This is a genomic window from Actinomadura xylanilytica (genome assembly GCF_030283145.1).
Classification (GTDB): Bacteria; Actinomycetota; Actinomycetes; order Streptosporangiales; family Streptosporangiaceae; genus Spirillospora; species Spirillospora xylanilytica.
The window spans coordinates 230,686-457,386 of record NZ_JASNWE010000004.1; the positions used below are offsets into that span (position 1 = coordinate 230,686).

A 226,701-nucleotide genomic window follows, 5' to 3' on the forward strand; every position below is an offset into this window, starting at 1 on the left:
ACCTCCAGGGTCTGGAAGTCGAAGCCGATGAGCGCGCCCACCACGTCCACCGGGAGGTCGGTGGGGAACGCCGAGCCGAACTCGGCGTTCATCCGCTCGATCACCTCCGGGTTGGGATTGGGCCGGTAGCGCGCCTCGGCCACGAAGATCCGGCCCATGTGCGCCTCGATGCTCACGTACGACCCGGACGCCGAAGTGCGCCACGTCATCGACGGCACTCCGGGGCTCTGCTCGCGGCACTCCCTGAACCGCGCCATCGCCTGGAGCGGCGAAAGCGCCTCGTCGGGGGACGGGTCGTCGAGGATCGCGCTCCCCCACGACTGCACCTCGGTGAAGGTGTTCATCGTGTAGTAGCGGTCGAGCTCGAGGCCGTCGATGGGGCCGAACGTGCCGTCGTAGACGTTGGGCACGCCGATCTGGTGGGCGTATCCCAGGAATCCGCGGGCGGTCTTCGGGAGGGTGACCCGGGTGGGCCTCGGCGTGGGGAACAGGCCGCCGAGGGCGCCGCGCATCCCGTCGACCGTGGTGCCCGCCGGGATCCACAGGAACGTCGGGTAGGAGGCCGATGGGGCCAGGAGCAGCCCGTCCGGTTCGCGGGTGTCGACGAACCAGGCCGCCTCGTACTCGAAGCCGTTCGTGCCCGCGTACCCGGGGCCGGACGCGACGCGCAGCATGTGCGGGCGGTGCTCCCGGACGTGCCCGATCGTCGCATCGGTGTGCATGATGCCGTCGCTGACGTGCTCTTCCTCGCGCTCGGCCTCCTCGCGCAGGGCGGACTCGTCCGGCCAGGCGATCCCGAGCGCCGCCGCGCCCGGATCGGCCCGGAGCCGGACGAGCCAGTCCGGCGGGTCGCCCGCCAGGCGCGCCGCCGCGCGCCCGGCCCTCTTGATCGTCGTCATGGATGAACCGGCCGATCCTCGTTGATCATGGATTCCGACCCGGAAGGACTATCACGCGGTACGGACGGTTTCCGGGGGAATCGCGATCTCAGCCGGTGCTGCTGTAGTGCTGGAGGTACAGGAAGATCTTCTTCCAGCCGGACCCCACGTTCAGGACGTGCAGCCGCCCGCCGGCCGGCCCGAGGTCGACGGCCGCGATGCCCTCGACCTCGTCGTCCGGCTCGACGTCCTGGTGGAACTGCCAGGAGACCGCGCCGGACGCCGGGTCGATCGAGTACACCGACTTGTCGCCGGTGATGTCGACCGAGGCCCACAGCAGGCCCCCCGACATCGCCGCGCCCTGGATCCGGCTGAGCGGCCGGGACAGCTTCACCGTCTTCACCACCGGCAGCTCGGTCCCGGCGGGCGCGGTGAGCAGCGCGTCCAGGCTGAACGCCACCAGCCGGTCGGTGCCCTGCGCGGCGTCCTGGTCCCAGGCGGCGGTGTAGACGAGCCCGGCGGAGGCGTCCACCGCCACCCAGGGCACACCGCCGGGCAGCGGCGCGAGCGGCAGCCGCACGTACCGGCCCGTGTAGGACAGGTCGTCCGCGCTGTAGAGCGCGATCAGCGGATTCTTGTAGTCGTTGCCGCCGTCTTCGAGCGGGGCGACGACCAGGCCGTCGTGGTAGTCGATGTCGCCGATGTGGTCGGACTTGTAGGTGCCGCTGAGGGCGCCGGGGATCGCGGCGGCGCTCGACGTGAGCTGGCGGTCGCCGTCGATGGTGGTCTTCGCCAGGCTCCACGTGCCCGAGTAGTAGAAGCTGGCGCCGTCGGTCGCGATGCCCTGCCCGCGCTCGAGGGCGGTGACGCCCGTCCACCGCGAGTAGTCGGACGTGCGGGTCCAGGTGGCCGCGAACGCCGCCGGCGCCGCGGACGGCACCGCGACGCCGACCGCCAGGGCGGCGGCGGCCACCGCTCCCGTCCGGGAGTGCGGAAGTCTCATCTCAGGCCCCGATGCGGTCGCCGATGATGCGGGCGTAGTTCTCCTCGCCGCTCCGGTTCGGGTGGAGGGGCGCGGCGAGGTTGGTCGGCACGTAGCCCTCGATCCAGCGCTTCGAGGACGACTGGCACGTGTCGTGGCCCTGGCTGGGCCCGACGAGGTCGACGTAGGTGGCGCCGTGCGCGGCAGCCTGCCGCTCGATGACGCCGTTCATCAGGTTGACGCTCGCCTGGAGGTAGTCGGCGTCGACCGGGAGGACGGGCTGGGTGGGCCAGCAGCCGCCCGGCTTGATGTACAGGCCGTAGCCGGTGAGCACCACGCGCGCGTTGGGCGAGCGCTGGCGGATGCCGTCCAGGACGGCCGACAGCTTGGGCTCGAACTCCTTGACCCGCTCGGCGACCTTGTCGACGCCGCCCTCGGTGTAGTCGTCCTTGCAGGGCTTGGCGGTGGGGTCGACGCGGACGCAGTCCTGCGCGACGCCGACGAGGCCGGTGTCGTTGCCGCCGATGGTCATGGTGACCAGCGTGGTGTCGGCGCTGAGCGCGTCGAACTGCGGCGGTACGATGCCGGTCGACTGGCCGAGGACGCTGGTGTCCTGCGACTCGGTCATGTGCTTGGTCGACGCCCCGCTACAGGTGACGTCGCGGAAGGCGGCGGGGTCGATGCGGGCCTTCAGCTCGTGCGCGTAGTTGTGCGTGGAGCGCCCGCAGCCGATCGGGCCGGTGATGTCGGGGATCAGCGGGCCCGAGGCCATCGAGTCGCCGAGCGCGACGTACACGCCCGCCTGCCCGGTGTTCCCGGACGGCGCCGCCGCGACCGCGGGGGCGGCCGTCGCGACGGTCAGGCCGGCGAGGGCGAACGTGCTCAGGGCGCCTTTGATCAGGCGGCGCTTCGTCGGGGTGTACGAAGGGATCACGGTGCCTCTCCCGGCTGTCGTGGACGACGTCGCCGCGATCATGCAATCTTGGGAGAAAACGTGCAATTGGCCTGAAAAGCAGACTTTCCCGGGAGCCGTTGTGTCGGACGACAAAGGCGGGGAACCGGCGGCGGCACCCCCGCTGCGCGTGGCCGGACGGCCCATCGCGGGCCACCTGCGCGCCCGTGCCCCGGACCTCACCCGCCGCGTGGTCGAGCGGCTGCTGGCCGAGCTGCCGGTCTACGCCGAGCTCCCCCCGGAGGAGGTCGTCGGCGACATCGCCGGGGTCGTCCAGCACAGCCTGCGGCAGTTCGCCGACATCCTGGAGCGGCGCCGCCCCGCCGGGGACGGCGAGCTCGCCCGGCAGCGCGACTCCGCGGCCCAGCGTGCGGAGGAGGGCGTCCCGCTGGACGCGATCCTCACCGCATACCAGATCGGCGTGGCGATGGGCTGGGACGAGGTCGCCACCGGCGCCGAGCCCGGCGACCTGGCCGACTTCCAGGAGGCGCTGGGGTACCTGATGGACTTCCAGCGGAAGCTGACCACGGCCGTCAGCGGCGCCTACCTGGAGGTGCGGCAGATCCTCGACCAGCAGGAGCACGGCGGCCGGCAGGCGCTGATGACGGCGCTGCTCGCCGGTGAGCCGGTCGACTCGGTCGCGCCGCGCACCGGCCTGCGCGTCGCGGACCGGTACGTCGTGATGACGCTGGCGTTCACCCCGCACCCGGACGAGAAGGGCCCCGGGCCGCGGGCCAGGGTCGCGGCCCGCCGCAAGGTCCGCCGCGTCCGGACGGTGCTGGACCGCTTCGCGGGCGGGCCCGCGCTGACCGCGCTGGACAGCTCGGGCGGCACCGCCCTGCTGCCCGTCCCCGCGTCCCCTTCGTGGGCGGCGCTGCGCGAGCTGATCGCGCGGGCCGGCGAGGCCGCCGACACGGTCGTCACCGCGGCGGCGGAGATCGCGGCGCCCGCCGGGATCCCCGCCGCCGTCACCCAGTGCGCCGAGGTCATGGACCTGGTGCACCGCACCGGCCGGGCGCCCGGCCTGCACCGGCTCGCCGACGTCCTGCTCGACTACCAGCTCAGCCGCCCGAGCGAGGCGCTCGCGGGCCTGGCCGGGCTGCTCGCGCCGCTGGACTGCAAGCCCGAGCTCCGGCACACGCTGGAGTGCTACCTGGCCTGCGAGCTGGACCGCCGCGAGACCGCGGCGGCCCTGCACGTCCATCCGAACACGGTGGCCTACCGCGTCCGCCGCATCGGCGAGCTGACCGGCCTGGATCCCGCCCGTCCCACCGACGTGCAGCTCATCAACGCCGCCCTCGTGGCGCGCCGCTCGCTCGGCGAGTGACGCACCAGGGGCCTCAGGAGGCGGGGGCTCAGCCGGTCGCGGCCTCCTCCAGGTCGGCGAGGTCGGCGAGGACCTCCGAGGCCGTCATCGGGTCGAGCCGGTCCAGCGTGTACGGATTCTCCCGCCACTGGTGGAAGTCGCTCGGCCGGTCGGCGATCCACACGTTCTCGAGGTTCTGCTCGAGGTCCATGTCGACGTAGCCGACCTGGATGCCCGGCCTCAGGGCGATCACGACGTACAGGCCGCCGGGGACCTCGCGGGAGATCCAGCGCTCGGTGCCGTTGTCCATCGGCGCGCCGCGCCGCCAGCCGCGCTTCTCCAGGCCCAGCACCTTGCCGAACGGCACGTTCAGCCCCTCGAACCGTTCGAGGCGGGCGCCGGCCCGTTCGGTGCCGGTGAGCGCGTGCACCTCCCGTCCGAGCTGCGGGAACGGCTGCGTGAGCTCGTAGTCGGCGAACAGCTCCGCCCACGCCTTCAGCTCATCGCCGAGGTGCAGCGGATGCGCGACGCCGATCCGCGCCGACTCCGGCAGGGCGAACGCCCGGTCGTCCACGTCGGCGAACGTGCGGTCCTCGGCCGGACGGAACGCGGTCGCCGTCCCGTCCTCGTGCTCGGCCACCCACACCAGCCGCCGGACCAGGTGCCACGCCAGCGGGTGCCCGACGAGGTACTCGGTGAACTCCCCGGGCGACCAGCGGCGACCGGTGACCATCGCCAGCTCCATCCGGCGGACCTGGGCCGAGGCGATCGCGCGGACGTCCTTCTTTAGCTCGGTGAACCGCCGGTACGCCGCGGGCGCCAGCTCGGCGTCGTCCTTGGCGCCCGGCTTCGGCAGGCTCTTGCGGCGCGTCCCGTCCTCGTCGGCGACGAACGGCCTGAGCTGCTCGTCGAACCCGACCAGGAACCGGCGCGGGCCGTAGTCCAGGACCATGCCGCCGCGCTCGTCCAGCCCGAAGCCGGGCAGCAGCCGGTCGCCGAGCTGGTCACCGGTCAGGCCGAGCCCCTCGGCGACCTGCTCGATCTTCTCCTGGGCGCGCGTCTTGAGCGCCTTGAACCTGACCTTCTGCGCGATGCCGTGGAGCTGCGTCAGCGCCGTGTCGGTGCCGATCAGCGCGAGCGTGTCGAGGCCCTTGACCGCCTTGTGGTGGCCGTTCTCGCCGGGCCAGGCCCGGATGACCGGCGCCAGCGCGCGCGCCTCGGCGTCGCCGCCGAGGCGGCCGAGCGCGACCATGACCCACGCGTCGCCGGACGGCTCGCCGTGCCGCCGCCACCGCTCGAACAGCGCCCAGCCGAACGCGGCGAGCGAATCCGGGTCGCACACCTCCACGACCGGCGCGAGCCCCGGGTCGGCGGCGTCCGGGCCCGACATCGCGAGCAGGGTCACCAGGTGCCGGACCGCGCCGTCCGGGAGCGCCCGCCCGCCGTCGCGCAGCAGCACCTGCGGGAGCACGGCCGGGTTGGCGAACTCCCCGACCTCGGGCACCTTGCGCGGGACGAGGTCCTGCGGGTCGGACGCCAGCAGCGCCGCGACGGCCTCCGCCGCCTCGTCGCCGTGCGCCTCCCGGACCGCCGCGACGACCTCGGCGGCGCCGATCCCCGCGGCCAGGTGGTGCAGCGCCCCCAGTGCGGCCGACCGGCGCGCGGCGCCCTTGCCGAACGCGTCCGGGACGAGCATCGCCGCGGCGCGCACCGCGTGCCGGGTCAGCCAGGCGGAGGCCGCCTCCCGTGCGGACCCGACCCGCAGGAGCCGGTCGGCCATCAGCCTGGCCGCCTCGGCGTCGCAGTACGGGGACAGCACCTCGCCCGCTCGCGCCACGTCCGACCGGGCGATGCGCAGCAGGGCGGGCCACGCGTCGAGCTCGTGGCGGGCGGCGAGGAACTTCAGCGACTTGAGGACGTGGTCAGCGTGGTACGAGTAACCGGCGAGCTCTCCGAACTCGGCCTTCCAGTCCGCCAGCCAGGGCCGGACCCTGTCCTCGGGGGCGCCGACGAAGAGTTTGAGCCGCTCGCCCTCATCGAGTGAACCGGACCGGTGGGCGGCGATCAGGTCGGACAGTACGTAGCTCCTCTCCCGGCCGTCGCCGCCCTTCCACACCCGCTGGTCGAAGCGGAGCCGCTCGTCCAGCCATTCCTCCCGCTCCCCCGGCCGCCACGCCATGACCGTCCCGGCGGGCGGGACCAGCCCCTTGATGACGACCGGCTCCGGCTGCTCGCGGGTCCACGGCGGGTCGACCAGCACGCGGGGCAGCGCCTCCGGCGGCGCCTCGGCGACCCGTCCGGACGCGTCCGCGACGCGGGCGATCACCTCCCGCACGTCCGCCGGAAGGTCGGCGAGGACGGCCGCGACGAGCTCCGCGGAGACGGCCAGGTGCTCCTTCAGGAGCTCGGCGGCGGTGTCGCCCTCGGCCCGCGCGAGGACGCGGAGCGCCCGCACCGGGTAGCGCTCCATCGCCTCCAGCACGGCGGCCCGGATGGCCGGCTGGTCCGCGCGTTCCAGCAGCAGCCCGAACGCCTCGTCGGTGGGCAGCGCGACGAGCACTTCGAGGAGCGCCGCCCGCAGCCGGCTCTCGAGGTAGGGGAGGTCGAGCGACGCCGCCACGGACGGCGCGATGGCCGGGCCGACGCCCTCGAGCAGGGTGGCGAGGAGATCGGGGGCATAGCCGAGACCCGTCATCGGGACGACCTCGGCGAACTGCTCGGCCGACCCGAGCGCGCACAGCAGCAGCGACCCCTCGTGGCCGTAGTCCTTGAGCGGCGTTCCAGCGCGGTACTCGTCCACCCAGTCGGTCCTGGTCGGTACCAGGTACGCGGTGAGGAGCCGCTTGGTCGCCGTCCCCCGGTGCCCGGCGAGCGCCTGGACGGCCGCCTGGAACTCGTCCTCGGGCGCGGCCGACAGGATCGTCCTGAGACGGCGGGCGGCGTCCGGCACCCGGTACGGGTCCACCTGCGCCTCGTCCGGCGGTCGGGGCTTCGTGCCGTCCAGGTCGCAGAGCTCGGTGAACGCGCACGCGGCGAACGCCAGGCCGTGGACGGCGGTCCAGCCGTCCACGAACCGGATGTGGCAGTCGGCGGTGTGGCTCCGGGCGCGTTTGACCGCCAGGGCCGCGACCACCGCCGCGCCCCGCGCGTCGGCGTCGCCGCCGAGGTGGGCGCGGGTGCCCTCGGCCAGCCCGGGGTCGCTGCCGGGGTGCGCGGCGAAGCGGACGGCGTCGTCGCGGACCTCTTCCGACAGTGCGCGCAGCGTCTCGCCCGCCCCGGCGGCGAGCCTGACCTTCGGCACGAAAACCCCGCCGCGCCGCGGGTGCAGGCGCCGCCGCCACACCGACGGGATCACCAGGGTGTCCTCGTCCGGCAGCACGGGAGGGGAAAGTTGATCGCTCATGCGGCCACACCGTACTGAAGCGCCCCGACAAACCCGCCCTCACCCGGGCGACGGGCGGTCAGTCCGCGGTCAGCGTGACGGGGAGCGCCTGGTGCCCGTTGGAGATGAACGATCCGACCGGCCGGAGCCCGGCCGGGTCGACGTCGAGGGCGGCCGTGGGGAAGCGGTCGAAGAGGGCCGGGAGGGCGACCTCGGCCTCCAGCCGCGCGAGGGGGGCGCCCAGGCAGAAGTGCACCCCGTGGCCGAACGCCAAGTGGTCCTTGCCGGGCCGGGTGATGTCGAAGCTGTCGGCGTCCTCGTGCACGGACGCGTCGCGTCCGGCGGCGGCGTAGGCGGCCAGGATCGCCTCGCCCTTGGCGATGGTCACGCCGTCGACGTCGATGTCCTCCACCGCGTACCGCAGCGGCAGGTTGGCGACCGGCGCCTGCCAGCGGAGCGTCTCCTCGATCACGTCGTTCCAGGACGCCCCTCCCGAGCGGACGAGATCGAGCTGCTCGGGGTGGGTGAGCATGGCCGTCACGGCGTGGTCGAGGAGGTTGACGGTCGTCTCGTGGCCCGCCGAGATCATCAGGAGCAGCGTGTCGACCAGCTCGGCCTCGTCGAGCCGCGAGCCGTCGTCGCCGCGGGCGGACACGAGCGCGCTGGCCAGGTCGTCGCCGGGAGCCTCGCGCTTGGCCGCGACGAGCTCGGTCAGGATCGTGTAGATCTCGACCTGGGTGGCCTGCACCTCCTCCGGGGTCTGGTCGGTGCTGAAGATGCCGTCGACGGCCCGGCGCAGCCTCGGGCGGGTCTCGTCCAGCACGCCGAGCAGGCGGCAGATCACCTCGATCGGCAGCGGGTAGGCGAACCCCTCGCGCAGGTCGGCCCGGCCCCCGGGCGCCTCGGCCAGCGCGTCGAGCAGCTCGGTGGTGATCTCCTCGATCTGCGGGCGCATCTCGGCGACGCGGCGCGGCGTGAACGCCTGGGACACCAGCGAGCGCAGCCGCCGGTGGTCGGAGCCGTAGGCGGTGAACATGTTCTTCACCGCCACCCAGAGGTACAGCGACCAGCCCTCGGAGATCTTCCCGTTGACGAACTCGGGCCAGTGCCGCGGATCCTTGGACACCCGGGGATCGGTCAGCAGCCGGCGCAGCGCCTGCTGGCTCGTCACCGCCCACGCCGCCACGCCGTCGGGCAGCTCCACCCGGGTCAGGGTCCCCCGCGCCTTGAGGGTCGCGGCCTCGGCGTGGATGTCGCCACCGGCCGGGTCGAGGACGATCGGGCGGAATGCTTGCTCCATCGGCTCTCCAGATATCGCGTCGGACTGCGCGGGCACGGGCGCAAGAGTGAACCGAACCGGCCCCTTCGGTCAAGGCACAGAAATCGGTCCGGAGTGAAAAGCCCACGCCGCCGTTCGGCTTCGCGCTCATCGCGCCGCCATCGACACATCCGGTCCGGCCGACAGGGCGCCGAGTCGATGGTCGACGATGCGCAGGGCCCGTTCGGACGAGAGGTGGCCGAAGAGCAGGTCGGGGACGAGCCCGCCCACGACGGCGAGGAGGGCGTGCGCCTCCAGCTCGGTGTCGAGGTCCTCGCGGGCCTCTCCCGCGGCGACCGCGGCGTCGAGCCGCTCGGTCACTGCCGCGACGATCCGCTCGCGCCCGTACCGGTAGCGGCCCGCGAGCCCGGGATCGTTCAGGGCGCGGATGAAGACCGCCATGCCCGACAGCGCCTCGAGGCGTCCCGCCCCGTCGAGCGGCAGGAACGCGAGCAGGACGGCGCGGATCCCGTCGAACTGCGTGGACGGTGCCGCGGCGCTCGCGACCCGGCGTTCGAACCGTTCGCGCAGCAGTCCGGTGGCGAACAGCACCAGTGCGTCCTTGCTCGCAAAATAATGTTGGACGAGACCGACCGAAACCCCCGCCTCGGTGGCGACCTCGCGCATGCTCGCCGCCTCGAGGCCGCGCTCCGCGGCGACCCGCAGCACGGCCTCGCCGATCAGCCGGCGCCGTTCGTCATGGTCGACCTGTCTCGGCATTCCTCCTCCTACCTGCGAAACAATACCGGTATATGACAAACATCCCGTCCGAACTACGAGGTCCGCATATGAACCACGGCTCCCCTCCCTCTCCCCCGCGGAAGCCGCCCCCGATACCGGGCGGGCGGCGGCTCGTCGCGCTCGACGTGGGCGGGACGTCGATGAAGGGCGCCGTCCTCACCGAGGACCTCCGGTACCTGTCCTCGCTGCGCCGCCCCACCCCGAAGGGCGAGGACGCGGTCGAGGCCGTGCACGCGGCCGTCGACGCGCTGCTCGCCGAGGCCGGCGGGGACGGCGCGGCGGCGATCGGGGTCGCGGTGCCCGGCATCGTCGACGACGACACCGGCACCGCGATCTGGTCGGAGAACATCGGCTGGCGCGACGTCCCGTTCCGCGAGCGGCTCGCCGCCCGGACCGGGCTCCCGGTCCGGGTGGGGCACGACGTCCGCGCCGGCGGGACGGCCGAGCTCGTGCTCGGCGCCGCCCGGGGGGCCCGCGACGCGCTCATCGTCCCCATCGGCACCGGGCTCTCCGCGGCCGTAGTGATCGACGGGCGGCTCTGCGTCGCCGGCGGCTACGCGGGCGAACTCGGCCACATCCCCGTCGGCGGCGCGGCCGGCGGCGCCGACGAGCCCTGCGTGTGCGGCGCGACGGGGTGCCTGGAGGCGGTGGCGTCGGCGGCGGCGATCGGGCGCAGGTTCACCCGCCGGACCGGACGGGAGGCGACCGCGGCGACGGTCGCGGCGCTGGCCGCCGAGGGCGACCCGGACGCCGCCGCCGTCTGGGCCGACGCGGTCGAGCACCTGGCCGCCGCGCTCGTCGCGGCGACCGCGCTGCTCGGCCCCGAGGTGATCGTCATCGCCGGGGGGCTGTCCGAGGCGGGCGCGCTGCTGATGGACCCGCTGCGGGACAGCGTGCGGCGGCGGCTGACCTTCCACCGGCCGCCCCGGCTGGTCCGCGCCCGGCACGGCCAGGACGCGGGCCGCCTCGGCGCCGCGCTGTGGGCCCGGGACCTGCTCCCGGGCTGACCGAACGGCGTCGATTTAGGGTCCTGACCGGAAGAAGAATGATCGCTACGCTGCGGGGGCGATCACTTCCGGTCTCGACCGAAAGGCACCCCTCATGATCCAGCGCCGCCGATTCCTCCAGACCGCCGCCGCGGCGAGCGGGCTCCCCCTCCTGTCCGCCGTCCCCGCCCGTGCCTCCTCCCCCGCGTCCACGACCGGGGCCGGGACCGGCGCCGGGGAGCGCGAGGGCGCGATCACCGACCTCGGTCCCGCCAGCGTCTCCACCCCGCTCGGCAACGGGGAGTTCGTGGGCGGCGTCCTCTACACCGGGACGCGCGGCCTCTCGCCCAACGTCGTCGGCGCCTACGACCTGGCCAAGGACACCGTGACCGGCCATGTCGACATCCCCACCGGCATCGGCGTGTGGGCGATGTGCAAGGTCGGCACCGACGTGTACGTGGGCACCCACGGCACGTCCGACCTGTACCGGCTCGACACGCTCACCGGCACCGCGACCAAGGTGGGCGACTACCCCTACCCCTACATCTGGAACGTCGCGGCGTCCCCCGACGGCAAGGTCCTCCTCGCGATCTCCGAGCCGGGCCGGGTGGTCGAGCACGACCCGGCGACCGGCACGGACCGCGACCTCGGCGTGATCGTCGAGGGCGAGGCCTACGTCCGCAGCATCGCCGCGGACGAGACCACGGTGTACGCGGGGATCGGCGCGAAGGCCCACCTCATCGCGATCGACCGGGCGACCGGCGCCAAGCGCGACCTGCTGCCCGCCTCGCTCGCGGGCCGCGACTTCGTGGCGAGCCTGAGCGTGTCCGGCACGCACCTGGCGGGCGGGATCTCCTCCAGCGGCGAGGTGCTCCTGCTCGACACGTCCGCCCCGGCCGGGGCCCGGGTGCTCACGACGGGCGAGAAGTACGTGCCGACCGTGCTCGTCCACGACGGGTACGTCTACTTCACCGGCCGCCCGTCCGGCGCGCTGTACCGGTGCGCGCTCGACGGCGGGACGGTCGAGAAGCTCGGCGTGCCCTACCCCGAGGCGGCCTCGCACCGGCTGCTCGCCCACGAGGGGCGCGTGTACGGCGTCCAGGACGGCGCGGTCTTCCGCTACGACCCGGCGGACGGCTCCCTCACCTACACCGACCTGGTGAAGCGCGGCTACAAGGCCGCCGCCGAGCAGCCGATGTCGGTGCACTCCGACGGCGCCCGCGTCTACGTCGGCGGCAAGGGCGGCGCGGACGTCCACGACCTGGCGGCGGGCACCCGCACCCGGCTGAGCGTCCCCGGCGAGCCCAAGGCCGCGCTGACCGTGCGGGACACCACCTACCTGGGCGTCTACACCCAGGCGCTGCTGTACGCGCACCACGCGGGCGGCACCGGGGCCGAGTTGCTCGCCCGCACCGGGAACCAGCAGGACCGCCCGCGCGACCTCGACCACGACCGGACGACCGGCTACATCGTGATGTCCACGCAGCCCGAGCCGGGCCAGACCAACGGCGCGCTCTCCCTGTACGACCCGCGCACCAAGGCGTACGAGACGCACCGGCCGGTGGTCGACCGGCAGAGCCTGTACGGGGTGACCTGCCGCGGCGGCGTCGCCTACCTCGGCACCAACGTCCAGGAGGGCCTCGGTCTGCCGCCGGTCACCACCACCGCGCGGCTGGCCGCCTACGACCTGCGCCGGCGCAGGCTGCTGTGGCAGGTGGAGCCGGTACCGGGCGCGAAGGTCGTCCCGGGTCTCGCGCACACCGAGCACGCCGTGTACGGGGTGACCGACAACGGGATGCTGTTCGAGTACGACCTGTCCAAGCGCGAGGTCACCCGGACCGTGAAGGTGGCGGCCCGCTGCGGCGACCTGCACATCGCCGGGCGGGCCGCCTACACCACCGACGGGAAGGCCGTGTACAAGATCGAGCTGAGGACGCTGCGGGTCACCGCGATCGCCGAGGGGCTGGCCGGCGAGTGGTTCGGCGGCGAGCCCAAGCTCGCGCTCGACCCGTCCCACCGGGCGCTGTACGGGGTGCGGGCGCGCAACCTGGTGCGCATCGCGATCTCCGGCTGACGCGCGCCGCCGCGGCGCACCGCTCCCCGCGGGGACGGCGCGCCGCGGCGGGCCTCACGCGGCGGGCCTCACGCAGCGGGCCTCACGCGGACGGGATGGTCAGGGTGGGGCAGCGCGGGTCCAGCCTGATCTTCGCCAGCTCGCGGCCCACCAGCGCCCACGCGTCCCAGGAGCCGGGCTCGAAGGCGAGCTGCGGGTCGGTGTACCACTCGTCGCCGAGCCCGGTCGCGACCGGCTCGGCCTCGGTGCCGAGCACATGGACGTTCCCGCCGCCGAAGAAGGTGGAGGCGAACACCCTGCCGCGGTGGACGGTCAGCTCGCCGTACCCGGTCAGCGGCCCCTGGTGGGTGATCCGGCGGGTGGCCAGGTCCATCGCGAACCAGCTCGCGTCCCGCTTGTAGACGCCGTACAGCACACCGCCGTGCGCCTTGACGTCCTGGAAGGTGCGGTGGCCGGGGACCGGGTCGACGGTCCACCGGACCGTGCGCGTCCCGAGGTCGAACGCGGCGACGGACGCGGAGGTCTTCGTCGGCGGGGTGCCGCCGCCCCCCAGCACGTCCCCGCCGAGGTAGACCACGCCCGCCGCGGAGTCGAGCGACAGGCTCATCAGGCTCTGCTCGGGGATGACGCCCTCGTACACCTGCGTGTCGCCGGTGTCGGGATCGACCACCGACAGCGCGCCCTCCAGGTGCGCGCCGAGCGGCGCCGAGGCGACCAGCAGCTTGTCGGTCCGCGGGTCGTACTCCAGGTCCCAGGGCCGCTGCTGGCCGTGCCCGAGGTAGCCGAGGCTGCGGATCGCGTCCGTCCTCGGGTCGATCTCGATGATCTGCCCGCTCGGGTAGATCGCCGCGTACAGCTTGCCGCCGCGCGCCACCATGGCCTTGGGCTCGCCCGGCACCCAGAACCGGTGCCGGGCGCCGGTGGCCGGATCATGCCTGGTCACCGAGTAGTGGCCGCCGACGTACACCCGGCCCTTCTGGTCGCGCAGGATCGACTGCGGCCGTTCGGAGCCGGGCTTCAGGCCCGCCTCGATCAGGTCGGTGTAGACGCTCTCGCGGGACGCCAGGTCCATCGTCCACATGCCCCCGCTGCCGGAGTAGCCGCGCAGCGTGCCGCCGTCCAAGACGAGGGCGCGCGTCTCCTCGCCGGTCCGCGGGGTGCCGACCTCGGTCAGCGCGGTGTCGCCGGTCCGGTAGCGGTAGACGGTGCCCTTCGGCCTGGACGACAGGTACGCGGTGCCGTCGGCGGCGAAGGCGATGGCGTCCAGGCTGATCTCGCCGAGGTCGACGGTGCGCAGGTCGCCGCCGTCCTTGCGGGCGTCGTAGAGCGTGGACCCGCTGGCGCCGAGCACCCGGTCGCCGTGCTCGGCCACGGTGCCGAACCCGGCGCCGCCGGCCGCCAACTCGCGGACGGTCCCGTCCGCCCGACTGATCGCGACCAGCTTGGCCTTGTCGAGCAGCCCGGCGTACACGGTGGTCGCGTCCGCGGCGACGGCGTGCACGTACCGCTCGCCCGCCGCCAGGACCCCGAAGTCGCGCACCGCGCCGGTCGACGGGACATACTCGTGCACCTTGCCGTCCGGGTAGGTGCCGGCGTAGACCGTGCCGTCCGGCGCGGTGGCGAGGCTCCAGATGAAACCGCCCTCGCGGCCGAACGACGCCAGGTGCTCGGCCTCGCCCGTCGCCGGGTCGAACCGGTAGAGGTCGGGCACCGGGTAGGTGCCGACGTAGATCTTGCCGGCGGCGACGGTGGTGGCCCACCCGCCCTCCGCCGCGCCCGCCGCCGGGGCGTCCGGGAGCGGCACCTGGCGGACGACCTTCCGGGTGGCCAGGTCGATCTCGGCCAGCACCGGCGGCTTCAGCCCCCGGGTGACGACGTAGGCGTGGCCGTCGTACTCGGTGGCGCCCACGATCGCTCCGGTCTCGGACGCCGTCCCGAAGGTCCGGTAGCCGGGCGCCGCGCACGGTCCCGTCCCCGCTGCCCCCTTTGCGTCCCCGGGCGCGCCGGGCACGGGGGCCGCGCCCGCCGGTGCGGGCGGGACCAGGGCCAGGGCCAGGACGGCGGCGACGAGGGCGGCGCGCACGGGTCGGCTGGGGGGCATGCCGGACCTCCTAAGTATCGACTTTAGGGCTGGACCGTAATGAGGAATGACGGGCCAGTCAATGCCTAAAGCGCCTTGATATATGGGGAACGGCCGATTATGGTCACGACCGATATTCCAGACGGAGGCGGTTCGGTGACGGCATTCGATGCGGAACAAAGGCTGGGCGATCTCGAGGTGACCCTCGACCTCGACGTCCTGATCGGCACATTCCCGGACCGGGACGGTCCGGACGGCACCCCGGGCGCGGTGCTCGCCGCCCTGGCCGGGCACCGGATCGCGACCGGCGCGGTGGCGAGCCTGCGCGGCGCGCTCTATGACATGACCTCGGGAAACGACGAGGTGCTCGCACAGGCGAAGGAACCGGAAGGCGGGAACGGCGGAGGCGGGGGCGGGGGCGCGAACGGCGGGGACGGCGGAGGCGGCGCGGCCTCGATGCTGCCGGTCGGCGCGCTCGACCTGCGCGACCCGATCGGCGCCGCCGCGGAGATGGAGCGGCTGGCGGCGGCCTCGGTGCGGGCGGTCCGGCTGTTCCCGGACGAGCAGAAGGTCGAGGCCGGGTTCCCCGCGGTCAGGCATGTCGCCAGGCGGGCCGCCGCGCTCGGGCTGACCGTCCTCACCGGCGGCGACGTGCGCCGGTTCTGGGCGCCGTTCAGCGGCCTCGGCGCCCGGGTGGTCTTCCTGGACACGCACTTCTACCACCTCGGCGACTTCCTGGTCGCGGCGGCGGGCGAACCGGGGTTCCACACCTCCACCCGGCTGCTCAACTCGCCCGACGCGCTGGAGACCGCCGCGTCCGCGATCGGCGCGGACCGGCTGGTGTTCGGCTCGCGGACGCCGCACGCCGAGCCCCTCGTCCCGCTGCTCCGCCTGGCCACCAGCGGGCTCGGCCCCGCCGACCGGGCCGCCGTCGCCGGCGGCAACGCGCGCCGTCTCCTGGAGGCATCGTGATCATCGACGTGCACGCCCACCTGGGCCCCTGGTTCTTCACCATGGACGTGGCCGGGGCCAACCTGGCGGTCATGGACCGGTACGGCATCGACCTGGCCGTGGTGTCCTCGTCCGAGGCGGTCATCTACGACGCGCCGCGCGGCAACCGGGCGCTCGCGGCGGCGCTGGAGGGGAACGACCGGCTGTACGGGTACGTGACGGTGAACCCGCGCAGGCTCGCCGAGGCCGAGCGCGACCTGGCCGAGTACCTGCCCACCGGACGGTTCGTGGGCGTGAAGCTCCACACCGACTACACCGGCTCGCCGGTGACCTCGCCGCAGACCCGGGACGCGCTCGCGATGGTGGCCTCGTTCGGGTGCCCGGCGCTGGTGCACACCTGGGGGACCTCGGTGCTCGACCTCGCCGCGCTGTGCGCGGACCTGCCCGGCCTGCGGGTGATCGCCGGGCACATGGGGGCGGACGGGCACCAGCACGCGATCGAGGCCGCCCGCGGCTGCGACCGGCTGTACCTGGAGCCCTGCTGGTCGCACGCGCCGGCGGGCCGGTTCGCCGAGGTGGCCGCCGCGGTCGATCCGGCCCGGCTGCTGTTCGGGACCGACGCGACGCTCATCGACCCCGCGTCGGCGTTCGGCGCGGTCGCGGCGGCGGGCCTGACCGGCGCGGCGGCCGAGCGCGTGGCCTGGCGCAACGCGGCCGAGCTCTTCGACCTCCGGCTCTGACACCGATCCGTGCCGAAAGGCAGCGTTGACAGTCAATTTCCCCCGAAGCTACTTTCGGCCTAGACCGTTATGGGCGCCCACCTTTCACCCCCCTGTCACTCCCATTTAAGGGGCCCGATGAAGATCCGTGCCAGCAGGTTCACCACGTCGATCTCGCTCCTCGCGGCGGCCACCGCGCTCACCGCCTCCGCCTGCGGGGGCGGTGGGGACTCCGGCAAGGGCCTCACCGTCTGGATGTACCCGGTGATCCCCGACCAGCAGGCCAGCAGTGCCTACTGGAAGCAGATCGAGAAGGACTTCGAGGCCGCCGAGGCCGGCGTCGACCTCAAGATCGAACTCCAGCCGTGGGACGGCCGGGACCAGAAGGTCGCCACCGCGCTGACCGGGGGCAAGGGACCGGACGTCGTGCTGCTCCAGCCCGACCAGATCCCCTCGTACGCCGCGAACCGGACGCTCGCCCCGGTCGACGGAGGGCTGGGCGGCGACAAGAGCGCCTTCCTGCCCACCGCGCTCGCCGCGCTGAGCAGCGACGGCAAGCTCTACGGGGTGCCGATCTACCACACCGTGACCAGCATGATGTTCAACAAGAAGCTGCTGGACAAGGCCGGTGTCAAGGACCCGCCGCAGACTTGGGACGAGATCAAGGCCGCCGCGCCCAAGCTGAAGAAGGCCGGCTACGCCACGCTCGACTACTCGGCCTCGCCCGAGGCGTCCCTCAACATGAACTTCTACCCGCTGCTGTGGCAGGCCGGCGGGACGGTGTTCTCCCCCGACGGCAAGAAGGTCGCCTTCAACGGCCCCGAGGGGCTGGAGGCGCTGACCTTCCTGACCGACCTCTACAAGCAGGGCGCGGTCCCCCGGAGCGCGCTCACCAACAAGAACGTGATCACCGACCAGGCGCTCGGGAAGCAGGAGGTCGCGGCGGCGTTCACCAGCGTCCCCGCCGACGCGGCGCTGGCCGCCAAGACCTGGGGCAAGGAGAACGTCATCGTCGGCGCGCCGCTCAAGGGCCCGCGCAAGCAGGTCGCGTTCGGCATGCCGGGCGGGCTGGCCGTCAACGCCCGCGCCAAGAACGGCAAGGCCGCCGAGAAGTTCCTCCGGTTCATGACCAGCCCCAAGCAGATCACCGGCCTGAGCACCGCGACGGGGTTCATGTCACCGCGCACCGACGTGAAGACCTCGGCGACCGACCCGGCCGCGCAGCAGTTCGCGGACGCGCTCCAGTACACCTACCCGGGCGACACCAACGCGTCCGCCCGGCAGGTGATGGCGCTGCTGCGCACCGAGATCCAGGCGGCGCTGACCGGTAAGAAGACGCCCAAGGAGGCGCTCGACGAGGCGGCCGAGCAGTCCGCCGACCTGCTGGCCAGGCAGCGCTGACCGGCGTGGACGGCCGACTCGCCAGGCCCGCGAAGGCCGCGCCCGGCCCGGCTCCGGAGACCGCGGCGCCCCCCGCGCCCGCCCCGGCTCCGGAGGCCGCGGCGCCCCCCGTGCCCGGCCGGGCGTCCGGGACGCACCCGCGCTCCCGGCGGCGGATGGGCAGGCAGGCGCGCGCGGGGCTGCTCTTCGCCGCCCCCATGATCATCCTGTTCGTCCTCTTCCGGTTCGGGCCGACGCTCGGCGCGTTCTTCCTGTCCCTGACCGACTACCGGCTGAACGGCGACTGGACGTTCGTCGGGATCGACAACTACACCCGGCTCGCCGGGGACGACCTCTTCCTCGACAGCCTGACCGTGACGCTGCTCTACGTCGTGCTGTACGTGCCGCTGACAGTGCTGCTGTCGCTCGGCACCGCGATGGTGCTGCACCGGGTGGTGTGGGGACGGGGCTTCTTCCGCGGCGTGTTCTTCCTCCCCTACGTGACCAGCATCGTGCTGGCCGCGGTGATCTGGAAGTGGATCTACGACGCGGAGGACGGCCTGGCCAACGGGCTGCTCGGGCTGGTCTCGGTCGGCCCGACCGACTTCCTCGGCCGGGCCGGGCTGGTGCTGCCCTCGATCGCGGTGACCGCGGCGTGGAAAGGGTTCGGCTACTCGATGCTGATCCTGCTCGCCGGGCTCCAGAACATCCCGCGCTCCTACACCGAGGCGGCGATGATCGACGGCGCCGGGGCCTGGCAGCGGTTCCGGCACATCACGCTGCCGATGCTGCGGCCGGTGCTGTTCTTCGTGCTGGTGATCGAGACCATCCAGTCGTTCCAGGTCTTCGACGCGATGTACGTGATGACCGGCGGCGGGCCGGTGCGGGCCAGCTACTCGCTCGTCTACATGCTCTACGACTCGGGCTTCAAGTTCTTCGACTTCGGCTACGCCAGCGCGATCGGGCTGGTGCTGTTCGCGATCGTCCTGGTCGTGTCGCTGATCCAACGTCGATTCGTCGGAAGGGAGGACTGACCCGTGGCCTCCCTCACCGGAAAGTCCGCCGCGCGCAGGCCCCCCGCGAAACCCGCGAGATCCGCGAAGGCCCCGGGCGGGGCGCGGGCGCGGCGGCCCCGGGCGGGCCGGCTCACCCTGCCGGTCCTGCTGGTGCTCACCGCGCTGGTGACCGTCGTCCCGTTCGCGGCGATGGTGCTGGTCGCGTTCGCCCCGGCGGGCGGGCGCACCTTCCCGGACGCGTTCACGCCGACCCGGTTCACGCTGGAGAACTTCCAGCACGTGCTGTCCAGCTCGGACCTGCCGCGGTGGACGCTGAACTCGCTGGTCTTCTCGCTCCTCTCGGTGGTGCTGATCCTGCTGTTCGCCTCGATGGCGGGCTACGCCTTCGCCAAGAAGCGCTTCCCGGGCCGCGACGCGCTGTTCTGGGCCCTGCTGGCGACGCTGATGGTGCCGTTCCAGGCGACGCTGATCCCGTCCTACATCCTGGTGTCCAAGCTCGGCGGGGTGGACACCTACTGGGGGATGATCGTCCCGACCCTCGCCAACGCACAGGCGATCTTCCTGATGCGGCAGTTCATCGTGCAGCTCCCGGACGAGCTGTTCGAGGCGGCGGAGCTGGACGGCGCGTCCGAGTGGCGGATCTTCGTCACGATCGTGCTGCCGCTGATCCGGCCCGCGCTCGCCACGCTGGGCGTGTTCGTCTTCCTGTGGCACTGGAACGACTTCCTGTGGCCGCTGGTGATCGGCCAGTCCGGCGAGATGCAGACGCTGACGGTCGGGCTCGCCACGCTCCAGAGCGAGAACGTCCCGATCAACCAGATCATGGCCGGCGCGTCCATCACCGTGCTGCCCAGCCTGCTGATCTTCGGGCTGCTCCAGCGGTACCTCACCGACAGCATCGCGATGACCGGGCTCAAGGGCTGACCGGCGTGCGGACCGTCATCGACGTCAACCGGATCCTCGGACCGATCCCGACCGGCGAGGTGCCGAGCGCGGACGCGCCCGGTCTGATCGCCGAGCTGGACCGGCTGCGGATCGACCGGGCGTGCGCCGTCCACGCGCTCGCGCTGTACTACGACCCCGTCTCCGCGCACGGCGCTTCCGAACACGGTGCCTCCCAACACGGCACCTCCCAACACGGCGCCTCCTCACACGGGGATGCCCAACCGGCCGGGACGGCGGACGCCGGACGCCTCGTCCACGTGCCGGTGCTGGTGCCGGGGCCGCTCGGCACCGGCGCCGGCACCGGCCGGCTGGTCCGGCTGTGCCCGGCCGAGCACCGCTTCGCGCTGGCCGGCCCGCACGGGCTGGCCCTCGCGGGCGAGGTCGCCGACCGGGGCGGCGGCGTGCTGCTCGGCTGGGAGTCGGCGCCGGCCGCGGACGTCCACCGGCTCGCGGCGCGGCTGCCCCGGCTCCCCATCGTGCTGATCAACACCGGCTACCGGAGCCTGCGCGAGCTGGCCGACCTGATGGACGCCCATCCCCGGATCGGCGTCGACACCGCCACCCTGAGCGGTCACCTGTCCGTCGAGTGGCTGGCCCGCCGGTACGGGCCGCACCGGGTGCTGTTCGGGACGGGCGCACCGGTGAGCGATGACGCGGGCCCGCGGTTCCAGCTCGACCTGCTGGACCTGCCCGAGGCCGACGTCGACCTGATCGCGGGCGGCAACGCCCGCGCCCTGCTCGGCCTCGCGGACGAGGAGTGGACGGCATGACGGACGGCGACACGACGGAAGGCGGCGCGGTGGAAGGCGGCGCAGTGGACGGCGGCGACGCGTGGCGGGGGCGCGTCATCGACGCGCACGGCCATCTCGGCTCCTGGTTCAACTTCGCCATCCCCGACCCGTCCACCGCGGGACTGCTGTCGGTGATGGACCGCGCCGGGGTCGCCACGATGTGCGTCTCGCACCTGCTGGGCGTCGGCCCGGACGCCCGCGCCGGCAACGCCCTGCTGCTCGCCGAGCTCGCGCGCCGTCCCGGCAGGCTGCTCGGCTACGCCGTCTACGATCCGCACGACCGGCAGGCCCCGGCACGGCTGGCCGAGCTGCTGGACGAGCCCGCGGTGATCGGGGTGAAGCTCCACCCCGACACGCACCAGTACCCGCTGGACGGCCCGGCCTACGCGCCGGCCTTCGCGCTCGCCGCGGACCGCGGCCGGCTCGTGCTCTCCCACGGCGAGCACGGGTCGGCGTGGTCGGACCCGGAGCGGTTCGCGACGGTCGCGGCACGGCACCCCGGCGTCCCGCTGCTGATGGGACACGCCGGGCTGTGGCCGGCCGGCTTCGACGCGGCGGCGCGGGTGGCGGACCGGTGCCCGAACGTGGTGCTGGAGATCTGCGGATCGCGGATGACCGCCCGGCACCTCGCCCGGCTGGTCGCGACCGCGGGCGCGGACCGCATGGTGTTCGGCTCGGACGCGCTCTTCCTGGACCTGCGGGTCGGGCTCGGCCGGGTCGTGCTCGCGCCGATCGCCCCCGCCGACCGCGACCTGCTCCTGTTCGGCACCATGACCCGGCTTCTGAAGGGAACCCGATGACGCTCGCGCTCGATGGCGGCACCCCGGTCCGGACCGCGGGCTGGCCCGCCTGGCCGCCGCCCGCGACACCCGCGCAGCGCGCGGCGCTGCTGGAGGTGCTGGACGGCGGGGAGTGGGGCGCCACCGGCGGCACCCGGGTCGGCGCGTTCGCGGCGGCGTTCGCCGCGTCCACCGGCGCCCGGCACGGGGTCTGCACGGTGAACGGGACCGTCGCGCTGTTCCTCGCGCTGCGCGCGCTCGGCACCGGGCCCGGCGACGAGGTGATCATCCCCGCGTACACGTTCGTGGCGAGCGCGACGGCGGTGGTGCTCGCGGGCGCGCGGCCGGTGCTCGCCGACGTGACCCCCGGCACCCTGCACCTGGACCCGGACGCGGTCGCCCGGCTGATCGGCCCCCGCACCAAGGCGGTCATGCCGGTGCACCTGGCCGGGGCGCCGGTGCCGCCCGAGCCGCTGGAGGAGCTGGCGCGGGCGCACGGCGTCGCGATCGTCGAGGACGCCGCGCAGGCGCACGGCGCGTCCTGGCGCGGCCGGCCCGCCGGGACGCTCGGCGACGCCGCCTGCTTCAGCTTCCAGTCGAGCAAGGCGATGACGGCGGGCGAGGGCGGGATCGTGGTGACCTCCGATCCGGCGGCGTACGAGCGGCTGTGGTCGCTGCACAACGTGGGGCGGCGGCTGGCGGGCGGCTGGTACGAGCATCCGGAGATCGGCTGGAACCTGCGGATGACCGAGTTCCAGGCGGCGCTGCTGCTGCCGCAGCTCGACCTGCTGGACGCGCAGATCGCCGCGCGCGAGCGCGCCGCCGGGCTGCTGGCCGGGGAGCTCGCGGGCGTCGGCGGGCTGACCCTGCTGCCCGGTCCGGACGGCACCACCCGGCACACCCGGCACCTCGGCCTGGTGCGGTACGACGCGCGGGAGTTCGGCGGCCGGCCCAAGGCCGACTTCCTGGCCGCGATGGAGGCGGAGGGCGTCCCGCTGGACGCCGGGTACCGGTCGCTGTCGCGTGAGACCGCCCTGCGCCCGCACACCGGCGCGGTGTCCTGCCCGGTGGCCGAGGCGGCGGAGGACTCGGTGGTCTGGCTGCGGCAGAACCTGCTGATGGCCGATGACGGCGCGCTCGCCGACATCGCGACCGCCGCGGCCAAGGTCCGGCGGGCGTTCCGCGCGTCCCGCGCGGCCTGAGCGGCGGGGGACGCGCGGTGCCCGGCGCCGGCGGGTCAGCCGGAGTTCAGCTCGCCGAACGCCTCGATCGCGCGGAGCGCGTCGGCCTGCGGCATCCCGGGCGGCTGGACCCGCAGGACGACGCCGTCGGCGCCCATCGCCTCATACCGGGCGAGGCGGTCGGCGCACTGCGCGGGCGAGCCGATGACGCCGCGCGCGACGATCTCGTCCCAGCCCTGCGCGTACCGGCCGGCGTCGGCGGAGGTGCGCTTCCAGCCGCCGTAGGCGTCGTAGAGCCCGCGCAGCGGGGCCTCCAGCGCGGTCCGGGCCCGCTGCGAGGACGGTGCGGCGTAGCCCTCGCGGCACACGATGACCTCGGCGCCGAGCGTGCCCGCGCCGCGCGGGAAGCCGCGGTAGGCGGCGATCTTGCCGGGCAGGTCGGCGTCGAGCTCGTTGAACGAGGTCGTCCACCCGTCGCACATCCGCGCCGTCCGCTCCAGCGCGGCCGGCACCCGGCAGCCGTTCCAGAGCCGGGGCCTCGGGTCCTGGACGGGACGGGGCGACAGGAACGCCTCCCGCACCTGGGTGAAGCGGCCGTCGAAGGTGACCTCGTCCTCCGTCCACAGCCGGGAGAGCAGGGTCAGGCACTCCTCGAACCGGGCCACCCGCTCGGCCGGCCCGACACCGTAGAGCGCGAACTCCTCGGGCCGGTAGCCGAGCACGAACCCGGCGGTCAGCCGCCCGCCGGACAGCACGTCGAGGTGCGCGAGCGTCTCGGCGAGCACGACCGGCTGGTAGAGCGGCGCGACGATCCCGGCGGTGGCGAGGCCGATCCGCTCGGTGTGCGCGGCCAGCCAGGTCAGCGAGGTGAGGATCTCGTGGTAGCCGGGCCGGTGCAGGTGCCGTTCGCCGAGGACGACCCAGGAGAATCCGGCCTGCTCGGCCAGCCGCGCCTGCTCGACGGCGTCTTTGAGTGAGGAGCGCTCCGTCGTGTCGCCGTAGAGGTTGAGATAAAGGCCAAGGCGCATGCGTGTCGCCCTCCAGTACGTCCGGACCGTAATCATTTCGGTCCGCGTTTCCGGCCCACCCTAGGAGCTCCCCCGTGAACGTCCCAGTCCCCCCACCCGGCGAGCGCCCGGCGCCCGGCCGCGACCGGATCGTCCGGATCGGCACCCGCGTCGTCCGGGCGCCCTACCGCCGCCCCTTCCAGATCAGCAGCGGCGTCAGCACCGAGCTGATCAGCCTGGTCGCCGAGGTGGAGACCGCGGACGGCGCGATCGGGGTGGGCGAGACCTCGCCGATGACCGCCTACACCGGGGAGACCCTCGCCGGGGTCGCCGCCGCGGTCGAGGGGCACCTGGCGCCCGCGCTGATCGGCCGCGACCCGCTCGACCTCGCCGGCGCCCACCTGGCGATGGACGCGGCGCTGCGCGGCCAGCGGGTCGCCAAGGCGGCCCTGGACATCGCGCTGTACGACCTGGCCGGACGGGTCGCGGGGTGGCCCGTGCACGTGCTGCTCGGCGGGCGGGTCCGGGACCGGGTGCCGATCGCCTGGGTGGTGGGCCTCGGCACGCTCGACGAGATGGCCGAGGAGGCGGCCCGGTACGCCGGGCTCGGCTTCCGGCACATCAAGGTCAAGGGCGGCGAGGACCCCGCCCGCGACCTGGAGACAGTGCGCGCCGTCCGGGCCGCGCTGCCGCCGGACGCCGAGCTGGCCCTGGACGCCAACGAGGGCTATGACGCCTCCACCGCGCTGCCCGCGCTGATCCGGATGGCGGACGCCGGGCTGTCGCTGCTGGAGCAGCCGGTGCCGCACTGGGACCTGGCCGGGATGGCGCGGCTGCGCGAGCGGGTCGGGATCCGGGTGATGGCCGACGAGAGCGTCCAGTCGGCGCAGGACGCCATGGAGATCGTCCGGCGCGGCGCCGCCGACGTGCTGAACATCAAGGTCCTGAAGGTGGGCGGGCTGTACCGGGCGCTGCGGGTCGCGGCGGTCGCGGAGGCGGCCGGGCTGGCGGTCAAGATCGGCTCGATGCCGGAGCTCGGCGTGGCGACCCTCGCCGCGCTGCACCTGGCCGCCGCGCTGCCCGGCGCGACGGTGCCCGCCGACCTCGTGGGGCCGCTCATGGTCCGGGACGAGCCGCTGGCCCCGGCCGCGTTCGCGCGGGCCGACGGGTGGGTCGCCGTGCCGGACGCCCCCGGGCTCGGCCATGCTGTCTGAGCCGGACCCCCGCACGAAAGGCGCTCCACCCATGCAAGGCGCTCCACCGATGCACGACACTCCACCGGCGCACCACCTCGTCGAACGGCTCCGCGGCACGCTGCTGCCCGCCGTGCTCACCCCGATGGACCCGCACGGCGCCGTGGACCACGGCGCGCTCGCCGGGTACGCCCGGCGGATCGCCGCCGCGCCGATCGGCGGCGTCGCGGTCTGGGCGCACACCGGCCGCGGCCTCTACCTCTCGGACGCCGACCGGGCGCGGGTGCTGCGCGCCTGGCGGGAGGCGACCCCGCTGCCGATCGTGGCGGGGGCGGGCACGCCGCGCTCGCTGACCGGCCCGTCCCTGGCGGAGGCCGCCGACGCCACGGTGGCGATGGCGGTGCGGGCGGCGGAGCTGGGTGCGGACGCGGTGATGGTCTACCCGGTGACCGCGTTCGGCGGCCTGGACGACGGGCCCGCCCGGACGGTGCGGCTGCACGAGCGCGTCGCCGCCGAGACCGGGCTCCCGCTCGTCGGGTTCTACCTGCACGGGGAGGCGGGCGGGTTCCCCTACCCGCCGGACCTCGTCCGCGAGCTGCTCGCCCTGCCCTCGATGCTCGGCATCAAGACCGCGACGCTGGACCGGGCGATCGGCTGCCAGGACGCGCTGTGGGCGGGACGGGGCACCGGCCGGCTCGGCATCACCGGCGAGGACCGGATGTTCGGGCCGTCCCTGATGTGGGGGGCCGACACGGCGCTGGTCGGCATCGCCGCGGCGCGGCCCGAGCTCAGCGCGCGGGTCCTGCGGGCCTGGACCGGCGGCGACCACGCCGCGTTCGTGCGCGCCTCCGAACGGCTCGACCGGTTCGCCGCCGCGACCTTCTACGCGCCGATCGAGGGCTACGTCCAGCGGATGCACTGGGCCGCCGTCCATGACGGCCTGCTGCCGGAGGGCGCCGCGCACGACCCGTACGGTCCCCCGCCGCCCGCGCCGGAGCGCGACCGCGTCATCGCCTGCCTGGAGGAGCTGGACGCCGAGGCCCCGGGCTGATCACCCGCCGGCGAGGGAGCGCGCCGTGACGAGCGCGGCGAGCACCTCGCGGGTCGTCGCCCACGGCACGGCGGGACGTCCGGCGGCGACCCCGGCGAGGAACGCCTCGACCGTCCCGGCGTAGCCGAACGGGTCCGGGCCGGGGGCCGCGCCGTCGAGCCGCACGGCATGGGTGCCCTCGGAGGTGTGCACGGCCGCCTCGTACCACTCCCGCTCGGTGGCGCCGAGGACCTCCACCACGCCGTGGCGGCCGTCCGGCCAGCCGAGCCCGATGACGCCGGTGTCCTCGGAGAGGGAACCGGCGTGCACGCGCGACGCCCGCGCCGCCCAGCGCGCCGTCAGGCCCGTCCCGAGCAGCGCGGAGGCGAGCTCGACACCATGCAGGCCCATGGTGGCCAGGGTGCCGCCGCCGCGCGCCGGATCGTCCAGCCAGCGGCGCTCCGGCGCCAGGTAGGCGTCGATCGCGTGCCGGACCGTCACCCGGACGCCGAGCACGGGCGCGTCCCCGAGCCGCGCGCGGAGCCGGGCGGTCTCCGGCGCGAAGCGCAGCACCGAGGCCGTCGACACCGGGGCCCGCGCGGCCGTGACGACCTCGTCCAGGCGGGCCAGGTCCGCCGCGGTGCCGACGGCGGGCTTGGTGATGAACGCCGGGATCCCCGCTGCGGCGAGCCGCCGGACCACGTCCGGCACGCTAGCCGGGCGGCAGGTGACGATGGCCGCGTCCGGGCGGGCCGCGATGAGCGCGTCCAGGGTCCCGGCCGGACGGGCCCCGGACTCGGCGGCGAACCGGGCGGCGTCCTCGGCCCACACCACCAGGTCGTGGACGCCGCGCTCGCGCAGGAGGCGCGCGTCCATGGCCGGGTGGTAGTCGGTGGCGAGGCCCGCGAACGCCACCCTCATGCCGCGCCGCCCCACCCACGGGCGTGCACCGCGCGCACCGCCTGCGCGATCACGTCGACGTCGTCGGCGGTGTAGCCCTCGTTCCAGTTCAGCACGACCAGCGTCCGGCCGATCAGCCGTTCGGCGTTCGGGCACAGCCCGGCGGGGTACTCGCGGCCCTCCAGAGGGAACCGCGAGGTTCCGTAGACGGGCCCGTCCGCCATCACCGGGTTGGCGTACAGCGGACGGTCCAGGTACCCGGCGATGGCGGGGACGCCCTCGGCGGCGAGCTCCCGCACCCACGCGAGGTTGCCCGGCTCGTCCGGGACGGTGAACGGGAACAGCCACCAGGCGTGGCCCGCCGGGTCGGGCAGGCCGAGGCCGGGCAGGTCCGCCAGCGCGGCCAGGAGCCGCGCCGCCAGGTCCCGCCGCCGTCCGACGACCCCGGCGACCCGGCCGAGCTGGACCCGCGCCACGGCGGCGGCCAGCTCGGTCATCCGGTAGTTCAGCCCGAGCGACAGGTGGACCCGGCCGTGCTCGCGGTCCCAGCCCTTGTCGGCGAACAGCCGCATCCGGGCGGCCAGCTCCGCGTCGGCGGTGATCGCCAGCCCGCCGTCCCCGGAGGTGATGTGCTTGTACTGCTGGAGGCTGAAGCAGGCGATGTGGCCGAGCGTGCCGAGCGGCTCGCCGTCCGGGGTGGCGCCGAGCCACGCCTGCGCGCAGTCCTCGATCAGGAGCAGGCCGTGCCGGTCGGCGAGCGCGCGCAGCGCGGCGGCGTCCGCGGGGGCGCCGAACAGGTGCACCGCGAGGATCGCGCGGGTGCGCGGGGTGATCGCGGCCTCGACCGCGGCCGGGTCGAGATTTCCGGTGGCCGGATCCACGTCCGCGAAGACGGGGACCCCGTTCTGCGCGATGATCGGGGCGATGGAGCCGAAGTCGGAGATCGGGGTGGTGATGACCTCGTCGCCCGGGTCGAGCCGCACGGCGGCGACGGCCAGGTGCAGCGCGGCGGTGCCCGAGCTACAGGCGACCGCGGACCGGCCGTACAGGTCGGCCATGTCCGCTTCGAGGGCGCGGGTCTCGGTGCCGAAGGTGCTGCACAGCACGGCCGAGTCGAGCACCCGCAGGACGGCGGCGCGCTCCTCCGCGCCGATCGTCCGGCCGCGCGGTTCGAGGACGCCGGGGAACCGCCCGCCGGCCGAGGCTCCGGTCATGTCAACCTCCCGGTTGGTGATGGCCAATTACGGCCCTGGCCGGAACTTAGGACACCGGCGTCAGCCGGTCAAGGGGCGACGGCCACCGCGAAAACCGCACGGCTAGCGGTGCGCTACCCTCCCTTTGAGGACTGGACCTAAAACCAAGGAGCTCAGCATGACCGGTCTCACCCGTCCCGCCCCCGGAGACCTGGGCTGATGCCGGTCACCATCGGGGTCGTCGGCCCGGAGGACCTGGTCCAGCGCGTCACCGCCGTGGGCACCGAGATGAGCGGCGCCACGCTGACCGCCCTGCCGTACCGGCACGAGAGCGAGACGGTCGAGCTGGTCGAGTCGGTCCAGGCCGACGTGACCGCGTTCCTGTTCACCGGCATCGTCCCCTACACCACCGCGACCGGCGCGGGCGTCGTCGACCGCCCGGCGATGTACCTGTCCTACGACGGCGCCACCCTGCTGCGGGTGCTGGTCGAGCTGCTGCGGCTCGGCCACGACGTGACCCGCATCTCGGTCGACACGCTCCAGCGCAGCGAGCTGATGGAGACCCTCACCGAGGCCAAGCTCCCCACCGACCACGTGCACGTGCTGCCGTACCGGCCCGGCCTCGGCTCCGACGACATCGTGGCGTTCCACCGCGCCGCCCGCGACCGGCACGGCGCCCGCGTCGCGATCACCTGCCTGGGCTCGGCGTACCACGTGCTGGAACGCGAGACGCACACCGTCCGGCTCGCGCCGTCCCGGTTCTCGATCCGGTCCACCCTCCAGGCCCTGGTGCTGACCACCATCGGCCGCGAGGTCGGCGACGCCCAGGTCGTGCTCGGCCTGATCGAGCTGCCCGGCGCCGACGAGGGGCTGGCCGCCGACGTGGTCTCCTTCGGCGCCAGCCTGACCCCGCTGCCCGGCGACCGGCACCTGATGGTCACCACCCGCGGCCTGCTCGACCAGGCCACCGCGCAGTTCACCCGGCTGCCCCTGCTCGACCGGCTCGCGGCCCGGCACCCCACCGCACGGATCGGCTTCGGGGTCGGCCGCACCGCCGCCGAGGCCGAGTCGCTCGCCCGCCGCGCGCTCAACCGCGCCGCGTCGGTCGGCGCCGCCGCCGGGGTGGTGGCGATGGCCGACGACGTCGACATCGTGATCGAGCCGAGCGGCGCCGCGGGCCCGCCGGCCGAGCCCGGCGCCGAGAGCGTCCCGCTGCTGGCCCGCCGCGCGGGGCTCAACACCCAGACCCTCACCCGGCTGCGCGACCTGGTCAGGGAGCGCCCGGACGGGCTGACCGCGCACGACGTCGCCGTCCACCTCGCCGTCCAGCAGCGGACCGCGCGGCGCATCCTCAAGCGGCTCGAGCGGGCCGGGGGCGCCACCCCGCTCGGCAGCCGGCAGCACGGCGGCACCGGCCGCCCGCCCACGGTCTACCGCGTCCACCTGTGAGCCCGACGCCCCCGGAGGGGTGTTTCCGCAGCGTGCCGTAGGGCCATTGCACGCATGCAAGCGACAGTGACTCGACCCCGCGGGCTGCGTAAGAGTGGGAGTTGTGCGAGCAGAAGATCGACGGGCTCCCCTGTCCGCCGTAACTCCCAAGCCCGGCAGGCCATAGCGCTCATGTTCGGATACAGCCCCCCACGGCCACGTGAGACCGCCACCCACGTACGGGACGCGCGCCCCGGACCTCCGGTCCTGACCGCCGTACCCTCCCTCGAACTCTGTAGCCCGGCCGACTGGGACGGCGACGCGGACGGGAACCTCCTTCTGGGGGAGATCGACCTCGCCTCCACCCCGGCCGCCGTCCGCCCGGCCCGCACCTACGTCCGGGAACTCGTCGGCTACCACTTCGCCACGGGCCCGTCCGGGCTCGGCGACCTCCAGCTCCTCACCAGCGAGGCGGTGACCAACTCGGTCCTGCACGCCCGGCCGCTCCGGGACGGGACGATCACGCTCGCGGTGCTGCGCGCCGGCGACCGGGTGCGGGTCGAGGTGATCGACGCCGGGCCGGCCCGGTCCGTGCCGCCCATGCCCGAGGACCCCCTCGCCGTCAGCGGCCGGGGGCTGCACCTGATCGCCGCGATCGCCAGCGGCCACGGCAGCCGCCGCAACGGCGACGGAACGATCACGTTCTGGTTCGAGGCCGACGTCAGCAATGGAAGGTGCGTGCGGTGACCTCGGGATCGGTGCTGAGCAGGAGCCGCCGGGCCGTGCCGGCCCACGCGGGCCGCCGCGCGTCGGCGGGACGTGAGAACCCCGGCGGCGCCGTCGACGCCGCGACGCCCAGCGCCGCCCGGATGTACGACTACATGCTCGGTGGCAAGGACAACTACGCGCCCGACCGCGACCTCGCCGACCGGGCGCTGCTGGCGGCGCCGGTGCTGTCCCGGCTCGTCCGGGTCAACCGGGCCTTCCTGCGCCAGGCCACCCGCCACCTCGCCGGGCAGGCCGGGATCCGGCAGTTCCTGGACATCGGCTGCGGCCTGCCCGCCGGCGACGACGTGGGCCAGACCGTCCGGACGGCCGCCCCGGGCAGCCGGGTCGTCTACGTCGACAACGACCCGATGGTGCTCAGCCACGCGCGGGCGCTGCTGGCCGTCGACGGCGACACCGACGCCGTCGCGGCCGACCTCCGCGACCCCGCCGGGATCGTGCGGCACCCCGAGGTGACCGCGCTGATCGACTTCTCCGAGCCGGTCGGGGTGCTGCTGCTGAGCGTGCTGCACTCCCTCACCGACGCCGAGGACCCGCGCGGCATCGTCGCCCGGCTGCTGGCCGGGCTGCCGCCCGGCAGCCACGTGGTGGTCTCCCACGCCGAGCGGACGCCGGGGCTGGACGCGGTCGCCGAGCTCTACCAGGAGGCCGACGTCCCGTTCGCGCCGCGCACCCGGGAGGAGATCGCCGTCCTCTCCGCCGGCCTCGAACCGGTCGGCGCCGACCCGGCGCTCCCGCTCCCCGGCCACGGCCGGCGGATCAACGCGGAGGTCCCCCTGATCGGCTCCATCGGCCGCAAGCCCGCGTGAGGCGGCGGCCCCACATGACGCGCGCGGGACGGCAGGCCGTCCGCACCCTCCCGAACCACCAGGTCGCGGACGCCCCGGCGCCGCCACATGGGCAGATTGCCCTAATTCGCCGTGCTCCGTCCGGCCGTCCCGATATGATCGGTACGCCAACACGTGCCGGTCTTAAGGCGAGCCATGACAGCGGACAGCGAGCCGAAGTCTCTCTCCGAAATCACCAGGGACCTCGGACTCAACATGTCCGATGTGGCGATCTTCTCTGGGCTGGACGAGAGCACCGTGTTCCGGCTGTGGGACAACACCGCGTGGTTGGACCGCATCAGCGGCCGGTCCTTGCAGAGCCTCATGTCGTCGGTGCCGGGAATCGCCGAGTACGCGATGGCGCACTCCCTGCTGAAACGGCGGAACACCCTCGTCGCCGACCTCCAGTCCGAGGGATTGGCCGTCGACCTGCGCACGCTCGCCGATTCGTCCATTCCCCAGCAGCATCTGCTGAACGCGCTGGAAGCCGGGCTGCACATCATGCGGGGCGACGCGACGCAGAAGGTGTCGTCCTATCTCGCGCGTTTCTGGGGACGCGAGCAGGACCGCGCGCTGGAGGCGCTCTATTCCACCGAGCCGGGCGAGGGGCTGCTGGCCGATCCGCGGAAGCTCTTCGACTCCTCGATCGAGCTGGCGCCCCGGCTGAACCGCAAGACCTACTCGTTCCATTCCATCCTGGCACTCAACATCATCACCCACCAGGTGAGCAAGGTGACCGACGCGCTGGACACCGACCTGGCCTTCCAGGTCCCCGGCCGGCAGACCGCGTTCATGATGCGGGGCGTGGTGATGGGATCGCTGATCAGCTCCAACGACCTGGAACTGGCCGAGCGCTACCGCCGGGAACTGGAGACCACCCCGGTGTACGCGGCGCTGGAGGAATGGTCGTTCCCGACCTATGCCAGGGACGGCCGGATCAGTTCCGACTTCGCGCTCCCGAACTCGCTCCCGCTGAACAACACCGCGCGCGAAGTGATCCGCGAGATCACCAGTTACAATGACGCCTACCTGTACTATCTGACCTCGACGTACATTCCCCTCGCACTGCAACGCGATCCCACGTTCGGGTCGCGGATCACCGAGCTGATAACGACGCTCGAACGGCGCGGGGCCGAATGTCTCGACCGAAGAGTCCGAGAAACCTGCGACCAGCTGGTGACAAAACTCAAAGGCATGGTGTGAGCCGTGCCGTGAACAAGAGGGGGGCCGGTGGACGACGCTAGCCGAGCGGTCGCGAAGCTCACGCGCGAGCGCTGGGAGGCCAATGCGGAGTACTGGGTCAAGGTCATCCGGGAGCGGCGCGACCGGTACCGCACCGAGCTGACCGACCAGGCCGTCCTCGACGCGATCGGCCCGTGCAAGGGCCTGCGGATCCTGGACGCGGGGTGCGGCGAGGGCTACCTGGCCCGGGCGCTCGCGGCGCAGGGCGCCGACGTCGTTGGCATCGACGCCTCGCAGGGCCTGATCGACGCGGCCCAGGACGGGCCCGCGGACGAGGAGCCCCCCGGCGGCCCGGCCGGCTCGGTCTCGTTCGCCCGCGCGAGCGTCGACGCGATGCCGGTCGCCGACCAGGACTTCGACCTGGTGGTCTGCAACCACCTGTTCAGCCACCTGCACGACCCCTCGGGTGCGATCCACGAGTTCGGCCGGGTGCTGCGGAGCGGCGGCCGGCTGGTCATCCTCACCCTGCACCCGTGCTTCTACATCGAGGACACCGAGCACGGCGCGACGGGCAGCGTGCCGGCCGCGCAGTACTTCGCCGCGCGCGGCGTCGACCAGCGCTTCCAGGTCGACGGGCTGGAGTCCCCATCGATGATCACCTCCTGGCTGCGGCCACTGGAGTTCTACTCTGGAACGCTCCGAGACGCCGGGTTCGTCATCGCCGACCTGCGCGAGCCGCACCCCACCGCCGAGCAGGTGGAGAACGACCCCTGGTGGCGCGAGGGCTTCCCGACCGCCATGTTCATGCTCCTGGTCGCCGAGCGCCGCTGACCCGGCCCGGCCGGCCCGAGCCGGCGCGGCGTGACGCCCGGCCCGAGTCGGACCGGGCGTCACGCCGCACCCCACACGCCGCACACCACACGCCGCACCGCACCCCGCGCGCCGCATCCCGCTCGTCCGGCCGCGGGCGCCGCCGCTACCAGCTCACCGGGAGCGCGGCGACGCCCTGCAACCCGCCGGGCCCCTTGAGCGGGAGCCGCGCGGCCGGGGCCGTCAGGCGCAGACCGGGGATCCGGCGGAACAGCGCGGAGAGGGCGACCTCCAGTTCCAGCCGCGCGAGGTTCTGCCCGAGGCACTGGTGGACGCCGTGGCCGAACGCGAGGTGGTGCCGGGCCGCGCGGCCCGCGTTCAGCACGTCGGGGTCGGGGAACGCGGCGCGGTCGCGGTTGGCCGCGGCGGGCAGCAGCAGCACGCCGTCACCCGCCCGGATGACCCGTCCGCCGATCACGATGTCGGCGAGGGCGGACCGCAGGATCGTCTCGGGGACGGTCAGGAACCGCAGCAGCTCCTCGACCACCGCGGGCGCCGCGCCCGGCCCGGACCGCATCAGCGCGAGCTGGTCGGGGTGCCCGAGCAGGGCCGGGACCGACAGCGCGATCGTGTTCGCGGTCGTCTCGTGCCCGGCGACCACGATCATCACGCACATCGCGGCCAGCTCGGCCCGCGTCACCCGGCCGCGGCCGTCGCCCATGACCAGGTGGCCGAGCAGCCCGCCGCCGGGACGGGTCGCGAGCAGCCGGTCGAAGTAGCCACGCAGCTCGGTCAGCGCCGGGCCCGCCTGCCCCTTGTCGAGGACGGCGGCGTCGGCGCGCTCGCGGAAGTAGGCGTGGTCGGCCCACGGCAGCCCGAACAGGTGGCCGAGCGCCATCGAGGGCAGCGGGACGGCGAAGCCGGGCACCAGGTCGGCGGGCGGGCCCGTCTCGAGCAGCCGGTCGAGGAGGTGGTCGGCGTCCTTCTCGATCAGCGGGCGCAGCGCGCGGATCCTGCGGACGCTGAACGCGGGGATCGCGATCCGCCGGTGGACGGCGTGCACGGGCTCGTCCATCTCGACGAACGTGCGCACCGGCCGCTCGGCCCCGGGCTCGGGCTCCCGGCGGGCGGGCCGCCCGTCCGGGACCGGGCGGAGGCGGGGGAAGCCCGGCTTGGCGGGGTCCGACGAGACGCGCGAGTCGGCGAGCAGCGAGCGGATCTCGGCGTGGCCGGTCACCGCCCACACCGCGGTGCCGTCCGGCAGCATGACCCGCGCGACGGGCCCGATGCGGCCGAGCCGGGCGAACCCGTCGGGCGGCCGGTCCGGGCGCGTCCTCGCCATCGGGTACGCGACCGGCCGGCCGGTATGGACGTCCGCCCGAGGCACGGGCACCTCGCGCGGGGGCGGCGGCACCTCCTTCCGCGGCACGGGGTCCTCCTCGCTGGGGGTGGCGGGCGGGACGGTCATGGGCGGGCCGGACCGGTCGCGCCGCGGCCGGCCGGGGTCGCTGGGACGTCAGGGGTCGGTGCGCGCACGCGGTTCCTCACTCTGCTCGCGGAGCCATATCTCGGATCCGATGGTGGGCTCGATCCGGCGGCGCGGCGTCCGGACATCGACCGGCCCGTGCACGGCCGCGCGCAGGGCGGACCGGTCGACCAGGCCGAGCTCGGCCAGCCGGGAGCCGTCGGCCAGCCCGGCGAGCTGGCCGCGGTGCCTCCGGCCGCCCAGCACGGCGGCGGCGGTGCCGGACGACCGGGTCACCCGGCCGAGCACGGCCGCGGGGACGACGCCGCGCATCGCCTCGACCAGCACCGGCTTGTGGCGGACGGGGTCGTTGCGGACGGCCGGGCGGACGGCCAGCGCAGCGGCCAGCACCCGGTCGTCGAAGAACGGCATGCCGAGCCGGACGCCCTGCCGGTCGGCGAGCTGCTCGAAGCCGCGTTTGGCCTGCGCGCCCGCGCACGCGCCCGCGAGCAAAAGGTGCAGCCCGGGGTCGTCGGCGAGCAGCCGGGGCTCGCCCGCGGCGGCGAGGAGCAGGTCGCGCACCGCGGCCACCGCGTCGGGCGCCACCCAGGCCGGCAGCACCGCGCGGCTCCCCCAGCCGGTGACGGCGGACGGGTCGGCGGCGGCGTCCAGCCCGGCGGCCGTGGCCCGCAGCCACGCCGAGTACGACCGCTCGCCCAGCAGCCGCAGGCCGACCCGTGCTGGCGACCACCCGTCCCTGGCGGCGGCCCTCAGGTGCCGGAACCCCTCCACGGGACGGCGCCGGAGCAGCGTGCGCTGCCAGGGCGGGGCGGGCACGCACATCTCGTCGCCGCCGAGGCCGGTGAGGTGGGCCTGCGGGAGGTGCTCGGCACCCCGCCCGAGCAGGTAGGCGAAGCGCCGCTGGTGGTGCACGAAGGCGAACGGCTCGTCGAAGCCGCCGCGGGCCGAGAGGATGCCGTCGTACACCAGCGGGCTGTCGCCGGCGGGTACGATCTCGTGCCCGATCCGGTGACCGGCGCGGCGCAGCCCGGCGATCGTCTCCTCGGCCCACGGCACATCGTCGTCGACCGGGACGGGCTGGGCCGCGGTCAGCGCGACGACGTCGGCCCCGGCTCGCGCCGCGAGCGAGCAGACGGCGCTGGAGTCGAACCCGCTCAGGTCGGCGACGACGGTGCGGCCCGGCGTGACCCGCGCGGCCACCGCGCCGCCGAGCGCCGTCCTCAGCCGCCCGGCGGCCTCGGTGACCGGCAGGTCTGGCACGGGCGGGCTCCACCACCGGGCCTCGCGCGGCGCGTCCCGTCCGGACAGCAGCAGGTAGTGGCCGGGCAGGACGGGCTGGACGCCCGTCCACACCGAGTCCCAGACGAGCGGCCACGGCGGGCCGGGGAACAGCAGCCGGACCGCGACGCGCGCCGGGTCGACGGCCGCGCCCGCGAGCGCGGCCAGCACGGCCGCCCGGTCCCCGGCCACCGGCACGCCGTTCACCGCGCACCGGTAGACGCGCCGCAGCCCCGACGCGGTGCCCTGGACGCGGACCTTGCCGCCGGCCGTCGCCACCACGTGCGCGCTGCCGTCCAGCCGCTCCTGGACCTCGCCCAGGCCGTGCACGGTGCTGAGGCGCGCCGCGTGCGCCGACAGCGCCTCGGCGGTCATCGAGAAGGTGCCCATGAGCGCAATCGCGGAGTCGGCCCCGCGCCCCACCAGGGGACGGCGGCCCCGCCAGTCGCCGAGCAGCCAGGGCCGGCCGGAGGGGTGCCGGATCTCCTCGGCCCGCGGGTGCGCGGCGCGCAGGGCCCGCACCACCGGCAGCGCGTCGCCGGTGTCCGGCAGGACGACGAACCATGGGGCGGCCGGTCGGGACACGGTGCTGCCCTCCTCATCTCCAGCGCCGGACGTTCACGAGAACGCGCCGGAATTCGCCTCCCCGTCCCGCTATTCCCTCGGCCATCGTAGAAGGGCGCCGATGAATCCGATGACGGTCATTCGCCCCACATCTGAGCGGTAATGGGTGCGCCGCGCGGGTCAGAGATCGTCGAGCCGGAGCAGGCCGTCCTGAAGGGCGCGCACCATCAGGGACGCTTTCGTCGACGCCGGGCGGCCGACGTCGGCGTACTTGATCCGGGCGCGGTCGATATAGGTGCTCACCGAGCGCGGGGTGAGATTCAGCCTGCCCGCGGCGACCGTCTTGGATTCGCAGCGGAGCCATTCGACGAGCACATCCGACTCCCGGGGCGACAGGCGCGGGCGGCGGTGCCGCTCCGTGCCCCCCGCCCTCTGGAGGCCATCGGCGGCGGGCTGCGCGGGAGGTGAGGGCGCGGCGCGCGGACGGGGCACGAGCGGCTTCCGGGGACGCGCCCTGGCCGCCGCGCGGATGGCCCCGACCAGGCTGTCGGAGCCCGCGGCCTTGTCCAGGACGGCGGACGCCCCGAGGTCCAGGCAGGTCCGCGCGGTCCCCGGGGCCGTGCACGTGGTGTAGACGACGACGCGGCGCCCGCTCTCGGCGAGGCGCCGCACGTCGGCGAGGGCGGGGACGGCCAGGCACGGGTCCAGGACCACGACGTCGGCCCGCTCGCCCCGGCCGGTCCAGGCGACCCCGGTGTGCGAGCCGGCGGCGACGACCCGGACCGGCGGGTCGGCCGACGCGCACCACGCGCTGACGCCGGCGACGACGGCGGGGTGACGGTCGATGACCACCACCGAGACATATACCCGGTAATTCGACATTGAGCACCTATACGATCGATGATTACCTCGCGAATTCAATGAATCCCCATCATCATCATCGAAACGAGTGGCCGCGCGGAATTCCTCGAAATCGAGGATCTCCGAAAGAAAGGATCGTCTTCCTCAAGGGCCACCCTGATATATGCCGGTTCCCTCGGGAACGGCGCCGCCGCCCGCACCGCCGGGACCGGTCCGGCGAGATCATCGCTTCGGGCGCGGGCCGTCGTTGGTGATCGCTAGCCTGGTGCAGGCAAGGTCGTAGCGCAGAGGTCGTCGCGCCTTACAGCGGGTTGGAGGACGCCGGTTCGAATCCGGCCGGCCTTGCCACCTTCTTCTTCCCCGAAGCCCCGAGGAGCGCGGTGTCCAAGTCCCGTCCGCCGCACGAGATGTCGCGGTTGCAGCGCATCCGGCGATACGCCGTGCCGCGGTGGATGATCGAGCAGGCCACCGAACGCCGCCTCGCCGGCGACTGGCAGGGCGCCTGCGCGACGGCCCGCGTCAAGGTGAACTTCGACCTCGCCGACATCACCGCCCTGCATGGCAAGGAGGTCGCCGCCGAGCTGGAGGACGATCTCCGCCACCTCGCGCCGGACCTGCTGCGCTGGCACCTGCCCCGGGTGGGGGCGGGGCGCACGACGATCACGCCCACCCAGACCTTCGTCCTGCGCAAGCCGGGCGAGGACGGCTTCCCGCAGCTGTACGTCACGACGCCGCCCTGGAGCGTGCACGGACCGCAGCGGCTGACGCTGCACTTCGGCACCGCCACCCCGGCGGGCCGCTACAGCTATGAGACCGACTGGCGCTACTGCGCGTTCTGGCGCGGCCTTATGCATGACTGGACGACCTCCCGATACCTCTGGGACGTGCGACACGCATCCGAACTGCGCGACCGGTCCGGCGGCGACCACGAGCGCGCGCCCTTCTTCGACCCGGACGGCACGCCACGCGCCTCACGCACCCCCCGACCTCTGGACGACCGTCCCTGGACCGCGCCCGAGCGCACCGAGCGGATCATCGAGCTGCACGAGCGGGGCGAGGTCGAGGCGGCTTTCAGCGCGGCGGGCATCGAGCTCGACACCACGCCGCTCAAGCTGAAATGGGCCAGGGTCGATGAGCTCGATCCGCTCGACGCCTTGGTGCGGATGCCGCTGGCGCTGACCCGGCTCGAACCGGAGATGCGGCGTCAAGCCGAAGCCGAGGCCGGCACCGTGGACGACATCAAACGCTTCCAGATCCCGCACAACCAGTACTCCGCGATCCTGCTCGAACCAGGGGGGCCGAGCGGCCCGCGGGTCCGGCTGACCGGTATCACGCCCAGCTTCGGCATCGCGGTCCTGCCGGAGGCGTGCTGGCGGCGGCTGCCGGATCTCGACCTGATGCGGGGCGGCGACACACCCGCCGAGCACCTGCACCCACTCGTCCGGGACGCACTGTTCCCCGACCACCCGTCCGCCGGCGGGCCGGGCGGCCCGCCGGGGCCCGAACTCCCCTCCCCCGTCCGCGTCCGCTGCCACGGCGAATGGCACGAAGTGACCTCCCGCGACGGCATCCTCGAGATTCCCCACAGCCAGGACGAGAAGCAGCGTGAGCAGGCACTACGCGCGTTCGGCGGCGCCAACGCCGGATGCTTCGCCGTCCATGAAGCATGGAGAACCGGCAAGGGGCGCCTGCCACGAGCGCTGAACGACCAACGACGCGAACTGTTCACCCGCGCCCTGCACGGCGACACCCCCGGAGTACTCCAACTCCTCGATGCAGGCGTCGAACCGCACGCACGCAACAGGCGACAACGCACCCTCCTCCACATGCTGCACCTCCTCGACCACAAGGAGCTGCTGCCCCGCCTCCTCGCCGCCGGACTCGACATCAACGCCAGAGACGAAGAACAACGCACACCACTGTTCGTCGCAGTCGGCGACGGCGGCTCGGCGACGCTCATCCAAGACCTCCTCACCGCAGGCGCCCGCATCGACGTGCTCTGCGAGATCCACAAAGAGGAGTTGTCACTACTGCGACTACTCAAAATCCACTATCGCGAGGAGGAGCTGGCGTTCCTGCACAACCGGATTCTCACCGAGCACCCGGAACTCGCCGAGGAGGAGTGACCCCGTCCCGGAAGTTCCCCGGGACGACAAGATCACCATTTCGGGCGCGGGCCGTCGTCGGTGATCGCTAGACTGGGTGCAGGCAAGGCTGTAGCGCAGAGGTCGTCGCGCCTTACAGCGGGTTGGAGGACGCCGGTTCGAATCCGGCCGGCCTTGCCGCCTTCTCTTCCCCCGGCAGTCTTCGAGGAGTGCGGTGCCGACTCCGGTGTCCAAGTCCCGTCCACCGGACGAGATGTCGCGGTTGCGGCGCATCCGGCGATACGCCGTGCCGCGGTGGATGATCGAGCAGGCCACCGAACGCCGCCTGGCCGGTGACTGGCAGGGCGCCTGCGCCGCCGCCCGGGTCAACGTGGACTTCGACCTGGCCGACGTGGCGGCACAGCACGGCCAGGACATCGCCGCCGAACTAGAGGACGACCTTCACCACCTCGCGCCGGACCTGCTGCGCTGGCACCTACCCCGAGTAGAGCGGGGCCGCACAACGATCACCCCCACCCAGACCATCGTCCTGCGCAAGCCGGGCGAGAACGGCCTGCCGCAGCTGTATCTCACCACGCCGCCCTGGAGCGTGCACGGACCGCAGCGGCTGACGCTGCACTTCGGCAGCGTCCAGGCGTCTGACATGTGGCTTGAGACCGATTGGCGCTACTGCGCGTTCTGGCGTGACGTCGTGCAGGACTGGACCACGTCCCGGCACCTGTGGGACGTCCGGCATACATCCGAGCTGCGCGAACGGTCGGGCGGCGACGCCGAGCGCACGCCGTTCTTCAACCCGGACGGAACAGCACGCCCCCCGCACACCCCGGACGACCGTCCCCTGACCACGCCCGAGCGCACCGAGCGGATCACCGAGCTCCACGAGCGGGGCGAGGTCGAGGCGGCCTTCGCCGCGGCGGGCATCGAACTCGACACCGCACCACTCGAACTGGCTTCGTGGGCCAGCGTCCCCAAGCTCGATCCGCTCGACGTCTTCGGGCGGATGCCGCTGGCGCTGACCCGGCTCGAACCGGAGATGCGGCGCCTCGCCGAAGCCCGGGCCGGCACCGCGAACGTCAAACGCTTCTGGATTCCGCACACCCAGCACTCCACGATCCTGCTCGAACCGGGAGAATCAAGCGGCCTGCGGGTCGAGCTGATCGACTACGAGGGTGACGAACCGGACGACTCCACCATGCTGCTTCCCGAGGCGCACTGGCGGCGGCTGCCGGATCTCGACCTGATGCGGGGCGGCGACACACCCGCCGAGCACCTGCACCCACTCGTCCGGGACGCACTGTTCCCCGACCACCCGTCCGCCGGCGGGCCGGGCGGCCCGCCGGGACCCGAGCTCCCCTCCCCCGTCCGCGTCCGCTGCGGCCGTGAATGGCACGAAGTGGCATCCCGCGACGGCATCCTCGAGATTCCGCACAGCCAGGACGAGAAGCAGCGTGAGCAGGCACTGCGCGCGTTCGGCGGCGATCACGCCGGATGCTTCGCCGTCCAGGAAGCATGGACGTCCGGTAGGGGCCGCCTGCCGCGAGCCCTCAACGACCAGCGGCGGGAGCTGTTCAGCCGCGCCCTGCACGGCGACACTCCCGGAGTACTCCAACTCCTCGACGCGGGCGTTGATCCACACGCCCGCAACGGACGGCAACGCACCCTCCTTCACATGCTGCACCTTCTCGACCACGAGGAGCTACTGCCCCTCCTCTTGGCCGCCGGACTCGACATCAACGCCAGGGACGAGGAGGAACGCACACCACTGTTCGTGGCGGTCGGCGACGGCGGCTCGGCGGAACTCGTCCAAGACCTGATGACCGCAGGCGCCCGCATCGACGTGCTCTGCGAGATCCACGGCGAGGAGTTGTCGCTACTGCGACTACTCGAAATCCAGATGCGTGAGGACGAGCTGGAGTTCCTGAACGAACGGATCCTCACCGAGCACCCGGAACTCGCCGAAGAGGAATGACCCCGTCCCGGGAGTCCCCCGGGCCGGCAAGATCATCGTTTCGGGCGCAGAGCGTCGTTGGTGATCGTTAGACTGGGTGCAGGCAAGGCTGTAGCGCAGAGGTCGTCGCGCCTTACAGCGGGTTGGAGGACGCCGGTTCGAATCCGGCCGGCCTTGCCGCCTTCTCTTCCCCCGGCAGTCTTCGAGGAGTGCGGTGCCGACTCCGGTGTCCAAGTCCCGTCCACCGGACGAGATGTCGCGGTTGCGGCGCATCCGGCGGTACGCGGTGCCGCGGTGGATGATCGAGCAGGCCACCGAACGCCGCCTGGCCGGTGACTGGCAGGGCGCCTGCGCCGCCGCCCGGGTCAACGTGAACTTCGACCTGGCCGACGTGGCGGCACAGCACGGCCAGGACGTCGCCGCCGAACTGGAGGACGACCTCCGCCACCTCGCGCCGGACCTGCTGCGCTGGCACCTGCCCCGAGTGGAGCGGGGACGCACAACGATCACACCCACCCAGACCATCGTCCTGCGCAAGCCGGGCGAAAACGGCCTCCCACAGCTATATCTCAGAACACCGCCCTGGAGCGTGCACGGCCCGCAGCGGCTGACGCTGCACTTCGGCACCGTCCCGAGGCACTACGTCTGGCTCGAGACCGACTGGCGCTACTGCGCGTTCTGGCGCGGCATTGTGCAGGACTGGACGACTTCCCGTTATCTCTGGGACGTGCGACACGCATCCGAGCTGAGCGAACGGTCCGGCGGCGACCACAAGCGCGCGCCGTTCTTCAACCCGGACGGCACCCCACGCAACCTGGGCGACCAACCTCTGACCGCGCCCGAGCGCACCGAGCGGATCACCGAGCTGCACGAGCGGGGTGAGGTCGAGGCCGCCTTCGCCGCGGCGGGCATCGAACTCGACACCACGCCGCTCAAACTGAAATGGGCCAGGGTCGATGAGCTCGATCCGCTCGAGATCTTGGTGCGGATGCCGCTGGCGCTGACCCGGCTCGAACCGGAGATGCGGCGTCTCGCCGAAGCCGGGGCAGGCACCGCCAGCCATGGGCGGTTCCGAATCCCGCACACCCAGCACTCCGCGATCCTGCTCGAACTCGGAGAATCAGCCGGCCTGCGGGTCCGGCTGGTCGACGACGGGACCGGCTACGGCATCATGGTCCTGCCGGAGGCGTGCTGGCGGCGGCTACCGGATCTCGACCTGATGCGGGGCGGCGACACGTCCGCCGAGCACCTGCACCCACTCGTCCGGGACGCGCTGTTCCCCGACCACCCGTCCGCCGGCGGGCCGGGCGGACCACCCGGACCCGCACTCCCCTCCCCCGTCCGAGTCCGCTGCCACGGCGAATGGCACGAAGTGGCATCCCGCGACGGCATCCTCGAGATTCCCCACAGCCAGGACGAGAAGCAGCGTGAGCAGGCACTACGCGCGTTCGGCGGCGATCACGCCGGATGCTTCGCCGTCCTGGAGGCGTGGACGTCCGGCAAAGGGCGCCTGCCACGAGCGCTGAACGACCAACGGCGCGAACTGTTCACCCGCGCCCTGCACGGCGACACCCCCGGAGTACTCCAACTCCTCGACGCGGGCGTCGACCCGCACGCACGAAACGGACGCCAACGCACCCTCCTCCACATGCTGCACCTCCTCGACCACGAGGAACTACTGCCCCGCCTCCTCGCGGCTGGACTCGACATCAACGCCAGAGACGAAGAACAACGCACACCACTGTTCGTCGCAGTCGGCGACGGCGGCTCGGCAACGCTCATCCGGGACCTCCTCACCGCAGGCGCCCGCATCGACGTGCTCTGCGAGATCCACGACGAAGAGTTGTCACTACTGCGACTACTCGAACTCCTGAGGCGCGAGGACGAGCTGGAGTTCCTGCACAACCGGATTCTCACCGAGCACCCGGAGCTCACCGAGCACCCGGAGCTCGCCGAGGAGGAGTGACCCCGTCCCGACGGACGGGCACGATCCGCTCCATCTGCGGCAGCTTGCCGTTCTTCGGCATCGGGCCGCCGTTGCCGTACTCGACGCCGTGCACGAACGGCCGGTTGTCCAGGTGCTCCTCCACATCGAAGTAGCCGGCCCGTTCGACCTGTTTCCGGGCAGGTCGTGAACGGTTCAGAACGTCTTCTCACCGTCGCTTGAAAACCAACGACGCGGCTCGCGCATCCCTCTTCGTAACGGGTCCCGCCACCCACGTATCGAGCCCATGAGGGACAGGAGCAGCACACGTGAGACTCACTCGCACCCGCCTGATCGCGCTGACCGGCGGCCTTGCCGCCATCGCGGCGGTCGGGGGCACCGCGGCGCTCGCGGACGGCCCGGCCGCCAACATCGTCGTCCGGCCCGCCGCCGCGGCGGCGCCGGGGACCGGGTCCGCCGTCAAGCCGGACCTGCGCAGGGTGTCCGCGCAGGGCCAGGCCGGCACGCAGGGGACCAAGCATCTGGAGGTGAAGTGCCCGAGCGGATTCCGCGCCATCAGCGGGAGCGCCGCCGCGACGGGCCAGCCCGCCGGATCGGTGGTCCGGACCGAGAACCGGCCGTTCCACACCTCGTCCGGCGACGGCTACGCGACGACCTGGCAGGCGCTTCCCGACGCGGAGGGCGCGACGTGGTCGATCCGCGCCACCGCCACCTGCGTGCAGGGCCTGGCGGGCGTGCAGCTCGTCACCGGGGAGGAGAGCGACCCGTCGAACAGCCTCCCGTCGACCGCCGTGTGCCCGGCGGGAAGCGTCGTGATGGGCATCGGCAGCAAGGTCACCACCACCGGCAACCCCTGGGACTTCCACTACTTCATCAGGGGCGAGGGGCTCAAGGAGGGCAACAGGACCGTCTACACCAGGGCCGGCCTGAGCAACGAGTCGCCCGTCGCGGGATCGATGACGTCCACCGCCGTCTGCGCGGAGGCCACGGAGTACTGGAGCGCCAACTTCGGGTCCAGCGACATGTCCAAGACCCTCACCAAGTCGGTCACCGCCCGCTGCGTCGAGGGGACGCGGGCGTACTCGGCCGCCGCGGACACCGAGTCCGAAACCTGGCCGAACACGGCGCGCCTGGAGGACGTCACGGCCGCTGACGGCGGCGGCCGTGCCCTCGCGAAGGTGGGCATGGAGGGCAACGAGCGGCCGGACTACCCCTGGCAGCTGAACGTCACCGCCATCTGCGCCCGCTGATCCCCGGGCGGACGTGAGGCCGGCGTCCCGTACCTCCTGGCGGTACGGGACGCCCCCGCCCGCCCACGCCGCCGCAAAGGACGCCCGGCACATCGAAACGGCGACCCGGCTCACCGTCATCGACGAGCACCGCATCCCCGGCTGACGGGCGGAGGTCGGAGCTGACCCGCCCCCTCAGCGCGGGGTCCCGGCGCGCGGTGGCGCGCGAAAGAGCCCAGACGCGCGAGACCGCCGGATGGTTTACCTGTTAGAGACACTTTTGGGTTACTGCTAGGTGATTGTTGGGTATGTTGCCCCGTCTGTAATGACTTTCCAGGGCGGAGGCAACGACGAAGTATGGGTGTTGAAGAGGTCACCACGGCGGAGGAAGACATCCGGGGCGACGACGGCCCGGACAAGGCGACGGTGCGGAAGGCCGTCGCGGCCTCGGCCATCGGCAACTGCATCGAGTGGTTCGACTTCGGGGTGTTCAGCGCGGGCGTCATGACCACCATCGTCGGGACAGTGTTCTTCCCGCCCGACGACGGCGGCTCGGCGGTGCTGCGCTCGTTCGCCATGATCGCGGCGGCCTTCGTGGCGCGGCCGTTCGGCGGGATGTTCTTCGGCCCGCTCGGCGACAAGGTCGGCCGCAAGACGGTCCTGGCCGTGACGATCATCCTGATGTCGGGCTCGACCGCGCTCATCGGGCTCCTGCCGGGCTACGACACGATCGGGATCGCCGCGCCGATCCTGCTGCTGGCCGTCCGGCTCGTGCAGGGGTTCTCCACCGGCGGCGAGTACGGGGGCGCCGCGACGGTCATCGCCGAGTACGCGCCCACCCGCAGACGCGGGTTCTTCGGCAGCTTCCTGGAGCTGGGCACGCTGTCGGGCTACGTGCTGGGCGCCGGTCTGGTGCTCGGCGTCGACCTGATGCTCAGCACCGAGGCCATGCACGCGTGGGGCTGGCGGGTGCCGTTCCTGATCGCGCTGCCGCTCGGCCTGGTCGGGCTCTACATCCGGTCCAAGCTGGAGGACACCCCCGAGTTCCAGAAGATGGAGCAGGCCGGCGAGGTGGCCCGCTCGCCGCTGCGCGACACGCTGGTGCACAACTGGCGGATGATCCTCAACCTCATCGGCATCGTCGTCCTGCTGAACGTCGCCAACTACACGCTGCTGACGTTCATGCCGTCCTACCTGGTCAAGAACCTCGACATCGGGGACACCACCGCCTCGCTGATCACCATCGGGGTCGAGCTGGTGATGATCGCGCTCATCCTCCCGCTGGGCTCGCTGTCGGACCGGGTCGGGCGCAGGCCGCTGCTGCTGACCGCGGCGGTCGGGTTCATCGTGGTGAGCTATCCGGCGATCGCCCTGATGCAGACCGAGAATACGGCGGCGGTCATCCTCGGCTTCGCCATGATGGGGGCGCTGCTGCTGCTGATGCTCGCGGTGATCGGCTCGACGTTCCCCGCGATGTTCCCGACGCAGGTGCGCTACGGCGCCTTCGCGATCGGCTACAACATCTCCACCTCGCTCTTCGGCGGGACCGCGGCGCTGGTCATCGAGAGGCTGATCAAGGCGACCGGGACCAACTACATCCCGGCCTACTACCTGATGATCGCCGGGGTGGTCGCGCTGGTGCCGATCCTGCTGCTGCCCGAGACGGCCCGGGTGCCGATCGGCAAGTGCGGCGGCCCCCGCGACGCGAAGGCGACCCCCGTGCCCGTCTGATCGCACGCCGCGCCGGACGCCCCGCGTCCGACCGTCCGCACGACCGCCGCGCCCCCGCCCGTCCCCTGGACGGGCGGGGGCGCGGCGCGTTCAGGCGGGCACCGTCGCGGCGTCCGCGTCCGACCGTCCGGGCGCGGCGCGGTCGCGGGTGGCCAGCGAGACCACGACCGTGAGGACGGCGGCGGCGGCGAAGCCGACGTACAGACCGGCGACCTGCCCGGTCACCGCGCCCACCACGAGGCCCGTGCGGGCGCCCCACGGGGTGATGCGGCAGTTGTGCTCGCCCGCGGTGAAGGGCCGGGAGCGGTCCCGCCGCCAGAGCAGCCCGACCGCGAGCACCGGCACCACGCTGCACGCCAGCAGCGTGTACGCCTGGGCGAACAGCCCGATGATGGACGAGGCGTACATCGCGGTCAGCGCGCCGCCGATGCCGATGACGACGGTCAGCCCGCGGCCGGCGCGCACCATCGCGCGGTCGCTCATCTGCCGCCCGCCGGCGGTCAGCACGTCGTTCACCATGATCACGGTGGCCGCGTTCAGGTTGGCCGCGGCGGCGCCGTTGGCGGCGACCAGCACCAGCCCGAACACCGCGATGGTGATCACCGCGGGCACCTGGTTGAGCATCACCCACGGCATCGCCTCGCCGCCCGGCCCGCCCGGGTTGAGCGCCCGCGAGATCATCCCGACCAGCACGGTGCCGCAGATGAACACGGTCGCGATGACGCCGGCGACGAGCATGCCGGTGCGGGCCGACCGGCCGCTCTCGGCGGCGAAGCAGCGCTGCCAGTAGCTCTGCGCGCCGAGCACGCCCAGCAGGCCGGTCAGGAACAGGGTGACGGTCTCCCAGCCGAGGTGGAACGAGGTCAGCTCGTGCAGCCCCGCCGCGTCCAGCCGGGTGTTGAGCTGCCGCGGGTCGAAGTCGACGAGGCTGAACGCCGACAGGTAGTAGACGAGCCCGACCACGACGATGAGGATCCCGAGGACGAACTCGACCTTCGCCACCGCGTGCATGCCGCCGAGCGCCGCGTAGGCGATGAAGATCGCGGTAAACAGCAGAATGATCAGGGTCGGGTCGGTGCCGGTGAACACCTCGAACAGCAGACCCATGCCGAGGCCCTGGCCGCCGATCCAGGACATCATCAGCGCCAGCGTGAGCAGCGCGACGATCAGCCGCGCGATCGGATCGCGCAGCAGCAGGTCGTGCATCATCTCGGCGAGCGTGCGGTAGGCGAACCGGCCGGCGAACCCGGCGAACAGCAGCGCGAAGGCGATCTTGGCGCCCTGCTCGCCGAGCACGAAGGCTAGCTGGCTGTAGCCGACCTGGTGGCCCTCCTCCGCCTCGCCGACGAAGTTCCCCGCGCCCATGATCGTGGACAGGTCGGTGAACGCGATCACCACCAGCGGCAGTCCGGTGCCGGCGATGGCGAAGTGCGAGAAGCTGCGGCCGGCCGCGCCCCGGTTGACCCACCCGATCCCGACGGCGAACACGGCGAACACCGCGGTGATCACCCACGCGGCGACCTCGATCATTGCGCCGGTCCCGTCGTGAGCAGGGCGTCCAGGCCGACGGTCAGGCCGGGACGGGCCGCGACGCCGCGCACGGCGAGCAGCACGCCGGGCAGGAACGCGGCGCGGTCGAGCGTCTCGAAACCGATGCTCAGCAGCTCGTGATCGCGCCCGAACCGGACGTCCTGCCGGGACAGCACCCCGCCCGTCCGGACCGAGTGGACCGGGACGCCGTGCACGGGCCGCCCACGTGTGGTCGCCTCCCCCGGCGGCGGCTCGGGCGGCTCTCCGCCGGTGCCGCCGCGTGCCGCCGCGATCACCCGGGCGGTCTGCTCGGCGGTGCCCGCGGGCGCGTCGAGCTTGCGGCGGTGCGCGTACTCCACGATCTCCACGTCGTCGAAGAAGCCGGCGACCTCGGCGGTGAGCCGGGTCGCCAGCACCGCGGCGACGCTGAAGTTCGGCACCACGTGCACGCCGACGCCGGGCGCCGCCGCGCACAGCTCCGCGATCCGCTCCTGCGGGCCGGCGCCGACGCCGCTGGTGCCGACGACGGTGTGCACGCCGCGGGCGACCGTCCACTCGAGGTGTTCCATGACGCAGTCCGGGATGGAGAAGTCCACCGCGACGTCGGCGTCCCGCAGCGGGTCCAGCGGCTCGCCGCGGTGCACCGCGGCGACCAGTTCCAGATCGGCCGCGTCCCGCACCGCGGCGCAGACCGCGCGGCCCATCCGGCCGCCGGCGCCGATCACGCCGACCCGCGTCGGGGTCCCGCTCATGCGCGCGCTCCGTCCGTGAGGGCGCCGGTCGCGGCGAGTTCGGCGAGGATACCGTCGCGTTCGCTCGGGATCAGCTCGATGAGCGGCGGCCGCACCGGGCCGGAGGGGCGGCCGAGCGAACCGAGCGCGGCCTTGACGGTAACAGCCGCCTGCGCCCGGAACACCGCGCGGGCCACCGGAAGCAGCGCGCGGTGCTCGGCGAGCGCGGTCGCCGGGTCGCCGTCGCGGTGCGCGTCGAGCATCCGGCGCAGCCGGTCCGCGGCGAAGTGCCCGATCACGCTGACCGCGCCGACGGCGCCGACGGTGGCGAGCGGCAGATTCATCGCGTCCTCACCGGAGTAGTAGGCCAGATCCGACTCGCGCATCACCCACGAGCTGGCCTCCAGGTCGGACTTGGCGTCCTTGATCGCGGTGATCCGGTCGTGCGCGGCGAGCCGGACGAGCGTGCCCGGCTCCAGCGCGACGCTGGTGCGGCCCGGGATGTCGTACAGCATCACCGGCAGCGGGGTGGCGTCGGCGATGGCGCGGAAGTGCGCGGCGATGCCGTCCTGGGACGGCTTGGAGTAGTAGGGCGTGACGACGAGCAGGCCGTGCGCGCCGGCCGCGGCGGCGGCGCGGGCCAGCGCGACGCTGTGCGCGGTGTCGTTGGTGCCGACCCCGGCGATCACCCGGACGCCGGGCGGCACCGCCGCGCCGACCGCGCGCAGCAGGTCGGACTTCTCCTGGTCGGTCGTGGTGGCGGACTCGCCGGTGGTGCCGTTCACCACCAGCCCGTCGTTGTGCCCGGGGCGGGTCAGCCAGGCCGCGAGCCGCGCCGCGCCGTCGAGGTCGACCCCGCCTTCGGGGGTGAACGGCGTCACCATCGCGGTGATGACGCGGCCGAACTGCCGTGTCGCTGTCGTGCAGGCTGTCATGCAGGCTCCCTTGCGGTGGTCGCGCGCCGGCGGCGCCGGCGCGGTCAGCTCGCGGAAATGCAGATGTTCTTCACCTGGGTGTAGGTGCGCAGCGCTTCGAAGCCCTTCTCGCGGCCGTAGCCGCTCAGCCCGGTGCCGCCGAACGGGGTCAGCACCGAGTCGCCCGAGCCGAAGCAGTTGACGTAGACCTGGCCGGCCGCGACGCGGCGGGTCAGCCGGACGCCGCGGCCGAGGTCGCGGGTCCACACGTAGGCGGCGAGCCCGTGCCCGGTGCCGTTGGCGATGGCGACGGCCTCGTCCTCGCCGGTGAACGGGACGACGGTGAGCACCGGCCCGAAGATCTCCTCGCGGGCCGCCGCGGCGTCCGGGCCGAGCCCGGTCAGCACGGTCGGCTCGACGAACCAGCCGGCGGACGTGCCGGGCGCGGCGGGACGGCCGCCGCCGAGCGCGACGGTGGCGCCGGCCCGGACCGCGGTCGCGACGTGCCGCTCCACCCGGTCCCGCTGCCCCTGACTGATCAGCGGGCCGACGTCGGGGTCGGCCGCGCCGGGTCCGACGCTGAACGCGGCGGCCCGCGCCGCCACCCGGGCCACGAACGCGTCGTGCACGTCGGCGTGCACGACGGCGAGGGACGGAAGATCGCAGCTCTGCCCGGTGGCCTCGACGAACCCGCGGGCGAGCTGGTCCGCGGCCACGTCCAGGTCGGCATCGGGGAACACCAGCGTCGGGGACTTGCCGCCCAGTTCCAGCACGCACGGGGTGACGGCCGCAGCCGCAGCCGCCGCGACCGCGCGGCCGGTGCCGACGGAGCCGGTGAAGGTCAGCAGCCCGAGGCCGGGGTGCCGGCTGAGCGCCGCGCCCGCCTCGGCGCCGTCTCCGTGCACCAGGTTCACCACCCCGGGCGGGAAGCCCGCGGCGGTGACGATCCGGCCGAGCAGCGCCGTGGTGTGCGGGGCCAGCTCGGGCGTCTTCAGCACCGCGGTGTTCCCGGCCGCGAGCGCGGCGGCCAGGCTCCGCGACGCCATGTTCAGCGGGAAGTTCCAGGCGTTGATCTGCCCGCAGACGCCGTGCGGCTCGCGGACGGTGAAGTCGACCACGCCCGGCCCGACGGGCAGCTGCTCGCCGTGCAGCGCGGGGGCGGCGCCGCCGAAGAACTCGAAGTAGCGGGCGGCGAGTTCCACGTCCGCGCGGGCCTGGGCGAGCGGCTTGCCGCAGTCGCGGGTCTCGGCGGCGGCCAGCGCGGTGGCGTCCGCGCGCAGCCGGCGGGCGACGTCGAGCAGCAGCCGGCCCCGTGCGGTCGGGGTGGTGTCCCGCCACTCCCGGTCGTAGGCGCGGCGGGCCGCGGCGACGGCGGCGTCCACGTCGGCCGCGCCGCCGCGGGCGAAGTCGGCGACGGGCTCGCCGGTCGCCGGGTCGAAGCTGGTGAAGGTGCGGCCGTCGGCGGCGGCGGTCTCGGCGCCGTCGATCAGCAGCCCGTACGCGGGGCGGGTCATCGTTTCTCCTCGGGGTCGGTGGCGGCGCGCACGGCGCCCATCGGCAGTGGGCGGACCGGGAACCGGACGGACGGCGGCGCGGTCCGCGCCGGGCCGTGGCCGCGCCGGGCGAGCAGCCCGCTGAGGGCGGGCGCGCAGATCCGGGACTGGCAGGCGCCCATGCCCGCGCGCGTCCACAGCTTCAGCGCGTGCAGGTCGGCGACGCCGCCGTCCAGGGCGGCGTCGACCTCCCGCCGGGTCACCTCCTGGCAGCGGCACACCTCGGTGTCCGGGCCGGGCCAGGACGCGGCGCCGGGCCCGGGACGGAACATCCGGTCCATCCCGATCCGGAACGCCTCCAGTCGGGCGAGGCGGCGGCGCAGCCGGCGGACCCGGCCAGGGTCGGCGGCGCGGCCGGTGAGCTCCGCGGCGAGCAGCGCGCCCGCGAGCCGTCCCTCCAGCTCGGCGCGCTGCGAGCCGCCGACCCCGGCGCAGTCGCCGACGGCGCGGACGCCGGGCGCGGTGGTGCGGAACTCGGCGTCCCGCACCGGCCGCCAGGTGAGCCGCTGCGCGTCCCACTCGATCTCGGCGCCGCACTGCGCGGCCAGGTCGGACGACGAGGAAAACCCGTGGCTGAGCAGCACCGCGTCGCACTCGATCAGTTCGCCGGGCGCCTCGGTGAACGACCAGTCGGGGTGCAGCCGGCCGAGCCGGACACCGGTGACCCGGCCGTCGCCCTCGATCGCACGGACGCCGGTGCCGGTCCGCACCCGGACGCCGGCGAGCGCGAGCCGCGCCCCGTAGCCGGCGCCCTGCGCGAGCAGCGCCGGTTCGGCGAGTGCCCGCGCCGCGTCCCGCCAGTGCCGGGCGCCCGGCCGGGCCGCCTCGGCGACGGCCGCGACGCGGACGCCCGCCGCGGCGAGCTGGCTCGCCACGGCGAGCAGCAGCGGCCCGGTCCCGGCGACGACAGGGCGGCGGAACGGGAACACCCCGCTGCCCTTGAGGAATGTCTGTGCGGCGCCGGCCGTCATGACGCCGGGCAGCGTCCAGCCGGGCACCGGCAGCACCTTCTCCGCGGCGCCGGTCGCCAGCACGACCGCGCGGGCCCGCGCCGTCCACAGCTCGCCGTCGCTGGTCAGCACGGCCTCCCGGCCGTGGAACCCGTGGCACACCACGCCGGGCCGGAACGTCACCGGGCCGTCCGCCTGGGGCCCCGGGGCGGGGTCGGCGAACCGGCGCCGCCCGATCTGCCCGCCGGGCCGCTGGTTCTCGTCCACGACCAGCACGGTCAGCCCGCGCCTGGCGGACTCCGCCGCCGCGGCGAGCCCGGCCGGGCCCGCCCCGACGACGAGCACGTCCGGCTCCGCCGGCTCCGCCGTTCCGCCGTTCATCTCGGTTCCTCCCCTTCGGTGTCGATGCGCATCCCGGCGGCGACGGGCGTGATGCAGGCGCGCGTCCCGGCGACGCCGTCGACCGTCACCGCGCACTCGTGGCACGCGCCCATGCCGCAGAAGACCGCGCGGGGCGCGCCGCTCGGGCGGCTCGTCCGCAGGACGATCCGGCCGCGCAGCGCCAGCGCCGCGGCGACCGACACCGCGGCCGGCACCTGCACCGGGACGCCGTCCAGGACGACCTGGACCGTCCGCGTCTCCCGCGTCTCCCGCGCCGTCACGAGACCTCCCCGGCGGCCTCGGAGTGCCCGGCGAACCGGTCGGGCGCGAACGCGTCGAGCGCCGCATCCAGCACCTCGCCCGGCGCGGGTCGGCCGAGTACGGCCGCCGTGACCAGCTCGGCGGTCACCGGCGCCAGGCCGACGCCCTCCCCCTCGTGCCCGGTCGCGAGCACGTAGCCGGGGATCGCGCCGGACTCGCCCACGATCGGGCGGTTGTCGGGCGTCCAGGGCCGCAGCCCGGCGAACGACCTGATCGCCCGCACCCGCGCCAGCCCCGGCAGGAACCCGACGGCGCGGGCGACGATCGCGGTGAACAGGTCCGGGTCGACGTCGGTGCGGGCGCCGCAGAACCGGCGGCTGCTGCCGAGCAGCAGGTTGCCGCGGCCGGTCGGCTCGGCCACGAACGCGACCGCGGGGCGCGTCCCGTCCCCCGCCGCGGCGCGGTCGGCCATGTAGCCCGCCTCGGTGACGGTGCGCCGGATGAGGCCGGGCGCCTCCTCGGTCACCACCAGCACGCCCTGCCGGGGCCGGATCGGCAGCGGGACGAGCCCGCCGGCGTCCAGACCGGGCGACCACACGCCCATCGCGTTGACGACGTGCGGCGCGGCGAAGTCGCCGCGGTCGGTCCGGACGCCGCGGACCCGCCCGTCCCGGCCGGTGAGCAGCCGGAGCGCGCGGACGCCCCAGTGCGTCCGGCAGCCGTGCCGGACCGCGTCGCGGAGCAGCGCGGCGACGGCGCCCGGCGGGTACACCGACGCGTCGTCGTGGCAGTCGACCGCGCCGGCGAGGCCGGGCCGCAGCGCCGGTTCGCGCCGCCGAAGCTCGTCGCCGTCGACGTGCTCGGCGCGCACCCCGGCCGCGTGGAGCCGGGCGACCCGGCGCGGCGCGCCGGCGTCCTGCTCGGGGTCGGCGAAGAACACGAGGCTGCCCCGCTGGTGGAAGCCGAGTCCGCCGTCCAGCTCGCCGTCCCACCGCCGGTACGCCTCGATGCTGCGCAGGGTCAGCCGGACGCCGAGGTCGTCGTGCTTGGTCTGCACCAGCACGTTGCCGTCGCAGCGGCCCGAGCTGCCGGCCGCCGGGCCGGCCGCCTCGACGAGCGCGACGTCGGCGCCGGCCCGACTCAGCTCGCGCGCCACGGCGGCGCCGACGATCCCGCCGCCGAGCACCAGTACGTCGGCACTGATTCGTGCGCCTGGTTCGGTGACTTGGTGGAAAACGCTCGTCATCGCCCCTTCTCCGGTTCGGTGTTGGCGATGAAGCTAGTGACAGGACGCACGGCCCGGCTCTACGCTTCGGCCATGAGTGATTCAGAAGCCGAATCACTGGCCGGCTGGCGGGAGGACGGCGCCGACCTGCCGCAGCTCGACGATCTGCGGATGTTCGTCGCGATCGCGCGGGCGGGCAGCCTGCGCGCGGCGGCCGGAGCGCTGTTCACCTCGCAGCCGACGCTGTCGCGCTCGGTGGCGCGGCTGGAGGCGCGGCTCGGCGTGCGGCTGCTGCGCCGCGGCGCCCGCGGCGTCGAGCCGACCCGGCACGGCGAGGCGCTGCTGGTGCAGGCGCAGCGGGTGCTGGCCGCCGCCGCCGACCTGCGCCGCAACGTGACGGCGCTGGCGTCCGGGACGCTGCGGCTCGGCGCCACCGCCACCTCGGCGCGGCGGCTGCTCGCGCCGTTCCTGTCCGAGTGGATGCCCGCGCATCCGGGCGTCCAGGTCACCGCGATCGAGGACAGCGAGCGGCGGCTGCACGCGCACCTGGAGACGGGGCGCTGCGACATCGCGATCGTGTCGGGGCCGCTGTCCGCGCAGACCGCGTCGGTGCACCTGATGACCGCGCAGGTCATCGCGCTGTTCCCGCCGGGCCATCCGGCGTCGCGACACGACCGCCCGGTGCGGGTGCCCGACCTGGCGGGCGAGCCGCTGCTGGTGAACGGGACGGCGTTCCCGTCCACCGCGCTGCTGCTGCGCGCGATGGACGCGGCGGCGGCGCGGCCGGACGTCGTCTACGAGTGCACGGCGGGCCAGACGCTCGCCGCGATGGCCGAGGCGGGGCTCGGCGTGGCGGTCTTCGCCGACACCGCCGACCTGCGCGGGTTCAGCCTCCCGCGGCACGACGTGCTGGACGCGGCGGGGACACCGCTGCGCTTCGACCTGTACGCGGCGTGGCCGCGGGACACGGCGCCGGGGTGGGTGCGCGAGTTCGCGATCGAGCTGTCCACATTCCACCGATCGGTCGTGATCTAGCCCACACGGGCCGCCACCGCCCGCCCGGGGCGCCAGTCAAACCCACAGGTCAAGGGCAAAAGCTAGACAATCCACAAAACTTCGCCACACTTTACTAGCAGGGAATTGACAACAATGAATGTGCTAAAACCCCTGAGAGGTCGGTGAGCCTGAGGTCGGCGAGCGACCGGCTCGCATGGAGAGGATCTTCATGAGCACATCGGAGGCCGTCGCGATCGGGCAGGTGGTCGACACCGCGCGCTATCCCCTCGCGGACCCGGCGAGCGGCGATTGGCGTTCGGTGGTCGCCCGCACCCGGCGGGAACTCCGCGAGGCCGGATGCAGCGTGCTGCCGGATTTCATCAGACCGGCACTGGCGGACGTGCTGCGCCGGGAATGCGCGGCCCTCGCCGACCTGGCGCATGACGACGTCGAAACGGTCAACGCCTACAACATCGACGTGACCGCTCCGCTACCGGAAGGCCACCCGGGCCGCATCACCGCCGAACGCGGCAACGCCTTCGTGGCCCGCGACCAGATCCCCGCCGACCTGCTGATCCACCGGCTCTACACCAGCGAGCCGTTCCGCCATTTCGTGGCGAGCTGCTTCGGGCTGCCACGCGTCCACGAGCTCGCCGACCCCCTGGCCGGCCTGTGCCTCAACGTCGTCAACCCGGGCATGGAGCACCCGTGGCACTTCGACACCAACGAGTTCACCGTCAGCATGCTCACCCAGGAGCCGCAGGCCGGCGGCGTCTTCGAGTACTGCCCCAACATCAGGTCCGCGCACGCCGAGAACCTCGCGGACGTCCGGGACGTCCTCACCGGACGCGGCGGCCGGACGGTCCGCCGCCTCACCCTGCGGCCGGGCGACCTCCAGCTCTTCAAGGGCCGCTACTCACTGCACCGGGTGAGTTCCGTGCAAGGCCGCACCGCCCGCCATTCCGCGATCTTCGCCTACAGCGAGCGCCCCGGGGTCATCGGCAGCGTGGCCCGCACCGAACAGCTTTTCGGCCGTGTTCTCCCCGAACATCTGGCCGCCGCCAAAAGCGCCGTACGGGTCGACCAACTGCTGGATTGAGCAGCCGGCCGGCGGTTCGCACCGCCGTTTGCTCCATCGCCTGCTCTGTCCCGCCAGAGAGGAATGCGACCGTGCCTGCCGACTCCACCGGAAAAGTCTCCCTCGACCACATCTACACGCAGCCCGATCCGCGCGCCTACTTCGGTACGCTGCGCGAACTCGGCTACTGCATCCCGCAGGGCGCAAAACCCCATTTCGCCGCGCTCATCAGCGAATACCGGGAAGTCCGGAAGGTGCCCGCGCCGACCGTCCTGGACATCGGCTGCTCCTACGGCATCAACGCAGCGCTGTTGAAATGCGACGCAACCATGGACGAACTGTACGAGCGCTACGCGGGCGGCGACGCGGCCACGCTGCCCCGCGCCGCGCTGCTGGCCCGTGACCGGGAACTGGTCCGTTCCCGCGGCCGCTCCGGGCGGGCCCGGTTCATCGGCCTGGACACCTCGGACCGGGCCCTGTCGTACGCGCTCGCGGCCGGGTTCCTGGACGGCGCGGTCAACGCCGACCTGGAGCGGAACGAGCCGACCGGACGGCAGCGCGCCCAGCTCGCCGGCGCCGACCTGGTCGTCTCCACCGGCTGCCTCGGCTACGTCACCGAGCGCACCATCTCCCGGGTCGTCGCCGCGAACGGCGACCGCAGGCCGTGGATGGCGCACTTCGTGCTGCGGATGTTCCCGTTCGACCCCATCGCCGCGTGCCTGGCGGACGCCGGGTACGAGACCGTCCGCTCCGAGGGCCTCTTCAAGCAGCGCCGGTTCGCCACCCCGCAGGAGCAGTCGCAGGTCCTCGACACGCTGTCGGGGATCGGCGTCGACCCGCGCGGGCTGGAGACCGAGGGCTGGTTCTACGCCGGGCTCCACCTGTCCAGGCCGCGCCGCAAGGCCGCCCGCACCATCGTCGACCTCGCGTCCGCCCGCCCTGCGCCCGGCCTCCGCCCGGCCGGAGCCCGGGCACCCCTGCACCGTCCAGACAGAGGATTGAATTGAACAGCCGCCATGAGGAACCCACCCCGACCTTCGGCCACGAGGCCGGCCTGCCGAGGGTCCCGCTGCCCGCGCTGGAGGAGAGCTGCGAGCGGTTCGTCGCGTGGTGCGAGCCGCTGCTGACCCCGGACGAGCTCGCCGCGACCAAGGCCGGGGTCGCCTCGTTCCTGCGCCCGGACGGCCCCGGCCGCAGGCTCCAGGCGGCGCTCCGGGACTACGACGCGACCGAGGGCGTGCAGAGCTGGCTCGACACGTTCTGGCCCTACCGCTACCTGGGCCGGCGCGACCGCATCGCGGTGAACGCGAACTTCTTCTTCCTGTTCCGGGACGCGTGCCTCCAGCAGGCCGAGCGCGCCGCGTCGCTGATCAGCGCGGCCGTCGGCTACAAGCTGCGGCTCGACGAGGAGCGCGTCCCGCCGGTCGTCCAGCGGGGGCGGCCCCTGTCGATGGAGCAGAACAAGGCGCTGTTCTCCTCGACGCGCATCCCGGGCGCCGTCCAGGACACCGTCCGCGGCCCGTACAGCCGGGAGTGGCCGGGCCCGTCCGGCGAGCGGCACATCGTGGTGTTCTTCCGCGGCACCATGTTCCGCTTCGAGGTGCTCGGCCCGGACGGCCGGCCGCACACTCCGGACGAGCTGGTCGCGGGCCTGCGCGCGGTCATGAAGGACGGCGCGACGCGGGCCCCGACCGACACCTCCGTCGGGCACCTCACCACCAAGGCGCGGGCCGAGTGGGCGGCCGACCGGGAGGCGCTGCTCGCCGCCCACCCCGGCAACGCCGCCGCGCTCGACACCGTGCAGCGGGCGCTGTTCTGCGTCTGCCTGGAGGACCTCGCGCCCCGCGACACCCTGGAGGCGAGCGACCACCTGCTGCACGGCGACAGCGGCAACCGGTGGTTCGACAAGGCCGTGTCCCTGATCGTGTTCGCGGACGGCTCGGCGGGCGTCAACATCGAGCACTGCGGCCTGGACGGCACCACGGTCCTCAGCTTCGTCGACGCGGTGCTGGGCGAGGCGCCCGCCGCCGTGTCCGCCGCGTCCGGCGCACCCGGCTGGCCCGGCGGGACCGTCCCGGCCGTAGCGCCCATCAGGTTCGGGCTCGACGACGACCTGCGCGACAGCGTGCGCGGCGCCGCCGAAGCGTTCGCCGACTACGCGGCCGGCACCGCCACCACCACCGTGTCGTTCGACGACTTCGGCGGCGACCGGGCCAAGGAGCTGCGCACCTCACCGGACGCGTTCGCGCAGATGGCCTACCAGCTCGCCCACCAGCGCGCGAAGGGCCGCATCGGCGCCACCTACGAGTCGATCGCGACGCGGCAGTACCGGAACGGACGCACCGAGGCGATGCGCGTCGTCACCCCCGAGGTGCTGAGGTTCGTCGCCGCGATGGACGACCCCGGGGCGGACGCCGCGACCCGCACGGCCGCGTTCCGCGCCGCCGCCGCCGCGCACGTCGAGCGCGCCAGGGACTGCCAGTCCGGCCGCGCGCCCGAGCAGCACCTGTGGGAGCTCCAGCTCATCCAGAAGCGGCGCGGCGAGGAGCTCGGCGTGACCGCGGAGCCCGCGCTGTACCGGTCGCCCGGCTGGCTGGTCATGCGGGACGACTACCTGAGCACCAGCTCCGCCCCGTCCGCCGGCATCCAGTACTTCGGGTTCGGGGCGACCAGCGAGCGGTGCATCGGCGTCGCCTACGTCCTGCTCCCCGACCGCCTCAACGTCTACCTGAGCACGCCGCTGCCCGTGGCGGACGCGATGCACGCGTTCGCCGACCGGCTCCGCGAGGCGGTCCGCGAGCTGCACGACCTCCTCGCGGCCGACGTGCGGGAGGGCTGACCGCGCCCGCGGGCGGCGGGCCGCACCGTGCCGGGCATGGTGCGGCCCGCCGCCCGCGACGCGTCCCGGCGGACGGATCTCTCCGCCGCGACGCGTCCGGGCAAGCGGGCGGATCACTCCTTGGCGGCCTCGCGCAGGATGCGGCGGGCCGTGCTCTGGATGTGGACCTCGTCCGGGCCGTCGTAGAGGCGGGCCTCCCGGGCGTGCCGGTACATCCGGGACAGGGGGGTGTCGTCGGTGAGGCCCGCGGCGCCGTGCACCTGGACGGCGCGGTCGATCACGTCGTGCAGCATGCGGGCGCCGACCACCTTGATCGCGCCGATCTCCACCCGCGCCTGGTCGCCCTCGTCGATCCGGCCGGCGGCCTGGAGGGTGAGCAGCCGGGCCGACTGGATGTCGGTGTAGGAGTCGAAGACGTGCTGCTGCATGAGCTGCTTGGCGGCCAGCGGCTCACCGAAGGCGGTCCGGGACTCCAGCCGCGCGCACATCAGCTCGAACGCCCGCCGGGCCTGGCCGAGCCAGCGCATGCAGTGGAAGATCCGGCCGGGGCCGAGCCGCTCCTGGGCGATCACGAAGCCGTGCCCGCGCGGCCCGAGCAGGTTGCCGGCCGGCACCCGCACGTCCTCGTAGGCGACCTCGTAGTGCCCGCCGTTCAGGCCGAGCACCGGGGTCTCGCGGACGATCCGGTAGCCGGGGGTACCGGTCGGCACCACGATCATGCTGAAGGCGCGGTGCGGGGCCGTGCCGTCCGGCTCGGTGCGGCACATCACCGTGGTGTAGTCGGCGTCCGCGGCGCCGGTGGTGAACCACTTGCGGCCCCGGATCACCCAGTGGTCGCCGTCCAGCTCGGCGGTGGTGCGCAGCCCGGTCGGGTCGGACCCGGCCACGTCCGGCTCGGTCATCGCGAAGCTCGGCGAGACCTCCCCGGCCACCATCGGCAGCAGGTACCGGTCGCGCCACTCCGCGCTCGCGTGCCGATGCAGCATCAGCGAGTCCTGGAGGGTGAAGGTGCCGAGCGCGAGCTGGCCCCACTCGCTGCGGCCCTGCACCTCGTTGACGTACACGTAGTCGAGGAACGGCAGCCCGCCGCCGCCGAGCTCGGCGGGGTGGCCGAGCGCCCACAGCCCGGCGTCCTTGGCCTCGCGGCGCAGCCCGGCCAGCGCGTCGCGGGACGCCGGCCCGCCCGCGTTCAGCACCGGCTCGGCGGGCTCCACCCGCTCGGTCATGAACGCGTGCACCGCGTCCCGGACGGGCCGCACCCGGTCCGGCACCGAGAAGAGCATCAGCCCTCCCCGGACAGGTCGGAGGCGATGTCGCGGGCGTCGTAGCCCTCGGGGGCGGCGACCTCCTCGACCGGCTCGGGCCGGTCGTCGAACTCCAGCCGCAGCGCGCGGGACATCGTGGCGTGCATGTCGTACATGCAGGTGATGTAGGTGAACAGCAGCACCTGCTCGTCGGTGAGGTGCCGCTTCAGCACGGCGAAGACCTCCTCGTGCACCCGGCCGCCGTCCAGGACGAGCCCGTCGGTGTAGGCGAGCAGGGCCCGCTCCAGCTCGGAGTAGCAGTCGGCGGTCTGCCAGTGCGGGACGGCCTGGATCTTCTCCTCCGGCATCCCGAGCGCGCGCATCTGCTTGCAGTGCTGCGAGAAGACGAACTGGCTGCCGCGCGCCCAGCCCGCCCGGCACTGCCCGAGCTCGCGCAGCGCGGGCTCCAGGTCGGCGTTGCGGTACAGCGCGAACCCGCGGACCGCGTGCCGGAACACCTCCGGGGAGTTGGCGAAGACCGTCCACCAGTCGCCGGGGGTGCCGGTCGCGGTGCCGTGGTCGACGGCGGGGTCGCGGTCCGGGGCGAACAGGCGGTCGTAGAAGAACAGGATCCGTTCGTCGGTGACCTCGGCGCGGGGCACCTCACGAAGTCGCGGCATGGCTCTCCTTGTTGACGGTGCGGTCGGCCGCCGTGCGCGGCCGGTGGGCGATGTCGGCATCGGTGAACGTCCGGGTCCAGCAGGCGAACTCCAGCAGGATCCCGTCGGGGTCCTGGAAGTAGAAGGACCGGACGAACACCCCGTCGTGCATGCGGCGGGCGACACCGGACGGGCTGTCGTCGTGGTTGAGCACGGGGCTGACGGCGACGCCCTTCTCCTTCAGTCGCGTCCGGTAGGTGTCGAACCGGTCGGCCGGCACGTGGAAGGCGACGTGGTTCATCGAGCCGACGGCGCTGAGCAGCCCGCCCTGCTCGGGACGGGTCGCGGGCGCCGAGATCCCGGGGACGCCGTCCGGCGCGTCCGGGAACCAGAAGAACGCCACGCAGTCGCCGCCGCCGCAGTCGAAGAAGAAGTGCTGGCCGAGGCCGCCGGGCAGGTCCAGCGTCTTGATCAGCGGCATCCCGAGCACGCCGGAGTAGAAGTCGATGGTGCGGCTCATGTCCGAGGACACCAGCGCGAGATGGTTGATCCCGCCGAGCTCGAACTCGGTGTTGCGGGCGGTCATGTCGCCTCCTTCGGGGTGGTGTGGCGGGCGCGCAGGTCGCGTTTGAGAACCTTGCCGGCGACGTTGCGCGGCAGCTCGGCGGCGAACTCGATCCCGCGCGGGGCCTTGTAGCCGCCCAGCCGTTCCCGGCAAACGGCGATGATCTCCTCGGCGGTGGCGGACGCGTCCGGCCGGAGCACCACGACCGCGTGCACCGCCTCGCCCCACTCGGGGTGCGGGACGCCGAAGACGGCGGCCTCGGCCACCGCGGGGTGGCCGAGCACGGCCTCCTCGACCTCGCGGGAGGCGACGTTCTCACCGCCGGTGATGATCATGTCCTTCATCCGGTCCACGATGTAGACCATGCCCTCGGCGTCCTGCCGGGCCACGTCGCCGGTGCGGAACCAGCCGTCCTGGAACGCGGCGGCGGTCAGCCCCGGCTCGCGCCAGTAGCCGCGCATCACCTGGTCGCCGCGGACGATCATCTCGCCGGGCTCGCCGGCCGGCACGTCGGCGAAGTCCGCGTCCACGATCCGGATATCGGCCAGGTCCATCGGACGGCCCGCGGCGGCCAGCAGGTGGGTCTCCCCGGCCGCGGCCCGCCGGTGCTCGGCGCGCCCGAAGTGCAGGACGTTGCCGCCCAGCTCGGACATGCCCATGCCCTGGTAGAAGTCGCAGCCGAGCACCTCCATCCCGCGGCGCAGCACCGGCGCGGGGATCGCGGACGCGCCGTACCCGATCGCCTCCAGGGTGCCGAGGTCGCGGTCCTCGATGCCGGGATGGCGGAGCAGGAACGCGATCATCGTGGGGGCCAGCCCGGTCTGGGTGACCCGCCACTCCTCGACCAGCCGGAGGAAGGTCTCGTTGTCGTAGCCGCGCAGGATGCCGACCGTGCAGGCGCGCAGGTGGTTGACCAGCACGACGTAGCCGCCGACGTGGCACAGGGGGAAGCAGAACAGGAACACGGTGTCGTCCGGCAGGTCCCAGTGCGACACCGAGCCGATCACGCCGGTGACCAGGTTGCGGTGGGTCAGCATCACCCCCTTGGGACGCCCGGTGGTGCCGCTGGTGTAGACGAGCCAGGCGACGGAGTCCTCGTCCGGGCGCGGCGGCTCGGTGGCCGGCGCCGCCGCGACCAGGTCGGCGAGAAGGCGGTCGGCGCCGGGGCCCTCGTCGAGCGCCAGGACGGCCTTGACCGTGGGCATCGCCGCGCGGTGCTCGCGCATCGCCTCCAGGTGCTCGCCGCTGACGATCAGCACCGACGCCTGCGCGTGGTCGACCAGGGCGGCGATCTCGGCCGGGTGCAGCCGGTGGTTGAGGAAGGTCAGCGCCATGCCCGCCGCCGGGACCGCGTAGTACAGGTCGACGTACTCCGGCCGGTTCCCCGACAGCACCGCCACCCGGTCGCCGGGCGCGGCGAGGGCAAGCAGCGCGTTGGCGGTCCGCCTGACCCGGTCGCGCAGCCCGGCGAAGGTGACCGTCTCGTCCTCGAACCTCAGCGCGGGGCGGTCCGGCCGCTTGCGCGCCGCGTACTCGACGATGTCGTTGATCAGCACCGGTCCTCCTCCGGAGTTGACTTGACAGTCATGTCAACTCTGTTCGATGCTCGGATCCTGTTCCTGCGAACATCGGCTTGTCAACCCCCGAAGGAGGAACCACGGCCATGCGAAGCGGGGCGGAGAACGAGCCGGAACCGGCGGAGGAGGCCCCGGCGCCGCTCACCGAGCGCGGCGCCCGGACCAGGGAGCGGCTCGTCTCAGCGGCGCGGGAGGTGTTCGAGGAGCGCGGCTTCCTCGACACCCGGGTCGCGCACATCGCCCGGCACGCCAAGGTCGCCTACGGGTCCTTCTACACCTACTTCCCCTCCAAGGAGGCGGTCTTCCTGGAGGTCGCCGACCGGCTGTTCACGGAGATGACCGGGCTCGACCTGGTGCCGCCCGCGGGCCCGTCGCCCGCCGCCCGGATACGGCGCGCCAACCGCTCCTACTACCGGGCCTACCTGCGCAACGCGAAGATGATGGCGATCGTCGAGCAGGTCGCGACGTTCAACGACGAGTTCCAGGAGCTGCGGCGCAGGCACCGCGCCGCGTCCGTCGGCCGGACCGCCAAGGCGATCGAGCGCTGGCAGCGGGAGGGGCTGGTGGCCGCCGACCTCGATCCGGAGATGACCGCCCGCGCCCTGGCCGCGATGGTCGACCACTCGCTGTACCTGTGGCTGGTCCAGGGCGAGGGCACCCCGGAGACCGAACGGCTCCTGGACACCCTGGACACCCTCAACATCCGGGCCCTCGGCCTGCCCCCCGCCCCCTAAGCGACGTCCCCGAAGAAGGAGAGACCTCCATGCACCAGGCACTCGCCGACCGCTTCTTCGCCGCCATCACCGGCGGCGACCTGGACGCCCTGCGCTCCGTGTACGCCCCCGGCGCCGTGATCTGGCACAACGGGCCGGGCGAGGGCGGCGGCTCCGAGCAGGGTGTCGAGGACAACCTCCGGACGCTGCGGTGGCTGTCGGCCAACCTGCGCGACTTCCGGTACGAGGAGATCCGGCGCGACCCGATGCCGGACGGGTTCGTCCAGCGGCACGTCCTGCGCGGGAACCTCCCGGGCGAGGGCGGCGGCGCGGCCGTCGCGATCGAGGTGGCGACCTGCCTGTTCGCGACCGTCGACGCCGACGGGCGGATCGCCCGCATCGAGGAGTACGCCGACACCAGGGGCAGCGACGCGCTCCGGGCCCACGCCGCCGCGCAGCGCGCGGCCCGCGGATGACCTCCCTGGAGGACGCGCTCTCCGCCGTCCTGACCGGGCCGGGCGGGGAGCGCGTCGCGGTGACCGGGCTGCGCAGGCTGTCGGGCGGCGCCAGCCGGGAGACCTGGGCGTTCGACGCCGGCGGCCGTCCGCTCATCCTGCGGCGGGACCCGCCCGCCGACCCCGATCCCGCCGCGATGGCGCGCGAGGCCGCGCTGCTCACGGCGGCGGCGGGCGCCGGGGTGCCGGTGCCGCGGCCGGCCGGGTCCGGCGACGGCGCCGGGACGCTCGGCACCCCCTACCTGATCATGGAGCGGCTGGACGGGGAGACCATCCCGCGCCGGCTGCTGCGGGACGAGCGGTTCGCCGGGGCCAGGCCGCGCCTGGCCGGGGAGCTCGGCCGGATCCTCGCCCGCGTCCACACGCTGCCGCCGGACGCCGTCCCCGGACTGCCGGACGGCGACCCGCTCGCCGACCTGACCGCGCTGTACGAGGGCTTCGCCGAGCCGCGTCCCGCCGTGGAGCTGGCCCTGCGCTGGCTGGACCGCAACCGTCCGCCCGCGACCGGCCGCACCGTGGTGCACGGCGACTTCCGCAACGGCAACCTGATGATCGGCCCGGACGGCGTGCGCGGCGTCCTGGACTGGGAGCTGTCGCACGCGGGCGACCCGGCCGAGGACCTCGGCTGGCTGTGCGTGAAGGCGTGGCGGTTCGGCTCGCCCGCCCCGGTCGGGGGCTTCGGCGGCCGGGAGGCGCTGCTGGAGGGCTACGCCGCGGCGGGCGGCACGCCGCCCGAGCCCGACGTGCTGCACTGGTGGGAGGTCTACGGCACGCTCCGCTGGACGGTGCTCTGCCGCAAGCAGGCCGAACGGTACCTCGAAGGCTCCGATCCCTCGATCGAGCTGGCCGTGCTCGGCCGGAAGGTCTGCGAGCAGGAGCACGACCTGCTGCTCGCGCTCGGCCTGACCGCGCCCGTGACCGTCGCCGACCCCCTCGGCGGCGGACCCGGCGGACCCGGCGGGTCCGGCGCGGACGGGGCGTCGCCGCCGCACGACCGTCCGGGCGCGGCCGGGCTCATCGAGGCCGTGGGCGCGTTCCTCGACACGGCCGGGCACACCGACGAGCGGACCCGCTTCCACGCCCGCGTGGCCGCGTCCGCACTGCGCATCGCGCGGCGCGAGCTGCTGCTCGGCGAGGCGCACCGGGCCGCGCAGGGCGAGCGGCTCGCGCGGCTCGGCTACGCCGACGACGCCGCGCTCGCCACCGGCATCCGCGCGGGCGAGGCCGACGGGCGCATGGACGAGGTCGTCGCGGCCGTGCGCGCCGGCATCGTGGACAAACTGACCGTGGCCAACCCCCGCCACCTGTCCCTGCCCGCCTGACCTGCCCGCCTGACGCGGCCACCTGACGCGTCCGCCTGACGCCCCGCCGGGCCCGGCGGGGCGTCAGGCCGGGCGGGGTCCCGGTGGCGTCCGAAGGCCGTCCGGGGTCAGAATCCGCCGGCGCGGCCGAGCAGGGCGGGGGCGGGCTTGCCGAGCAGCCCGCCGAGCCAGGTTCCGGTCTCGGCGACGGCCGCCATGTCGATCCCGGTGCTCACGCCGCTGCGGTGCAGCGCGTACAGCAGGTCCTCGGTGGCGATGTTGCCGGTGGCGGCGGGCGCGAACGGGCAGCCGCCGAACCCGCCGGTGCTGGCGTCCAGCACGGCGACGCCCTCGTCCACGGCGGTGAGGGCGTTGGCGTAGCCGGTGTTGCGGGTGTTGTGGAAGTGGCAGCGCAGCGGCGTCCCGGGGGCGGCCTCGCGGGTCCGCCGGGCCAGGTCGCGGACCTGCGCCGGGACGCCCACGCCGATGGTGTCGGCGAGCGCGATCTCGAACGCGCCCGCGGCGTGCGCGCGGCGGGCGATCTCGGCGACCCGTGCGGGCGGCGTCTCGCCCTCGAACGGGCAGCCGAACGCCACCGCGACGGTCATCCCGGCGGGCACGCCCGCGTCCCGGGCCGCCGCGGCGATGCCGTCCCACTCGTCCAGCATCTCCGCCATCGTGCGACCCTGGTTGCGGACGCTGAAGGTGTCGGAGGCGACCACGACGACGTTCACCTCGTCCACCCCGGCGGCGAGCGCCCGGTCGAGACCGCGGCGGTTGAGCACCAGCCCGCTGTAGGAGACGCCGTCGCGGCGCGGCACGCCGGCCATCACCTCCTCGGCGCCGGCCATCTGCGGGACCCGGCCGGGGTGGACGAACGCGACCGCCTCGATCCGGCGGGCACCGGCCGACACGCTGCGCGCGATCAGCTCGATCCGGTCGTCGGGGGACAGCACCCGGTCCTCGTTCTGGAGCCCGTCCCGGGGGCCGACCTCCAGCACTGTTGTATGCAATCTTCCCTCACCTCCGCCTTAATTCTGGCATATGGCACCTATTGTCGCTATATTGCATGCAATCAACGGAGGAGGGGCCGTGCCGCGCGCCACCGACACCGCCTACGAGGCGGTCCGCCAGATGATCCTCTCCGGCGAGGCCGGGGCGGGCAGCCGGCTCGGCGAGTCCGAGCTGGCCGAGACGCTCGGGCTGTCCCGCACCCCCGTGCGCGAGGCGCTCCAGCGGCTCGGCTCGGACGGGCTGGTGGAGGTCCTCCCGCACCGCGGCGCCCGGGTCGTCCGGTGGACCCCGGCCGACCTCGACGAGATCTTCGAGCTGCGCGCGCTGCTGGAGCCGTACGCGGCGGCCCGCGCGGCCCGGCAGGCGCCGGACGAGACCGTCCTGGCCGATCTGCGGGCCCAGTGCGCGGCGATGGAGCGGGCCGCGGCGGACGGCGACCTCGGCCTGGTCGCCGACCTGAACGCCCGGTTCCACGCCGCCGTCATCGACCTGTCGGGCAACCGCCGGCTGCCCGCGATGCTGACCTCGGTGATCCACGCGCCGCTGATCCTCGGCACCTTCCACCGCTACGACGCCGAGTCGATGGCGCGCAGCATGAACCACCACCGCGAGCTGGTCGCCGCCCTGGAGGCCCGCGACCCCGCGTGGGCCGAGGCGGTGATGCGCGCGCACGTGCGCGCCGCCGCGGCCCGCCTCACCGGCCAAGCCGAAGGAGACCCACGATGACCGGCACCGACGACCTCCCCGCCCTCGGCGACCTGCGGGTGGTGGAGATGGGCCAGCTCCTGGCCGGGCCGTTCTGCGGCCAGCTCCTCGGCGACTTCGGCGCCGAGATCGTCAAGATCGAGCCGCCGGGCGCCGGCGACCCGATGCGCGAGTGGGGCCGGGAGAAGCCGCACGGCAAGTCGCTGTGGTGGCCGATCCTCGCCCGCAACAAGAAGTCGGCCACGCTGAACCTGCGGACCCCGGAGGGGCAGGAGCTGGCCCGGCGGATCATCGCGCGGGCGGACGTGCTGGTGGAGAACTTCCGTCCCGGGACGCTGGAGCGCTGGGGCCTGTCCCCCGCGACCCTGCACGCCGAGAACCCGCGGCTGATCATCACACGGGTCACCGGCTACGGGCAGGACGGCCCGTACTCGCCCCGCGCCGGGTTCGGCTCGGTCGGCGAGGCGATGGGCGGCATCCGGTACGTCACCGGCGATCCCGACAAGCCGCCGTCCCGCGCGGGCATCTCGCTCGGGGACGAGCTGGCCGGCACCTTCGCCGCGCTCGGCACCCTGGTCGCGCTGCACGCGCGGCACCGCACCGGGCGCGGGCAGGTGGTCGACTCGGCGCTGTACGAGGCCGTCCTGGCGATGATGGAGTCGCTGATCCCGGAGTGGGACATCGCCGGCTACCAGCGCGAGCGCACCGGGTCGGTGCTGCCGAACGTCGCGCCCAGCAACGTCTACCCCACCCAGGACGGGCCGATCCTGATCGCCGCCAACCGCGACACCATCTGGCGGCGGCTGGCCGAGCTGATGGGCCGGCCCGAACTCGGCGACGACGAGCGCTACTCCAGCCACGGCGCGCGCGGCGCCCACGCGGCCGAGCTGGACGACCTCATCGGCGCGTGGACCGCCGGGCAGGAGTCGGGGCCGCTGCTGGAGCTGCTGCACGAGAACGGGATCCCCGCCGGGCTCACCTACCGCGCCAAGGACATGCTCGCCGACCCGCACTACCGGGCCCGCGAGGCGATCATCCGGCTGGCCCACCCCGAGTTCGGCGACTTCCCGATGCACAACGTCTTCCCGAAGCTGTCGGGGACGCCCGGGGAGGTCCGCTCCCTCGGCCCCGAGCTCGGCGAGCACAACCACGAGGTCTACGGGACGCTCCTCGGCCTCGCCGCCGAGGAGATCACCCGCCTCACCGCGGCCGGCACCATCTGACCGGCACCATCTGACCGGCACCGGCCGAGTGGCACCTACTCGGGCCAGGCCGACTCCTGGATCACCTCGACGAAGTCGCCGCGGCGGAAGCCCGGCACGAAGTGCTCCAGGACGTCGGCCTTGACGTTCCCGAACGTGGTGTCCGGCCGGTCCTTGATCCCGTCGGTGAACGCGGCGAGAATCTGCCGCTTGAAGTCGGGGCGCGGGTGCGCGGCGACGACGGCGGCCCGCTGCCCGTCGGTGACGGTGTCGTAGCCGATGCCGAGCACGTCGAGTTCGACGCCCCGGGTGACCAGCGCGATCTCAGGCGCCATGTGCAGCGGGATCTCCGGGGTGGTGTGCAGCGCGATCCCGGTCCAGGCCAGCTCGGCCGCGGCGGCGTCGGCGCCGTGCGCGAGCAGGAAGCGGCGGGCCTCGTCGGCGCCGTCGATCTCGAACCGCTGATCGGTGCGCCGGTACCCGGCGGTGAGCCCGAGGTCGTGGAACATCGCGGCGACGTAGAGCAGCTCGGGGTCGTACCGCAGCCCGTCCCGTGCGCCGCGCAGCGCGCCGAACAGGTAGACGCGCCGCGAATGGTGGTAGATCAGCGGCGGGGCGGCCTCGCGGACGAGCTCGGTGGCCTCGGCCACCAGCGCGGTGTCGGGGACTTCGGGAAGTGCGGTGCTTCCTGCCATGGTGACCTCTCCTCGCGCAGGGCCCGGCACGCCGGCCCATCTGTCCGTCCTGCCGTCTCCCCTCTTCCCGCTACCTGCCCGCGCGGACCGCGGACCGCACCTCCCGCGGTCCGGCGCCGTCCCGCTTCCGCCGGACCGAACCGGCCGCCCACCGCTGGGGATCGGCCTGCTGGGCCGACCTGAATAGTTGCTCACCTTATGGGACGAGCGGCGGAACGGGCCAGGGTGCCGGTCTTTTTTCTCCGACCGGGCGACCACACGAACGCCCTTACGCAGCCTGGGGTTTAGGGCTCCAAGGGGTGGCCCCGGTCACAAATTCGGGCCTTGACGGCCGCGCGGACGCCTGTCTAGCTTCACCTGAAGATTGATTCACTCCAACGGCGCCGGCCTGCCCGTGAGGGCGGGCGCCGCCGTCAACGGGAGGTCGCTGATGGACGCGCGTTCGCTGTACTCCACCCTCGCCCTGGACGGGCCGCCGCTGTTCTTCCCGGACCCGCCGGCCCAGATCACCTTCAACTTCGACCAGGGCATCGCGGCGCAGGAGAGCTTCCCGATCGAGGAGCTGAAGGAGCTGGCCGGACGCGTCCTGGACCGCGACGGGGCCAGGGCGCTGGAGTACATCTCCTTCGGGCACGACGACGCGACCGGCGACATCATCTACCTGCCGAGCTACGTCGAGCTGGTGCTCGGCAACACCGGGCTGCGCGAGGAGCTGGCCCGCTGGCTCGGCCGCCGGCAGGGCGTGGCCGGCCTCGGCCCGGACAACTTCATCGTCACCTCGGGCTCGGTCCAGGCGATCGCGCTGGCCACGATGGCGTTCGTCAACCCGGGCGAGGGGGTGCTGGCCGAGTCGGCGTCCTTCCCCTACGCCACCCGGTTCCTCCAGATGCGCGGCGCCGACCTGCGGACCGTCGACATCGACGACCAGGGCCTGGTGATCGAGTCGCTGGAGCGGCGGCTGGAGGAGTTCCGGCGGGACGGGATCCGGCCCAAGCTGCTCTACCTCATCCCGACCTTCCAGCTCCCCACCGGCGCGGTGCTGCCCGAGGACCGGCGGCGCCGGCTGCTGGAGATCGCCGAGGAGTGGGACCTGGTGGTCCTGGAGGACTCCATCTACGCCGACCTGCGCTACGACGGCGAGCCGGTGCCCTCGCTGCTCAGCCTGGACACCTCGGGCCGGGTGATCCAGTCGCACGCCTTCTCCAAGGTGATGGCGCCCGCGCTCCGGCTCGGCTGGATGGCCGGGCGGCCCGACATGATCGAGGCGCTGGCCGCGGTCCGCCAGGACCTCGGCGTCAGCCAGTGGCTGTGCCGGCTGATGGCCGCCTACCTCGCCGAGGACCGGATGGACGCGCACCTCGAGTCCGCCAACGCGATCTACCGCCGCAAGCGCGACATCGCCGTGGCGGGGGTGCTCGAACACTGCGGCGAGTGGGTCGACTTCACCGTCCCGCAGGGCGGCTTCTACCTCTGGCTGCGGATGCGCGACGGCGTCGACTGGGAGAAGGCGCAGCACGAGGCGGTGATGGGCGGGGTGTTCTGCCGTCCGGGCGAGCGGTTCACCGACTCCGCCGACAGCGGCCGGTACCTGCGGCTGGCCTTCAGCCACGCGCCCGAGCACGAGCTCCGCCGCGGCATCGAGGTCCTCGGCGCCGCCATCACCAACGCCGCCAAGGGCTGAGCGTGGACGACGCCGGCCTCGCCTCGTCCGGGCTCCGGATCCGCCCCCGCCCGTCGGTCACCCCCGACACCGCCTTCTGGTGGGACGGGCTCACCGCGGGCGAGCTCCGCATCCAGCGCTGCACGGACTGCACGACGCTGCGGCACCCGCCGGAGCCCGGCTGCGCGAGCTGCGGCTCCCTGTCCTCGGACTGGATCGTCGCCACCGGCGCCGGGACGGTGCACAGCCACGTCCTCGTGCACGAGCCGCGCTTCGAGGCGTTCCCCGGCCCGTACACGGTCGCGCTCATCGATCTCGACGAGGGCGTCCGGCTGGTCGCGGGCGTCGAGGGCGGCGACGTCTCATCCGGGGACGTCGCGATCGGGATGCGGGTGCGGTGCGAGATCCGCGACTTCGACGGCCTCGCGCTCCCGGTCTTCGTCCCGCCGCGACCGGCCGGCGCGCGTCCCGCCGAGCCGGAGACCGCTCAGCGGACCGGCCCAAAGGTCGCGCCAGCGAGGCATCCCGCCCGGCGCGAGGACGGTGGCTCGACCGGGACGGCCATCGCCGGCATCGGCGCCACGGAGTTCTCCGCCCGCTCGGGCCGCAGCGAGCTGCGGCTGGCGGTCGAGGCCGTCCGGGCGGCGCTGGACGACGCCGGGATCGCGCCGTCCGAGGTGGACGGGCTGGTGACGTTCGCGCACGACAGCAGCCCCGAGGTCGCCGTCGCACGCAGCCTCGGGATCGGCGGGCTGAGCTTCACCGATCGCGTCCAGTACGGCGGCGGCGACTACTGCGCGACCGTCGCGCACGCCGCGATGGCGGTGCGGACCGGGATGGCGGACGTGGTCGTCTGCTACCGCGCGTTCAACGAGCGGTCCGGGCAGCGCTACGGCCTCGGGTTCGGCGACAAGCGCCCGCTGTACGACAGCGCCGACGAGGCGCAGTACGGCTGGTCGCTGCCGTTCGGGCTGCTGAACGCGGCGGGCTGGATCGGGATGTGGGCCCGCCGCTACATGCACGAGACGGGCGCGACCAGCGCGGACTTCGGGCGGGTGACGGTGGCGGCGCGGCGGCACGCGGCCACCAACCCGGCGGCCCGCTTCCACGGGCGGCCGATCACGCTGGAGGACCACGCGGCCTCCCGATGGATCACCGAGCCGCTGCGGCTGCTCGACTGCTGCATGGAGAGCGACGGCGCGGTCGCGGTCGTCGTCACGTCCGTGGAGCGGGCCCGTGACCTGCGGCAGCGTCCGGCGGTCATCGCCACCGCGACGCAGGCGGCCGGGCCGTCCCAGCACGTGATGGCCGACTACTACCGCGACTCGGTGACCGACACCGCCGCGCTGGACCTGGCCGCGCGCCGGATCTGGGAGCGGTCCGGGCTCGGCCCGGACGACGTCCAGGCGGCGATCCTCTACGACCACTTCTCCCCCGCCGTACTCGCCCAACTGGAGTCGTTCGGCTTCTGCGGGCGCGGCGAGGCGGCGGCCTACGTCGCCGACGTCGGGATCGGCGTCGGCGACCGGATGGCCGTCAACCCGCACGGCGGCCTGCTCGGCGAGGCCTACATCCACGGGATGAACGGGCTCGCCGAGGCCGTCCGGCAGATCCGCGGGACGAGCGTCAACCAGGTCCCCGGCGCCCGGCACGTGCTGTGCTCGTCGCCGCCCGGCCTCCCGGCCAGCGCCGTCCTGCTGGCGTCCGACGGCTGACACCGGCGCCCCCTGACCACCCCCCATCACGAGGAGGACCCGTGCCGAACGACCCCGCACAGCTTTTCGACCAGGAGGACCCGGGCCGGGCGCTCTGGAACCCGGCCGCGCAGACGGCGGACGAGGAGACCCTCGGCCGGCTCCGCGCGGACGGCCTCGCCGGGCAGTGGGCGCGCGTGTGGGACCGTCCCATCGCCTACTACCGCGACAAGTACGCCGCCGCCGGGTTCGGCCCCGGGACGGTGCCGGACCTGGACGACATCCCGGTCACCACCAAGGCCGACCTGCGCGCCGACGAGGCGCTGCACCCGCCGTTCGGCACGCACCGCACCGTCGGCGTGGACGACGCCGTCCGGATCGGGCGGTCGACCGGGACGACCGGCGGCCGGCCGGTGTACGTGATGATGGGCCGCCGCGACCTCCAGGCGGCGATCGAGCTCCAGTCCAGGGCCGTGTGGGCGTGCGGGGTGCGGCCCGGTGACCGGTTCGCGCACAGCTGGCCGCACGGGCTGTACGTCTCGTCCGGCACGAGCGCGTTCTGGTACGTCAAGACCGGCGCGCTGGAGCTGCCGCTCGGCCCGCCCGACTCGCCCGAGACCGCCGAGGACCACGTCCGGCTGTGGGAGGAGTTCAGGCCGCGCGGGCTGATGGTCACCGGCTCGCAGCTGGAGACCTATGTGGAGGCGGCCGGGCGGATCGGCGTCGACCTCGCCGAGGTGCTCGGCGGCGCCACGGTCGTGCTGTTCGACCTCGTCTACCAGTTCGAGGGGCCGCGCCGGCGGGTCGAGGAGCGGTTCGGGTTCCGGATCCGCAACATGTCCGGCGCCGCCGACATCCCGGGCTTCGGCTGCGCCGACTGCGACCACCACCGGGGCGTGCACGCGCCCGCCGACCACGCGGTGATCCAGGTGTGCGACCCCGGGACCGGCCGGAGCCTCCCGGCCGGCGAGCGCGGGCACCTGGTGGTCAGCACGTTCGGGATGGACGCGTTCTTCCTGCGCTACGACCTGGAGGACATCGCCGTCCTGGAGAGCGGGCCGTGCCCGTGCGGGCAGACCGGCCAGCGGTTCCGGGTGCTCGGCCGGGCCGCCGACCAGGTCCGCGTCGCCGGGCGGTCGGTCCTGCCGGTGGACGTCCAGCTCGCGCTGGACCCGCACGGCGCCCCCGAGTTCCGGCTCCTCGGCGCCGGCGACCCCGGCCGCGACCGGCTCGAGCTGCGCCTCGAATGCGCGGACGCGGGGGACGCGGCGCGCTTCACCGAGATCCTCGCCGCCGATCTGGGCGTGCCAGTCACCGTCGAGCCGGTCGAGCCCGGCACATTCCCGAGGTCCAGCTTCAAGCCACGCCGCGTGGGCTAGCCGGCCAGGCGGTCCGAGAAAGGAGTCGGGTCATGCCCGACAGCTGGGAACCCTACATATCGGCGCTGGTCGCCGGCCTGGGCGTCGGCGGCGTGTACGCGCTGGTCGCGATGGGCTACAACTTGGTCTTCCGGGCCACCGGAGTGTTCAACCTCGCCCAGGGGCAGCTCCTGTCCTACGGGGCGCTGATCGGCTTCACCCTCTGGGTCACGCACGGCACGCCGCTGCTGCTGGCCCTGCTCGCGGTCACCGCCGCGGTCGCCGCGATCGGGTTCCTCCAGGAGCGGATCACCGTCGCGCCGCTGTCCCGGGCCGGGAGCAACTCGATGGCCTGGGTGATCACCACGCTGGGCGCGTCGGTCGCGCTGGAGAACGTGGCGCAGCTCGTCTGGGGCGGCGACCAGCATCCGGTCCCGTCCCTGATCGAGCTGGACGCCTGGAGCATCGGCGGCGCCACCGTGCAGCCGGCGAACATGCTGATCCTGCTCACCGCGCTCGCCGTCGCCGCCGCGCTCACCGCCGTCACCCGGTACACCCGGGCGGGCAAGACGTGGAGCGCCACCGCCGAGGACGCCGAGGCGGCCCGGGTCCGCGGGATCAACACCCGGCGGGTCGGCGCGGTCTCGTTCGCCGTCGCCGCCGCGATCTCCGGGTTCGCCGGGTTCGTGGTGGCGCCGGTGACCGGCGCCTCGTTCGACATGGGCTCCTCGCTCACGCTGGCCGGGTTCGTCGCGATCGCCGTCGGCGGCTTCGGCTCGGCGGGCGGGGCGCTGGCCGGCGGGCTGATCCTCGGGGTGATCAATTCCGAGGCGGTGCTGGTGCTGTCGGCGGCCTGGCAGGACGTGGTGACGCTGCTGGTGCTGCTGGCCATCCTCGCGGTCCGCCCGAACGGCCTGTTCGGCACCTACCGGGAACGGGTGATCTGAGTGACCGCCGTCCTCAAGACGATCGCGGGCGTCCCCGGCGGGACCGCCGGGCGGCGTCCCGGCACCGCGCGGGAGATCGCGCTCGTGGCCGTGTTCGCCGTCGTCGCGGTGCTGCCGCTGATCGCCGGCGACAAGTTCTGGACCCGCAAGCTGTTCGTCATCGCGGTGATGTCGATCGTCGCGGTGGGCCTCAACCTGGTGCTCGGCTACGCGGGCGAGTACGCGCTCGGGCAGGTCGGCATCTTCGCCGCCGGCGCCTACGTCACCGGCGTGCTGACCGCCACCTACGGCTGGAACGCGTGGGCGGCGATGCTCGCGGGAGTGCTCGCCGCCGCGCTGATCGGGCTGGTCGCGAGCGTCCCCGGGCTCCGGGTCGGCGGCTGGTACTTCGCGCTGACCAGCCTGTTCATCGCCACCGTCATCCCGCAGACCGTCAAGATCATCCCCAAGCCGACCGGCGGGGAGTTCGGGCTGGCCGGGATCGACCGGCCCACCGTCCTCGGCCACGCGCTGTCGACCCCCGCGCTGTACGCGCTGTCGCTGGTGCTGCTCGGGCTGTCGCTGCTCGGGCTGCGCAACCTCACCCGCTCGACCTGGGGACTGGCGTTCGCGTGCCTGCGGCGCGGCGACATCTGCCTGCGCTCGGTCGGGGTGTCGCCGACCCGGGTCCGGCTGACCATCTACCTGCTCGCCGCGGTGCTGGCCGGGGTCGGCGGCGCGGTCTACCCGTTCCTGGACGGGTTCATCAGCCCCGACGCGTTCCCGCTGTCGCTGTCCATCCTGATCATCGGCGCGACCATCATCGGCGGCAGCGACGCGGTCTGGGCGCCGGTGATCGGCGTGGCGATCCTCCAGTTCGTCCCGGAGGTCTCGGACCGCTTCGACAAGTACGCGCTGCTGATCTACGGCCTCGCGCTGGTGCTCGGCTCGCTGCTGCTGCCGCGCGGCCTCGTCGTCCCGCTGCGCCGGGGCGCGTCCGCGCTGCTCGCCGCCGCGGCCAGGCCCGGCGCGGGCACCGGCGGGGGCACCGGCACCGGCGGCGTACCGGCCGGGGGCACCGGCTCGGCGGACGCGGCGGTGGCCCGGCTGACCGGGGCCGCCGACCCCGGCGCCGTGCTGGAGGTCGCCGGGCTCGGCAAGGCGTTCGGCGGCAACCAGGCGGTGGCGGACGTGTCGTTCACCGCCCGCCCGGGGCAGATCACCGCCGTCATCGGCGCGAACGGCTGCGGGAAGACGACCACGCTGAACCTCATCTCCGGCTTCTACCGCGCCGACCGCGGGCGAGTCGGGGTCGGCGGGACGCCGCTCGAGGGCCGCGCCCCGCACCGCGTCGTCCGCGAACGCGTGTCCCGCACGTTCCAGACGCCGCTGCTGCTGCCGGACCGCACCGTCCTGGAGAACGTGATGGCCGGGATGCTGACCCGCACCCCGGTCGGGGCGGCCACCGCGATCCTCGGCCTCCCCGCCGCCCGCCGCGCCCGCGCCGGGTTCGCGGCGGACGCCGCCGACCTGCTCGCGTTCGCCGGCCTCGCGCACCTCGCCGGGCAGGAGGCCGACACCCTCAGCCCAGGACGGCAGCGGCTGCTGGAGGTCGCCCGCGCGCTGGCCGGCTCGCCCGCCGTCCTGCTGCTGGACGAGCCCGCCGCCGGGCTGGTCGGCGCCGAGGTCGACGAGCTGGCCGCGCTGCTCCGCGCCGTGCGCGGCGCGGGCGTCGCGATCGTGCTGGTCGAGCACAACATGCGGCTGGTCATGGGCCTCGCCGACCACGTCGTCGTCCTCGACACCGGCACCGTCATCGCCACCGGGACCCCGGACGAGGTCCGGGCGGACGCCGCGGTGGCGCGCTCCTACCTGGGCCGATCACGCACCGAGAAGGGAGAGGGACTGTGACGCTCGTACTGGATTCGCTCGCGGTGAGCCGCGGCCGGACGGCGGTGCTGCACGACATCTCCCTGACGGTGTCGGCCGGCGAGTTCGTGTGCCTGCTCGGCCCGAACGGCGCCGGGAAGACCACCGTGCTCGACACCGTCGCGGGCCTGCTGCGGCCCCGGGGCGGCACGCTGACCTGGGAGGGCGCCGACCTCGGCCGGACGCCGACGCACCGGCTGATCTCGCTCGGCGTCTCGTACGCGATGGAGGGCCGCCGGCTGTTCAAGCGGCTCAGCGTCGCCGACAACCTGATGCTGGGCGCGCCGCCCCGGATGGGCCGGGCCGCCGCGGCGGCCGAGCTCGACCGGATGCACGAGCTGTTCCCGCCGCTGGCCGGGCGTCCCGGCGAACCGGCGGGCGCGCTGTCGGGCGGCCAGCAGCAGATGCTGGTCATCGCGCAGGCGCTGATGTGCCGGCCGAGGCTGCTCCTGCTGGACGAGCCGTCCGCCGGGCTCGCGCCGCGCCTGGTCGAAGAGGTCTTCGACGGGCTGCGCAGGCTGCGCGGCGAGGGCGGCCCGGCTGTGCTCCTCGTCGAGCAGGACACCGCCGACGCGCTCGCGCTGTGCGATCGCGGCTACGTCGTCGACGACGGCCGGGTGGCCTTCGGCGGCGCCTGCTCCGACCTGGCCGAGGACCCCCGCGTCCAGGCCGTCTACCTGGGCGGCGCCGCCGCCGTTCCGGAAGGGGATGCCACGTGACCACCACACGCCCGGGAGCACGGGCGCGCGCGAGAGCACGGGCGCGCGCGGCGGCGGCGGTGGCCGCGGGCGCGGTCCTCGCGGCGGCGCTCGCCGGCTGCGGCGGGACGGGACCGGCCGGCGGCGGTGCGGCGTTCCGGATCGTCTCCCCCTACGACGGCTCCGGCAAGCAGGCGATCATCGGGCAGACCTACCGGCCCGGCCTGGACGCCGCGGTCGCCGAGATCAACAAGGCCGGCGGGATCCTCGGCCGTCCGGTCCGGGTCGACTACGTCGACGTCCAGTCCGATCCGCAGCGCGCCTCAGACAAGCTGAACGACGCGCTCGCCCGGCACGACTACGGCGCGGTCGTCGCCGCGTCGGCCGGCACCACCACGCTGGCGATGCTCCAGGCCGTCAAGGTCAACGGCGTCCTCGGCGTCTTCACCGGCGGGGTGCCCGACGCCGCCGACCCCGGCAGGTACCCGACCCAGTTCGACCTGAAGTACCCGACCGCGGCGCAGGCCAAGGCCGTCGGCTGCCTCACCCTCGGGCAGCGGCCGAAGACCGTCGGGCTGCTGCACCTCGACGGCCAGCTCCAGAACGCCGAGGCCGACATCTGGAAGCAGCAGTTCCGCGCGGCGGGCGTCCGGGTGACCGGCGACGAGAAGTTCCCCGCCGACCAGCTCGACCTGACCGCCCAGGTGCAGCGCCTCGCCGCCGCCAAGCCGGACGCCGTCGTCCTGGAGACCTACGGGCCGACGCTCAAGACCGCGTTCCGCGCGATGAAGGACGTGGGTCTCAAGGCGCGCGTCGTCGGCGGCGGCAACGTCACCGCGACGCCGCCCGAGGTCGTCCTCGGCGGGCTGGACCTGGTCCCGCCCGGCACGGTCGCGATGGCCTGGCCCGGCGCGGTGCGGGTGGACGGCGAACTGACCGCCGCGCAGCGCCGCGCGCTGGCCGCGATCGAGCCGCGCACCAAGGGGGTGTGGCGCGGGTCCCTCTCGCAGTACCTCTACAACTACGACGCCGTCCACCTGGTGAAGTGGGCCGCCGAACGGGCCGGTTCGGCCGATCCCGGGGCGATGCGGCGGGCGCTGGAGTCGCTCGGCGGGACGCCCGCGGAGACCGGCGCGGTGACCGCCCCCGGCTACACCCCGCGCGACCACAGCTACCCCGCCGACGCGACCTTCCACGCCGCCGACCTCACCGTCCCCGCCCAGCAGGGCACCTACACCAGCCGGGGGCCGATCCGATGCCCCGCCTGATCCTCGACACCGGTTCGGAGCCGCCCCGATGACCGACCGACTGCACGCCTTCACGCTGGCCGACATGGTGCGCGAGCAGGCCCGCACGCTGGGTCCGGCGACCGCGGTCGTCGACGGCGCGGACCGGCTCTCGTTCGCCGCCATGGACCGCGCCTCGAACCGGTGGGCGCACCGCCTGGCGGACCGGGGGGTGGGGGCGGGCGACCGAGTCGCCTGGCTCGGCCCCGGCGACGCCCGGACCCTGCACGCGCTGTTCGCCGCGGCCAAGCTCGGCGCCGTCCTCGTCCCGCTGAACCTGCGCAACACCGCGGCGGAGACGGCGTGGGCCCTGCGCGCCGCCGGCCCCGCGGTGGTCCTGACCACGACCGCGCACCTCCCCCTGACCGCGGGGGTGGACGGGCTGACGGTCGTCGACGTCGAGGCCCCGGACGAGGCCCGCGCGCTGGAGGCGGCCCCGGACGGCGACGTCGGCCCCGGCGCCGACTCCGACGGCGGCCACGACGACGAGCGTCCCGTCCTCGGCGTCTTCACCGGCGCCTTCTCCGGACGGCCCCGGCTCGCGCTGGTCACGCACCGCGCGATCGTCACGCAGAGCCTGGTGATCGCCGCGTACCGGCTGATCGAGCCCGGGGCGACCCGCTACCTGGCGTCCGGCCCGATGTTCCACGTCGGGGTGCACCTCAAGCTGCTGGCCACCTACCTGTTCGGCGGGCGGGCCGTGCTGGCGCCCGCCGCCGACGCCGAGACGCTCTGCCGGCTCGTCCAGGACGAGCGCGTCACCAGCGCGCTGCTGTTCACCCCGACCATCGACCGGATGGCCGAGGTGAACGCGGGCGGGCGGTTCGACCTGAGCAGCCTGCGCGACGTGCCCGCGCAGCCGTCCGGGGACGGCGCCGCCTGGTACGCGATGACCGGCTGCCCCCGTCCGGACGGGCCCGGCACCACCGGGTACGGGCAGACCGAGACGTACGCGATGGCGACCTTCGAGGCGCGCGGGCCTGCCGGGGACGGCGCGTTCGGCCGTCCCTCCCCCGTCGCCGTCGTCCGGATCGAGGGCCCGGGCGGCGCCGAGGCGGCGGCCGGCGAGGCGGGCGAGATCACCGTCCGGGGGCCGCAGGTCATGGCCGGCTACGCGGACGCGCCGCCGCCCGCCGGGCGGCACCGCACCGGGGACCTGGGGATCCGGCATCCGGACGGCACGCTGGACTTTCTCGGCCCCATCCAGGAAGTGATCAAGACGGGCATGGAGAACGTCTACCCGGCCGAAGTGGAAATCGCGCTGAAAAGGCACCCCGCCGTCGCCGACGCGTGCGTCTTCGGCGTGCCGGACCCGCGCTGGGGCCAATCCGTGCGCGCCGCCGTCGAACTCACCGGCGGCGCGGAATGCGATCCCGCCGACCTCATAGAACACACCAGACGGCACATAGCGAGCTACAAGAAACCACGCTCGGTCGCCATCGCGGCCCGGCTTCCCCGGACGGCCGGGGGCGGCCTTGACCGTGCCGCCATCCGGGAGAAATGGGGACAGTGAATCCGCTAGCATGACCCTTTCGCAGTTGTCGCCGTCGTCGGTGAACGCGGCCTTCGAGTGCGCTCGACGACCCTCCCCACGCCATTTTGGAGTCATCGTGCCCGCCCACGACGATGGACCCTCGGACAGCCTCACCTCGCAGGGCCGCCGCACCCGCGCGGCGCTGGTCGAGGCCGCCGAGACCGTCTTCGCCCGCCGCGGCTACGCGCGGGCCCGCATCGGTGACGTCACCGACGAGGCCGGCGTGTCGGTGGGAACGTTCTACAGCTACTTCACCTCCAAAGAGGCGATCTTCGCCGACGTCGCCGCCGCGTACCGGCACCGGCTGCGGACCGGCCTCGCGGACGCCCCCGGCGGCGGGGGCGCGCCCGCGATCCGCGACCTCAACCTGCGCTACCTCGACGTCTTCGCCGAGAACCCGCGGCTGTGGCGGGTCATGGAGGAGGCCGCACTGTCGATGCCGGAGCTGCGGCCCGCCGTCGCGGGGTGCCGCCGCGAGTTCACCGACGCCGCGCTCGCGGTCGTGGCCCGCGCGTCCGGCGCCGTGCCCGACGCGGCGCTGACCGCGCTGGCCCTGACCGCGATGAGCGAGCAGTGCGCCGTCCAGTGGTTCACCGGCGATCCGCCCCCGCCCGGCGCGCGCGCCGACGCGGCCGGGCGGCTCACCGAGATGTGGGCGCGCATGCTCGGCATCGGGGAGCCGGCGTGACGGCACCGCGCGGCAGGCAGGCGATGCAGACGCGCGGCGCCCTGCTCCGCTCCGGCCGGAAGGTGTTCGAGCAGCGCGGCTACCACCGCGCCCGCATCGCCGACATCGCGTCCGGCGCCGGTGTCTCGGTGGGCGCCTTCTACAAGCATTTCGGTTCCAAGGCCGACCTGTTCCGGCACCTGCTGATTACGGTGGAGGACGAGGTCTACGGCGAACTCGCCGTCCACCGCGAGAGCCCCGGCTCACCGCGCGAGCGCATCCACCAGACCAACACGCTCTACATGCAGGCATTCAGCCGGAACGCGGAGTTCTGGGCGGCGATCGAGGAGGCCGGGCTCACCGACAAGGAATCCCGCGCCGTCCTCGATGAGCGCAGAAAGTACTATCTGGGCCGGACCCGGCGGGCCATTTCCCGATGGCAGGACCAGGAGCTGGTCGATCCGCGCATCGACGGCCACGACGCCGCGATGTTCCTGGGCGCGATGACCGAGCGCTGCGCCTATCTCGTCTTCGTCTTCGGCGAGCCCGTCGACCCCGACCGGATGACCGAGACCCTCACCCGCCTGTGGACCCGGGCCCTCGGCCTCTGACCCCGCGGCCGGCCGCCGGCCCCCGACCGGCCACGGCCCCGCGGAGCGCCTTCCGCGAGGCCGTGGTCGGCGTGCGGGTCAGCGGCGGGCGGCGGCGGGCTCCTCGGTGAGGAGCGCACCCGCGGCGACGCGCGCGACGCCGTTCTGGAAGTTGGCCTCGACCTCGGCGATCTCGGCCGGGTTGGGGTTGGGGTTGCGGCAGCCCGTGCCGGCGCTGGCGCCCGACATCAGGTCCTCGCACAGCCCGGTGCGATCGTCGGGAAGCCCGAGGATATGGCCGAGTTCGTGCGCGGCGATCCGGGGCGGGTAGTGCCCCTCCTGGACGGCCTGGCGGCCCATCCACACCGTGCCGCGGCCGAGGCCGGCGGGCTGCGTGCGGGGCCAGCCGTCGTCGGCGTAGACGACGACGTCGGCCGGCGTCCCGGGAGTGAACTGGACGCTCTGCACGCGCTCGTTCCAGATCCGCGCGCCCTCGTCGACGTCGGCCTGGAACTCGGCGGAGCCGCTCGCGTCGTACCTGATCGTGCGGACGGCCCGCACGGCGGCGGCGGACGCGGACGCGGCGGACGCGGAGGCGGCGGGAGCGGACGCCGACGCGGACGCCGGGGAGACGGCGCCGGTCAGGAGGACCAGACCGAGGAGCGCGCCGGCGAGGGACAGGAGCTTGGACAGGGTGACGGCGCCCGGTGGGCGGCGCTTGTTCATGAACGGTTCCCTTCACGGGACGGCGGGGGGCGTACTGACCGCAGGGCCCTGCGGGTCGCCGGCTCCGGGTGTTACAGCGGTCACGCCCGGGCCCGGCTCCCCCGACTATCGACCAGCGGCCCCGCCCGCGGCCAGCACCGAACCGCCCGCGCCGCCGGATTCGATGACCGGATCGAAGCGCACGCCCCGGCGGAACCTCGTCGACCTGCGAGAACGCGGCGGGTCTCATTCCGGTCTGAACGGGCGGGCAGTTTTTGACCATCGGCGCGGGCCACCCTGAAATAACTGAATGGCCCGCGCGTGGACGCGACCGGCGGCGGCACCGGGCCTAGGATGCCGCGACAAAGGCCACTTCTCGCGCGGCCGTCAACGAACCACCCCGTCATGACAGAAAGCGTGCGATGCCCGATTCCCTCAAGCTCGACACCAGCGTTCCGCACTCGGCCCGGATGTGGAACTACCTGCTGGGCGGCAAGGACCACTACCCCGTCGACCAGGCCGCCGCCGACCGGATCACCGCCGTCTTCCCCGGCATGGTCGACATCACCCGGCACTCCCGCGCCTTCATCGGCCGCACCGTGCGGCTCCTGGCGGGCGAGCGGGGGATCCGCCAGTTCCTGGACATCGGCACCGGCCTGCCGACCGCCGACAACACCCACGAGATCGCCCAGCGGGCGGACCCGTCCTGCCGGATCGTCTACGTCGACAACGACCCGCTGGTCCTGGTGCACGCCAAGGCGCTGCTCACCAGCACGCCGGAGGGCGCCTGCGACTACATCGACGCCGACGTCCGCGACCCGGACCGCATCCTCCGCGAGGCCGCCCGGACGCTGGACCTCAGCCGGCCCGTCGGGCTGATGCTGATGGGCATCCTCGGCCTGGTCGCCGACTACGACGAGGCGCGGGCGATCGTCCGGCGGCTGATGGACGCGCTGCCGCCCGGCAGCTACCTGGGCCTGAACGACGGCACCGACACCGATCCCGCGTACGTCCGGGCCCTGCGCCCGCACAACGCCAGCAGCGGCGCGGTCCCGTACACGCCGCGCAGCCCGCAGCAGATCGAGGGGCTCTTCGAGGGGCTGGAACTGCTGGAGCCGGGTGTGGAGTCGTGCTCCCGCTGGCGGCTGGAGGCTTCTCCGTTCGCCACGCCCCCGGAGGTCGCGGTGTTCGGCGGCGTCGCCTACAAGCGGGGGTGACCGGGCGCCGCCGTCCCCTTTCGCCGCCGGGCCTCACAACCTAGTGCGCGGACGGTGCGCCGGGAGCCGCACCGTCCGCGCCGTTGGGCCGGACGTCCTCAGGAGACGTCCTGGCGGGACGTCCTTAGGGGATGAGGACGTTCTTGTAGAAGAGGTTGGACCGGCGGTCCCCCTCCGCCCCGGAGGCGAATCCGAGGAAGAGCCGGACCTCACCGGAGCCCGTCCGGAAGATCCCCAGGCCCTCCGGCTCACGGTAGGTCAGCGTCGCGCCGGCCTTGCTGAAGGTGGGCCCGGCGACCCGCTTGCCGGTGCTGAGGTCGATGGTCGACAGCTTGGTGTTGCCCGGCGACGGGTTGGTCTTGCCGTAGGCGTTCCCGTACGCGGTGTACAGGTACCTGCCGTACACCGCGTACCCCTGGAACGTCTCGCCGTTCTGCGAGGGCTGGGCGATGTCGGCGACCGGGTTGCCGTACTTCTTGGCCTTCACGTCGGCCAGGTTGAAGACCGTGACCCGCCAACTCCCCTTCTTGTACCGCATGGCGAGCCGGTTGTTGACCGGGTCGATCGACGCCGTGACGCCCTCGCTGCCCGCGACCGGCTTGTACTTGGTGAGCGCGGACGACTTGTTGGTCAGCGTCTTGCCGCTGGTGAACTTGAACCGGGCGAGCTGGGTGCCGCGCGCGCTGGCGCCCGTCGGGTCCACCTCGGCCCACAGGTAGGTGGAGGTGCCGGACGGCTCCACCCCGATCGAGACGCCGTGCCCGAAGCCCTTGAGGTACATGTACCCCTTGAGGTTCCCGGCGAAGTCGAGCTGGCTGATCGCCAGGTCGCCGTTCTTGTCGGACGCCGAGCCGTTCTTGAGCTGCGCGACGAAGAGCCTCTTGTTCCGGGCGTCGAACCCGAGGCTCTGCATGACCGTCTTGTCCTTGAGCTTCTTGTGCCTGAACAAGTCGTAGGACGGCTTGGGCAGGTCGAAGCGCTTGGAGGCCGGCAGGGCGGCGGCGCGGGCCGCCTTCAGCCCGGCGTCGGAGTCCGCCCCGCCCGCCGAGCACCCGCTGAGGGCCAGCGCCAGCGCGACCATGGCCGCGGTGCCGCCGACCATGGCCCGGCCCGCCGGGCCGGAACTGCGTTGTGTCACTACTGCCACCTCCTGTCCGTCAGGTCGTGAAGATCACGATTCCGACGGAACAGTAGCGGCTTGCTGGGAGAACGTCCCAATTTCTCCCAGCAACGGACACCCCGTCCGGGGTGACGACCGGACGGGGTGTCCGTCCACCGGCTCAGGAGGCGGCGCGGGTACCGGCGTCGCCCACCGCCACCGGGGCGGCCCGTTCGGCCGAAAGCGCGTCCGGGTGGACGACCGCCACCGGGGTCCCGGTCCGGATCAGGCGGTGCGCCCCGGCCAGCCGGACGCCGCGTTCGGGCCCCCATCCGAATGAGCCGAGGCCGTTCGACGGCCGCCGCTTCAGCGTCGCGTGCACCTGGCCGGCCAGGCCCCCGCGCTCGCCCGCGCCCGGGGCCTGGGCCGCGGCCTCGGCCTCCGCGCGACGGAGCAGGTCCCAGCAGAGGGGTTCGAGCCTGATACGGACGACGGCGTGGATCGCCTCGACGGTGCTGAGCGCCCGTTCCATCCGGCGCTGAGGCCGCCCCCGGTAGGCGACGAGGAGGGCGTCCCCCTGCCAGGAGCAGACGTTCACGATCCGGCGCGTACAGCTCGGCCCGGGCCATCCGGCCGCCGGCGGCGCCGTTCCGAGGCGGGGCGCCCACCAAACCGCCACCCCCAAAACTGCGGGAACGCATTTCCCCATGTGCGCCTAAAAACCCGCCGGACCCTTTCTCTGCGAGAGGGTCTCCCCTCGCCCCCACCAGCGTCGTCGTCGCCCCATCCGGTGCTCAGATCGCGGCCGGGAGGGCATGTTTGCCGGGTCGGCCAACGGAAAAGCCCCCAGTAACTCCGACAAGTCACGCCAATTAGACCATTCACGGGTAGCGGGGAGCCCGCCCCCCGAGGATCGTTCAAGAGCGAGGTGTTCCGCGTGCAGACACAGATGAGGGTCCAGGACCTGATGGGCTCCGCCGTGACCGACAGCAACGGCAGCAGGGTGGGGACCATCAAGCAGGTCTACCTGAACGACGCCTCCGGCGCCCCCGAGTGGGTGACGGTGCACACCGGCTGGTTCGGGATGCGGGAGAGCTTCCTCCCGCTCTCCGGATCCAACAAGTCCGGTGAGACGCTCCAGGTGCCCTACGACAAGGACACCATCAAGGACGCGCCGAACGTCGACGCGGACGAGCATCTGTCGCACGACCAGATCGTCGACCTCTACCGCCACTACGGCGTCCGCCCGCCGTCGGGCAGCGCCCCCGACACCGGCCGCTCCGACTCCGCGGGCGAGGCCGCCGCCGGCGGGGCGGCGGGCGGGGCCGCCGGCAGGACCGGCATGGGCGCCCCGTCCGACAAGGCCGCCACAGGGTCGGCCGCCACGGGCGGGACCGGGACGGCGGGCACCGGCAAGACCGCGACGGGGAAGGCGTCCAGCCGCGGGCAGGAGGCGCGGAGCCAGACCATGGGCCGCATGGACGAGGGCATGTCCACCACCGAGATGACACGGTCCGAGGAGCAGATGCGCGTCGGCACCGAGCAGCACGAGACGGGCCGCGCCCACATCCGCAAGTGGGTGGAGACCGAGCAGGTCGAGCGGACCGTCCCGGTCGCACACGAGGAGCTCAGGATCGAACGGGAGCCGGTCACCGGCGACGCCGCCCGGGGCAAGGTGAGCATCTCCGAGGACGACCTGGAGGTCGTCCTGCACGAGGAGCGCCCGGTGATCGCCAAGGAGACCGTGGCGGTCGAGCGGATCCGGGTGAGCACCGACCGGGTCGAGGAGCAGGAGACCGTCCGCGGCGAGGTCCGCAAGGAGCACGTGGAGGTCACCCAAGACGAGGACACCCCCGGGAAGGGCGGCGGCAAGCCCTCCCCCGGCGGGAGCTGACCGCCGGACGTTCTTCAAAAGCCCGGCCCAGCGTCCTCGCCTGGCGGCGAGGACGCTGACCGCGCTCGGGCCACACCGAAAGGCGCGCCCCGCTCCCCAGGCTCAGGGCGCGCAGGTCACCCCGGTGTCGCTGGCCCACGTCGTCGTGTAGACGTTGTCGCCGATCTTCACGTACGCCGTGGCGGGCACGCAGATCGTGTGGTCGCCCACCGCCGTGTCCCGGACGCGGACCTCCCGCGGCTCGTCCTTACAGTTGAGGTAGTAGGGGACGTAGTTGAGGTCGTTGTACCCGCAGGTCGGCGGACTCGCCGGCGCCCCGCCGACCTCGGCACCGGCCGGCGCCGCCATCCCCAGCCCCAGCACCGCCGCCGCACCCAGTCCGGCCGTCAACACGCGTCGCTTCATCGACGTTCCTCCAGAATCGCGGATAAAGATCTTGTCCGGACACTAAGCGACCATTGTCAGTTGATCAAGACCGGACCGGAAGACCGTGATCGCGGACCGTGCTGCGGCCCGGCCGAAACACCCGATCAACGCCGCTCCACCGCGGCACGGTGCCGCCCGGCGCCTCAGTTGATGGAGGCGCTTTCCAGGACCGCGTCGACCCGTTTGCGCCCGGCGTCTCCGACCCGGACGGCCAAGCCGATCAGGAAGGCCGAGCGGGTGCCGTCCACCGCGATGAGGGTCAGCCGAAGATGGCCCGTACCGCCCTCGTCGTCCTTGAACTTCAGCACCACGGTGTGCGCGGGACGGCCGCTCACCTTCGTCGGCCGGGAATCCCCCATGGTCGAGTTCCCATACGGGTTGAAGAACTCCGCGTTCGACGCGGCCATGCTCTCCGCCGCCTGCTTGAGAGCGGACGACGGCAGGCCATCGCCCCGGCCGGCGAAGACGGCGGAAGCTTCCTTCCCTTCGGCTCCCCCTTCGCTGATGGACGAGGTGAATGCGTCGATCAGGTCGCCATTGTCTTCTTCCTTCCACCCCTCGGGGAGCTCGTAGGAGAGACCCGCCGACTTGTCCGTCACCCTGGGGCCGGTGTTGTTCGGAGTCGCGGACTCGTCCGTCACCCGAGGCACAGCGGTGTTCATGGTGGCCGCACCCGTCTGGAGATGACCGGCCGGTCTCAGGAACCATGCGACGGTGATTCCGGCTATCAGCACGAGAATCGTCGCCGATGCGACGATGGCCATTCGCGCCGATCGTGCGGACGAGTGCCGGGGCCTTCCCTCGAGCGGTGGCTTTGTCATGGCACCAGCCTTCCGCCGTGGCGCGGATTCGCCCTGAGCGCCTCTACTCAGTTCCGCTACTCAGGTCCGGCGGCGGCACCCGCCACCTGCATCGCAGGACTCGGCGACGGCCGCGTCCGGACAGAGACCGTACGGTGGGACGCGTGAGCCAAGTCGTCACGGAGGCCGCCCCCACCGGAGTGGGGGCGATCGTCGTCGGGCATTTCCCGCTGTCGTCGGGGAAGTGGATCGGCGCGCACCGCCACCCTCAGCACCAATTGGCCTGGACCCGGCGGGGAGTGCTCGGCGTCGCCGTCGGCGACGCCTACTGGGTCCTGCCGCCCACCAGGGCGCTCTTCCTGCCTGCGGGGGTCGTCCACCGGACCGGCGCGACCCGCGACGCGGTGCTGTGCAGCCTCTACCTCGAACCGGACCGGTGCGCGCTGGACTGGGCCGAACCGACGCCGGTCGCCGTCGACGGGCTGCTGGCCCACCTGATCGATCACCTCGGCCGCCGCGGCCTAGCCGACGACGCGCGGCTGCGAGCCGAGGCGGTCGTGCTGGACCTGCTGCGCCCCCTTCCGGCCACCCCGATCGAGGTGCCGTATCCCGCCGACGAACGCGTTCGCGCCGTGGCCGACGCACTGCTCGGCGATCCTGCGGACTCCCGGAGCCTGGAAGCGCACGCACGGGCCATCGGGGTGAGCCGGCGGACCCTGACCCGGCTGTTCGTCCGCGACACGGGCATGAGCTTCGACCGCTGGCGCACCCACATGCGGCTGCGGGCCGCCCTGCCGCTGCTGGCCGAAGGCCGGCCGGTCTCGCACACCGCGCACGCCGTCGGCTACGCGACCCCGAGCGCCTTCCTCGCGGCGTTCCGCCGAACGATCGGCACCTCTCCAGGGCGCTACCTCAACGGAGACGCTCTGCACGACGTCCCCTCCGGGCCGTCGTGATCGAATCGAGCCGCACGCACGCGGTCATCCAAAACTCGGGCCCGGATTCTTCCGCTTGACCGGCGCCGTTTCCGGCGATAGGGGGCTCGTGATCACAACGCTCGGCTCACCTCCACAAGGCGTTCACGGAGAGTGAGACCATCGCTGGCCTTGAGCAACAGCCGGTCGCCCCAGACCGCCATCCAGATGGGACGGCGGAAGTCCGCCACAATGCCGAACTCGGGGAACTCCTTCCTCAGCCCGGCCAGATAGGCGGCCTGGTCGGACGTCTGGCCGTCCGCGCAGGAATCGCTCACGTGGGCGCCCCGAGATATGCCTTGATCGCCATGAGCGCGTCGGTGATCCGATCGGCCTCGGCGATGGGCTGCCGCCAGGACGTGAAGTACCAGTACCGACCGCTGTCACTCTTGCGTGGAGCGCACGTGATCGTGTCCTGGGCGATCCGCCGGCTCACGCGCCACCCGGGCGCGGACGGGTTGCGGACGGTGATTCCCCCCGCGACGGGATCGACCGTGAATCCGTGGGCTTTGAGGTGTACGCCCAGCGCGCTCAGGTGCACGTGGGCTTCCGCGGCCGGGTTACCGTCTTGATCCGAGGTGCTCACAGCCGGTTCCTCACTGCTTCCGCGACCGTGAGCCGCTCAGCCAGGCGGGTTTGGGCGTCACAGAGGAGCCACAGTTCTCCCTCGTCCCCGGCGGTGATCTCCTCCAGGCACCCGTTCAGCATCTGGTAGTCGGACAAGCTGTGGACCCGGCGCGCCACGAGCGCATTGTCGAGCACGTCATTTCGCCACCCGAACACAGGTGGCATATGCCCAGTCTTCTGGAGTTTGCCTGGACTCGTCCTTATGGTCATGGCGGGGAACCTCTCATCTGCGTCTCTGTCGAAATACTGAGACCAGGCTCACAGGCCAGGACTAGGCTCGGAAAGTGACCGATCACCAGCGGCGGTCCACCCGGCTATAGATCAACTCAACCCACCCCCCTGGTTAAGCGCTCCCCGGGAGACTCTCATGGCAGAAATCGACAACCCTGCCCGTGTGTTCTTCGGCACCGAACTTCGCCGCAAGCGCGACGAAAGCAGGCTGACCGGCAAGGAACTCGCCGACACACTCGGCTGCACCCCGCAGTGGATCAGCACCATGGAGAGCGGTCGCAAGATCTCCGAGCAGAGCGCCCACGACCTGGACACCTTCTTCAAGCTCGACGGCCACTTCCACCGCCTCTGGAAACTCGCCAAGGACATCGAACTTCAGACCGTGCTCCCGCCTGGATTCTCCGAGTACGAGGCTCAGGAGAAGCGAGCAACGTCATATAGAATCTTCTGCGCCCTTCTAGTGAACGGGCTCTTCCAGACCAAGGACTATGCGCGTTCCGTGCTCGGCGCACTCGAAGGCAGCAGTACCTCTGATCTGATTGAAAAACGCATTGAGCGGCAGGCGATCCTGACCCGTGATGCCCCGCCCCGCACGTGGCTAGCGCTGGACGAAGGAGTCCTGCACCGCATCGTCGGCAGCCCGGAGATCATGCGAGAGCAACTTCAATCGCTTATTGATACTTCGGAACGTCCAAACACGATGTTGCAGGTCGTGCCGAATCGCGTGGGCTATCATGCCGGGCTCGGCGGGAGCTTCACCATCCTTGGTTTCGATGATGACCCAGACATCGCCTACACAGAGTCCGCAGGGGAGGGGCTACTTATCGAGCGACCCGCCAGAGTCAAGGACAAGGTCGTACGCTGGGACTTGCTCCGAGGCTACGCACTCCCGGTTGAGGAGTCGCGAGCCATGATTAGGACGGTGATGGAGAGCCTATGAAGGACATGCCCACCACCCTGTGGCGGAAGAGCAGCCACAGTGATCACGCTGGTGGCGACTGTGTTGAGGTGGCGGACCTTGCTCCGGTGATCGGCGTCCGGGACTCCAAGGACCCAGACGGCCCCCGGCTGGCCTTCAGCGCCGCGGACTGGCGCGCGTTCACACGACAGATCAAGAGCAGCTCGCCCGACTCGGCCTGACCGCGCTCCCCCAGCGAGCCCCCGGCCTCCAAGTCCGCTCGGACGGGGGCTCGTCCTCGGTCCAACCACTCAGAGGCCACGCACTCCCCGGCACAGAGTCGCGAGCCATGGTTAGAGCAGCGAGTGAGGAACTATGAAGGACTTGTCGCCCGTTCAGTGGCGGAAGAGCAGCCGCAGCGACCATCAGGGCGGCGCCTGTGTTGAGGTGGCAAGTCTTACCGCGGTGATCGGCGTCCGGGACTCCAAAGACCCGGACGGCCCCCGGCTGGCCTTCAGCACCGCGGACTGGCGCGCGTTCACACGACAGATCAAGAGCAGCTCGCCCGACCTGGCCTGACCAGACCGCCAACGAGTCCCCGGCCCCTGATTCACTCGGGCGGGGGCTCATCAGGCGGGGTCGGCGGGATGTGCCGTTCGGTGATGCCGAGCGCGCGGGCGAGTTGCGCCCACTCCTCGTGCAGCGCTTCCTCACGGCCCGCGTCGAGGTCGTCCATCGGATCACCCCGTACTGAGATGTTGAGACTCAAGGGCGGTCCCGGACCGATTCGTTTCGGCGCTTCCCCGGGTCAGTATCCGGAGACGACCGCACGACGACCCCCTGAGGAGCGCGGATGACATCGCCGACACGCCCGCGTCCGGCCACCGGACATGACGACTTCGCCGACCGTGCCCGTCCCCACCGCCCCGAGCTGCTGGCGTACTGCTACCGGATGCTCGGCTCCGTGCACGACGCGGAGGACCTCGTCCAGGAGACCTACCTGCGGGCCGGGCGCAAGTACGACTCCTTCGAGGAACGCTGCTCGATCCGCACCTGGCTGTACCGCATCGCGACCAACGCGTGCCTGACCACGTTGGAGAACCGCGAGCGGCGGCCCCTGCCGGCCGGGGTCTGCGCCCCGTCCGGCGACCCCGGGGGGCCGTTCGCGGCGGCGTGGACGGACGTGGCCTGGCTGCAACCCGCGCCCGACGCGCTGCTGATCCCTCCAGTCGAGGACCCGGCGGTGGTCGCCGTCCGGCGCGGGACGCTGCGGCTCGCGCTGATCGCGGCGCTCCAGCTCCTGCCGCCGCGGCAGCGCGCCGTGCTGATCCTGCGGGACGTGCTGGCGATGCGGGCCGCCGAGGTCGCCGGACTCCTCGGCACGTCCGTCCCCGCGGTCAAGAGCCTCCTGCAACGGGCCCGGGCCCGGCTCGACGAGGTGGCGCCGAGCGAGGACGACGCCGCCGAGCTCCCGGACGCGGAGCGGCGGGAGCTGCTCGACCGCTACCTGGCGGCGTTCGAGAACGCCGACGTCGCGGCGCTGCTCGGCCTACTCACCCGCGACGCCGTCCTGGAGATGCCGCCGTACCCGGCCTGGTTCGCCGGACGCGACGCCGTCGGCGCCTTCCTCGCCGCCCATGTGCTGACCCGTCCGGGCCTGAACCGGGTGGTCCGGACGGCGGCCAACGGGCAGCCCGCGATGGCGGTGTACCGGCAGGGGCCGGACGGCGTCCACCGCGGGCACTGGATCATGGTGCTGGACGTCTCCGCCGCGGGCGTCGGGCGGATCACCGCGTTCCGCGAGGACCTCCGCCTGTTCGACCTGTTCGGCCTGCCGCGGGCCCTGCCACTGGAGCAGGAGGCGGTGCGGGGGCGGTGAACGGCGGTGGGCCCCGGGGAGCTACCCAGCCCCGGGGCCCGTGCAGGCCGCTGTCTGCGCACATCGGCGACGTTTAAAGGCGGCGGATCATTCTCACATCACCGTGCTCTGCCGTTGAGCTACCGCCGCACGAGAGCAGCGAGCCAGATTCGAACTGGCATCCCGGTGATTATCTGTCCGCCTCCGGTCGATCCAATGATGAACGGCGAATACTGATTCTGGAGCGAGAGCCTGAGTTTGACACGGCCGCCTCTTCCGGATTGGGCCATCCGGGCGCGAAGTGCCCGGAGGGGGATTCGAACCCCCGCTGCCACCGCGATATCAGACTGAGCCTCATCCTCAGTTTCCGCGCCCGGTTCCGGGCGCACCCCCCGCGCTCCAGCGGGGGGAGTCTTCGGTGTGTCAGGCGAACAGGTACCCGAACACGGCGTCGCCGACCTGCCGGTCGACGGTCTCGGCCGCGTTGGCCTCCTCGCGGGCGAACTTCACCGCGCCCTGGAGCCGCTCGACGCGGTCGCGCAGCTCGTTCACCCGCCGCGCCGGCATCGCGCCGGAGAACGCCACCTTGCTCCACGTCCCGACGATGACGTCCTCGGTGAACGTCTCGACCTGCGCGGGGTGCTTGTCGGTCGCCTCGTACAGCACGTGCGCGCGCGGGACCTTCTTGGTGCGCGAGGTCTCGACCGCGTCGGCGCGCCACACGTCCTGGCCCTCGTCGTAGGTCCACGACTCGGCGGCGTCCAGGACGGGGAGCCGGTCGATCAGCGCGCGCAGGTCGGTGAGCTGCTTCTCCAGGAAGAGCAGGTAGGTGACCGGCACCCGCGCCACGATCGTCTGCCCGTCGACCACGACGTCGGCGCTCGCCTCGCGGTTCGCCCAGTCCTTGGTGGCGACCACGTCGAAGAGCCGGGTCAGCGTCTTGGCCGCGTCGCGCAGCGCGTCCTCGGACCGCACCTGCACCTTGGTGGACTCGGGCGGGAGGGTCTCGCCCTCCTCGTCCCTGGGCCGGTAGACCCGGGAGATCCCCGACAGCAGCGCGGGCTTCTGGAGAACGTGGTAGACGTCGGCCAGCTCGCGCTGAGTGCGGCTCTTCACGCCCTTCTCCACGGCGATGATCTGATTGAGCTTTGCCACGTTCGGTTCACCTTCTCTGCTCTCGAACGGGGCTTACGCTACTGACCGCGAGCGGGAATTCCCATCGGTTTTCTTCCCTCTGGACACTTCATTCCAGCCGGCCCGCCGCGCGCGCGGTCAGCGTGAATTCCAGGCGTTGGCGAACAGCTCGTGCAGCGGGACGGGCGGGAACCATCCATCGAACGGACCGCCGCCGGTCCAGCCGGAGTGGACACGATGGGTGGCGAGCTTGGCGGTTTCGAGTGGGAGCAGCGGCGCCTTCATCCTGGTCCAAGGGCCGGGGATGAAGACCTTCCGGCCCGCCCGCGGGCGCTTGTCGGTCTCGACCAGGCCGTGCTCCAGCAGCCGGGCCTGGGCGGCCTTGTGCCGGGGCGCCGTCCAGCCGTTCCACTTGCGGACGTTGCGGTCGGTCGGGCGGACGAGGGCGAGAAGCTGGAGGTAGAGGGCAGCGGAGTCCCGGCCGAGGCCGAGCTTCCCGGCGACCTCGTCGACCAGCTCGGGGACGCTCAGCAGGGGGTTCGCCTCGTAGCCGCCGGACGGGACGATGGTGTTCTTCGAGCGTTCGACCATACGGGCCAGGCCGCCGCTGTGCAGGGTCTCGAGGTTGCCGAGACCCTGCAGCGTCCTGAGCAGCCCGCGGGTCTCGCAGAAACGCACCGCCTCGGCGTACAGGTCCGACCGGCCCAGGGCGGACGGCCGCAGGAAGAGGCACCAGCGCTGGGGCTCGACCAGCAGCAGGCCGTTGCCGAACACCGCGGGCGGCGGGACGCGGCTCTCCCCCTGCTCCACTCGGACGGAGACAGGGCTGAACGGCACCGAGCACCGGTCCGGGGGCGGGTACTCCTGGCCGAGCTCCAACAGCAGTTCGGGGGCGTCCAGCCAGGCGCGGACTCTGGACCACAGCTCCGCCGCCCCGGACGTGGCCGGATCGCCGACGGGACGTTCGGTCAGGGCCCAGGCGACGAGGGACGCCACCCTGGTGTGCTCGCCGGACGGCTCGTGCGGCCAGGGGTGCAGGTCGCCGTCCTCGGCGATGAAACAGGCCCGGAGATAGCCGTGCTCTTCGACGGTGAGCACGCTTCTCGGGACGGCCATCAGCTCGGCGCAACCGGACGGGTCGGCCAGCAGGGACGCGGCGTCCTCGCCGTTCCGCCGCTCCAGGAAGTCGGCGACCTCCTCGTCGACGCCGGGCCGGACACCGACGAGCTCGACCCAGACCTCGGCCATCCGCCCGGCCGCCGCGACGGCACCGCCCCGCGCCCACAGCCCGGCCGGGTCGTCGGGGATCGCGGCGGCGAGCACCCGCAGGTGGCCGTCGGGGTCGAGGCCGGTCAGCAGCTCCCGGTCGGCGTCGGTGTAGCGGTTGACCGATCCGGACGGCAGCCCGGACAGGACGAGTTCGGCGAGGGCCTTGCGGACGCCGGTGCGGTTCATGAACGCCGCGGTCGCGGCCGGGCCGAGCCGCAGCGGACCGCGTTCGGCCAGCAGGTCGAGCAGCCGGGGCAGCCTGACCGCTTCGTCGTGGGTGACGGTGACGGTCTCGATGGCGGTCGCCCCCTCGGGCACCGGGGCGCCGTCCGGCTGGACGAACCGGTACGCGGTGCCGGGGTCGAGCGGCCGGTACGGCTCGGGACCGGTCCCGGACCCGCCGACGCCGGTGACGACCGTCCGGCCGGCCGCGCAGAGCGGTGCCAGCGCGGCACCGGACGCGGTGCCGCGCCGCCACCGGCCCGGCGCCGCGAACGGCTGCCCGGACCAGACGCGCAGCAGTCCGGTGAGCGCGGTGCGGTCATGGTCGCGGGTCGGCTCGACCACCAGCCGCCACGCGGCGGCGGCGATGTTCCCCAGCAGAGGGGCCCAGTCGAGCGGCGCGGCGGGCACGCCGCACCCGCGGACCTCGTCGTCGAACTCGCCGCGCAGAAGGCCGCCTGCCGCTGTGATCGCGGTGACCGCGGCAGGGTGCCCGGACGGCGCCGGTGCGATGCGCGGCCGGAACGTCGGCGACTGGGGCAGCGCGCCGTGCAGGTGGCGGTCGGAGACCTCGGCGGCGGGCGCGGCCGGGCTGCCGGAACGCATGACCGCGACCCGGCGGGACAGCGCCTCGCGGAGCCGCAGCAGCCCCGCCGCCCGCCGAACCTCGGCCACCACGCCGTCGGCGATCTGGGGTTCGGTGACGTCCGGCAGCGCCGTGCCGAGCGCCTCGCGGGCCGCGTCGCCGGTGACGGCGGTCGGCGCGCTCAGCGCGGTCAGCAGCGCCCGCACGGTGCCGGAGGCGATCGTGCGCAGAGCGCGTGAGGACGGGAGGTCGCGGGGGGTGAGGAAGTGCCAGAACGCGGGCGGCGGAAGCGCCGGCCGCTCTTCGGTGCAGTCCCGGCCCCAGCCGGGGAAGGCCAGTGCCTCCCATAGCCGCGAGCCGTCGTCGGCGGCGTAAGCGTCCATCAGCCTGGCGGCGCCTTCGGCGCGGTCGAAAGTGACGATCAGGTCGGGGCCGCCCTCCGGCATGCGGACGACGCCCCATGGCCACCCCGCTCCCCCAGGACGGCGGAACTCGGCGCGGCGCCCGTCGACCCCCTCCAGGACGAAGCGTTCGCCGTCGTTCATCACGCGGAATCCGGACAGACCGTCGGCCTGGCCCAGCGGGGAGCCGGTGACTTCCGCGGGCAGCCGGACGAGGCTCAGCAGGTTCGGGTTCAGCGGCATGCCCTCCGCGGCCTCCTGGGCCTCCGCCGTCCCGAAGAATCCGGGGAGCGACGGTTCGGGGGCGCGCTCGCCGGTGGCCGGATCGACCTCGGCCCAGCCGTCCGCCGGATCCCGGGGGAAGCTTCTGGCGCTCCAGGTTCCGGTGCCGTCGCTCATCCACAGGTCGAACGGGCCGCCGCCGGACGGGCCGCCGCCGTGTTCGGAGCGGTATCCGAGCCCTCCGGAGGCGAGGCCGCGAAGCGGGGGCAGGCCGGTCGTCCCGGCGGGCAGGGCGCGGCGGCCCCGGTGGTCGATCGCGATCGCGTGGCCGCGTCCGTGGACGGTCAGCACGGGCCAGGCCGACGTCACCCCCTCCACCGCGCCGATCTCGGCGACCGCCGCGTCGAGCGCGGGCCAGCCGAGCTCGGCGGGGATCCCGGCGCGCAGCGTGCGCAGCAGCGGCTGGACGAGGTCGAGCCCGGCCAGGGCTTCGCCCAGGCCGTCCACCGCCGTGGCGGCCGGACGGTCGAGCAGCGCGTCGAGCGCCGTCAGCGCGTCGGCCGCCGCGCCGAGACCGCCCCCGGCGACCTCGTCGATCAGCGCGCGGATCCGCGTGGCCGGGTCGTCCCCGACGGCGGGCCCCTCGTCGGGTTCGATCGGGACGCCCGCCGCGTGGCACACGCGGACGAGGCCGGCGTCACGGCCCCGGTCCCAGGCGGGGCCGTGGAGCCGCACCGGCGTGCCGGCCGTCCTGATCAGCGGGGCCAGCCGGGGGACCACATCAAGGAGCTCACCCGGAACGGCCCCGGGTCGCTTGCCACCGCCGGTCTTCCTGACGGAGTTGTACTTGCGGGCGAACACGTGCAACCAGCCGCCCAGGCCGGAGGCCCCTCGGAGCCGGAGACCGGACGGCACGACCCGTCCGCTCTCCAGGGACTCGATGGCACCCGCTGCACGCAGCATCCGCAGCCACGCCGCGCCGTCCTCCGGGAACAGCACCGCCAGCCCGGCGTGCGCCTCACGGCGGGGCGGGGCCTGTTCGAAGATCCGCGTGACCGCGTCCAGCATTCCCCGGTCGAGAGTGTCCCTGAGCCAACCGGCCTCGCCCATGGCGGCGAGCACGTCGCCGAGCACCCTGGCGTCCTCGGCCACGTCCAGGCCGGCCGCCCCGGCCGAGGCCCGCACCCGTTGGGGCAGGTCGCCGGGCGACAGGTCACCGCCCGTTCCGCGCGCGAGGACGAACCGCACGAACTCCTCGTGCGCCTCGGCGGGCGGCAGGGTCGCCGCCAGCCATCGCTCATGGGCGTCGGCGACGCCTTCCGGAAGCGCGCCGAAGCGGGCGAGCAGCAGGGTGTTCTCGCGGTGGTAGTGCTCGTCGATCGGCAGCCCGTGCGCCCGTTCGGCCATCCGCGCGTACGCGTACGCCACGGACTTGTGCCCGTTGCGGCCGACCAGCCGGTGGGCGACGGTGTCGAGGAACCACGGACGGTGCTCGGGCGGCAGCGAGCGGGAGCGCCACCGCAGGTCGGCGGCGATCCGATTGCGCCGGCGGCCCGTCAGCGCGGCCTCGATCGCCGCCATCTCCCTCTCGGCCTCGTCCCGCCGCTCGGGCGCGTTGATCAGTACCCAGTCGAGGTAGAGGTTCGAGGACGACGGGTCGGCGGGGGGCGTCAGCGGCATGCGGACGAGGATGGCATCCCCCGCCGACATTCCGGAGCCCGCGCGAGCCCGTGCGCCGTCCGCGGTCACGGGCGGCGCACGGGCCTCGGTGAAATCACCGGCCATGGAACCCGAACCCCCCTAACGGCGAAGAAGAGACAGGACATCCGCGCAGTGGCGGTGACGGGTCACAACCGGTAGGGGGCCCAGTGGGCGAGACGTTGCAGGGCGTGCTTCAGACGGCGGGGGCGGTCGTGATCGTCGCCGTGGCGGTCGCGGCCATCGTCATGATCGAGGGCCGTGTGCGCGGACGGTCCCGGACGAGGCCCGCGACCTGCCGGGCCCGCGGCCGGAGCGTCCGCGGGCGGAGCGGCCCCCGGTCGTCCTACCTGGCCGCCGGGGGCCGCTGCCACGCCGCCGACCGCCGCGACGACGTCCCCGGCCCCGCCTAAGCCGGCGCGGCGTCGGTCCGGCAGGCCGTGGGGCCGTGGGGCCGTGGGGCCGGCGGCGGCGCCCGGAACACGGCCGGAGGTCACAGCGCGGTCAGCATCCGTGCCGGAGTGATCGGCAGGTCGCGGATGCGGAGCCCGGTGGCGTGGTGCACGGCGTTGGCGACCGCCGCGGCGGCGCCGACGATGCCGATCTCGCCGATGCCCTTGCTGCCCATCGGATTGAGGTGCGGGTCGTGCTCGTCCACCCAGAACGCGTCGATGTCGCGGACGTCGGCGCAGGCCGGGAGGTGGTACTGGGCGAGGTCGCGGGTGAGGTAGTCGCCGAACTCCTCGTCCATGACGCTCTCCTCCATCAGCGCCATGCCGAGGCCCATCGTCATGCCGCCGATGAACTGCGACCGGGCGGTGACGGCGTTGATGACGCGTCCGACGGCGAAGACGCCGAGCATCCGCGGGACCCGGATCTCGCCGGTGTCGACGTCGACCTCGACCTCGGCGAACTGCGCCCCGAAGGCGTGCCGGGCGAGCTCCTCCTGCGCCTCGATCTCCGCGGTGGTGTCGGCGGACGCCTCGACCGGCCGCCGGTCCTCCTCCAGCATGGGGAGCAGCGCCTCGCAGGCCCGCACCACCGCGGTGCCCCATCCGGCGGTGCCGCCCGAGCCGCCGGCGACCGACGCCCTCGGCAGGTCGCTGTCGCCGAGCTCGACCGTCACCCGCTCGGGCTCGGCCTTGAGCGCCTCGGCGGCGATGAGGGTCAGCGCGGTGCGGGCGCCGGTGCCGATGTCGACGGCGGCGATCCGAACGGTGAAGGTCCCGTCGACCTCGGCCCGCGCGGTCGCCCGGTTGGGCAGCCGGTAGGCGGGATAGGTGGCGGACGCGACGCCCATGCCGATCAGCTTGCGGCCCTCGCGGCGCGCGGCGGGCGCCGGGTCGCGGCCGGCCCAGCCGAACCGGTCGGCGCCCTGGCGCAGGCACGTCACCAGGTTCCGAGAGCTGAACGCCAGCCCGCTCTCGGGGGCGGCGTCCGGCTCGTTGCGGATCCGCAGCTCGATCGGGTCGATCCCGGCGGCGACCGCCAGCTCGTCCATCGCCGACTCCAGCGCGAACATGCCGGGGGTCTCCCCGGGCGCCCGCATCCACGACGGAGTGGGGACGTCGAGCCGGGCCAGCCGGTGCGCGGTCCGGCGGTGCGGCGCCTGGTACATCACCCGCGTCGGCGTGGTGGTCTGCTCGGCGAACTCGCGGACGGTGGAGCTCTGCTCCAGCGCCTCGTGCACGATCGCGGTGAGCCGCCCGTCGGCGTCCGCGCCGAGCCGGACGCGCTGGATCGTCGGGGTCCGGTAGCCGGTGGCGGAGTACATCTGCTGCCGGGTCTGCGCGAACTTGACCGGACGGCCCGCCGCGCGGGCCGCCATCGCCGCCAGGACGAGGTTGGGCCGGGGCGTCCCCTTGGAACCGAAGCCGCCGCCCACGTGCGGCGAGACGATCCGGACCCGGTCGGGGCCCAGACCGAAGATCTCGGCGGCGGTGTCGCGGACGAGCGACGGGCCCTGGTTGGAGTCGTACAGCGTGAGGCCCCCGTCGCCGTCCCAGACGGCCAGCGTCGCGTGCGGCTCCATCGGGTTGTTGTGCTCGGCCGGGGTCGTGTACGTCGCGTCGACCCGGACGGCGGACGCGGCGAACGCGCCCTCGGGGTCGCCCCGCTCGGTGTCGGCCGGGAAGACGGGATTGACCCTGTCGGGCTTGTAGATCCCCGGATGGCCGGGGTGCAGCCGCACGTCCGGGGGCTCGGAGACGTAGTCGACGCGGACGAGGCGGGCCGCCTCCCGCGCCGTCTCCAGGGTCTCGGCGACCACGGCGGCGACGAACTGGCCCCGATAGGAGACCCGGCGGGACTGGAAGAGCGCGAGCTCCCCGTCGTCGACGGCGTTCACCTCCGGCGCGTTCTCGCACGACAGCACCGCCAGCACGCCGGGCAGCGCCAGCGCCGCCGCGGTGCCCACCGCGACGATCTCGCCGCGTCCGACCGTCGCCTGGACGGCCGCCGCGTACGCGACCCCCTCGACCGGGTACTCGACCGCGTACCGCGCCCGGCCGGTGACCTTCTCGCGTCCCTCGATCCGTTCCAGTGGCCTCATCGTTCGGTCAGCTCCGTCAGCGTGCGGGCGATCAGGTTGGTGGCGAGCGGCACCTTGTAGCGGTTGTCGCGGAGCGGCTCGGCGGCCTCCAGCTCGGCCTCGGCGGCGCGCAGGAAGCTCTCGGCGGTGGCCGGGGCGCCGCGCAGGACCGCCTCGGCGCGGTGCGCCCGCCACGGCAGGTGGGCCACGCCGCCGAGCGCGATCCGGCAGTCCCGGACCGTCCCGCCGCCGGCGGCGCCGCCCTCGACGTCCAGCGCGACGGCGACCGAGACGAGCGCGAACGCGAACGACGCCCGCTCGCGGACCTTGCGGTACCGGGACGGCAGGCCGAGCGGCGGCACCTCCACGGCCGTGATGAGGTCGCCCGGCTCCAGCGCGGTGTCGCGCGAGGGGTCCTCCCCCGGACGCCGGTACAGCTCGCCCAGCGGGACGGCGCGTTCGCCGCCACCGCGGCCCCGCACCCGGACGGACGCGTCGAGCGCGGCGAGCGCCACCGCCATGTCGGACGGGTGCGTCGCCACGCACGCCGCCGAGTGCCCGAAGATCGCGTGGTTGTGGTGCTCGCCCTCGCGGGCCGGGCAGCCGCTGCCGGGCTCGCGCTTGTTGCACGGCTTGGTGATGTCCTGGAAGTAGGAGCAGCGGGTGCGCTGGAGCAGGTTGCCGCCGACGGTCGCCTGGTTGCGGATCTGGCCGGACGCGCCCGTCAGCACCGCCTCGACGAGCAGCGGGTGGCTCCGCCGCGCCGCGGGGTCGGCGGCCAGATCGCTGTTGCGGACCGCCGCGCCGATCACCAGCCCGCCGTCCGCGCCGCGCTCGATCCGGTCGCAGGGCAGGTGCGCGACGTCGACGAGCCGCGCGGGCGTGGCGACGCCCAGCCGCATCAGGTCGACGAGGTTGGTGCCGCCCCCGAGGTAGAGGGCATCGTCGTCGTGCTTGGCGAGCGCCTCCTCGGCGGTGCCGGCGCGCTCGTACGCGAAGGGCCTCACGGCAGGATCCCCGGCTCCGTGCCCGCCGCCTCGCGGACCGCGGCGCCGCGCACCGCCGCGCCGCGGACGGCGGCGACGATGTTGACGTACGCGCCGCACCGGCACAGGTTCCCGCTCATCCGCTCGCGGATCTCGGCGTCGTCCAGCCGCGGCTCGTCCGCGACGTCGGGGGTGGCCGCGCTCGGCCAGCCGCGCGCGGCCTCGCCGAGCACGGCGGTCGCCGAGCAGAGCTGGCCCGGCGTGCAGTAGCCGCACTGGAACGCGTCGCATTCCAGGAACGCCTCCTGGACCGGGCTCAGCCCGCCGTCCCCGCCGCCCAGGCCCTCCACGGTGACGACGTCGGCGCCGTCGTGGGCGACCGCGAGCGCGAGGCAGGCGTTCACGCGCCGGCCGTCCAGCAGGACCGTGCAGGCGCCGCACTGCCCGTGGTCGCAGCCCTTCTTCGACCCGGTGAGCCCGAGTTCCTCGCGCAGCACGTCCAGCAGCGAGGTGCGGGTGTCGACGCCGAGCCGGTGCCCGGTCCCGTTCACGGTCAAGGTGATCTCGGCGCGCACCGGCGGTGGTGCGGCGCCGGCAGTGTCGGCGGAGTCCATGCCGGGGTCCTACCCCGGATCCCGGGTGTGAGTCCCGTCACCCCGTTCACTCGTGTCCCGGCGGCCCTCCGGGAGCTCGGCGGGGGCACGCGGAAGCTCAGCGGCGGCGGGGGCGCAGCCGGTTCAGCCGCCACCAGGCCGCGGCCACGAAGACGACGGCCAGTCCCGCCGCGATCCCCATGTCCGCCAGCCAGACCCCCGGATCGTGCCGCCACAGCGGATCGGGGTCGGCGGGCGGCGGCCCGATCGTGTCGAGGTCGATCGTCGCGGCGGCGGCGCCCATCCCCCAGCGGGACGGCGACAGCCAGGCGAGCTGCTCCAGGCCGGGCAGCCCCACCAGCCGGACCAGCGCCCCGCACAGCACGAGCTGCCCCATCGACAGCACGATCAACAGCGGCAGCGTCTTCTCCGAGCTGCCCACCGACGCCGACACCAGCAGGCCGAGCGTCATCGACACGACGCCGAGCAGCCCCATCGACAGCATCAGCTCCGGCAGCACCGCGGTGAACGTCCCGGCCGCGGGCCGGTCGACCAGGACGAGCCCGATCAGCACCAGCGCCACGGCCTGGAGCCCGGTGATCAGGCCGAGCACCAGCAGCTTGGACATCAGGTAGACGCCGGCCGACAGCCCCGCCGCCCGCTCCCGCCGGTAGATCGTGCGCTCCTTGACCAGTTCCCGGACCGCGTTCCCGGTCCCGGCGAAGCAGGCCGCGAAGACCAGCACCATCATCTTGGCGGCGGCGTCCTGGTTGGTCCCCGGCGGCCCGGCCAGCCCCCGCGGCGCCGGGATCGCCGCGATCAGCCCGCCGAGGATCAGCGGCATCACTCCGAGCAGCACCAGGTAGCTGCGGTCGGACGCGATCACCGCGAGGTAGCGCCGGCACAGCGTGCTGAGCTGGCCCAGCCGCGACTGCTGCGCGGGCGGCGGCACCGGCGTCCGCGCGTCGGTCACCCCGCCCTGCCCGTTCAGCGCGTACGCCACGTACCGCGCGTGCCGCGGCGAGGCGCGGAACTCCGCCGCCCAGTCGCGGTCCGGCTCCCGGTCGAACGCCTGGAACACCTCGGCCCAGCTCTCCTTGCCGAAGTGCTCCAGCCCCTCGCCGGGCGGGCCGTAGTAGGCCAGCCGCCCGCCCGGCACCAGCACCAGCAGCCGGTCGCAGGCGTCCAGGTTGGCGACGCTGTGCGTGACGACGATGACCGTCCGGCCGTCGTGCGCCAGCTCGCCCAGCATCTCCATCACGGTCTTGTCCAGGCCCGGGTCGAGCCCGGACGTCGGCTCGTCCAGGAACAGCAGCGACGGCTTGGTCAGCAGCTCCAGCGCGACGCTGACCCGCTTGCGCTGCCCGCCCGAGAGCCGGTCGATGCGGGTCCCGGCGTGCGCGGTCAGGCCCAGCTCCGCCAGCACCTCGTCGACCCGCCCCCGCCGCTCCTCCTTGCGGGTGTCGCCAGGGAACCGCAGCTCGGCCGCGAACAGCAGCGCCTGCCGGGTGGCGAGCCGGGTGTGCAGGATGTCCTCCTGCGGGACGAGCCCGATCCGGTGCCGCAGCTCGTCGTAGTCGGCGTACAGGTCGCGGCCGTCGTACCGCACCGTCCCCTCGGACGCCGGCCGCATCCCGGTCACCGCGCCCAGGAGCGTCGACTTCCCCGCCCCGCTCGGCCCGATCACCGCCACCAGCGACCGTTCGGGGATCGGGAAGCCCACCCTGTCCAGGATCACCTTGCCCTCGGGCGTCCGCACCGTGAGGTCCTGCACCGACACCGACACGTCCCCGGTGTCGACGAACTCCCGCAGCTCCTCCCCGACCAGCCGGAACGTGGCGTGCCCGATGCCCAGCAGGTCGCTCTCGGAGAACGGCGCCGACTCGACCCGGACCCCGTTGACGTAGGTGCCGTTGTGGCTGCCGAGGTCGACGATCTCGCGCCGTCCCGGGCCGAGCGTGCGCAGCTCGGCGTGGTACCGCGACACCACCAGGTCGGGCAGCACCACGTCGTTGCCCGGTGCCCGCCCGATGCGCAGCGCCAGCGGCGCCACCCGGATCACCGAGCTCGGCTCCCGGCCGCCCCCCGGTCCCCGAACCGGCCGGGGCCGCGGCTGCGGCTGCGGCTGCGGCTGGGCGCGCGAATGGCTCTGCGGGGGCGACTGGGGCTGCGGGGGCGGCTGCTGGGGGCGGACGTCGGCGACGCAGACCACCCGGACGCCGTCGGTCGCGTTCCCGAGGCGGAACGAGCACTCGCCGTCGATCTCCATCCGCTGGATCCGGCGGCCCTCGAAGAAGGTCCCGTTGCTGCTGCCGCCGTCCTCGATCATCCAGCCGCCGGGACCGGCGCGCAGCAAGGCGTGGTGCCACGAGGCGCGCGGGTCGTCCACCCTGATCTCGGCGGCGGGGTCGCGGCCGACCCGGTACGCGCCGCCGGGGCGCAGCCGCCGCACCCGGTCGCCGGTGCGCACGACGAGGACCGGCGTGGCGAGGGAATCGGCGGACGCTCCGGCCGTCATGTCCGGAGTGTAAATCCTTCCCCCTGATATGTGGAGGAATATTGACACGAGCTCTTTCCGGGAATTGAGTGAGAATCATGGCGAATCACCCGATCCGGTGAACGACACCGGCGACGTCCGGCGGCCACGGCCCGCGAGGCGCCGCCGGCCGATCGTGGCCGCCTGCGCCGTGCTCCTGCTGATCATCCTGCTGGTCGTCGCGGACCGCGCCGCGGCGGCCTACGCCGAGCACCGGATGGCGCAGGAGATCAGGAAAGAGGGATTTCCGGCCGCCCCGGACGTGACGATCAAAGGCGTTCCGTTCCTCACCCAGGTCGCCTCGCGCGATTTCCCCGACGTCCGGCTTAAGGCGCGCGACATCGCCGAGGGTCCCCTGAACATCACCCGGCTCGACGTGCGCGCCCGCGATGTCCACCTCGACTCGGGATTCCGCAGCGGCACGCTCGGCACGGTGGACGGCACGGCGTTCGTCAGCTTCGGCGACCTCGCCAAGGCGGGCGGCGACCCGGACCTGGAGCTGTCGGCGGACGGCCCGGACAAGGTCCGCGCGAAGGTCGACCTCGCCATCACCGAGGTCACCGCGACCGCGCGCGTGACCAAGGAGGGCGACGCGATCCGCGTCCAAGCCCTCGCGGTCGAGGGCCTCCCGCTGGACGACCTCGGCGACGCGCTCGACTTCACGGTGCCGGTCCGCGGGCTGCCGCTCGGCCTGGCGTTCCAGAGCCTGACCGTCTCCGAGCACGGCATCGGCCTCCGCGTCACCGGCAGGAACGTCGCCTTCACCGACCGTTGACCGCGGCCCCCGGCCGGGCGCCGACCCGCGACCCAAACATGAATGTGACCATTCGTAACCGACCCATTGCTGTAGGTTTCCCGACGAGCAATGACCCGACCGCCCCGAGAGGAACCTGGTCCCCTCATGCAACCTTTCGAGCTGCCGGAGTTCTACGTCCCGTACCCCGCGCGCCTCAACCCCCATCTGGAGGGGGCGCGGATCCACAGCACCCTGTGGGCGCGCGAGATGGGCATGCTGGATGACACCCGCGACCCGGGCACCCCCGAGATCTGGGACGAGGCCGAGCTGGACGCGATGGACTACGCGCTGCTGTGCGCCTACACCCATCCCGACTGCGCGGCCCCCGAGCTCGACCTGATCACCGACTGGTACGTGTGGGTGTTCTACTTCGACGACCACTTCCTGGAGGTCTTCAAGCGCTCCCGCGACCAGGAGGGCGCCCGCGCCTACCTCGACCGGCTCAGCGCGTTCATGGACGAGGGCGAGCCGCTCGAGCCCACCAACGCGTGCGAACGGGGGCTGCGGGACCTGTGGGCGCGCACCGTCCCGGCGCGTTCGGCCGGGTGGCGGCGCCGGTTCGCCGAGAGCACCGACAACCTGCTGCGCGAGTCGCTGTGGGAGCTGTCCAACATCAGCGACGCCCGGATCCCCAACCCGGTCGAGTACATCGAGATGCGCCGCAAGGTCGGCGGGGCGCCATGGTCGGCCGGCCTGGTCGAGCACGCCGTCGGCGCCGAGGTCCCCGACCGGGTCGCCGGCACCCGCCCGCTCCGCGTCCTGAAGGACACCTTCTCCGACGGGGTGCACCTGCGCAACGACCTGTTCTCCTACCAGCGCGAGACCGAGACCGAGGGCGAGATCAACAACTGCGTCCTGGTGATCGGGCACTTCCTCGGCACCGGCCCGCAGCAGGCGGCCGACACCGTCAACGACCTGCTCACCTCCCGGCTGCGCCAGTTCGAGAACACCGCGCTGACCGAGCTGCCGCCGCTGTTCGAGGAGTACGCGCTCGACCCGTTCGAGCGGGCGAGCGTGCTGGCCTACGTCAAGGGCCTCCAGGACTGGCAGTCGGGCGGCCACGAGTGGCACCTGCGCTCCAGCCGCTACATGAACGAGTCGGCGCCGAAGCGGGGCATGGCCGCGGCCCGGCTCCCCGGGCTACTGAAGGCCGCCGTGCAGAGCCGCCCGCACCTGACCCACAAGCGGCCGGTCGGGCCGACGCCGCTGCCCGAGTTCGTCATGCCGTACCAGCTCAGGCTCAGCCCGCACCTCGGCCGGGCCCGCCTCGCCTGCGTCGAGTGGTGCGGGAAGGTCGGCATGTACGATCCGGTGCCGCGGCACGCCGAGCCGATCTGGACCGCCGAGCGGCTCGCCGGGTTCGACTTCCCGCTGTGCTCGGCCGGGCTCGACCCCGACGCCACGCCCGAGGCGCTCGACCAGTCGGGGCAGTGGCTGGCGTGGGGCACCTACGGCGACGACTACTTTCCGGCGATCTTCTTCCGCGACCGCGACATGGCGGGCGCGAAGCGGTTCAACGCCCGGCTCTCCGACTTCATGCCGCTCGACCTCGGCCCGACCCCGCCGGCCGAGAACCCGGTGGAGACCGGGCTCGCCGACCTGTGGCGCCGCACCGCGGGCCCGATGGAGCCCGCCGACCGCGCCCGGTTCCGCGAGGCGGTCGAGACGATGACCGCGAGCTGGCTGTGGGAGCTGGCCAACCACGTCCAGAGCCGGATCCCCGACCCGGTCGACTACGTCGAGATGCGGCGGCACACCTTCGGCTCGGAGCTGACGCTGAGCCTGGCCCGCATCGAGCACGGCCGCGACATCCCCGACGCGATCTACGAGACCCGCACGATGCGCGAGGTCGAGTGCTCGGTGATGGACTACTGCTGCCTGCTCAACGACGTGTTCTCCTACCAGAAGGAGATCGAGTTCGAGGGCGAGCTCAACAACGGGGTGCTGGCCGTCCAGCGGTTCTTCAACTGCGGGCGGGACGAGGCGGTCGCGATCGTCAACGACCTGATGACCTCGCGGCTGCGCCAGTTCGACCACCTCACCGCGACCGAGGTCCCGGCGCTGGTCGCCGATTTCGACCTCGACGACCGGGGCCGGATCGCCCTGGAGGCCCGGATGGAGGAGCTGCGCGACTGGGTCGCCGGCATCCTCCACTGGCACCGCGAGACCGACCGCTACCACGAGGACGTCCTCCTCGCGCAGGCCGCCGCCTCGTCCGCGCTGCCGCTGCGCGGCCCCACCGGGCTCGGCACCTCGGCCGCCTACCTGCGCCCGCTCCTCTCCCGGGGGGCCGGCTGAGGCCCGGGCGCCAACGGATATGCCAGATCAGCACGCACAACGTCGAAGGGGTATGCCGTGTACGCCAACACCCGTCGTGAGGTCCCCGCCGACCCCGGCTCCACCCCGCCGCGCCGGACCACGCCGCGAGAGGGCGCATTCCGGGACGGCGCGTTCCGGGACGGCGCGCTGCGCAACGTGGCCTTCCGGGACGGCAGGTCGCGGAGGGGGATGACCTGGATGGACCTGGCCGCGGCGGGCCTGCCGTCCGATGCGACGCGGCGGCGGCTGGTGGCCGCGAGCTTCGACATCTTCGACGCCGACGAGGACGACGTCATCGCCCCGCTCGACTTCAAGCTGCTGGCCCGGCGGATCGACGACGCGGTCGTCCGCCCGAGCGGGGGGCGGCCGGGACGGGCCATGGACGAGGGGCTCAGCCTCTGGTGGTACCGGCTGACCAACGGCGAGAACACCCGGGTGACCCGCGCCGAGTACACCGAGGCGATGCTCGGCGGGCTGCTGTCGTCGCCGGGCGACTACCGGCGCTCGGTCCGGGCCGTCCTGGACGAGGTGCTGCGCGCGCTGGCCCCCGGCGGCATGCTGACCGCCGAGCAGGGCGCGCTGGTCTTCGCGGTGTTCAACGCCGGGCCCGAGACCGGGGACCTGTTCGCCGGACGGCGCGGAACCGAGACCGTGACGCACGACGAGTTCCAGCTCTTCTTCGCCGCCTATTTCTTCGGCGGCCACCCCTGACCGGCCCTGCAAAGGGTGGCATATTCGGGCAACTCACGCCATATTCGTCTGACCGGTGATCGCCGCTCACCTGGGCTTTGACCTGGGTGAACGGCCGATCCATCCGCATTTCTCACCCTCTTTCGCCCGGCGGCCGGCCCGCCGAGATCCCCATTTCGGACGACCGGCTTTTATGGCGAATGGCCATCCGTCCACAATCGATGTGGTGCATCCTGCGATAGGTGCCCGGCCGTTCCCCCGGCCGCCGGGCGAGACCGTCAACGAGGATCTGCACCCATGTCAGCACATCTGTCCCCCGACCCCCCGACCGACCGGACGCCGCTGGAACGGGCCCTGCTCGTCTGGCTGGCCTCGGTGGTCCTCATCGGCGGCACGTGGCTGTGGGCGGTGTTCGCCGCCACCCAGCCGGTCAAGCCGCTGGTGGCCTGGGGCGGCGGCCCGGCGGCGCTGGCCGCGTGCGTCCTGGTCACGCTCGCCGCCCACCGCTCGATGGTGGCCCGCCGGCTGGACGTCCGGCTCGCCGAGGCCCGGGACACCGCCGCCCGGCTGGAACGCCAGATCGTGGACCTGTCGGCGGGCACGCTCCCGGAGGTGCTCCGCCAGGTGCGCGCCGGGGTCCCGGCCGAGACCGCGCTCGCCGAGGTGCCGCGCCCCGCCAGCCCCGGGCTCCGGCGCGTCCTGCACTGGGCCGCCCACGAGGTCGCCGCGGGCGAGCGCGCCGCCGCGGCGGCCCGGTCCGAGCTGGCCGAGCTGGAGGGCCAGACCGTCCGGCTGCTGGACGACACGTTCCCCGAGATCGTCCAGCGGATCCGCCTCGACGGCACCTCCTCCGACACGCTGCTGGGCACCCTCCCCCTCCCCGAGCATCCGGTGGCGCGGCGGCTGATGCAGAACGTCACCCGCGACCTGTCCGACTGCGAACGGACCAACGCCATGCTGCTCGGCTTCTGCGCCGAGGGCGCGGCCCGGAACCAGGCCGCGTGCACCCGGATGCTCGCGCAGCTCCGCGAGCTGGAGTTCCAGTTCGCCGAGGACGAGGTCTTCGCCGACCTGCTCGAGCTCGACCACGGCGTGTCCATGATGGGCCGGACGTCCGACACCATCGCGCTGCTCGCCGGCGGGTGCACCGGCCGGCGGTGGACCAAGCCGATCATCATGGAGAGCATCCTGCGCGGCGCGCTGGGGCGCATCGCCGACTACCGGCGGCTGCGGCTGCACTCGGTCAGCGAGGCCGCGATCGTCGGGGTCGCGGCCGAGGGCGTGATGCACGCGCTGGCCGAGCTGATGGACAACGCGGCGGTGTTCTCCACCCGCGACCACGAGGTGCACGTGTACGTCGAGGAGGTCGACTCCGGCATCGTCATCGTCGTCGAGGACGCCGGCATCGGCATGCGCAAGCGCGAGCGGGCCCGCGCCGAGCGGCAGGTGACCTCGCCCGACACCGAGACCAACCTGTCCAAGGAGCGGCTCGGGCTGGCGGTGGTCGGACGGCTCGCCAAGAAGCACGGGCTGCGGATCAGCTTCCGGCCGTCCGCGCGCGGCGGCATCGGCGCGGTGATGTGGATCCCGCGCACCCTGGTGACCGAGCCCCTCGAACTGCCCTACTCCCGGCCCCCGCGAACGCGCCCGCGCGCGCCCGGCCGCTGGGGCGCGCTCAGCGAGGCCGCCCGGTCCACCCCCTTCCCGTCCCCCGTCCCGGCCCCGCCCGGGAGCACCAAGGCGCCGGCCCGGCTGCCGAGGCGTCCCGTCGGGGCGTCCCTCGTCGGCATCCCGGACTTGCTGGACTCGCGGTTCCGGCGGACCGACAGCGTCCCCGCCGACACCGGCGTCCGCGCCCCCGCACCCACACCCGCGCCCGCGCCCCTGCCCGCGGCCACGCCGACACCCGACCCGACGCCCGCGAACGCGAACGGCGACCCGGCCGACCGGCTCGCCGCGTTCCGCCGGTCGTCCGCGCGCGCGCCGGGCGCCGAGGACCCGGCCGGCGGCGCGGGCCCGACCGACACGGCAGGCCACAACGGCACGGCCGCACAGGACGACCGATAGGAGATGGGGCAACGCCCCGCGACCCCGATGAGCACCATGGACCGAGACCTCGGCTGGCTGCTGGACCGCCTGGCGAACAGGACACCCGGCATCCGGCACGTACTGGTGCTGTCCAAGGACGGCCTGAAGATCTGCCACACCCCCGACCTGGACGAGGACCGGGCCGACCAGCTCGCCGCGCTCGCCTCCGGCATCCAGAGCCTGGCGGTCAGCGCGTCCGCCGAGTTCGGGCACACCCCCGGGTCGGGCCAGTCGATGGTGGAGTTCCACGGCGGGATCCTGCTGATCGTCCCGGCCGGCGAGGGCTCGCACCTGGCGGTGATCACCGCCGACGAGTGCGACGTCGGGCTGATCGGGCACACCATGAACCAGCTCGTCGAGCAGATCGGCGGGCGGCTGACCGCGCCGCCGCTGGGCCGCGGCGGCGGCGCCGGGCCGGCATGAACCCGTTCGCCGGCGATGAGGGCCCCGACCGGATCTACGCGGTCACCACGGGCCGCGCGCCCGCGGACGACGAACGGTTCGACGTGGTGTCGCTCATCGTCGGCGAGGTCGACCCCGCGCCCGGCATGCAGTCCGAGCACGCGATGGTGCTGCGGACGTGCCGGCACCACCCGGTGGCCGTGGTGGAGCTGTCGGCCCGGCTCGGGCTGCCGATCAGCGTGCTCCAGCTCGTGCTGCGCGACCTGGTCGGCCTGGGCCGCGTCACCGCACGCCATCCGACCTCGGCGCCCGCCCCGCGGGAGCTCGCCGACCTCGACACCCTGAAGCAGGTGCTCGTTGGACTCCAGAATCTCTGATCCGCAGGCCCGCCACGGCGAGGCCGCCTTCCCGGGCCTGCCGCTGCGCGACACCGCGCGGGACGCGCTGAAGATCGTGCTCGTGGGCGGGTTCGGCGCCGGCAAGACCACCATGGTCGGGTCGGTCAGCGAGATCCGCCCGCTCAGCACCGAGGAGCTGATGACCCGGGCCGGGGTCGGGATCGACGACGCCGGCCGGCTGCCCGACAAGAACAGCACCACGGTCGCGTTCGACTTCGGGCGCATCACGCTGAACGCCTACCAGGTGCTCTACCTGTTCGGGGCGCCCGGGCAGCAGCGGTTCTGGTTCCTGTGGGACCGGCTCTTCTCCGGGACGCTGGGCGCGGTCGTGCTGGTCGACACCCGCCGGCTGGAGGACTCCTGGTTCGCCGTCGACCGGCTGGAGCACGGCGGGATGCCGTTCATCGTCGCGGTGAACCGCTTCGAGGCCCCCGGGGCCGGCCCCGAACCGGACCTCGCCCAGATCCGGGAGGCGCTGTGCCTGTCCGAACGCGTCCCGCTGATCGACTGCGACGCGAGACGGCGCGAGTCGTCCAAGACCGTGCTGATCACGCTCGTCAAGTACCTGGCCCACTGCAAGAAATCCGCCGCCGCACGGGAGACCGCACCGTGACGAACCCCTCGACCGCCCCCGACTCCGAAACCGAGACCGGCACCCTCCCGCCGCCCGGCCAGGACGCCCATCCCGGGCATCCGCGGCCCGTCCGGCTGCACGGGCCCGACATCGCGCGCGACCCGGCCGGGCTTTACCGGACGCTCCAGCAGCGGTACGGCCCGGTCGTCCCGGTCCTGCTCGACGGCGACATCCCCGCCTGGTTCGTGCTCGGATACCGCGAGGTCAGCCAGGTCACCGCCAACCCCCGGCAGTTCGCCCGCGACTGCCGGCGCTGGAACGCGTGGGACCTGATCCCCGGGGACTGGCCGCTGATGCCCTACGTCGGCTGGACGCCGTCGGTGATGTTCGCCGAGGGCCCCGAGCACCAGCGTCGGGCCGGGGCGATCGGCGACTCCCTCGACGCCGTGGACCGCACCGAGCTGGTCCGGATGTGCAGGCGGGTCGCGACCGAGCTGATCGGCGCGTTCTCCCTGGACGGCGAGGCCGACCTGGTCGCCCAGTACTCGCACCGGATCCCGCTGCACGTGATGGCGCGGCTGTATGGGCTCGCCGAGGCCGACATCCCGCTGCTGGTCGCCGACATCGCCGAGTCGCTGGACGTGGGCGACAAGGCCGTCCAGGCGCACCGGCGGATCCACGCGCGGATGCGCGGGCTGGTCGAGGCCAAGCACCGGCGGCCCGGCCCCGACCTGCCGTCCCGGCTGATCGGGCACTCCGCCGCGCTCAGCGACGACGAGATCGTCATCGACCTGCTGGTGGTGATGGCCGCGGCGCAGCAGCCGACCGGCAACTGGATCGGGAACGGGCTGCGGCTGATGCTCGTCGACGACCGGTTCACCGCGACGTTGCAGGGCGGACGCGACAGCGTCGGCCAGGCGCTCAACGAGGCGCTGTGGGAGGACACGCCCACGCAGAACTTCATCGGCCGCTGGGCGGTGCACGACTGCGCGCTCGGCGGCCAGCGGATCCGCCGCGGCGACCTGCTGGTGCTCGGGCTCGCCGCCGCGAACACCGACCTGCGGGTGCGGCCCGAGACCCACCCGGGCCCCGGCGCCAACCGGGCGCACCTGTCCTTCGGCCGCGGCGAGCACGGCTGCCCCTACCCGGCGCCCGACCTCGCCTCGACCATCGCCTCGACCGCCGTCGAGACGCTGCTCGACCGGCTGCCGGACGTCCGCATCTCGGTTCCGGCCGAGGAGCTGACGTGGCGTCCGTCGGTGTGGATGCGCGGCCTGTTCGCGCTGCCGGTCGCCTTCTCCCCCATCGCCGGCGCCGCCACCGAGGGGGACGGAGCCGGCGGGGCGGACGGCGGCGGGCGGGGAGAGCACGCGCGGAGCGCCGGCGGCTGACCGGCGGACCGTCCTCAGGCGGTGAACACCAGCGGCAGCGCCGCCGGGCCTCGGGTGAACAGGCCGCGCTCGACGGGGGTGAAGCCGTCGGCGAACCGCACGTCCGGCATCGCGTCCAGGAGCTGGCCGACGCCGACCTCGACCTCGGTCTTGGCGAGCAGGGCGCCGACGCAGAAGTGCCGGCCGAGCGCGAACGCCAGATGGTCGGCGGCGGCCGAGAACGCGGTGGCGGCGCTCAGCTCGTCCCGGAACAGGTCGAAGGAGTCGGGATCGGCGTACCGGGCGGGGTCGCGGTTGGCGGCGCCGATCAGCCCGATGACCGTGCCCCCGGCGGGGACGACGCCGCCGGCGATCTCGACGTCCTCGGCCGGCTGCCGCATGATCATGTGCACCGGCGGGGTGAAGCGGAGCGTCTCGGCGAGCGCCCGCGCGATCAGCGTCCGGTCGGCGCGGACGGCGGCGAGCTGGTCGGGGTGGCGCAGCAGGTTGACGAACACCGCGGCGATCGCCTTGTCGGTGGTCTCGCCGCCGGCGGCGAGCAGGAGGCTGCAGAACGCCTTGATGTCCTCGTCGCTCATCCGCGTCCCGTCGATCTCGGCGCGGCACAGCGAGGACAGCAGGTCGTCGCCGAGGTCGTCGCGGCGGGCCCGGATGATCGGGATCATGTACGCGGCGAACTCGTCGTGCATGCGGAGCCCGGCGGCGGCGACGTCCGGGGCCTGGGAGAGGTTGCCGAGGAAGGCGATGTTCGCGGTGTACCAGCGGTGGAACCGGGCGTGGTCGGCCTGATCGAGCCCGAGCATGTCGACGATCACGTTGACCGGGAAGTGCGTGCTGTAGTCGCCGACCAGCTCGACCGTCCCGGCGTGGCGGAAGCGGTCGATGAGCCGCCGCGAGTTGCGCTCGATGACGGGCAGGAACCTGCTCTGGAGCTCGGCGCCCCGGAACGCGGGCGCCACCAGGGCGCGCCGCACGGAATGCTCACGGCCGCTGAGCTGGAGGATCGTGCGGCCGTGCACCGGTTCGAGCTGCCAGTCGTAGTTGGCCGTGGTGAAGACGGGGTCGCGGAACGCGCGGGCGACGTCCTCGTACCGCGAGAGGATGTGGCTCCGCGTCGGCTCGTGCCACAGCAGGGGCGCGTCCTCGCGCAGGACGCGGTACGCGGAATAAGGATCGGCCGCGAACTCCTTGGACAGGATGTCGGGTATCTCTCGGGCCGTGGTCATGCGGCTCCCTCACGCGGGATCGGGCGGAGACCGGGTGAGTCGAGCGTAGGGAGCCCGGCACGGACGGTCCAGAGCGTGACGGTACGAACACGATTACGGCTTGGGGAGGGGCCTGACCGGAATGCCGGCGGACGGCGCCGGGCCCGCCGGCCGGCGGTCAGGTCTAGACCATTTTGCGGAGCAGGGTGGGGTATCCGGGAAGATCTCTTTGTTCCGGCGGCTCAACAGGAGGCATCAACAGCGATGAACAACCCTCTGGCGAACCCTCGTCGCACGCAGCTCGACGTGTGGCCCGAGTGGCGTCCGGCCGACTACGAGGCCGAGCAGGGCGGCCTGGCCGGCGACGCCGAGGCGTCCAAGTCCGACGAGGAGGTCGCCGTCCGCTGACGGCGACCGGCGACGACGCCGGAACGCCCGGGGATCCCGTCCACGCTTGGACGGGATCCCCGGGCGTTCGTCATGTCCCGGCCTTCGCGCCCTGTTTCCCTGGGCGGGCGTCCAGGACGTCGACGGCCAGCTCGCGCACCACGGCCTCGTCGACCTCGACGCCGAGGCCGGGCCCTTCGGGGACGTGCGCGGTGCCGCCCTCGACCCGCACGGTCGGCCCCGCGTAGGGGGACTCGATGAACTGGCGGCCGTTGAGGTCGACCGGCGTGCCGATGCCGTGCGCGGCGAACAAGTGCAGCGACGCGGCCAGCCCGAGGTCGGAGTCGGTGAGGCCGGAGCCCATGAGCTCGACGCCGGCGTCCTCCGCGAGCGCGCACATCCGCCGCGACAGCGTGAGCCCGCCGGTGCGCTGGACCTTGGCGATCGCGATGTCGACCGCCTCGAGGCGGACGAAGGTGGCCAGGTCGGACGGATGGCGCAGGCTCTCGTCCAGCGCGACCGGGATGGGGCAGGCGTCGCGCAGGCGGCGCAGCCCGGCGACGTCGTTGGCGGGCAGCGGCTGCTCGAACGCGGTGACGCCGAGACCGTCCAGCCGCCGCGCCATCCGCAGCGCGGCGTGCACGCTGTAGCCCTGGTTGGCGTCGACCCACAGCGGCGCGCCGTCCGGCGCGGCCGTGCGGACGGCCTCGACCACCGCCGCGTCGGTCGCCTCGTCGTGCAGCCCGATCTTCACCTTGAACGCGCGGTGGCCGAGGTCGCGGCCCTCCGCGACGCTGCCCGCGGCCTCGGCGGGCGACTGCCCGGACACGATCCAGGCCAGCTCCACCCGTTCGGTGCGGCGCTGCCCCCACAGCACGCCGAGGGGGACGCCCGCGGCGCGGCCGAGCAGGTCGTGCAACGCGACGTCGACCGCGCTCTTGGCGAGCGGCGCGCCGATGCTGAAGCCCCGGTTGATCACCCGCTCGAACACGGCGGCCGTGCCGTCCAGGTCCCAGGCGGGCCGGCCGAGGAGGGCGGGGGCCAGGTAGCGGTCGATGGTGGTGAGGATGGACTCGGCGGTCTCGTACGTCCAGGCGGGGATCGGGGTGGACTCGCCCCAGCCGCTCACGCCGCCGGCGCTCACCTTGACCAGGACGCGGACGCTCGGCCGGCCGGCGACGGCCACCGCCCCGCCGGCGACGCCGAACGACCGCCGGGTCGGCAGGCCGACCGCGAACACCTCAACTCGCTCGATCTTCAGTTCGTCCAGCCGCACGGCTCGTCCTCCAGGGTCGCGGCGCCGCGAGCTGACGCGGCGGGTTTCGGGGGCGGTCAGCCCGGCGGGCCGGTGCTGGCGCGCAGCACCACCTCGCCGGCGACGCGTTCGATGCGGCTGCGGCGCGAGGACTGCTCGCGCAGGGCGAGCCGCATCACCCGCTCGCCCATCTCGTCGAGCGGGAGCCGGACGGTGGTGAGCGGCGGGGTGAGCTCGCGGACGATCGGGATGTCGTCGAAGCCGGCCAGCGACATCTGGTCCGGGACGCGGACGCCGTGGTCGCGCAGCGCGGCCATCGCGCCGATCGCCATCACGTCGGTGACCGCGAACACGCAGGTCGGGCGGACGTCCCGGGCGAGCAGCTCGGCCGCCGCCGCGTAGCCGCCGTCGCGAGTGAAGGCCGCCTCGACGATGTGCGCATCGGGCAGCGGCACGCCCGCCTCGGCGAGCGCCTCCATGAATCCGGCGAGCCGGTCGGCGACGGTGGTGAGCGCGCGCGGCCCGGTCAGCACCGCGAAGCGGCGGTGCCCGAGGGCGAGCAGCGCGCGGGCCAGCTCGGCGGCGCTCTCCTTGTTCTGCGGCAGGACGGTGTCGACGCGCAGGCTGCGGTGCCGGCTGACGACCGCGATCCGGCCGCCGGTGCGCAGGTAGGGCTCCAGTTCGGCGGCCATCGAGCGCTCCCAGTCGCGGTCCTCGAAGCCCGAGCCGATGAGCAGGATCGCGCGGGCCCGCTGCGCGCGCAGCATCGCCACGTACTCAATCTCGCGGGCCGGGTCGCGGAAGGTGCTGGCCAGCATGACCAGCATGCCGCGGTCGGCGGCGGTGCGCATCACGCCGCGGGCGACGCTGGCGAAGTAGGGGTCGCTGACGTCGTGGCAGATCACCCCGATCGCCTTGCTGGAGGAGCTGGCGAGCGCCTGCGCGTGCGCGTTCGGCGTGTAGCTGAGCTCCGCGGCCGTCGCGAGCACCCGTTCGCGCAGGTCGGCCCGTACTTGGGAGGTGCCGTTGAGGACGCGGGACGCGGTGGCGAGCGAGACGCCCGCTTCGCGTGCCACGTCCTGGAGGGTGACGTAGTTCCGTTCGCCGGAGCGGGGATCGTCCGCCGCTTCCGCCATCGCCGCTCCCTCGGTCGTCTGATTCGCAGTTTTCCGGGCCTCGACGCAAGGAGACCGGGCGCTACCCCTTGACCTCGCCGGGCGTCGTTCTTACGGTACATCAGAAAGCGCTTTCTCAATGCTCTTTCCCCGCCCCTCCCGGAGGAGCCACATGGTGAGTCACGACACGACGACGACCGCGAGCACGCCGTCGGACGAGACCGGCGCGTCCGGCGTGGTCGAACGCGACCGCCCCGGCGCCGGCGAACGGATCAGGGACGGCATGGAACGGGTCTGGCGGCCGGCGGCACTGCTGCTGGCCTGCCTGGCCGCATGGTGGGCGATCACCGCGTTCGACCTGGTCGAGGCGTACCTGGTCCCCTCGCCCGGCACCACCCTGAACGTGCTCGGCGACAAGTGGGGGTACATCTGGCACCACGGCTGGGTGACCACCTACGAGACGCTGCTCGGATTCGTGATCGCGGTCCTAGTCGGCGTCGCCGCCGCGGTGCTCATGGTCTACTCGGCCACGGTCGAGCGGACGCTGTACCCGATCCTGCTGTTCGCCCAGGTCATCCCCAAGATCGCCATCGCGCCGCTGTTCGTGGTCTGGCTCGGCTTCGGGCTCGGCCCCAAGGTCGTGGTCGCGGTGCTGATCGCGTTCTTCCCGGTGGTGATCTCCATGGTCGCCGGGCTGAAGGCGGTCGACCCGGAGATGCTGGAGCTGTCGGCCACGATGGGCGCCGGCCCGATGCGGACGTTCGCCAAGATCCGGATGCCCGCCTCGCTGCCGCATCTGTTCTCGGGCCTGAAGGTGGCGGTCACGCTGGCCGTCACCGGGGCCGTGGTCGGCGAGTTCGTCGGCTCCAACGAGGGTCTCGGCTACGTGATCCTCCAGGCCAACGGCAACCTGGACACCCCGATGCTCTTCGCCGGCCTGCTGGTCATGTCGGCGATCGGGGTCGTGCTGTTCGTCGCGGTCGAGCTCGCCGAGATGCTGCTGCTGCCCTGGCACGCCAGCCGCCGCGGCGGCTCCGTCACCACCTCCTTCTGACGGTGCCCGCGCACCGCCCGTCCCCCCGCCGACTCTCGCACCACCCCGCACCATCCCTAGCAACGGAGAGCCGCAGATGAAGCTCCGCACCCTCGCCGCCGGCGTCCTGGTCCCGGCCCTGGCGTTCACCGCCGCCTGCGGCGGTGGCTCCGAAGGGAGCACCAGCGCGTCGGGCAAGAAGCTCACCAAGGTGACGCTGACCCTCAACTGGTACCCGTACGGCGAGCACGCGCCGTTCTACTACGGCAAGAAGAAGGGCATCTACGAGAAGCACGGCATCGACCTCCAGATCAACGCCGGGCAGGGGTCGCAGAAGACCGTCCAGGCGACCGGCGCCGGGCAGACCGACTTCGGCTGGGCCGACACCCCGGCGCTGCTGGCGGCGGTCGACAAGGGCATGCCGATCAAGAGCATCGGGGTGTTCCTCCAGACCACCCCGGCGGCGGTGCAGTCGTTCACCGCGACCGGCATCAAGACGCCCGCCGACCTGAAGGGCAAGAAGATCGCCGGTACCGCCGGCGACGCGCTGACCCGCACCTTTCCGGCGTTCCTGAAGAAGAACGGGCTCAGTGAGAGCGACGTCCAGATCCAGAACACCGACCCGGCCGGGAAGATCGCCGCGGTGATCTCCGGCAAGACCGACGGGCTGCTCGGCTACGCCAGCGACCAGGGCCCGATCATGCAGGACAAGGCCAAGAAGCCGGTCTCGGCGCTGCGCTTCTCCGAGTTCGGGCTGAACTTCTACTCCAACGGGCTGATGGTCGGCGAGCGCAAGCTCAAGAGCGACGCCGACCTGGTCAAGAAGATGGTCACCGCCACCAGCGAGGCGTGGACGGCGGCCGAGGGCGACGCGGCGGGCGCGGTCGCCAGCATGGCCGGGGCGTCCGAGCAGCTCCCGCCGACCAAGGTGATCGACGAGCAGTTCAAGACGACGCTCACGCTGCTGCACACCGCGGCGACCAAGGGCAAGGCGCCCGGCGTCAACACCGAGGCCGACTGGAAGCAGACCATCGACCTCTTCCACCAGGCCGGGCTCATCGAGAAGGCGTCGCCGCCCGCCACGTACTGGCAGGCCGCATCGGCTCCGCAGGGATGACGGGACGAGGCATGAGGATCATGAGCGAACCGAAGACGGACCCGCAGGACGGCGCGGACGCCGAAGCCCCCGGGCCGGGGGCGGTCGAGATCGACGGCGTGGCGGTGCGGTTCCGCTCGCGCCGGCGGGACGTCACGGCGCTGCGCGAGGCGTCGCTCAACGTCAAGAGCGGCGAGTTCGTCGCCATCGTCGGGCCGTCGGGCTGCGGCAAGTCGACACTGCTGAAGCTGGTGGCGGGGCTGCTGAAGCCCTCGTCCGGCACCGTCCGGCTGCACGGCGAGCAGGTCACCGGCCCCCGGGCCGACATCGGGTACGTGTTCCAGCGGGCGGCGCTGCTGGAGTGGCGCAGCGCCCGCCGCAACATCATGCTCCAGGCCGAGATGCGGCGGATGCCGTCCGACCAGGCCCGGAAGCGGACCGCCGAGCTGATCGAGATGACCGGTCTCGGCGGGTTCGAGGACGCCCTCCCGCACGAGCTGTCGGGCGGCATGCAGCAGCGCGTCGCGCTGTGCCGGGCGCTGCTGCACGAGCCGCCGGTGCTGCTGATGGACGAGCCGTTCGGCGCCCTGGACGCGCTCACCCGGGAGCAGCTCAACATCGAGATGAACCGGATCTGGCGGGAGACCCGCACCACCGTCCTGCTGGTCACGCACTCCATCGCGGAGGCCGCCTACCTGGCCGACCGGGTGGTGGTGATGACCGACCGCCCCGGCACCATCGCCGAGATCATCGACGTCGGCCTGCCGGCGGAGCGCGACTACGCCGAGACCATGGCGCGGCCGGAGTTCGCCCGCGTCACCAATCGGGCGCGCACCCTGCTCGGCGCGGGCGTGAACGCCGCCGACTGACGAAGCGAAGCGAGGCAGTTGGCGTTCTTGTGCCGGGGGGTCTGGGGGGTCGTCCCCCCAGGATGACCCGACTGACATAGCGCGAACTCACACTACTGAACCGCGGGCCACCAGGTCCGCGGGCTTACAGGCAAGGAAGGAACGGGATGGCACGCAGGTCCATCGGGATCGTCATGAACGGCGTCACCGGCCGGATGGGGTACCGCCAGCACCTCCTCCGCTCGATTCTCGCGATCCGGGAGCAGGGCGGGGTGCGCGCGTCCGACGGCACCGTGCTCTGGCCGGAGCCGGTGCTGGTGGGACGGAATGAGGCGAGGCTGCGCGACATCGCCGAGCGGCACGGGCTCAGCGAGTGGACGACCGACCTCGCCGCGGCGCTGGACCGGCCTGGGACCGACGTCTACTTCGACGCGCAGATCACCGGCGCGCGGGTCCCGGCGATCCGGGCCGCGGTGGCGGCGGGCAAGCACGTGTACACCGAGAAGCCGCTCGCCGAGGACGTGGAGGGCGCGCTGTCCCTGGCGCGGCTCGCCGACGAGGCGGGCGTCAAGCACGGCGTGGTGCAGGACAAGCTGTTCCTGCCGGGGCTGCTGAAGCTGAAGCGGCTGGTGGACGGCGGGTTCTTCGGGCGGATCCTGTCGGTGCGCGGCGAGTTCGGCTACTGGGTGTTCGAGGGCGACTGGCAGGAGGCGCAGCGGCCGAGCTGGAACTACCGGTCCGAGGACGGCGGCGGGATCATCCTCGACATGCTGTGCCACTGGCGGTACGTGCTGGACGGCGTCATCGCGCCGGTCCGGTCGGTGCAGGTGCTGGGCGCCACGCACATCCCCGAGCGGGTGGGCGAGGACGGCAAGCCGTACGCCGCCACCGCCGACGACGCCGCGTACGGGATCTTCGAGCTGGACGGCGGGATCGTCGCGCAGATCAACTCCTCGTGGGCGACCCGGGTGTTCCGGGACGAGCTGGTGGAGTTCCAGGTGGACGGCACCGAGGGCAGTGCCGTCGCGGGGCTGCGCCGCTGCCGCGTGCAGCACCGGTCGATGACGCCGAAGCCGGTGTGGAATCCCGACCTGCCCGCCACGGAGGACTTCCGCGCGCAGTGGCAGGAGGTCCCCGACAACGCCGACTTCGACAACGGTTTCAAGGCGCAGTGGGAGTTGTTCCTGCGGTACGTGGTGGGCGACGGGGAGTTCCCGTGGGACTTCTACGCGGGCGCGCGCGGGGTGCAGCTCGCCGATCTGGGCATGCGCGCGTGGCGTGAGGGTCGCCGGTTCGAGGTTCCGGAGCTGAAGCCGTGAGGATCGACCTGCCGGACGGCGCCGCGGGCGGGGCGCTCGTCCCGTACACGATGGGCGAGCCGCGCGCGTATCCGCCGCCCGCCGGGCCGAGTTCGTCGCGCGTCGCCTACGCCGCCGCGCATGTGGTGGCCGACCCGTTCGGGGACGGCGCCGCGCTCGACTGGGAGACGACGCTGGCGTTCCGGCGGCACCTGTGGTCCTACGGGCTCGGGGTCGCCGAGGCGATGGACACCGCGCAGCGCGGCATGGGCCTGGACTGGGCCGCGACGCGCGAGCTGATCGCGCGCAGCGGCGCCGAGGCGCGGGCGTGCGGCGGGCGGATCGCGTGCGGCGCGGGCACCGACCAGCTCCCGCCCGGTCCGGCGTCGCTGGAGGGCATCGTGGCCGCGTACGAGGAGCAGCTCGCGGTGGTGGACGCGGCGGGCGCGGTCCCGGTGCTGATGGCGAGCCGCCATCTCGCCGCCGCCGCGCGCGGGCCGGACGACTACGCCGAGGTGTACGGGCGGCTGCTGCCGCAGCTCGGGCGCCCGGCGGTGCTGCACTGGCTCGGCCCGATGTTCGATCCGGCGCTGGAGGGCTACTGGGGGTCGTCCGACCTGGACGCCGCCGCGGACGCCGTGCTCGCGCTGATCAAGGCGAACGCGGACCGGGTGGACGGGGTCAAGGTGTCGCTGCTGGACGCGGACCGCGAGGTCGCGTTGCGGCGCCGGCTGCCCGAGTCCGTGCGTCTCTATACCGGCGACGACTTCAACTACCCCGATCTGATCGAGGGGGACGAGGCGGGGTACAGCGACGCGTTGCTGGGGGTGTTCGACCCGATCGCGCCCGCCGCGGCGCGTGCGCTGCAAGCACTGGACGCGGGAGACCATGCCGCCTATAAGGAGGTCTTCGCCCCGACGGTGCCGCTTGCACGGCACCTCTTCGAGTCGCCCACGTTCTACTACAAGACCGGTGTGGTGTTCCTGGCCTGGCTGACGGGTCACCAGCAGCACTTCCGGATGGTCGCAGGGTTGGAGACCGCCCGTACGGTGCCGCACCTGGTCCGGTTGTTCCGGCTCGCCGACGCGGCCGGCCTCTTTCCCGATCCCGGGCTCGCCGCCGACCGGATGCGCGCCTGGCTGACCGTGCAGGGGGCCGCCGGATGAGGTTCGGGCTCAATCAGTGGACGACGCGGTACTGGCCCGTCCCGGAGATGGTCGCGGGCTGCGTCGCGTCCGGCGTGGGCAACGTGGGGCTGTGGCGCGAGCCGGTCGCCGAGTACGGCCTCGAACGCACGGCGAAGCTGGTCAGGGACAGCGGCGCGACGGTCACGTCGTTGTGCCGGGGCGGGTTCTTCCAGGAGCCGGGCGCGCTGGACGACAACCGCCGCGCGATCGACGAGGCCGCCGCGCTGGGCGCCCCGGAGCTCGTGCTGGTCAGCGGCGGCCTGCCGGCCGGGTCGCGGGACGTCGACGGGGCCCGCGCCAGGGTCGCCGAGTCGCTCGCCGTCCTCGCGCCGTACGCGGGCGAGCGGGGTGTGCGGCTCGCGATCGAGCCGCTGCACCCGATGTACTGCTCGGACCGCTGCGTGGTGTCCACCTTGGAGCAGGCGCTCGATCTGGCGGCTCCGCACCCGTCCGCGCAGGTCGGCGTCGTGGTCGACACCTACCACCTGTGGTGGGACCCGGCCGCGTACGCGGGCGTCGCGCGGGCCGGGGCGGAGGGCCGGCTCGCGCTGTTCCAGGTGGCCGACTGGGTGACGCCGCTGCCGGAGGGCGTGCTCACCGGACGCGGCATGCTCGGCGACGGCTGCGTCGAGCTGCGCCGGTTCCGCGAGGCCGTGGACGCCGCCGGCTACACCGGCCCGATCGAAGTGGAGATCTTCAACGAGGCCGTCTGGGCGATGCCCGGACCCGACGCGCTCGCGCTCTGCCTGGAACGGTACAGGGAGCACATCGAGTGAACCTTCCCGAGAACGTGTCCGTCCCGGCCGCCGCCGTGCCCCACGCGGGCGGGCGGACGTGGCGCGGCGCCGCGGGCGCGTGGCTCGGGATCGGCACCGCGCCGGGCGCGCTGGTGCTCGGCGCGCAGGTCGGCGGGCGGCACGGCGGGGCGCTCCCGGCGGTATTGCTGCTGGTGGGCGGCCTGGTGATGGCCGCGCTCCTGGCGGTCCAGGGGCGGTTCGGGCTGCTCCCGCCGGCCGGGGAGAACGCGGCGATGGCCGAGCTGGCGCCGCGCTACCTGCCGGCGACCGCCGAGCGGGTGTTCACCGGGCTGCTCGCGCTGGCGATGGTCGGCTGGTTCGGTTTCAATGTGGGCCTCGGCGGCGCGGCGCTCGCCGCGCTCGGCGGGGTGCCGGACCCGGTGGGCGTGGCGGTGCTGGCGGTGCCGACGGTCGGGGTGCTGCTGGCGGGCGGCGGGCGGTGGAACGCGGTCGCCGTCGTCACCACCCTGACCGCCGTCGCGCTGGTCGCGGTGGTGGCGGTGCGGCTGCCGCCGCCGGGCTCGCCGGTGACGTTCGCGCGGGACGGCCCGTTCGGCGGGCTGGCCGCCGACCTCGCGGGCTACATCGGCTACGTGTCGGTGTTCGCGGTGCGGGCGCCGGACTTCACCGTCGGGCTGCGCCGCCGCGCGGACCTCGCCTGGTGCGTGGCGCTGCTGGTCGGGCCCGCGCTGGCCGCCTCGGTGGTCGGCGCCGGGGTCGCGGCGGCGAGCGGCTCGACCGATGTGGTCGCGGTGCTCGCGGGTCCGGACGGGCTGCCCGCCGCCAACCTGTTCATGGCCGCCGCGGTGATCGCGCCGACGCTGGCGGCGGTGCACTCGGGGGTCTTCGCGGTGCGCCGGTTCGCGACCGGGCTGCCGTGGCGGGCGGCGGTGCTGGCGATCGCCGTGCCGGGCGCGGTGCTCGCGGCGCTGCGCGTCGACCGGATGCTGTTCGACTGGCTGACGGTGCTGGCGGCGGCGCTGCCCGCGCTGATCCCGCCGATGGCGGCGGAGGCCGCGCGGCGGCGGCGCGGGCGCCCGCCGAAGCCCGTTCCCACCTGGCTGTGGGCGCCCGGTGCGGCGCTGGCCTCGGCGTTCACGGTCGCCGGGTACCCGCAGGCGGCACCGGCGGGGCTGGCCGTCTCGGTGCTGGCGACGGCGGTGCACGCGCTGACGGTGACACGACGGTTTCGGCGGGTCATCGAATGAAAACAGGACGAATTGGTTCTTGACGGACTCGTGGGCTTTTCGTACGTTCGTGAAAGCGCTTACTGAAAGCGCTTTCCACACTCTCGCCTTCCGACAGGCAACTCACCCCCCACCCCTGGACGGCCTGGATGAAGAAACTGAGATGGTCCATCCCCACGATCATCGCGCTGATGGCGACGCTGCTCGCGGCGCTGCTGGCGTCGCCGCCGCCCGCCGGGGCCCGCGCACCGGACCCGGTGCTGGACCCGATCCCCGACGATCCCGCGCCCTCCGGGCTCGGGCTCGTCCTGAAGGAGGTCGCCCAGCTCCCCAAGTCCGAGCCGTCGGCGCCGCCGACCGACCCGCGGCTGATCCGGTACAACCGGGTCAACCACGTCGGCGAGGTGCCCGACGGCTCGGGCCGGCTGTTCGCCCCCGACCTCAACGGCAAGCTGTACTTCCTCGACAAGAAGGACAAGAAGCCCAAGTCCTACCTGGACGTCGGCGCGACCTTCGCCCCCGACTTCTACTCGGCCGCCGGGCTCGGCCAGGGCTTCGGCTTCGTGGCCTTCCACCCCGAGTTCAAGAAGAACGGGAAGTTCTACACCACCCACGTCGAGGCCGGTGACGCGCTCAAGACCAAGACGCCCGACCTGACGCCGCAGCCGAAGACCCTGTACCACGGGGTGATCGACGAGTGGACGGCGAAGGACCCGTCCGCGAGCACCTTCTCCGGCACCCACCGCGAGCTGTTCCGCATCGGGTACGCGGGCCGGGTGCACGGCCTCCAGCAGATCGACTTCAACCCGAACGCCAAGCGCGGCTCCGCCGACTACGGCCTGCTCTACGTCGCGGCGGGCGACGGCGGCAACGGCAACGTCGGCGACAACGGCGGCGACCCGCAGAACCTGGGCGTCCCGCAGGGCAAGATCCTGCGGATCGACCCGGCCGGGCACGACAGTGCCAACGGCAGGTACGGCGTCCCGCGCGCCAACCCGTTCGCCGGCCAGGCCGGCAAGGTCGGCGAGATCTACGCCTACGGGATGCGCGACCCGCACCGCTTCAGCTGGGACACCGGCGGCGAGAAGCGGCTGTTCCTCGCGCACATCGGCGAGCACGAGATCGAGTCCATCCACGAGATCAAGTCGGGCGACAACCTCGGTTGGAGCGAGCGCGAGGGGCCCTTCACCTTCAGCAAGGACGACCGCTGCCACCTGTACCCGCTGCCGGCCGACGACGCCAAGTACGGCTACGACTACCCGGTGGCCGCCTATGACCACGACCCGCCCGCGGACTGGAACTGCGCCTCCGACAGCGGGCACGCCATCTCCGGCGGCTACGTCTACCGCGGCTCCAAGCTGCCCGCGCTGCGCGGCAAGTACCTGTTCACCGACATCGTGGACGGCCGGCTCCTCTACACCGAGGAGCGGGACATGAAGCGCGACCCCGCGGGGAAGAACCGCGCGCAGATCTACCAGCTCGCCGCCTACGACACCAGCGGCAAGCCCGTCACGATGAAGCAGCTCGCCGGGGACGACCGCGTCGACCTGCGGTACGGCTCCGACGGCAAGGGCGAGCCGTACCTGCTCGCCAAGGCCAACGGCAAGATCTGGAAGGTCGTCGGCACGAAGGGCTACGCCGGCTGCAAGGCCGGTCCCGCCAAGGTCGGCAACGTCATGGCGGCCGAGAACTGGGCGCCGGTGACGCCGTCGAAGTGGCGCTTCCCCGGTAAGGAGGTCGTGCTCGCCGAGGCCGGCGAGGCCCGTCCCGGACCGCGCCGCCCGTTCGAGTACGCGGTGCTGAAGTCCGGCCCCGAGTTCACCTCGACGCAGATCGACGCCCAGGTCAGGCTCGACACACCGGTCGCGGAGAGCAACCGCGACGTGATCGTGGTGTTCGGCTACCGGGACGACACGCACTACTACTACACGCACCTGTCCAGCGACAACACCATCTACCCGCACAACGGGATCTTCAAGGTGGACGGCGCCGACCGGTTCCGCATCGACCAGCAGTGGAACGCCAACCGCTCGCACGGCGCCCCGCCCGCCATCGCCGACGAGGCGTGGCACGGCGTCCGGGTCTCGCACTGCGCGGGCACCGGCGAGATCTCGGTGCGGGTGGACGGCGCGGCCAAGCCCGTCATGACCGCGCTCGACACCACGTTCGGCTCCGGCCGGGTGGGCTTCGGCTCGTTCGACAACATCGGCCGGATCCGCGGCCTGACGGTACGCGGAACCCCCGCGTCCTGACCCCTCCGCCCCGGGGGAGCCGGCCGCCGGCCGGCTCCCCCGGGGTCTCCCCTAGGAGACGACGATGATCGTTCGCCGTGCCCCGGCGGCACTGCTGACCCTGCTGCTCGGGGCCACGCTCGCCGCCACTCCCGCCCAGGCCGCCACCCGCGGCGGCGGGCCGGACGTCGCGCCCGGCCTCCGGCACGACCTGATCGCCCACTACGACTTCGAGCACCCCGTCCGCGGCGACGCCGCGGGCGAACGCGACCTCGGCCGCTCCGGCACCGACATCAGGCTCGTCAACGGAGGCGCCGCGATGCGCGTCCGGGACGGCGCGCACCGGGGCAGCCGCGGCTCGATCCAGCTCGAGCAGGTCGCCCCGGAGACCGCGGGCAACGACGACTGGAAGGCCGGCCTGTTCGCCGAGACCGGCGTGCCGTCGCTGCACGCGTTCAACGGCACGCGCGGCGCGTCGGTCATGGGCTGGTTCAAGATGACCGGGACCAACCCGAGCCTCAACTCCAACACCGCCGCCCCGGACGACCGGTACAACGCGATCGGTCTCGCCGGGCTGCTCAGCGGCGACTCGCAGGGCCACGACGTGCGGGCACTCCTGGAGGTCATCGACGTGAAGGGCGAGCTGCGCGTGGTCGCGCTCGGCCGCCGCGTCGACGGCGGCCGGTCCCAGACGTTCGCCGCGGACGGCCCCTGGCAGCAGGTGCTGCCGCAGAACACCTGGGTCTTCCTCGCCGCGACGTTCGACTACGACACCGGCGCGATGGCGCTCTACAAGGACGGCAAGGCGCTGCCCGGCGCCTACACCGTCGCCGGCGACCCGTGGGACCTCGAGGGCGCGCCGGAGCCCGACCGCGCCACCGCCACCGACCCCCGCGGCATCAAGATCGGCGGCAGCTATCCGCAGAACACCCGCGAGGGCAACCCCTGCAACTGCCGCATCGACAGCCTGATGTTCCTCGACCGGCCGGTCACCCCCAAGGAGGTCCGCCAGCAGTACCAGCGGGCCACCCGCTGACCGGTTATCCACCACCCGGACGGGACGCTTCCCGGCGTCCCGTCCGGCGCCGTCTCCCGGGCGGTCCGTCCGGCGGCGCCCCGGCGAGCCGGGTGGCAGGCAGGCCGGGAGGCGGGTCAGGCCGGGAGGCGGGCGGTGTGGAGGCCGGTGCGGGTGGCGGCCAAGAGGGTCCCGTCGGCGGCGAGCGCGAGGTCGGTCGCCGGTGCCGGCAGGTCGATCCGGTGGACGGGACGGGCGCGGGGCGATGTCCCAGGTCAGGAGGCGGTCCCCGGTGCCGGTGACGATCACGGTGCGGCCGGCGACGGTGGCGGCGGCGAGGGTGTCGGGTGCGTCCGGGAGCGCGAGGGCGGCCAGGTGGTCTCCGGTGGCGAGGCGGCGCACGCGCAGCTCGCCGGGCCCCGCCTGGACGAGGACGGGCCCGGCGACGGCGGTCAGCCGTCCCGGACCGGCGAGCCGCGCGACCTCCTCGCCGCGCTCCACGTCCAGCACGCCCACGTAGTGCTCCGCGCCGGTGCCGTCGCCGCGTTCGGCGTCGCAGGCGATCCCGACGAGCCGGCCGGTGGCGTGCAGCGGCTGCCCGTCGATGGCGGACCGGTGCCCGAGCCACACGCCGAACTCCCCTGCGGGCTCGCCCGTGCCGGCGTCCCACAGCACCACCTCGGCGTCGCCGGCCGGGCCGAACACGGCGACCACCACGCCGCGGCCGTGGCGCTCGGCGAGGCCGACGAGGTCGGGCTGGACGGCGCGCTCGTGGTCGAGCTCGCGCTCGGCGCCGGTGAACGGGTCGCAGACGTGGACGCGGTCGCGGTGGCACCAGGCCGCGACCGGCCCCCCGGGGACGAGGGCGAACGCCCAGAGGCCGTCCGGGAGATCAGGGATCGGCGGGCCCGCGGCACCGGTCCGCAGGTTCCACGCCCGCCCGACGCCGCCGTGGCCGTTCGCGCTCCCGGAGGCGAAGGCCAGCGCGTCCCCGGAGGCGGTGGCGGCGACGCCGTCGAACTCCCCGGGCGCGAGCAGGCTGGTGAGCACGCTTTCCGGCACGGGACGGAGGCTAGGGCACCCCGGCGGGATCGTTCCGCCAGGTGGCGAAACCCGGTGGGGCGCCGTCCGATCGCCCGCCGTACGTTGGGCGCGCGCACCCCGGACGAACGTCTCCTGCCCCGCAGGCCGCGGACCGCGGACCGCCGCCCGCTAGTTCTTGTCGGCGCGCTCCGCTAGGTTCGGCCCTCAACGACCGCTGCGAGGAGGAACATATGGGAGCTTGGGGCCACGGACCGTTCGAGAACGACTCGGCGATGGACTTCGTCGGCGACCTGGCCGACGGGCCCGCCGACGCGGTGCCGGGCGGGCTGCGCTCGGCGATGACCGCGATGCTGGACGAGGACGACTACCTCGACGGCTCGATCGTCGAGGACGCGCTCGCCGCCGCGTGCCTGGTCGCCGCCCGCATCGACCCATCGGTGCTCACCGACGCCGGCACCAAGGAGTACCTGGACGGCATGGCATTCGGCACCGAGGACGGGCTGCGCGACCTGGCCCAGCGCACCATCACCCGGGCGCTCGACCCGGCCGACAACGAGTGGTACGACCTGTGGGCCGACGGCGGCGCGTTCACCAAGGTCGAGGCCGCGATCGCCCCCTTCCGCCGCGCCGTCGCCGCCGGCCGCTCCTGAGCGGGCGCGGGCCGGACGGCACCGGCCGGACGGCGCCGCCGGGCGCCGCGGCCGTGGTCAGGCGTCGCGGAGGCGGGCGGCCACCCGCTCGGGCGGGACGTCGTTGATCCAGGCGGCCATGCCCGACTCCGACCCGGCCAGATACTTGATCTTGTCGGCGGCGCGGCGGACCGAGAACAGCTCCAGGTGCAGCCGGAGCAGGTCGCGTCCCTCGGCCGCGGGCGCCTGGCGCCAACCCGCGACGTACGGGAGTGGCGTGCCGTAGAGCGCGTCGCAGCGGCGCAGCAGGTCGCGGTAGAGCACCGCGAGCTCGTCGCGTTCGGCGCCGGTGAGCGCGGCCAGGTCGGGCACGTGCCGGTGCGGCGTCAGGTGCACCTCGACAGGCCAGCGGGCCGCCGCCGGGACGTAGGCGGTCCAGTGCTCGCCCGCCCGGACGACGCGCGGGCCCGCCCGCTCGGCCTCCAGCACGTCGGCGAACAGGTCGCGGCCGGTCCGCGCGGTGTGCGCGGCGGCCGTCGTGAGCATCCGCCGGGTGCGCGGCGTGATGAACGGGTAGCCGTAGATCTGCCCGTGCGGATGGTGCAGGGTCACCCCGATCTCGACCCCGCGGTTCTCGAAGACGAACACCTGCGCGACGCCCGGCAGCGCCGAGAGCGCCTCGGTCCGGTCGGCCCACGCCTCGATGACGGTGCGGATCCGCGGGATCGGCAGGCTCGCCATCGCCGCCCCGTGGTCGTCGGTGAAGCAGACCACCTCGCAGCGCCCGTCGCCCCGCCGCCGCTCGAACAGCTCGCGCCCGTCGACGCCCGGCGGGACGTCCGGGGTGCGCGCGTCGAAGGAGGGGAAGCGGTTCTCGAACGCGACGACGTCGTATCCGGCGTCCGGGACCTCCGACGCCGGGCCTCCCGGGCACAGCGGGCACTGGTCGGGAGGCGGCAGGAAGGTCCGCGCGTTGCGGTGCGCGGTCACGGTCACCCAGTCGCCGGTCAGCGGATCGCGGCGCGTCTCGCAGTGCGGCCGGACCGCCGGCAGGTCGCGCGGGTCGGGCACCGGCACCCGCCCCGCCGCCTCGTCGAAGTAGACGATCTCGCGCCCGTCGGCGAGACGTCCCGCCGTCCGCGTCACCTGCGCTGGCACGCCACCTCGCTCGGCCGAACCCTGTTCCTGACGATCGATCACGCAGGCGAACCCTACCTCCCGCCGCCGGCGCGTCGCCGTGCCGGACCGGCCGTGCCGGACCTGCCGACCCGGCGACCGAATCGCCCTCCCCACGGCCGCAATTCCGTATTCAGTTCGGCAGAGCTCGTGCGCGCGGGAGAGTGCGCCCGCCGCGCCTCCAGATCGTCCGTCCGCTCCGCGATACCGGCGGGCGGCGTTCGGGTCTCGGCGCCATAGCGCGGGCCGTCCAGATCGCGTACGGCGTCGTTCAGGACGGTCGTGGCTGCATCGGTGCGGCCGGTCACGGCCGAGCCTGGCCAGGGTCGCCCGCAGCGTGGTGGACTGGTGCACGCCTGTCTTCACGCACGTCCGGCACCGGGGAGCAACCGATGACTGATCCGATGACCATCGCCATCGCGACCGCCATGGCGGGTAAGGCCGTCGAGGTCGCGGGCGAGCCCGCCCGGGAGGCCGTCGCCGCCCTCGTCCAGAAGGTCAAGGCCCGGTTCCGCGGCCGGGTGAGCGAGGAGCGGGCGCTGGCCCGCGCCACCGAGGACCCCGAGTCGCCCGAGCGGATCGAGGAGCTCGCCGGGGTGATCCGCGGCGTGCTGGACGAGGACCCCGCGTTCGGCGACGAGGTGCGGTCCCTGTGGGGCCAGGTCCAGACCAACGCGACCGCGACCGGCGACGGGGTCAGCAACGTCTTCAACGGCCAGGCCGAGAAGGTCATTCAGCTGCGCGACGTCAACGGCGGACTGACCATCAACTGAGCCCGCCGCGGCCCGTCCGGTGGAGCGGCCGTCCCGCACCACACGCAGGTCGCCCGATATAGATAATTCATCCGGATTTGCCCGGCTATTGCCCGATATACCGCCCTCGGTGCCCACTGCCAAATCGGTATCGATTAACACCGTCCCGACATTGCGCAAGGCTTCAGCCCTGTGCATGCTTGGTTGCCGTTGATCACACTTCGGTAATCGACCGAAGACTCCCCGCACCGAAGAGTCAGGAGAACGGTGAAGTTCAGCTACGCGATGCTCCCCGACTACCCGCTGAACGAGTCCCTCGCCTCGATCAAGCTCGCCGACGAGCTCGGCTTCTATGCCGCGTACGCGGCCGACGAGCCGTGGCACAAGGACCTGTGGCTGCTGTTCGCCGCCGCCGCGGCGCAGACCTCGCAGATCCGGATGGGCCCGAGCGTCTCGGCGGTGACCCTGCGCGAACCCACCCTCATCGCCCAGGCCGCCGCCACGCTCGACGAGCTCACCGGTGGACGCGCCGAGGTCGTGCTGGGCAGCGGGAACTTCGGGGTGCTGGCCCAGTACAAGATCGACTGGACCAAGACCAAGCCGCTCACCCGGGTCAAGGAGGCCGTGGCGGTCGTCCGCACCCTGCTCGATGAGGGCACCATCACCCGCGACGGGGAGTTCTACTCCTACGACGGGCTGTTCACCTTCGCCCGGCCGGTCCAGGAGCACCTGCCGGTGAAGATCGGCGCGATGCGCGGGCCCAAGTCGTTCGAGGCGGCCGGCGAGCTGTCCGACGGCGTGCACCACGCGCTCAGCTACACCCGCGAGGCCTACGAGTACGCGGTCAAGCACACCCGGATCGGCGCCGAGCGGGCCGGCAAGGACTGGACGACCCTGGACATCGGCGCCTGGGTCGTCTTCGCCACCGGCCCCGACTCGGCCGCCGCCAAGGAGGCCGCGCGCAGCATGGTGGGGCTGTACGCCTCCGCCATGCCCGAGGAGCAGCTCCTGCGCAACGGGGTCGACCCCAAGGAGATGGCCCCAATCATCGAGGCCGTCGGCGCCGGGGACCTGCCCAAGGCGATCGAGCTGACCACCCCGGACATCACCGAGAAGTTGTCCATCGCGGGCACCCCGGCCGAGGTCACCGCCAAGATCAAGCGGGAGATCGAGCCGACCGGGGTCAACCACCTCATCGCGGCGATCACCGACGCCACGCTGGTGAAGGGCTTCACCGGCCGCGAGATCGACGGCGTCGCCGACGTGGACACCCAGCTCCGGCTGATCCACGACGAGATCATGCCGGCGTTCGCCTGAGCGGCCGGTAGCGCGACGAGCCCGCCGCGGGCGGGGGACGGGAGCGGCTCCCGTCCCCCGCCTGCGGCGGGCCTTCGCGTTCTGCGGCCCCGGCGGACCCCGGTTCAGGGGCCCGGCTCGGGCCCCGGCCGGACGGTCCTACGAGACCGGCACGCCCGACTCGTACTCCCGCTGGTGGACGGTCAGGACGTGCCGGACGAGCAGCGTCAGCACATCCTTGCCCGACTTGCGGTCGCGCACGTCGCAGAGAACCACGGGGGTGTCCTCGCTCAGGTCGAGGGCGTCGCGGATCTCGTCGGAGGTGTAGGCGTAGCCGTCGTCGAAGCAGTTCACCCCGACCACGAACGGCAGGCCGCGGCTCTCGAAGTAGTCGACGGCCGGGAAGCAGTCGGCGAGGCGCCGGGTGTCGGCGAGCACGACCGCGCCGAGCGCGCCGTAGGACAGCTCGTCCCACATGAACCAGAACCGGTTCTGGCCGGGCGTCCCGAACAGGTACAGGACCAGCCCGTCCCGGATGGTGATGCGGCCGAAGTCCATCGCGACCGTGGTCGTGGTCTTGTGCTCCACGCCCGCGGTGTCGTCGACGTCGACGCCCTTGTCGGTCAGCAGTTCCTCGGTCTGGAGCGGCGTGATCTCGCTGACCGCCGCCACCAGCGTGGTCTTGCCGACCCCGAACCCGCCCGCCACGAGGATCTTGACCGCGACGGGCACCGAGCCACCCGCGGACGGGATCTCGCTCATTGCACCCGAATTCCCGTTAGAGCGCTTGGAGTCCATGGAGCACTTCCCTGAGCAGACGTTCCTTGGAGAGCGCGCTCTCCTCCTGTGGACTGGTGACGGCGATGAGCCGGTGATGCAGAAGGTCGCCGAGCAGCACCCGGACGACGACCAGCGGCAGCCTCAGCCGCGCCGCTATCTCGGCGACGGGCTGCGGCGCCAGGCACATCTCCAGGATGGCCAGATGCTCCGGGCCGATCCCGGGAGTGCCCGACCTCGGCCGCGCCGAGGTCGAGACGATCGTGATCATATCGAAGCTCTCGCGCGTGGCCGGCCGGGCACGGCCCCGCGTCAGCGCGTACGACCGGACCAGGGGCCCGGCCTCCTCATCGATCCACTCGTTCCCGGATCCGGTCATCGGATGTCACGAACCCTCGTCGTCGTTCTCGATGGCCTCGGCGCGACCGCGCCGGGTGCCCTGTTGAATGGCCGACATCATCGTCCGCAGATCCTCCGGGGAGCGTTCGGGGGCAGACGGGCCCGAAGCCTCGGGCGCCGACCCCGCGGCCTCGTCGCGCAGTTGCGCGGCGAGGTTCTCCTGGCGGACCCGCTTGGGAAGCGACGGCCGTCCGCCACGACCGCCCCCACCTCCCCCGCCGGTACCGCCGGACGGCCGCCGCCGGACTTCCCGCGGTGACCGCGGCAGCCGCTGCGGCCCCGTCTGGGTGCCGGAACGCCGCGAGGGCGCCGAGCCCTGGATCGGCTCCTCGAACACGGTACGCGACGCGGCGGCGACATCGCCGGGGCTTGCGTTTTCTCCTTCCGGGGGGCCGCTCGGCGCCTCGCCGAACATCCCTCCGGGAGGCGCACCGCCCTGCGGGGACGCGGCCCCGAAAGGCGTTCCCGGCCGAGATCCCGGCCCGCCGTTGGACGGCCCGGCGTTAGACGGGCCGCCATTGGACGGGCCGCCATTGGACGGGCCGCCGTTGGACGGGCCGCCGCCCTGGGCGTCGGGGACGACCTCGTACGCCCCGGAGCCCGTCGATCCGGCGGCGTGCCGTCCGGTCGGCAGTTGCAGCACCGAACCGCCGGCGCCGTTCGCGTCGTGCCCACCGGGCCCGGCCGGGCCCGAGGCCAGTTCCGCGACCGCGTGCCGCCGTCCGCCGCCCATGACCGAGCCGACCGGGACGAGGGCGTCCTCGGCACGGCGCGTCGCGACCGGAGCGCTCTCCAGCTCCGCGGCGTCCGCGCGCACCACCAGTTCCTCCGGCAGGAGCACGATCGCGGTCATCCCGCCGTACGGCGAGGTGCGCAGGGTCACCTTGATCCCGTGCCGGTGGGCCAGCCGCCCGACGACGAACAGGCCGAGCTGGGCGCTGTCGGACAGGTCGAACTCGGCGGCCGTGGCCAGCCGCTCGTTGGCCGCTCTGAGGCTCACCTCGTCCATGCTGAGGCCGCGGTCCTCGACCTCCAGCGTGAAGCCGTGCGCGACGGCCTGCCCGCTGACCTGGACGGTGGTGTGCGGCGGGGAGAACGAGGCGGCGTTCTCGATCAGCTCGGCGAGCAGGTGGATGACGTCGGCGACGGCCGGGCCGAGCACCGCCGACTGCGGCATCGGCGCCACGTTCACCCGGGTGTAGTCCTCGACCTCCGACGCGGCGGCGCGCGCCACGTCGATGATCCCGACCGGGCTGCGCCAGCCGCGTCCGGGCGCCTGCCCGGACAGGATGATCAGGCCCTCCGCGTGCCGCCGCATGCGGGTGGCCAGGTGGTCGACGCGGAACAGGTCCTCCAGCTCGTCGGGCGCCTCCATCCGGCGCTCCATCGCGTCGAGCAGGTTGAGCTGGCGGTGCAGCAGCGTCTGGCTGCGCCGGGCCAGGTTGACGAAGACGTCGCTGACGTTGCGGCGCAGCGCCGCCTCCTCGACCGCGCCCTGGATCGCGGTCCGGCGGGCGGCGTTGAACGCGTCGCCCACCTGGTCGATCTCGCGGGTCCCGAAGGACAGCGGCGGCGCCTCGGCGGCCACGTCGACCTCCTCGCCGCGGCGCAGCCGGGCGATCACGCCGGGCAGCCGGACATCGGCCAGGTCGAGTGCCTCGCGGCGCAGCCGGGCCAGCTCGCGGATGACCGAGCGGGCCACCCAGACCGCCAGGACGAGCGAGGCGATGACCGCGACCAGCCCGAGCGCGCCGGCCAGCACCACGCGCAGGATGATCGTGTCGGAGATCGGCTTGGCCCGCGCCTCGGCCGCCGCGGCGACCGACAGCTCCAGGCCGCGCAGCCGGGTGAGGTTGGAGTCGGCGGTGGTCTTCCAGGCCACGCCGGCGCTGCCGCCGGCCTTCATCCGGCGCAGGCTGATGAAGTAGTTCTCGGCCTGCCGGAGCCGTACCGCCTCCGGCATCGTGACGACCCGCTGGTAGTAGCTCTGGTCGGCGGGCCGCAGCTCACCGGCGGTGAAGGCGTACAGCGACCGCTGCGTGCCGACGAGCTTGGTGAACTCGGCGCGCTCGCCGGCCGTCATCCGGCCCGCGGCGAGGACGCCGGCGAGCAGCGCGTCCTCCTGGGAGAGGATCTCCCGGGCCCGCGCCAGCGACGCCTGGCTGCGCGCGTCCTTGGCCACCTCGGAGTTGTCCAGGGTGGACAGCGTGCCCTGGAGGGTGCCGACGTCGGCGAGCAGGGCGGTGTAGTCGGCGTAGGCCCGGGTGCGGACGGTCGCGCCCGAGTCGACCGAGCGCCGTCCCGCGGCGAGCGCGTCCAGCCCGGCACCGATCTTGTCGGTGAGGCGGCGTGCCTGCACGGGCGCGGAGTCCCGGGCGCCGGGGTCCTTCACCAGGCCGCGGAACAGGTCGGCCTGCCGGTCGGTGACCAGCCGCGCCGACTCCATCGACGCCTGGTCGCCGACCGCCTTGCTGCCGAGGTAGACCATCGACGCGCGGCGTTCGGCCTGGAGGGCGCTGCCGAGAGCGCCCGCCGGGTAGCCGTAATGCTCCTGGACGGTCTTCACATGGCGCAGGTTGAGTCCCTCGCCGAGCGCGATGCTCGCGGCGAAGGCCCACAGCACGGCAAGCGACACCACCGACACAAGGACCATGAGGATGACCTTGAACCGGATGGATCTGAAGCGCGCGGCCTTGGGACCGTCCCGCCTGTGGCTGACTGCTGATTCCACTCGACGGCCTCGTGTTCGCACTGCGATGGATCTTTCAGGTTGGCGGGGCTTGGGGCGGAACGCAGCAGAGCCTAGAACGGAGACGGGCATGTGTCGACAGTTTCCGAATCATCACCCTTTGTGGCCACGTACCGCCGCCGGACCCCCTACGATCGGCTAGCGTGATCTTCGGAACTCGGCACCCCCGGATGTCCTCGGCCCGCTCCCGGCTCACTCTGGCCGTCACCGCGCTGACGGCCGCCGCCGCGCTGGCCGGCGGTTGCGGCGACGGGAACTCCGGCGAGGCCGCCGCCCTGCCCAACATCCCGATGGCGCAGGACGTCGGCGCGTCGGAGGGCCGGCTCAAGCTGGTCATCTGGGCCGGGTACGCCGAGGACGGCAGCAACGACAAGAAGGTCAACTGGGTGACCCAGTTCACCAAGGCCACCGGCTGCAAGGTCGAGGCCAAGGTCGCCGACACCTCCGACTCGATGGTCGCGCTGATGAAGACCGGGCAGTACGACGGGGTGTCGGCGTCCGGCGACTCCAGCCTGCGGCTCATCTACGGCGGGACGGTCGCGCCGGTCAACACCGGCCTGCTCAGCGGGTACGCCGACGTCGCGCCGTTCCTCAAGAACCAGCCGTACAACTCGGTCAAGGGCCAGATGTACGGGATGCCGCACGGCTACGGCGCCAACATGCTGATGTACCGCACCGACAAGTTGCCGGAGCGGCCCACCTCGTGGGACGTGGTCTGGGACAAGGACTCCCCGGCCGCCGGGCACGTGGTCGCCTACGACTCCCCCATCTACATCGCCGACGCCGCGCTCTACCTCAAGACGCACCGTCCCGACCTGAAGATCAAGGACGTCTACGCGCTGGACGACGAGCAGTTCGAGGCCGCGGTCGACCTGCTCAAGCAGCAGCGGCCCAACGTCAACCAGTACTGGGCGAGCTACACCGACGAGCTCCAGTCGTTCAAGCAGGCCAACAACTACGCGGGCACGGCCTGGCAGGTGACCGCCAACCTGGCCATCGCCGACAAGAGCCCGGTCGCGACCACGCTGCCGTCCGAGGGCGCCACCGGCTGGTCGGACACCTGGATGATCTCGTCCCGCGCGCAGCACCCGAACTGCATGTACAAGTGGATGAACTGGATCATCACCCCGAAGGTGCAGGCGCAGGTCGGCCAGTGGTTCGGCGAGGCGCCCGCCAACCCGAAGGCGTGCCGCTACACCGCCAAGGGCTTCTGCACGACCTACCACGTGGGCGACCCGGGGTTCTATCAGCGGCTCGCGTTCTGGCGGACCCCGACGGCCGACTGCGGCGACGGCCGCGGCTCGACCTGCGCGGACTACAACCGCTGGGCCAAGGCCTGGACGCAGATCAAGGGCTGACCCGGGCCGCCCCCTGGAATAGGAACCGAATCTCTGTATGTTGTACGGAGTAATCGGTTCCGCCAGAGAGAGGCCCTATCCACGTGACGTCCACCGACGCGGGCACGGAGTTCGACCGGCAGGTCCGGACCCTGCTCGACAAGCGCTACCACGAGCACGCGGGACTGAGCGCCGAGGCGTTCACCGAGTTGCTGTCCCCGCTTCGCGCGACCGTGACGAAGGACACGGCCGCGGCGGGGGCCGGAGGCACCGTGGACGCCCCCGAGGAGGGCCGCGTCCCGTTCGTTCTGGTGGTGACCCGGGAACTGGTGCCGATCGAGGACTCCATCCGGCTGACCACCGTGGCCGGACGCACCAAGCCCGGCGTCATCGACCGCCACTACAAGGAGGGCGACATCGGGCGCTTCGTCTCCACGGAGGAGACCGGAGCACCCGACGCGCCCGCCTACGTGCTCTTCGGCGTCGAACGGGGCGAGGAGTTCTGCGGGGCCGTCCCGAACGACGCGATGGCCGCGATCGCCGGCCGCGGCCGGACCCCGCTCACCATCGAGGAGGGCATCGCGCTGGTCACCCAGCACCCGTCCGCGCTGGCCAAGAACAAGTGCTTCTCGCTCGGCGGCTCCCGCTGCGGCGACCGCCGCGTCCCGGCCATCTGGATCAGCCAGAACGCGCCGAAACTCGGCTGGTGCTGGGCCGGCAACCCGCACACCTGGCTCGGCATGGCCTCCGCCGCCGCCCGCGCCTGACCACCGTCCCCGTCCCCGTCCCCGTCTCCGGTCGCGCCGGTCACCCCGTGGCGGGCGCGGCCGGGTCGGACTGCGGTTCGGCGGCCGGACCCACGGGCGCGGCCGGCGGCGAGGGGCGCAGCACGGCGAAGGCGAGCACCGCGGCGGCGATCCCGCCGATCACGCCCGCGATCGACGTGGTCGACATCGCGTCGGTGAAGGCGTCCCGCGCCGCCGCGGCCAGCGCCGCGTCGCCCCGCTCCGCCGCGATGCCCAGCGCGTCCCCGATGGACTCCCGCGCCGGGCCGGTGACCCCGTCCGGCAGATTGCCCGAGTAGGCCGCCGACAGGACGCTCCCCAGCACCGCCACACTGAGCGCCTGGCCCAACTGCTGGACGGTGTCGTTGACCGCCGAGCCGACCCCGGCGCGCTCGGGCGGCAGCGCGCCCAGCAGCGTCCCGTACGCGGCCGGCCCCATCGTCCCGCTGCCCATCCCCATGACCACTAGGGCGACCGCCAGCTTGAGGTAGCCGTCGCCGGCGGACAGCGTGGCGAGCACACCGAACCCGGCCGCGAGCAGCGCGAGCCCGCCGGCCACGGCGATCCGGGCGCCGAACCTCTTGTCGACCAGCACCCCGACGCCGTTGAACACCATCGCGGAGACGATGAGCGGGATGAACGCGGTGCCCGCCTTGAGCGGGCTGTACCCGAGCACGAACTGCAGGTACTGGGTGAGCGCGAGCATCAGCCCGCCCGCCGAGAACGACATCAGCACGACCGACAGGCTGGCCCCGCTGAAGTTGCGGTCGAGGAACAGCCGCATCGGCAGCATCGGCTCCGGGCAGCGCCGCTCCCACAGCACGAACGCGGCCATCGCGGCGACGCTCACCACGAACCCGCCGCCCGTCGCCGGCGAGGACCAGCCGTCCCGCGCGACCTCGATGACCCCCCACACCAGCGCGGTCATCCCGATCGTGGACAGCACCGCGCCCACCAGGTCCGGGCGCACCGCCGGACCGCGCGACTCGGGGATGATCAGCAGGGCGGCGAGCACGCCGAGCGCCGCGATCGGCAGGTTCAGCAGGAACACCGACCCCCACCAGAAGTGCCGCAGCAGCAGCCCGCCGACGACCGGGCCGCCGAGCGCGCCCAGCATGAGCACCGAGCTCCAGATGGCCAGCGCCTTCTTGCGCTCGCCGTCGTCGAAGACCGTGGTCAGGATGGACAGCGTGCCCGGCATGAGGAACGCGCCGCCGACGCCCATCAGCGCCCGCGCGGCGATGAGCTGCCCCGGCGAGTCCGCCAGGGTGGCGAGCGCCGACGCGCCGCCGAACACCACCAGCCCGACGATCAGGCCGCGGCGCCGCCCGTACCGGTCGGACAGGGCGCCCGCGGTGAGCAGCAGGCCGGCGAACACCACCATGTAGGCGTCCAGGATCCACTGGATGTCGGCGTTGCTCGCGTGCAGGTCGCGCATCAGCGACGGGATCGCGACGTTGAGGACGGTGTTGTCGATGATGACGACGAGCAGGCTCAGGCACAGGACGCCGAGGATCAGCCAGCGGCGCGGATGAGGGGGTTGCATGGCTTCCGTTCGTACAGCGGACCTATTTTCGAACACCGTACCAATCCTCGTACAGCGTCTGCCAGACGGTAAAGTGACTCCCCACCCCGTGCACGAAGGACGCTGAATGCCGCCCACTCCCGACCCCATCGCCGGCTCGGTCTGGCTGCGCCCGGCCCGGCCCCGCCGGGGCCGCCCGCAGCTCAGCCGCGAAGAGATCGTCGGCGCCGCGATCGAGATTCTCGACGCCGACGGGCTGGACGGCCTGAGCATGCGCCGCCTCGCCGCCCACCTCAGCGCGGGCGCCACCTCGGCCTACTTCTACGTCGCCACCAAGGACGAGCTCCTCGAACTGGCCGTCGACGAGATCATGGGCGAGATCGACATCCCCGACCCCGCCGGGGTCGGCTGGCGCACCGCCGCCGCCGCCCTCGCGGGCGGCCTGCGCGGGGTGATCCTCCGGCACACCTGGCTGACCGGGCTGCTCGGCGTCCACCCCGCCATCGGCCCGAACGCCCTGCGCATCGGCGAGCGCTCCGCGGCGGTCCTCACCGCGGCCGGCTTCGCGGGCAGGGAACTCGCCTGGGCCAGCTCACTGCTGACCGCGCACGCCGTCGGCGCCGCCACCGCCGAGGCGGCCCTGCAGAGCGCCATGGCGCAGGCCGGCAAGAACGCCGCCGACCTCCTCGGCCAGCTCCACCCCTATATAGAGAGCGTCGCCGGCGAGTACCCCATGCTGGCCGCCTGGTTCGGCCAGAACGAGTCGCTCGACGTCGCCGCGCACCAGGACGCCGCCTTCGCCTTCGGCCTGGAACGCGTCCTGGACGGCCTGGAGTCCTGGCTCAAGAAGTAGCGGCCCGGTCGGCGGGTGCCGCGATGCGGTACTGCGCGGTGTTCTCCTCGGCGTCGGTGGCCGCCCGCTGGAAGCCGGCCTTCTCCAGCACCCGGACGGACGGCGGGTTCGACAGTTCCACGTTGGCGTAGACGGTGCGGACGCCCGCTGCGGTGAAGCGAAGCCGGTCAGGGCGCGGGTTGCCTCCGAGGCGTAGCCGCGGCCCCGCCGGGAGGCCACGACGCCGTACCCGATCTCCAGGCCGCCGGCGCTGTGCGGCAAGAACAGTCCGATCGAGCCGACCACCAAACCGCTGTCGCGCTCGATGATCTGACGGTGGCCGTACTCGCCCAGCCATGCCGGGTAGGCGCCGAACAGGCCGGCGACGACGTGATCGCCTTCGGCGGGGAAGTCCGCGGCCCAGTGCGCCGGCCGGACGCCGCTCGATGATCAGTCGTCCTCACGACGCCACGAGGCTAGCGACCCCTCACGGCCTGGACGAACGGATTTCGGGCGGGGCCCAGCGGAGACCGAACCCCGTCGTTCGACAGCCGAGCGACCGGTCGGCGCATCGCGTGGCAGCAGTTCGACTCGCCCCTGAAACAGTGCCGGGCCCTCGGATCGGAGCATCTCCACCGGTGATGTGGAGGGTCGGCGGGGTCCAGCGGCTGAACGTCCGGCACGCCCTGAACGACGCGTCACGGCCGAACCCCCGGAATCGCGGGGGTCGCGCGGGCGCCGGACGCGCGGTCACGTAACGGCCGGCGCCCGCGCGACGTCAGTGGTCCCTGCGGGTGACCAGGCGGGCGAGGACGCGCAGTTCCTCGCTCGCCGTCGAGGCCGGCGCGGCGGCCTCGAGCTGGGACAGCGCACCCGCCAGCAGCTCGTCGGCGCGCCGGACGGCCCAGGCCCGTCCGCCGGCGGCCTCGGTCAGCGTCGCCGCGCGGGCCGGTTCGTCGCCGGTCAGGGGCCGGTCGCGCAGGTAGAGGGCGGACAGTTCGGCCCCGGCGGGGGTACCGGAGGTGAGCGCCGCGACCACCGGGAGGGACTTCTTCCGGTTGCGCAGGTCGGAATGGACGGGTTTGCCGGTGACGTCCGGGTCGCCCCAGATGCCGAGCAGGTCGTCGATGAGCTGGAAGGCCAGCCCGAGCCGCTCGCCGAAGGCGCGCAGCCGGTCGACCTGCTCGCTGGTGCCGCCGCCGTACACGGCGCCGAGGGCGCACGCGCAGCCGAGGAGCGCACCGGTCTTGCGGCCGGCCATCCGCAGGCACTCGTCGACCGTCACGTCGGAGCGCTCCTCGAACGACATGTCCGAGCTCTGCCCCTCCACCAGCTCCAGCACGGCGGCGCTGAGGACGCGGACCCCCCGGGCCGCGGCGGGGCACCGCTCGTCGGCGACGACCTCGAACGCCGCGGCGAGCAGGGCGTCACCGGCGAGGATCGCCGCGCTCGTGCCGAACACGCTCCACGCGGTCGGACGGTGCCGGCGGGTGAGGTCCTCGTCCATCACGTCGTCGTGCAGCAGCGAGAAGTTGTGCGTCAGCTCGACCCCCAGCGCGGCCGGCAGCGCCGCCGCCGCCGTGCCGCCGACCGCACCGGCCGCCAGCAGCGTCAACGCCGGCCGGATGGCCTTGCCCCCGCCGCCGCCCGACTCGTCCTGCCAGCCGAAGTGGTACTCGGCGATGCGCCGCATCGACTCGGGCAGGGCGTCGACCGCGGAGCGCAGCGCGGGGTCGACCAGCCCGCGGCTCCAGGCCAGCACCTCGGCCGCGGAACGGGCCGTCTCCCGGGTGGACGCCATGTCGGTCCCCCCTCTCACCTGGCGATCTCCACGTTCTCCAGGACGCCGAGGGCGTCGGGGACCAGGATCGCGGCCGAGTAGTAGGCGCTCACCAGGTAGGACAGGATCGCCTTGTCGCTGATCCCGGTGAACCGCACCGACAGGCCCGGCTGCACCTCGTCGGCCATCCCGGTGCGGTGCAGCCCGACCACGCCCTGGTCGGACTCCCCGGTGCGCAACACCAGGATCGAGCTGGTGCCGGACGGGGTGACCGGGATCTTGTCGCACGGGTAGATCGGCACGCCGCGCCACGCCTGGACGGTCCGTCCCTGCGACTGGACCGTGGCCGCGTAGACGCCGCGCCGGGTGCACTCGCGGCCGAACGCGGCGATGGTGCGGGGGTGGGCGAGGAAGAACCGCGACCCGCGACGCCGGGACAGCAGATCGTCCAGGTCGTCGGGGGTGGGCGGGCCGCCGCGGGTCTGGATCCGCTGCCGCAGGTCGGCGTTGTGCAGCAGCCCGAAGTCGCGGTTGTTGATCAGTTCGTGCTCCTGGCGTTCGCGGATCTCCTCGATGGTCAGCCGGAGCTGCTGCTCGAGCTGGTTCATCGGTTGGTTGTAGAGATCGGCGACGCGGGTGTGCACCCGGAGCAGCGTCTGGGTGACCGCCAGCTCGTACTCCCGCGGGGACGCCTCGTAGTCGACGAACGTGCCGGGCAGCGACGGTTCGCCGTCGTGCCCCGCCGCCAGGTCGATCGCCGACTCGCCCTGCTTGTTCTGCGGCCGGACGGGGGCGCGCAGGTACGCGTCCAGGTGCGCGCGGAGCGTCTCGGACCGGCCGGTCAGCTCGCCGATGGCGTCCCGGGAGAGCGTCAGCACCGTGCAGGGGGTGAGCGCGCGGAGCGCGTGCCCCCACTCCTCGGCCGTGCCGAGCAGCGCCCGGTCGCCGAAGAACTCCCCGTCGGCGAGGACGCCCAGCGCGGTCTCGTCGCCGTACTCGCCGGTGCCGACCTGCGCGACCTTGCCGTGCGCGATGAGGAACACCTGGTCGAGGGGCCCGCCGGGCTGCACGATGACCTCGCCGGGCGCGTACTCCCGCTGGACGAACCGCTCGGCGATGCCCTCCAGGACCGCGGGGTCGTCGAGGCCGCGCAGCGGGGGCAGCTCGGCCAGCTCGGGCGGGACGACGCGGACCCGCGCGCCGATGTTCACGAACGTCACCCGGCCGTCGCCGAGCTGGTACGTCAGCCGCCGGTTGACGCGATAGGTGCCGCCCCCGGCCCGCACCCACGGCAGCACCCGCAGCAGCCACCGCGGCGTGATGCCCTGCATCTGCGGTACGGACTTGGTGGTCGTCGCGAGATTGCGCGCCGCCGCCGTACTCAGGCTCAACTGCTGCTCCGTCATGAACCGCGACCTCCCGGCATCGTTGAGTGCTTAGGTGAGTGGAGCGCCCCCTTGAACGCCCCCAGATCCGCCGCCGAGGTACCGAGCCCCACCGGCCCTCCGAGCCCCTTCGGCCCGGCGGACCCGGTCGACCCGCTGAGCACGGTCGGCCCGCCGGGCGCTGTGGGCTTGGTGCGTGCCGGCCGGGTGCCCGGCCCGCCGCCTCCACCGGGGGGCGGAGGGACGCGGGGGCGGCGGGGCGGAGCGTGGGTGGACCGGTGGCGCGCGAGGGCCGGGGACGCGGACCCGGACGCGGACCCGGACGGGGACCCGGACGGGGACCCGGACGGGGCGCGGTAGCGGCCGGTGGTGGCCGCCCATTCCAGGTCGCCGGCCATCCAGCGGCGGAGGCCCTCGATGTGGCCGGTCAGGCGATCGCGGGCGGCGGGGTCGAGGCCGTCGGTCAGCGCGGGCAGTTCGGCCGTGACGATGCGGTCGAACTCGCGGGTGCGCGCGGCGGCCAGGTCGCCGACGATCTCGGCCGCGCGGCGCGGGCCGCAGCCGAGGAAGCCCGCGACGGCGAGCACGGCGTTGTCGAGCTCGTCGCCGTCCTCGACCTCCCTCCGGTACGCCAGCAGGTCGTGGTGCAGGCCGCCGACGTCGGCGAAGGCGTCGACCAGGGCCCGCATCGGGCCGGTGCTCAGCACAGCGGCCGGGACCTCGTCCTGGAGGCAGTGCCGCAGCAGGCCGGTCGAGAATTCGGCTCCGCCGGTGGTGCGGCGCATCTCGATGTGGTCGACGGGGTCGGGGACCCGGCGCTGGGCGTGCCCGGCCAGCTCCCACAGCCGGCTCCCGACGAAGCGGCCCACCACGGCGGCGAACTCACGGCGGTCGGCCACCGTCATCGCCGGGGCGGTACGGGCCCACAGGTCGGCCAGCGCCCGTTCGGCCGGGGCCGCCGGGACGGCCCCGGCGGCCGGGTCGGCCGGCATGAACTCCGCCAGCCGCGCGACGAAGGCCCTGGCACCGACGGCGTCGCAGGCGCGCGTGAACCGTTCGGCGAACAGGTCGTCGACGTAGAAGCCCCACAGGTGCCAGTCGTTGACCAGCTCCAGCCCGGCGCCGGACGCGTCGGGATGGGTCAGCGCGGCGAACAGCCCGTAGTCGGCGGCGTCGAACGCGTCGCGGTCCCAGCCGCCCTGGTCGAGCAGGCCCATCTCGGCCGCCCAGGTCCCGGCGTGCGCCCGGACGGCGTCCACGCGCGGGTTGAGCCGCGCGCCGTACGGGACGGTGAGCCGGGGGGCCTCGAAGGGTTCGGCGGCCGTGCGCGCGGCGGCCGGGGGGCCGCCGCGCGGGGGACGCTCGGGCACGCGGGGCCGGACGGCCGAGGTGCCGAGCCCGAGGGGCCCGGACGGCAGCGGCCGGCCGGCCCCCTCGGCTCCCCGGTCCGTGTAGCGGCCGGACCGCAGATGCCACGCGTGTGCGCCCGACTGCCAGTCTTGGAGGCCCCGGACGTACCTGAGCACGCCGAGCCGCGCCTCGGGCGTCGGCGCGTGCTCGTCGAGCAGCGGGGGCAGCTCGGTGCCGGCGGTGTTCTCGAACTGCCGCAGCCGCGAGGTCAGCAGGTCGTTGACCGTGTCGGCGGCCCGCTGCGGACCGACGTCGAAGAACCTCTGCACGACCAGCACGCCGTTGTTGAGCTCGTCCTCCTCCTCGGTCTCGCGCCGATAGGAGAACAGGTCGTTGCGCAGGTGCACGGCGTCGGCGAACGTGTCCTTGAGCACGCGCAGCGGACGGGTCGCGGCGATCCCGGCCGGCAGCTCGGCGCCGAGGGCGACCTCGACGAGGTCGGCCGACCAGGGCGCGCCGCCGACCTTGCGGCGCATCTGGACGTAGTCGATCGGGTTGGGCACCCGCCCCTCGTCGATGTTGGACAGCTCCCAGAGCGACTCCTGGAGCAGGTTGCGGGTGCTCTCGGCGAACCGTGCGCGCCACTGCCCCGACATGAGCGGGACGGTGCGCGCCCATAGGTCGGCGAGGCCCCGTTCGACCGGGTCGCGTGGCTCGGCCGGGGGCGCCTCGCCCGGGTCCGCCGGCATGAACGAGGGCAGCCGCGCCAGGTACGCGCGGGCGCCCGCCATGTCGCGGGGGCGTTTGTAGTGCTCCAGGAAGTGGTCGTCGAAGTAGAACACCCAGACGTACCAGTCGTTCACCAGGTCGAGAACGGGGGCGGGGGCGTCGGGGTGGGTGTAGGCGGTGAGCAGGGCGTAGTCGTGGGCGGCGTAGTCCTGCTCGGTCCAGATGAGGGGGGCGGCGCCGTCCGTGGGGAGGACGCCCATATCGCGGGCCCACCGCGCGGAGTGCGCGCGGCTGCGTTCCAGGTGCGGGTTCAGCCGCGCCGGATGCGGCAGGTGGAAGTCGGGGAGGTCAAAGGGCGGCACTGGCCGCACCGCCATGCGCGATCTCGACGCTCTCCAGGATGCCGAGCGCGTCCGGCACCAGGACGGCGGCCGAGTAGTAGGCGCTGACGAGGTAGGAGATGAGCGCCTTGTCGTCGATGCCCATGAAGCGGACCGACAGGCCGGGCTGGAACTCGTCCGGGATGCCGGTCTGGTGCAGCCCGACGACGCCCTGGTCGGACTCGCCGGTGCGCATCAGCAGCACCGAGCTGGTCCGGGTCGGGCTGATCGGGATCTTGTTGCTCGGGAAGATCGGGACGCCGCGCCAGGCCGGGACCTTGCTGCCCTGCACGTCGACGCTCTCGGGGTAGACGCCGCGCGCGCTGCACTCGCGGCCGAACGCCGCGATCGTCTTCGGGTGGGCGAGGAAGAACGCCGGGTCCTTCCAGACGAGGGTGAGCAGGTCGTCCATGTCGTCGGGGGTGGGCGGCCCGGTGCGGGTGTGGATGCGCTGGGTGAGGTCGGCGTTGTGCAGCAGCCCGAAGTCGCGGCTGTTGATCAGCTCCTGCTCCTGCCGCTCGCGCAGCGCCTCGATGGTCAGCCTGAGCTGCTGCTCGACCTGGTCCATCGGCTCGTTGTAGAGGTCGGCGACCCGGGAGTGGACCCGCAGCACGGTCTGGGCGACGCTCAGCTCGTACTCGCGCGGCGAGCCCTCGTAGTCGACGAAAGTGCCGGGCAGGGACGGCTCACCGGAGTGCCCGGAGGCCAGCTCGATCGCGGCTTCGCCGTGCTCGTCCTGCGCGCGCTCGGGCCGCTCGCGGAAGTCGGCGATGTGCGCCTGGAGCTCCTCGGAGCGGCCCAGGACCTCCCGGAACTCCCCTTCGGACAGGGTGAGCAGCGTGCAGGCGGTCACCGCCCTGACGGTGTGGTCCCAGTCGGGCTGCTCGCCGAGCAGCGCCCCGTGGCCGAAGAACTCGCCGCCGGCGAGCACGCCCAGCAGGGCGTCGTCGCCGTACTCACCGGTGGCGATCCGGTTGAGCTTGCCGTGCGCGATCAGGAAGACCTGGTCGACCGGCCGGCCCTGCTCGACGATGACGTCGCCGGGCGCGTACTCGCGCTGGACGAAGCGGCCGGCGAGGCCCTCCAGCACCGGCTCGTCCTCGAAGCCGCGCAGGGGCGGCAGCTCGCCGAGCTCGCGCGGGACGACGCGGACGTCGGCGCCGGTGGTCACGAACGTGATCCGCCCGTCGCCGACCATGTAGCTGAGCCGGCGGTTGACCCGGTAGGCGCCGCCGGCCGCCTGCACCCAGGGCAGCAGCTTGAGCAGCCACCGGGAGGAGATGCCCTGCATCTGGGGGACGGACTTGGTCGTCGTCGCGAGATTGCGTGCCGCCGCCGTACCCAGGCTCAACTGCTGTTCCGTCACGATCCACACCACCGATTCCGTTGCTGCCGACAGAAATGGTCGCTCTGAGAGCGAATGGAAGAATCAGCGGAATGGACACTCATGTTCGATGGTGTCCTTTATGTACACATGCATTTCCCGCCGCCAGAGACGCTACCCATGGTAATCACTTGATCGCAATGAGAGAGTTCCCTTACTTTGCCCGCACCGGCCGCCACGCCGGGAGGCCCTTGCGGGAACGGGGACCGGGCCCGCGCCGGGGGGTATGGCGGACGGCTGGCGACCGCCACTCCCCCTAACGTCCCTGACATGCGAGAAGACGAAATCCACCCGTTCCACATAGAGATCCCGCAGGCCGATCTGGACGACCTGCGCGACCGCCTCGCCCGGACCCGCCGGCCCGATGAGATTCCCGGTGTCGGTTGGTCATACGGCACCGCCGGCGACTATGTCCAGGACATGGCCGAGTACTGGCGGACGGAGTACGACTGGCGGCGGCACGAGGCCGAACTGAACGCCTTCCCGCAGTTCACCACCGTGATCTCCGGGCAGAATGTGCACTTCCTCCACGTCCGCTCGCCGGAGCCGGACGCCCTGCCGCTGCTCCTCACGCACGGCTGGCCGGGATCGGCCGCCGACTTCCTGAAGGTGATCGGACCGCTGACCGACCCTCGTGCCCACGGCGGGGACGCCTCGGACGCGTTCCACGTCGTCGCCCCGTCCATCCCGGGGTACGGGTTCTCCGGCCCGACGCGCGAGACGGGCTGGGGCGTCGCGCGCGTGGCGCGGGCGTGGGCGGAGCTGATGCGCCGGCTCGGATACGAGCGGTACGGGGCGCAGGGCGGCGACTTCGGTTCGATCATCTCCCCAGAGCTCGCCCGTGCCGAGCCCGACCGGGTGGCCGGTGTGCACGTCAACGCGCTGGTGACGACGCCGTCCAGGGATCCGGCCGACCTGGAGGGCCTGTCCGAGGCGGAGCTGGCACGGATGGCGGGTATCGAGCGCTGGCACCGTGAACTGTCCGGCTACGCGATGATCCAGGGAACCCGTCCGCAGACGCTGGCGTATGCCCTGGTCGACTCCCCTGTAGGGCAGCTCGCCTGGTACGCCGACTGGTACGCGGGCCATGGCGACAAGATCGGCGCGCTCGACCGGGACACGATCCTCACCGCCGTGACGGTCTCCTGGCTGACCGGCACGGCCGGTTCCTCAGCCCGCCTCTACCGGGAGAGCGCCGCCGCATGGGGACCGGCGCCCGAGCCGTCACCGGTCCCTGTAGGCGTGGCCGTCTTCGCGGGCGACTCGACCGTCCGGCGGTTCGCGGAGCGCGCGCACCGAGTCACACGGTGGACCGAGTTCGACTCCGGAGGCCACTTCGCCGCCCTGGAGGTCCCCGATCTGCTGGTCGCGGACGTGCGCGCGTTCTTCGCCGGCCTGCGCCGCTCCTGACCGTCCAGCCGGACGACCTGCACTTTTACCCTCTTTAAGGTTTATTCCCAGGTCAGGAGGGTCGAAAGTGATACACATCACCGTCCGGAACGGCTCCGGCTCGGAAGGATCGGCCGCACCGCGGGTGTTGGGCGAAGTGAAGATCGGGTCCGCTCTCGGAAGGACCCGCCCCCCGGAAGGAGGCCCACAGTGACCGCCGTTTGGACCGCACTGCTGATCGAGACCGGTGCCGCTCTCGTGATCTCGGCGACGCTGGCGGGCTGGGCCCACCGCCGCTTCGCCGCCTCCCGCTGACCGCGCCGCTCACGCCCCGGCCGCCCCGGAACCCGCGGGTTCCGGGGCGGATCCCGTCCCGGTCCGCTCGATCGGGACGCGCGCGGTCTCAGGGATCATGGTGATCGGGACCAGCGCCACCAGCCCGGCCAGCATCAGGTAGTACGCCGGGACGTAGTTGGTGCCGGTGATCTTGATCAGCGAGCCCACCAGCACGGCGGCGGTGCCGCCGAACAGCGACGTGGAGACGTTGTAGCCGATCGCGAACGCCCCGTACCGCACCTTGGTCGGGAACATCGCCGGGAACGTCGCGCCGACCACCGCCAGCATCAGCACCAGCAGCCCGCCCACGATCGCGTAGCCGGCCGCGACGCCGAGCGCGTTCTCGGTCTGCATCAGCGCGAACGCGGGCCAGGACAGCACCACGTACCCGACCGCCGCGGTCAGCAGCAGCGGCTTGCGGCCGATCCGGTCCGACAGCCCGCCCACCGGGACGATCACCAGGATCATCACGAACTCCACCCCGATGGTGATGAGCTGCGCGGTGACGTCGCCCATCGCCAGGTTCTCGGTGAGGTAGGACGGCATGAACGTCAGCAGCGTGTAGTCGGCCACGTTCAGCAGGAACACGATCCCGATCAGCATCAGGACCATCCGCCAGTTGTTCAGCAGCGTCTCCCGGAGCGGCGACCTGGCCTTCTTGCCGGCCGCCTCCATCCGCTGGAACACCGGCGTGTCCTCGATGCGGGTCCGCACGTACAGGCCGACCAGGCCGAGGGGCAGCGCGATCAGGAACGGGATGCGCCAGCCCCAGGAGTGCATCGTCGCGTCGCCCAGCACGACGTTGACGATCAGGACCAGTCCGGCGCCCATGATGTAGCCGGTCAGCGTGCCCAGCTCCAGGAAGCTGCCGAAGAACCCGCGCCGGTTCGTCGGCGCGTACTCGGCGATCATCGTGGCGGCGCCGCCGTACTCGCCGCCGGTGGAGAACCCCTGCACCAGCCGTACCGCGAGCAGCAGCAGCGGGGCCGCGAGGCCGATCGTGCCGTAGCCGGGCAGGATCCCGATCACGAACGTGGAGCCCGACATCAGGATGATCGTGGTGGCCAGCACCCGCTTGCGGCCGATCCGGTCGCCGAGCGGGCCGAAGAACATGCCGCCGAAGGGACGGGCCAGGAAGGCCGCCGCGATCAGCGCGAACGACCGGAGCGTGGCGCTGCCGCCCTCCCCCGGCGGGAAGAACACCGTGCCGATGATCGAGGTCATCACCCCGGCGCTGAACACGCCGAAGTCGAACCACTCGATGCAGTTGCCCATCGCCGAGGCGAGCACGGCCTTGCGGACCGCCGACTCGTCCGGGCCGCGGGGCCCGGCCGGCGCGCCGGCCGGCGGATCGTCCCCCCGTGAGGCCGATCGTCCATCCGTCATCGGCACCGTCACCCCCCGGCATCGGTCCTGCCCAAGATCAGCAGAACTGACACAGTGTCCCCGGAAGGTGACCGCGAGTCGGGAATGGGGAGGGGAGCGGGGTCAGCGGCGCTTGCGGTTGCGCTTGGTGTCCTCGAGCTCCTCGGGCTCCTCGGCCTTCTCAGGGGCGGTCTGCTGGGGCGCGGTCCGCTCCGAGGCGGCCTGCTCGGGGGCGTCGCCGGCCGCGCCGTCTGGGGCCTCCGTCGGCTTCGGGATCTTCGGCGGCTTCGGCGGCTTCGGGGATTCCGCGGCCTCCGGAAGGCCGGGCAGGTCGCCGAGGTCGGGGAGGGCCACGGTGCGCTGCGGGTCCTCCTCGCCGAGGAGGACGTCCTCGGGGATGGCGAGCAGGGCCTGGGTCACCTGCGCCTCGCGGGTGATCACGCCGCTGGCGAGGACGGTGTTGCGGTGCCGCAGCGCGCCGTTCTCCCGCAGCAGGTCGTCGATCTCGGACCGGGCCCGGGTCACCCGCTTGGCCATCCGCAGGTGGACCAGGAAGCCGCCGGCGGCGAGCCCGAGGATGAACCCGGCGACCGGGAGGCCGGCGAGCGGTGGCGCCAGCGTGGCCGCCAGCGCGGCGATCACCAGAGCGGCGACCGCCGCAAGAGCGCCAAAGTGCTGCTCCGCCCAGTCCAGGACGGTGTTGACGCGCTTGGGAATCCTCACTCGCCTTCTCCTCCACTTCGGCTGGGTACGGGCGACCGCCGGGCTCGAGCCGGGCCGACCGGACGGACCGGACGGACCGGCGGTGTCGCGGACACCGTCTCGGGCGCTCGCGTCCCGTCCCGCCGCGCGGTCGCGCCGGATCCGCCGGCGGACGCCCCGGTCCGACTTGCGACAACGAACGTGATGGGCGGCGGGGTTCCGGCACGCCGGGACCGGCGTCACCGAGGGGCCGCTCGCAGACCGCTCGCGGGTCGCCCGCGCGTCGCTCATCGCCGCCCGCGGGCCGCCCACCTCCCCGAGAGTTCGAACACGGGGAGCCGCACAAAACCCTAACAGCTTGTGACGAAGAACCTCCAACGGTCGCCGGTTCGTCACGTCCGGTAACCGTCGACTCGCCCGGAGGCGGGGCCGCGCCCGACGGAGGGGCGTCACTACCGGCGGGTACGCGCGGCCGGGATGCGAGCACCTACCGGGGGCGAATATCGTCATTAGAATGAGCAATCACTTTGACGTCGTGGTCCTGGGCTCCGGTCCGGGCGGATATGTCGCCGCGATCCGGTCGGCACAGCTGGGGCTGAAGACGGCGATCATCGAGGAGAAGTACTGGGGCGGAGTCTGCCTCAACGTCGGCTGCATCCCCTCCAAGGCGCTGCTGCGCAACGCGGAGCTGGCGCACATCTTCACCCAGGAGGCCGACAAGTACGGCATCAAGGCCGAGGGCCAGGTGACCTTCGACTACGGCACCGCCTTCGAGCGCAGCCGTCAGGTGTCGGACAAGCTGGTCAAGGGCGTCCAGTTCCTGATGAAGAAGAACAAGATCACCACCTTCGACGGGCGCGGCACCTTCACCGACCCGAACACCCTCCAGGTGGCCAAGGCCGACGGGACCGGCGAGACGGTCACCTTCGGGCACTGCATCATCGCGGCGGGCGCGCACACCAAGCTGCTGCCCGGCACCTCGCTGTCGGAGCGGGTGGTGACCTACGAGGAGCAGATCCTCAGCTCCGACCTGCCCGAGAGCATCGTCATCGCGGGCGCGGGCGCCATCGGCGTCGAGTTCGCGTACGTGCTGCACAACTACGGCGTGAAGGTCACCATCGTCGAGTTCCTCGACCGGATGGTGCCCAACGAGGACGCCGACGTGTCCAAGGAGCTGGCCAAGCGCTACCGCAAGCTCGGCGTCGACGTGCTGACCTCCACCCGGGTCGACGCGATCGACGACTCCGGCGCGAAGGTCAAGGTCACCGTGACCGGCAAGGACGGCGCCCAGCAGGTGCTGGAGGCCGACAAGGTGCTCCAGGCGATCGGGTTCCAGCCGAACGTCGAGGGCTACGGCCTCGACAAGACCGGCGTCGCGCTGACGGACCGCGGCGCGATCGACATCGACGGCCGCGGTCGCACCTCGGTGCCGCACATCTTCGCCATCGGCGACGTGACCGCCAAGCTGATGCTGGCGCACGCGGCCGAGGCCATGGGCATCGTCGCGGCCGAGACCATCGCGGACGCCGAGACGATGGAGCTCGACTACGTGATGATCCCGCGCGCCACGTACTGCCAGCCGCAGATCGCCAGCTTCGGCTGGACCGAGGCGCAGGCCAAGGAGCAGGGCTTCGACGTCAAGGTCGCCAAGTTCCCCTTCAGCGCCAACGGCAAGGCGCTCGGCATGGGCGAGGGCGACGGGTTCGTCAAGGTGATCAGCGACGCCCGCTACGGCGAGCTGCTCGGCGCGCACCTGATCGGCCCGGAGGTCACCGAGCTGCTGCCCGAGCTGACCCTGGCGCAGCAGTGGGACCTGACCGTGCACGAGGTGTCCCGCAACGTGCACGCGCACCCCACGCTGGGCGAGGCCATCAAGGAGGCCGTGCACGGCCTGGCCGGACATATGATCAACTTGTAGGTTCCGCACAGGGGGTCCACCCGGGAGGAGCGCATGCCGGACGAGGACGGCCGCTATGTGAACCTGCTCAGGGAACTGCACGTGAGGGCGGCGCGGCCCGACGGCCTCGCCGCCCTGCTGCGCGAGCTGGCGCGGCAGGCGGGCGGGTTCGCGGTGCTGGCCGATCACACCGGGCGCCCACGGCACGCCTTCCCGTCCCCGCCGCCCGGCCTGGACGGGGCGCGGGAGCAGTTCGAGCGGGTCGCCTCCGGGCGGTCCGGCCCCGCGGTCGTCTCGCTGCCCGGCCACACGGTGCGCGTCATCGCGATCGGCGACCGGGAGCCGGCCCCGCTGCTGATCGTGGGCGGGCCGCGGCCGGCCGGCCCGGACGCGGCCCGGCTGATCGACGACGCGGCCGGCCTGGTCTGGCTGCGCTGGCGGCTCGACGAGCACGACGAGCACCGCGCCCGCGTCGACCTCGCCGAGCAGCGCAACCGCCAGGCCGTCCTCACGTGGCTGATGAGCGGCGACCTGCGCGCGGCGAACCTCATCGCGAACGCCATCGGGCCGGAGCTGCCCGAGCGACTGCGGGTGTACATCGTGGAGTGCCCGACCAGGGCCCGTGACTCGACCGTCGAAGACTGCGACCGCGTCGCCCTCGGCCGGGCCTGGATCATCCGCTGCCCGGCCTATATCCGGCACATCATCATCCTGGCGCCGGCCGACGCGGGCCCGGGCGCCGCGCGGGCGCGCGCCGGGGCGGCCGGGCCCATCGGCTACCGGGAGCCCGGTTCGCCCGAACCCGGCCGGGAGCCCGAGCCGCTCGAGGCCACGCTGCGCGGGCTGGCCGCGGCGGGCACCTCGATCCGCGTCGGCGCCGGGCACACCGTGGCGCTCCGCGACGCCGCCACTGGCTACAAGCAGGCGTTCCACGCGCTGGCCGCCGCGCGCGGGAATCCGAACGGCTTCGCCCGCTACAGCGTCCGGGAGGATCTGGCGCCGCTGCTCAGCGGCGGTGGGGCGGCGTGGGCGGCGGCCGTGCTCGGGCCGCTGCTGGCGCACCTGCCGGAGCGGTCGGGCGACCCCGGCGGGGCGGAACTGGCCAAGACGCTGGGGGGCTGGCTGACCCTGTACGGCCGCGCGTGCGTCCAGTTGAAGATCCACCGCAACACCCTGGCGAGCCGGCTGCGGCTGGTCGAGCGGCTGCTCGGCTGCGACCTGGGCCGGCTGCCGACGCAGGCGCGGCTCGACCTGGCGCTGCGGATCCACGGGCAGCCCGGCGACCCGCCGCGGACGAGCGCGCCGCAGCCGCTCGACATCCTGCTCGGCTCCGCCGAGTCGCGCCGGTGGGCGGAGGACCAGCTCGCCCCGCTGAGCGACCGCGACCCGGCGCTGTTCACCGGCACGCTGCGCGCCTGGCTGGAGAGCGGCGCGCGGCTGGACGCGACCGCGTCCGCCCTCGGGGTGTCGGTGCCCGGCGTCCGCAAGCGCCTGGTCCGCATCGAGGAGACCCTCGAACGGTCCCTTCTCAACGGCCCCTCCGCCCGCTACGACCTGTGGCTCGCGCTGCGGGCGCGGGACCGGTACGGCCCCGTCTAGGACGGGGCGCGGCGGCATCGCCCGGCGCCGCGCAACGAATCGCCGCGGTCCGGCCGAAATGAGCAACGAACCGCCAGGTCAGCGCAAGGTCGGCGGATTGGATCCGGAGCCGGGGGTTCCTAGGCTTCGATGGTCGACCGCCGCCCCCTCTCGCGATGACCTGGAGTCCGCATGACCGTCTCGCCGGCGATGGAGCCGAGCACCGCGCACGTCCCGGACGCGCGCCCCCACCGGACCGCGCTGCGGCGCCACTTCCTGATGTGCCGCCCGGACCACTTCGCCGTGACGTACGCCATCAACCCCTGGATGGACCCGGCGGCGGGCGCCGACGCGGGCCGGGCGGTCGGGCAGTGGGAGGCGCTGCGCGGCGCCTATCTCGGCCTGGGGCACCGGGTCAGCCTGATCGAGCCCATCGCGGGACTGCCCGACATGGTGTTCGCGGCGAACGGCGGGCTGGTGGTGGCGGGCAAGGCGTACGGCGCCCGGTTCACCCATCCCGAACGGGCGGCGGAGGGGCCCGCGTACATGGAGTGGCTGCGGCACAACGGGTTCCCCGACGTCCTCGAACCGGCGCACACCAACGAGGGCGAGGGCGACTTCCTCACGCTCGAGGACGTCATCCTGGCGGGCACCGGGTTCCGCACGGACCTGGCCGCGCACCAGGAGGCCCAGGAGTTCCTCGGACGCCCGGTGGTGACGCTGCGGCTGGTCGACCCGCGCTTCTACCACCTGGACACGGCGCTGTTCCCCCTCGGGGACGGGAACGTGGCGTACTACCCGGGCGCGTTCTCCGCGGGCAGCCGCACGGTGCTGGAGCGGATGTTCCCGGACGCCGTCCTGGCCGGGGAGCGGGACGCGGCGGTGCTCGGCCTCAACGCGGTGTGCGACGGCCGGCACGTCGTGCTCAACGCCGAGGCCGGCGACCTGATCGAGACGCTGGCGCGGCACGGGTACGAGCCCGTCCCGGTCGACCTGTCGGAGCTGCGCAAGGCGGGCGGCGGCCCCAAGTGCTGCACCCTCGAACTCCGCCCCGCCTGACCGTCCCGCGAGGGTCCGCACGCGCGGCGGCCATCACCAGCGCACCGCTGGCGATCATCCGGCGCGGCCCGGGCCGGTCGAGCAGCAGCCCCACCGGAATCTGGGCCCCGCAAAACTCTAGGCGACCCGTCCCGACACCCGATCGGCCGGTCCGTTCAGTCGGCGCGGTCAGTCGGCGCGGCCAGGGCGGCCGGGGCGGGCGCGCAGGTGGACGCGCTCGCCCTGCGGGCCGAAGAGGCTGAGCACCTCGGCCGGGCCGCCCTGCCCCCCGAACCAGTGCGGCAGGCGGGTGTCGAACTCCGCGGCCTCGCCGGGCCCCATGACCAGATCGTGCTGGGCCAGGACGAGCCGGACCCGGCCGTTCAGCACGTACACCCACTCGTACCCCTCGTGGGTGCGCGGATCGGGCGGGTCGACGATCTCGGGGACCAGCAGCTTGTACGCCTGGACGCCGCCGGGACGCCGGGTGAGCGGCAGCGCGGTCATCTCCCCGATCCGGCGCGGCTCCGGCCGGATCCGGGGGTCGCCGACCGCGGGAGCGCCGACCATCTCGTCCAGCGGCACCCGGTGGGCCCGCGCGAGCGGCAGCAGCAGTTCCAGGCTGGGCCGCCGCTTGCCCGACTCCAGCCGGGACAGGGTGCTCACCGAGATGCCGGTGGACTCGGCGAGCGCCGCCAGCGTGACGCCCCGTTCCCGGCGGAGCCGGCGCAGCCGCTCGCCGACCCCGGCGAGCACGTCCTCGATGGGTTCGCTCATGACCTCATTGCAGGTTCGGCAACGCGGTTTGTCAATTGGCGTCGCGGGCCGCGAGCACGCACCCGCCGGCCAGCAGCGCCGCCGCCGCGTAGGCGGCGAGCACGCCGAGGCCGGTCCACGGCCCGATCGGGGGGCCCGCGCCGCGGATGGTGGTCTGGATCGCCAGCCCGGCCGTCATCGGCGCGATCCGGTCGAGCCGCTCGTGCCAGTCCGGGTCGGTCACGAACCTGGTGATCACCGGGAAGACGTAGAGCAGGGTCAGCACGACCGTGACCGACGCGGCGGTGTCGCGCAGCACCGCGCCGACGCCGAGCGCGAGGAGCGCGACCAGCACGAGGTAGAGCACGGTCCCGGCCGCCGCCCGCAGCGTCGGACCGTCCGCGAGGGACGGCGGCGGGTACCCGTTGGCGGCGGTGAACCCGTTGCCGGGCAGCAGCGCCCGGCCCGCCGCGAGCGAGCCGAGGACGCCGAGCGTCCCCGCCGCGAGCACGCCCGCCGCGACGACGGCGGCCTTGGCGAGCAGCACGCGGGGGCGGTGCGGGACGGCCGCCAGCGTGATCTGGATCATCCCGGTGCCGTACTCGCCGCCGATCGCGAGCACCGCGAACACGACGGCCGCGGCCTGCCCGAGCCGGACGCCGGTGAGGCTGAGCCGGGTGGTGTCCTCCAGGCACCCGGCCGGGGCCGGGCAGTGCGAGGTGTCGACGGCCCCGGTGGTGGCCGCCCCCACCAGCACGGTGGAGACGGCCAGCGCCAGCAGCAGCCAGCCGGTGGACGGGAGGGTGCGCAGCTTGGTCCACTCCCCGTGGAGGACGTGCCTCACGCGTCCCTCCTGCGGAGCAGCCAGAGGGCCGCGGCCAGCACGGCCGCGGTGTAGGCGGCCAGCACGCCCAGCCCGGCCCACGGGCCGAGCGCGGTGTCGTACCGGGGCACGGTCTGCTGCATCGCGAACCCGGCGGCCGGGGACAGCCGCTCCAACCACGTCGCGGCGGACAGCGGCAGCCCGGTCGCGACGATCTGCGGGACGAGCAGCACCAGCAGCAGCACCGTGATCGACGCGGCGGCGTGCCGCAGGATCACCGCGACGCCCACGCTCAGCACCGCGATGAGCGCCAGCAGCAGCGCGGTGCCGAGCACCGCCCGCAACACCGGCCACTCCGTGACCGGCGGCGGCGCGAGCCCCTTGCCGCGCATGACCGGAAACGAGATCAGCAGCGCGCCCGCGGCGGCGGCCAGCCCGGCGGCGAACGCGGCGGCGCCCAGCACCAGTGCCTTGGCGGCCAGCACCCGGCCGCGCGCCGGGGTCGCGGCGAACGTCGTCCGGATCATGCCGCGCCGGTACTCGGACGTGACCGACAGCACGGCGAGCGCGACGACCGCCATCAGCCCGATCAGCACGCCGGCGAGCGCGGTCTCGGTGATGTCGCGCGCGAACTCGTCCGGCCCGACGTCACCGGATCCGGCCAGCGTGAAGGGGGCACCGGCCCGGGGCGAGTCCGCCGGGTCCAGCGGGGCGTCGGCGCCGGTCTCGCGGTCCCGCCGGACCCACGGCGCCGGCCGCGCGCCCCCGGCGGGCGCGACGTCCACCCGGTCGAACGTGGCCGATCCCTCGGTCGGCACCTCGGAGGTGCTCTCGCCGCCGAACCGCCGCTCGACCTTGATCGCGCTGGGCGAGCCGACGTACGGCCCGGCCTGCGCCGCGCCGGACAGCCCGGCGACCTCGACCGTCCCGACGCGCCTCCAGGCGGCGCCGTCGGACGAGGCGTACCCGGTCACCGACGTGCCGGAACGGGTCAGCCTGAGCCACCGCGGGACGGGGCCGGAGCCGCCCCCCAGATCGGTCCCGACGCCGGACCGGAGCCGGACGCCGCGGCCCGGCGTCACCGCGATCACCGCGTACGGGGCGCCGCGGCGGCCGTCCCGCCTGATCATGAGACCGGCCTTGGCCTCCGGGTGGCTCGCGCGCTGCGCGGTCACCCGCGCGGTGACGGTCCCGTCGCCCGCCAGCGGCTGGTGCACGAAACCGCCGCCGTCGTTGAACGGGTGGACGGTGCCGGGCGGCCTCTTCCCGCCACCGCCACCGCCACCGCCACCGCCGCCGCCCGCCTTCACCGCGCTGCCGCCCGCCGCGGAGAGCAGCGCGACCACGATCGTCAGCAGGATCGCGGTGGGCAGGGCCAGGGTCCACCGGCGCACCGACCAGAGCTTGGTCCACTCGGCGCGCAGCAGCCCGCCGAATCCGGCCCGGCGGGACTCGGGGACCGTGCTCCGGTACGGCGGCGGAGCGGTCGTCGCGGTCGTCACGCGCCCTCCCCCGCTTCCGTCCGGGAGGACCGGTAGTCGACGGCATCCCGGGTGAGTTCCATGAACGCCTCCTCCAGCGTCGCGCGGTGCTCGGTGATCCCGGAGAAGGGCACGCCGTCCCCGGTGAGCAGGGCGACGATCCGTTCGGCCGGGACGCCCGAGACGGTCAGCGCGTCGCAGCCGGTGGTCGCGACGACCGCGCCCGCGCGGGCGAGCACGGTCATCGCCTCCTGCCTGTGGCCGGTGCGGACCAGCACCCGGTCGCCGGACGCGGCGCTGAGCAGCTCGCGCACGCCGCGGTCGGCGATGACCCGGCCCCGCCCGACCACCACGAGGTGGTCGGCGCTGCCTTCCAGCTCGCTCATCAGATGGCTCGACACCAGCACCGCCCGCCCCTCGGCGGCCAGCGACCGCAGCAGCCCGCGGATCCAGGTGATGCCCTCGGGGTCCAGGCCGTTGACGGGCTCGTCGAACATCAGCACCGGCGGGTCGCCGAGGAGGGCGGCGGCGATGCCGAGCCGCTGGCGCATGCCGAGCGAGTAGCCGCCGGCCGGCCGGCCCGCCACGGCGCCGGACAGCCCGACGATGTCGAGCACCTCGTCCACCCGCCGGACGGGCAGCGCGTTGGAGTGCGCCATCCACCGCAGGTGGGCGCGGGCGCGGCGGCCGGGGTGGACCGCCCCCGCGTCCAGCATGGCGCCGACCTCGCGCAGCGGGGACCGCAGCCTCCGATAGGGACGGCCGCCGATCAGCGCGGTCCCCGCGTCGGGGCGGTCCAGCCCGAGGATCATCCGCATGGTGGTGGACTTGCCGGCGCCGTTCGGCCCGACGAAGCCGGTGACCCTCCCGGGGGCGACCGTGAACGACAGGTCGTCCACGGCGACGGTCGGCCCGTACCGCTTGCGCAGCCCGCTCACCTCAATGGTTGCCTTCATGCCCTGGAGCCTAGGAATCGCGGGCGGTCCCGGTCGTCCCGCCAGGGAGCCGACTTCACCGGCCGCGACCGGGGGACGATCCCCGCCGCGTCCCTCACGCGGGGGACGCCGCGGGCCCGGCACCGGGGGACGCGGCGCGGACGCGGGTCGGCCACAATGACGGATGTGAAGCAGCCAGGTGCACTGCGCGGCTGGCCGCCGGCGGCCGGGATCGCGCTCGGCGCCCTCGCGGTCGCCGAGACCGTGCTCCGGACCGGCGGCTCCGAGGTGGTCCTCCCCCTCGCCCTGCTGGTGAGCGTGTGCGGGACGGTGCCGCTGGCCGTGGTGCGTGGCCATCCGGCCGCCGCCGGCGCGCTGATCACGGCGTCGGCGGCGCCCGCCTGCGCGCTGTACCGTGCCCCGGCCTTCGCCGGGCTGGCCGCGCTGGTCGTCGTCTGGTCGCTGCTCGTGCGGCGCCGGGTGCTGCGGGCCCGCGCCGAGGCCGCCGCGCGGAACGCGTCCCGGGAGGCCGCCCAGAGCACCCTGCTGGAGTTCACCGCGCGCGGCGAACGGGCCCGCATCGCGCGCGAGCTGCACGACGTGGTCGCCCACCACATCTCGATGATCTCGGTGCAGGCCGAGACCGCCCGGCTGGCCGTGCCCGGGATGCCGCCGGACGGGGCGCGGCGCCTCCTCGCGATCGGCGACACCGCCAGGACGGCCCTCACCGAGATGCGCCGGCTGCTCGGCGTGCTCCGCGAGGACGCCGGGCCGGACGAGGGTGCCCGGCGGCCCCAGCCGGGGCTGCGCCAGCTCCTCGACCTGATCGACGAGACCCGCGACTCGTGCGGGGTGAGCGCCCGCCTGATCCTCCAGGGCCGGGTCGCGCCGCTCGACCAGGGCGTCGAGCTCACCGCGTACCGGATCGTCCAGGAGGCGCTGACCAACGTGCGCAGGCACGCGCCGGGCGCCGCCGTGGATGTGGAGGTCGAGTACGCGGCGGACGCGCTGCGGCTGCGGGTGCGCGACAACGGCCCCGGCCCGCCGGCCGGCGGGCACGGCGCCGGCGGCGGGCACGGTCTGCTCGGGATGCGCGAACGGGCCGCGGCGGTCGGCGGCGCGCTGCGCACCGGGTCCGCGCCCACCGGCGGCTTCCTCGTCGAGGCCACGCTGCCCGCCGCCGCGACCGCGGACGGGGCGACCACGGAGGCGGCCGGATGAGCGCGCCCCCGGTGCGCGTCGTCGTGGTCGACGACCAGGAGGTGGTGCGGGCCGGGTTCGGCGCGCTCCTGGAGACCCAGCCCGACCTCACCGTGGCCGGCACCGCGGCCGACGGCGCCGAGGCGGTCCGGGTGTGCCGCGAGCTGCGCCCCGACGTCGTGCTGATGGACGTGCGGATGCCGGTCATGGACGGGATCGAGGCGACCCGCCGGATCACCGGCGCCGCCGCGTCCACCGCGTCCATGACGTCCACCGCGTCCGCCCCGGGCGTCGCCGCGCCGCGGATCGTCATGCTGACCACCTTCGACCTCGACCAGCACGTCTACGACGCGCTGGTCGCGGGCGCCAGCGGGTTCCTGCTCAAGGACGCGACGGCCGAGCGGCTCTTCGACGCCGTCCGGGTGGTCGCCGCCGGGGAGGCGCTGCTCGCGCCGAGCGTCACCCGCCGCCTCATCAGCGAGTTCGCTCGGCTCCGGCCCCGTCCGGCCGCGCCGCCGCCCGCCGCGCTGACGCCGCGCGAGACCGACGTGCTGAGGCTGGTCGCCGAGGGCCTGTCGAACCCGGAGATCGCCGCGCGCCTGGTCGTGGGCGAGGAGACGGTCAAGACGCACGTGAGCCGGGTGCTGCGCAAGCTCGGCCTGCGCGACCGGGTCCAGGCCGTCGTGACCGCGTACGAGTCCGGTCTGGTCGTCCCGCGCGGAGGGAAGGAGTGACCGCATGAGCCTCAGCCGAGAGCGGTGGCGCGCGGACCGCGCCCTCCTGAACGGCGACCGCGCCGGTCTCGGCCGGACGGCGGGCGCCCTGTACCCGGGCGTCCCGCGCGTGGCGGGCACCGCGCTGCTGACCCGTCCCGAGTGGATCCCGGACGCGCCGATCCCCCTGGAGAACGTCCGGCTGGAATGGGACGCCGCCCCGGCCCCGCCCGCGGTGGCGGCGCCCGCGGACGGGCTGCCGGACGGGTTCGCGACGTACGCCGAGGCGATGGCGGCGCTCGCGGCCCCGGCCGTGTTCGAGGACCGCCCCTTCTACCGGCTCCTCGCCGCCGACCTGGCACCGTCCGGCCGCGGCGTGCTGCGGCTCGGACCGGCGGGGTACTTCGACGGCGTCGACATCGGCGAGGCCGTCGCGCACGAGCTGGCCGCCGGGGTCCCCGGGCTGCCGCTGCGGCGGCGGATCGGCGACCCCCGCGACCTGTCCCGCCGCCCCGCGCTCTCCGCGATCACGACGCTGACCGTCACGGCGTCCGGATCGTACGTGCTGCACTGGCGCGACCCGGCGAAGGTCGCGCACGCGGGCGGCCTCCACCACGTGATGCCCGTCGGCGGCTTCCAGCCGCTCACGGGCGGGCCCGCCGATCTCGACCTGTGGCGGACCATGGTGCGCGAGTACGCCGAGGAACTGCTCGGCGGCGGCGAGGACTACGGCGAGGCGTTCGACCAGGAGGCGTGGCCGTTCCACCGGGCGCTGACCGGGGCCCGGCGGGACGGCCGGGTGCGGGCGCACTGCCTCGGGCTCGGCGTCGATCCGCTGACGATGGCGCTGGACGTCCTGACGGTGGCGGTCTTCGACGACGCCGCGTTCGGGGAGTTGTTCGGCGGGCTGGTCGAGGTGAACGCGGAGGGACGGGTCTCGGTCGCGCCGTTCGACGGGACGGTCCCCGAGCCGATGCAGCCGGCCGGTGCCGCCGCGCTCGGCCTCGCGTGGCGGCACCGCGCCGTCCTCGGGATCACTCCCGGGTGAGGTCCTTCAGCTCGTCGAGGGCGTCGGCGAGGTGGTCGAGCAGCTCCGACGGGTCGGGCACCAGGTCCCGGCAGGCGACCACGCCGATGTCGATCTTGCCGTCGTAGGAGAACACGGTGATGTTGACGCCGCCGGTGATGTCGCTGACGACCGAGACCGGGTAGTAGCCGAGCACCCGCGCCCCGCACAGGTACAGCGGGAACTGCGGCCCCGGCACGTTCGAGACGATCAGGTTGATCGGGCGGAACGGCGCCCGCATCGCCAGCCGGATCAGCGGCCCGGCGACCACCGCCGGCAGGATCCCGCTCAGCTCCCGCACCCACACTCCGGACGAGGCGGTGAACCGCCGCTTGACCAGGTCCATGTCGCACCGCACGGCGGCGAAGCGCTCGGCCGGGTCGGCGAGGTGGGTGGCGAGCGGCACGCTCATGATCGAGATCTGGTTGCCGGTGTCGCCCGCGTCCCGCCCGGCGCGGCGCAGCGACACCGGGACGCCCGCGACGAGCGGGCCCGGGGGCAGCTCGCCGCGCTTGTCCAGCCAGGTGCGCACGGCGGTCGCGCACAGCGCCATGACCACGTCGTTGACGCTGCCGCCGAGCGCCTCGCGCACCTGCTTGACCTCGGCGAGCGACAGCTCCCCGAACGCCACCGAGCGCCGGCGCCCGACCGGCTGGTTGAACGGGGTGGACGGGGCGGCGGCGCGCGGCGCGGGCGGCACCTCGTCGCGGCGCAGCGCCCCCTGGACGGCCCGCGCCACCAGCCCGGCGCCCGGCAGCGCGCCGACGCCGGGGATCTCGTCGAGGTAGGGGGCGGTGCGCACCACCGACAGCGCCGTCCGGACGGGGTGCAGCGCGGCCTTGAGGAGGCCGGCGCCGACCATGCCGGCCGCGTGCGGGGCCCGCTGCGGCTCGGCGTCGCCCGCCGGCACCTCGCGCGGCTCCGGCGACAGGTCGAGCAGCGCGGCGAGGGTCTCGGCGGCCGTCACGCCGTCGATGGCGGCGTGGTGCACCTTGACGTACACGGCGGTGCGGCCCCCGGCCAGGCCGTGGACGAGGGCCATCTCCCAGAGCGGGCGGGTCCGGTCCAGGGGCGTCTCGTGCAGCATCGCGACGGCGTCGCCGAGCTGCTCGTCGCCGCCCGGCGCGGGCAGCGCGATCTCGCGGATGTGCCGTCCGGGGTCGAAGTCCGGATCGTCCTCCCAGTAGGGGCGGTCGAGGCCGAGCGGCACCGGGGCGAGCCGCCGGCGCAGCGGCCGGGCGGCGAGATGGGCGCGCCGCCGGACCAGGTCCGCCAGGGCGGCGACGGTCAGCGTGCCGCCGGGGCACGAGGCGGTGTCCACGATGCCGAGCCCGGCGATGTGGGGGTGCACGGTGGCGGTCTCCGCGTTGAGGAACGTGGCGTCCACGGTGGTCAACTGGCTCATGCTGGTTCCGTCCGCTGGTTCTGCGCCTGTCCTGCGCCTGCCTTCCTCCTCAAGGAGTTACGCGGCCCCGCACCGCCGGGTCAATGAGTGTGCACGGAAAGTAACACGGACTTAACGGGATGTTTCGCCCCATTCATCCGGACGGCCCGCCGACCCATGGACAACCCTTTGCGTTCCCGCGGCCCGTCGCGGCGGACGAACGCCCGCGCCGCCCCGCCGCGTTCCGACCGCACCGCCGCGATCACGGCATTAGGGTGGTCGACCATGACGGGACGACCACTCGCGGACGTCGTCGAGGCCGGGTGGGCGACCGCGCTGGAACCGGTGTCGGGACGGATCGCCGCCATGGGCGACTTCCTCCGCGCCGAGACCGCCGCCGGACGCCGCTACCTCCCGGCCGGCGGCCACATCCTGCGCGCCTTCACCCAGCCGTTCGACGAGGTGCGGGTGCTGATCATGGGGCAGGACCCCTACCCGACCCCGGGCCATCCGGTCGGGCTCAGCTTCTCGGTCGCGCCGGACGTCCGGCCGCTGCCCGGCAGCCTGATCAACATCTACCGCGAGCTGCACGACGACCTCGGCCTCCCCCAGCCGTCCAACGGCGACCTGACGCCGTGGACCGGGCAGGGCGTGCTGCTGCTCAACCGGTCGCTGACCGTGCTGCCCCGCAAGCCCGCCTCGCACCGCGGCAAGGGCTGGGAAGAGGTCACCGAGCAGGCGATCCGCGCGCTCGTCGCGCGCGGCCGGCCCCTCGTGGCGATCCTGTGGGGCCGCGACGCCCGCAACCTCAAGCCGATGCTCGGCGGCGTCCCCTGCATCGAGAGCGCGCACCCGAGCCCGATGTCGGCCGACCGGGGCTTCTTCGGCTCCCGCCCGTTCAGCCGCGCCAACCAGCTCCTGGAGCAGCAGGGCGCCTCCCCCGTGGACTGGAAGCTCCCCTGATTTCAAGCTCGGCCCAGCTTCCTCGCCTGGCGGCTCGGGGCGCTGACCGTGCTTGGGCACTTTGAGACAGGCCCCCGAGGGCTCCTCTCCTGGAGGGTCAGCCCTCGGGGAGACGGCGCAGGAGGGCGGCGAACTCGCCCGAGCCCTCCAGGTCGGCGCCCCCGGCGAGCGGGGTGAGCCGGCGCTCGCCGTGGCTCCAGTAGACGCCGGGGGCGCACGGGTCCTCGGCGGCGACGTGCATCTCGGCGACCACGTCGGCGAAGACCGGCAGCACCTCGCGGACGGCCGTGGAGGTGATCGGGTAGAGCAGCAGCGTGCTGTGGCAGGGCACCCCGACCAGCGCGCCGCGGGTGTTCGGCCCGGGAAGGAACTGGTCGACCTCGCTGAGCAGCGCCGACACGTAGCGGCTGCCCGGCTTGGTCACCACCCGGACGTTGCGGCCCGGCAGCAGCGGCTGGTCGCGGACCTCGACGTCGGCCAGCTCGCGGTCGTGGGTGTTGGTCATCACATATCCGAGCTTGCGGAGCCCGAGCAGCCCGGCGCGGGCCTTGGTCAGCGGGCCGCCGTAGCGGGGGTGCTCGATCATCACCATCGCGTCGAAGTGGTCTCCGGCCGGGACGACGACCAGGCCCTCGCGGTCGCGCGGCGCGAGCTTGGGCACGATGCGCAGCCGCAGCAGCTCGCGCACGTCGCCGAACAGCTCCATCTCACCGACGGCGAGGAACGCGCGGTCGCAGACCTCGCGGACCCACTCCTCCACCAGGACGGGCCACTGGGGGGCGGGTTCACGGGCGCAGCGCTCCAGCGCCGTCCAGGTGGACGCCCGCGCCTCGGACCGCCCGACGGGCAGCACCACTTCGGAGGTCCCCGAGTCGAGCCAGGCGGTCGGCGCCACCGCGGGAAGCAGGTCGCGGATGAGCGCGTGCACATCCGCGGCCGCGTCCAACGGTTCCATGCTCATCCCCCTTCACCGGATCACGTCACAACCCAACCTTCTCAGAGTTCCGGGCCGTTGTGTGATCCATCGTCCGGTCCGGGTGGATGGGTCGCCTCGCTGATGACCTCCGGCTCAAGTACGGTTCATCCATGTCCGAAATCGTGTACCCGCCGGTGAACAAGACGGCGCTGGCGCTCTTCAAGGCGCTCAACGTGAAGTTCCGTCTCGAAGGGACCGACCGGATCCCCAGCACCGGAGGCGCGGTGCTCGTCAGCAACCACGTCAGCTATCTCGACTTCATCTTCGCCGGGCTGGCCACCCACCCGGCGAAGCGGCTGGTCCGGTTCATGGCGAAGAAGGAGATCTTCGACAATCGGATCGCCGGGCCGCTGATGCGCGGGATGCATCACATCCCGGTCGACCGGGAGGCAGGGGCCGCCTCCTACAAGGCCGCACTGACCGCGCTGAAGGGCGGCGAGATCATCGGCGTCTTCGCCGAGGCGACGATCAGCCGCTCGTTCACGGTCAAGGACATCAAGAGCGGCGCGGTGCGGATGGCCGTCGCCGGCAAGGTGCCGCTGATCCCGATCGCGATCTGGGGCCCGCAGCGGATGTGGACCAAGGGCCACAAGAAGCGGCTGTTCCAGCGGAACGTCCCGGTGACCATCCTCATCGGCGAGCCGATGTACCCCAAGCGCGGCGACGACTACGACAAGGTCACCGAGGAACTGCACCACCGGATGTCGGAGCTGCTCGAGCAGGCGCAGCGCGAGTACCCGGAGGAGCCCAAGCCGGGCGAGACCTGGTGGCAGCCCGCCTACCTGGGCGGATCGGCGCCGACCCCGGAGGAGGCCGAGGCGCTCGACCTCAAGGAGGCCGCCGACCGCAAGGCCGCCCACCAGGCCAGGGAGGTCCGCGAGGCCGAGGCCAAGGCGGCCGTGGAGGCCAAGGCCGCCGCGGCGGCCCGCAAGGCCGCCGACCTGCGCAAGCCCGGGGACACGGTCACGTCCGTCGACACGACCGAGGCCGCGGTCGCGGGCCCGGCCCAGCCCCAGCCCCAGGCCGAGAGCACGGGCAAGGCCGCGGACGAGGGCGCGGCGCCGGCGGCGGACGGCGCCGGGCCGTCCGACGAGACGAAGCAGACAGGCTAAATCGGTGGACGGCACCCGCCGGCGGGGCTGATCATCGAAACCATGACCATGTCACGGGAGAGGCCGCAGGAGATCCTGCATCTCGTCGAGCCCCGGGAATCGGACGCCGACCCCGGGGCGGGCCTGACGCTGCCCGTGGTGCTCAACCTCAACGACGGCAACTCGCCCGCCGACGTGATGGACGTGCTGTCGATGCGGCCGTTCGCGTCCGGCGCGCAGCCGTGGTCGCGGTCGACCCAGCTCGATCACGTCAAGGCCGACGCCCCGCTGCGCCCGGACGGCGCCCGGGTGCTGCGCGTCGCGCACGAGAAGGGCAAGGAGTCGGTGCTCGCCGAGGGCGACGGCTGGACGCTGCTCACCAACCGGTGGAAGCACGGCAGCGCCTACGTGGCGGTCTCGGCGATCAGCGACGAGCTGGCCGAGTCGGTCCTGGCCGACTGCGTCCGCGACGCCACCGAGCCGCCGAAGACCGACGACACCAACGTCGAGATGGGCTTCTGGCACCTGGGCGGGCGCGGCCCGATCCGGACCGAGCGGGCCATCTCCGCCGACACCTGGACCGAGATCCGGCGCAACTACACCGCGCCGGTCGCCGAGGCGTTCGACCGGGTCATGGGCATGACCCGGGAGGAGGTCAACGGGCGGCTGCTGCTGCTGCACGGCCCGCCGGGCACCGGCAAGACCACCGCGCTGCGGGCGCTCGCGCGGTCCTGGGGCACGTGGTGCCAGGCCGACTGCGTGCTCGACCCCGAGGCGCTGTTCGGCACGCCCAGCTACCTGATGGAGGTGGCGGTCGGCGACGATGACGATGAGGAGAACCGGCGCTGGCGGCTGCTGATCCTGGAGGACTGCGACGAGCTGATCCGCGGTGAGGCCAAGGCGTCCACCGGGCAGGGCCTGTCCCGGCTGCTCAACCTCACCGACGGGATGCTCGGGCAGGGCCGCGACGTCCTGGTCGCGATCACCACCAACGAGGACCTGGCGCGGCTGCACCCCGCGGTCGTCCGTCCGGGGCGCTGCCTCGCGCAGATCGAGGTCGGCCCGCTGACCCGCGCCGAGTCGGTCGCGTGGCTGGACGAGGGCACCGAGGGCGGCGACGGGGACGGCGTCGAGGGGGCCGGTCCGGCCGGCCGGCCGGACCGTCACGGCATCGGGCCGGACGGCGCGACGCTGGCCGAGCTGGCCGCGATGCGCAAGGGCGAGAAGCGTCCCGAGGGACGCGACGTCCCCGCGTCCGCGACCGGCTTCTACCTCTAGCGGCCCGCCCTCACGCCCGCTCGGCGGACGCGGCGGCGGGCGCGGCGGCGGTGGCGGCGAGGGCCTGCTCGATGTCGTTCCACAGGTCCTCGGGGTGCTCCAGGCCCACGGCGACCCGGACCGTCCCCGCCCCGATCCCGGCGGCACGCAGCGCGGCGGCGTCGAGCCGCCGGTGGGAGGTGCTCGCCGAGTGCAGGACGAGCGTCGCCGCGGCGCCGAGCGAGGCCGCGAGCGAGGCCAGCCGCACGGACTCGATGAACGCGCGGCCGGCCTCCCGTCCGCCCTCCAGCTCGAACGACAGCACCCCGCCGCCGCCCCCGCTCAGCAGCCGCGACGCCAGCTCGTGCTGCGGATGGCCGGGCAGCCCCGGGTGGTGGACGGCGGCGACGGCCGGGTGCGCGTCGAGCCGCCGGGCCAGCAGGAGGGCGGTCTCGCTCTGCCGCGCGATCCGCATCGGCAGCGTGGCCAGGCCGCGCAGCACCAGCCAGGCCGAGTGCGGCGCGAGGGTGGCGCCAAGTTCGAGCGCGTGCTCCCACACCCGCCGGTGCCGGCCGGAGTCGGCGAACACCGCCACGCCGCCGACGACGTCGGCGTGCCCGCCGAGGTACTTGGTCATCGAGTGCACGACGATGTCGGCGCCGTGCTCGATCGGACGGCACAGCACCGGGGCGAAGGTGTTGTCCACCACGGTCGGCACCCCGGCCTCGCGGGCCGCGGCGGCGAGCGCGGGCAGGTCGCCGACCCGGGTGGACGGATTGGCGATCGTCTCCAGGTACAGCAGCCGGGTCCGGGGCCGGAGCGCCGCGCGCACCTCGGCGGGATCGGCGCCGGAGACGAAGTCCACCTCGACCCCCCACCGCTCGGCGAGGTCGCCCAGCAGCGCGTACGTCCCGCCGTACAGCGAGGACTGCGCGATCACGTGGTCGCCGGAGCGGAGCGTCGCCATGAGCACCGCGTTGATCGCGCCCATGCCGGACGCGGTCGCCATCGCGTCGGCGCCGCCCTCCAGTTCCGCGACGGCCTGTTCGAGGGAGCGGACGGTGGGGTTGCTCATCCGGCCGTAGAAGAACGCGCCGTCCGGATCCTGGAACGCGTCGGCCATCGCGTCGGCGTCGTCGAGGGCGAACACGTGGCCCTGGTAGATGGGGACTCCGAGCGGGCGGCTTCCCTCGGGCATGATCACGGGCGGGTGGACGGCGCGGGTCTCCCGGCGGTGTTCGGTCATGGTTCCAGCCTGGGTGCCACGGCCGCTGCCGGGACAGGTCCAATCGGCGCCGGTGGCCCGGCCGGCGTCCCCGGGGAGAACCGATCCAGCCGGGGGCGACGCCGCGTCCCGTCCGCTCGTCCGCGGATCCGTCACCGTGTCGCCCACCCCGCGAGGGAGAACGATGTACGGGCCGTGGTCGGGCGGGCGGTCCGGGGGCCGCCTCCGGCCGGAAACCCGAGCATGGCCCGGATCGGGTCCCGGCACCATCCGGGAGAACACTGACACTGCGCGGAACCGGGCTACGTGGTGGCGCCGGCGAAGAGCCGGCGGTAGACGCAGCGCAGGCCGTCGAGATCGCGGACCGGCTCGGAGAACGCGAGCCGGAGGTCGAACGGGTCGGGCCCGCCCGGTTCCGGGATAGAGCAGCGCAGCCACATCCCGTGCCGGTCCAGGGCGAGCGGGCGCACGACGGGCATCGGGACGGGCGGGACCTCCCCGGCCGCCATCCCGGGCAGGAGCGTCATCAGCTCCTCGCGGTGGCAGGAGTCGAGGTGGGCGAGGACGGACGCCTCGATCGCGACGAACGGGTCGGGCGTCGCGGCGGCGTACTCCTCCGGCTCGACGATCGCGCTCCCCCAGGCGTCCTCCACCTCGATCTCCGCGGCCTCCAGCGCGAGCACCGTCCACGCGCCGTGGACGGCGGGCGCGGCGCCGAAGTCGAGGAGTTCGGGCCGCGGGTGCAGGTGGGAGAGCCGGAGCGCGGCGGCGCGGCGGTCGGCGGCCGGGACCTCGGTGATCCAGCCGTGCAGCCGGGCCCGGCCGCGCACCCGGTCGGGCAGCGGGACCGGGGCGACGTCGGAGATGTGCAGCGTGGCGGGGAGGTCGGGCTCCCCGGCCAGCGCGGCGACGACGGGCGAGGCCGCGGGCATGAGCAGCAGCGGGCGGCCGTCGCGGTCGGTCGCGTGCGCGGGCACCGGGGCGTACGGGACGCCGGGCACCGCGAGGACACCGTCGGCCACGCCGTAGGCGAGGCTGCGCGCCCGCTCCGCTGCGGTCGGCCGCCGCTCCGGGCTGTCGGTCCGGCTCATTGGATCTCCTGACATTCTAGGTTAGGCTTACCTAAGTAAGGGTTACCTAATCACAGTGAGGTGCACCATGAACAACTCCCGCCCCAAGGTCCGGCTGTCCCGGGCCCTCGGCATCCCGCTCACCCCCAAGAGCGTCAAGTACTTCGAGGCCCGCCCCTACCCGCCCGGAATGCACGGGCGCGCCCGCAAGCAGGAGTCCGACTACAAGGTGCGGCTGCGCGAGAAGCAGCGGCTGCGCGCCCAGTACAACATCCGTGAGGCCCAGCTCCGCAACGCGTTCGCCAAGGCCGCGGGGGCCGGCGGCAAGACCGGCGAGGCGCTGATCGTCGACCTTGAGCGCCGGCTGGACGCGCTGGTGCTGCGCACCGGCTTCGCCCGGACGATCTACCAGGCCCGCCAGTTCGTCGTGCACCGCCACGTGCTGGTGAACGGCCGCCGGGTGGACCGCCCGTCCTACCGGCTACGGCCCGGCGACGTCATCACGATCGCCGAGCGCAGCCGCGCGCTGCCGCCGTTCGCGGTCGCCGCCGCCGGGGGCCACGCCGAGAACGTCCCGCCCTACCTGGAGGTGCGGCACGACGCGCTCGCCGCGCGGCTCGCCCGGCTGCCCGAGCGGCGCGAGGTCCCGGTCATCTGCGACGAGCAGCTCGTGGTCGAGCACTACTCGCGCTGACCGGCGGTCCGGACTGGACGGCCGGTCCGGACTGGACAGCCGTCCACCTCCATCGGCTACCATCAACCTAGCGATTGCTTGGCAAGCTGATCGCCCGGCTCCAGGCTCGCGACGGCACAGCGCACCCCGATGGAGGCCGCAGGACATGATCGAATTCCAGCCCATGACCCGGAACATCGGCGCCGAGGTCACCGGCGTCGAGCTGAGCAAGCCGCTGGACCCCGAGCAGGTCCAGCAGATCCGCGACGGCCTGCTGGAGCACATGGTGCTGTTCTTCCGGGACCAGCAGATCAGCGACGAGGAGCACGTCGCGTTCGCCAAGCAGTTCGGCACCGCCAACCTGCCGCCGATGGACACCTCGGGCAGCGCCGTCCACGTCCTGGACCAGACCGACCCCAAGGGCGAGGGCGGCGACCAGTGGCACAGCGACAACACGTTCATGAGGACCCCGCCGATGGGATCGCTGCTGCGCGCGGTCATCCTGCCCGAGGTCGGCGGCGACACCCTCTGGGCCAACATGTACATGGCCTACGACTCGCTCGCGCCCTGGCTCCAGCGGCTGTGCGACGACCTGTACGCCGAGCACGACCTGACCATGTCGGTCTCCAAGGCCATCGACAAGGGCCACCGGATGGACCTGCGCGCGATGCAGGACGACAACCCGCCGGTCACCCACCCCGTCGTCCGGATCCACCCCGAGACCGGGCGCAAGGCGCTGTACGTCAACCGGTCCTCGGTCACCCGACTGATCGGGCTGTCGCGGCGGGAGAACGAGGCGATCCTCCCGCTGCTGTTCGACGCCGTCCGCGACCCGCAGTTCCAGGTCCGGCTCAAGTGGCGGGTCGGCACGCTCGCGTTCTGGGACAACCGCCCCACGCAGCACTACGCGGTCGCCGACTACACCGAGCGCCGCAAGATGCACCGGGTCACCGTCAACTGCCCCGCCGAGATCGACGACGGCATCCCCAAGGGCCCGGACGGCGTCACCGGTGACGACGCCCCCGCCGAGGCCGCCGCCGCCCGCTACCTCTGACCCCCGCCCCGCCACCTCCGGCCCCCGCGGGTCCGCTCAGCGGAGGTCGCCCAGCTCCTCCCGGGCGTGCGCGTTCAGGGTGCGCAGGGTGCCGACCAGCCGGCGCCGCTCCGCGTCCGGGAGCGGCCCGGCGAAATGCCTCCGCAGGGTCTCGGCGTGCACCACGAGCGCCTCGTCGAGCTTGCTGCGGCCGGCGCCCGTCAGCCCCACGAGCTGACGCCGCCGGTCGCCCTCGGCGGCCAGCCGGCGGACCCAGCCCGACTCCTCCATCCGGTCGATCAGCCGGGTCATCCCGCCACTGGTGAGGATCAGCTCGCCGGCCAGCCGGCCCATCGTGCGCGGACGGTCGCCGCCCGCGTCCGCCAGCCGCATCAGCACCTCGAACGCGACGTGCCGGATCCCGCAGCGCCGCTCCAGTTCGCGCGCGGCGATCCGCTCCAGCATCCCCGCCGCGCCGAGCAGCACGCCGAACTCGCCGATCACCTCGTCCCGCTCCGGCCACCCCCGGGACGCGCCCGCGCCCGCACCCGGGTCCGGTTCGGCGTCCGGTTCGGCCTCCGGTTCGGCGTCCGGGGCCGCGTCGTCGTCCGCCACCATGCCCCGGCCCCCCGTCGTGTCGCCGTCCGCGGTCATCGTCCCGCCCGTCATCCTCGCGCCGCCCCTCGCCGTCCACAGGGTCAACGCGCCGCGCCCCGCACGGCTTCCGCCGGACGGGGCGCGATCGGGCCGGCCCAGGGCCGGCCGGGGTCAGTTCTTCGGCTTGCCGGTCTTGCCGTCCTTGGGCTGGCCGCCCGAGGGGGCGCCGTCGCTCGGGACGGGGAGCTGGCTGCCGCCGGCCTGCTGGTTCTGGTTCTGGTCGTTCACGCCGGACGCGTACTGCTTGGTGACCTTCCAGTCGCCGTCGATCTTGGCCAGCGCGAGCCGGAGCAGCGTGGCGGGCGCCTCGGTGGCCTCCTTGCTCTGCACCTTGATGTCGACCATCACCACGGCGGTCGCGAACCTGCCGTCCACGCTGCCGACGAACGTCTGGCTGGTCTTGGAGGACAGCGCGAGCTCCGGGCTGCTCTTGAAGGTGTCGCCGAGGCTCGGGAGCGTGGTGGCCTTGAAGCTCTCCAGGAGGTCGCCGCCCATGAGCTTCTGGGCCTTGGCCATCTGCGCCTGGTAGTTGGAGGCGTTGTAGTTGAGCGCCACGTCGCCGTACGCGGCGGCGACCTTGCCGACCGCGGCGCGCTCGTCGGCCTTGGACGCCTCGCCGCTCGCGCTCCGCCACTGCCAGACGGCCAGGCTCGCGAGCACCGCGACGAGGACGACCACCACGACGGCCTGCTCGCGGCCGAGGCCGAGGAAGGCGCGGCGGCCCGCGTCCGGCCCGGACGGCTTGGACGGCTTGGACGGCTTGGACGGCTTGGCGGCCGGCTCGTCCACGACCGTCGCCGGCGGCTCGATCCGCTCGACGACCGGCTTCACGGGCCGGGCCGCGGGCTTGGCGGTCGCCGCCGTCTCGGCGGCGGGCTCCGCGGCCCCGGCCTCCTCCTCGGCGTCGATCGCATCCAGGACCTCGTCGATGTCCTCGCCGTCGAGGACCTCGATGACCCGCACCCGCCGCTTGCGCTTGGCCGGACGCGCCGCGGCCCCGGACGCGGCCGGCCCGTCCTCCGGCTCCTCGGCGGCGGGCTCGTCCACGACGGCGTCCGCGGCGTCCCCGGTGACGTCCTTGTCGGTCCTGGCTGTCACTTCAAACTCCTGGGGTTGAGGTCAGTCCTTACGACGCAGGCGGGAGATGCGGGACATCACAGGCACCGAGCCCATCATGACCTTGATCAATACCAGCAGGGCCAGGACCGGAGGAACGTAGACTAGCCAAACCGGCGGTCCCCCTGAAGGTTCTTCGGCGCTGCGGTTGGCCGCGTTCTTGGCGTTCAGCTTCTGCCGGTCGAGCGACGGGTCGTGGGTCGGGATCGTCCCCCCGGGGTTCTTGGCCTGGTAGGGCTTCTGCTTGACCAGCGCCGGCGTCCGGCCGCCCGCGCAGGTCGGCGGCTTGGGCGCGGTGGGCTGCGCCAGCGGGTACTTGTACTCCAGCGTGGCCAGCTTCTTGACGGTCATCAGGAAGACCACGTTCAGCACCGGCTTGCCCTGGTCGCGCCCGATCACGTTGTCGAGCACGACCTTCAGCCTCGGCGCCTGGGCGAGGGTGTCACGCAGGTCGGTCAGGTAGCCCGGGTTGTACCGGCTGAGGCCGAGGCTGCCGATCGAGTCGACGGTGCACTCGAAGTCGGGGCCGGTCTGGTCGAGCAGCCTGTTGACGGTGCCGAGCAGGTCCGGCCCCTTGTCGCGGAGCTCGGTGAGGTCGCCGCGCACCTGACTGAGGGCGCCGGTCAGCGCGGCCAGGTTGTCGATCCCGGCGCCGAGGTCGCCGCGGTTCCGGTTGAGCACCCCGGTGATCTTGCCGAGGTCCTTGGTCAGCCCGTCGAGCAGCTCGGTGTTCTCGGCGAAGGTGGTGGTGAGCTGGTCGCCGCCGTCGATGACCTGCCGGAGCGAGCCCTCGCGGCCGGCCCAGCCCTCGGCCAGCTCGTGCGTGAGCACCTGCGCGTCCTCGGGCCTGATGGCCTTGAGGGTCTGGATGACCGCGCCGAACAGGTCGCCGTACTTGGGCGGCACCTTGGTCTGCGCGACCGGGATCACCGCGTTCGCGGCCAGCGGCGTCGCGCCGGTCCCGCCCGGGCCCGGGGTCAGCTCGACGACGGGCTCGCCGACCGCTGACTTGCGCGCGGCGGCGGCGGTGACGCCCTGCGGGACCTTGACCCCGCGCTCCATGTCGAGCTTGACCTTGACCTTGTCCTTGTCCAGCCAGACCGAGTCGATCTTGCCGACGCGCAGCCCGAGGTAGTCGACCTCGAAGCCCGGGTGCAGGCCCGGCGAGGACTCGAACTCGACGGTGATGTGGTACGGCCGGTCGATGAAGTCGAAGCGCACCACGTTGTTGAACGCCCAGACCACCATGAGCACGGCGAGGGCGGCGAACACCGTCAGGTTGATCGTCAGGCGCCTGGTCATCGCGGCGGCTCCAGGATCTTGTCGAGGCCCGGCAGGGCGCCGCGCAGCTGCTCGGGGAGCTGGAAGCCCGGCTTGGCACCCGGCCGCGCGCCGGTCCCGGCCTTGGACTTCCCCTTGCCCTTGCCCTTGGCGGCGGCGGGCGACCCGCCCTGGGCGGGGAGCACCGGCGTGCCGTCCGGCCACACGATCTTCAGGATCGGGTAGAGCAGGAGCTGACCGTCATAGGTGGCCTTGGGGAGCTTGTCGGAGAACTGCACCAGCCCGTCCACCAGGCTGGTGAGCCGCGTCCGGTTGTCGCCGAGCTGCTGGAGCACCGGGTCGAGGTCGCGCAGCAGGTTCCGGAACCGGGTGACCCGGCCCTCCAGCACCTTGTCGTTGAGCTGGCGGGCCATCCGGGTGAGCCGGTCGACCGTCTTGAGGATCTTGCCCTTGTTGTCGTCGAGCACCTTGGTCATGCGCTCCAGCTGCACCGGGGCCTGGTCCAGCTCGTCGGTGCCCTTGGCCAGCGACCGGCCGAGCTTGGCGAAGTTGTCGACCGCGAGGCCGAGCTCGGCGCGCTGGTCGGCGAAGATCTTCAGCAGGTCGCCGGTCTTGGCGATGGTGGCGTTGAGCTTCTTCCCGTTCCCGTCGAGGGCGGTCGCCCCGGCGTTGACCACGGTGGCCACGTCGTCGCCGGCCAGGGCCTTGAGCAGCGGGCCGGTCTGCCCGATCACCTGCTCGAACGCCGGCTGCACCGAGGTGTCGGCGATCGCGGCCCGGTCCGCCAGGAACGGGCCGCGGTCCATGCTCCCGCCGGGCGGCATCTGGAGGTCGACGTAGTTCTCGCCGAGCAGCGAGGTCACCTTGATCTCGGCCCGGGAGCCCCGCGGGATCCGGTACTCCTTCTTGATCGCCAGGGTGGCCCTGGACCGGTAGCCGGCCAGCTCCACCTTCGTGACGCTGCCGATGGTCAGGTCGGACATCTTCACGCTGTGCCCGGCGACCAGGCCCTGCGCGTCGTCGAACGTCGCGGTGAGGGTGAGGCCGTCGCGCGGCGCGCCCATCGTCTTGTACGAGCAACCGGAGACCGTCAGGACCAGCACGGCCACGAGCAGCAACGCCTTGCGGCCCATCAGTTGCCTCCGTTCTGCTGCCACGGGCAGTTGGAGTTCGGCTTGGGCAGCGGGCAGCCCGTCTCGTCGGTGTCCATCAGGCCCTTGAGCCAGGTCCGCAGGAAGGCGTCGGTGGCGAAGCGGATCTGAAGGGACTTGTTCTCGGGGTTGTAGCCGCCGATGAGGGCGTCGCCGATGCCCGGCAGCGCCTTCAGCAGCCCCGCGAGCGACTGGGCGTTGCCCTTCAGCACCAGCGACACGCGGGTGAGGACCGCCAGGTCGTACGGGAGCCGCCCCTTGTACTTCTGGAGCAGCTTGTCGCCGTTCTTGGACAGTTCCAGGATCCCGCTCACCAGGTCCTGGAGCTGGCCGCGCTCGGAGCTGAGCACCCGGGTGGCCTCGCTGAAGTCGCGGATCATCGAGCCGAGGACCTCCTCGCGCCCGCGCACCACCCCGGCCAGCCGGTTGAGGTTCCGCGCGACCTGGACGAGCTCCTTGTCCTGCCCGGCGACGTTCTCGACCAGGCGGGCGCTCTGCTCCAGCGTCGCGTTGAACTCCTTGCCGTTGCCCTTGACGGTGCCGGCGGCCGTCCCGAGCGCGCTCTGCATCTTGGTCGGGTCGAGCGCGTTGGCGAGGTTGGTGAACGAGCTGAGCGCGTCGTCGACCTCGACCGGCACGTGGGTGCGCTCGATCGGGATGCTGTCGGTGGTCTCCTTCGGCTCGCCCGGCCGCCACGCCGGGTGCAGCACCAGGTTGCGCTCGCCGACCAGGTTGAGCGGGACGATCGAGGCCTGGACGCCGCGCGGCAGCGGGACCTCGCGCTTCAGGTGGAAGGTCACCTTGATCTGGTCGGTCCTGCCGGCGCACAGCTCGGGCGTGCACTTCTGCACCTTGTCGACCAGGCCGACGTCGGCGCCCATCACCTTGACCTTGGACTCCTTGTAGAAGGAGCGGGCCTTGGGCATGTAGACGACCATGGTGCGCTCGCCGCCCGCGGACGCCAGCGAGCAGCCGCCGAGCGCCGCGGCCAGCGCGAGGCACAGCACCGCGCAGACGCCCGCGGCCGGCCGCGGGCGGGCCCTGCCTCCGGTGGGCTTCATCAGTTCCCCCCTCCCTGCGCCGCGGGACGGCGGGTGGAGATCGGTCCGGGCGGCTGGAGCGGCCCGAGCCCGGTGAGCAGCCCCTCGATCCAGGGGCCGTTGCCCTTGAGGTTGGCCACCTGGGTGAACGTCGGGCCGAGCAACGAGAAGTCGGTGTTGAGGGCGTCCATGTTGGGCGCCATCCGGGTGGTGAGCAGGTGCAGGTTGTCCAGGAGCGAGTCGAGCTGCTTCTGGTTGTGCGCGATCACGTTCGACAGCGTGCGGACCGTGCGGCTGCCCTGGCCGATCGTGGCGGCCAGCTCGTTGCGCCGCTCCACCAGTGCCTGGAGCAACACCTGGCTGGAGGTGATGATCTGCTTGAGCTTGTCGTCCTTGGCGGCCAGCGTGCCGGTGATGCTCTTGCTGCTGGCGATCAGCTTCTCGATCTCGGGGGTGGAGTCGTTCAGCGTCCGCGACAGCGACTGGACGTTGACCAGGATCCGCTTGAGCTGCTCGGCGCTCGGCGACTTGATCCGGGTGACCTCGGTGAGCAGCTTGTCGACGCTCTTCTGGTCGAGCTTGCCGACGATGTTCTGCGCGCCCTCCAGCGCCTCGGGGACGGTGAAGGGGACGCTGGTGCGCTGGAGCGGGATCCGCCGCCGGCCCTCGGGCAGGGTCGACACGTAGGGGCGGCTGACCGGGCCGGTCAGCCGCAGGTACCGGCCGCCCAGCAGGGTGGTGGTCTGGATCTCGGCGCGGGTGTCGCGGCCGAGGTCGATGCCGGCGTTGACGTGCCAGGTGACCAGGATCCGGCCGTGCCCGAAGTCGGGCTCAACCCCGGTGATCCGGCCGGCCTTGACCCCGGCGACCCGGACGTCCTGGCCCTTCTTCAGTCCGGCGGTGTCGGCGAACTCGCCACTCATCGTGTAGCCGCTGTCGAACAGGTGGAGCTGCCCGATCGCGAACGCGAAGGCGCAGGCGGCGCCGAGCGCGCCGAGCGAGACGATCGCGACGATCTTGTGGTTGACGTCGCGCAGGGACTTGAGCGCCATCTCTCAGTTCCCTCCCTGCAACATCGACTTCAGCTTGGTGAGGTCGGCCTGGGACGGGTTCTTGGTGCCGGGCGCCCGCGGGAGCTGCATCGGGAACGGGCACGGTCCCTGAACGAGGTTGAGGCACAGCGCGTTGGTGCGCAGGAAGTGCCCGCCGTTGGCGGAGGCGAAGAGCTGCCGCAGGGTGAGCGGGAGCTGCTGCACCATCTTCTCGAGCTGGTCGACGTTCAGCCGGAACGTCTCGGCGAACCGGCCGAGGTTGCCCACGATCCGGGCGAGCTGGGCGTCGTTGCCGCCCAGCACCTGGTTCAGGTTGGTCGTCACGCCCGAGATCTCGACCACCGCGTTCTCCAGCAACGTGCGGTTGCTCGCGAACACCTTCGTCAGCGACTCCAGGTTGTCGACGCTGGCCGCGATCTGGCCGTCCCGCTTGGCCACCGCCCCCGCCACCGTCTCGTAGTTCTTGATCATCCCCTGGATGGTCTGCTTGCGGGCCGCGAAGGTCTGGAGCAGCCCGTCGAAGTTCTGGATCATCACCCCGATGCCCTGCTCGTTCCCGTCGAGCGCCTGCGCGAACGAGAAGAGGATCTTGTTGAGCTGGTTCGGGTCCAGGTTCTGCGTCAGCGGCCCCAGGCTGTCGACCACGGCGCCGAGATCGACCACCGACCGGGTGTGCGGCACCCGGGCCCCGGCGCTCATCTTCCTGGTGCTCTGGCCCGGCTCCAGGTACACCACCCGCTGGCCCATCACGTTCCGCCAGCGGATCGAGGCGGTCGAGTCGTCCGGGATCCTGACCTCCCGGTCGACGGCCATGTCGACCACGGCCTTGCCCTGCTTGACCTCGATGCCCTTGACCTGGCCCACCGGGGTACCGGCGATCTTGACGACGTCGCCCTCCAGCAGGCCCGTCACGTCGTCGAACGTCGCCGTCAGCGGGTAGCGCGACCTGAAGCTCGTGCCGAGGATCTGCTGGCCGATGAAGAACGTCAGCAGGCCCGTCACCACCACGAACACCAGGAACTTCGCCGTCACGCTGTACTGGGGCCCGCGCGCCGATTTGCGGCGCCGCATCCCGCTCATGGCCGCCTCGCCGGGGTGGGCTGGTCGGGATCGAACTTCAGGTCGAAGGCCGTCTTCTTCGGCGCCGGGGAGCAGGCGTCGATGAAGATCTGGCACAGGTCCAGCGGCAGCGCCTCGCGCGCCTGCGCGATCACCGTGCCCTCCGGGCCGGGGATCCGGATGATCTGGGCGAGCAGGGAGAAGAACCCGTTCAGGCTGTCGAGCATGACGGGCACGTTGCGGCGCTGGCCGGCCACCACGGAGGTGATCCGGCCGGCACTGTCGACGATCTCGCCGATGTTGCCGCCCTGCCGTTGCAGCGTCCCGCCGACCCGGTCGGCAAGCTCGGCCGACCGGTCCAGGAGCTGGGAGACCTTGTCCGGCCGGTCGCTGATCACCGGGCCGAGCCGGTTGAGGTCGCGGGCGAGGCCGACCGCGGTGTCACCGCGGCTCGCGAACGTCCCGGACAGGCCGGTGACGTCGTTCAGCAGCGTCTGGATCACCTGCCGGTCGCGGTGCGTCGCGTCGATGACCTTGGTGCCGTTGTCGATCGTCCGGCGCAGCGCCGGGCCCCGCCCCGACAGCCCGGCGGAGAACGTGTGCAGGAGGGTGGTCAGCTCGTCCGGGTTGATCGCCTTGGTCAGCCGGTAGGTGAGCCAGGCGGTGTCGGACAGCTCCGCGGGGTCCCTGGTCTTGGCGACCTTCGCGCCGTCGCGCAGGAACGGGCCGTTCAGCTCGTTCGCGCCGAGGTCCAGCGCGAGGTCCTTGGGACCGAACACCGACACCGGCTCGACCGCGGCGGTGGTCGTGTCGGGGATCCGCACCCCCTTGTCGAGCCGCATCCGAACCGTGACCCGGCCGTCCCGGCCGAGCCGGACGGTGTCGACGGCGCCGACCGTGATGCCGCGGATCTTCACGTCCGACTTGCCGGGGTCCAGGCCCTGCCCGGCCCGGCCGAACGAGGCGTCGATGTAGGTGGATCCCGCGTGCGAGGGCGTCGAGCCGATCGCCACGAAGACCGCGCTGGCCGCGATCACCCCGGCGCCGACGAGCCCGAAGACGGTGCGGGAGCGGGAGGACAGGCTCTCTTCACTCATCCGGTCAACCTCACCGTGCTGCCGTGGCCCCAGAAGATGTACGACAGGACCAGGTTCATCAGGATCATCAGGATGGTGGACTCCCGGATCGCGCGGCCGGCCGCGACGCCGACGCCGACCGGGCCGCCGGCCGCGTAGTAGCCGCGGTAGCAGTGGATGAACATGATGATGAAGGCGAACACCGCGACCTTGATGACGCTGTAGAACACGTCGATCGGCGGCAGGTAGAGGTGGAAGTAGTAGTCGTAGATGCCGGGCGAGAGCCCGAAGTACTGGGTGGAGATGTAGCGGGTGGCGAAGAAGGCCATGAACAGCGACACCAGGTAGAGCGGCACCAGCGCGATCACACCCGCCGCGACCCGGGTGCAGACCAGGTAGGCCAGGGAGTTGATCCCCATGACCTCCAGCGCGTCGATCTCCTCGGAGATCCGCATCGCGCCGATCTCGGCGGTGAAGCCGGTACCGACCTGCGCGACCAGCGCGACCCCCGCAATGATCGGGGTGACCTCGCGGACGTTGGAGTAGCTGGCGACCAGGCCGGTGAACGCCTCGGCGCCGATCCGCTCCAGGCCGGGGTAGCCCTGGAGGCCGACCATCGCGCCGGTGGCCAGCGACATGGTGGCGATCACGAAGATCATGCCGCCGCCGATCACCAGCGCGCCGACCCCGACGCTGATGTCGCTGACCTGCTTGGCGAGCGTCTTGCCGTACTTGCGCCGCAGGATGATGTCGAAGAACAGGTGGTAGAGCACCCGGCCGAGGAAGATCGGCAGGTTGGCCGAGGCGGCGAGCCCCGCCGTCCGGTCCGAGACCGCCCGGCCGATCTTGCGTACGGGGGATATGGCGACCATCAAAACCTCGGGGGGAAGAGGACCTGGTAGATCATGGTGAGCACGTAGTTGGTGGCGAACACCACGATCGAGGTGACCACCACCGCCCGGTTGACCGCACGGCCCACGCCCACCGGTCCGTAGTCGCAGTTCATGCCCATGTAGCAGGCCACCGCGGCGGCGATGAAGCCGAAGATCCACGCCTTGAACAGCGTGATCAGCAGATCCGAGAACTGCAACAGGGTGGTGGCGCCGTCGAAGAACGCGCCGGGGCTGACGCCCTGCTGGATGACGTTGAAGTAGTAGCCGCCGAGCACGCCCGCGAGGATCACCACCGAGCAGAGCAGGACCGAGACGATGCTCGCCGCCCACAGCCTGGGGGTGACCAGGCGGTGGATCGGGTTGATCCCCATGACCTCCATCGCCGCGAGTTCGTCGCGGATGTTGCGCGCCCCCATGTCGGAGGTGATGGCCGAGCCGCCGACGCCGGAGACCAGCAGCGCACCGGCGAGCGGGGCGACCTGCTGGATCATCGCGGCGACCAGCAGCGCGCCGGTGCCCGACTGCGCGCCGAGCTGCCGGGCGATGTCGCCGACCTGGAGGGAGATGGTGGCGCCGAGCGGGACCGCGATGAGCATCACCGGGACGCTCGTCACACGGGCCAGGAACCAGCACTGCTCGATGAACTCGCCCCACCACTGACGCACGTCCCAGGTGCGGCGCAGTCCCTCCAGGAGGGTCACGCAGAGCAGGCCGGTCTCGTCGAGCGCTCGCTCGGCGCGGCGCCGGGCGAGGCCCGGCGCCCTGGTCAGGCTCAGGGCCATCAGCCGGAGACCTCCCCCTCGGGGGTGGGGTGAAGGGTCATTCCAGCCTCCTTCGTTCTCGGACGTCGGCGCTCATCCGATACTCCGGCCGCGGTCGCCCACAGGCGGCGCGGCCTTTCGGGTCGCGCCCCTGTGATCTCAACCGAGACCGGGACCACAGGCGGGGCCAACAGCGTCACACAACACATCGGCCTCTGCTTGTGATCTGGAGCACTCTATAGGGAGGAAAGTCTAAGAAGCGAGTACTTACATGTGGTTTTGTCCGAAGATACGATCGAGCGGTGCGAACTGAGGCGCAACGAGGCGTAGACCCACTGGTCACCGGCATCCACGACCGCTGGGAAGGTCAGGAGATGGCCGGCGGGCCCTGGCCGTTCATGGCGATCGTCTCGATCGGCAGGCTCCACCAGATGCTCAAGAAGGCACTGGACGTGGAGCTGAAACGGCTGGACCTGACCCGCACCGGCTACTTCCTGCTCACCACGCTCGCGCTGACCAGCAACGGCAGGTCGCGGCTGAGCTCGCTCGGGCGGATCCTGATGATGCATCCGACGTCGGTGAAGCTGATCGTGGACCAGCTCGAGGCCGACGGGCTGGTCACCCGGTCGCCGCACCCGAGCGACCGCCGGGCCACGCTGGTGGAGATCACCGCGGCGGGACGGGCGCGGGCGGGCGAGGTCAACGCGGCGCTGGAGTCGCCGGACGGGGCGTTCGCCCCGTTCGAGGGGATGCACCGCGACCTGTTCGAAGCGCTGCAACCCGCCCGGCTCGCGGGGGGCGACGTGGAGCCCGCGAACCGTGTGTGACACTGCCTGCGTACCTGGTCATCGAGGACCACTTCTCACGGGCGATAAGGCAATCTACTCCTATGCCACAGAGTCACGGCACGCGCAGGCGTACCTCCGTCCCCGCCCCCCGCAAGCCCGCTGAGCAGCGGCGGAGGGGCGAACGGGGCCGGGGGTCACGGCACGCACCGGCCCCGATCGAGCCCCGCGACGACGCCCGGGACGAGGCCCGCGACGAGGCCCGCGACGAGCCGTACGACGCGCTGGCGGGCCACGGCCCGGACGACCCCTACGACCCGTACGGCGACCTTCACGGCACCCAGGGGTTCCAGGCGCCCGGCCACCCTCCGCGCCCGTCCGCCGGGCGAAGACTCTGGCGGGCGCTCACGCACAACGTCACCATCACGGTGGCGGCGATCTGCGCCCTCGTCGCGACCGTCGCGTTCGTCGACCTCGGCGGCCTGGCCGGGGGCAACCCGCCGCCGAAGGCCGCGGGGCGGGGTCAGTCGGCCAACGACATGCTCGCGATGCTGACCACGTCCGACATGGACCCGATCGCGGCCGACACGGTCGCGGTGGCCAAGAAGCGGGCCTACGAGAAGCACGTGAAGGAGCTCGAGGAGCTCAAGAAGAAGGCCAAGCGCGACGCCAAGGCCCGCGCGAAGCTCAAGGCCGAGAAGGAGCGCGAGCGCCTGGCCAAGTCCAACCCGAGCGCCGGGCAGAACAAGCAGTACGGCAAGAAGATGAGCGCGCTCAAGGGCTGGGGCCGCTGCTGGTCCTCGCTCGAGACGCTCTGGATGCACGAGAGCGGCTGGAACGAGCGCGCGGTCAACCCGGGCAGCGGCGCGTACGGCATCCCGCAGGCGCTGCCGGGGTCCAAGCTCGCGAGCTCGGGCTCGGACTGGCGCACCAGCTCCCCCACCCAGATCGCGTGGGGACTCGGCTACATCAAGGCCCGCTACAAGGACCCCTGCGGCGCCTGGGCCTGGTGGCAGGCCCACAACTGGTACTGACCCGTCGAGGTGGGCGCTTGGTGCCGCGGCCCCCGCGGAGGCACCATGTGGGGATGCGGACGAGCAGAGCGCGGCAGTCGAACGGCTCCGGTGAGCTGAGCGGCGCGGGCGGTGACGGCGGCGACCCGGGCGGCGGCGGCGAGGGCGGTGGGGGCGAGAGCCCGGCCGGACGCGGTCCAGGCGGCGCAGAAGGCCCGAGCGGCGGCGCAGGCGGTGCCGCGGGTTCGGGCACCGGACGGCAGTGGGCACGGGCCGACGCGACGCGTCAGGCGCTGCTGGCGGCTGCGCAGCGGGTCTTCGCCGACCGCGGGTACGGCGACGCGGGCATCGCCGAGATCGTCGAGCGGTCCGGCATCAGTGTGGGCAGCCTCTACCACCACTACGGCGGCAAGTCCGGGCTGTACCTGGCGCTGTGGGAGGAGCTGACCGCCGAGCAGGAGGCGAGCGCGACGCAGACCGTCTCGGCCGCGCGCGGGGACGGCGAGACCGACCCGATCGCGCTGTTCACCGCCGGGGCCCGCGCCTACCTGCGGGTCTGCTGGGAGCACCGGGAGGCCGCGCGGCTGTTCCACGGCGGCGAGGGCCCGTCGGGGTTCTCGCTGATGCGGCGCAGCCGCGCCCAGAAGTGGATCGGCCAGAACACCAAGCTCCTGCGCGGCGGCGCCGCACCGCCCGTCCCGGCGGAGGGACGCGGCGAGCAGGTGCTGAGCCTGGTCCTGACCACCGTGATCGGCGAGGCGGGCCGCGAGATCGCCACCGCCGAAGACGAGACCGAGGCGAGCGAGATCATCGACGAGGTGTGCCGCATCCTGATCCGGCTGGCGGGCTGACCCGGCCCGCGCCCGCCTTCAGAGGCGGACGGCGCGGGTCGGCTTGAGCGGCGGCCAGGCGATCCGCAGGGAGCGGACGGGCGCGGGCTGGGAGGGCAGGGTCCGCAGCCTCGCCTCCGTGATGCGCTTGCCGGCGAGCTGGAGGTGGAGCCGGCCGGAGCGGCGCAGCGGGGCGCCCGCGCGGCGGGAGAGCTGGAGCCGGAGCAGCAGCAGCGTCACCGACGCGGTCATCGCGGCCAGGAAGCCCGCCTGGATCGACATCAGGTCCTCGACGCTGAGGTCGTCGCCGGCCTCGGGACGCAGGCCGGCGACCGGCACCATCGGCATGGCGCTCGGCGCGATCTGCGGCGAGGTGACCGGCGGCAGCGCCACCTGGGGGGCGGTCACGCCGGGCAGCGCGCTGCTGAACGGGGTGCCGCCGGACCCGGTCAGCGGCGGGACGCCGGAGGGCAGGTCGGTGCCGGGCGGCAGCGCCCCGGAGGCGTCGGTGATCACGAGCTTGTAGGACCGGGTGCGGGTGGCGGCCTTGCTGGCCGACAGCCGCGCGGTCAGCGTGATCGTGCCGGGTTTCGCCGCCGCCGCGGCGCGCACCGTCACCAGCGCGGACGCGCCACCGCCGCCGACGCTGCCGAGGCCCTGGCTGCCGGGGCTGACCGAGGCGCCGCCGGACGCCGACATCCGCAGGACGGCGTTGTGGGCCGTCGCGCGGGCGGACGAGGCCCGCACGGTCGCGGTGATCGAGCCGCCCGGCCGCATCGTGGCCGCCGACACCGAGAGCCCAAGGTCCAGCGACGGGTTCTTCCCGCCGTCGCCCGGCGGATGGGTCGTGGGCGGATCGGTCGGCGGATCGGTCGTCGGCGGGTCCGTCGGCGGGTCCGTCGTCGGCGGGTCGGTCGGGGGGTCGGTCGTCGGCGGGTCCGTGGGCGGATCGGTCGTCGGCGGATCGGTCGGCGGGTCCGTCGTGGGCGGATCGGTCGGGGGGTCGGTCGTCGGCGGGTCCGTGGGCGGATCGGTCGTCGGCGGATCGGCCGTCGGACTTTCGGTCGTGGGCGTGGTATCGGCGATCACCGGCGGCGCGGAGGAAACGGCGATGACCGCCATCACGCCGAGCCCCGCGAGAATCCTTCCGCCGGCCGATCGTGAATCCACCCTGCCTCCACCTCCACCGCGTCACGGCGCTCGCCCCGCCTGTATCGAATTGCATGGAAGCACGCGGTGAATGGGCGGATCAACCCTGGCCGGAAACCTTGGTGCCGATTGCTCATCCAGGCGATGAACGGCAATTGCCGATTATCAACCGGTGCGCGTTCTCAGCCCGCGGCGCCGGTGCGCTCCGGACCGGCGGGCGCCCGCCTCCGCAGCCACATCGCGCGCAGCACCACCTCGATCGCGAACCGCGCGTCCGGTTCGGTGAGCCGGTCGCCGAGGGCGCCCTCGAGCTGCCGCATCCGGTACCGGACGGTCTGCGGGTGGATGTTCAGCTCCTCGGCGATGCCGGCCGCGGTGCCGCGGATCATCAGCCAGGTGCGGAGCGTGTCGAGCAGCCGGTCCCGCTGCCGGGCGCCGAGCCCGGCCATCTCGCCGAGGTGGCGGCGCGCGAGCTGGTCGATCAGCGCCTGGTCCGACAGCAGCCACAGCGTGATCAGGTGGTCCTCGCAGCAGGTCACCGGGCCGTTGCCGAGCAGCCCGGCCTCGACCAGGCCGAGGGCCTGCCGGGCCCAGCGCAGCGAGTCGGCGGCCTGCGCGACCGGCACGGTCAGCCCGACGGCGATCTGGCCCTCGGGCATCGCCTGGGCGAGCATCCGGCGCCGTTCGGCGGTCGGCTCCCCTGGGACGAGCAGCAGCGGTTCGGCGGCGGTGAGGTCGGCGAGCACGTCGGCGTCCAGCGCGGCCCGCACGCAGGGGGCGCCGGACGGCACGGCGATCAGCGTCACCTCGTCCGGGACGGGCCAGCCCGCGCGCCCGGCCAGCTCGTCCAGGACCCGGCTGGACGCGGGCGGGCGGCGGAGCATCAGCTCCAGCAGCCGCCGCCGGTGCCCCTCGGTCTCCTCGTCCGGGCGCGCGTCGACGTAGCCCTCCAGCGCGAGCCCGGCGAGCTCGTCGATGTAGGCGAACAGCGCGTCGGCGAGCTCGGCCATGACGGTGGACGACAGGTGCCGCCGCGGGCCGACCTTCATGATGCGGCGCCAGGCCACCTGCGCGCCGACGCGGAACGCGGCCTGGAGGGTGTCGAGGGTGCGGCCCTCCAGCGCCTCGAAGCGGCCGAGCCTGCGGTAGGTCTCGTCGTGCCGCTCGCGGGAGGCCAGCGGGTTGGCGACCTGGTCCACGAAGTGGGTCAGGGCGCGTTCGACACCGATCCGCAGCGCCTCCACGTACGGGCCCTGCATGGGCCGGCCGTACTCGGGGATGGTCCGGCGCACCTCGTGGATGATCTCGTGCGCGAGGCTGGGCAGCTCCGGCCGCATGAGCACGGCCAGGCGCCTGGGCAGCCGGGGAGACCGCCGGTCGAGGACCCCCGGGTCGAGCGTCTGCGTCATCGGTGACACCTCCGAGAGCACCGCCGTCACGGGCCCTGGCGTGTCATCGGGCGGGGCACCCGGCGTCCCGGACGGTCGGCGTACGGCAAAAGGCGTCGAGAGCGCACCGAGCGGGGGACCCCTGTGCGCCCCCGTACAGGTGAGGTGAAGCACACCGAAGGTAGATCAAGTGAACAGGGATTCAAGGTAAAGAAAACTTAAAATCACCATAGGTGGCCCGCGGGGCACGGACCGTCCGGCGAATCGGACGTTCACCGCAGCGACGGCCTCCGCTCCCGCAGCCGGTGCGCCCGCAGCACCGCGTCGAGCACGAACCGCGAGTCGGGGTCGGCGAGCTGCTCGTCGAACGTCTCGCTGATCTGCCGCATCCGGTACCGGACGGTCTGCGGATGCACCCTCAGCCGGCGCGCCGTCTCGACCGCGTTCCCCTGCGCCTCCAGCCACGCGCCCAGGGTTTCGGTCATGCGCAACCGCTGTCCCCGGCCCATCCGGGCGAGCGCGGACAGCTCCCGCCGCGCGAGCTGATCGAGCAGGGCGCCGTCCGACAGCAGCCACAGCGCCAGCATGTGGTGCTCGCACAGCGTCGGGCCGCCGTCCTCCACGACGCCGGCCTCGACCAGGGCGAGCGTCTCCTTGGCCCAGCGCAGCGAGTCGGCCGCGTCGGCGAGCGGAACGGTCAGCCCCACGACCGACCGCCGCTCCGGCAGCGCGGCGACGAGCATCTCGCGGCGGGACGCGTCGAACGGGCCCGGCAGCAGCAGGTGCGGTTCGGTGTCGCCGAGGTCGGCGAGGACGTCGCCGCCCAGCGCGGCCCGGACGCACCGCGCCCCGACCGGCAGCGCCACCATCGTCACCTCGCCGGGCACGGTCCAGCCCGCCTCGGCGGCGGGCTCCTCCAGCGCGGTGCCCGGCACGCCCGGACGCCGCAGTACCAGGCGCAGCAGCCGCCGCTGGTGGTCGACCAGCTCGTCCGCCGACCGGGACCGCGCCTCCAGGTATCCCTGCACCGACAGCGACGCCAGCTCGTCGATGTAGGCGAACAGCGCGTCGGCGAGCTGGGTCATCACCGCGGGCGACAGCCGCCCGCGCCGTCCGACCTGGGCGACGCGCCGCCACGCGACCTGGACCCCGATCCGGTACGCGGCCTGGAGCGCGTCCAGGCTGCGGCCCTCGTACGCCTCGCTGCGCCCGAGCGCGCGGCACAGCTCGTCGCGCCGCTCGTGCGTCTCGCGCGACCCGGCGACCTGGTCGACGAACGCCTGCATCGCCTGCTCGACGCTCACCCTGATCGGGGGCCGCCCGGACCTGGCCGCCTCGGGCGGACGGGTCGGGCGGGCGTACTCGGCGACGCAGCTGCGGACCTCGCTGATCACTTCTTCGGCCAGCGACGGCAATTCGGCGCTCAGAATGGCGATGACCTGCGGGGGCATTGGGCCGGGACGGTGCGCGCGCCCGGCGCGGGTCTCCGTCATGGCCGTCCCCCTTCTCTCGCCGAGAATGCCTGATCGTCCCGTTAAACGTAACCCAAGCCCGCGTGCAGCGCACCATTCAGCAGAAGGTTCCGCGACGAAATCCACACAGGCCGGGCGGCCCGCTCACCCGGAGACAGAATGGCACTCGCATTTGATCAGCCACTGACAATGCGGCGGCGGATCGCCGATGAATTGTTATCCCGGGGACGGAGGGGGGACGTCAGGCGGTCGCGGGGTCGTTCCCGCGGATCACGGTGTAGAGGCTTCCGGCGAGGAGGACCACGCCTGAGAGGACGCCGCTGATGAGCGGGACCCATTCGACCGCCGAGGTGGCCGCCGTGACGAGGCCCGCAGCACCGAGCACCGTGAGCACCGCGCCCGGGACCGCGATGGTGCGCTCCTTCCAGACGGCCATCAGCACGACGAAGTGGACGCCGACGATCAGGGCGATCCACGCGACGATCGCCTCCTCGGGCGCGTCCAGCCGCCGGATGGAGAAGATGCCGAGGGCGATCAGCGCGAACTCCACCAGCACCACGATCCCGTACCTCCCGCCGAACATGCCGCCGGCGGCGGGCCCCGGCGCCGGCTCGGGGGCGGAGCCGGGGCGCCGGAGCCCGCGCATGCCGAGCATGAGCACCGCGGCGAAGGCGACGACCGCGATCACCCGGAGCGGGATCCCCACTGCCTTGGCGAGCGGGTCGTGCGCGTTCGCGAGGACGAACGCCATCCCGAAGCTCGCACCGATGAGGAGTCCGATCAATCGCTGAGGCATCCGGACAAATTATCAGGACATTTCACCCTCTTCGTGCCGTCCGAATCCCGGGCGGCGAGGGGCCGGGGCTCAGCCGATGAGGGCGGTCAGCAGGGCGTTCAGCTCGGCGGTCCCGGCCCGGCCGAGCCCACCCGCGAGATCGCGCTGGGCGCCGTCCTCGGCGGCGAGCGCCTGGGCGAGGTAGTCGTCGCCGCGCGGGCTCAGTCGGAGGACGTGCTCGCGGCGGTCGGCCGGGTTCCGGTCGCGCAGGATCAGCCCGGCCGAGTGGTAGTCGTCGATCGCCTGGACGATCGTCGGCGCGGTGACGCCCATCCCGGCGGCGAGCCGCTCCTGGGTGCAGGGCTGAGCGGACTCCAGCGTCATCAGCATCCGGACGCAGCGCGGCTCCAGGCCGAGCCCGCGCAGCGACTCCTCGCGCCGGGCGCGCAGCCGCTGGGCGGCGCGGTCGGCGAGATGGCCCGTCCAGCCCGCGAACGCCTCGGGCAGCTCGGCGGTGACGTCCGGGACGATCCGGCCGAGCAGCGCGTTCAGCCGGTCCCGCCCGCCGGCGCCGAGCGGGGCGGCGAGCGCGGTCTCGGCCGCCTCGACGGACGCGCGCATGGAGCTCAGCGCCGCGCGGCCCCCGGTGGTGACGGCCAGGGCGTAGCGGCGGCGGTCGGCGGCGTCGCGCTCCCTGCGGACCAGCTCCGCGCCCTCCAGGCCGTCGATCACCGAGATCATCACCGTCCGGTTGACGTCGAGCAGCTGCCCGAGCGCCGCCTGGGACAGCGGGCGGTCGGCCAGGACGCCGAGGATCGCCAGGTCGCGCGGGCTGCGCCCGGCGGGCAGCGCGGCCAGGTCGGCCTCGTTCAGCCGCAGGAAGGCCAGCCGCGCCAGGTAGCCGGTGTGGGCGGCGAGCCTGGGCTCGATCAGCGCGCCCGCGCTGTCAGTCACCGTCACCCCCGCGACGATAGCAAACCCGGCGGACGGTTAGCCGTGAGGATACTTAGGTGAGTTGACGATTAACGAGAGTGACGGTTACCGTCGGCGCGTCAGAACGCACCTGGGAAGGGACACCGATGGCACCGAAGTGGTGGACGCTGATCGCCGTCGTGACCGGCGTCTTCATGCTGGTCCTGGACATCACGATCGTGAACGTGGCGCTGCCCGACATCGGGCGGGACTTCGACTCGCCCCTGTCGGACCTGCAATGGGTCATCGACGCCTACGCGCTCGCGCTGGCGGCCGGGCTGCTCACCGGCGGCTCGCTCGCCGACCTGTGGGGACGGCGCCGGCTGTACGCGGCGGGCCTGGCGATCTTCACCGCCGGGTCGCTGCTGTGCGGGCTGGCGACCGGGCCGCTGTTCCTGTCGCTGGCCCGCGCGGGGCAGGGCGTCGGCGGCGCGGTCGTGTGGGCCACCTCGCTCGCCCTGCTCGGCGACGCGTTCCGCGGCCGGGACCGCGGCACCGCGTTCGGCATCTACGGCGGCGTCCTCGGCCTGGCCGCCGCGGTCGGGCCGCTGCTCGGGGGGCTGCTCACCAGCGGGCTGAACTGGCGGTGGATCTTCCTGGTGAACGTCCCGGTCGGGATCGCCGTCATCGCGGTGACGCTGACCAGGCTGCGGGAGTCGCGCAATCCGGCGGCGGCCCGCCCGGACTGGGCCGGCTTCGTCACCTTCAGCGCCGCCCTGTCGCTGCTGGTCTACGGGCTGATCTCCGCGGCGGAGGGCTGGTCGGAGCCGAGCGTGCGCTGGAGCCTGGCCGGCGCCGCGGCCTTCCTGGTCGCGTTCCTCGTCCTGGAGATCGTGCAGGAGCACCCGATGCTCGACCTCACGCTGTTCCGCAAGCCCACGTTCACCGGCGGGCTCGTCGCCGCATTCGGGCTGAACGCCTCGATCTACTCGCTGTTCGCCTACCTGGTGCTCTACTTCCAGCAGCAGCTCGGCCACTCCGCGGCCGAGACGGGGCTGCGGTTCCTGTCCCTGACCGCCGCGATGTTCGTCGCCTCCACCCTCGCCGGGCGGCTGACCTCGGTGATCCCGGCCCGGCTGATGATCGGCGGCGGCTTCGTACTGATCGGCGGCGGGATCGCGCTGATGGCCGGGGTGACCGCCGGCTCCGGCTTCGGCCACCTGCTGCCCGGCATGATCATCGCGGGGACGGGCGCGGGCCTGGTCACCGTGCCGCTCGCCTCCACCGCCGTCGGCGTCGTGCCCCCGGCCCAGGCGGGCGCGGCCTCGGGGATCAACGCCACCGCCCGGCAGATCGGCATCGCGACCGGGATCGCCGCGCTCGGCTCGCTGTTCACCGCCGCGCTCCGCGACACCGTCGCCGCCGACCTGCGCGGCACGCCGCTGGCGTCCCGGGCGCGGGAGATCGCGGCCGGGGTGGAGGCGTCCGGCCCCGCCCACGCGAACGCCCTGGTGGAGCGGGCCGCGCAGCACGGCTTCGTCGACGGCCTCAACCAGATCCTGCTCATCGGCTCGGGCGTCGCCTTCAGCGCCGCCGTGCTCAGCCTGATCCTGATCCGGGGCCGCGACTTCGTCCCGCCGCCCGCCGCCGAGACCACCGGCTCCCCCGAACCCGCCGGTACCACCGCGCCTACCAGTACCGCCGCGCCCGCCAGTACCGCCGATGCCGCCGAGCCCTCCCACTCCTGAAAGGCCCCGCCATGCCGCTGTTCGGATACGGCCCGAGCGCCGCCGTCACCGCCGCCCCCCAGGTCCTGCGGGACGCCGTCCAGGCCGACCGCGACGGTCTCGACCTGTTCACGATCCCCGACCATCCCTACTACGGCGAGCGGCTGGACGCCTACGCCACCATGGGCGTCGTCCTCGGCCGCACCACCCGGATCACCGCGGTCAGCACCGTCACCAACCTGCCCGCCCGGCCCGCCCCGATGCTGGCCCGCACGCTCGCGTCCCTGTCGGCCCTGTCGGACGGGCGGGTGGTGCTGGGGATCGGCGCCGGCGGCTTCTGGGACGAGATCGTCCGGCTCGGCGTCCCCCGCCTGACCCCCGGCGCCGCCGTCCGCGCGATGGAGGAGGCGATCACCCTGGTCCGGGCGCTGACCGGCGGTGGCGCCCCGGTCTCCTTCGACGGCGAGTCCTGCCGGGTCACCGGGCTGGACCCCTCGCCCGTCCCGGTCCCGCGGATCTGGACGGGATCGGTCGGCCCGCGGTCCCTCGCGGTCACCGGACGGCTCGCCGACGGCTGGATCCCCGGCCGGGCCTCCGACTGGCTCAGCCCGCTCTACCGCGAGTCGCGCGCCCTCGTCGACGACGCCGCCGCGGCCGCCGGGCGCGACCCCGCCGAGATCGCCAGCGTCTACAACCTGCCCGGCCGCATCACCGCCCGCCCCCTGCCCGCGACCCGGGACCGCTCGGGCCGCTGGATCGGCGGCTCGGCCGGGCAGTGGGCCGAGGAGCTCGCCTCCGCCGTCCTGGACCACGGCGCGTCCGGTTTCGTGTTCTTCGACGCGGGCGGCTCCGACGCCCCGCTCTCGCGCTGGGCCCAGGAGATCGCCCCCGCCGTCCGCGCGGCCGTCCCCGCCCGGAAGGGGTGACCTTCGCCCTCATCCTGATCGGCGGTCAGGCGCGGCCGCCGGTCAGCCGTGCCGCTGGGCGGTGACCAGGACCTCGCCCGCGAGGGTCCGGTAGTAGAGGACGGAGCGTCCGGCACGGCGGCGCTGGACGAGGTTGCCGTCGCGCAGGACCTTGAGGTGGCGGCCGACCGAGCCGAGGCCCTGGCCGGTCAGCGCGACGAGCTGGGTGGTGCTCTTCGGGGCGTCGAGCAGTGTGAGGACGGCCGCGCGTCCCGGCCCGAGCAGCGTGCCCAGCGCCTCGGGGACGGGCGTCCGGCCCGCTTCGGCGAGCGGCCCCGAGCACGGGTACACCACGGCGCTCCGGTGCGCCGCGTCCCACGCCAGCCAGCTCTGGCGCGGCGTGACCGGGACGAACAGCAGCCGCGCCCCGGACAGCTCGCGCGGCGGATGGTCGTGCGCGGTGATCTGCAACCGGCCGCCGCCGAGCCAGCGCATGCCGGGGCGCATGCCGTCGAGCGCGGCGGCCCAGCCGTCCTGGCCCAGCCGCGCGGTGCGGGCGAGGACGTCGGCCTCGATGACCCCGCGGCGGCGCGTCCAGTCGGGCAGCACCGCCCGCGTCCAGACCCACTCCAGCAGGTCGGCGGCGCGTTCGGCCAGGTCAGGACGGTCGAGCACGGCGGGCAGCGGGCCACCGAGCGCCTCGGCCAGATCGGCGTGGACGGTCTCGGGCGGCGTCCGGCGAACGCGCGCCAGCTCACCCGCGAAGGCGCGGCCACCGTCGCCCGCGAAGGCGTCGGCGCCATCGCCGGCGGGCGTGGGGGTGAGGAAGGTCGCGTTCCAGCTCGACCCGAAGGCGGCCTTGATCAGCAGCCCGGTGACCGGGTCGTCCGCCAGCCGGTCGCGGTAGGCGGGCAGGTGGGCGTCGAGCCACGCGCGCTCGGCCGGGTAGGCGGCCGTTCCCCGCTCCAGCGTCTTCAGGCTCGCGGTGGCCTCGGCCAGAGGGGAGACGACGAAGCGGCTCCCCGCGAGCGTGTCCGCGTTGACCTGCCACCATCCCATTGCTTTCGCCCCCTCGCGAAACAATACCGGCGCGCGGCGGATGCCCACGAGAGTCACGGCCATGCGCACCTACCGCGAACTCTTCCGAACGCCGGAGTTCACGCCGCTCTTCCTCACCTCCGCCGGGCAGGTGGCGGGCCAGACGGTGAGCGGCCTGGCCCTCGGCACGATGATCTACAAGGCGACCGGCTCGCCGCTGCTCTCCGGGCTCGCCATGTTCGGCCAGTCCCTCCCCCAGGTGCTCGGCGCGGCCACGCTGCTGTCGGCGGCCGACCGGCTGCCGCCGCGCGCCGCGCTCGCGGGCCTGGCGCTGCTGTTCGGCGTCGGCACCGCCGTCCAGGCGGTCCCCGGCCTGCCCGTGTGGGCGGTGTTCGCCGTCCTCCTCGGGCTCGGCGTGACCGCCTCGGTCGGCGGCGGGGTGCGGTACGGGCTGCTGAACGAGATCCTCGCCCGGGACGGCTACCTGCTCGGCCGGTCGGTGCTCAACATGTCGTCCGGCATCATGCAGATCTGCGGGTTCGCGCTCGGCGGCGTGCTCCTGGCCTTCCTGTCGGCGCGCGGCACGCTGCTCGCCGGCGCGGCGCTCTACCTCGCCGCCGCCGCCGTCGCCCGCTTCGGCCTCACCCGCCGCCCGCCGCGCGTTGCCGGGCGCGCGTCCGCCGCCGACACCTGGCGGGACAACGCGCGGCTGTGGTCGTCCAAGCCGCGCCGCTACGTCTTCCTCGCCCTCTGGGTGCCGAACGGGCTGATCGTCGGCTGCGAGTCCCTGTACGTGCCCTACTCGCCGCGGCACGCGGGCCTGCTGTTCGCCTGCGGCGCGGTCGGCATGCTGGCCGGCGACACCCTGACCGGACGGTTCGTCCCGCGGTGGTGGCGGGAGCGGCTCGGCGTCCCGCTGTGCCTGCTGCTGGCCACGCCGTACCTGGTCTTCGCGCTGGACCCGGCGCTGCCCGTCGCGATCGCGGCGGTCGTGCTCGCCACGTTCGGGTACGCGTCCGGCCTGCTGCTCCAGGAGCGGCTGATGTCGCTGACGCCGGACGACATGAGCGGGCACGCGCTCGGGCTGCACTCCTCCGGCATGCTGACCATGCAGGGCGTGGGCGCCCTCCTCGCGGGCGCCGTGGCCGAGCGCACCTCGGCGTCGACGGCGATGGCCGTCATGGCGGCGGCGTCCGTCGCGGTCACGCTGGCGCTGGCGCCTGGGCTGCGTCCGCGCTCGACCGGACGGCCCGCCCAGCCGGCCGCGGCGTCGTAACGTCCGACGGGGTCCGCTCCCGGCCCGCCGGCCATCGAGGACCGGAACGGTCCTATATGACCCCTAGCGTCTGGGCCAGGCCGACGAAGGGAACGACCATGCCCATGCCCGCCGACTCCGTGGTCCTGGTGTTCGAGGACGCGTCCCAGTGGGAGTCCTGGCTCGCCGATCACCACGACCGCGCCGAGATCTGGCTGAAGCTCGCCAAGAAGAACTCGGGGCGGACGACGGTCACCCGCGCGCAGGCGCTCGACGTCGCCCTCTGCTACGGCTGGATCGACAGCCACTCCAGGTCGTGCGACGAGACCTACTCGCTCCAGCGGTACTCGCCGCGCCGGGCGAAGAGCCCCTGGTCGAAGATCAACGTCGACAAGGCCGAGATGCTCATCGCGGCCGGGCGGATGCGGCCGTCCGGCCTGGCGGCCATCACCGCCGCCAAGGCGGACGGGCGGTGGGACGCCGCGTACGCGTCGCAGCGGAACGCGACCGTCCCGCCCGATCTGGTCGCCGCACTCGAACGCGACCCGCGCGCGAAGGACGCCTTCGACCGTCTCAGTGGAACCGACCGGTACGCCGTGCTGCTCCGCCTCATGAAGACGAGAACGCCGGAGACCCGCGCCGCCGTCCTGCGACGGGCAGTCGACGCCCTGACGCAGGACGCGGAGGACGGCTGACCGTTCCCCCGGCCCGGACGAGCCCGGCGCCGTACGCGTACCTACCGCACGCACCTGCCGCGAACCCGTCCGAACTCCCCGCCGCCGTGTCCCGTCTCAGGGGAAACGGAAGAGAGAGTTCGATGCCAATACGGAGAGCGGCGGGAACGGCGGCCCTGGCGGCGGCACTGCTCGTGTGCGGCTGTTCGGAAGACGACGGCGGGAGGACCACCGCCTCGGCGTCCCCCACCGCCTCGTGGCGGCCGAACGAGTTCCGGGGCCCCGTCACGAACCTGTGCACCGCGGTCTCCGTCGGCACGCTGCGGCGGCTCCGCGTCGAGCCCTCCGCGCCCGTCCGGGCGACCGTCCCGCGGTGCGAATGGCAGAACGAGCGGGGCGACGACGTCAACCGTCATCTGAACATGGACCTGAAGGTGTACGAGCCTCCGCAGACCAGGCTGGAGTACAGCGCCACCAAGGAGGCCGCCTACCGGTTCCGGCACCTGCCGGGGTGGGAGGCGCTCGGCCCGGGCACGCCCGTGGGGGGGTTCGGTGACGAGGCGAAGATCGTCCGCGGCTGGTGGCCGTTTCGGAACCTCCAGACGATCCGTCTCGCCATCCGCGTGCGCAACGCCGTCCTCCAGGTGACGTCCCAGCAGTCCGTCAGCCTCAGCAGGCACCGCGACCAGGTTTCGCCGCTCGCCGAACTGGAGGGCGCCGCGGCGGTGGCCGTCCGCGAGGCGCTGACCCGCCTCGGCCCGCCCGAGACGCCCGAGCCGCCCGTCGCCGCCCCGCCCTTCGCGGCCGGCGAGGTGAGCGACACCGGCGAGGTCTGCGAGGGGCTCACCGCGCCCGGACGGCTCGTCCCCGGCATCACCCGGCACGGCGCGGAGACCGCCGACCCGATGACGAGCGGCTGCGCCTGGAGCGAGGACGACGGCGAGCGGCCCGCGCTCACCATCGACGCCAGGGCGTTCTCGCCCAGCCCGCTCACCGGCGAGACCGGCACGCAGATCGCCACCGCGCTGCTGCGCCGCTGGCGCGGCGACGGCTCCCCCGCTCCGAAGCTGGGCGACGAGGCGCGGACGGACCACCTCGAGTTCCGGAAGGGCCTCTCGCGGACTAGCCGCCTCCTCGTCCGCCACCGCAACATGCTGCTCTACGTCGACTACGACCGATGGCACAACGCGTCCAAGAAGGCGATGGACAAGGAGACCATCGGTATCGCCAAGGCCGTCCTGGGGAACCGGACGTGATGTCCAGCGGAACGCGCGCGTTCCTGCGCGGCCGGTGGCTCCTCGTCGGCCTGGGCACCGGAGCGGCCGTCCTGGTGCTGGTGCTCGTGGTGTCGCCGCTGCGGCCCGGCGACGGGGTCGACGGGGTCGGCGCACAGCTCAGGGCCGCCTTCAAACCGCGCGACACCGTCCCGTCCGGGCCCCTCGTCACCTCGATCCCGCCGGGATGCGGGGTGTCGGAGCAGGTGCGCGACAGGCTGGCGCCGCACGGCGAGGAGAACGAGCAGAGCTACGACGCCGACTCCCAGTCGTGCGACTGGGAGTCCAACAAGATCGCCTTCAGTCTGGGCGGCGGCAACCGCACGCTGGAGGTCAAGGTGACCAAGGCGGACGGTGCCGGGCCCGCCGTGGCGGCCTTCACTCGCGACCTGGACACCGAGCGGAAGAGCACCCGCCAGAAGCGGGGAACGGTGCGGAAGGTCGGCGGCCTCGGGGCCGAGGCGGTCGTCCTCGACAGCCGGCGGGCCGACGTCCGAAAGAACTCCGACCTGTACGCCGTGGTCCTGTTCCGGAGTGGCAACGTCGTCGTCCGAGTCGCGTACGGCGGCGCGGACCACTCGGGCGGCGACGGCCTCTCGATCCCCACCGCCCACAAGCCGCTGAGCGCCGAGACGGTCCGGGACGGCGCGTTCGCCGCAGCCGCGGACATCGCCGGGAACATGGGCCTCGGCGCCGACGCCGAGCCCGCGATCGTCACCCCCACGCCGGAACCGCCGGTGCGGAACATCCCCAGGGCCTGCGACCTTCTTCCGGCGAAGGAGACCGGGAGGCTCGGCATCGACGGATCCCCACTGCCCGCCCTATGGCCGGTGCTGATCGACGACAAGACCGAGGGCGCCACGCGGGACGCCTGCTCATGGGGCGCCAACGCCAGGACGGAGATCGTCTCCATCGCCGACACCCCCGCGGGCCCCGGGAGCGAGGTCGCGGCCCGGGAGTTCGAGCGGATCTACCAGACGTCCCGGCACGGCGGCCCGGTCCTCCGCCCACGTGACGTCGTCTTCCGGCCGCTGACCGGACCCGGCGACGAGGCGTTCATCGTCTTCGGCCGGGACCAGGACGGGGGCGGCGGCACGGCCCAGGTGCTCTTCCGCGTCCGCAACGTCCTGGTCCGCACCGACTACCAGGTGGACGAGGGCCCCCGCGTCAAGGCCCTCGACCGCGCCTACGCCGCCGCGAAGGTCGCCGCCGGAGTCCTGGGGGTCCCCCGCTAGGCGGCCATGTTCCGCGCCGCACGAGGCTCAGAACCGCCGTCCTCAGGAAGGCTGCTCCTGGTGCGACTCGTCCAGTTCGGCCAACTCGGCCGGCACCAGTTGCGGTCGGACGAACTCGACGATCGGCGCGAACTCCTCGATCTCCTGCATCCATTCGAGCGCCCGCACCGCGCTCGGCCTGGTCTCGGAGCCGTCTAGGAGATAGGACACCAGCCATCGTGCCGCGTTCAGCTCCTGTTCCCCGAGGACGTGGACACGGTGCAGGAGATCTCTCGCCGTCTCGTCCGGAAAGGGCGAGATCCGCGCCAGCAGCGCGAGATGGAACGCGCTGTAATGAGAGCCGAACCGGAGAACGGCGTCCAGCGACTCCCCCCACACCTGCTCCGGCGTCGGGAGAGGCACGAGGCGCGGGTAGTGGTGCAGCAGCTCGATGAGGTCCACGACGATCTCGTCATCGACCGCATCGAGGTTCTCCAGCCACTCCTGCGAGGGCGGCGGCACCTCCACCGCCCGGCCGGTCTCACCGCGTCCGCGCAGGTCTTTGAGCACCCGGCGCAGATCCGCGCTCCGGCCCGACTCCACCGTCGCCATCACCGACTCCCGTGTGGGCTCGTCGTTCATTTCCCTCCATCATCCGGCCGCCCGAAGCGACGCGTGAACGTGTCCGGCGGATGGGTCAGGGGGTCAGGTGGGAGGCGAGCCAGGGGCTCAGGACCGGCAGGACGTTCGCGGGCTGCATGGCCTGTACGTGGTCGAGACCGTCCAGGATCCGCACATCCCATCCGGAGGCTTCCAGTTCAGCGCGCCGGTTCGTGACCGCGCTCCCGATGCTCACGGTGACGCCGCCCCAGCGCTCGTCGTAGGCGATCTCGTCCGCCGAGCCGACCAGGCACAGGCGGGGGCTGCTGAGCCGGGCCTGCGCGGCCCGGTCGTCGAAGCTCTGGAGCTCCTGGTACAGCGTGACGAACTGGCGGGTCTGCGCTTCGCTCATCGACACCTCCACGGTCGACCAGTCGTGGTCGTCGGCCGGCCGCTGGGCGCTCGGGGTCGATCCCGACATCCCGTGGGCCGCCATGGTGACGCTGAGCATCTCGGCGTAGGGGCCGCCGATGGGCGGGAAGCCGCCCAAGGCGAGCGCCGACAGGCGATCGGTGCGGATCGCCAACTGGAGCCCGCTCAGCGCCAGCCATGAGTAGCCGTAGTAGGCGAACCGGTCGGCGCCGGCGGCGTCCGCGACCGCCAGCAGGTCGGCGGCGACGTTGCCCGGGGTCAGGGTGTCCGGCTTGGGCGTCTCCATGACGTGGCCTTCGTAGTCGAACGCGACCACCCGGAACGTGTCGCTGAGGCCCTCGATCAGGGACCGTCCCAGCGCGGGGTCCATTCCCCACTTGCGCAGCTCGTCGGCCCGGGGCCCCTCGGCCGGCCGCGGGTCGACCGGGAGGAGGACGGTGGGCCCGGTGCCGTGGATCTCCAGTTCGACGGAGCCCCCGTCGTGCAGTCCCGCTTCGGTCATCGCCTCTCCCTGATCCTGGTCTGATTCCTTAGGGCATAAACTAATGACAGGAACGATAGCTTATGACGTAAGGAGTTCGGACCTTGAGCATCATCGCCGGCCGGGGGGACGCGACCGTGTCCATGGCCCTGCTGTGGGCCGAACCCCAGGCCCAGCGGACCGGTCCGGGGCCCAAGCCCGGGCTGAGCCTCGACGCCATCGTGGCGGCGGCGATCGCGGTGGCCGACGCCGACACCATGACCGGGCTGTCCATGCGCACGGTGGCCGACCGCCTCGGGCGCACCTCGATGGCCCTCTACACCTACGTGCCCGGCAAGGCCGAACTCCTCGACCTGATGTACGACCGGGCGCACGCCGAACTGTCCACCGGCCACGACCCGGGCCGGGGCTGGCGGGCGGCCGTGGAGTCGTGGACCGCGGAACTCAGAGCGTTCTACCTGCGGCACCCGTGGGTGCTCCAGGTCTCCTACGCGCGTCCGGTCCTGGGCCCGCACGAGCAGCAGGTCCTGGAGACGCTGGTGGGCATCCTGGACGAGACCGGGTTGCCGGCCAGAACCCTGCGGGGCATCGTGAGCTCGCTGTTCCACTTCGTCCGCGGGTCCGCGCAGACGGCCGCCGAATCCCGGCACGCGGCGACGGCGACCGGCTCGTCCGACCGGGAATGGTGGTCCAGCCGCTCGGCCGCGCTGAACGAGGTCGCGCCCGATTTCGCGGAGCGGTTCCCCTTGTCGGTGCGGCTCGCCAAAGAGGGTGCGTCCACTCGTGAGGGCGAATCCGCTCCTTCGTGGGAACACGAACTCGAGGAGACCTTCGCAGTCGGACTCGCCGTCCTGCTGGACGGAATCGAGGCGGCCGGCAAGCCATAGGCGCGGCACTCCCGCTCCCGCTGCTCGGTCGTCCTCCCGGCGCAGCGGCACGTCCGGCCGGGGATCTTTTTCCGTGCCGGTGTCACCCGTGGGCGGTCTCCAGGGCGTAGTCCCTGTGAACATGCCGACCGAGGAGGCCGAGTGACGGATCGATCCGGCTTCACCGACTACGTCGAGGAGCATTCCGACCGTCTGCTGCGCACCGCCTACCTGCTCACCCGCGACTGGGGGCGCGCCGAGGACCTGCTTCAGACCGCGCTCGCCAAGGCGTGGATCGTCTGGGGGCGGGTGTCGGACGACCCCGCGCCGTACGTCTACCGGATCATGACCAACACCCATGCCTCCTGGTGGCGGCGGCGCTGGCGCGGCGAGGTGCCGACGGCGGCGCTCCCCGAGCACGCGGGCCCCGATCCGGCGGCGGCCTTCGACGACCGGGACTCGATGTGGACGGCGCTGGCCGCGCTCTCGCCCCGGCAGCGCGCGGTCATCGTCCTGCACTACTTCGAGGCGCTGCCGCTCACCCGCGTCGCGGAGATCCTCGGCTGCTCGCACTCGAGCGTGAAGACCCAGCAGCGCCGGGCGCTGGCCCGGCTGCGGATCGACCCCGCCCTCAGGGCGCTCAAGGAAGTGGGATGACCATGGCGCACGGGCCGGACGAACTCACGATCATGCTCCGGGAGCGCACCGCGTCGCCGCCCGCCAACCCCCGCCGGGGCGAGCAGGCGGCGGCGCGCGGACGGCGCGCGCTGCGGCGGCGCCGGGCCTGCGGTGCCGCGCTGAGCGCCGGCGCCGTGGCCGCCGTCGTCGCGCTGCCGGGCCTCACCGGCGACGGCGGGGCGCCGGCGGACGTCACGCCGATGTCGGTACGGCTGCCGCCCGCGGTGCCGCTCCCCGGGACGGCCGGCGACCTCCGCCTGCCGCTCGCCGCGTCCGCGCGGTACACGCACATGGGCGAACCGGTCCGCCTGACGTTCACCGCGTTGAGCGTGGACACCGTCTACAACGTGCGGTGCTCCGTCCCGGACTCGTGGCTCGTGGTCGAGTCCGAGTCCCCCGGCCGCGAGACGAGCATCGGCCGCTGCGGTCCGCAGGATCACCTGGCCCAGTACGACCGCCAGTCGGCCGGGCCCGCGTGGGCCGGACGGGCCCACACCTGGCGGTTGCGGGTGCTGCCTCCCGGCACCCGGGTCGACACCGCGACCTTCACCTTCGGGAAAGTGACCGTCCAGCCCGGAGCCTGGGCCGTCGGGATCTACGACCGGCGCCGGTGAGGCCCCGGGTTGTTCACACTGGCACTTCTGTCCGGCTGAGTGGACGCTCGGCGGTGGTCTCGCGACGGTGCAGGCGGGCATCGGTCACGGCCGCGGCGAGCGAGGCGAGGGCGAAGAGAGCGCCCACCCAGCCCACCGACGCGAGCCCGAGACCGGCACCGATCGCCAGGCCGCCCGCCAGCGGCGCCAGCGTGATGCCGAGCTGGAGCACCGAGATGTTGGTCGCCCCGGCCAGCGTCGGGGCGCCGGTCGCGATCGTGAACACCCGGGCCAGCACCACGGGGTTGGTGAGGAACCCCGACACCCCGAGCAGGAACACCAAGGGGACCGCCGCCGTCGCGTGGCCCGCCAGCAGGGCCAGCACGACGGAGGTGCCGATCACTCCGGCGATGCCCGCGTACAGGGTCGGGAACGGGTACCGGTCGGTCGTCCGCCCGCCGATGGCGAGACCGGCGAACGCGCCCACGCCGAACAGGGCCAGGACGGCGGGCATCCAGGCGACCGGGATTCCGCTGGTGTCGGTGAGCAGCGAGCCGAGGTACCCGTACGTCACCATGTACGCCGCGGTGGTCAGCATGGTGGTGCCGTAGGCGACCCAGAGCCGGGGACGGGCCACGAGGCGCAGCTCTTCCCGCAGGTCGTCGGAGGATCCCCGGACGGGCTCGGTGGCGGGCAGCGTCAGCCGCGCCGCGATCGCGGTCGCGGCGGTCAGCGCGACCACGGCCCAGTATCCGGCCTGCCATCCGGCCCATTCGCCGATCACGGTGCCGGCCGGTCCGCCCACGACCATGGCCAGGCTGAGCCCGGTGACCACCACCCCGAGCGCGCGGGCGGTGCGGTCGGGCGGGACCAGGCTGATCGCGGTCGCCGCCGCGACCGCCCAGAATCCGGCGTAGGCCACCCCGGCGACCGCCCGGGAGATCAGCACCGCCCAGTATCCGGGCACGACCAGTCCGGAGGCGATCGCGGCGGCGAACGCCGCCTGGCAGATCAGCAGCGTCGTGCGCGGCGGCCAGCGCCGGGTCAGTGCGGCCAGCGGCGGGGCGCCCACCAGCACGCCGACCGCGAACGCGGAGATCAGCGTGCCCGCGGTCGGCAGCGACACATCGAGGTCGGCGGCGATGTCCGGCAGCACCCCCGCCATCAGGAACTCCGAGGCGCCCATCGCGAACAGGCTCAGCGCGAGCACGTAGACCGCGACGGGCATGCGCCCTCCCTCGCTCACTCGGTCTCCGTCCGGTGCAGGTGGGCGGTGAGCGTCTGCTCCAGGACGGCCCGTTCGACGTCCTCGTCCAGCAGGTCGTGGTTGAGGGCGATCGCGGCGACCGAGCCCGCCCCGGCGGCGGTGATCACCTGCGCGCGGGGATCGGCGACGTTGCCCGCGGCCCAGACGCCGGGCGCGCTCGTCCGGCCGGACGGGTCGGTGGCCACCCGGCCGCTCTCGTCCCGCTCGCAGCCCAGGCCGTCGAGCAGCGCGTCGTGCGGCACCATGCGGGGGAAGAGGAACACCGCGTCGCGGGGCCACACGCGGCCGTCCGCCAGCTCGACCGCGCGCAGCCGGTCGTCGTGCACCACGAGCTGCTTGACCGGGCCGTCCACGATGCGCACGCCGCGCGCGGTCAGCCGCTCGTGCTCGCCCGCGGTCAGGTCCAGGGTGTGCCGGAAGAGGACGACGTCGTCCGACCACCCTCGCAGCAGCAGCGCTTGATGCACCGCGCCCGGGTGCGTGCCGAGCACGCCGAGCGGCTGATCGCGGACCTCGTACCCATGGCAGTACGGGCAGTGCAGCAGATCGCGGCCCCACCGCTCGCGGACGCCGGGGATGTCGGGCAGCTCGTCGCGCAGCCCGGTGGCCACCAGCACCCGGCGGGCCCGCAGCACCGGGCCGCCGGCGAGGCGCACGGTGAAACCGGGCTCGATGTGGTCGACCCGGCCCTCGATCAGCCGCACGCCGTACCCGGCCACCTCGGCGCGCCCCATCTCCAGCAGGGCCGCCGGGGACGTCCCGTCCCGCGAGAGGAAACCCTGCATGTGCTCCGCCGGGGCGTTGCGCGGGGCCCCGGCGTCCACCACCGTGACCCGGCGGCGCGCCCTTCCGAGCACCAGCGCGGCGCTCAGCCCGGCCGCGCCCGCACCGACCACCACCACGTCGTTCATCGATTCGCTCATGACCGTAGCGTGCGTTCTCCGGCGCGATACCGACAAGCTTTGTTGCCATTTCCGGGACGAGCCTGTGCAATGAGGACATGGAACACGCACCCGCCATCGCCCGCGCCCTCACCGAGGTCGGCCCGCGCCTCAAGCGCCTGCGCACCCAGCGGGGCGTCACCCTGGCCGCGCTCGCCGAGGCCACGGGGATCTCCAAGAGCACCCTGTCCCGGCTGGAATCGGGTCAGCGCCGGCCCAGCCTGGAACTGCTGCTCCCCCTCGCCGCGGCCCACCAGGTGCCGCTGGACGAGCTGGTCGGCGCCCCGACGGTGGGCGACCCGCGCGTCCACCTCACCCCCCGGGTCCGCAACGGCCGGACGGTGATCCCGCTGACCGGCCGGCCCGGCGCGCTGCAAGCCTGGAAGACGGTCATCCCGGCCGCCCAGAACGTCCCTGACCTGTGCACCCACGAGGGCTACGAATGGCTGTACGTCCTGTCCGGACGCATGCGGCTCATCGTGGCCGAGCACGACCTGATCATGGAGCCGGGCGAGGCCGCCGAGTTCGACACCCGCCTGCCCCACTGGTTCGGCGCCGCCGGCGGGCATCCCGTCGAGATCCTGAGCCTGTTCGGCCGCCAGGGCGAGCGCATGCACGTCCGCGCCGCCCCCCGCACCCGCCGCCGCCACCTCGCCCCCGGCTCGGCGGACGACGGCTGAACCGAACGCGCGTTCAGCCGATCGGGTTCCCGGGCGAGTCGAGCCAGACGCGCTGTCCCCCGGGCGTCACGGTGACCCCGTACCGGCGGGCCTCCGGCCGCCCGGACGCCGCCCACCTCTCGTCCGTGTCCCTGATGGTCCTCTGCTTGAGACGCTGACTGCGCAGGGGCATGAACCAGCCGGGACCACCGAACCGTCCCTCCGCCGTGCCGTCCGGGCCCACCTCCAGCCTGGCCAGCGGCTCATCCGGATGGAACGTCGCCACCCACGGGACGAGGATCACCCCGCCGGGACGGGCCTGCTCGACCCACGCGTACGGAACCTCACGGACGGCGGCCGTCACGATGATCCGGTCGTAGGGAGCGTGGTCCGGATGGCCGAGCATCCCGTCGCCCGTCACCACCGTGACCGGGTAACCGGCCCGATCCAGCGCCCGCCGGGCATGGCCGGCCAGCGAGGGATCGACCTCCACCGTCGTGACGTTCTCCGCCCCCGCGAGTTCCGCGAGCAGCGCCGCGTTGTAGCCGCTCCCCGTGCCGATCTCCAGGACCCGCATCCCGGCGTGGAGGTCGAGCGCGTCGAGCATGTCGGCCATCACGTGCGGGGCACTGCTGGAACTGGTGGGCCAGACGCCCTTCCCGACCGCCCCGTCGTCCACCTGTATGACGACCGAGCGATCGGCCCTGACCTGCTCCGTCCAGCCGTCCGGCTCGTCCTCGCGATGGAGCGGCCTCATCCAGCCGCTCCCCTCCACGGGGACCCAGATCGTGTCGGGGACGAACGACTCCCGGGGCACCAACCCGAGGACGTCCCGCGCCGACATCACACCTTCCCCGAGCCCTTGCACATCGTGCACGGAACCTCTCGCCGGTTACCGTCGTCGCTCTTCAACTCTTTCCCCGAGCCGTTGCACCCGCTGCACGTTTGCTGCTCACTGTGCTTCCCCATATCGACTCCCCTCAGCCCTCACAGTGTCGCCACCCTGGCATGGCCGCTCACCGTCAGGCAGGCGAAGAGGCACACCTGAGGGGTGAGAAGGTGATGGCGTCAGGACGCGGCCGGCAGGTCGGGAACGGGCGGGCGGAGAGGACATTTGTCCGGATCAGCGCGCGGCGGCGCCGGGGGTCCGGGTGAGGAGGATCCGGCCGGTCTGGACGACGTCGACCGCCCATTCCGTCCCGCCGTCCTGGACGGCACGGGGCAGCAGGCGTCCTCGGGGGACGTGGCCGGCGGGGAGCTTCTCGACGACGCCGACCACCACGGCGGGCTCGTCCGTCCGCTCACCGCCCCGGGTCCGGAACCCGATGCCGACGCCGGTCACGTTGGGGTCGGTGCCGAGGTACCGGTCGATCAGCCGGTCGCGGACGCGTTCGAGCGCCGCCGCGGTCTCCGGGTCGATGCTCGGGCTCATGCCCGACCCCTACCCGGAGCGCGAAGCCTTACGGGGTGATGGCGAGCTGGACGGGGACGAACAGGGAGCCGCAACCCGAGGCCGTGGTGCCGAACGTCGCGCCGGTGATGGTGGGGCGGAGGACGTCGCGATGCCGTTCAGGACCGACGATCGGGGGCCGGGGGCCGTGCCCGGGGGGTGGAGTCACGCGGGCACGGCCCGGCTCTCGCCGCCGGTCAGAGCTTGTCGTACGCCTGCGTCGACATGTACTCGTTGAACACCATGGTGTTCTTGCCGCCCGCGGACGGCATCCCGCCCACCTGGTTGACCAGCCAGTCGGCGACACCGCCGCCGAACAGGCAGCCCTTGGCGCCGGGCACCGAGAACGCGTTGTCGACGTGCTTGGCCGACCGCACGGTGGGCGGCGGGGTGGTCCGCACGACCGTGGCCTTCTCGCCGGTGATCGGGGTGTTGGGCGCCGGCGGCGCCGTCGTCCCGGTGGTCAGGTCCAGCAGGATCGGGTTGCTGTCGCTGCCGATCAGGCAGTTCGAGCCGAGGATCGGGTTGACCAGCCGCACCTTCAGCCCCATCTTGATCTTGAAATCGGCGCTGGTCGGCTGGTCGAACACGCCCGCGAACTCCGGCTGCGCGTACACCGCGGACAGCAGCGGGTCGCCGAACAGTCCCGGCTGCACGAGCATCTTCTCCGCGTGCATCTTCCCGAAGACCGACGTGAACTGGAACGTCTCAGGGTTGTAGGCGTTCGCGAACGTCATCTTGATCGGCTTCTCGATCGCCTGGTCGAACTTGCCCAGGTGGAACGTGCCGCTGGTGACCACGACCGACACGCAGGTGGACGCGTGCAGGTCGGAGCCCGCGGGCAGCGTCGGGCAGTCGGAGAAGTCGAACGTCGCCGGGATCGGGTCGGGGTTCACGGCGGGCGCGGCCTGCGCCGCGGACCCCGCCATCGCCAGTGCCGCCGCGGCCCCGGCCAGGGGCAGCGCGAAGCGGGTTGCACGTCTGGACGGTCGGGTGAATTTCACAGGTCGGTCCTTTCGATCTACCGGGTGGGTGGAGTGGCATAAACTGGCGGATCTGGATTCCTACCGGGAGGGTATGGCCACTATCACGGCAATTCAATATGCGATCGAACCGACTCGCGATGAACTTTTAGATCTTGTTAGCCACTGCCAGTCCGACCGCCTTTACCGGTCCCGGCGTTATCAGCGGCAACGAAAGCACGGGATACCGTCGAGCAGTTGTCACCGGATGATGAATGAGGTCCGCGATAAAGGGGGTCACGGGCTGGTGATGGTCTGCTCCGGAGTGGCGTGCAGCTCCGCGGAAAGCACCACGGCGTCCCCGCCCGCGACAAAGCCCGCGGCGCACGCGAAGTTCACGAACGTGACGCCCATGTCGCCGCCGCCCAGGCCGAGGACGCTGCCCGCGTTGGTGAACGTGGCGTCCGCCGTCCCGAGGTCGCCGGAGCCTGCCACGTCGAACTGGCACCGGTCGGTCCGCACGATGTTGACCTGGAACCCGAAGAGGCCGCCGGACGTCCGGCCGGCGGCGGCGTCGTACCCCGTCGCGCCCATCTCCATCAGGGCGCTCTCCGAGGTGACGGTGTAGGCGAGGCCGTCCGACCCGGTGCAGCCGCCGAAGGAGGCCGTGTCGACCGCGAGGATCTGCTCGCCGGTGTTGCCCGCGCCGCTCTTGGCGGTACCGGTCAGCCGGGTGTCCGCGCAGGTGATCGTCCACCCGCGGGCGGCGTTCTCGATCCGCGCCGGCCCGGCGGCCGTCAGTGCCCCGCCCGGGGTGACCGTCCAGGTGGCGGCGGGCTGCGCGGCTGCCGCGGTCACCGGGACCGCGGCCAGCGCGATGGCGGTGGCGAGCGCGCAGCGGCGCGCACGGAATGGGGAGCGTTTCACGTGCCGACCTTTCGACCTGCGGGTACCGTCCGGTTCCGGCGCCACCGCGGACCCGGGCCCGGCGCACGCCTGCGGAACCGCGGCCGGCGTGGAGACCGCGTCCGGCCGGGGTGGCAGCGGCCGGACGCGGTCGACTGTGGCCTACGGCAGCTTGGAGTAGGAGATCGCGGCGCCGTACTCGTGGAAGATCACTGTGTTCCGTCCGGCCGCGGACGGCAGGCCCACGGCGGCGTTCACCGCGGCGTCGGCGGACTGCCCGCCGGTCCCGCAGCCGGTGGCCCCCGGAAGGGCGAAGGCATTGTCGACCTGCGTCCCCTTCCGGAGCGCCGCGTTCGGGATCGATCCGATGATGGTGAACGGCTCGCCGCTGATCGGCTGGTTCGGGGGCGGCGGAGCGGTCGTCCCGGTGGTGAGGTTCAGCAGGATCGGAGCGGCGTCGGAGCCGATGGTGCACTGGTCCCCGAGCCCCGCGCCGCTCAGCTTGACCTTCAGCCCGATGGTGGTGTCGAAGCCGCGCAGGACGAGGCCGCCGGCGTACTGGAGCGACACACTGGCCGTCCCGATGCCGGGCCCGAGGTCCACGGTGAAGTCCTCACTCCGCACCGCCCCGAAAAGGTCCTGGAACCCCTCACCGAGGAAGGATGCGCTGCCCGCCGTGACCGTGATCGGCTTGGTGATCGCGTGCTCCACACCGCCCAGCGTGAAACTGCCACTCGTCGCCGTGGTCTGCAGGCAGATCGATCCCGGGACGTTCGCACCGGGCGGAAGCTCCGGGCAGTCGGACCAGTCGAAATCCGGCACCGGGTCGTCGGCACGTGCGGCCTGGGCCGCCGGGGCGGCGGAGAGGGCCGCGGCCCCCACCGCCGTCCCGAGGGCGACGGCGGCGGCGAACGAGCGCCGGCACGTGCGGAAACGAGAGCGGATCATGTGCTCACCTTTCGACTGGTGAAGCCGCTGATTCAGGACTGCCCGTTGTTCTGGATTCCTTCGTCGGCCGCTACACGACCGCTCCGGTGGTGCCGGACCGAACGTCAGGGCTTGGTGAACTTCTGCGCAGGACTGAAGACGAAGTTCGTGGTCGGGATCTCCGCCGTCCCATAGCTGGTGAACCCGGGCACGTCGGTGCACGTCGAGGCAGGGGTCACATACGTACTGGCGGCGGGGCTCCCGACGGCGAGGGTGTGACTGGCGTTGTCGTACCCTCCGCGCAGGCCGGTCGCCATCTCGGTCACGCCATCACCGTAGTAATAGGACCCGATTCGTATCGAGCAGCGCCCGCTCGGGGCGTTCACCGCCGCATTGATAAGAACGCCGTTGACCTCCATCTGGATGCCCCCGTCCGCGGCCATCGGCAGGCCGTTCATATACAGCGGGGATGCGGTCATTTCGACCGGAATACTTCCCGCAGCCGAGACGGCCTTGCAGTTCGAGAACCGCGGCGTCATCTTGCTCAGCATGAAGCGTTCCTTCCACCGCCGCGCGTCCAGATGGAACTTCAGGGCCGCCGAGTCGCACCGCAGCTCGTTTCCCTCCTCGCCGCTCTTGACCACGAACGGCTTGGCGGTGGCGGTGACATCCCCACCGGGCGAGACCGACCACGTCTCCGGCTCACGGCTGACCGTGTCGCAGTCCAGGCTGTTCGTGTTGCACCACTTTCCCGACTCGACCTTGACATAGTTCCCCGGGCCGGAAATGCTCGCATTGAGCAGTGGACTCAGATCCTCGTCGACGCCACAGTTCGCAAACTTCGGAATGGTCAGCTTCCCGGAGAGGGTCTGTCCGTTATCGGGTCTGATCGCGCCGGTGTTCGCATTCCCCATGAACGAGTACAGCGACAGGAGCGTACGCTCGCTACTGCATTTTTCACCGAGCTTCAGTGAGACCCCGTTGACGGAGACGTTGCCGACCTTCATGGCGACATAGGTCCTGATCCACGCCTCAACGTCTGGAGCCAGCGGAGGCGTGACGGTGTTCGGGAAGAAATCCAGCCTGAAGTTTCCGGTGCGCCGTTTGATGGTCTCCCCCGGGCCACTCGCCGGCGCACGCACCTGCTCCGTCACCGCCGTGGCGGTCGTCGGCATGAAACCGAAGCCCAGCACGGTCGCGGTGGAGGCGGCGGGCTTCGCCTCCACATACCCCCACTGTTGGAAATAGTTGAGCGGAATCGAGCTGTAGCCACCCGTGGACCGCCTCAGCAGCGTCTCCGCCGCGACCGGCACCGCATTTCCGGCCTTTTTGATGTTAGCGAAGCCGGCATTGCGAATACACAAGGGAAGCCCCGCCGACTTGGGGAGTGCGGGGATCTGCCCCGGCTCTCCGGGAAGGGGCGGATCCTGATAGATCTTGTACAGCTCAGGGTCTTTATTGATGTCGTATTCAGGGTCTTCGTCCGAGGACGGGATCTTCGTGCAGCGGGTATCGGGCGCCGCCGCCCTCGGCTGACCGCCCGCAGTCCCGGCCGGCGCGGTACCCGTGCCGGGCGTGATCGCGCGCGGTGGCCGCCGCACTGCGACCGTCCCCAAGGTCGCCGTCTTCTCCGGGGCGCACCGCAGCGGTCGCCTGGCGGCCCCCTGCCCCTCGGCGACGTCGGCCAGGTTGAGAACCAGTCCGCCGCTCACCCACTTCAGCCGGCCCTCCGTCTGGGGAACCAAGGGTGGAGCGATCCCGGTGCCGACGAGTCTCGTCACACCCGCACCATCGGACCGCGCAGACTGCGCTGCCAGCGCGAAGGTCGGCCAACCGGCCCGCAGGGTACGGCCGCCCTGCTCGACCCGAACGTCGAGCTGTGCGCTTCCACCGATCTCACCGACCGCGGCGTCCTGGTCGATCGGCGTACTGGACGAGCCCCTGGACGGCGATCCCAGCACAGCGGACAGCAGACTCGCGGGCACATCCAGGCTGAGCGAGACCGTGCCGACCTGAAGCGGCTCGCCGGCGGTCCCGGCGGCCGGTGCGATCGCCCCGACGTGCAGCGTCACGTCCTGCGTGCCCGACGACGTGGTGCAGGAGAACCGCATCTCGGCCCCGATGTCCGCTGCCGCCGGGCGAGTACCCGCGACCAGGCAGGCGGTGACGGCGAAGGCCGCGGCACCGGCGACGGACGTGACGATCCGGGGCTTCCAGAGCATTGCGATTCCTCACGAGGGGAAGGGCCGCGCCCGGCCGGAGGACGGGCGCGGCCCGAAGGTCAGGGCGTGGAGCCCTTGGAGCTACGGGTGGGTGATGGTGAGCGCGGGGTTGACCTTGTAGGCGCCGGTGAGCGTGATCTTGTCGCCGACGTTGATCAGTGCCGGGTCGCAGTCGGCGTCCGCGGTCTTGACTTCGAGGTTTCCACCGCTGACGGCGAGCGTGGCGGTGCTGTTGGTGTACGTGCCGCTGATCGTGCCGGCGGAGGTGCCCGGTCCGGCCACGGTCGCATCGCACTCGTCGCTGCCGTGGATGGTGGACTTCACACCGGTCAGGGTCCCGGTCGTGACGCCGCCGGCGTAGGTGGCGGCGTTGAAGCTCCAGGGGAGTCCGGTCGCGGTCACCTTGACGACGATCCCCACCGGGCCGGTGCACCAGCTGCTGGGGTTGCCCGGGGTCGAGAACGCCACACTGCTCAGCTGGGCGATGCCCGCGCCGGGCAGGCCCGAGCCGCTCGCCGCGGTGCCCGATGCCGTGGAGACGGTGCAGACGATGTTGGCACCGGTGGTGGTGTCGGTGGCGACCAGCGGACGGGCCTGGGTGCCGGTGATGGCGCCGCCGGGGGTGACGGTCCAGGGGTCGACCGCGTGGGCCGGCAAGGCGGTGAGGCCGAGCCCGGCGGTGATCACGGCGGTGGCGGTCAGGGTGTTCCGGGTGATCTTTCGCATGTCAGTTCTGCTTCCCTTCAGGGGGTGGCATGTCTTATCGCAGGGACAGCTGACTGCGCGCAGGCGCCAGAATGGCAGGGGCGACTCCTAGGGCCAACGAGGAACCAACGGGACTCACCGTGGAACAGACGGACTCCGTCCGCCGGCACCACGTCGGAACCACCCTGTCCCGCCGTACTGCTTTTCTGAAGATAAGTGGCCACCGACCACCAATCAAGACTAACCGGACAACTGCCGCGAGAAATTCTCTGGATTATCTACCACTGCCAATGGCACCCTCTTCCGAGTGAGTCTCGCTTAGCAGCGGCTGCTAGTCGTCAAGCCCTTTCACGACAGTACCGAGCAGGCACGGAAAGTTACCTTCAAGTGGCATCGCCGTTCCGTCGCCGACACCCATTATCAAATGATCGTAATTGGCGTCAGGCTCCGAGGGTGTCGATGTCGTCGATCTTCCATTTCCCGTTGACGTACAGGGCGCCCACGGCGAAGACGGCCGCCGAGTAACTCGTCTGGCCCTTGTCGGTGCGGGTGTTGCGCTGGTCGGCGAAGATGAGGAGGCGGGCCCGGCCGGAGGTGAGGCTCTTGACCGCCGAGTCGGTGACGGTGGTGGTCAGGATCTGCTTCTGCGCCGGGGCCTGCTTCTGGACGAGCGCGAAAAGCTGGTTGTACTGCTGGACGGCCTTTCCGGTCAGCAGTTCCTGCGCCGCCTTCTCGGTCTTTCCGACGTCGGCGTAGTTGTACGAGAACGCCGTGTTGACCGCGGTGGTGATCTGGCCCTTGACCTCGCTGGTGCGGCCGTTGTCGCTGAGTGCGTCGTTCTGCGCGGACGCGGCGCCGGTGAGGGCGTCGGCCTGCTGCGCCGACCAGGCGGCGGTGCCGCCCAGGGCGACGGTGAGGACGCCGAGGAGCACGACGGCGCGGAGGCGGGCGCCGCCCGGCAGTTTGATCGTGAACGCCATGGGTTCCTCCCGGTCAGGAGCCTGAGGTGCCGGTGGGCGCCAGGCCGAGGGCGGACAGTTTCCAGCCGGTCGGGGTCTTGGTGAGCTGGCCGAGCAGCCGGCTGGTGCGGGCGGCGGGCTTGCCGTCCGGCCCGGTGACGGTGACCCGGATGGCGGCGGCCACCGCGGCCTTCCCGGCGCGGGTGTCCAGCTCGGTCAGGCCGGATTCGAGGATCTTGGCGCTGGACGTCGTCTTCGCCTTCGCGACGTCCTTCTCGAGCTGCGCGCGGCCCTGCACGATGCTGTCGTAGAGCTGCGCCGTCGCCGAGTCCTGCCAGACCTTCAGCCCGCCCGCGACGTTCCGGTGGTCGAGGGTGTTCAGGTTGACGATCGCCTGGTCCGCGGCGGCGAGGACGCGGTCGCGCTCGGACGCGTAGGCGATCGAGTCGTCCCCGGACGCCGCGTAGTACGACCAGCCGAACCACGCCGCCACGACGGCCGCCGCGACCGCGACCGCGAGAGCGACCCTGACCAGGGGGTCTCTGGTGAGGCGCCGCGCTTCGGGGGCCGCCTCCCGCGACACCTCCGCCGGCTCCGCCTCCTCAGCGGGCTCCGCCGGGGACTCGGCCGCGGGCTCCGCCTTTTCGGCGGGCTCCGCCTTCCCGGCGGGCTCCGCCGAGGACTCGGCCTCCTCCGTCGCCGGCTCCATCGCCGCCGCCTGGTCTGCGGTCTTCGTGTCGGTCACCTGGATTCCACCCTTCTCCGTTCAGGCGGCCCGGAGGTCGCTGATGCGCCAGCCGTGGTCGTCGTGCCGCGCGGTGACGACGAGCTGCGCGGCGATCGGCGGCCCGGCCGCCTTGCCCTTGCGGGTGGCGGTCTGGTCGAGGAACACCACGAGCACGGCGGTGCGGCCGTCGCGGGTGAGTCTGCTGAGCCCGGCGCGGGACACCTTGGTGGTCAGCGCGAGCTGCTGCACCGGCGCCTGCGCCTTGACCTGGCCGAACAGCGACGCGTACTGGCTCGCGGCGCGTCCGGTGAGGACGGTGGCGGCGGCGCGCTCGGTGGCGGCCGGGTCGGTGTAGGCGTAGGTGAAGACGCGGGCGACGGCGCCGGACACGTCCGCGATCACCTTGGCCGTGTCGCCCTTGTCGAGCAGGGCGCGGTTGCTGGACGGCGCCGCCGCGCTCCGCCGGTCGGCCCAGTCCGCCGTGGCGAGGCCCGCCAGGAGTAGGGCGAGGGCGACGGCAAGCGGCCAGCCGAGCGCGGCGATCCGCTTGAGCGCGGGCAGCATCGAGCGGCGGGCGGGCTTCTTCTTGCGCGGGATCGGCGGACGGCGCGGCGTGGTGCTCTGGTCGACGCTCACGAGCGCCCCCCGGGGGCGAGCGCGGTGAGCGTCTTGACCTTCCACCCGCCGCCCGCGCGTTCCATCCCGACCTGGTAGCGCTTGCGCTGCTCGGTCCCGGCGCCCGGCGTCGACAGGAACACCCGGACGGACGCGATGACGGTCGCCTCGCCCGCGTCCGCGTCCAGCGCGGTGACGGCGAGCGCGGTGACCCGCCCCCGGGCGGGCGCGTTCTGCTTGGCGAAGGTGGCGCGGGCGGCGGCCATGTCCTGCTTCAGCGCGTCGTGGAACGGACCGGTGGAGATCTCCAGCCAGTGCGCCAGATCCAGATCGGCCCGCTGGGGGTCGACGGTGTTGAGCTGGGTGATCTGCCGGACGGCGGTGCGGGTCAGCTCGTCCCGCCGCCCGGCCAGGTCGTCGCCCGCGCCGGCGTCCGCCCGGATCACCGCCCAGAGCGAGACCACGAGGTACACCGCCGCGGCGGCGATCAGGACGTACCCGGCGGGACGGAGCCACCGGGTCGTCCGGACGGTCCCGGCGAGCGCGGTCACCTGGCGCCGCCCAGGCCGAGGAGACCGGTCAGGGCGGACGTGGGCTCGGGGTCGGTCAGCGTGGGCGGCAGGCCGAGCGCGCCGAGCGCCGACCGGACGTCCGCGCGGGCGGCCGAGCCGGGCCTGGCGGGCGTGGGGACGCCCCGGTGCGGCGCGTTCGCGGAGCCGCGGACGCCGATCCCGCTGGACGGGCTCTCGGTGCACCGCGCCTTGGTGTTGAACGCGGGCGCCTTGGACTCGTCCTCCCCGTCCCGGTAGGTGGTGCCGCCGTAGCCGCGGGTGCAGGGCTGCGGGTTGAAGAAGGTGTTGACCAGGCCGAAGTTGAGCTGCCCGCCCGCGACGACGGTGGCGCCCATCCCGGCGACGTCCGGGAGCTTGGCGAGCAGCTCCTCCAGGCCGTCCTGGCGGGGCTCGAACAGCCGGGCGGTGGTGGTGAGGTTGGCCAGCAGCAGCCCGAATCCGGGGTCGAAGTCGTTGAGCAGCCCCGATACCTCGCGGGACGCGCCCGGCCCGGCCGCGATGATCTTGCGGAGGTCGGTGTCGGAGGCGCGGAGCTGCCCGGCGAGCAGCCGCGAGTCGCGGGCGAACCCGCGGAACGAGGCCGCCTCCTCGTTCTGCGTGCGGAGTACGACCCTCCCGTTGCGGATCAGGCCCTGGGTGGCGGGGAACGCGGCGTCGGAGGCGGCGATGAACCGGCCGCTGGTGTCCAGGAGCTGCTGGAGGTGCGGGCCCTGCCCGGCGAACGCGAGGCCGAGCTCGTCGATGACCGTCTTCAGGTCGTCCAGCGGCAGCGACGCGGTGAGGTCGTTGACGCTCTTCAGCGTCTCGTGCACCGGCGCCGGGGTGGTGGTGACGCTGCGCGGGATCGTGTCGCCCTGCGCGAGGAACGGGCCGGCCATCGCGGCCGGCCGCAGGTCGACGTACTGCTCACCGACCGCGGACCGGTTCGCCACGACCGCCTGGAGGCTCCGCGGGATGTCGGGGGCGCCGTCGTCGACGTACAGGTCGGCCAGGACGCCGTCCCGGGTGAGGTGGATCTGGCCGACCTTGCCGACCGTCACCCCCCGGTAGGACACGCCCGAGCCCTCGAACAGGCCGCCGGTGGTCGCCAGGTCGAGCTTGACGACGTAGTAGCCGCGCATCCCGACCAGGCGGCCGAGGTCGGCGTACTTGAGCCCGAGGTAGGACAGCACGGACACGGCGATCACGATGAAGGCGACGATCCGGACGCGGGTCGCGACGGTCAGCATCTCAGCCCCCCTCTCCGAGCGTGGGCAGCGGCAGCGCCGGCTGCTGCCCGTCCTGCGGGACCTGCGGCCCGGCTGGCGCCTGCGGCCCGGCGGGCGCTGGCGCGGGCGGCGCGGAGGTCGCGGGCGCCGGGGTGCCGGACGCGCCGTCCGTGCCCTGCCCCGGGCACGGCACCGGCAGCGGTCCGGCCGGTCCGCCGGCGAGCGCCCGCATCCGGGCCATGTCCGGTTTCGGAGCGACCTCCTTCACCGGCGGGATGACGCAGTCGTTCGCGCCGGTGGCGGTGACGCTGAGGTAGGTGTTCATGTAGTCGCCCTTGACGGCCTTCAGCGCCTCGTCGGTGTAGGGGTAGGTGAGCAGCACCTCCAGCGAGCGCGGCAGGTCGCGGCCCGAGTCGGCGAGCTTGCGCAGCACCACCGACAGGGCCTTCAGGTCGGCGACCGTGTCGTCCTTGCTCGCCTTGATCGTCCGGACCGCGATGGCGGACAGCTCGTCCAGCTTGCGGAGCATCTCGACGAGCTGGCCGCGCTGGTCCTCCAGCACCTTCAGGCCCGGCGACAGGTCGGTGAGGACGGTCGCCACCTGCCCGCGGCGGGCCGCGACGGTGGACGACAGCCGGTTCAGCCCGTCCAGCGCGCCGGTGATCGCACCCCGGTTCCGGTTGAGGGTGCTGGTCAGCGTGTTGACGCTGTTCAGCGCCGAGCGGATCTTGTCCTCCCGGCCGCCGAGCGCCTTGTTCAGCTCCTGGTTGATCGTCCGGATCTGCGGCAGCCCGCCGCCGGACAGCAGCATCGACAGCGCGCCGAACACCTCCTCGGTGTCGGCGTTGCGGGTGGTGCGCGACAGCGGGATCGTCGCGCCGTCCGCGAGCCGCCGCGCGGACGGCGCGGACGCGGGCGCGGCGAGCTTGACGTACTTCTCCCCCAGCAGGCTCGACTGCTCCAGGTTCGCGGTCGCGTTCGCGGGGAGGTGCACCGAGCCGTTCACCAGCAGCGTCACCTCCGCGTTCCACGACCCGTTCGGCAGCGACACCTTCGACACGCGGCCGACGGGGACGTCGTTCACGCGAACCGCCGCCTGCGGGACGAGGTTCAGCGCGTCCTCGAACTGCGCCCTGACCGTGTACGGGTGATCGCCGAGGCTCGCGCCGCCCGGCAGCGGGATCTCCTCGATCGACACCGAGCAGCCCGCGGCCAGCACGCACGCGCCGGTGAGCGCCGCGGCGACGGCCCTGGGTGCGCGCATCAGCGTCCTCCCTTGCTCGCGGTGCCGGACGGGCCCGCGTAGGTCTGGCCGGCGGCCGGGAGCGGCAGCGGCGGCAGCCCGCCCGCCGCGGACGGCGGCACCGCCGTCAGCCCGGACCGGCTGAGCCGCTCGCACTGGGCGCGCAGCGTCGGGGTCGCGGCGGCGGCGACCGCGCACACCGGGCGGGCGTCGGACGGCTGCGGGTCCACGCCCGGCTGCCTGGTGCTGCCGAACGCCCGGGTGATCTCCAGCAGGTTGCCGCGGCTCATCAGCGTCCGCGACTGCGGGTCGTAGGCCTTGAGGACGTTGCCGATGGCCAGCGGCGCGGTGTCGAGCGTCTCGGCGAGTGAGGCGCGCTGGTCGACGAGCACCTGGGTGACATCGGCGAGCGCGTCGACGTTCTTCTTGAGTTGCGCCCGGTTGTCGGAGATGAACCCCTTCACCTCGCCGAGCGCCTTGGCGAGGTTGGCCAGCGCCGCGCCGAGCTCCTCGCGGTCGGCGGCGAGGAACCCGCTGACGTCGGCGAGCTGCCGCTCCGCCAGCCGGATCTGCCCGTCGTTCTCGCGCAGCATCACGCTGAACTTGTTCAGGTTGGCGATGGTGGCGTACATGTCGCCGCTGGAGTCGGCCAGCGTCTGCGACGCCTTCCCGAGATCGGCGATCGTGGTGTTGAGGGCCCGGCCGTTGCCGCCGAGGTTGGCCGCGCCGACCCGGATCACGTTCGACAGCGCGCCCTTGGCGTTCAGCCCCTGCGGGCCGAGGTCGCCGGAGAAGCGGCGCACACTGTCGTAGAGCTGGTCGAGCTCCAGCGGCGTCGCGGTCCGGCTCACGTCGATGGACGCGCCGTCCGGCATCCGGGGGCCGCCGCCATAAGCAGGGGCGAGCTGGATGTACCGGTCCGACACCAGGTTCGGCGCGATGACCACGGCCTTGGCGTCGGCGGGCACCTTGATCTTCCGGTCCACCGTCAGCACCGCGCGCACCTGCCCGCCGAGCGGCTCGACGGTGTCGATCGAGCCGACCTTGACGCCGAGGACCCGGACGTCCGAGCCCGGGTAGACCCCGATCGCGGTGCCGAAGTAGGCGGTGATCCTCCGGCCGGACGGGCCGGCCAGCACCGGGTACAGCGCCGCCGCGACCAGCAGCACGAAGATCACGATGAGCGCTTCCAGCACCCGGGTCCGGTGGTCCCGGATCGGCGAGGCCAGCCTGGGGAGCCGCGTCGTGCGGGTCGTCGCGGCCATCTCAGCGCCCTCCGGTCAGATGCGGCGGCTCGCAGGCGGGCCCGGACGGCTTCCAGGAGCCGCCCTCCAGGTACTCCAGCGGGACGGTTCCGCACAGGTAGCCGTCCACCCAGCGGCCACTGCCGACCGCGTTCCCGGTCATCCGGATGTACGGGCCGGCCAGCGAGAGCGCCTTGTCGAGGCTCTTCTGGTTGCGCTGGAGCACCGCGGTCACCTTGCTCAGCGAGTCCAGCGTCGGCTGGAGCCGCGGCTGGAGGTCCCGCACCAGGCCGACCAGCTCCCTGGCGAGCCGCTCGGTGCCGACCAGCAGCGTGTGGATCGCCTCGCGGCGCCGCCGCAGCTCGCCGAGCAGCAGGTTGCCGTCCTTGAACAGCACCTCGAACTGCTCGTTCTGGTCGGCGAGCGTGCCCGAGAGCCGCTTGGTGCCGGCCAGGAGCTGGGCCAGCTCGGCGTCCCTGGACGCGATCGTGTGCGACAGCGACGACAGCCCGTCCAGCGCGAGCCGGACGCTCGCCGGGGTGTGCTCGAACGAGGCCGAGATCGTCTGGAGGCTGGCGGCGAGCTTGCCGGTGTCGACCTGCTGGAAGGTGCGGCCGAGGTCCTGGAACGCCGTGGTCACGTCGTACGGCGAGACCGTCCGGTCCAGCGGGATCACGGTGCCGGGGTCCTGCTCGCGCGCGCCGAGCGGGTCGAGCGCGAGGTACTTCGACCCGAGCAGCGTCTTGATCATGATGGTGGCGCGGCTGGCGTCGCCGACCCAGGTGCGGCGCACCCGGAAGGACACCCGCACCTTGTTCCCGGCCAGCTCGACGCCGGTGACCTTGCCGACCTTCACCCCGGCGACCCGGACCTCCTGCCCGCCCTTCAGCCCGGCGGCCTCGGAGAAGTACGCCTGGTACGTCGTCCCGCCGCCGATGATCGGCAGCTCGTCGGCGCGGAGCGCGACCAGCAGGCCAAGGACCAGCACCGCGACGCCGAGCAGCGCGATCGGGATCGGGTTGCGCTCCCGCAGCGGCTTCAGCCGCGGCCGTCCCCGCCGTGCCTTCGGCTTCGGCGGCGGCGCGGGCGCCGAGGACCCCGGCGGCGGGCCGGAGGGCGGGACCGCGGGCGGGCCGGGGGGCGTCGGCGGCGTCATCCCTTGCACCTGTCGGCCGTGATGGGGATGCCGGTCGGCGGCGGCTGGTTCGAGATGTCCGAGCCGGCATAGGTGACGCCGATCAACGTGACCTCGCACTGGTAGAAGTTCAGCCACGACCCGTAGGAGCCGATCCGGCCGAACGTTTCGAGCTTGGTGGGCAGCCGGGTCAGGAACCGGTCGACCACCGGCTCGTCCCGGTTGAGGTTGTCGGAGAGCCGGCCGAGCTGGACGATGCCGTCCTTCAGCGGTTTGCGGCCGACCTGGAGCAGGTCCGCGGTGGCGGTGCCGAGCTCGCCGATCGCGCCGACCGCCTCGCCGATCGGGACCCGGTCGGCGGCGAGGCCGGAGGTGAACCGGCGCAGCGTGGTGACCAGGTCGACGAGCTGCCGGTCCCGGGAGTTGACGGTCTGCACGACCGAGTTCAGGTTGGTGATCACCTGCCCGATCACCTGGTCCTTGGCGGCCAGCGTGGAGGTCAGCTCGCCGACGGTGCGCAGCAGGCTCTCGATCGTGCCGCTCTCGCCCTGGAGCACCTTGACGATCGACTCCGAGAGCCGGTTGGCGTCGCCCGGCGACAGCGCCTGCATCAGCGGCTGGAACCCCTGGAAGAGCTGGGTCAGGTTGAGCGGCCCGGTGGTCTGCCGGGCCGGGATCGTCCCGCCGTGCGGCAGCGTCCGGCCGGGCGCGCCCGTGCCCTGCCCGAGCGCGATGTACCGGCCGCCGACGAGGTTGAGGTACCTGACCGCGGCGGTCGCCGACGTCGGGACCGCCCGGTCGCGGTCGACGGAGAACCGCACCAGCGCGAGCCGCCGGTCCGTCACCTTGATCGTCTCGACCTGGCCGACCTTGACGCCCGCGATGCGCACCCCGTCGCCCGGGTGCAGCCCGGCGACGTCGGTGAACTTGGCCCGGTAGGAGACCCGGTCGCCGCTGGTGGTGCTGGTGATGCTGGCCGCCAGCAGCGCGGTGGCCAGCACCGTCACCAGGATGAAGATCAGCGAGCTGACCAGCGGCACGCCGAGGCCCTTCAGGCCCTGTCCGGTGAGCTTCACTTGACCGTCACCTCCGTGCCCCGGAAGATCGGGCCGACCAGCACACTGGACCAGTCCGGCAGCGCGTCGGGCACCTCGTCGAGCGACGGCCCGACCAGCTCGTTCACCATGTCGTTCTCCGAAGCCGAGTTGGCCGGGCCGAGGCCGCTGCCCGTGACGCCGGCCGTCCCGCCGGCCTTGCCGCCCGCCGGGGCGCCCGCCGGGAGGCCGCCCTGCGCGGGGACGCCGCCGGCCGGGACCACCCGCGGCGACCTCCCCTCGCCGGGCAGGTACGGGACGCTCGGGCAGTGCGGCCCGCCGCCCGCGCCGTACCGGGGGCTGTCCTTGCCGGGCAGGTAGCGGCCCTTGTGCTGCACCGAGGAGATGTTGACGTGCGGGCCGTGCTCCTTGGTGCCCTTGCCGAGCACCCGGTCCATCATCGGCACGAAGTCGGCGAGCGTCCGGAACGTACACGGGGCGGCCGGCGCGTACCGGCGGCCGAGCTCCAGGCTGCCCCGGCCCTTGGCGGCCAGCTCGATGATGTTGCCGGAGTTGACCCGCATGAAGTCGGTCAGGTCCACCGCCGTCACCGACATCGCCGCGTACAGCTCGGCGAGGTGCACCCGCTGCTCGGCGACGGTGCGGCTGGTGACGGTGAAGTCGGTCAGCGCGTCCAGCAGGTCCGGCGCCGAGTCGCTCGCGTGCTGGGAGAACTCGGCCAGCTCCGACAGGTTGCCGGCGAGCGCCGGCAGCTCGGGGTTCAGCTTGCGCAGGTAGGCGTCGAGCTGGACGAAGTTGGCGCCGAGCTGGTCGCCGCGCCCCTGGAGCGCGGTCGACATCGCGTTCAGCGTCGCTGCCAGCTTGGCGGGCTGGATGGTGTTGAGCAGGTCCATCGTGTGGTTGAGGACCTCCGACAGCTCCACCGCGTTGCTGCTGCGGTCCTCGGAGATCACGTCGCCGTCCGCGATCGGCTTCCCGGCCTGCCCCTGCGGCGGGACGAGCGAGACGAACCGGGCGCCGAACACCGTCGTCGGGAGGAGCTGCGCGTTCACGTCCGACGGGACGAGCTCGGCCAGGTCCGGCTTCAGCGCCAGCGTCAGCTTCGCGCCCGCGCCGTCCGCGCTGATCGAGCGGACCTCGCCGACCACCACGCCGCGGACCTTCACGTCCGCCTGCGGGTGCATCTCGTGCCCGGCCGTGCCGGTGCGCAGCGTCACCATCGTCGCGGCGGTGAACTGCTTGTCGTAGATCGCGATGGACAGCCAGATCAGCAGCGCCGGGACCAGCAGGAACGCCACCCCGGTGAGCCGCTGCCCGGCCACGCTCGCCTTGCTCCGCCGCGCCATCAGCCCGTCACCTTCACCGTCGTGGTCGCGCCCCAGATCGCCAGGCTGACGAAGAAGTCCGTCACGCTGATCAGCACGATCGCGGTCCGCACCGCGCGGCCGACGGCGATCCCGACGCCCGCGGGGCCGCCCACCGCGCGGTAGCCGTAGTAGCAGTGCGCCAGGATCACCATCACGCTGAAGATCAGCACCTTGGCGAACGACAGCACCACGTCCTGCGGGGCCAGGAAGATGTTGAAGTAGTGGTCGTAGGTGCCGCCCGACTGCCCGTTGAGCCAGAGCGTCACCTGCCTGGACGCCAGGTAGGAGCTGAGCAGCCCGATCCCGTACAGCGGGACGATCGCCACCGTGCCCGCGATGATGCGGGTGGTCACCAGGTAGGGCATGGACGGGATGCCCATCCCCTCCAGCGCGTCGATCTCCTCGTTGATCCGCATCGCGCCGAGCTGCGCGGTGAACCCGGCGCCGACCGTCGCCGACAGCGCCAGCCCCGACACCAGCGGCGCGATCTCCCGGGTGTTGAAGTAGGCCGAGACGAACCCGGTGAACGCGGCCGACCCGATCTGGTCGAGCGCCGCGTACCCCTGGAGGCCGACGACGACGCCGGTGAACAGCGTCATGCCGAACATCACGCCGACCGTGCCGCCGATGACCGCGAGGGCGCCGCTGCCGAACGCGACCTCGCCCAGCAGCCGCAGCGACTCCTTCAGGTAGCGGCGGACCGCCCGCGGCGTCCACAGCAGCGCCCGTACGTAGAAGCCGAGCTGGTCGCCGGGCTGGTCCAGCCACGACACCAGCTTCACCGGCCGGAACCGGCGTGCACCGGGAAGAGCCATCGGACGCCTCACGCTCCCTTCGCCGGGACGACCTTGAGGTAGACCACCGTGAGCACGAGGTTGACGAAGAACAGCAGCAGGAAGGTGACGACGACCGACTGGTTGACCGCGTCGCCGACCCCCTTCGGGCCAGGGCTCGGGTTCAGTCCCCGGTAGGCGGCCACGACCCCGGCGATGAATCCGAACAGCAGCGCCTTGAGCTCGCCGACGTACAGGTCGGGAAGCTGCGCGAGCGCCGAGAACGAGGCCAGGTAGGCGCCCGGCGTGCCGTCCTGCATCAGCACGTTGAAGAAGTAGCCGCCGGCGACGCCGACGACCGACACCAGACCGTTCAGCAGCACCGCGACCGCGATGCAGGCCAGCACCCGCGGGACGACCAGGCGCTGGATGGGCGAGACGCCCATCACCTCCATCGCGTCCATCTCCTCGCGGATCGTCCGCGAGCCGAGGTCGGCGCAGATCGCCGAGCCCGCCGCGCCGGAGATCAGCAGCGCCACGATCAGCGGGCTGGCCTGCTGGACGACGGCCAGCACGCTCGCGCCGCCGGTGAGCGACTGCGCGCCGAGCTGCTTGGCGAGCGACCCGACCTGCAACGCGATCACCGCGCCGAACGGGATCGACACCAGCGCGGTCGGCAGGATCGCGACGGAGGCGATGAACCAGAACTGCTGGATCAGCTCGCGGACCTGGAAGGGCCGGCGGAACGTCATCGCCACCACGGTCGCGGCGAGCACGAACAGCCGTCCGACCTGGCGCAGCGCCCCGGCGCCCGGCGCCGCGGCCTCAGGGGCGGCCATGGCCGTCCACCTCCATCACGGGACCGGCGGGCACGGCACTAGGAACGGCCATCGGCGCCGCCTCCCATTGGGTGGTTGCGGTGGGCGAGGATGGCCTGCTGCGCGGCGTACGGCAGCCGCGGCATGAGCTGGTCGACGCGCGCGGCGTGCCGCTGCTCGGCCTGCCGGACCGGCATCCCCTCGGTCGGGCGGAGCTGCGGCGGGATCTCGAACCCGCGCTTGCGGGTGCGGTCGCGCGCCTCGGCCTCCGCCTCGGCGGCGAGGGTGGCGGCGTCCTTCTCCTCCGACATCCCGATCGGGCCGTGCCGGTTGCCGTGCAGGAACTGCGCGACGACCGGCTCCTCGCTGGTGAGCAGCAGCTCGCGCGGGCCGAAGGCGACCAGGTCGCGGCGGAACAGCATGCCGATGTTGTCGGGGACGGTCGCGGCGATCTCGATGTTGTGCGTGACGATCAGCATGGTCGCGTCGATCCGCGCGTTCACGTCGATGAGGAGCTGGGACAGGTAGGCGGTGCGGACGGGGTCCAGCCCGGAGTCCGGCTCGTCGCACAGGATGATCTTCGGGTCGAGCACCAGCGCGCGGGCCAGCCCGGCCCGCTTGCGCATGCCGCCGGAGATCTGGCCGGGCAGCTTGCGCTCGGCGCCGCCGAGGCCGACCATCTCCATCCGCTCCATCACGATGCGGCGGATCTCCGGCTCCTTCTTGCGGGTGTGCTCGCGGAGCGGGAAGGCGATGTTGTCGAACAGGTTCATCGATCCGAACAGCGCGCCGTCCTGGAACATCAGGCCGAACTTCTTGCGCGCCTCGTAGACCTTGCGGTCGGGGTCGTTCACCATGTCGACGCCGTCGATCATGACCCGGCCCGTCTCGGGCTTGAGCAGGCCGATCAGCGACTTCAGGAAGACCGTCTTGCCGGTGCCGGACGGGCCGAGCAGCACGCTCACCTCGCCGGGCGGCAGCGTGAGGGTGACATCGCGCCAAATGGTCTGCGGGCCGAAGGCTTTTGTCAGTCCTTCGACCACGACTTCAATTCCCAACGAACACCACCACTCGCGATATCCCCTTGATTCGGCCAACGGTCGGGAATCGCATGACCCGTGTACCGCGAGCCGGCGAACGGCTCGCCGGGCGGTGACCGCCCTGTCCCGCCGGGCTGTACGCGAGGACGTTACGGGCGAGTAGCCCCGCAACTCAATAGGGCTCCGCGAGAATCTGGCCGCAATTCGGGAAATGGCCCGCTGAATTGTCACCGGCTTAGTGTTTGATCTTCGCCGAACCGGCCCAAGTGATTACCGGCCGGTAGCTTGGCGGTGCCGGACGCCCGGCGCCGCACCGCGTCCCGCCGGCTTTGTCACCTCGCCAACACCCCGGCCGCGGTTTTGTCACAACACGAGCAAACGAAGATCACCATCGACCGGATCCGGCGGTCCGGACTTGCCACCGTCCACCGGCGACTTTATGTTCGCGGTGTTCCCGATACCGCCAATGGGTGTGAGCTCCCCCGCTCGGCACACCCCCCATCGGCGTCGCCGACCCGGTCCCCGTGGGCCGGGCCGAACCTGCCCCGCGACGCCGATGTCAGCCGGCCCGACGCGGAGGTGTCCGATTCCCATGTCGCAGGCACTGGAGTTGTTCGAACCCGACCGGAGCCAGATGGACCCCGCCCGGTTCGCCGGCCTGCTCCGGGCCCAGCTCGCCGAGGTGACCCACGAGGTCATCACCCAGATCCGCCGGGTGATCCCCGAGTACAACCGGCCCGAGGACTCCGCCTACGACCAGGTGCTGCGGCTCAGCGCCGAGATGCTGTTCACCGGCTTCCTGGAGGCGCTCACCGACCCCGGCGCCGCGCCCACCCGGCGGGACGAGACCTGCCGCGCCCTCGGGCACTTCGAGGCGGTCGAGGGCCGCAGCCTGGACCACCTCCAGGCCGCGTTCCGGATCGCCTTCCACATCGCCTGGCGGCGGACGGTGATCACCGCCGAGCGCGAGTCGGTGCCCACCTCGGTGGTCTCCACCACCGTCGAGGCCATGCTGGTCTACCTGGACGAGGCCGTCGCGCAGACCCGGCTCGGCCACCAGCAGGCCACCGGCCACGCCGACCTGCGCCGCCGCGAGGAGCGCCGGCAGTTACTGCACCTGATCCTCCAGCAGCCCGCCGTCGTCCCCGAGGCCATCGAGGAGCTGGCCAGGACCGCCTGCTGGTGGCCGCTGCCGGCCGAGGCCACCCTGGTCGCCGTCCACCCCGAGGCGCACTGCACCCGCGCCGCCCTCGACTCCGACGTGCTGTGCGACCTCGACTCCGGCGGCCCCTGCCTGCTCGTCCCCGGACCGATGACCGCCGCCCGC

The 226,701-nt window shown here is 73.2% G+C and carries 207 protein-coding genes, 3 tRNA genes and 1 pseudogene (2 of these 211 cut by a window edge); 105 read left to right on the plus strand and 106 right to left on the minus strand.

Annotation, left to right across the window (positions count from 1 at the left end; translation table 11 throughout):
- From QP090_RS24790 to QP090_RS24800, 3 genes are all read right to left on the minus strand, one after another.
- Positions 1-899 carry the 5' portion of a hypothetical protein gene (locus QP090_RS24790; RefSeq protein ID WP_285941762.1) on the minus strand. 343 nt of this gene lie to the left of the window's left edge, so only the first 899 of its 1,242 coding nucleotides appear in the window; its start codon is at positions 897-899; its stop codon lies off the left edge, out of view.
- A gap of 88 nt (positions 900-987) precedes the next feature.
- Positions 988-1,881 (minus strand): hypothetical protein, encoded by an 894-nt coding sequence (locus tag QP090_RS24795; RefSeq protein ID WP_285941764.1) that lies wholly within the window; start codon positions 1,879-1,881, stop codon positions 988-990.
- A gap of 1 nt (position 1,882) precedes the next feature.
- Complete coding sequence (locus QP090_RS24800; protein WP_285941767.1) at positions 1,883-2,794, minus strand: SGNH/GDSL hydrolase family protein; 912 nt, start codon at positions 2,792-2,794, stop codon at positions 1,883-1,885.
- Between the two features lie 100 nt (positions 2,795-2,894).
- On the opposite strand from QP090_RS24800, the gene QP090_RS24805 reads away from it, so the two are divergent.
- Positions 2,895-4,139, plus strand: a complete 1,245-nt coding sequence (locus tag QP090_RS24805) for a PucR family transcriptional regulator (protein WP_285941769.1) — start codon at positions 2,895-2,897, stop codon at positions 4,137-4,139.
- Between the two features lie 28 nt (positions 4,140-4,167).
- Here QP090_RS24805 and QP090_RS24810 read toward each other — a convergent pair whose 3' ends face one another.
- The 3 genes from QP090_RS24810 to QP090_RS24820 all read right to left on the minus strand — a co-directional run bounded on the left by QP090_RS24810 (position 4,168) and on the right by QP090_RS24820 (position 9,538).
- On the minus strand, positions 4,168-7,521 hold the full coding sequence (locus QP090_RS24810; protein WP_285941771.1) for a DUF4132 domain-containing protein: 3,354 nt from the start codon (positions 7,519-7,521) through the stop codon (positions 4,168-4,170).
- Positions 7,522-7,579: 58 nt separating this feature from the next.
- Positions 7,580-8,800 carry a cytochrome P450 family protein gene (locus tag QP090_RS24815; RefSeq protein WP_285941773.1) on the minus strand — a complete coding sequence of 407 codons (1,221 nt, stop codon included), beginning with the start codon at positions 8,798-8,800 and terminating at the stop codon, positions 7,580-7,582.
- 126 nt (positions 8,801-8,926) lie between these two features.
- Positions 8,927-9,538, minus strand: a complete 612-nt coding sequence (locus tag QP090_RS24820) for a TetR/AcrR family transcriptional regulator (protein WP_285941775.1) — start codon at positions 9,536-9,538, stop codon at positions 8,927-8,929.
- Positions 9,539-9,606: 68 nt separating this feature from the next.
- Between QP090_RS24820 and QP090_RS24825 the strand changes: the two genes are divergently transcribed.
- Together QP090_RS24825 and QP090_RS24830 are read left to right on the plus strand one after the other, a co-directional pair.
- Positions 9,607-10,566, plus strand: a complete 960-nt coding sequence (locus QP090_RS24825; RefSeq protein ID WP_285941776.1) for an ROK family protein — start codon at positions 9,607-9,609, stop codon at positions 10,564-10,566.
- Positions 10,567-10,660: 94 nt separating this feature from the next.
- Positions 10,661-12,619 carry a WD40 repeat domain-containing protein gene (locus tag QP090_RS24830; protein ID WP_285941778.1) on the plus strand — a complete coding sequence of 653 codons (1,959 nt, stop codon included), beginning with the start codon at positions 10,661-10,663 and terminating at the stop codon, positions 12,617-12,619.
- Between the two features lie 82 nt (positions 12,620-12,701).
- Here the strand turns inward: QP090_RS24830 and QP090_RS24835 are convergent, their stop codons facing one another.
- The gene (locus tag QP090_RS24835; protein WP_285941779.1) at positions 12,702-14,720 is read right to left on the minus strand and encodes a hypothetical protein; all 2,019 of its coding nucleotides are present in this window, start codon (positions 14,718-14,720) and stop codon (positions 12,702-12,704) included.
- A gap of 135 nt (positions 14,721-14,855) precedes the next feature.
- Between QP090_RS24835 and QP090_RS24840 the strand changes: the two genes are divergently transcribed.
- From QP090_RS24840 to QP090_RS24875, 8 genes are all read left to right on the plus strand, one after another.
- Positions 14,856-15,671: an amidohydrolase family protein gene (locus QP090_RS24840; protein WP_285941781.1), complete on the plus strand. Its 816-nt coding sequence runs from the start codon at positions 14,856-14,858 to the stop codon at positions 15,669-15,671.
- Positions 15,668-16,390 carry an amidohydrolase family protein gene (locus QP090_RS24845; RefSeq protein ID WP_285941782.1) on the plus strand — a complete coding sequence of 241 codons (723 nt, stop codon included), beginning with the start codon at positions 15,668-15,670 and terminating at the stop codon, positions 16,388-16,390. Before QP090_RS24840 ends, QP090_RS24845 begins: the two co-directional genes overlap by 4 nt.
- A gap of 117 nt (positions 16,391-16,507) precedes the next feature.
- On the plus strand, positions 16,508-17,770 hold the full coding sequence (locus QP090_RS24850; RefSeq protein ID WP_285941784.1) for an extracellular solute-binding protein: 1,263 nt from the start codon (positions 16,508-16,510) through the stop codon (positions 17,768-17,770).
- Between the two features lie 5 nt (positions 17,771-17,775).
- Complete coding sequence (locus tag QP090_RS24855) at positions 17,776-18,783, plus strand: carbohydrate ABC transporter permease (RefSeq protein ID WP_285941786.1); 1,008 nt, start codon at positions 17,776-17,778, stop codon at positions 18,781-18,783.
- 3 nt (positions 18,784-18,786) lie between these two features.
- On the plus strand, positions 18,787-19,689 hold the full coding sequence (locus tag QP090_RS24860; RefSeq protein WP_285941788.1) for a carbohydrate ABC transporter permease: 903 nt from the start codon (positions 18,787-18,789) through the stop codon (positions 19,687-19,689).
- A 5-nt stretch (positions 19,690-19,694) separates the two neighbouring features.
- Positions 19,695-20,480, plus strand: coding sequence for an amidohydrolase family protein (locus tag QP090_RS24865; RefSeq protein ID WP_285941790.1), 786 nt, complete (start codon positions 19,695-19,697; stop codon positions 20,478-20,480).
- Positions 20,477-21,301, plus strand: coding sequence for an amidohydrolase family protein (locus QP090_RS24870; RefSeq protein ID WP_285941791.1), 825 nt, complete (start codon positions 20,477-20,479; stop codon positions 21,299-21,301). The genes QP090_RS24865 and QP090_RS24870 overlap by 4 nt, the downstream gene beginning before the upstream one ends.
- The gene (locus tag QP090_RS24875) at positions 21,298-22,482 is read left to right on the plus strand and encodes a DegT/DnrJ/EryC1/StrS family aminotransferase (RefSeq protein ID WP_285941793.1); all 1,185 of its coding nucleotides are present in this window, start codon (positions 21,298-21,300) and stop codon (positions 22,480-22,482) included. Before QP090_RS24870 ends, QP090_RS24875 begins: the two co-directional genes overlap by 4 nt.
- A 35-nt stretch (positions 22,483-22,517) precedes the next feature.
- Here QP090_RS24875 and QP090_RS24880 read toward each other — a convergent pair whose 3' ends face one another.
- Entirely contained in the window at positions 22,518-23,489 is a 972-nt protein-coding gene (locus QP090_RS24880; RefSeq protein ID WP_285941795.1) for an LLM class flavin-dependent oxidoreductase, read from the minus strand.
- A gap of 74 nt (positions 23,490-23,563) precedes the next feature.
- Here QP090_RS24880 and QP090_RS24885 point away from each other — a divergent pair, with 74 nt between their 5' ends.
- A complete protein-coding gene (locus QP090_RS24885) occupies positions 23,564-24,682 on the plus strand; it encodes a mandelate racemase/muconate lactonizing enzyme family protein (RefSeq protein WP_285941797.1) in 1,119 nt (372 codons plus the stop codon).
- Positions 24,683-24,731: 49 nt separating this feature from the next.
- A complete protein-coding gene (locus QP090_RS24890) occupies positions 24,732-25,712 on the plus strand; it encodes a dihydrodipicolinate synthase family protein (protein WP_285941799.1) in 981 nt (326 codons plus the stop codon).
- Here QP090_RS24890 and QP090_RS24895 read toward each other — a convergent pair whose 3' ends face one another.
- Both QP090_RS24895 and QP090_RS24900 read right to left on the minus strand, forming a co-directional pair.
- Complete coding sequence (locus QP090_RS24895) at positions 25,713-26,612, minus strand: Gfo/Idh/MocA family protein (protein WP_285941800.1); 900 nt, start codon at positions 26,610-26,612, stop codon at positions 25,713-25,715.
- The gene (locus QP090_RS24900) at positions 26,609-27,805 is read right to left on the minus strand and encodes a DegT/DnrJ/EryC1/StrS family aminotransferase (protein WP_285941801.1); all 1,197 of its coding nucleotides are present in this window, start codon (positions 27,803-27,805) and stop codon (positions 26,609-26,611) included. The genes QP090_RS24895 and QP090_RS24900 overlap by 4 nt, the downstream gene beginning before the upstream one ends.
- 198 nt (positions 27,806-28,003) lie before the next feature.
- On the opposite strand from QP090_RS24900, the gene QP090_RS24905 reads away from it, so the two are divergent.
- The 5 genes from QP090_RS24905 to QP090_RS24925 all read left to right on the plus strand — a co-directional run bounded on the left by QP090_RS24905 (position 28,004) and on the right by QP090_RS24925 (position 32,838).
- Positions 28,004-29,233, plus strand: a complete 1,230-nt coding sequence (locus QP090_RS24905) for a hypothetical protein (RefSeq protein ID WP_285941803.1) — start codon at positions 28,004-28,006, stop codon at positions 29,231-29,233.
- A 171-nt stretch (positions 29,234-29,404) separates the two neighbouring features.
- Positions 29,405-29,959: an ATP-binding protein gene (locus tag QP090_RS24910; protein WP_285941804.1), complete on the plus strand. Its 555-nt coding sequence runs from the start codon at positions 29,405-29,407 to the stop codon at positions 29,957-29,959.
- Positions 29,956-30,807 (plus strand): SAM-dependent methyltransferase, encoded by an 852-nt coding sequence (locus tag QP090_RS24915; protein WP_285941805.1) that lies wholly within the window; start codon positions 29,956-29,958, stop codon positions 30,805-30,807. The genes QP090_RS24910 and QP090_RS24915 overlap by 4 nt, the downstream gene beginning before the upstream one ends.
- Positions 30,808-31,050: 243 nt before the next feature.
- Positions 31,051-32,028 (plus strand): hypothetical protein, encoded by a 978-nt coding sequence (locus tag QP090_RS24920; protein ID WP_285941806.1) that lies wholly within the window; start codon positions 31,051-31,053, stop codon positions 32,026-32,028.
- A gap of 27 nt (positions 32,029-32,055) precedes the next feature.
- The gene (locus tag QP090_RS24925) at positions 32,056-32,838 is read left to right on the plus strand and encodes a class I SAM-dependent methyltransferase (protein ID WP_285941808.1); all 783 of its coding nucleotides are present in this window, start codon (positions 32,056-32,058) and stop codon (positions 32,836-32,838) included.
- A 145-nt stretch (positions 32,839-32,983) separates the two neighbouring features.
- Here QP090_RS24925 and QP090_RS24930 read toward each other — a convergent pair whose 3' ends face one another.
- The 3 genes from QP090_RS24930 to QP090_RS24940 all read right to left on the minus strand — a co-directional run bounded on the left by QP090_RS24930 (position 32,984) and on the right by QP090_RS24940 (position 37,027).
- A complete protein-coding gene (locus QP090_RS24930; RefSeq protein ID WP_285941810.1) occupies positions 32,984-34,246 on the minus strand; it encodes a cytochrome P450 in 1,263 nt (420 codons plus the stop codon).
- 87 nt (positions 34,247-34,333) lie between these two features.
- On the minus strand, positions 34,334-36,166 hold the full coding sequence (locus tag QP090_RS24935; RefSeq protein ID WP_285941812.1) for an asparagine synthase-related protein: 1,833 nt from the start codon (positions 36,164-36,166) through the stop codon (positions 34,334-34,336).
- A 159-nt stretch (positions 36,167-36,325) separates the two neighbouring features.
- Positions 36,326-37,027 carry a DNA-binding response regulator gene (locus tag QP090_RS24940; RefSeq protein ID WP_285941815.1) on the minus strand — a complete coding sequence of 234 codons (702 nt, stop codon included), beginning with the start codon at positions 37,025-37,027 and terminating at the stop codon, positions 36,326-36,328.
- Between the two features lie 252 nt (positions 37,028-37,279).
- On the opposite strand from QP090_RS24940, the gene QP090_RS24945 reads away from it, so the two are divergent.
- The 9 genes from QP090_RS24945 (at position 37,280) to QP090_RS24985 (ending at position 45,964) form a co-directional block, all read left to right on the plus strand.
- Positions 37,280-37,354: transfer RNA gene (locus tag QP090_RS24945), tRNA-OTHER, on the plus strand.
- A gap of 32 nt (positions 37,355-37,386) precedes the next feature.
- Positions 37,387-39,132 carry an ankyrin repeat domain-containing protein gene (locus tag QP090_RS24950; protein WP_285941816.1) on the plus strand — a complete coding sequence of 582 codons (1,746 nt, stop codon included), beginning with the start codon at positions 37,387-37,389 and terminating at the stop codon, positions 39,130-39,132.
- An 84-nt stretch (positions 39,133-39,216) separates the two neighbouring features.
- Positions 39,217-39,288 (plus strand) — tRNA-OTHER (locus QP090_RS24955).
- 37 nt (positions 39,289-39,325) lie between these two features.
- Positions 39,326-41,080 carry an ankyrin repeat domain-containing protein gene (locus QP090_RS24960; protein WP_285941818.1) on the plus strand — a complete coding sequence of 585 codons (1,755 nt, stop codon included), beginning with the start codon at positions 39,326-39,328 and terminating at the stop codon, positions 41,078-41,080.
- 84 nt (positions 41,081-41,164) lie between these two features.
- Positions 41,165-41,236: transfer RNA gene (locus QP090_RS24965), tRNA-OTHER, on the plus strand.
- Positions 41,237-41,273: 37 nt separating this feature from the next.
- Positions 41,274-43,025, plus strand: a complete 1,752-nt coding sequence (locus QP090_RS24970) for an ankyrin repeat domain-containing protein (RefSeq protein WP_285941819.1) — start codon at positions 41,274-41,276, stop codon at positions 43,023-43,025.
- 287 nt (positions 43,026-43,312) lie between these two features.
- Positions 43,313-44,254, plus strand: a complete 942-nt coding sequence (locus QP090_RS24975) for a hypothetical protein (protein WP_285941821.1) — start codon at positions 43,313-43,315, stop codon at positions 44,252-44,254.
- Between the two features lie 13 nt (positions 44,255-44,267).
- Complete coding sequence (locus tag QP090_RS24980) at positions 44,268-44,399, plus strand: hypothetical protein (RefSeq protein ID WP_285941823.1); 132 nt, start codon at positions 44,268-44,270, stop codon at positions 44,397-44,399.
- Positions 44,400-44,590: 191 nt separating this feature from the next.
- A complete protein-coding gene (locus QP090_RS24985; RefSeq protein WP_285941824.1) occupies positions 44,591-45,964 on the plus strand; it encodes an MFS transporter in 1,374 nt (457 codons plus the stop codon).
- A gap of 90 nt (positions 45,965-46,054) precedes the next feature.
- Here the strand turns inward: QP090_RS24985 and QP090_RS24990 are convergent, their stop codons facing one another.
- The 7 genes from QP090_RS24990 to QP090_RS25020 are packed head-to-tail and all read right to left on the minus strand — an operon-like array spanning position 46,055 to position 53,530.
- Positions 46,055-47,494: a sodium:solute symporter family protein gene (locus QP090_RS24990; protein WP_285941826.1), complete on the minus strand. Its 1,440-nt coding sequence runs from the start codon at positions 47,492-47,494 to the stop codon at positions 46,055-46,057.
- Entirely contained in the window at positions 47,491-48,246 is a 756-nt protein-coding gene (gene dapB, locus QP090_RS24995; protein WP_285941827.1) for a 4-hydroxy-tetrahydrodipicolinate reductase, read from the minus strand. Before dapB ends, QP090_RS24990 begins: the two co-directional genes overlap by 4 nt.
- Positions 48,243-49,160 (minus strand): 4-hydroxy-tetrahydrodipicolinate synthase, encoded by a 918-nt coding sequence (gene dapA / locus QP090_RS25000; RefSeq protein ID WP_285941828.1) that lies wholly within the window; start codon positions 49,158-49,160, stop codon positions 48,243-48,245. The genes dapB and dapA overlap by 4 nt, the downstream gene beginning before the upstream one ends.
- A 44-nt stretch (positions 49,161-49,204) precedes the next feature.
- Positions 49,205-50,653: an aldehyde dehydrogenase family protein gene (locus tag QP090_RS25005; RefSeq protein WP_285941830.1), complete on the minus strand. Its 1,449-nt coding sequence runs from the start codon at positions 50,651-50,653 to the stop codon at positions 49,205-49,207.
- Complete coding sequence (locus tag QP090_RS25010) at positions 50,650-52,023, minus strand: FAD/NAD(P)-dependent oxidoreductase (RefSeq protein ID WP_285941832.1); 1,374 nt, start codon at positions 52,021-52,023, stop codon at positions 50,650-50,652. The genes QP090_RS25005 and QP090_RS25010 overlap by 4 nt, the downstream gene beginning before the upstream one ends.
- Positions 52,020-52,304 (minus strand): 2Fe-2S iron-sulfur cluster-binding protein, encoded by a 285-nt coding sequence (locus QP090_RS25015; protein ID WP_285941834.1) that lies wholly within the window; start codon positions 52,302-52,304, stop codon positions 52,020-52,022. Before QP090_RS25015 ends, QP090_RS25010 begins: the two co-directional genes overlap by 4 nt.
- Positions 52,301-53,530 (minus strand): NAD(P)/FAD-dependent oxidoreductase, encoded by a 1,230-nt coding sequence (locus QP090_RS25020; protein ID WP_285941836.1) that lies wholly within the window; start codon positions 53,528-53,530, stop codon positions 52,301-52,303. Before QP090_RS25020 ends, QP090_RS25015 begins: the two co-directional genes overlap by 4 nt.
- Positions 53,531-53,602: 72 nt before the next feature.
- Between QP090_RS25020 and QP090_RS25025 the strand changes: the two genes are divergently transcribed.
- The 4 genes from QP090_RS25025 to QP090_RS25040 all read left to right on the plus strand — a co-directional run bounded on the left by QP090_RS25025 (position 53,603) and on the right by QP090_RS25040 (position 58,422).
- Entirely contained in the window at positions 53,603-54,544 is a 942-nt protein-coding gene (locus QP090_RS25025; RefSeq protein WP_285941838.1) for a LysR family transcriptional regulator, read from the plus strand.
- 190 nt (positions 54,545-54,734) lie between these two features.
- A complete protein-coding gene (locus QP090_RS25030; RefSeq protein WP_285941840.1) occupies positions 54,735-55,604 on the plus strand; it encodes a HalD/BesD family halogenase in 870 nt (289 codons plus the stop codon).
- Between the two features lie 71 nt (positions 55,605-55,675).
- Positions 55,676-56,590, plus strand: coding sequence for a class I SAM-dependent methyltransferase (locus QP090_RS25035; protein WP_285941841.1), 915 nt, complete (start codon positions 55,676-55,678; stop codon positions 56,588-56,590).
- Positions 56,587-58,422 carry a choline/carnitine O-acyltransferase gene (locus QP090_RS25040; protein WP_285941842.1) on the plus strand — a complete coding sequence of 612 codons (1,836 nt, stop codon included), beginning with the start codon at positions 56,587-56,589 and terminating at the stop codon, positions 58,420-58,422. The genes QP090_RS25035 and QP090_RS25040 overlap by 4 nt, the downstream gene beginning before the upstream one ends.
- A 113-nt stretch (positions 58,423-58,535) precedes the next feature.
- Here QP090_RS25040 and QP090_RS25045 read toward each other — a convergent pair whose 3' ends face one another.
- The 4 genes from QP090_RS25045 to QP090_RS25060 are packed head-to-tail and all read right to left on the minus strand — an operon-like array spanning position 58,536 to position 62,446.
- Positions 58,536-59,705: an acyl-CoA dehydrogenase family protein gene (locus tag QP090_RS25045; protein ID WP_285941843.1), complete on the minus strand. Its 1,170-nt coding sequence runs from the start codon at positions 59,703-59,705 to the stop codon at positions 58,536-58,538.
- Positions 59,705-60,346, minus strand: a complete 642-nt coding sequence (locus tag QP090_RS25050; protein WP_285941845.1) for a carboxymuconolactone decarboxylase family protein — start codon at positions 60,344-60,346, stop codon at positions 59,705-59,707. The genes QP090_RS25045 and QP090_RS25050 overlap by 1 nt, the downstream gene beginning before the upstream one ends.
- The gene (locus QP090_RS25055; RefSeq protein WP_285941847.1) at positions 60,330-60,911 is read right to left on the minus strand and encodes a VOC family protein; all 582 of its coding nucleotides are present in this window, start codon (positions 60,909-60,911) and stop codon (positions 60,330-60,332) included. Before QP090_RS25055 ends, QP090_RS25050 begins: the two co-directional genes overlap by 17 nt.
- Positions 60,908-62,446: an AMP-binding protein gene (locus QP090_RS25060; RefSeq protein ID WP_285941848.1), complete on the minus strand. Its 1,539-nt coding sequence runs from the start codon at positions 62,444-62,446 to the stop codon at positions 60,908-60,910. The genes QP090_RS25055 and QP090_RS25060 overlap by 4 nt, the downstream gene beginning before the upstream one ends.
- 107 nt (positions 62,447-62,553) lie before the next feature.
- On the opposite strand from QP090_RS25060, the gene QP090_RS25065 reads away from it, so the two are divergent.
- From QP090_RS25065 to QP090_RS25075, 3 genes are read left to right on the plus strand one after another with little or no spacing between them, the layout of a single operon-like run.
- A complete protein-coding gene (locus tag QP090_RS25065; RefSeq protein WP_285941849.1) occupies positions 62,554-63,201 on the plus strand; it encodes a TetR/AcrR family transcriptional regulator in 648 nt (215 codons plus the stop codon).
- A gap of 29 nt (positions 63,202-63,230) precedes the next feature.
- Complete coding sequence (locus tag QP090_RS25070) at positions 63,231-63,656, plus strand: nuclear transport factor 2 family protein (protein ID WP_285941850.1); 426 nt, start codon at positions 63,231-63,233, stop codon at positions 63,654-63,656.
- On the plus strand, positions 63,653-65,017 hold the full coding sequence (locus tag QP090_RS25075; RefSeq protein ID WP_285941851.1) for a phosphotransferase family protein: 1,365 nt from the start codon (positions 63,653-63,655) through the stop codon (positions 65,015-65,017). The genes QP090_RS25070 and QP090_RS25075 overlap by 4 nt, the downstream gene beginning before the upstream one ends.
- A 107-nt stretch (positions 65,018-65,124) precedes the next feature.
- Here the strand turns inward: QP090_RS25075 and QP090_RS25080 are convergent, their stop codons facing one another.
- Positions 65,125-66,009 (minus strand): hydroxymethylglutaryl-CoA lyase, encoded by an 885-nt coding sequence (locus QP090_RS25080; RefSeq protein WP_285941852.1) that lies wholly within the window; start codon positions 66,007-66,009, stop codon positions 65,125-65,127.
- 79 nt (positions 66,010-66,088) lie between these two features.
- Here QP090_RS25080 and QP090_RS25085 point away from each other — a divergent pair, with 79 nt between their 5' ends.
- The gene (locus QP090_RS25085; protein ID WP_285941853.1) at positions 66,089-66,736 is read left to right on the plus strand and encodes a GntR family transcriptional regulator; all 648 of its coding nucleotides are present in this window, start codon (positions 66,089-66,091) and stop codon (positions 66,734-66,736) included.
- Positions 66,733-67,938, plus strand: a complete 1,206-nt coding sequence (locus QP090_RS25090) for a CaiB/BaiF CoA transferase family protein (RefSeq protein ID WP_285941854.1) — start codon at positions 66,733-66,735, stop codon at positions 67,936-67,938. The genes QP090_RS25085 and QP090_RS25090 overlap by 4 nt, the downstream gene beginning before the upstream one ends.
- A gap of 35 nt (positions 67,939-67,973) precedes the next feature.
- Here the strand turns inward: QP090_RS25090 and QP090_RS25095 are convergent, their stop codons facing one another.
- A complete protein-coding gene (locus tag QP090_RS25095; protein WP_285941855.1) occupies positions 67,974-68,612 on the minus strand; it encodes an HD domain-containing protein in 639 nt (212 codons plus the stop codon).
- A 430-nt stretch (positions 68,613-69,042) separates the two neighbouring features.
- On the opposite strand from QP090_RS25095, the gene QP090_RS25100 reads away from it, so the two are divergent.
- The 10 genes from QP090_RS25100 to QP090_RS25150 all read left to right on the plus strand — a co-directional run bounded on the left by QP090_RS25100 (position 69,043) and on the right by QP090_RS25150 (position 80,975).
- Positions 69,043-70,293: an aminotransferase-like domain-containing protein gene (locus QP090_RS25100; RefSeq protein WP_285941856.1), complete on the plus strand. Its 1,251-nt coding sequence runs from the start codon at positions 69,043-69,045 to the stop codon at positions 70,291-70,293.
- A gap of 2 nt (positions 70,294-70,295) precedes the next feature.
- Positions 70,296-71,987, plus strand: a complete 1,692-nt coding sequence (locus tag QP090_RS25110) for a thiolase C-terminal domain-containing protein (protein WP_349666507.1) — start codon at positions 70,296-70,298, stop codon at positions 71,985-71,987.
- Positions 71,988-72,028: 41 nt separating this feature from the next.
- On the plus strand, positions 72,029-73,345 hold the full coding sequence (locus tag QP090_RS25115) for a phenylacetate--CoA ligase family protein (protein ID WP_285941857.1): 1,317 nt from the start codon (positions 72,029-72,031) through the stop codon (positions 73,343-73,345).
- A gap of 32 nt (positions 73,346-73,377) precedes the next feature.
- On the plus strand, positions 73,378-74,271 hold the full coding sequence (locus QP090_RS25120) for a branched-chain amino acid ABC transporter permease (protein WP_285941858.1): 894 nt from the start codon (positions 73,378-73,380) through the stop codon (positions 74,269-74,271).
- A complete protein-coding gene (locus tag QP090_RS25125) occupies positions 74,272-76,161 on the plus strand; it encodes a branched-chain amino acid ABC transporter ATP-binding protein/permease (RefSeq protein ID WP_285941859.1) in 1,890 nt (629 codons plus the stop codon).
- Positions 76,158-76,898 carry an ABC transporter ATP-binding protein gene (locus QP090_RS25130; protein WP_285941860.1) on the plus strand — a complete coding sequence of 247 codons (741 nt, stop codon included), beginning with the start codon at positions 76,158-76,160 and terminating at the stop codon, positions 76,896-76,898. Before QP090_RS25125 ends, QP090_RS25130 begins: the two co-directional genes overlap by 4 nt.
- On the plus strand, positions 76,895-78,145 hold the full coding sequence (locus QP090_RS25135; protein WP_285941861.1) for an ABC transporter substrate-binding protein: 1,251 nt from the start codon (positions 76,895-76,897) through the stop codon (positions 78,143-78,145). Before QP090_RS25130 ends, QP090_RS25135 begins: the two co-directional genes overlap by 4 nt.
- Positions 78,146-78,173: 28 nt before the next feature.
- Positions 78,174-79,676: an AMP-binding protein gene (locus QP090_RS25140; protein ID WP_285941862.1), complete on the plus strand. Its 1,503-nt coding sequence runs from the start codon at positions 78,174-78,176 to the stop codon at positions 79,674-79,676.
- 97 nt (positions 79,677-79,773) lie between these two features.
- Positions 79,774-80,385 carry a TetR/AcrR family transcriptional regulator gene (locus QP090_RS25145; protein WP_285941863.1) on the plus strand — a complete coding sequence of 204 codons (612 nt, stop codon included), beginning with the start codon at positions 79,774-79,776 and terminating at the stop codon, positions 80,383-80,385.
- Complete coding sequence (locus QP090_RS25150) at positions 80,382-80,975, plus strand: TetR/AcrR family transcriptional regulator (protein WP_285941864.1); 594 nt, start codon at positions 80,382-80,384, stop codon at positions 80,973-80,975. The genes QP090_RS25145 and QP090_RS25150 overlap by 4 nt, the downstream gene beginning before the upstream one ends.
- A 78-nt stretch (positions 80,976-81,053) precedes the next feature.
- Here QP090_RS25150 and QP090_RS25155 read toward each other — a convergent pair whose 3' ends face one another.
- Positions 81,054-81,680 (minus strand): snapalysin family zinc-dependent metalloprotease, encoded by a 627-nt coding sequence (locus tag QP090_RS25155; RefSeq protein WP_285941865.1) that lies wholly within the window; start codon positions 81,678-81,680, stop codon positions 81,054-81,056.
- A gap of 401 nt (positions 81,681-82,081) precedes the next feature.
- On the opposite strand from QP090_RS25155, the gene QP090_RS25160 reads away from it, so the two are divergent.
- Positions 82,082-82,876: an SAM-dependent methyltransferase gene (locus tag QP090_RS25160; protein WP_285941866.1), complete on the plus strand. Its 795-nt coding sequence runs from the start codon at positions 82,082-82,084 to the stop codon at positions 82,874-82,876.
- Positions 82,877-83,000: 124 nt separating this feature from the next.
- Here QP090_RS25160 and QP090_RS25165 read toward each other — a convergent pair whose 3' ends face one another.
- Together QP090_RS25165 and QP090_RS25170 are read right to left on the minus strand one after the other, a co-directional pair.
- The gene (locus tag QP090_RS25165; protein WP_285941867.1) at positions 83,001-84,014 is read right to left on the minus strand and encodes a phage baseplate protein; all 1,014 of its coding nucleotides are present in this window, start codon (positions 84,012-84,014) and stop codon (positions 83,001-83,003) included.
- 142 nt (positions 84,015-84,156) lie between these two features.
- Positions 84,157-84,573 (minus strand): hypothetical protein, encoded by a 417-nt coding sequence (locus QP090_RS25170; RefSeq protein ID WP_285941868.1) that lies wholly within the window; start codon positions 84,571-84,573, stop codon positions 84,157-84,159.
- 339 nt (positions 84,574-84,912) lie between these two features.
- Between QP090_RS25170 and QP090_RS25175 the strand changes: the two genes are divergently transcribed.
- A complete protein-coding gene (locus QP090_RS25175) occupies positions 84,913-85,869 on the plus strand; it encodes a PRC and DUF2382 domain-containing protein (protein WP_285941869.1) in 957 nt (318 codons plus the stop codon).
- A 102-nt stretch (positions 85,870-85,971) separates the two neighbouring features.
- Here the strand turns inward: QP090_RS25175 and QP090_RS25180 are convergent, their stop codons facing one another.
- Positions 85,972-86,274: a hypothetical protein gene (locus tag QP090_RS25180; RefSeq protein ID WP_285941870.1), complete on the minus strand. Its 303-nt coding sequence runs from the start codon at positions 86,272-86,274 to the stop codon at positions 85,972-85,974.
- Between the two features lie 164 nt (positions 86,275-86,438).
- Positions 86,439-87,059 (minus strand): hypothetical protein, encoded by a 621-nt coding sequence (locus tag QP090_RS25185; protein WP_285941871.1) that lies wholly within the window; start codon positions 87,057-87,059, stop codon positions 86,439-86,441.
- A 200-nt stretch (positions 87,060-87,259) separates the two neighbouring features.
- Here QP090_RS25185 and QP090_RS25190 point away from each other — a divergent pair, with 200 nt between their 5' ends.
- Entirely contained in the window at positions 87,260-88,051 is a 792-nt protein-coding gene (locus QP090_RS25190; protein WP_285941872.1) for an AraC family transcriptional regulator, read from the plus strand.
- Between the two features lie 92 nt (positions 88,052-88,143).
- Here the strand turns inward: QP090_RS25190 and QP090_RS25195 are convergent, their stop codons facing one another.
- Genes QP090_RS25195 through QP090_RS25205 form a run of 3 tightly spaced genes read right to left on the minus strand, consistent with a single transcriptional unit; the run spans position 88,144 to position 88,861 of the window.
- A complete protein-coding gene (locus QP090_RS25195; protein ID WP_285941873.1) occupies positions 88,144-88,347 on the minus strand; it encodes a hypothetical protein in 204 nt (67 codons plus the stop codon).
- Positions 88,344-88,655, minus strand: a complete 312-nt coding sequence (locus QP090_RS25200; protein ID WP_285941874.1) for a hypothetical protein — start codon at positions 88,653-88,655, stop codon at positions 88,344-88,346. The genes QP090_RS25195 and QP090_RS25200 overlap by 4 nt, the downstream gene beginning before the upstream one ends.
- Positions 88,652-88,861: a hypothetical protein gene (locus QP090_RS25205; RefSeq protein WP_285941875.1), complete on the minus strand. Its 210-nt coding sequence runs from the start codon at positions 88,859-88,861 to the stop codon at positions 88,652-88,654. Before QP090_RS25205 ends, QP090_RS25200 begins: the two co-directional genes overlap by 4 nt.
- A gap of 202 nt (positions 88,862-89,063) precedes the next feature.
- Here QP090_RS25205 and QP090_RS25210 point away from each other — a divergent pair, with 202 nt between their 5' ends.
- The 3 genes from QP090_RS25210 to QP090_RS25220 all read left to right on the plus strand — a co-directional run bounded on the left by QP090_RS25210 (position 89,064) and on the right by QP090_RS25220 (position 90,404).
- Positions 89,064-89,867, plus strand: coding sequence for a helix-turn-helix domain-containing protein (locus QP090_RS25210; protein WP_285941876.1), 804 nt, complete (start codon positions 89,064-89,066; stop codon positions 89,865-89,867).
- On the plus strand, positions 89,864-90,067 hold the full coding sequence (locus tag QP090_RS25215; protein WP_285941877.1) for a DUF397 domain-containing protein: 204 nt from the start codon (positions 89,864-89,866) through the stop codon (positions 90,065-90,067). Before QP090_RS25210 ends, QP090_RS25215 begins: the two co-directional genes overlap by 4 nt.
- 133 nt (positions 90,068-90,200) lie before the next feature.
- Positions 90,201-90,404 carry a DUF397 domain-containing protein gene (locus QP090_RS25220; RefSeq protein ID WP_285941878.1) on the plus strand — a complete coding sequence of 68 codons (204 nt, stop codon included), beginning with the start codon at positions 90,201-90,203 and terminating at the stop codon, positions 90,402-90,404.
- Between the two features lie 31 nt (positions 90,405-90,435).
- Here the strand turns inward: QP090_RS25220 and QP090_RS25225 are convergent, their stop codons facing one another.
- Positions 90,436-90,561, minus strand: coding sequence for a hypothetical protein (locus tag QP090_RS25225; RefSeq protein ID WP_285941879.1), 126 nt, complete (start codon positions 90,559-90,561; stop codon positions 90,436-90,438).
- Between the two features lie 117 nt (positions 90,562-90,678).
- On the opposite strand from QP090_RS25225, the gene QP090_RS25230 reads away from it, so the two are divergent.
- Positions 90,679-91,704 carry an RNA polymerase subunit sigma-70 gene (locus QP090_RS25230; protein ID WP_285941880.1) on the plus strand — a complete coding sequence of 342 codons (1,026 nt, stop codon included), beginning with the start codon at positions 90,679-90,681 and terminating at the stop codon, positions 91,702-91,704.
- 402 nt (positions 91,705-92,106) lie between these two features.
- Here QP090_RS25230 and QP090_RS25235 read toward each other — a convergent pair whose 3' ends face one another.
- On the minus strand, positions 92,107-92,838 hold the full coding sequence (locus QP090_RS25235; RefSeq protein WP_285941881.1) for a DUF7873 family protein: 732 nt from the start codon (positions 92,836-92,838) through the stop codon (positions 92,107-92,109).
- Positions 92,839-92,955: 117 nt separating this feature from the next.
- Positions 92,956-97,197, minus strand: a complete 4,242-nt coding sequence (locus tag QP090_RS25240) for a hypothetical protein (protein WP_285941882.1) — start codon at positions 97,195-97,197, stop codon at positions 92,956-92,958.
- Positions 97,198-97,385: 188 nt separating this feature from the next.
- Between QP090_RS25240 and QP090_RS25245 the strand changes: the two genes are divergently transcribed.
- The gene (locus tag QP090_RS25245; protein WP_285941883.1) at positions 97,386-97,628 is read left to right on the plus strand and encodes a hypothetical protein; all 243 of its coding nucleotides are present in this window, start codon (positions 97,386-97,388) and stop codon (positions 97,626-97,628) included.
- Between the two features lie 80 nt (positions 97,629-97,708).
- Here QP090_RS25245 and QP090_RS25250 read toward each other — a convergent pair whose 3' ends face one another.
- From QP090_RS25250 to QP090_RS25265, 4 genes are all read right to left on the minus strand, one after another.
- A complete protein-coding gene (locus QP090_RS25250) occupies positions 97,709-99,766 on the minus strand; it encodes a xanthine dehydrogenase family protein molybdopterin-binding subunit (protein WP_285941884.1) in 2,058 nt (685 codons plus the stop codon).
- Positions 99,763-100,752, minus strand: a complete 990-nt coding sequence (locus QP090_RS25255) for an FAD binding domain-containing protein (protein WP_285941885.1) — start codon at positions 100,750-100,752, stop codon at positions 99,763-99,765. Before QP090_RS25255 ends, QP090_RS25250 begins: the two co-directional genes overlap by 4 nt.
- Positions 100,749-101,345 carry a 2Fe-2S iron-sulfur cluster-binding protein gene (locus QP090_RS25260; RefSeq protein WP_285941886.1) on the minus strand — a complete coding sequence of 199 codons (597 nt, stop codon included), beginning with the start codon at positions 101,343-101,345 and terminating at the stop codon, positions 100,749-100,751. The genes QP090_RS25255 and QP090_RS25260 overlap by 4 nt, the downstream gene beginning before the upstream one ends.
- Before the next feature lie 97 nt (positions 101,346-101,442).
- Positions 101,443-103,842 carry an FHA domain-containing protein gene (locus QP090_RS25265; RefSeq protein WP_285941887.1) on the minus strand — a complete coding sequence of 800 codons (2,400 nt, stop codon included), beginning with the start codon at positions 103,840-103,842 and terminating at the stop codon, positions 101,443-101,445.
- A 97-nt stretch (positions 103,843-103,939) separates the two neighbouring features.
- On the opposite strand from QP090_RS25265, the gene QP090_RS25270 reads away from it, so the two are divergent.
- From QP090_RS25270 to QP090_RS25305, 8 genes are all read left to right on the plus strand, one after another.
- Positions 103,940-104,635 (plus strand): LmeA family phospholipid-binding protein, encoded by a 696-nt coding sequence (locus QP090_RS25270; RefSeq protein WP_285941888.1) that lies wholly within the window; start codon positions 103,940-103,942, stop codon positions 104,633-104,635.
- Positions 104,636-104,761: 126 nt separating this feature from the next.
- Positions 104,762-106,954: a terpene synthase family protein gene (locus tag QP090_RS25275; protein ID WP_285941889.1), complete on the plus strand. Its 2,193-nt coding sequence runs from the start codon at positions 104,762-104,764 to the stop codon at positions 106,952-106,954.
- A 57-nt stretch (positions 106,955-107,011) separates the two neighbouring features.
- Positions 107,012-107,686 (plus strand): hypothetical protein, encoded by a 675-nt coding sequence (locus QP090_RS25280; RefSeq protein ID WP_285941890.1) that lies wholly within the window; start codon positions 107,012-107,014, stop codon positions 107,684-107,686.
- A gap of 276 nt (positions 107,687-107,962) precedes the next feature.
- Positions 107,963-109,732, plus strand: a complete 1,770-nt coding sequence (locus QP090_RS25285; RefSeq protein WP_285941891.1) for an ATP-binding protein — start codon at positions 107,963-107,965, stop codon at positions 109,730-109,732.
- Positions 109,733-109,759: 27 nt separating this feature from the next.
- Positions 109,760-110,176 (plus strand): roadblock/LC7 domain-containing protein, encoded by a 417-nt coding sequence (locus QP090_RS25290; protein WP_285942786.1) that lies wholly within the window; start codon positions 109,760-109,762, stop codon positions 110,174-110,176.
- Positions 110,173-110,532, plus strand: coding sequence for a DUF742 domain-containing protein (locus QP090_RS25295; RefSeq protein ID WP_285941892.1), 360 nt, complete (start codon positions 110,173-110,175; stop codon positions 110,530-110,532). The genes QP090_RS25290 and QP090_RS25295 overlap by 4 nt, the downstream gene beginning before the upstream one ends.
- Positions 110,513-111,166, plus strand: a complete 654-nt coding sequence (locus tag QP090_RS25300; protein ID WP_285941893.1) for a GTP-binding protein — start codon at positions 110,513-110,515, stop codon at positions 111,164-111,166. Before QP090_RS25295 ends, QP090_RS25300 begins: the two co-directional genes overlap by 20 nt.
- Positions 111,163-112,518, plus strand: coding sequence for a cytochrome P450 (locus QP090_RS25305; protein WP_285941894.1), 1,356 nt, complete (start codon positions 111,163-111,165; stop codon positions 112,516-112,518). Before QP090_RS25300 ends, QP090_RS25305 begins: the two co-directional genes overlap by 4 nt.
- Positions 112,519-112,532: 14 nt before the next feature.
- Here the strand turns inward: QP090_RS25305 and QP090_RS25310 are convergent, their stop codons facing one another.
- Entirely contained in the window at positions 112,533-113,744 is a 1,212-nt protein-coding gene (locus QP090_RS25310; RefSeq protein WP_285941895.1) for a cytochrome P450, read from the minus strand.
- A 243-nt stretch (positions 113,745-113,987) separates the two neighbouring features.
- On the opposite strand from QP090_RS25310, the gene QP090_RS25315 reads away from it, so the two are divergent.
- Complete coding sequence (locus tag QP090_RS25315; RefSeq protein ID WP_285941896.1) at positions 113,988-114,131, plus strand: hypothetical protein; 144 nt, start codon at positions 113,988-113,990, stop codon at positions 114,129-114,131.
- Positions 114,132-114,201: 70 nt separating this feature from the next.
- On the opposite strand, the gene QP090_RS25320 is transcribed toward QP090_RS25315, so the two are convergent.
- Both QP090_RS25320 and QP090_RS25325 read right to left on the minus strand, forming a co-directional pair.
- Positions 114,202-115,386, minus strand: coding sequence for a mandelate racemase/muconate lactonizing enzyme family protein (locus tag QP090_RS25320; RefSeq protein ID WP_285941897.1), 1,185 nt, complete (start codon positions 115,384-115,386; stop codon positions 114,202-114,204).
- A gap of 56 nt (positions 115,387-115,442) precedes the next feature.
- Positions 115,443-116,501, minus strand: coding sequence for a LacI family DNA-binding transcriptional regulator (locus tag QP090_RS25325; protein ID WP_285941898.1), 1,059 nt, complete (start codon positions 116,499-116,501; stop codon positions 115,443-115,445).
- A 151-nt stretch (positions 116,502-116,652) separates the two neighbouring features.
- Between QP090_RS25325 and QP090_RS25330 the strand changes: the two genes are divergently transcribed.
- The 11 genes from QP090_RS25330 (at position 116,653) to QP090_RS25380 (ending at position 128,866) form a co-directional block, all read left to right on the plus strand.
- Positions 116,653-117,534, plus strand: coding sequence for an ABC transporter permease (locus QP090_RS25330; protein ID WP_285941899.1), 882 nt, complete (start codon positions 116,653-116,655; stop codon positions 117,532-117,534).
- A gap of 76 nt (positions 117,535-117,610) precedes the next feature.
- Entirely contained in the window at positions 117,611-118,630 is a 1,020-nt protein-coding gene (locus QP090_RS25335) for an ABC transporter substrate-binding protein (RefSeq protein WP_285941900.1), read from the plus strand.
- A gap of 20 nt (positions 118,631-118,650) precedes the next feature.
- A complete protein-coding gene (locus tag QP090_RS25340) occupies positions 118,651-119,478 on the plus strand; it encodes an ABC transporter ATP-binding protein (protein WP_285941901.1) in 828 nt (275 codons plus the stop codon).
- A gap of 146 nt (positions 119,479-119,624) precedes the next feature.
- Positions 119,625-120,776 (plus strand): Gfo/Idh/MocA family protein, encoded by a 1,152-nt coding sequence (locus QP090_RS25345; RefSeq protein ID WP_285941902.1) that lies wholly within the window; start codon positions 119,625-119,627, stop codon positions 120,774-120,776.
- Between the two features lie 50 nt (positions 120,777-120,826).
- The gene (locus tag QP090_RS25350) at positions 120,827-121,921 is read left to right on the plus strand and encodes a dihydrodipicolinate synthase family protein (RefSeq protein WP_285942787.1); all 1,095 of its coding nucleotides are present in this window, start codon (positions 120,827-120,829) and stop codon (positions 121,919-121,921) included.
- Positions 121,918-122,718, plus strand: a complete 801-nt coding sequence (locus tag QP090_RS25355) for a sugar phosphate isomerase/epimerase family protein (protein WP_285941903.1) — start codon at positions 121,918-121,920, stop codon at positions 122,716-122,718. Before QP090_RS25350 ends, QP090_RS25355 begins: the two co-directional genes overlap by 4 nt.
- A complete protein-coding gene (locus tag QP090_RS25360) occupies positions 122,715-123,947 on the plus strand; it encodes a purine-cytosine permease family protein (RefSeq protein ID WP_285941904.1) in 1,233 nt (410 codons plus the stop codon). Before QP090_RS25355 ends, QP090_RS25360 begins: the two co-directional genes overlap by 4 nt.
- Positions 123,948-124,075: 128 nt before the next feature.
- Positions 124,076-126,178, plus strand: coding sequence for a PQQ-dependent sugar dehydrogenase (locus tag QP090_RS25365; protein WP_285941905.1), 2,103 nt, complete (start codon positions 124,076-124,078; stop codon positions 126,176-126,178).
- A gap of 64 nt (positions 126,179-126,242) precedes the next feature.
- Positions 126,243-127,193, plus strand: a complete 951-nt coding sequence (locus QP090_RS25370) for a LamG domain-containing protein (RefSeq protein ID WP_285941906.1) — start codon at positions 126,243-126,245, stop codon at positions 127,191-127,193.
- Between the two features lie 153 nt (positions 127,194-127,346).
- A complete protein-coding gene (locus tag QP090_RS25375; RefSeq protein WP_285941907.1) occupies positions 127,347-128,411 on the plus strand; it encodes a hypothetical protein in 1,065 nt (354 codons plus the stop codon).
- A gap of 35 nt (positions 128,412-128,446) precedes the next feature.
- Positions 128,447-128,866 carry a DUF4259 domain-containing protein gene (locus tag QP090_RS25380; RefSeq protein WP_285941908.1) on the plus strand — a complete coding sequence of 140 codons (420 nt, stop codon included), beginning with the start codon at positions 128,447-128,449 and terminating at the stop codon, positions 128,864-128,866.
- 57 nt (positions 128,867-128,923) lie between these two features.
- Here QP090_RS25380 and galT read toward each other — a convergent pair whose 3' ends face one another.
- Positions 128,924-129,991, minus strand: a complete 1,068-nt coding sequence (galT, locus tag QP090_RS25385; RefSeq protein ID WP_285942788.1) for a galactose-1-phosphate uridylyltransferase — start codon at positions 129,989-129,991, stop codon at positions 128,924-128,926.
- Positions 129,992-130,413: 422 nt separating this feature from the next.
- Here galT and QP090_RS25390 point away from each other — a divergent pair, with 422 nt between their 5' ends.
- Together QP090_RS25390 and QP090_RS25395 are read left to right on the plus strand one after the other, a co-directional pair.
- Positions 130,414-130,794 (plus strand): hypothetical protein, encoded by a 381-nt coding sequence (locus QP090_RS25390; RefSeq protein WP_285941909.1) that lies wholly within the window; start codon positions 130,414-130,416, stop codon positions 130,792-130,794.
- A 246-nt stretch (positions 130,795-131,040) separates the two neighbouring features.
- Positions 131,041-132,090: an LLM class flavin-dependent oxidoreductase gene (locus tag QP090_RS25395; RefSeq protein ID WP_285941910.1), complete on the plus strand. Its 1,050-nt coding sequence runs from the start codon at positions 131,041-131,043 to the stop codon at positions 132,088-132,090.
- A 138-nt stretch (positions 132,091-132,228) separates the two neighbouring features.
- On the opposite strand, the gene QP090_RS25400 is transcribed toward QP090_RS25395, so the two are convergent.
- The 3 genes from QP090_RS25400 to QP090_RS25410 are packed head-to-tail and all read right to left on the minus strand — an operon-like array spanning position 132,229 to position 135,898.
- Positions 132,229-132,831 (minus strand): GTP-binding protein, encoded by a 603-nt coding sequence (locus QP090_RS25400; protein WP_285941911.1) that lies wholly within the window; start codon positions 132,829-132,831, stop codon positions 132,229-132,231.
- A gap of 16 nt (positions 132,832-132,847) precedes the next feature.
- Positions 132,848-133,225, minus strand: coding sequence for a DUF742 domain-containing protein (locus QP090_RS25405; RefSeq protein ID WP_285941912.1), 378 nt, complete (start codon positions 133,223-133,225; stop codon positions 132,848-132,850).
- Positions 133,226-133,231: 6 nt separating this feature from the next.
- Positions 133,232-135,898 (minus strand): nitrate- and nitrite sensing domain-containing protein, encoded by a 2,667-nt coding sequence (locus QP090_RS25410; RefSeq protein ID WP_285941913.1) that lies wholly within the window; start codon positions 135,896-135,898, stop codon positions 133,232-133,234.
- A 239-nt stretch (positions 135,899-136,137) separates the two neighbouring features.
- Here QP090_RS25410 and QP090_RS25415 point away from each other — a divergent pair, with 239 nt between their 5' ends.
- Positions 136,138-137,352, plus strand: coding sequence for an ABC transporter substrate-binding protein (locus QP090_RS25415; RefSeq protein ID WP_285941914.1), 1,215 nt, complete (start codon positions 136,138-136,140; stop codon positions 137,350-137,352).
- A gap of 83 nt (positions 137,353-137,435) precedes the next feature.
- Positions 137,436-138,098, plus strand: coding sequence for a DUF5701 family protein (locus tag QP090_RS25420; RefSeq protein ID WP_285941915.1), 663 nt, complete (start codon positions 137,436-137,438; stop codon positions 138,096-138,098).
- Between the two features lie 40 nt (positions 138,099-138,138).
- Here the strand turns inward: QP090_RS25420 and QP090_RS25425 are convergent, their stop codons facing one another.
- A complete protein-coding gene (locus QP090_RS25425; protein ID WP_285941916.1) occupies positions 138,139-139,662 on the minus strand; it encodes an MFS transporter in 1,524 nt (507 codons plus the stop codon).
- A 106-nt stretch (positions 139,663-139,768) separates the two neighbouring features.
- On the opposite strand from QP090_RS25425, the gene QP090_RS25430 reads away from it, so the two are divergent.
- Positions 139,769-140,494, plus strand: a complete 726-nt coding sequence (locus tag QP090_RS25430; protein WP_285941917.1) for a TetR/AcrR family transcriptional regulator — start codon at positions 139,769-139,771, stop codon at positions 140,492-140,494.
- Here the strand turns inward: QP090_RS25430 and QP090_RS25435 are convergent.
- From QP090_RS25435 to QP090_RS25460, 6 genes and pseudogenes are all read right to left on the minus strand, one after another.
- Positions 140,484-140,615 carry a hypothetical protein gene (locus QP090_RS25435; protein ID WP_285941918.1) on the minus strand — a complete coding sequence of 44 codons (132 nt, stop codon included), beginning with the start codon at positions 140,613-140,615 and terminating at the stop codon, positions 140,484-140,486. The genes QP090_RS25430 and QP090_RS25435 overlap by 11 nt on opposite strands.
- Before the next feature lie 92 nt (positions 140,616-140,707).
- Positions 140,708-140,779 (minus strand): annotated as a pseudogene (locus QP090_RS25440) (GNAT family N-acetyltransferase); the annotation flags it as partial.
- Between the two features lie 472 nt (positions 140,780-141,251).
- Positions 141,252-142,274 (minus strand): family 2 encapsulin nanocompartment cargo protein polyprenyl transferase, encoded by a 1,023-nt coding sequence (locus QP090_RS25445; protein WP_285941919.1) that lies wholly within the window; start codon positions 142,272-142,274, stop codon positions 141,252-141,254.
- 14 nt (positions 142,275-142,288) lie between these two features.
- The gene (locus tag QP090_RS25450; RefSeq protein WP_285941920.1) at positions 142,289-143,659 is read right to left on the minus strand and encodes a family 2B encapsulin nanocompartment shell protein; all 1,371 of its coding nucleotides are present in this window, start codon (positions 143,657-143,659) and stop codon (positions 142,289-142,291) included.
- Positions 143,656-146,079, minus strand: coding sequence for a terpene synthase family protein (locus QP090_RS25455; protein WP_285941921.1), 2,424 nt, complete (start codon positions 146,077-146,079; stop codon positions 143,656-143,658). Before QP090_RS25455 ends, QP090_RS25450 begins: the two co-directional genes overlap by 4 nt.
- On the minus strand, positions 146,066-147,463 hold the full coding sequence (locus QP090_RS25460; RefSeq protein WP_285941922.1) for a family 2B encapsulin nanocompartment shell protein: 1,398 nt from the start codon (positions 147,461-147,463) through the stop codon (positions 146,066-146,068). Before QP090_RS25460 ends, QP090_RS25455 begins: the two co-directional genes overlap by 14 nt.
- Positions 147,464-147,751: 288 nt before the next feature.
- Here QP090_RS25460 and QP090_RS25465 point away from each other — a divergent pair, with 288 nt between their 5' ends.
- Positions 147,752-148,891 carry an epoxide hydrolase family protein gene (locus QP090_RS25465; RefSeq protein ID WP_285941923.1) on the plus strand — a complete coding sequence of 380 codons (1,140 nt, stop codon included), beginning with the start codon at positions 147,752-147,754 and terminating at the stop codon, positions 148,889-148,891.
- Between the two features lie 303 nt (positions 148,892-149,194).
- Here the strand turns inward: QP090_RS25465 and QP090_RS25470 are convergent, their stop codons facing one another.
- A complete protein-coding gene (locus QP090_RS25470) occupies positions 149,195-150,592 on the minus strand; it encodes an MFS transporter (protein ID WP_285941924.1) in 1,398 nt (465 codons plus the stop codon).
- Between the two features lie 102 nt (positions 150,593-150,694).
- A complete protein-coding gene (locus QP090_RS25475) occupies positions 150,695-151,294 on the minus strand; it encodes a hypothetical protein (protein WP_285941925.1) in 600 nt (199 codons plus the stop codon).
- Positions 151,295-151,787: 493 nt separating this feature from the next.
- Between QP090_RS25475 and lpdA the strand changes: the two genes are divergently transcribed.
- The 3 genes from lpdA to ddaH all read left to right on the plus strand — a co-directional run bounded on the left by lpdA (position 151,788) and on the right by ddaH (position 155,807).
- Positions 151,788-153,191, plus strand: coding sequence for a dihydrolipoyl dehydrogenase (gene lpdA, locus QP090_RS25480; RefSeq protein WP_285941926.1), 1,404 nt, complete (start codon positions 151,788-151,790; stop codon positions 153,189-153,191).
- 33 nt (positions 153,192-153,224) lie between these two features.
- Complete coding sequence (locus QP090_RS25485) at positions 153,225-154,769, plus strand: helix-turn-helix domain-containing protein (protein WP_285941927.1); 1,545 nt, start codon at positions 153,225-153,227, stop codon at positions 154,767-154,769.
- Positions 154,770-154,958: 189 nt separating this feature from the next.
- The gene (ddaH, locus tag QP090_RS25490) at positions 154,959-155,807 is read left to right on the plus strand and encodes a dimethylargininase (protein WP_349666518.1); all 849 of its coding nucleotides are present in this window, start codon (positions 154,959-154,961) and stop codon (positions 155,805-155,807) included.
- 168 nt (positions 155,808-155,975) lie between these two features.
- Here the strand turns inward: ddaH and QP090_RS25495 are convergent, their stop codons facing one another.
- Genes QP090_RS25495 through QP090_RS25510 form a run of 4 tightly spaced genes read right to left on the minus strand, consistent with a single transcriptional unit; the run spans position 155,976 to position 159,802 of the window.
- The gene (locus tag QP090_RS25495) at positions 155,976-156,563 is read right to left on the minus strand and encodes an XRE family transcriptional regulator (RefSeq protein WP_285941928.1); all 588 of its coding nucleotides are present in this window, start codon (positions 156,561-156,563) and stop codon (positions 155,976-155,978) included.
- 31 nt (positions 156,564-156,594) lie between these two features.
- Positions 156,595-157,386 (minus strand): ABC transporter permease, encoded by a 792-nt coding sequence (locus QP090_RS25500; RefSeq protein ID WP_285941929.1) that lies wholly within the window; start codon positions 157,384-157,386, stop codon positions 156,595-156,597.
- Positions 157,383-158,867 carry a DUF1349 domain-containing protein gene (locus QP090_RS25505; RefSeq protein ID WP_285941930.1) on the minus strand — a complete coding sequence of 495 codons (1,485 nt, stop codon included), beginning with the start codon at positions 158,865-158,867 and terminating at the stop codon, positions 157,383-157,385. The genes QP090_RS25500 and QP090_RS25505 overlap by 4 nt, the downstream gene beginning before the upstream one ends.
- Complete coding sequence (locus QP090_RS25510) at positions 158,864-159,802, minus strand: ABC transporter ATP-binding protein (protein ID WP_285941931.1); 939 nt, start codon at positions 159,800-159,802, stop codon at positions 158,864-158,866. Before QP090_RS25510 ends, QP090_RS25505 begins: the two co-directional genes overlap by 4 nt.
- 165 nt (positions 159,803-159,967) lie before the next feature.
- On the opposite strand from QP090_RS25510, the gene QP090_RS25515 reads away from it, so the two are divergent.
- From QP090_RS25515 to QP090_RS25525, 3 genes are read left to right on the plus strand one after another with little or no spacing between them, the layout of a single operon-like run.
- Positions 159,968-161,002 (plus strand): sensor histidine kinase, encoded by a 1,035-nt coding sequence (locus QP090_RS25515; RefSeq protein WP_285941932.1) that lies wholly within the window; start codon positions 159,968-159,970, stop codon positions 161,000-161,002.
- Complete coding sequence (locus QP090_RS25520) at positions 160,999-161,715, plus strand: response regulator (RefSeq protein ID WP_285941933.1); 717 nt, start codon at positions 160,999-161,001, stop codon at positions 161,713-161,715. Before QP090_RS25515 ends, QP090_RS25520 begins: the two co-directional genes overlap by 4 nt.
- 4 nt (positions 161,716-161,719) lie before the next feature.
- Positions 161,720-162,742 (plus strand): hypothetical protein, encoded by a 1,023-nt coding sequence (locus QP090_RS25525; protein ID WP_285941934.1) that lies wholly within the window; start codon positions 161,720-161,722, stop codon positions 162,740-162,742.
- Here QP090_RS25525 and QP090_RS25530 read toward each other — a convergent pair.
- A complete protein-coding gene (locus QP090_RS25530; protein WP_285941935.1) occupies positions 162,729-164,165 on the minus strand; it encodes a WS/DGAT/MGAT family O-acyltransferase in 1,437 nt (478 codons plus the stop codon). The genes QP090_RS25525 and QP090_RS25530 overlap by 14 nt on opposite strands.
- 264 nt (positions 164,166-164,429) lie before the next feature.
- Here QP090_RS25530 and QP090_RS25535 point away from each other — a divergent pair, with 264 nt between their 5' ends.
- The gene (locus QP090_RS25535) at positions 164,430-165,107 is read left to right on the plus strand and encodes a uracil-DNA glycosylase (protein WP_285941936.1); all 678 of its coding nucleotides are present in this window, start codon (positions 164,430-164,432) and stop codon (positions 165,105-165,107) included.
- A 97-nt stretch (positions 165,108-165,204) separates the two neighbouring features.
- Here QP090_RS25535 and QP090_RS25540 read toward each other — a convergent pair whose 3' ends face one another.
- On the minus strand, positions 165,205-166,062 hold the full coding sequence (locus tag QP090_RS25540) for a hypothetical protein (RefSeq protein WP_285941937.1): 858 nt from the start codon (positions 166,060-166,062) through the stop codon (positions 165,205-165,207).
- Positions 166,063-166,193: 131 nt separating this feature from the next.
- Here QP090_RS25540 and QP090_RS25545 point away from each other — a divergent pair, with 131 nt between their 5' ends.
- Both QP090_RS25545 and QP090_RS25550 read left to right on the plus strand, forming a co-directional pair.
- Positions 166,194-167,195, plus strand: coding sequence for a lysophospholipid acyltransferase family protein (locus QP090_RS25545; protein ID WP_285941938.1), 1,002 nt, complete (start codon positions 166,194-166,196; stop codon positions 167,193-167,195).
- A gap of 42 nt (positions 167,196-167,237) precedes the next feature.
- A complete protein-coding gene (locus QP090_RS25550) occupies positions 167,238-168,452 on the plus strand; it encodes a DUF5925 domain-containing protein (protein ID WP_285941939.1) in 1,215 nt (404 codons plus the stop codon).
- A 10-nt stretch (positions 168,453-168,462) separates the two neighbouring features.
- Here the strand turns inward: QP090_RS25550 and QP090_RS25555 are convergent, their stop codons facing one another.
- Complete coding sequence (locus tag QP090_RS25555) at positions 168,463-169,677, minus strand: trans-sulfuration enzyme family protein (protein WP_285941940.1); 1,215 nt, start codon at positions 169,675-169,677, stop codon at positions 168,463-168,465.
- A 281-nt stretch (positions 169,678-169,958) separates the two neighbouring features.
- Positions 169,959-170,747, minus strand: a complete 789-nt coding sequence (locus QP090_RS25560) for a DUF2470 domain-containing protein (protein ID WP_285941941.1) — start codon at positions 170,745-170,747, stop codon at positions 169,959-169,961.
- Between the two features lie 67 nt (positions 170,748-170,814).
- Here QP090_RS25560 and rpsD point away from each other — a divergent pair, with 67 nt between their 5' ends.
- Positions 170,815-171,420, plus strand: coding sequence for a 30S ribosomal protein S4 (gene rpsD, locus QP090_RS25565; RefSeq protein WP_285941942.1), 606 nt, complete (start codon positions 170,815-170,817; stop codon positions 171,418-171,420).
- 145 nt (positions 171,421-171,565) lie between these two features.
- Positions 171,566-172,453, plus strand: coding sequence for a TauD/TfdA dioxygenase family protein (locus tag QP090_RS25570; RefSeq protein WP_285941943.1), 888 nt, complete (start codon positions 171,566-171,568; stop codon positions 172,451-172,453).
- A 36-nt stretch (positions 172,454-172,489) separates the two neighbouring features.
- Here the strand turns inward: QP090_RS25570 and QP090_RS25575 are convergent, their stop codons facing one another.
- The 10 genes from QP090_RS25575 to QP090_RS25620 all read right to left on the minus strand — a co-directional run bounded on the left by QP090_RS25575 (position 172,490) and on the right by QP090_RS25620 (position 182,539).
- Positions 172,490-173,101: a MarR family winged helix-turn-helix transcriptional regulator gene (locus QP090_RS25575; protein ID WP_285941944.1), complete on the minus strand. Its 612-nt coding sequence runs from the start codon at positions 173,099-173,101 to the stop codon at positions 172,490-172,492.
- A 99-nt stretch (positions 173,102-173,200) separates the two neighbouring features.
- Positions 173,201-174,187, minus strand: a complete 987-nt coding sequence (locus QP090_RS25580; RefSeq protein ID WP_285941945.1) for a hypothetical protein — start codon at positions 174,185-174,187, stop codon at positions 173,201-173,203.
- 21 nt (positions 174,188-174,208) lie between these two features.
- Positions 174,209-175,507: an MCE family protein gene (locus QP090_RS25585; protein WP_285941946.1), complete on the minus strand. Its 1,299-nt coding sequence runs from the start codon at positions 175,505-175,507 to the stop codon at positions 174,209-174,211.
- Complete coding sequence (locus tag QP090_RS25590) at positions 175,504-176,619, minus strand: MCE family protein (RefSeq protein WP_285941947.1); 1,116 nt, start codon at positions 176,617-176,619, stop codon at positions 175,504-175,506. Before QP090_RS25590 ends, QP090_RS25585 begins: the two co-directional genes overlap by 4 nt.
- Entirely contained in the window at positions 176,619-177,698 is a 1,080-nt protein-coding gene (locus QP090_RS25595) for an MCE family protein (RefSeq protein ID WP_285941948.1), read from the minus strand. Before QP090_RS25595 ends, QP090_RS25590 begins: the two co-directional genes overlap by 1 nt.
- Positions 177,698-178,729 (minus strand): MCE family protein, encoded by a 1,032-nt coding sequence (locus QP090_RS25600; protein ID WP_285941949.1) that lies wholly within the window; start codon positions 178,727-178,729, stop codon positions 177,698-177,700. The genes QP090_RS25595 and QP090_RS25600 overlap by 1 nt, the downstream gene beginning before the upstream one ends.
- 3 nt (positions 178,730-178,732) lie before the next feature.
- Positions 178,733-179,809 carry an MCE family protein gene (locus QP090_RS25605; protein ID WP_285941950.1) on the minus strand — a complete coding sequence of 359 codons (1,077 nt, stop codon included), beginning with the start codon at positions 179,807-179,809 and terminating at the stop codon, positions 178,733-178,735.
- Positions 179,806-180,885, minus strand: coding sequence for an MlaD family protein (locus QP090_RS25610; RefSeq protein ID WP_285941951.1), 1,080 nt, complete (start codon positions 180,883-180,885; stop codon positions 179,806-179,808). Before QP090_RS25610 ends, QP090_RS25605 begins: the two co-directional genes overlap by 4 nt.
- Positions 180,882-181,736: an MlaE family ABC transporter permease gene (locus tag QP090_RS25615; RefSeq protein WP_285941952.1), complete on the minus strand. Its 855-nt coding sequence runs from the start codon at positions 181,734-181,736 to the stop codon at positions 180,882-180,884. The genes QP090_RS25610 and QP090_RS25615 overlap by 4 nt, the downstream gene beginning before the upstream one ends.
- Positions 181,736-182,539, minus strand: a complete 804-nt coding sequence (locus tag QP090_RS25620) for an MlaE family ABC transporter permease (RefSeq protein WP_285941953.1) — start codon at positions 182,537-182,539, stop codon at positions 181,736-181,738. Before QP090_RS25620 ends, QP090_RS25615 begins: the two co-directional genes overlap by 1 nt.
- Positions 182,540-182,820: 281 nt before the next feature.
- Between QP090_RS25620 and QP090_RS25625 the strand changes: the two genes are divergently transcribed.
- The 3 genes from QP090_RS25625 (at position 182,821) to QP090_RS25635 (ending at position 185,167) form a co-directional block, all read left to right on the plus strand.
- Positions 182,821-183,345: a MarR family winged helix-turn-helix transcriptional regulator gene (locus tag QP090_RS25625; RefSeq protein WP_285941954.1), complete on the plus strand. Its 525-nt coding sequence runs from the start codon at positions 182,821-182,823 to the stop codon at positions 183,343-183,345.
- Between the two features lie 62 nt (positions 183,346-183,407).
- Positions 183,408-184,337 carry an aggregation-promoting factor C-terminal-like domain-containing protein gene (locus tag QP090_RS37555; RefSeq protein ID WP_349666508.1) on the plus strand — a complete coding sequence of 310 codons (930 nt, stop codon included), beginning with the start codon at positions 183,408-183,410 and terminating at the stop codon, positions 184,335-184,337.
- Positions 184,338-184,390: 53 nt separating this feature from the next.
- Positions 184,391-185,167: a TetR/AcrR family transcriptional regulator gene (locus QP090_RS25635; RefSeq protein WP_285941955.1), complete on the plus strand. Its 777-nt coding sequence runs from the start codon at positions 184,391-184,393 to the stop codon at positions 185,165-185,167.
- Between the two features lie 18 nt (positions 185,168-185,185).
- Here QP090_RS25635 and QP090_RS25640 read toward each other — a convergent pair whose 3' ends face one another.
- The 5 genes from QP090_RS25640 to QP090_RS25660 form a co-directional block, all read right to left on the minus strand.
- Complete coding sequence (locus QP090_RS25640) at positions 185,186-186,316, minus strand: hypothetical protein (protein WP_285941956.1); 1,131 nt, start codon at positions 186,314-186,316, stop codon at positions 185,186-185,188.
- A gap of 161 nt (positions 186,317-186,477) precedes the next feature.
- Entirely contained in the window at positions 186,478-187,704 is a 1,227-nt protein-coding gene (locus QP090_RS25645; protein ID WP_285941957.1) for a PucR-like N-terminal domain-containing protein, read from the minus strand.
- Positions 187,705-187,955: 251 nt separating this feature from the next.
- Positions 187,956-189,176, minus strand: a complete 1,221-nt coding sequence (locus tag QP090_RS25650) for a PucR-like N-terminal domain-containing protein (protein ID WP_285941958.1) — start codon at positions 189,174-189,176, stop codon at positions 187,956-187,958.
- Positions 189,177-189,396: 220 nt separating this feature from the next.
- Positions 189,397-189,951 (minus strand): hypothetical protein, encoded by a 555-nt coding sequence (locus QP090_RS25655; RefSeq protein ID WP_285941959.1) that lies wholly within the window; start codon positions 189,949-189,951, stop codon positions 189,397-189,399.
- A 69-nt stretch (positions 189,952-190,020) separates the two neighbouring features.
- Positions 190,021-190,890, minus strand: coding sequence for a MarR family winged helix-turn-helix transcriptional regulator (locus tag QP090_RS25660; RefSeq protein WP_285941960.1), 870 nt, complete (start codon positions 190,888-190,890; stop codon positions 190,021-190,023).
- A 119-nt stretch (positions 190,891-191,009) separates the two neighbouring features.
- Here QP090_RS25660 and QP090_RS25665 point away from each other — a divergent pair, with 119 nt between their 5' ends.
- Both QP090_RS25665 and QP090_RS25670 read left to right on the plus strand, forming a co-directional pair.
- Positions 191,010-192,590, plus strand: coding sequence for an MFS transporter (locus QP090_RS25665; protein ID WP_285941961.1), 1,581 nt, complete (start codon positions 191,010-191,012; stop codon positions 192,588-192,590).
- Between the two features lie 11 nt (positions 192,591-192,601).
- Complete coding sequence (locus tag QP090_RS25670; protein ID WP_285941962.1) at positions 192,602-193,495, plus strand: LLM class flavin-dependent oxidoreductase; 894 nt, start codon at positions 192,602-192,604, stop codon at positions 193,493-193,495.
- Positions 193,496-193,537: 42 nt separating this feature from the next.
- Here the strand turns inward: QP090_RS25670 and QP090_RS25675 are convergent, their stop codons facing one another.
- The gene (locus QP090_RS25675) at positions 193,538-194,533 is read right to left on the minus strand and encodes an ArsR/SmtB family transcription factor (RefSeq protein ID WP_285941963.1); all 996 of its coding nucleotides are present in this window, start codon (positions 194,531-194,533) and stop codon (positions 193,538-193,540) included.
- 61 nt (positions 194,534-194,594) lie between these two features.
- Between QP090_RS25675 and QP090_RS25680 the strand changes: the two genes are divergently transcribed.
- The 4 genes from QP090_RS25680 (at position 194,595) to QP090_RS25695 (ending at position 198,950) form a co-directional block, all read left to right on the plus strand.
- Entirely contained in the window at positions 194,595-195,788 is a 1,194-nt protein-coding gene (locus tag QP090_RS25680; RefSeq protein WP_285941964.1) for an MFS transporter, read from the plus strand.
- 98 nt (positions 195,789-195,886) lie between these two features.
- The gene (locus QP090_RS25685; RefSeq protein WP_285941965.1) at positions 195,887-196,462 is read left to right on the plus strand and encodes a YdeI/OmpD-associated family protein; all 576 of its coding nucleotides are present in this window, start codon (positions 195,887-195,889) and stop codon (positions 196,460-196,462) included.
- A 122-nt stretch (positions 196,463-196,584) separates the two neighbouring features.
- Positions 196,585-197,697: a hypothetical protein gene (locus QP090_RS25690; protein WP_285941966.1), complete on the plus strand. Its 1,113-nt coding sequence runs from the start codon at positions 196,585-196,587 to the stop codon at positions 197,695-197,697.
- Positions 197,697-198,950, plus strand: a complete 1,254-nt coding sequence (locus QP090_RS25695) for a hypothetical protein (protein WP_285941967.1) — start codon at positions 197,697-197,699, stop codon at positions 198,948-198,950. The genes QP090_RS25690 and QP090_RS25695 overlap by 1 nt, the downstream gene beginning before the upstream one ends.
- 42 nt (positions 198,951-198,992) lie before the next feature.
- On the opposite strand, the gene QP090_RS25700 is transcribed toward QP090_RS25695, so the two are convergent.
- Positions 198,993-199,571, minus strand: coding sequence for a hypothetical protein (locus tag QP090_RS25700; protein WP_285941968.1), 579 nt, complete (start codon positions 199,569-199,571; stop codon positions 198,993-198,995).
- Between the two features lie 55 nt (positions 199,572-199,626).
- Positions 199,627-200,463 carry an alpha/beta fold hydrolase gene (locus QP090_RS25705; protein WP_285941969.1) on the minus strand — a complete coding sequence of 279 codons (837 nt, stop codon included), beginning with the start codon at positions 200,461-200,463 and terminating at the stop codon, positions 199,627-199,629.
- An 83-nt stretch (positions 200,464-200,546) separates the two neighbouring features.
- Here QP090_RS25705 and QP090_RS25710 point away from each other — a divergent pair, with 83 nt between their 5' ends.
- From QP090_RS25710 to QP090_RS25720, 3 genes are all read left to right on the plus strand, one after another.
- A complete protein-coding gene (locus QP090_RS25710) occupies positions 200,547-201,329 on the plus strand; it encodes a TetR/AcrR family transcriptional regulator C-terminal domain-containing protein (protein ID WP_285941970.1) in 783 nt (260 codons plus the stop codon).
- 141 nt (positions 201,330-201,470) lie between these two features.
- The gene (locus QP090_RS25715; protein ID WP_285941971.1) at positions 201,471-201,965 is read left to right on the plus strand and encodes a SigE family RNA polymerase sigma factor; all 495 of its coding nucleotides are present in this window, start codon (positions 201,471-201,473) and stop codon (positions 201,963-201,965) included.
- Entirely contained in the window at positions 201,962-202,600 is a 639-nt protein-coding gene (locus tag QP090_RS25720) for a hypothetical protein (RefSeq protein ID WP_285941972.1), read from the plus strand. Before QP090_RS25715 ends, QP090_RS25720 begins: the two co-directional genes overlap by 4 nt.
- A gap of 13 nt (positions 202,601-202,613) precedes the next feature.
- On the opposite strand, the gene QP090_RS25725 is transcribed toward QP090_RS25720, so the two are convergent.
- Both QP090_RS25725 and QP090_RS25730 read right to left on the minus strand, forming a co-directional pair.
- A complete protein-coding gene (locus QP090_RS25725; protein ID WP_285941973.1) occupies positions 202,614-203,807 on the minus strand; it encodes a Cmx/CmrA family chloramphenicol efflux MFS transporter in 1,194 nt (397 codons plus the stop codon).
- 14 nt (positions 203,808-203,821) lie between these two features.
- Entirely contained in the window at positions 203,822-204,769 is a 948-nt protein-coding gene (locus tag QP090_RS25730; RefSeq protein ID WP_285941974.1) for an NAD(P)/FAD-dependent oxidoreductase, read from the minus strand.
- 77 nt (positions 204,770-204,846) lie between these two features.
- Between QP090_RS25730 and QP090_RS25735 the strand changes: the two genes are divergently transcribed.
- Positions 204,847-205,467 carry a helix-turn-helix domain-containing protein gene (locus QP090_RS25735; protein WP_285941975.1) on the plus strand — a complete coding sequence of 207 codons (621 nt, stop codon included), beginning with the start codon at positions 204,847-204,849 and terminating at the stop codon, positions 205,465-205,467.
- 13 nt (positions 205,468-205,480) lie between these two features.
- Here the strand turns inward: QP090_RS25735 and QP090_RS25740 are convergent, their stop codons facing one another.
- The 21 genes from QP090_RS25740 to QP090_RS25840 form a co-directional block, all read right to left on the minus strand.
- Complete coding sequence (locus QP090_RS25740; protein ID WP_285941976.1) at positions 205,481-206,290, minus strand: rRNA adenine N-6-methyltransferase family protein; 810 nt, start codon at positions 206,288-206,290, stop codon at positions 205,481-205,483.
- 279 nt (positions 206,291-206,569) lie between these two features.
- Positions 206,570-206,878 carry a hypothetical protein gene (locus QP090_RS25745; protein ID WP_285941977.1) on the minus strand — a complete coding sequence of 103 codons (309 nt, stop codon included), beginning with the start codon at positions 206,876-206,878 and terminating at the stop codon, positions 206,570-206,572.
- 28 nt (positions 206,879-206,906) lie between these two features.
- On the minus strand, positions 206,907-207,065 hold the full coding sequence (locus QP090_RS25750) for a hypothetical protein (RefSeq protein ID WP_285941978.1): 159 nt from the start codon (positions 207,063-207,065) through the stop codon (positions 206,907-206,909).
- A 28-nt stretch (positions 207,066-207,093) separates the two neighbouring features.
- A complete protein-coding gene (locus QP090_RS25755) occupies positions 207,094-207,900 on the minus strand; it encodes a hypothetical protein (RefSeq protein WP_285941979.1) in 807 nt (268 codons plus the stop codon).
- 255 nt (positions 207,901-208,155) lie between these two features.
- Positions 208,156-208,785 carry a hypothetical protein gene (locus QP090_RS25760; RefSeq protein WP_285941980.1) on the minus strand — a complete coding sequence of 210 codons (630 nt, stop codon included), beginning with the start codon at positions 208,783-208,785 and terminating at the stop codon, positions 208,156-208,158.
- A gap of 141 nt (positions 208,786-208,926) precedes the next feature.
- Positions 208,927-209,712, minus strand: a complete 786-nt coding sequence (locus QP090_RS25765) for a hypothetical protein (RefSeq protein ID WP_285941981.1) — start codon at positions 209,710-209,712, stop codon at positions 208,927-208,929.
- A 104-nt stretch (positions 209,713-209,816) separates the two neighbouring features.
- Positions 209,817-211,913 carry a hypothetical protein gene (locus QP090_RS25770; RefSeq protein ID WP_285941982.1) on the minus strand — a complete coding sequence of 699 codons (2,097 nt, stop codon included), beginning with the start codon at positions 211,911-211,913 and terminating at the stop codon, positions 209,817-209,819.
- Positions 211,914-211,994: 81 nt separating this feature from the next.
- On the minus strand, positions 211,995-212,639 hold the full coding sequence (locus tag QP090_RS25775; protein ID WP_285941983.1) for a hypothetical protein: 645 nt from the start codon (positions 212,637-212,639) through the stop codon (positions 211,995-211,997).
- A gap of 419 nt (positions 212,640-213,058) precedes the next feature.
- Positions 213,059-213,598 carry a VirB8 family type IV secretion system protein gene (locus QP090_RS25780; protein WP_285941984.1) on the minus strand — a complete coding sequence of 180 codons (540 nt, stop codon included), beginning with the start codon at positions 213,596-213,598 and terminating at the stop codon, positions 213,059-213,061.
- Between the two features lie 13 nt (positions 213,599-213,611).
- Positions 213,612-214,322 carry an Rv1363c family protein gene (locus QP090_RS25785; protein ID WP_285941985.1) on the minus strand — a complete coding sequence of 237 codons (711 nt, stop codon included), beginning with the start codon at positions 214,320-214,322 and terminating at the stop codon, positions 213,612-213,614.
- Positions 214,323-214,343: 21 nt separating this feature from the next.
- Positions 214,344-214,940 (minus strand): hypothetical protein, encoded by a 597-nt coding sequence (locus QP090_RS25790; RefSeq protein ID WP_285941986.1) that lies wholly within the window; start codon positions 214,938-214,940, stop codon positions 214,344-214,346.
- Positions 214,937-215,470 (minus strand): hypothetical protein, encoded by a 534-nt coding sequence (locus QP090_RS25795; RefSeq protein WP_285941987.1) that lies wholly within the window; start codon positions 215,468-215,470, stop codon positions 214,937-214,939. The genes QP090_RS25790 and QP090_RS25795 overlap by 4 nt, the downstream gene beginning before the upstream one ends.
- Positions 215,467-216,720, minus strand: coding sequence for an MCE family protein (locus QP090_RS25800; RefSeq protein WP_285941988.1), 1,254 nt, complete (start codon positions 216,718-216,720; stop codon positions 215,467-215,469). The genes QP090_RS25795 and QP090_RS25800 overlap by 4 nt, the downstream gene beginning before the upstream one ends.
- A gap of 1 nt (position 216,721) precedes the next feature.
- On the minus strand, positions 216,722-217,963 hold the full coding sequence (locus QP090_RS25805; RefSeq protein ID WP_285941989.1) for an MCE family protein: 1,242 nt from the start codon (positions 217,961-217,963) through the stop codon (positions 216,722-216,724).
- Positions 217,963-219,207: an MCE family protein gene (locus QP090_RS25810; RefSeq protein WP_285941990.1), complete on the minus strand. Its 1,245-nt coding sequence runs from the start codon at positions 219,205-219,207 to the stop codon at positions 217,963-217,965. Before QP090_RS25810 ends, QP090_RS25805 begins: the two co-directional genes overlap by 1 nt.
- 1 nt (position 219,208) lies before the next feature.
- Complete coding sequence (locus tag QP090_RS25815) at positions 219,209-220,342, minus strand: MCE family protein (protein WP_285941991.1); 1,134 nt, start codon at positions 220,340-220,342, stop codon at positions 219,209-219,211.
- A complete protein-coding gene (locus tag QP090_RS25820) occupies positions 220,339-221,397 on the minus strand; it encodes an MCE family protein (protein WP_285941992.1) in 1,059 nt (352 codons plus the stop codon). Before QP090_RS25820 ends, QP090_RS25815 begins: the two co-directional genes overlap by 4 nt.
- Complete coding sequence (locus QP090_RS25825; RefSeq protein WP_285941993.1) at positions 221,394-222,722, minus strand: MCE family protein; 1,329 nt, start codon at positions 222,720-222,722, stop codon at positions 221,394-221,396. Before QP090_RS25825 ends, QP090_RS25820 begins: the two co-directional genes overlap by 4 nt.
- Positions 222,722-223,558 carry an MlaE family ABC transporter permease gene (locus QP090_RS25830; protein ID WP_285941994.1) on the minus strand — a complete coding sequence of 279 codons (837 nt, stop codon included), beginning with the start codon at positions 223,556-223,558 and terminating at the stop codon, positions 222,722-222,724. The genes QP090_RS25825 and QP090_RS25830 overlap by 1 nt, the downstream gene beginning before the upstream one ends.
- A gap of 8 nt (positions 223,559-223,566) precedes the next feature.
- A complete protein-coding gene (locus tag QP090_RS25835) occupies positions 223,567-224,355 on the minus strand; it encodes an MlaE family ABC transporter permease (protein ID WP_285941995.1) in 789 nt (262 codons plus the stop codon).
- 38 nt (positions 224,356-224,393) lie between these two features.
- Positions 224,394-225,392: an ABC transporter ATP-binding protein gene (locus tag QP090_RS25840; RefSeq protein ID WP_285941996.1), complete on the minus strand. Its 999-nt coding sequence runs from the start codon at positions 225,390-225,392 to the stop codon at positions 224,394-224,396.
- 574 nt (positions 225,393-225,966) lie between these two features.
- On the opposite strand from QP090_RS25840, the gene QP090_RS25845 reads away from it, so the two are divergent.
- On the plus strand, positions 225,967-226,701 hold the 5' portion of the coding sequence (locus QP090_RS25845) for a PucR-like N-terminal domain-containing protein (protein ID WP_285941997.1). 495 nt of this gene lie beyond the right edge of the window; the window shows 735 of its 1,230 coding nt (coding positions 1-735); its start codon is at positions 225,967-225,969; its stop codon lies off the right edge, out of view.

What these genes read in the sequence shown, in the direction of transcription:
- QP090_RS24830 (WP_285941778.1), top strand. Translation starts at nt 10,661, where the DNA reads ATGATCCAGCGCCGCCGATTCCTCCAGACCGCCGCCGCGGCGAGCGGG.
- QP090_RS25275 (WP_285941889.1), top strand. Translation starts at nt 104,762, where the DNA reads ATGCAACCTTTCGAGCTGCCGGAGTTCTACGTCCCGTACCCCGCGCGC.
- QP090_RS25155 (WP_285941865.1), bottom strand. Translation starts at nt 81,680, where the DNA reads ATGAACAAGCGCCGCCCACCGGGCGCCGTCACCCTGTCCAAGCTCCTG.
- QP090_RS25230 (WP_285941880.1), top strand. Translation starts at nt 90,679, where the DNA reads ATGACATCGCCGACACGCCCGCGTCCGGCCACCGGACATGACGACTTC.
- QP090_RS25225 (WP_285941879.1), bottom strand. Translation starts at nt 90,561, where the DNA reads ATGGACGACCTCGACGCGGGCCGTGAGGAAGCGCTGCACGAGGAGTGG.
- QP090_RS24870 (WP_285941791.1), top strand. Translation starts at nt 20,477, where the DNA reads ATGACGGACGGCGACACGACGGAAGGCGGCGCGGTGGAAGGCGGCGCA.
- QP090_RS25045 (WP_285941843.1), bottom strand. Translation starts at nt 59,705, where the DNA reads ATGCTCTTCTCGGTGCCGGACCGGGTGCGGCCCGTCCGGGACGCGGTG.
- QP090_RS25260 (WP_285941886.1), bottom strand. Translation starts at nt 101,345, where the DNA reads ATGGACTCCGCCGACACTGCCGGCGCCGCACCACCGCCGGTGCGCGCC.
- QP090_RS25810 (WP_285941990.1), bottom strand. Translation starts at nt 219,207, where the DNA reads ATGGCCGCGACGACCCGCACGACGCGGCTCCCCAGGCTGGCCTCGCCG.
- QP090_RS25390 (WP_285941909.1), top strand. Translation starts at nt 130,414, where the DNA reads ATGACTGATCCGATGACCATCGCCATCGCGACCGCCATGGCGGGTAAG.
- QP090_RS25485 (WP_285941927.1), top strand. Translation starts at nt 153,225, where the DNA reads ATGCCGGACGAGGACGGCCGCTATGTGAACCTGCTCAGGGAACTGCAC.
- QP090_RS25010 (WP_285941832.1), bottom strand. Translation starts at nt 52,023, where the DNA reads ATGAACGGCGGAACGGCGGAGCCGGCGGAGCCGGACGTGCTCGTCGTC.
- QP090_RS25295 (WP_285941892.1), top strand. Translation starts at nt 110,173, where the DNA reads ATGAACCCGTTCGCCGGCGATGAGGGCCCCGACCGGATCTACGCGGTC.
- QP090_RS25180 (WP_285941870.1), bottom strand. Translation starts at nt 86,274, where the DNA reads ATGAAGCGACGCGTGTTGACGGCCGGACTGGGTGCGGCGGCGGTGCTG.
- QP090_RS25325 (WP_285941898.1), bottom strand. Translation starts at nt 116,501, where the DNA reads ATGGCGGAAGCGGCGGACGATCCCCGCTCCGGCGAACGGAACTACGTC.
- QP090_RS25025 (WP_285941838.1), top strand. Translation starts at nt 53,603, where the DNA reads ATGAGTGATTCAGAAGCCGAATCACTGGCCGGCTGGCGGGAGGACGGC.
- QP090_RS25310 (WP_285941895.1), bottom strand. Translation starts at nt 113,744, where the DNA reads ATGACCACGGCCCGAGAGATACCCGACATCCTGTCCAAGGAGTTCGCG.
- QP090_RS25220 (WP_285941878.1), top strand. Translation starts at nt 90,201, where the DNA reads ATGAAGGACTTGTCGCCCGTTCAGTGGCGGAAGAGCAGCCGCAGCGAC.
- QP090_RS24905 (WP_285941803.1), top strand. Translation starts at nt 28,004, where the DNA reads ATGCCGGTCACCATCGGGGTCGTCGGCCCGGAGGACCTGGTCCAGCGC.
- QP090_RS25550 (WP_285941939.1), top strand. Translation starts at nt 167,238, where the DNA reads ATGACCATGTCACGGGAGAGGCCGCAGGAGATCCTGCATCTCGTCGAG.
- QP090_RS25355 (WP_285941903.1), top strand. Translation starts at nt 121,918, where the DNA reads ATGAGGTTCGGGCTCAATCAGTGGACGACGCGGTACTGGCCCGTCCCG.
- QP090_RS25205 (WP_285941875.1), bottom strand. Translation starts at nt 88,861, where the DNA reads ATGCCACCTGTGTTCGGGTGGCGAAATGACGTGCTCGACAATGCGCTC.
- QP090_RS25600 (WP_285941949.1), bottom strand. Translation starts at nt 178,729, where the DNA reads ATGGCGCTCAAGTCCCTGCGCGACGTCAACCACAAGATCGTCGCGATC.
- QP090_RS25050 (WP_285941845.1), bottom strand. Translation starts at nt 60,346, where the DNA reads ATGCCGCGACTTCGTGAGGTGCCCCGCGCCGAGGTCACCGACGAACGG.
- QP090_RS25605 (WP_285941950.1), bottom strand. Translation starts at nt 179,809, where the DNA reads ATGAGCGGGATGCGGCGCCGCAAATCGGCGCGCGGGCCCCAGTACAGC.
- QP090_RS25065 (WP_285941849.1), top strand. Translation starts at nt 62,554, where the DNA reads ATGCGAAGCGGGGCGGAGAACGAGCCGGAACCGGCGGAGGAGGCCCCG.
- QP090_RS25075 (WP_285941851.1), top strand. Translation starts at nt 63,653, where the DNA reads ATGACCTCCCTGGAGGACGCGCTCTCCGCCGTCCTGACCGGGCCGGGC.
- QP090_RS24820 (WP_285941775.1), bottom strand. Translation starts at nt 9,538, where the DNA reads ATGCCGAGACAGGTCGACCATGACGAACGGCGCCGGCTGATCGGCGAG.
- QP090_RS25335 (WP_285941900.1), top strand. Translation starts at nt 117,611, where the DNA reads ATGAAGCTCCGCACCCTCGCCGCCGGCGTCCTGGTCCCGGCCCTGGCG.
- QP090_RS25525 (WP_285941934.1), top strand. Translation starts at nt 161,720, where the DNA reads ATGAGCCTCAGCCGAGAGCGGTGGCGCGCGGACCGCGCCCTCCTGAAC.
- QP090_RS25445 (WP_285941919.1), bottom strand. Translation starts at nt 142,274, where the DNA reads ATGGCGTCCACCCGGGAGACGGCCCGTTCCGCGGCCGAGGTGCTGGCC.
- QP090_RS24810 (WP_285941771.1), bottom strand. Translation starts at nt 7,521, where the DNA reads ATGAGCGATCAACTTTCCCCTCCCGTGCTGCCGGACGAGGACACCCTG.
- ddaH (WP_349666518.1), top strand. Translation starts at nt 154,959, where the DNA reads ATGGAGCCGAGCACCGCGCACGTCCCGGACGCGCGCCCCCACCGGACC.
- QP090_RS25030 (WP_285941840.1), top strand. Translation starts at nt 54,735, where the DNA reads ATGAGCACATCGGAGGCCGTCGCGATCGGGCAGGTGGTCGACACCGCG.
- QP090_RS25830 (WP_285941994.1), bottom strand. Translation starts at nt 223,558, where the DNA reads ATGGCTCTTCCCGGTGCACGCCGGTTCCGGCCGGTGAAGCTGGTGTCG.
- QP090_RS25005 (WP_285941830.1), bottom strand. Translation starts at nt 50,653, where the DNA reads ATGACCCGCCCCGCGTACGGGCTGCTGATCGACGGCGCCGAGACCGCC.
- QP090_RS25545 (WP_285941938.1), top strand. Translation starts at nt 166,194, where the DNA reads ATGTCCGAAATCGTGTACCCGCCGGTGAACAAGACGGCGCTGGCGCTC.
- QP090_RS25215 (WP_285941877.1), top strand. Translation starts at nt 89,864, where the DNA reads ATGAAGGACATGCCCACCACCCTGTGGCGGAAGAGCAGCCACAGTGAT.
- QP090_RS24835 (WP_285941779.1), bottom strand. Translation starts at nt 14,720, where the DNA reads ATGCCCCCCAGCCGACCCGTGCGCGCCGCCCTCGTCGCCGCCGTCCTG.
- QP090_RS25835 (WP_285941995.1), bottom strand. Translation starts at nt 224,355, where the DNA reads ATGGCCGCCCCTGAGGCCGCGGCGCCGGGCGCCGGGGCGCTGCGCCAG.
- QP090_RS25665 (WP_285941961.1), top strand. Translation starts at nt 191,010, where the DNA reads ATGGCACCGAAGTGGTGGACGCTGATCGCCGTCGTGACCGGCGTCTTC.
- QP090_RS25695 (WP_285941967.1), top strand. Translation starts at nt 197,697, where the DNA reads ATGTCCAGCGGAACGCGCGCGTTCCTGCGCGGCCGGTGGCTCCTCGTC.
- QP090_RS25090 (WP_285941854.1), top strand. Translation starts at nt 66,733, where the DNA reads ATGACCGGCACCGACGACCTCCCCGCCCTCGGCGACCTGCGGGTGGTG.
- QP090_RS25315 (WP_285941896.1), top strand. Translation starts at nt 113,988, where the DNA reads ATGAACAACCCTCTGGCGAACCCTCGTCGCACGCAGCTCGACGTGTGG.
- QP090_RS24910 (WP_285941804.1), top strand. Translation starts at nt 29,405, where the DNA reads ATGTTCGGATACAGCCCCCCACGGCCACGTGAGACCGCCACCCACGTA.
- QP090_RS25745 (WP_285941977.1), bottom strand. Translation starts at nt 206,878, where the DNA reads ATGAGCCCGAGCATCGACCCGGAGACCGCGGCGGCGCTCGAACGCGTC.
- QP090_RS25805 (WP_285941989.1), bottom strand. Translation starts at nt 217,963, where the DNA reads ATGCGCGCACCCAGGGCCGTCGCCGCGGCGCTCACCGGCGCGTGCGTG.
- QP090_RS25210 (WP_285941876.1), top strand. Translation starts at nt 89,064, where the DNA reads ATGGCAGAAATCGACAACCCTGCCCGTGTGTTCTTCGGCACCGAACTT.
- QP090_RS25465 (WP_285941923.1), top strand. Translation starts at nt 147,752, where the DNA reads ATGCGAGAAGACGAAATCCACCCGTTCCACATAGAGATCCCGCAGGCC.
- QP090_RS25560 (WP_285941941.1), bottom strand. Translation starts at nt 170,747, where the DNA reads ATGAGCCGGACCGACAGCCCGGAGCGGCGGCCGACCGCAGCGGAGCGG.
- QP090_RS25615 (WP_285941952.1), bottom strand. Translation starts at nt 181,736, where the DNA reads ATGGTCGCCATATCCCCCGTACGCAAGATCGGCCGGGCGGTCTCGGAC.
- QP090_RS25670 (WP_285941962.1), top strand. Translation starts at nt 192,602, where the DNA reads ATGCCGCTGTTCGGATACGGCCCGAGCGCCGCCGTCACCGCCGCCCCC.
- QP090_RS25700 (WP_285941968.1), bottom strand. Translation starts at nt 199,571, where the DNA reads ATGAACGACGAGCCCACACGGGAGTCGGTGATGGCGACGGTGGAGTCG.
- lpdA (WP_285941926.1), top strand. Translation starts at nt 151,788, where the DNA reads ATGAGCAATCACTTTGACGTCGTGGTCCTGGGCTCCGGTCCGGGCGGA.
- QP090_RS25350 (WP_285942787.1), top strand. Translation starts at nt 120,827, where the DNA reads ATGGGCGAGCCGCGCGCGTATCCGCCGCCCGCCGGGCCGAGTTCGTCG.
- QP090_RS24850 (WP_285941784.1), top strand. Translation starts at nt 16,508, where the DNA reads ATGAAGATCCGTGCCAGCAGGTTCACCACGTCGATCTCGCTCCTCGCG.
- QP090_RS25725 (WP_285941973.1), bottom strand. Translation starts at nt 203,807, where the DNA reads ATGCCCGTCGCGGTCTACGTGCTCGCGCTGAGCCTGTTCGCGATGGGC.
- QP090_RS25650 (WP_285941958.1), bottom strand. Translation starts at nt 189,176, where the DNA reads ATGACGGAGACCCGCGCCGGGCGCGCGCACCGTCCCGGCCCAATGCCC.
- QP090_RS25265 (WP_285941887.1), bottom strand. Translation starts at nt 103,842, where the DNA reads ATGACGGCCGGAGCGTCCGCCGATTCCCTCGCCACGCCGGTCCTCGTC.
- QP090_RS25120 (WP_285941858.1), top strand. Translation starts at nt 73,378, where the DNA reads ATGCCCGACAGCTGGGAACCCTACATATCGGCGCTGGTCGCCGGCCTG.
- QP090_RS24825 (WP_285941776.1), top strand. Translation starts at nt 9,607, where the DNA reads ATGAACCACGGCTCCCCTCCCTCTCCCCCGCGGAAGCCGCCCCCGATA.
- QP090_RS25690 (WP_285941966.1), top strand. Translation starts at nt 196,585, where the DNA reads ATGCCAATACGGAGAGCGGCGGGAACGGCGGCCCTGGCGGCGGCACTG.
- QP090_RS25140 (WP_285941862.1), top strand. Translation starts at nt 78,174, where the DNA reads ATGACCGACCGACTGCACGCCTTCACGCTGGCCGACATGGTGCGCGAG.
- QP090_RS25735 (WP_285941975.1), top strand. Translation starts at nt 204,847, where the DNA reads ATGGAACACGCACCCGCCATCGCCCGCGCCCTCACCGAGGTCGGCCCG.
- QP090_RS25100 (WP_285941856.1), top strand. Translation starts at nt 69,043, where the DNA reads ATGGACGCGCGTTCGCTGTACTCCACCCTCGCCCTGGACGGGCCGCCG.
- QP090_RS25780 (WP_285941984.1), bottom strand. Translation starts at nt 213,598, where the DNA reads ATGGCGTTCACGATCAAACTGCCGGGCGGCGCCCGCCTCCGCGCCGTC.
- QP090_RS25655 (WP_285941959.1), bottom strand. Translation starts at nt 189,951, where the DNA reads ATGCCTCAGCGATTGATCGGACTCCTCATCGGTGCGAGCTTCGGGATG.
- QP090_RS25430 (WP_285941917.1), top strand. Translation starts at nt 139,769, where the DNA reads ATGCCGCCCACTCCCGACCCCATCGCCGGCTCGGTCTGGCTGCGCCCG.
- QP090_RS24985 (WP_285941824.1), top strand. Translation starts at nt 44,591, where the DNA reads ATGGGTGTTGAAGAGGTCACCACGGCGGAGGAAGACATCCGGGGCGAC.
- QP090_RS25405 (WP_285941912.1), bottom strand. Translation starts at nt 133,225, where the DNA reads ATGACCGGATCCGGGAACGAGTGGATCGATGAGGAGGCCGGGCCCCTG.
- QP090_RS25540 (WP_285941937.1), bottom strand. Translation starts at nt 166,062, where the DNA reads ATGGAACCGTTGGACGCGGCCGCGGATGTGCACGCGCTCATCCGCGAC.
- QP090_RS25340 (WP_285941901.1), top strand. Translation starts at nt 118,651, where the DNA reads ATGAGCGAACCGAAGACGGACCCGCAGGACGGCGCGGACGCCGAAGCC.
- QP090_RS25410 (WP_285941913.1), bottom strand. Translation starts at nt 135,898, where the DNA reads ATGGTCCTTGTGTCGGTGGTGTCGCTTGCCGTGCTGTGGGCCTTCGCC.
- QP090_RS25290 (WP_285942786.1), top strand. Translation starts at nt 109,760, where the DNA reads ATGAGCACCATGGACCGAGACCTCGGCTGGCTGCTGGACCGCCTGGCG.
- QP090_RS25590 (WP_285941947.1), bottom strand. Translation starts at nt 176,619, where the DNA reads ATGGGCCGCAAGGCGTTGCTGCTCGTGGCCGTGCTGGTCCTGACGGTC.
- QP090_RS25185 (WP_285941871.1), bottom strand. Translation starts at nt 87,059, where the DNA reads ATGGCCATCGTCGCATCGGCGACGATTCTCGTGCTGATAGCCGGAATC.
- QP090_RS25470 (WP_285941924.1), bottom strand. Translation starts at nt 150,592, where the DNA reads ATGACGGATGGACGATCGGCCTCACGGGGGGACGATCCGCCGGCCGGC.
- QP090_RS24875 (WP_285941793.1), top strand. Translation starts at nt 21,298, where the DNA reads ATGACGCTCGCGCTCGATGGCGGCACCCCGGTCCGGACCGCGGGCTGG.
- QP090_RS25720 (WP_285941972.1), top strand. Translation starts at nt 201,962, where the DNA reads ATGACCATGGCGCACGGGCCGGACGAACTCACGATCATGCTCCGGGAG.
- QP090_RS25055 (WP_285941847.1), bottom strand. Translation starts at nt 60,911, where the DNA reads ATGACCGCCCGCAACACCGAGTTCGAGCTCGGCGGGATCAACCATCTC.
- QP090_RS24815 (WP_285941773.1), bottom strand. Translation starts at nt 8,800, where the DNA reads ATGGAGCAAGCATTCCGCCCGATCGTCCTCGACCCGGCCGGTGGCGAC.
- QP090_RS25345 (WP_285941902.1), top strand. Translation starts at nt 119,625, where the DNA reads ATGGCACGCAGGTCCATCGGGATCGTCATGAACGGCGTCACCGGCCGG.
- QP090_RS25645 (WP_285941957.1), bottom strand. Translation starts at nt 187,704, where the DNA reads ATGACGCAGACGCTCGACCCGGGGGTCCTCGACCGGCGGTCTCCCCGG.
- QP090_RS25095 (WP_285941855.1), bottom strand. Translation starts at nt 68,612, where the DNA reads ATGGCAGGAAGCACCGCACTTCCCGAAGTCCCCGACACCGCGCTGGTG.
- QP090_RS25825 (WP_285941993.1), bottom strand. Translation starts at nt 222,722, where the DNA reads ATGGCGCGGCGGAGCAAGGCGAGCGTGGCCGGGCAGCGGCTCACCGGG.
- QP090_RS25070 (WP_285941850.1), top strand. Translation starts at nt 63,231, where the DNA reads ATGCACCAGGCACTCGCCGACCGCTTCTTCGCCGCCATCACCGGCGGC.
- QP090_RS25585 (WP_285941946.1), bottom strand. Translation starts at nt 175,507, where the DNA reads ATGACCAGGCGCCTGACGATCAACCTGACGGTGTTCGCCGCCCTCGCC.
- QP090_RS25775 (WP_285941983.1), bottom strand. Translation starts at nt 212,639, where the DNA reads ATGCGAAAGATCACCCGGAACACCCTGACCGCCACCGCCGTGATCACC.
- QP090_RS25685 (WP_285941965.1), top strand. Translation starts at nt 195,887, where the DNA reads ATGCCCATGCCCGCCGACTCCGTGGTCCTGGTGTTCGAGGACGCGTCC.
- QP090_RS25680 (WP_285941964.1), top strand. Translation starts at nt 194,595, where the DNA reads ATGCGCACCTACCGCGAACTCTTCCGAACGCCGGAGTTCACGCCGCTC.
- QP090_RS25425 (WP_285941916.1), bottom strand. Translation starts at nt 139,662, where the DNA reads ATGCAACCCCCTCATCCGCGCCGCTGGCTGATCCTCGGCGTCCTGTGC.
- QP090_RS24795 (WP_285941764.1), bottom strand. Translation starts at nt 1,881, where the DNA reads ATGAGACTTCCGCACTCCCGGACGGGAGCGGTGGCCGCCGCCGCCCTG.
- QP090_RS25520 (WP_285941933.1), top strand. Translation starts at nt 160,999, where the DNA reads ATGAGCGCGCCCCCGGTGCGCGTCGTCGTGGTCGACGACCAGGAGGTG.
- QP090_RS25770 (WP_285941982.1), bottom strand. Translation starts at nt 211,913, where the DNA reads ATGCTCTGGAAGCCCCGGATCGTCACGTCCGTCGCCGGTGCCGCGGCC.
- dapA (WP_285941828.1), bottom strand. Translation starts at nt 49,160, where the DNA reads ATGACAGCCTGCACGACAGCGACACGGCAGTTCGGCCGCGTCATCACC.
- QP090_RS25555 (WP_285941940.1), bottom strand. Translation starts at nt 169,677, where the DNA reads ATGACCGAACACCGCCGGGAGACCCGCGCCGTCCACCCGCCCGTGATC.
- QP090_RS25400 (WP_285941911.1), bottom strand. Translation starts at nt 132,831, where the DNA reads ATGAGCGAGATCCCGTCCGCGGGTGGCTCGGTGCCCGTCGCGGTCAAG.
- QP090_RS25370 (WP_285941906.1), top strand. Translation starts at nt 126,243, where the DNA reads ATGATCGTTCGCCGTGCCCCGGCGGCACTGCTGACCCTGCTGCTCGGG.
- QP090_RS24880 (WP_285941795.1), bottom strand. Translation starts at nt 23,489, where the DNA reads ATGCGCCTTGGCCTTTATCTCAACCTCTACGGCGACACGACGGAGCGC.
- QP090_RS25730 (WP_285941974.1), bottom strand. Translation starts at nt 204,769, where the DNA reads ATGAGCGAATCGATGAACGACGTGGTGGTGGTCGGTGCGGGCGCGGCC.
- QP090_RS25450 (WP_285941920.1), bottom strand. Translation starts at nt 143,659, where the DNA reads ATGACGGAGCAGCAGTTGAGCCTGAGTACGGCGGCGGCGCGCAATCTC.
- QP090_RS25380 (WP_285941908.1), top strand. Translation starts at nt 128,447, where the DNA reads ATGGGAGCTTGGGGCCACGGACCGTTCGAGAACGACTCGGCGATGGAC.
- QP090_RS25765 (WP_285941981.1), bottom strand. Translation starts at nt 209,712, where the DNA reads ATGATCCGCTCTCGTTTCCGCACGTGCCGGCGCTCGTTCGCCGCCGCC.
- QP090_RS25330 (WP_285941899.1), top strand. Translation starts at nt 116,653, where the DNA reads ATGGTGAGTCACGACACGACGACGACCGCGAGCACGCCGTCGGACGAG.
- QP090_RS25530 (WP_285941935.1), bottom strand. Translation starts at nt 164,165, where the DNA reads ATGAGCCAGTTGACCACCGTGGACGCCACGTTCCTCAACGCGGAGACC.
- QP090_RS25705 (WP_285941969.1), bottom strand. Translation starts at nt 200,463, where the DNA reads ATGACCGAAGCGGGACTGCACGACGGGGGCTCCGTCGAACTGGAGATC.
- QP090_RS25620 (WP_285941953.1), bottom strand. Translation starts at nt 182,539, where the DNA reads ATGGCCCTGAGCCTGACCAGGGCGCCGGGCCTCGCCCGGCGCCGCGCC.
- QP090_RS24890 (WP_285941799.1), top strand. Translation starts at nt 24,732, where the DNA reads ATGCACGACACTCCACCGGCGCACCACCTCGTCGAACGGCTCCGCGGC.
- QP090_RS25595 (WP_285941948.1), bottom strand. Translation starts at nt 177,698, where the DNA reads ATGAAGCCCACCGGAGGCAGGGCCCGCCCGCGGCCGGCCGCGGGCGTC.
- QP090_RS24990 (WP_285941826.1), bottom strand. Translation starts at nt 47,494, where the DNA reads ATGATCGAGGTCGCCGCGTGGGTGATCACCGCGGTGTTCGCCGTGTTC.
- QP090_RS24900 (WP_285941801.1), bottom strand. Translation starts at nt 27,805, where the DNA reads ATGACCGGAGCCTCGGCCGGCGGGCGGTTCCCCGGCGTCCTCGAACCG.
- QP090_RS25495 (WP_285941928.1), bottom strand. Translation starts at nt 156,563, where the DNA reads ATGAGCGAACCCATCGAGGACGTGCTCGCCGGGGTCGGCGAGCGGCTG.
- QP090_RS25635 (WP_285941955.1), top strand. Translation starts at nt 184,391, where the DNA reads ATGCGGACGAGCAGAGCGCGGCAGTCGAACGGCTCCGGTGAGCTGAGC.
- QP090_RS24895 (WP_285941800.1), bottom strand. Translation starts at nt 26,612, where the DNA reads ATGAGGGTGGCGTTCGCGGGCCTCGCCACCGACTACCACCCGGCCATG.
- QP090_RS25240 (WP_285941882.1), bottom strand. Translation starts at nt 97,197, where the DNA reads ATGCCGCTGACGCCCCCCGCCGACCCGTCGTCCTCGAACCTCTACCTC.
- QP090_RS25610 (WP_285941951.1), bottom strand. Translation starts at nt 180,885, where the DNA reads ATGAGTGAAGAGAGCCTGTCCTCCCGCTCCCGCACCGTCTTCGGGCTC.
- QP090_RS24940 (WP_285941815.1), bottom strand. Translation starts at nt 37,027, where the DNA reads ATGTCGAATTACCGGGTATATGTCTCGGTGGTGGTCATCGACCGTCAC.
- QP090_RS25675 (WP_285941963.1), bottom strand. Translation starts at nt 194,533, where the DNA reads ATGGGATGGTGGCAGGTCAACGCGGACACGCTCGCGGGGAGCCGCTTC.
- QP090_RS25535 (WP_285941936.1), top strand. Translation starts at nt 164,430, where the DNA reads ATGACGGGACGACCACTCGCGGACGTCGTCGAGGCCGGGTGGGCGACC.
- QP090_RS25365 (WP_285941905.1), top strand. Translation starts at nt 124,076, where the DNA reads ATGAAGAAACTGAGATGGTCCATCCCCACGATCATCGCGCTGATGGCG.
- QP090_RS25740 (WP_285941976.1), bottom strand. Translation starts at nt 206,290, where the DNA reads ATGTCGGCGCGGGACGTCCTCGGGTTGGTGCCCCGGGAGTCGTTCGTC.
- QP090_RS25570 (WP_285941943.1), top strand. Translation starts at nt 171,566, where the DNA reads ATGATCGAATTCCAGCCCATGACCCGGAACATCGGCGCCGAGGTCACC.
- rpsD (WP_285941942.1), top strand. Translation starts at nt 170,815, where the DNA reads ATGAACAACTCCCGCCCCAAGGTCCGGCTGTCCCGGGCCCTCGGCATC.
- QP090_RS25575 (WP_285941944.1), bottom strand. Translation starts at nt 173,101, where the DNA reads ATGACGGGCGGGACGATGACCGCGGACGGCGACACGACGGGGGGCCGG.
- QP090_RS37555 (WP_349666508.1), top strand. Translation starts at nt 183,408, where the DNA reads ATGCCACAGAGTCACGGCACGCGCAGGCGTACCTCCGTCCCCGCCCCC.
- QP090_RS25285 (WP_285941891.1), top strand. Translation starts at nt 107,963, where the DNA reads ATGTCAGCACATCTGTCCCCCGACCCCCCGACCGACCGGACGCCGCTG.
- QP090_RS25160 (WP_285941866.1), top strand. Translation starts at nt 82,082, where the DNA reads ATGCCCGATTCCCTCAAGCTCGACACCAGCGTTCCGCACTCGGCCCGG.
- QP090_RS25800 (WP_285941988.1), bottom strand. Translation starts at nt 216,720, where the DNA reads ATGCTGACCGTCGCGACCCGCGTCCGGATCGTCGCCTTCATCGTGATC.
- QP090_RS25510 (WP_285941931.1), bottom strand. Translation starts at nt 159,802, where the DNA reads ATGAAGGCAACCATTGAGGTGAGCGGGCTGCGCAAGCGGTACGGGCCG.
- QP090_RS25250 (WP_285941884.1), bottom strand. Translation starts at nt 99,766, where the DNA reads ATGAGGCCACTGGAACGGATCGAGGGACGCGAGAAGGTCACCGGCCGG.
- QP090_RS25815 (WP_285941991.1), bottom strand. Translation starts at nt 220,342, where the DNA reads ATGACGCCGCCGACGCCCCCCGGCCCGCCCGCGGTCCCGCCCTCCGGC.
- QP090_RS25020 (WP_285941836.1), bottom strand. Translation starts at nt 53,530, where the DNA reads ATGACGAGCGTTTTCCACCAAGTCACCGAACCAGGCGCACGAATCAGT.
- dapB (WP_285941827.1), bottom strand. Translation starts at nt 48,246, where the DNA reads ATGAGCGGGACCCCGACGCGGGTCGGCGTGATCGGCGCCGGCGGCCGG.